This is a genomic window from Pseudomonas sp. B14(2022) (genome assembly GCF_012030485.1).
GTDB lineage: Bacteria > Pseudomonadota > Gammaproteobacteria > Pseudomonadales > Pseudomonadaceae > Aquipseudomonas.
The window spans coordinates 115,344-343,097 of the sequence record NZ_JAAUVM010000002.1 but is presented as its reverse complement, the minus strand read 5'-3'; the positions used below and the strand labels follow the sequence as shown (position 1 = coordinate 343,097).

199 protein-coding genes and 22 pseudogenes (2 of these 221 running past the window's edge) are annotated in these 227,754 nt (G+C 59.4%); 107 read left to right on the top strand and 114 right to left on the bottom strand.

Annotated elements, in window-relative coordinates:
• The 3 genes and pseudogenes from HCF10_RS05040 to HCF10_RS05030 all read right to left on the bottom strand — a co-directional run.
• On the bottom strand, nt 1-107 hold the start of the coding sequence (locus HCF10_RS05040) for a c-type cytochrome (protein WP_167654983.1). It extends 460 nt beyond the left edge of the window; the window shows 107 of its 567 coding nt (coding positions 1-107); its start codon is at nt 105-107; its stop codon lies beyond the left edge, outside the window.
• Nucleotides 94-1,395, bottom strand: a complete 1,302-nt coding sequence (gene soxC / locus HCF10_RS05035) for a sulfite dehydrogenase (RefSeq protein ID WP_167654982.1) — start codon at nt 1,393-1,395, stop codon at nt 94-96. The genes HCF10_RS05040 and soxC (HCF10_RS05035) overlap by 14 nt, the downstream gene beginning before the upstream one ends.
• A 593-nt stretch (nt 1,396-1,988) precedes the next feature.
• Nucleotides 1,989-2,554: pseudogene (locus tag HCF10_RS05030) on the bottom strand (TSUP family transporter); the annotation flags it as partial.
• A gap of 33 nt (nt 2,555-2,587) precedes the next feature.
• On the opposite strand from HCF10_RS05030, the pseudogene HCF10_RS31200 reads away from it, so the two are divergent.
• A pseudogene (locus HCF10_RS31200) lies at nt 2,588-2,819 on the top strand (NAD(FAD)-dependent dehydrogenase); the annotation flags it as partial.
• A 206-nt stretch (nt 2,820-3,025) separates the two neighbouring features.
• On the opposite strand, the gene metC reads toward HCF10_RS31200, so the two are convergent.
• Entirely contained in the window at nt 3,026-4,204 is a 1,179-nt protein-coding gene (metC, locus tag HCF10_RS05025; protein WP_167654981.1) for a cystathionine beta-lyase, read from the bottom strand.
• 387 nt (nt 4,205-4,591) lie between these two features.
• Here metC and HCF10_RS05020 point away from each other — a divergent pair, with 387 nt between their 5' ends.
• From HCF10_RS05020 to HCF10_RS04990, 8 genes are all read left to right on the top strand, one after another.
• Nucleotides 4,592-6,076: an amino acid permease gene (locus HCF10_RS05020; protein WP_159994952.1), complete on the top strand. Its 1,485-nt coding sequence runs from the start codon at nt 4,592-4,594 to the stop codon at nt 6,074-6,076.
• A 107-nt stretch (nt 6,077-6,183) separates the two neighbouring features.
• Nucleotides 6,184-6,747 carry a TetR/AcrR family transcriptional regulator gene (locus HCF10_RS05015; protein ID WP_167654980.1) on the top strand — a complete coding sequence of 188 codons (564 nt, stop codon included), beginning with the start codon at nt 6,184-6,186 and terminating at the stop codon, nt 6,745-6,747.
• Between the two features lie 371 nt (nt 6,748-7,118).
• Nucleotides 7,119-7,673 (top strand): OsmC family protein, encoded by a 555-nt coding sequence (locus HCF10_RS05010; RefSeq protein WP_159994956.1) that lies wholly within the window; start codon nt 7,119-7,121, stop codon nt 7,671-7,673.
• Nucleotides 7,674-7,760: 87 nt separating this feature from the next.
• A complete protein-coding gene (locus tag HCF10_RS31915) occupies nt 7,761-7,982 on the top strand; it encodes an SDR family oxidoreductase (protein WP_257792322.1) in 222 nt (73 codons plus the stop codon).
• 33 nt (nt 7,983-8,015) lie between these two features.
• Nucleotides 8,016-8,192: a hypothetical protein gene (locus HCF10_RS31910; protein WP_237234982.1), complete on the top strand. Its 177-nt coding sequence runs from the start codon at nt 8,016-8,018 to the stop codon at nt 8,190-8,192.
• A 223-nt stretch (nt 8,193-8,415) separates the two neighbouring features.
• Nucleotides 8,416-8,772, top strand: coding sequence for a TetR/AcrR family transcriptional regulator (locus HCF10_RS31185; RefSeq protein ID WP_237235006.1), 357 nt, complete (start codon nt 8,416-8,418; stop codon nt 8,770-8,772).
• Nucleotides 8,773-9,049: 277 nt separating this feature from the next.
• The gene (locus HCF10_RS04995) at nt 9,050-9,745 is read left to right on the top strand and encodes a DsbA family oxidoreductase (protein WP_167654979.1); all 696 of its coding nucleotides are present in this window, start codon (nt 9,050-9,052) and stop codon (nt 9,743-9,745) included.
• A 71-nt stretch (nt 9,746-9,816) separates the two neighbouring features.
• Complete coding sequence (locus HCF10_RS04990) at nt 9,817-10,146, top strand: thioredoxin family protein (protein WP_167654978.1); 330 nt, start codon at nt 9,817-9,819, stop codon at nt 10,144-10,146.
• Nucleotides 10,147-10,193: 47 nt separating this feature from the next.
• Here HCF10_RS04990 and HCF10_RS31180 read toward each other — a convergent pair.
• The 5 genes and pseudogenes from HCF10_RS31180 to HCF10_RS04970 all read right to left on the bottom strand — a co-directional run.
• Nucleotides 10,194-10,576, bottom strand: a pseudogene (locus HCF10_RS31180) (glutathione-regulated potassium-efflux system protein KefC); the annotation flags it as partial.
• 242 nt (nt 10,577-10,818) lie between these two features.
• Nucleotides 10,819-10,985 (bottom strand): annotated as a pseudogene (locus HCF10_RS04985) (glutathione-disulfide reductase); the annotation flags it as partial.
• Between the two features lie 151 nt (nt 10,986-11,136).
• A complete protein-coding gene (locus HCF10_RS04980; RefSeq protein WP_137204872.1) occupies nt 11,137-11,469 on the bottom strand; it encodes a carboxymuconolactone decarboxylase family protein in 333 nt (110 codons plus the stop codon).
• A gap of 774 nt (nt 11,470-12,243) precedes the next feature.
• Nucleotides 12,244-12,693 carry a cyanase gene (cynS, locus tag HCF10_RS04975; RefSeq protein ID WP_159994962.1) on the bottom strand — a complete coding sequence of 150 codons (450 nt, stop codon included), beginning with the start codon at nt 12,691-12,693 and terminating at the stop codon, nt 12,244-12,246.
• A 25-nt stretch (nt 12,694-12,718) separates the two neighbouring features.
• Entirely contained in the window at nt 12,719-13,261 is a 543-nt protein-coding gene (locus HCF10_RS04970; protein WP_167654977.1) for an OsmC family protein, read from the bottom strand.
• A gap of 461 nt (nt 13,262-13,722) precedes the next feature.
• On the opposite strand from HCF10_RS04970, the gene HCF10_RS04965 reads away from it, so the two are divergent.
• Nucleotides 13,723-15,000, top strand: coding sequence for an O-acetylhomoserine aminocarboxypropyltransferase/cysteine synthase family protein (locus HCF10_RS04965; RefSeq protein ID WP_167654976.1), 1,278 nt, complete (start codon nt 13,723-13,725; stop codon nt 14,998-15,000).
• A gap of 165 nt (nt 15,001-15,165) precedes the next feature.
• Here HCF10_RS04965 and HCF10_RS04960 read toward each other — a convergent pair whose 3' ends face one another.
• From HCF10_RS04960 to HCF10_RS04925, 8 genes are all read right to left on the bottom strand, one after another.
• Entirely contained in the window at nt 15,166-16,029 is an 864-nt protein-coding gene (locus HCF10_RS04960) for an MBL fold metallo-hydrolase (RefSeq protein WP_159994968.1), read from the bottom strand.
• 11 nt (nt 16,030-16,040) lie between these two features.
• Nucleotides 16,041-16,856 (bottom strand): sulfite exporter TauE/SafE family protein, encoded by an 816-nt coding sequence (locus tag HCF10_RS04955; RefSeq protein WP_167654975.1) that lies wholly within the window; start codon nt 16,854-16,856, stop codon nt 16,041-16,043.
• Between the two features lie 105 nt (nt 16,857-16,961).
• Entirely contained in the window at nt 16,962-17,876 is a 915-nt protein-coding gene (locus tag HCF10_RS04950; protein WP_167654974.1) for an ABC transporter ATP-binding protein, read from the bottom strand.
• Nucleotides 17,866-18,720 carry a nitrate ABC transporter permease gene (ntrB, locus tag HCF10_RS04945; RefSeq protein ID WP_159994974.1) on the bottom strand — a complete coding sequence of 285 codons (855 nt, stop codon included), beginning with the start codon at nt 18,718-18,720 and terminating at the stop codon, nt 17,866-17,868. The genes HCF10_RS04950 and ntrB overlap by 11 nt, the downstream gene beginning before the upstream one ends.
• A gap of 9 nt (nt 18,721-18,729) precedes the next feature.
• Complete coding sequence (locus tag HCF10_RS04940) at nt 18,730-20,091, bottom strand: ABC transporter substrate-binding protein (protein WP_159994976.1); 1,362 nt, start codon at nt 20,089-20,091, stop codon at nt 18,730-18,732.
• A gap of 27 nt (nt 20,092-20,118) precedes the next feature.
• On the bottom strand, nt 20,119-21,453 hold the full coding sequence (locus HCF10_RS04935; RefSeq protein WP_159994979.1) for an FAD-dependent oxidoreductase: 1,335 nt from the start codon (nt 21,451-21,453) through the stop codon (nt 20,119-20,121).
• Nucleotides 21,450-22,583, bottom strand: a complete 1,134-nt coding sequence (locus HCF10_RS04930; RefSeq protein ID WP_159994981.1) for an acyl-CoA dehydrogenase family protein — start codon at nt 22,581-22,583, stop codon at nt 21,450-21,452. The genes HCF10_RS04935 and HCF10_RS04930 overlap by 4 nt, the downstream gene beginning before the upstream one ends.
• Before the next feature lie 300 nt (nt 22,584-22,883).
• Nucleotides 22,884-24,494, bottom strand: a complete 1,611-nt coding sequence (locus HCF10_RS04925; protein ID WP_159994983.1) for a sigma-54 interaction domain-containing protein — start codon at nt 24,492-24,494, stop codon at nt 22,884-22,886.
• 615 nt (nt 24,495-25,109) lie between these two features.
• Here HCF10_RS04925 and HCF10_RS04920 point away from each other — a divergent pair.
• Both HCF10_RS04920 and HCF10_RS04915 read left to right on the top strand, forming a co-directional pair.
• Nucleotides 25,110-25,403 (top strand): annotated as a pseudogene (locus HCF10_RS04920) (PLP-dependent transferase); the annotation flags it as partial.
• A 4-nt stretch (nt 25,404-25,407) separates the two neighbouring features.
• A pseudogene (locus tag HCF10_RS04915) lies at nt 25,408-26,001 on the top strand (methyl-accepting chemotaxis protein); the annotation flags it as partial.
• Nucleotides 26,002-26,266: 265 nt separating this feature from the next.
• On the opposite strand, the gene HCF10_RS04910 reads toward HCF10_RS04915, so the two are convergent.
• Genes HCF10_RS04910 through HCF10_RS04895 form a run of 4 tightly spaced genes read right to left on the bottom strand, consistent with a single transcriptional unit; the run spans nt 26,267 to nt 30,889 of the window.
• The gene (locus HCF10_RS04910; protein WP_159994987.1) at nt 26,267-26,731 is read right to left on the bottom strand and encodes a response regulator; all 465 of its coding nucleotides are present in this window, start codon (nt 26,729-26,731) and stop codon (nt 26,267-26,269) included.
• Nucleotides 26,728-29,055, bottom strand: a complete 2,328-nt coding sequence (locus HCF10_RS04905; RefSeq protein WP_167654972.1) for an ATP-binding protein — start codon at nt 29,053-29,055, stop codon at nt 26,728-26,730. Before HCF10_RS04905 ends, HCF10_RS04910 begins: the two co-directional genes overlap by 4 nt.
• Nucleotides 29,052-29,705: a response regulator gene (locus HCF10_RS04900; RefSeq protein WP_159994991.1), complete on the bottom strand. Its 654-nt coding sequence runs from the start codon at nt 29,703-29,705 to the stop codon at nt 29,052-29,054. The genes HCF10_RS04905 and HCF10_RS04900 overlap by 4 nt, the downstream gene beginning before the upstream one ends.
• Nucleotides 29,702-30,889 (bottom strand): sensor histidine kinase, encoded by a 1,188-nt coding sequence (locus tag HCF10_RS04895; RefSeq protein WP_167654971.1) that lies wholly within the window; start codon nt 30,887-30,889, stop codon nt 29,702-29,704. The genes HCF10_RS04900 and HCF10_RS04895 overlap by 4 nt, the downstream gene beginning before the upstream one ends.
• Nucleotides 30,890-31,064: 175 nt before the next feature.
• Here HCF10_RS04895 and HCF10_RS04890 point away from each other — a divergent pair, with 175 nt between their 5' ends.
• Entirely contained in the window at nt 31,065-31,583 is a 519-nt protein-coding gene (locus HCF10_RS04890) for an SgcJ/EcaC family oxidoreductase (protein WP_167654970.1), read from the top strand.
• Between the two features lie 278 nt (nt 31,584-31,861).
• Here HCF10_RS04890 and HCF10_RS31905 read toward each other — a convergent pair whose 3' ends face one another.
• Nucleotides 31,862-32,095 carry a hypothetical protein gene (locus tag HCF10_RS31905; RefSeq protein WP_205885516.1) on the bottom strand — a complete coding sequence of 78 codons (234 nt, stop codon included), beginning with the start codon at nt 32,093-32,095 and terminating at the stop codon, nt 31,862-31,864.
• Between the two features lie 650 nt (nt 32,096-32,745).
• Here HCF10_RS31905 and HCF10_RS04880 point away from each other — a divergent pair.
• The 7 genes and pseudogenes from HCF10_RS04880 (at nt 32,746) to hutH (ending at nt 40,196) form a co-directional block, all read left to right on the top strand.
• Nucleotides 32,746-33,528: a transporter substrate-binding domain-containing protein gene (locus HCF10_RS04880; protein WP_159994997.1), complete on the top strand. Its 783-nt coding sequence runs from the start codon at nt 32,746-32,748 to the stop codon at nt 33,526-33,528.
• Nucleotides 33,529-33,583: 55 nt separating this feature from the next.
• A complete protein-coding gene (locus HCF10_RS04875; protein WP_159994999.1) occupies nt 33,584-34,312 on the top strand; it encodes an ABC transporter permease in 729 nt (242 codons plus the stop codon).
• A complete protein-coding gene (locus HCF10_RS04870) occupies nt 34,309-35,019 on the top strand; it encodes an ABC transporter permease (RefSeq protein WP_167654969.1) in 711 nt (236 codons plus the stop codon). The genes HCF10_RS04875 and HCF10_RS04870 overlap by 4 nt, the downstream gene beginning before the upstream one ends.
• A 16-nt stretch (nt 35,020-35,035) precedes the next feature.
• Nucleotides 35,036-35,800, top strand: a complete 765-nt coding sequence (locus tag HCF10_RS04865) for an ABC transporter ATP-binding protein (protein WP_159389962.1) — start codon at nt 35,036-35,038, stop codon at nt 35,798-35,800.
• A 203-nt stretch (nt 35,801-36,003) separates the two neighbouring features.
• Nucleotides 36,004-36,672 (top strand): annotated as a pseudogene (gene hutC / locus HCF10_RS04860) (histidine utilization repressor).
• Nucleotides 36,673-36,975: 303 nt separating this feature from the next.
• Entirely contained in the window at nt 36,976-38,667 is a 1,692-nt protein-coding gene (gene hutU / locus HCF10_RS04855) for a urocanate hydratase (protein ID WP_167654968.1), read from the top strand.
• The gene (gene hutH / locus HCF10_RS04850; RefSeq protein ID WP_167654967.1) at nt 38,664-40,196 is read left to right on the top strand and encodes a histidine ammonia-lyase; all 1,533 of its coding nucleotides are present in this window, start codon (nt 38,664-38,666) and stop codon (nt 40,194-40,196) included. Before hutU ends, hutH begins: the two co-directional genes overlap by 4 nt.
• Nucleotides 40,197-40,442: 246 nt before the next feature.
• Here the strand turns inward: hutH and HCF10_RS04845 are convergent.
• The 3 genes and pseudogenes from HCF10_RS04845 to hisC form a co-directional block, all read right to left on the bottom strand.
• Nucleotides 40,443-41,783, bottom strand: a pseudogene (locus HCF10_RS04845) (NTP/NDP exchange transporter).
• 41 nt (nt 41,784-41,824) lie between these two features.
• Nucleotides 41,825-42,562 (bottom strand): histidine utilization repressor, encoded by a 738-nt coding sequence (gene hutC / locus HCF10_RS04840; protein WP_159389959.1) that lies wholly within the window; start codon nt 42,560-42,562, stop codon nt 41,825-41,827.
• The gene (hisC, locus tag HCF10_RS04835; protein ID WP_159389958.1) at nt 42,562-43,698 is read right to left on the bottom strand and encodes a histidinol-phosphate transaminase; all 1,137 of its coding nucleotides are present in this window, start codon (nt 43,696-43,698) and stop codon (nt 42,562-42,564) included. The genes hutC (HCF10_RS04840) and hisC overlap by 1 nt, the downstream gene beginning before the upstream one ends.
• A 737-nt stretch (nt 43,699-44,435) precedes the next feature.
• Between hisC and HCF10_RS04830 the strand changes: the two genes are divergently transcribed.
• From HCF10_RS04830 to HCF10_RS31895, 4 genes and pseudogenes are all read left to right on the top strand, one after another.
• A complete protein-coding gene (locus HCF10_RS04830; RefSeq protein WP_149630891.1) occupies nt 44,436-44,783 on the top strand; it encodes a RidA family protein in 348 nt (115 codons plus the stop codon).
• Nucleotides 44,784-44,810: 27 nt separating this feature from the next.
• Entirely contained in the window at nt 44,811-46,031 is a 1,221-nt protein-coding gene (locus HCF10_RS04825; RefSeq protein ID WP_167655036.1) for an NAD(P)/FAD-dependent oxidoreductase, read from the top strand.
• A gap of 215 nt (nt 46,032-46,246) precedes the next feature.
• A pseudogene (locus tag HCF10_RS31900) lies at nt 46,247-47,332 on the top strand (cache domain-containing protein); the annotation flags it as partial.
• 6 nt (nt 47,333-47,338) lie between these two features.
• The gene (locus tag HCF10_RS31895; RefSeq protein ID WP_371923406.1) at nt 47,339-48,193 is read left to right on the top strand and encodes a methyl-accepting chemotaxis protein; all 855 of its coding nucleotides are present in this window, start codon (nt 47,339-47,341) and stop codon (nt 48,191-48,193) included.
• A gap of 204 nt (nt 48,194-48,397) precedes the next feature.
• Here HCF10_RS31895 and HCF10_RS04815 read toward each other — a convergent pair whose 3' ends face one another.
• The 5 genes and pseudogenes from HCF10_RS04815 to HCF10_RS04795 all read right to left on the bottom strand — a co-directional run bounded on the left by HCF10_RS04815 (nt 48,398) and on the right by HCF10_RS04795 (nt 50,796).
• On the bottom strand, nt 48,398-49,069 hold the full coding sequence (locus tag HCF10_RS04815; RefSeq protein ID WP_104912558.1) for an RraA family protein: 672 nt from the start codon (nt 49,067-49,069) through the stop codon (nt 48,398-48,400).
• Between the two features lie 38 nt (nt 49,070-49,107).
• Nucleotides 49,108-49,888, bottom strand: a pseudogene (locus tag HCF10_RS04810) (amino acid ABC transporter ATP-binding protein).
• Between the two features lie 16 nt (nt 49,889-49,904).
• Nucleotides 49,905-50,288 carry an ABC transporter permease subunit gene (locus tag HCF10_RS04805; RefSeq protein ID WP_057400998.1) on the bottom strand — a complete coding sequence of 128 codons (384 nt, stop codon included), beginning with the start codon at nt 50,286-50,288 and terminating at the stop codon, nt 49,905-49,907.
• Nucleotides 50,254-50,505, bottom strand: a pseudogene (locus HCF10_RS04800) (LysR family transcriptional regulator); the annotation flags it as partial. The pseudogene HCF10_RS04800 and the gene HCF10_RS04805, both read right to left, overlap by 35 nt.
• Nucleotides 50,506-50,655: 150 nt before the next feature.
• On the bottom strand, nt 50,656-50,796 hold the full coding sequence (locus HCF10_RS04795) for an IclR family transcriptional regulator domain-containing protein (RefSeq protein ID WP_177411553.1): 141 nt from the start codon (nt 50,794-50,796) through the stop codon (nt 50,656-50,658).
• 140 nt (nt 50,797-50,936) lie between these two features.
• Between HCF10_RS04795 and HCF10_RS04790 the strand changes: the two genes are divergently transcribed.
• Nucleotides 50,937-51,077 carry a hypothetical protein gene (locus HCF10_RS04790; RefSeq protein WP_158682919.1) on the top strand — a complete coding sequence of 47 codons (141 nt, stop codon included), beginning with the start codon at nt 50,937-50,939 and terminating at the stop codon, nt 51,075-51,077.
• 199 nt (nt 51,078-51,276) lie between these two features.
• Here the strand turns inward: HCF10_RS04790 and HCF10_RS04785 are convergent, their stop codons facing one another.
• The 4 genes from HCF10_RS04785 to HCF10_RS04770 are packed head-to-tail and all read right to left on the bottom strand — an operon-like array spanning nt 51,277 to nt 55,887.
• Complete coding sequence (locus HCF10_RS04785; RefSeq protein ID WP_029291019.1) at nt 51,277-51,732, bottom strand: response regulator; 456 nt, start codon at nt 51,730-51,732, stop codon at nt 51,277-51,279.
• On the bottom strand, nt 51,729-54,056 hold the full coding sequence (locus HCF10_RS04780; RefSeq protein ID WP_029291021.1) for an ATP-binding protein: 2,328 nt from the start codon (nt 54,054-54,056) through the stop codon (nt 51,729-51,731). Before HCF10_RS04780 ends, HCF10_RS04785 begins: the two co-directional genes overlap by 4 nt.
• Complete coding sequence (locus tag HCF10_RS04775) at nt 54,053-54,706, bottom strand: response regulator (protein WP_029291023.1); 654 nt, start codon at nt 54,704-54,706, stop codon at nt 54,053-54,055. The genes HCF10_RS04780 and HCF10_RS04775 overlap by 4 nt, the downstream gene beginning before the upstream one ends.
• A complete protein-coding gene (locus HCF10_RS04770) occupies nt 54,703-55,887 on the bottom strand; it encodes a sensor histidine kinase (protein ID WP_029291025.1) in 1,185 nt (394 codons plus the stop codon). Before HCF10_RS04770 ends, HCF10_RS04775 begins: the two co-directional genes overlap by 4 nt.
• Nucleotides 55,888-56,056: 169 nt before the next feature.
• Here HCF10_RS04770 and HCF10_RS04765 point away from each other — a divergent pair, with 169 nt between their 5' ends.
• Nucleotides 56,057-56,575: an SgcJ/EcaC family oxidoreductase gene (locus tag HCF10_RS04765; protein WP_029291027.1), complete on the top strand. Its 519-nt coding sequence runs from the start codon at nt 56,057-56,059 to the stop codon at nt 56,573-56,575.
• A gap of 232 nt (nt 56,576-56,807) precedes the next feature.
• On the opposite strand, the pseudogene HCF10_RS04760 reads toward HCF10_RS04765, so the two are convergent.
• Nucleotides 56,808-57,534 (bottom strand): annotated as a pseudogene (locus tag HCF10_RS04760) (LysR substrate-binding domain-containing protein); the annotation flags it as partial.
• On the opposite strand from HCF10_RS04760, the pseudogene HCF10_RS31170 reads away from it, so the two are divergent.
• Nucleotides 57,521-57,737: pseudogene (locus tag HCF10_RS31170) on the top strand (aldehyde dehydrogenase (NADP(+))); the annotation flags it as partial. The pseudogenes HCF10_RS04760 and HCF10_RS31170 overlap by 14 nt on opposite strands.
• A gap of 330 nt (nt 57,738-58,067) precedes the next feature.
• Here the strand turns inward: HCF10_RS31170 and HCF10_RS31780 are convergent.
• The 5 genes from HCF10_RS31780 to HCF10_RS31160 all read right to left on the bottom strand — a co-directional run bounded on the left by HCF10_RS31780 (nt 58,068) and on the right by HCF10_RS31160 (nt 61,403).
• Nucleotides 58,068-58,217, bottom strand: coding sequence for a DUF6555 family protein (locus HCF10_RS31780; protein ID WP_317617121.1), 150 nt, complete (start codon nt 58,215-58,217; stop codon nt 58,068-58,070).
• Between the two features lie 390 nt (nt 58,218-58,607).
• Nucleotides 58,608-58,715: a c-type cytochrome gene (locus HCF10_RS31890; RefSeq protein WP_237683056.1), complete on the bottom strand. Its 108-nt coding sequence runs from the start codon at nt 58,713-58,715 to the stop codon at nt 58,608-58,610.
• Nucleotides 58,716-58,902: 187 nt separating this feature from the next.
• Nucleotides 58,903-60,210, bottom strand: coding sequence for a sulfite dehydrogenase (gene soxC, locus HCF10_RS04745; RefSeq protein WP_223271406.1), 1,308 nt, complete (start codon nt 60,208-60,210; stop codon nt 58,903-58,905).
• A 186-nt stretch (nt 60,211-60,396) separates the two neighbouring features.
• Nucleotides 60,397-61,014, bottom strand: coding sequence for a TetR/AcrR family transcriptional regulator (locus HCF10_RS04740; RefSeq protein WP_050492684.1), 618 nt, complete (start codon nt 61,012-61,014; stop codon nt 60,397-60,399).
• Nucleotides 61,015-61,187: 173 nt separating this feature from the next.
• Nucleotides 61,188-61,403, bottom strand: a complete 216-nt coding sequence (locus HCF10_RS31160) for a hypothetical protein (protein WP_223271429.1) — start codon at nt 61,401-61,403, stop codon at nt 61,188-61,190.
• Between HCF10_RS31160 and HCF10_RS04735 the strand changes: the two genes are divergently transcribed.
• A complete protein-coding gene (locus tag HCF10_RS04735; RefSeq protein ID WP_223271424.1) occupies nt 61,309-62,088 on the top strand; it encodes a DMT family transporter in 780 nt (259 codons plus the stop codon). The genes HCF10_RS31160 and HCF10_RS04735 overlap by 95 nt on opposite strands.
• A gap of 361 nt (nt 62,089-62,449) precedes the next feature.
• Here HCF10_RS04735 and HCF10_RS04730 read toward each other — a convergent pair whose 3' ends face one another.
• Nucleotides 62,450-63,313 carry an SDR family oxidoreductase gene (locus tag HCF10_RS04730; RefSeq protein ID WP_081041713.1) on the bottom strand — a complete coding sequence of 288 codons (864 nt, stop codon included), beginning with the start codon at nt 63,311-63,313 and terminating at the stop codon, nt 62,450-62,452.
• Here HCF10_RS04730 and HCF10_RS31885 point away from each other — a divergent pair.
• Nucleotides 63,293-63,796, top strand: a complete 504-nt coding sequence (locus tag HCF10_RS31885) for a winged helix-turn-helix transcriptional regulator (RefSeq protein ID WP_371923361.1) — start codon at nt 63,293-63,295, stop codon at nt 63,794-63,796. The genes HCF10_RS04730 and HCF10_RS31885 overlap by 21 nt on opposite strands.
• A 317-nt stretch (nt 63,797-64,113) precedes the next feature.
• Here the strand turns inward: HCF10_RS31885 and HCF10_RS04720 are convergent, their stop codons facing one another.
• Nucleotides 64,114-64,392, bottom strand: coding sequence for a transposase (locus tag HCF10_RS04720; RefSeq protein WP_081041715.1), 279 nt, complete (start codon nt 64,390-64,392; stop codon nt 64,114-64,116).
• Between HCF10_RS04720 and uxuA the strand changes: the two are divergent.
• Nucleotides 64,330-64,867, top strand: a pseudogene (gene uxuA / locus HCF10_RS04715) (mannonate dehydratase); the annotation flags it as partial. The gene HCF10_RS04720 and the pseudogene uxuA overlap by 63 nt on opposite strands.
• A gap of 47 nt (nt 64,868-64,914) precedes the next feature.
• Here the strand turns inward: uxuA and HCF10_RS31650 are convergent.
• Nucleotides 64,915-65,040, bottom strand: coding sequence for a hypothetical protein (locus tag HCF10_RS31650; RefSeq protein ID WP_256588045.1), 126 nt, complete (start codon nt 65,038-65,040; stop codon nt 64,915-64,917).
• A gap of 59 nt (nt 65,041-65,099) precedes the next feature.
• On the opposite strand from HCF10_RS31650, the pseudogene HCF10_RS04710 reads away from it, so the two are divergent.
• Nucleotides 65,100-65,249 (top strand): annotated as a pseudogene (locus HCF10_RS04710) (IS5/IS1182 family transposase); the annotation flags it as partial.
• Nucleotides 65,250-65,641: pseudogene (locus tag HCF10_RS04705) on the top strand (OprD family outer membrane porin); the annotation flags it as partial. It abuts the pseudogene before it with no gap.
• A 21-nt stretch (nt 65,642-65,662) separates the two neighbouring features.
• On the opposite strand, the gene HCF10_RS04700 reads toward HCF10_RS04705, so the two are convergent.
• The 8 genes from HCF10_RS04700 to ilvD form a co-directional block, all read right to left on the bottom strand.
• Nucleotides 65,663-66,151, bottom strand: coding sequence for a MarR family winged helix-turn-helix transcriptional regulator (locus tag HCF10_RS04700; protein WP_029291044.1), 489 nt, complete (start codon nt 66,149-66,151; stop codon nt 65,663-65,665).
• Between the two features lie 99 nt (nt 66,152-66,250).
• Nucleotides 66,251-67,615 (bottom strand): MFS transporter, encoded by a 1,365-nt coding sequence (locus HCF10_RS04695; protein ID WP_029291047.1) that lies wholly within the window; start codon nt 67,613-67,615, stop codon nt 66,251-66,253.
• 52 nt (nt 67,616-67,667) lie between these two features.
• Nucleotides 67,668-68,897 carry an OprD family porin gene (locus HCF10_RS04690; protein WP_050492686.1) on the bottom strand — a complete coding sequence of 410 codons (1,230 nt, stop codon included), beginning with the start codon at nt 68,895-68,897 and terminating at the stop codon, nt 67,668-67,670.
• A 127-nt stretch (nt 68,898-69,024) separates the two neighbouring features.
• Nucleotides 69,025-70,389, bottom strand: a complete 1,365-nt coding sequence (locus HCF10_RS04685; protein ID WP_050492687.1) for an MFS transporter — start codon at nt 70,387-70,389, stop codon at nt 69,025-69,027.
• A gap of 79 nt (nt 70,390-70,468) precedes the next feature.
• Nucleotides 70,469-71,746 carry an FAD-dependent oxidoreductase gene (locus tag HCF10_RS04680; protein ID WP_029291054.1) on the bottom strand — a complete coding sequence of 426 codons (1,278 nt, stop codon included), beginning with the start codon at nt 71,744-71,746 and terminating at the stop codon, nt 70,469-70,471.
• A gap of 91 nt (nt 71,747-71,837) precedes the next feature.
• Complete coding sequence (locus HCF10_RS04675) at nt 71,838-72,332, bottom strand: aconitase X swivel domain-containing protein (RefSeq protein WP_081041716.1); 495 nt, start codon at nt 72,330-72,332, stop codon at nt 71,838-71,840.
• The gene (locus HCF10_RS04670) at nt 72,329-73,612 is read right to left on the bottom strand and encodes an aconitase X (RefSeq protein ID WP_029291059.1); all 1,284 of its coding nucleotides are present in this window, start codon (nt 73,610-73,612) and stop codon (nt 72,329-72,331) included. The genes HCF10_RS04675 and HCF10_RS04670 overlap by 4 nt, the downstream gene beginning before the upstream one ends.
• Entirely contained in the window at nt 73,612-75,321 is a 1,710-nt protein-coding gene (ilvD, locus tag HCF10_RS04665; protein ID WP_029291060.1) for a dihydroxy-acid dehydratase, read from the bottom strand. Before ilvD ends, HCF10_RS04670 begins: the two co-directional genes overlap by 1 nt.
• A gap of 122 nt (nt 75,322-75,443) precedes the next feature.
• Here ilvD and HCF10_RS04660 point away from each other — a divergent pair, with 122 nt between their 5' ends.
• The 7 genes from HCF10_RS04660 to HCF10_RS04630 all read left to right on the top strand — a co-directional run bounded on the left by HCF10_RS04660 (nt 75,444) and on the right by HCF10_RS04630 (nt 84,534).
• On the top strand, nt 75,444-76,370 hold the full coding sequence (locus HCF10_RS04660) for a LysR family transcriptional regulator (protein ID WP_050492688.1): 927 nt from the start codon (nt 75,444-75,446) through the stop codon (nt 76,368-76,370).
• Nucleotides 76,371-76,462: 92 nt separating this feature from the next.
• A complete protein-coding gene (locus HCF10_RS04655) occupies nt 76,463-77,293 on the top strand; it encodes a p-hydroxycinnamoyl CoA hydratase/lyase (protein ID WP_029291063.1) in 831 nt (276 codons plus the stop codon).
• A 76-nt stretch (nt 77,294-77,369) separates the two neighbouring features.
• Entirely contained in the window at nt 77,370-78,818 is a 1,449-nt protein-coding gene (locus HCF10_RS04650; RefSeq protein WP_029291065.1) for an aldehyde dehydrogenase, read from the top strand.
• A 62-nt stretch (nt 78,819-78,880) separates the two neighbouring features.
• Nucleotides 78,881-80,755, top strand: a complete 1,875-nt coding sequence (locus HCF10_RS04645; protein WP_029291068.1) for a feruloyl-CoA synthase — start codon at nt 78,881-78,883, stop codon at nt 80,753-80,755.
• The gene (locus tag HCF10_RS04640; protein WP_029291071.1) at nt 80,752-81,993 is read left to right on the top strand and encodes a thiolase family protein; all 1,242 of its coding nucleotides are present in this window, start codon (nt 80,752-80,754) and stop codon (nt 81,991-81,993) included. Before HCF10_RS04645 ends, HCF10_RS04640 begins: the two co-directional genes overlap by 4 nt.
• Before the next feature lie 28 nt (nt 81,994-82,021).
• Nucleotides 82,022-83,764, top strand: coding sequence for an acyl-CoA dehydrogenase (locus HCF10_RS04635; RefSeq protein ID WP_029291072.1), 1,743 nt, complete (start codon nt 82,022-82,024; stop codon nt 83,762-83,764).
• Between the two features lie 56 nt (nt 83,765-83,820).
• On the top strand, nt 83,821-84,534 hold the full coding sequence (locus tag HCF10_RS04630; RefSeq protein ID WP_029291073.1) for a GntR family transcriptional regulator: 714 nt from the start codon (nt 83,821-83,823) through the stop codon (nt 84,532-84,534).
• Between the two features lie 6 nt (nt 84,535-84,540).
• Here HCF10_RS04630 and HCF10_RS04625 read toward each other — a convergent pair whose 3' ends face one another.
• The 3 genes from HCF10_RS04625 to HCF10_RS04615 all read right to left on the bottom strand — a co-directional run bounded on the left by HCF10_RS04625 (nt 84,541) and on the right by HCF10_RS04615 (nt 88,548).
• Entirely contained in the window at nt 84,541-85,491 is a 951-nt protein-coding gene (locus HCF10_RS04625) for a PDR/VanB family oxidoreductase (protein WP_104912556.1), read from the bottom strand.
• Nucleotides 85,488-86,528 (bottom strand): aromatic ring-hydroxylating oxygenase subunit alpha, encoded by a 1,041-nt coding sequence (locus HCF10_RS04620; RefSeq protein ID WP_029291075.1) that lies wholly within the window; start codon nt 86,526-86,528, stop codon nt 85,488-85,490. The genes HCF10_RS04625 and HCF10_RS04620 overlap by 4 nt, the downstream gene beginning before the upstream one ends.
• Nucleotides 86,529-86,763: 235 nt before the next feature.
• Entirely contained in the window at nt 86,764-88,548 is a 1,785-nt protein-coding gene (locus HCF10_RS04615; RefSeq protein WP_029291076.1) for a sigma-54-dependent Fis family transcriptional regulator, read from the bottom strand.
• A 281-nt stretch (nt 88,549-88,829) separates the two neighbouring features.
• On the opposite strand from HCF10_RS04615, the gene HCF10_RS04610 reads away from it, so the two are divergent.
• From HCF10_RS04610 to HCF10_RS04580, 7 genes are all read left to right on the top strand, one after another.
• On the top strand, nt 88,830-90,305 hold the full coding sequence (locus HCF10_RS04610) for a benzaldehyde dehydrogenase (protein WP_029291077.1): 1,476 nt from the start codon (nt 88,830-88,832) through the stop codon (nt 90,303-90,305).
• A gap of 64 nt (nt 90,306-90,369) precedes the next feature.
• Nucleotides 90,370-91,137, top strand: a complete 768-nt coding sequence (locus tag HCF10_RS04605; RefSeq protein ID WP_167654965.1) for a coniferyl-alcohol dehydrogenase — start codon at nt 90,370-90,372, stop codon at nt 91,135-91,137.
• A 101-nt stretch (nt 91,138-91,238) separates the two neighbouring features.
• The gene (locus tag HCF10_RS04600; RefSeq protein WP_029291081.1) at nt 91,239-92,888 is read left to right on the top strand and encodes a DUF1302 domain-containing protein; all 1,650 of its coding nucleotides are present in this window, start codon (nt 91,239-91,241) and stop codon (nt 92,886-92,888) included.
• Between the two features lie 15 nt (nt 92,889-92,903).
• Complete coding sequence (locus HCF10_RS04595; RefSeq protein WP_029291083.1) at nt 92,904-94,265, top strand: DUF1329 domain-containing protein; 1,362 nt, start codon at nt 92,904-92,906, stop codon at nt 94,263-94,265.
• Between the two features lie 68 nt (nt 94,266-94,333).
• Nucleotides 94,334-95,437, top strand: a complete 1,104-nt coding sequence (locus HCF10_RS04590) for a WD40/YVTN/BNR-like repeat-containing protein (RefSeq protein WP_029291084.1) — start codon at nt 94,334-94,336, stop codon at nt 95,435-95,437.
• Between the two features lie 52 nt (nt 95,438-95,489).
• Nucleotides 95,490-97,913 carry an efflux RND transporter permease subunit gene (locus tag HCF10_RS04585; protein WP_029291085.1) on the top strand — a complete coding sequence of 808 codons (2,424 nt, stop codon included), beginning with the start codon at nt 95,490-95,492 and terminating at the stop codon, nt 97,911-97,913.
• 1,555 nt (nt 97,914-99,468) lie between these two features.
• Nucleotides 99,469-100,005, top strand: a complete 537-nt coding sequence (locus tag HCF10_RS04580) for a sulfurtransferase (protein WP_135196255.1) — start codon at nt 99,469-99,471, stop codon at nt 100,003-100,005.
• 228 nt (nt 100,006-100,233) lie between these two features.
• Here HCF10_RS04580 and HCF10_RS31150 read toward each other — a convergent pair.
• The 4 genes and pseudogenes from HCF10_RS31150 to HCF10_RS04565 form a co-directional block, all read right to left on the bottom strand.
• Nucleotides 100,234-100,335: pseudogene (locus HCF10_RS31150) on the bottom strand (c-type cytochrome); the annotation flags it as partial.
• A 16-nt stretch (nt 100,336-100,351) separates the two neighbouring features.
• Entirely contained in the window at nt 100,352-100,828 is a 477-nt protein-coding gene (locus tag HCF10_RS04575) for a MarR family winged helix-turn-helix transcriptional regulator (RefSeq protein WP_029291088.1), read from the bottom strand.
• Nucleotides 100,829-100,994: 166 nt separating this feature from the next.
• Entirely contained in the window at nt 100,995-102,554 is a 1,560-nt protein-coding gene (locus HCF10_RS04570) for a methyl-accepting chemotaxis protein (RefSeq protein ID WP_029291090.1), read from the bottom strand.
• 93 nt (nt 102,555-102,647) lie between these two features.
• A complete protein-coding gene (locus HCF10_RS04565; RefSeq protein ID WP_135196254.1) occupies nt 102,648-102,893 on the bottom strand; it encodes a hypothetical protein in 246 nt (81 codons plus the stop codon).
• A gap of 518 nt (nt 102,894-103,411) precedes the next feature.
• Between HCF10_RS04565 and HCF10_RS04560 the strand changes: the two genes are divergently transcribed.
• From HCF10_RS04560 to HCF10_RS04520, 9 genes are all read left to right on the top strand, one after another.
• Nucleotides 103,412-104,533, top strand: a complete 1,122-nt coding sequence (locus tag HCF10_RS04560; protein ID WP_029300029.1) for an amidase — start codon at nt 103,412-103,414, stop codon at nt 104,531-104,533.
• A gap of 14 nt (nt 104,534-104,547) precedes the next feature.
• Nucleotides 104,548-105,720, top strand: a complete 1,173-nt coding sequence (gene iacA, locus HCF10_RS04555) for an indole-3-acetate monooxygenase (RefSeq protein ID WP_029300027.1) — start codon at nt 104,548-104,550, stop codon at nt 105,718-105,720.
• Between the two features lie 19 nt (nt 105,721-105,739).
• Complete coding sequence (locus HCF10_RS04550) at nt 105,740-106,102, top strand: hypothetical protein (protein ID WP_029300025.1); 363 nt, start codon at nt 105,740-105,742, stop codon at nt 106,100-106,102.
• Between the two features lie 5 nt (nt 106,103-106,107).
• Nucleotides 106,108-106,650: a nuclear transport factor 2 family protein gene (locus tag HCF10_RS04545; RefSeq protein WP_104912553.1), complete on the top strand. Its 543-nt coding sequence runs from the start codon at nt 106,108-106,110 to the stop codon at nt 106,648-106,650.
• 58 nt (nt 106,651-106,708) lie between these two features.
• Nucleotides 106,709-107,989, top strand: coding sequence for an aromatic ring-hydroxylating oxygenase subunit alpha (locus HCF10_RS04540; protein ID WP_199772223.1), 1,281 nt, complete (start codon nt 106,709-106,711; stop codon nt 107,987-107,989).
• Nucleotides 107,990-108,016: 27 nt separating this feature from the next.
• Nucleotides 108,017-108,493 carry an aromatic-ring-hydroxylating dioxygenase subunit beta gene (locus tag HCF10_RS04535; protein ID WP_029300021.1) on the top strand — a complete coding sequence of 159 codons (477 nt, stop codon included), beginning with the start codon at nt 108,017-108,019 and terminating at the stop codon, nt 108,491-108,493.
• A 10-nt stretch (nt 108,494-108,503) separates the two neighbouring features.
• Complete coding sequence (locus HCF10_RS04530) at nt 108,504-109,244, top strand: SDR family NAD(P)-dependent oxidoreductase (RefSeq protein ID WP_029300019.1); 741 nt, start codon at nt 108,504-108,506, stop codon at nt 109,242-109,244.
• A 79-nt stretch (nt 109,245-109,323) separates the two neighbouring features.
• Nucleotides 109,324-110,283 carry a PDR/VanB family oxidoreductase gene (locus HCF10_RS04525; protein WP_029300016.1) on the top strand — a complete coding sequence of 320 codons (960 nt, stop codon included), beginning with the start codon at nt 109,324-109,326 and terminating at the stop codon, nt 110,281-110,283.
• 12 nt (nt 110,284-110,295) lie between these two features.
• A complete protein-coding gene (locus HCF10_RS04520) occupies nt 110,296-110,805 on the top strand; it encodes a flavin reductase (protein WP_029300014.1) in 510 nt (169 codons plus the stop codon).
• Between the two features lie 963 nt (nt 110,806-111,768).
• Here HCF10_RS04520 and HCF10_RS04515 read toward each other — a convergent pair.
• The 3 genes from HCF10_RS04515 to HCF10_RS04505 are packed head-to-tail and all read right to left on the bottom strand — an operon-like array spanning nt 111,769 to nt 114,794.
• Nucleotides 111,769-112,677, bottom strand: a complete 909-nt coding sequence (locus HCF10_RS04515; protein ID WP_167654964.1) for a transporter — start codon at nt 112,675-112,677, stop codon at nt 111,769-111,771.
• A 15-nt stretch (nt 112,678-112,692) separates the two neighbouring features.
• Nucleotides 112,693-113,745: a phenylacetaldoxime dehydratase family protein gene (locus tag HCF10_RS04510; protein WP_029300010.1), complete on the bottom strand. Its 1,053-nt coding sequence runs from the start codon at nt 113,743-113,745 to the stop codon at nt 112,693-112,695.
• 23 nt (nt 113,746-113,768) lie between these two features.
• The gene (locus tag HCF10_RS04505; RefSeq protein WP_029300008.1) at nt 113,769-114,794 is read right to left on the bottom strand and encodes a carbon-nitrogen hydrolase family protein; all 1,026 of its coding nucleotides are present in this window, start codon (nt 114,792-114,794) and stop codon (nt 113,769-113,771) included.
• 220 nt (nt 114,795-115,014) lie between these two features.
• On the opposite strand from HCF10_RS04505, the gene HCF10_RS04500 reads away from it, so the two are divergent.
• Nucleotides 115,015-115,974, top strand: coding sequence for a helix-turn-helix domain-containing protein (locus HCF10_RS04500; protein ID WP_317146896.1), 960 nt, complete (start codon nt 115,015-115,017; stop codon nt 115,972-115,974).
• Nucleotides 115,975-116,519: 545 nt separating this feature from the next.
• A pseudogene (locus tag HCF10_RS04495) lies at nt 116,520-117,757 on the top strand (tyrosine-type recombinase/integrase); the annotation flags it as partial.
• A 161-nt stretch (nt 117,758-117,918) separates the two neighbouring features.
• On the opposite strand, the pseudogene HCF10_RS04490 reads toward HCF10_RS04495, so the two are convergent.
• Both HCF10_RS04490 and HCF10_RS04485 read right to left on the bottom strand, forming a co-directional pair.
• Nucleotides 117,919-118,533 (bottom strand): annotated as a pseudogene (locus tag HCF10_RS04490) (alpha/beta hydrolase family protein); the annotation flags it as partial.
• Nucleotides 118,534-118,548: 15 nt separating this feature from the next.
• On the bottom strand, nt 118,549-119,058 hold the full coding sequence (locus HCF10_RS04485; protein WP_131698884.1) for an Lrp/AsnC family transcriptional regulator: 510 nt from the start codon (nt 119,056-119,058) through the stop codon (nt 118,549-118,551).
• Nucleotides 119,059-119,256: 198 nt separating this feature from the next.
• Between HCF10_RS04485 and HCF10_RS04480 the strand changes: the two genes are divergently transcribed.
• The 3 genes from HCF10_RS04480 (at nt 119,257) to HCF10_RS04470 (ending at nt 121,335) form a co-directional block, all read left to right on the top strand.
• On the top strand, nt 119,257-120,273 hold the full coding sequence (locus tag HCF10_RS04480; protein ID WP_167654963.1) for a 1-aminocyclopropane-1-carboxylate deaminase: 1,017 nt from the start codon (nt 119,257-119,259) through the stop codon (nt 120,271-120,273).
• Between the two features lie 127 nt (nt 120,274-120,400).
• Nucleotides 120,401-120,865: a transketolase gene (locus tag HCF10_RS04475; protein WP_167654962.1), complete on the top strand. Its 465-nt coding sequence runs from the start codon at nt 120,401-120,403 to the stop codon at nt 120,863-120,865.
• A 47-nt stretch (nt 120,866-120,912) separates the two neighbouring features.
• Nucleotides 120,913-121,335, top strand: a complete 423-nt coding sequence (locus tag HCF10_RS04470; RefSeq protein WP_167654961.1) for a hypothetical protein — start codon at nt 120,913-120,915, stop codon at nt 121,333-121,335.
• A gap of 46 nt (nt 121,336-121,381) precedes the next feature.
• On the opposite strand, the gene HCF10_RS04465 is transcribed toward HCF10_RS04470, so the two are convergent.
• The 7 genes from HCF10_RS04465 to HCF10_RS04435 all read right to left on the bottom strand — a co-directional run bounded on the left by HCF10_RS04465 (nt 121,382) and on the right by HCF10_RS04435 (nt 129,420).
• The gene (locus HCF10_RS04465; RefSeq protein ID WP_131698880.1) at nt 121,382-122,536 is read right to left on the bottom strand and encodes a M20 family metallopeptidase; all 1,155 of its coding nucleotides are present in this window, start codon (nt 122,534-122,536) and stop codon (nt 121,382-121,384) included.
• A complete protein-coding gene (locus HCF10_RS04460) occupies nt 122,533-123,957 on the bottom strand; it encodes a M20 family metallopeptidase (protein ID WP_131698879.1) in 1,425 nt (474 codons plus the stop codon). Before HCF10_RS04460 ends, HCF10_RS04465 begins: the two co-directional genes overlap by 4 nt.
• Complete coding sequence (locus HCF10_RS04455) at nt 123,954-124,943, bottom strand: ABC transporter ATP-binding protein (RefSeq protein ID WP_131698878.1); 990 nt, start codon at nt 124,941-124,943, stop codon at nt 123,954-123,956. Before HCF10_RS04455 ends, HCF10_RS04460 begins: the two co-directional genes overlap by 4 nt.
• Nucleotides 124,940-125,956 carry an ABC transporter ATP-binding protein gene (locus tag HCF10_RS04450; protein WP_131698877.1) on the bottom strand — a complete coding sequence of 339 codons (1,017 nt, stop codon included), beginning with the start codon at nt 125,954-125,956 and terminating at the stop codon, nt 124,940-124,942. Before HCF10_RS04450 ends, HCF10_RS04455 begins: the two co-directional genes overlap by 4 nt.
• Before the next feature lie 32 nt (nt 125,957-125,988).
• Nucleotides 125,989-126,891, bottom strand: a complete 903-nt coding sequence (locus tag HCF10_RS04445; protein WP_131698876.1) for an ABC transporter permease — start codon at nt 126,889-126,891, stop codon at nt 125,989-125,991.
• A 9-nt stretch (nt 126,892-126,900) separates the two neighbouring features.
• Nucleotides 126,901-127,818, bottom strand: a complete 918-nt coding sequence (locus HCF10_RS04440; RefSeq protein ID WP_131698875.1) for an ABC transporter permease — start codon at nt 127,816-127,818, stop codon at nt 126,901-126,903.
• Between the two features lie 81 nt (nt 127,819-127,899).
• Nucleotides 127,900-129,420, bottom strand: a complete 1,521-nt coding sequence (locus HCF10_RS04435; protein ID WP_167654960.1) for an ABC transporter substrate-binding protein — start codon at nt 129,418-129,420, stop codon at nt 127,900-127,902.
• Nucleotides 129,421-129,606: 186 nt separating this feature from the next.
• Here HCF10_RS04435 and HCF10_RS04430 point away from each other — a divergent pair, with 186 nt between their 5' ends.
• A complete protein-coding gene (locus HCF10_RS04430; RefSeq protein ID WP_145337127.1) occupies nt 129,607-130,524 on the top strand; it encodes a LysR substrate-binding domain-containing protein in 918 nt (305 codons plus the stop codon).
• Between the two features lie 99 nt (nt 130,525-130,623).
• Nucleotides 130,624-130,845, top strand: a pseudogene (locus HCF10_RS04425) (TetR/AcrR family transcriptional regulator); the annotation flags it as partial.
• Here the strand turns inward: HCF10_RS04425 and HCF10_RS31145 are convergent.
• Together HCF10_RS31145 and HCF10_RS04415 are read right to left on the bottom strand one after the other, a co-directional pair.
• A pseudogene (locus tag HCF10_RS31145) lies at nt 130,765-130,941 on the bottom strand (type II secretion system protein GspJ); the annotation flags it as partial. The pseudogenes HCF10_RS04425 and HCF10_RS31145 sit on opposite strands and share 81 nt — an antisense overlap.
• Nucleotides 130,942-131,229: 288 nt before the next feature.
• Complete coding sequence (locus tag HCF10_RS04415; RefSeq protein ID WP_167654959.1) at nt 131,230-132,987, bottom strand: sigma-54-dependent Fis family transcriptional regulator; 1,758 nt, start codon at nt 132,985-132,987, stop codon at nt 131,230-131,232.
• A 270-nt stretch (nt 132,988-133,257) separates the two neighbouring features.
• Here HCF10_RS04415 and HCF10_RS04410 point away from each other — a divergent pair, with 270 nt between their 5' ends.
• From HCF10_RS04410 to HCF10_RS04400, 3 genes are all read left to right on the top strand, one after another.
• The gene (locus HCF10_RS04410) at nt 133,258-134,733 is read left to right on the top strand and encodes a benzaldehyde dehydrogenase (RefSeq protein WP_167654958.1); all 1,476 of its coding nucleotides are present in this window, start codon (nt 133,258-133,260) and stop codon (nt 134,731-134,733) included.
• A gap of 57 nt (nt 134,734-134,790) precedes the next feature.
• Nucleotides 134,791-135,558 carry a coniferyl-alcohol dehydrogenase gene (locus tag HCF10_RS04405; protein WP_167654957.1) on the top strand — a complete coding sequence of 256 codons (768 nt, stop codon included), beginning with the start codon at nt 134,791-134,793 and terminating at the stop codon, nt 135,556-135,558.
• 81 nt (nt 135,559-135,639) lie between these two features.
• Nucleotides 135,640-136,587, top strand: a complete 948-nt coding sequence (locus tag HCF10_RS04400) for a SphA family protein (RefSeq protein WP_167654956.1) — start codon at nt 135,640-135,642, stop codon at nt 136,585-136,587.
• Here HCF10_RS04400 and mhpT read toward each other — a convergent pair.
• Nucleotides 136,565-137,773, bottom strand: coding sequence for a 3-(3-hydroxy-phenyl)propionate transporter MhpT (mhpT, locus tag HCF10_RS04395; RefSeq protein ID WP_131698868.1), 1,209 nt, complete (start codon nt 137,771-137,773; stop codon nt 136,565-136,567). The two genes, HCF10_RS04400 and mhpT, sit on opposite strands and share 23 nt — an antisense overlap.
• A 308-nt stretch (nt 137,774-138,081) precedes the next feature.
• Between mhpT and HCF10_RS04390 the strand changes: the two genes are divergently transcribed.
• Complete coding sequence (locus HCF10_RS04390) at nt 138,082-139,407, top strand: OprD family porin (protein WP_205885511.1); 1,326 nt, start codon at nt 138,082-138,084, stop codon at nt 139,405-139,407.
• A 5-nt stretch (nt 139,408-139,412) separates the two neighbouring features.
• Here the strand turns inward: HCF10_RS04390 and HCF10_RS04385 are convergent, their stop codons facing one another.
• Complete coding sequence (locus HCF10_RS04385) at nt 139,413-139,901, bottom strand: MarR family winged helix-turn-helix transcriptional regulator (protein WP_122560566.1); 489 nt, start codon at nt 139,899-139,901, stop codon at nt 139,413-139,415.
• Between the two features lie 214 nt (nt 139,902-140,115).
• Here HCF10_RS04385 and HCF10_RS04380 point away from each other — a divergent pair, with 214 nt between their 5' ends.
• The 6 genes from HCF10_RS04380 (at nt 140,116) to HCF10_RS04355 (ending at nt 148,186) form a co-directional block, all read left to right on the top strand.
• Nucleotides 140,116-140,946: a p-hydroxycinnamoyl CoA hydratase/lyase gene (locus HCF10_RS04380; RefSeq protein ID WP_010567568.1), complete on the top strand. Its 831-nt coding sequence runs from the start codon at nt 140,116-140,118 to the stop codon at nt 140,944-140,946.
• Between the two features lie 76 nt (nt 140,947-141,022).
• Nucleotides 141,023-142,471: an aldehyde dehydrogenase gene (locus HCF10_RS04375; protein ID WP_131698867.1), complete on the top strand. Its 1,449-nt coding sequence runs from the start codon at nt 141,023-141,025 to the stop codon at nt 142,469-142,471.
• Nucleotides 142,472-142,533: 62 nt separating this feature from the next.
• Nucleotides 142,534-144,408, top strand: coding sequence for a feruloyl-CoA synthase (locus HCF10_RS04370; RefSeq protein WP_145337153.1), 1,875 nt, complete (start codon nt 142,534-142,536; stop codon nt 144,406-144,408).
• A complete protein-coding gene (locus tag HCF10_RS04365; protein ID WP_167654955.1) occupies nt 144,405-145,646 on the top strand; it encodes a thiolase family protein in 1,242 nt (413 codons plus the stop codon). The genes HCF10_RS04370 and HCF10_RS04365 overlap by 4 nt, the downstream gene beginning before the upstream one ends.
• 28 nt (nt 145,647-145,674) lie before the next feature.
• Nucleotides 145,675-147,417 (top strand): acyl-CoA dehydrogenase, encoded by a 1,743-nt coding sequence (locus HCF10_RS04360; protein WP_167654954.1) that lies wholly within the window; start codon nt 145,675-145,677, stop codon nt 147,415-147,417.
• Between the two features lie 55 nt (nt 147,418-147,472).
• Nucleotides 147,473-148,186, top strand: coding sequence for a GntR family transcriptional regulator (locus HCF10_RS04355; RefSeq protein WP_065939635.1), 714 nt, complete (start codon nt 147,473-147,475; stop codon nt 148,184-148,186).
• A 6-nt stretch (nt 148,187-148,192) separates the two neighbouring features.
• Here the strand turns inward: HCF10_RS04355 and HCF10_RS04350 are convergent, their stop codons facing one another.
• From HCF10_RS04350 to HCF10_RS04340, 3 genes are all read right to left on the bottom strand, one after another.
• Nucleotides 148,193-149,143, bottom strand: a complete 951-nt coding sequence (locus HCF10_RS04350) for a PDR/VanB family oxidoreductase (RefSeq protein ID WP_131698863.1) — start codon at nt 149,141-149,143, stop codon at nt 148,193-148,195.
• A 29-nt stretch (nt 149,144-149,172) separates the two neighbouring features.
• Nucleotides 149,173-150,234, bottom strand: a complete 1,062-nt coding sequence (locus HCF10_RS04345; protein ID WP_131698862.1) for an aromatic ring-hydroxylating oxygenase subunit alpha — start codon at nt 150,232-150,234, stop codon at nt 149,173-149,175.
• Nucleotides 150,235-150,371: 137 nt separating this feature from the next.
• A complete protein-coding gene (locus HCF10_RS04340; RefSeq protein ID WP_167654953.1) occupies nt 150,372-151,859 on the bottom strand; it encodes an aldehyde dehydrogenase family protein in 1,488 nt (495 codons plus the stop codon).
• Nucleotides 151,860-152,122: 263 nt separating this feature from the next.
• Between HCF10_RS04340 and HCF10_RS04335 the strand changes: the two genes are divergently transcribed.
• Genes HCF10_RS04335 through HCF10_RS04325 form a run of 3 tightly spaced genes read left to right on the top strand, consistent with a single transcriptional unit; the run spans nt 152,123 to nt 154,428 of the window.
• Nucleotides 152,123-153,292 (top strand): p-hydroxyphenylacetate 3-hydroxylase oxygenase component, encoded by a 1,170-nt coding sequence (locus HCF10_RS04335; RefSeq protein ID WP_131698860.1) that lies wholly within the window; start codon nt 152,123-152,125, stop codon nt 153,290-153,292.
• A 56-nt stretch (nt 153,293-153,348) separates the two neighbouring features.
• Nucleotides 153,349-154,281, top strand: coding sequence for a p-hydroxyphenylacetate 3-hydroxylase reductase component (locus HCF10_RS04330; RefSeq protein ID WP_167654952.1), 933 nt, complete (start codon nt 153,349-153,351; stop codon nt 154,279-154,281).
• Between the two features lie 24 nt (nt 154,282-154,305).
• Complete coding sequence (locus tag HCF10_RS04325; RefSeq protein ID WP_131698858.1) at nt 154,306-154,428, top strand: methyl-accepting chemotaxis protein; 123 nt, start codon at nt 154,306-154,308, stop codon at nt 154,426-154,428.
• Nucleotides 154,429-154,434: 6 nt separating this feature from the next.
• Here the strand turns inward: HCF10_RS04325 and HCF10_RS04320 are convergent, their stop codons facing one another.
• The gene (locus HCF10_RS04320) at nt 154,435-155,763 is read right to left on the bottom strand and encodes a hypothetical protein (protein ID WP_131698857.1); all 1,329 of its coding nucleotides are present in this window, start codon (nt 155,761-155,763) and stop codon (nt 154,435-154,437) included.
• A 291-nt stretch (nt 155,764-156,054) separates the two neighbouring features.
• Here HCF10_RS04320 and HCF10_RS04315 point away from each other — a divergent pair, with 291 nt between their 5' ends.
• The 4 genes from HCF10_RS04315 to HCF10_RS04300 all read left to right on the top strand — a co-directional run bounded on the left by HCF10_RS04315 (nt 156,055) and on the right by HCF10_RS04300 (nt 159,861).
• On the top strand, nt 156,055-157,554 hold the full coding sequence (locus tag HCF10_RS04315) for an APC family permease (protein WP_167654951.1): 1,500 nt from the start codon (nt 156,055-156,057) through the stop codon (nt 157,552-157,554).
• A complete protein-coding gene (locus HCF10_RS04310; protein ID WP_131698855.1) occupies nt 157,499-158,119 on the top strand; it encodes a DUF3156 family protein in 621 nt (206 codons plus the stop codon). The genes HCF10_RS04315 and HCF10_RS04310 overlap by 56 nt, the downstream gene beginning before the upstream one ends.
• A 116-nt stretch (nt 158,120-158,235) precedes the next feature.
• Nucleotides 158,236-159,198, top strand: a complete 963-nt coding sequence (gene feaR, locus HCF10_RS04305) for a transcriptional regulator FeaR (RefSeq protein WP_131698854.1) — start codon at nt 158,236-158,238, stop codon at nt 159,196-159,198.
• 15 nt (nt 159,199-159,213) lie between these two features.
• Nucleotides 159,214-159,861: a TetR/AcrR family transcriptional regulator gene (locus tag HCF10_RS04300; RefSeq protein WP_131698853.1), complete on the top strand. Its 648-nt coding sequence runs from the start codon at nt 159,214-159,216 to the stop codon at nt 159,859-159,861.
• A gap of 6 nt (nt 159,862-159,867) precedes the next feature.
• Here HCF10_RS04300 and HCF10_RS04295 read toward each other — a convergent pair whose 3' ends face one another.
• From HCF10_RS04295 to HCF10_RS04270, 6 genes are all read right to left on the bottom strand, one after another.
• A complete protein-coding gene (locus HCF10_RS04295; RefSeq protein WP_145337162.1) occupies nt 159,868-160,638 on the bottom strand; it encodes an SDR family oxidoreductase in 771 nt (256 codons plus the stop codon).
• On the bottom strand, nt 160,631-161,431 hold the full coding sequence (locus HCF10_RS04290; RefSeq protein ID WP_131698851.1) for an SDR family NAD(P)-dependent oxidoreductase: 801 nt from the start codon (nt 161,429-161,431) through the stop codon (nt 160,631-160,633). Before HCF10_RS04290 ends, HCF10_RS04295 begins: the two co-directional genes overlap by 8 nt.
• A complete protein-coding gene (locus tag HCF10_RS04285; RefSeq protein WP_167654950.1) occupies nt 161,424-162,245 on the bottom strand; it encodes a molybdenum cofactor biosynthesis F family protein in 822 nt (273 codons plus the stop codon). Before HCF10_RS04285 ends, HCF10_RS04290 begins: the two co-directional genes overlap by 8 nt.
• Nucleotides 162,246-162,331: 86 nt before the next feature.
• Nucleotides 162,332-162,991: a response regulator transcription factor gene (locus HCF10_RS04280; protein WP_053139668.1), complete on the bottom strand. Its 660-nt coding sequence runs from the start codon at nt 162,989-162,991 to the stop codon at nt 162,332-162,334.
• Nucleotides 162,992-163,048: 57 nt separating this feature from the next.
• Nucleotides 163,049-163,414 (bottom strand): cupin domain-containing protein, encoded by a 366-nt coding sequence (locus HCF10_RS04275; protein WP_131698849.1) that lies wholly within the window; start codon nt 163,412-163,414, stop codon nt 163,049-163,051.
• 31 nt (nt 163,415-163,445) lie between these two features.
• Complete coding sequence (locus tag HCF10_RS04270) at nt 163,446-164,744, bottom strand: NAD(P)/FAD-dependent oxidoreductase (protein ID WP_145337165.1); 1,299 nt, start codon at nt 164,742-164,744, stop codon at nt 163,446-163,448.
• 239 nt (nt 164,745-164,983) lie between these two features.
• Between HCF10_RS04270 and hpaR (HCF10_RS04265) the strand changes: the two genes are divergently transcribed.
• Entirely contained in the window at nt 164,984-165,406 is a 423-nt protein-coding gene (gene hpaR / locus HCF10_RS04265; RefSeq protein WP_053139663.1) for a homoprotocatechuate degradation operon regulator HpaR, read from the top strand.
• A gap of 79 nt (nt 165,407-165,485) precedes the next feature.
• Here the strand turns inward: hpaR (HCF10_RS04265) and hpaI are convergent, their stop codons facing one another.
• The 8 genes from hpaI to HCF10_RS04225 are packed head-to-tail and all read right to left on the bottom strand — an operon-like array spanning nt 165,486 to nt 172,722.
• Complete coding sequence (gene hpaI, locus HCF10_RS04260) at nt 165,486-166,289, bottom strand: 4-hydroxy-2-oxoheptanedioate aldolase (RefSeq protein WP_167654949.1); 804 nt, start codon at nt 166,287-166,289, stop codon at nt 165,486-165,488.
• A 13-nt stretch (nt 166,290-166,302) separates the two neighbouring features.
• The gene (hpaH, locus tag HCF10_RS04255) at nt 166,303-167,106 is read right to left on the bottom strand and encodes a 2-oxo-hept-4-ene-1,7-dioate hydratase (protein WP_053139661.1); all 804 of its coding nucleotides are present in this window, start codon (nt 167,104-167,106) and stop codon (nt 166,303-166,305) included.
• Between the two features lie 12 nt (nt 167,107-167,118).
• A complete protein-coding gene (locus tag HCF10_RS04250; protein WP_167654948.1) occupies nt 167,119-168,423 on the bottom strand; it encodes an MFS transporter in 1,305 nt (434 codons plus the stop codon).
• Nucleotides 168,424-168,474: 51 nt separating this feature from the next.
• Nucleotides 168,475-168,867: a 5-carboxymethyl-2-hydroxymuconate Delta-isomerase gene (locus tag HCF10_RS04245; protein WP_131698845.1), complete on the bottom strand. Its 393-nt coding sequence runs from the start codon at nt 168,865-168,867 to the stop codon at nt 168,475-168,477.
• A 45-nt stretch (nt 168,868-168,912) separates the two neighbouring features.
• Complete coding sequence (hpaD, locus tag HCF10_RS04240; RefSeq protein ID WP_167654947.1) at nt 168,913-169,770, bottom strand: 3,4-dihydroxyphenylacetate 2,3-dioxygenase; 858 nt, start codon at nt 169,768-169,770, stop codon at nt 168,913-168,915.
• Nucleotides 169,771-169,820: 50 nt separating this feature from the next.
• Nucleotides 169,821-171,281, bottom strand: coding sequence for a 5-carboxymethyl-2-hydroxymuconate semialdehyde dehydrogenase (hpaE, locus tag HCF10_RS04235; RefSeq protein ID WP_167654946.1), 1,461 nt, complete (start codon nt 171,279-171,281; stop codon nt 169,821-169,823).
• Nucleotides 171,282-171,286: 5 nt separating this feature from the next.
• The gene (locus HCF10_RS04230) at nt 171,287-172,057 is read right to left on the bottom strand and encodes a fumarylacetoacetate hydrolase family protein (RefSeq protein WP_092488325.1); all 771 of its coding nucleotides are present in this window, start codon (nt 172,055-172,057) and stop codon (nt 171,287-171,289) included.
• Nucleotides 172,054-172,722: a fumarylacetoacetate hydrolase family protein gene (locus HCF10_RS04225; RefSeq protein ID WP_053139649.1), complete on the bottom strand. Its 669-nt coding sequence runs from the start codon at nt 172,720-172,722 to the stop codon at nt 172,054-172,056. The genes HCF10_RS04230 and HCF10_RS04225 overlap by 4 nt, the downstream gene beginning before the upstream one ends.
• Nucleotides 172,723-172,901: 179 nt before the next feature.
• Between HCF10_RS04225 and hpaA the strand changes: the two genes are divergently transcribed.
• From hpaA to HCF10_RS04195, 6 genes are all read left to right on the top strand, one after another.
• A complete protein-coding gene (hpaA, locus tag HCF10_RS04220; RefSeq protein ID WP_131698843.1) occupies nt 172,902-173,807 on the top strand; it encodes a 4-hydroxyphenylacetate catabolism regulatory protein HpaA in 906 nt (301 codons plus the stop codon).
• Nucleotides 173,808-173,990: 183 nt separating this feature from the next.
• Complete coding sequence (gene hpaR / locus HCF10_RS04215) at nt 173,991-174,413, top strand: homoprotocatechuate degradation operon regulator HpaR (protein WP_074845908.1); 423 nt, start codon at nt 173,991-173,993, stop codon at nt 174,411-174,413.
• Nucleotides 174,414-174,581: 168 nt separating this feature from the next.
• A complete protein-coding gene (locus HCF10_RS04210) occupies nt 174,582-175,574 on the top strand; it encodes a helix-turn-helix domain-containing protein (protein WP_167654945.1) in 993 nt (330 codons plus the stop codon).
• Nucleotides 175,575-175,642: 68 nt separating this feature from the next.
• Nucleotides 175,643-176,575, top strand: a complete 933-nt coding sequence (locus HCF10_RS04205; RefSeq protein ID WP_131698841.1) for a SphA family protein — start codon at nt 175,643-175,645, stop codon at nt 176,573-176,575.
• 10 nt (nt 176,576-176,585) lie between these two features.
• The gene (locus HCF10_RS04200; protein WP_167654944.1) at nt 176,586-177,818 is read left to right on the top strand and encodes an MFS transporter; all 1,233 of its coding nucleotides are present in this window, start codon (nt 176,586-176,588) and stop codon (nt 177,816-177,818) included.
• A 16-nt stretch (nt 177,819-177,834) separates the two neighbouring features.
• Entirely contained in the window at nt 177,835-179,283 is a 1,449-nt protein-coding gene (locus tag HCF10_RS04195) for an amidase (protein WP_167654943.1), read from the top strand.
• A gap of 61 nt (nt 179,284-179,344) precedes the next feature.
• Here HCF10_RS04195 and HCF10_RS04190 read toward each other — a convergent pair whose 3' ends face one another.
• The gene (locus HCF10_RS04190) at nt 179,345-180,208 is read right to left on the bottom strand and encodes a sensor domain-containing diguanylate cyclase (protein WP_145337172.1); all 864 of its coding nucleotides are present in this window, start codon (nt 180,206-180,208) and stop codon (nt 179,345-179,347) included.
• A 220-nt stretch (nt 180,209-180,428) separates the two neighbouring features.
• Between HCF10_RS04190 and HCF10_RS04185 the strand changes: the two genes are divergently transcribed.
• Complete coding sequence (locus tag HCF10_RS04185) at nt 180,429-181,208, top strand: FadR/GntR family transcriptional regulator (protein ID WP_167654942.1); 780 nt, start codon at nt 180,429-180,431, stop codon at nt 181,206-181,208.
• Here HCF10_RS04185 and HCF10_RS04180 read toward each other — a convergent pair.
• Nucleotides 181,148-181,981 carry an NAD-dependent epimerase/dehydratase family protein gene (locus HCF10_RS04180; protein WP_145337173.1) on the bottom strand — a complete coding sequence of 278 codons (834 nt, stop codon included), beginning with the start codon at nt 181,979-181,981 and terminating at the stop codon, nt 181,148-181,150. The two genes, HCF10_RS04185 and HCF10_RS04180, sit on opposite strands and share 61 nt — an antisense overlap.
• An 81-nt stretch (nt 181,982-182,062) precedes the next feature.
• Nucleotides 182,063-182,788 carry an oligogalacturonate-specific porin KdgM family protein gene (locus HCF10_RS04175; protein WP_131698835.1) on the bottom strand — a complete coding sequence of 242 codons (726 nt, stop codon included), beginning with the start codon at nt 182,786-182,788 and terminating at the stop codon, nt 182,063-182,065.
• Nucleotides 182,789-183,147: 359 nt separating this feature from the next.
• Here HCF10_RS04175 and HCF10_RS04170 point away from each other — a divergent pair, with 359 nt between their 5' ends.
• The 9 genes from HCF10_RS04170 to HCF10_RS04130 all read left to right on the top strand — a co-directional run bounded on the left by HCF10_RS04170 (nt 183,148) and on the right by HCF10_RS04130 (nt 194,331).
• A complete protein-coding gene (locus tag HCF10_RS04170; protein ID WP_131698834.1) occupies nt 183,148-184,302 on the top strand; it encodes a mandelate racemase family protein in 1,155 nt (384 codons plus the stop codon).
• Between the two features lie 72 nt (nt 184,303-184,374).
• On the top strand, nt 184,375-185,985 hold the full coding sequence (locus tag HCF10_RS04165; RefSeq protein WP_145337174.1) for an ABC transporter substrate-binding protein: 1,611 nt from the start codon (nt 184,375-184,377) through the stop codon (nt 185,983-185,985).
• A 20-nt stretch (nt 185,986-186,005) separates the two neighbouring features.
• Nucleotides 186,006-187,043: an ABC transporter permease gene (locus tag HCF10_RS04160; protein WP_065923970.1), complete on the top strand. Its 1,038-nt coding sequence runs from the start codon at nt 186,006-186,008 to the stop codon at nt 187,041-187,043.
• Nucleotides 187,044-187,088: 45 nt separating this feature from the next.
• Nucleotides 187,089-188,699 (top strand): ABC transporter substrate-binding protein, encoded by a 1,611-nt coding sequence (locus tag HCF10_RS04155; protein WP_167654941.1) that lies wholly within the window; start codon nt 187,089-187,091, stop codon nt 188,697-188,699.
• 42 nt (nt 188,700-188,741) lie between these two features.
• Nucleotides 188,742-189,659, top strand: a complete 918-nt coding sequence (locus tag HCF10_RS04150; protein WP_027603510.1) for an ABC transporter permease — start codon at nt 188,742-188,744, stop codon at nt 189,657-189,659.
• Nucleotides 189,660-189,673: 14 nt separating this feature from the next.
• Nucleotides 189,674-190,513 (top strand): ABC transporter ATP-binding protein, encoded by an 840-nt coding sequence (locus tag HCF10_RS04145; RefSeq protein ID WP_027603511.1) that lies wholly within the window; start codon nt 189,674-189,676, stop codon nt 190,511-190,513.
• 11 nt (nt 190,514-190,524) lie between these two features.
• On the top strand, nt 190,525-191,301 hold the full coding sequence (locus HCF10_RS04140) for an ABC transporter ATP-binding protein (protein ID WP_053139627.1): 777 nt from the start codon (nt 190,525-190,527) through the stop codon (nt 191,299-191,301).
• Nucleotides 191,302-191,500: 199 nt separating this feature from the next.
• Entirely contained in the window at nt 191,501-192,412 is a 912-nt protein-coding gene (gene kdgD, locus HCF10_RS04135) for a 5-dehydro-4-deoxyglucarate dehydratase (protein WP_046035395.1), read from the top strand.
• Nucleotides 192,413-192,531: 119 nt separating this feature from the next.
• Nucleotides 192,532-194,331, top strand: coding sequence for a glycosyl hydrolase family 28 protein (locus tag HCF10_RS04130; RefSeq protein WP_167654940.1), 1,800 nt, complete (start codon nt 192,532-192,534; stop codon nt 194,329-194,331).
• A 121-nt stretch (nt 194,332-194,452) separates the two neighbouring features.
• Here the strand turns inward: HCF10_RS04130 and ppk2 are convergent, their stop codons facing one another.
• Entirely contained in the window at nt 194,453-195,370 is a 918-nt protein-coding gene (gene ppk2, locus HCF10_RS04125; RefSeq protein WP_131698828.1) for a polyphosphate kinase 2, read from the bottom strand.
• A 190-nt stretch (nt 195,371-195,560) separates the two neighbouring features.
• Between ppk2 and pstS the strand changes: the two genes are divergently transcribed.
• The 6 genes from pstS (at nt 195,561) to HCF10_RS04095 (ending at nt 200,755) form a co-directional block, all read left to right on the top strand.
• Nucleotides 195,561-196,589 (top strand): phosphate ABC transporter substrate-binding protein PstS, encoded by a 1,029-nt coding sequence (pstS, locus tag HCF10_RS04120; RefSeq protein WP_131698827.1) that lies wholly within the window; start codon nt 195,561-195,563, stop codon nt 196,587-196,589.
• A 74-nt stretch (nt 196,590-196,663) separates the two neighbouring features.
• A complete protein-coding gene (gene pstC, locus HCF10_RS04115; protein ID WP_053139617.1) occupies nt 196,664-197,629 on the top strand; it encodes a phosphate ABC transporter permease subunit PstC in 966 nt (321 codons plus the stop codon).
• Nucleotides 197,629-198,540, top strand: coding sequence for a phosphate ABC transporter permease PstA (gene pstA, locus HCF10_RS04110; protein ID WP_131698826.1), 912 nt, complete (start codon nt 197,629-197,631; stop codon nt 198,538-198,540). The genes pstC and pstA overlap by 1 nt, the downstream gene beginning before the upstream one ends.
• Before the next feature lie 76 nt (nt 198,541-198,616).
• Nucleotides 198,617-199,378 carry a phosphate ABC transporter ATP-binding protein PstB gene (pstB, locus tag HCF10_RS04105; protein WP_010210300.1) on the top strand — a complete coding sequence of 254 codons (762 nt, stop codon included), beginning with the start codon at nt 198,617-198,619 and terminating at the stop codon, nt 199,376-199,378.
• A gap of 55 nt (nt 199,379-199,433) precedes the next feature.
• Nucleotides 199,434-200,132, top strand: a complete 699-nt coding sequence (locus tag HCF10_RS04100) for a hypothetical protein (RefSeq protein WP_131698825.1) — start codon at nt 199,434-199,436, stop codon at nt 200,130-200,132.
• Nucleotides 200,132-200,755 carry a hypothetical protein gene (locus tag HCF10_RS04095; RefSeq protein WP_131698824.1) on the top strand — a complete coding sequence of 208 codons (624 nt, stop codon included), beginning with the start codon at nt 200,132-200,134 and terminating at the stop codon, nt 200,753-200,755. The genes HCF10_RS04100 and HCF10_RS04095 overlap by 1 nt, the downstream gene beginning before the upstream one ends.
• A gap of 71 nt (nt 200,756-200,826) precedes the next feature.
• Here the strand turns inward: HCF10_RS04095 and HCF10_RS04090 are convergent, their stop codons facing one another.
• Nucleotides 200,827-201,078: a hypothetical protein gene (locus HCF10_RS04090; protein WP_167654939.1), complete on the bottom strand. Its 252-nt coding sequence runs from the start codon at nt 201,076-201,078 to the stop codon at nt 200,827-200,829.
• 170 nt (nt 201,079-201,248) lie between these two features.
• On the opposite strand from HCF10_RS04090, the pseudogene HCF10_RS04085 reads away from it, so the two are divergent.
• Nucleotides 201,249-201,407 (top strand): annotated as a pseudogene (locus HCF10_RS04085) (C4-dicarboxylate transporter DctA); the annotation flags it as partial.
• A gap of 41 nt (nt 201,408-201,448) precedes the next feature.
• Here HCF10_RS04085 and HCF10_RS04080 read toward each other — a convergent pair.
• From HCF10_RS04080 to HCF10_RS04060, 5 genes are all read right to left on the bottom strand, one after another.
• Nucleotides 201,449-201,796, bottom strand: coding sequence for a BrnA antitoxin family protein (locus HCF10_RS04080; RefSeq protein WP_027603523.1), 348 nt, complete (start codon nt 201,794-201,796; stop codon nt 201,449-201,451).
• Nucleotides 201,797-201,799: 3 nt separating this feature from the next.
• Nucleotides 201,800-202,081 carry a BrnT family toxin gene (locus HCF10_RS04075; RefSeq protein WP_131698822.1) on the bottom strand — a complete coding sequence of 94 codons (282 nt, stop codon included), beginning with the start codon at nt 202,079-202,081 and terminating at the stop codon, nt 201,800-201,802.
• Between the two features lie 338 nt (nt 202,082-202,419).
• On the bottom strand, nt 202,420-203,760 hold the full coding sequence (locus HCF10_RS04070; RefSeq protein ID WP_167654938.1) for a c-type cytochrome: 1,341 nt from the start codon (nt 203,758-203,760) through the stop codon (nt 202,420-202,422).
• 16 nt (nt 203,761-203,776) lie between these two features.
• Nucleotides 203,777-206,008: a xanthine dehydrogenase family protein molybdopterin-binding subunit gene (locus tag HCF10_RS04065; RefSeq protein ID WP_167654937.1), complete on the bottom strand. Its 2,232-nt coding sequence runs from the start codon at nt 206,006-206,008 to the stop codon at nt 203,777-203,779.
• The gene (locus HCF10_RS04060; protein WP_090402472.1) at nt 206,008-206,466 is read right to left on the bottom strand and encodes a (2Fe-2S)-binding protein; all 459 of its coding nucleotides are present in this window, start codon (nt 206,464-206,466) and stop codon (nt 206,008-206,010) included. Before HCF10_RS04060 ends, HCF10_RS04065 begins: the two co-directional genes overlap by 1 nt.
• Before the next feature lie 411 nt (nt 206,467-206,877).
• Between HCF10_RS04060 and HCF10_RS04055 the strand changes: the two genes are divergently transcribed.
• On the top strand, nt 206,878-208,785 hold the full coding sequence (locus HCF10_RS04055; protein ID WP_443200900.1) for a methyl-accepting chemotaxis protein: 1,908 nt from the start codon (nt 206,878-206,880) through the stop codon (nt 208,783-208,785).
• A gap of 148 nt (nt 208,786-208,933) precedes the next feature.
• Here the strand turns inward: HCF10_RS04055 and HCF10_RS04050 are convergent, their stop codons facing one another.
• Complete coding sequence (locus tag HCF10_RS04050; protein WP_092488300.1) at nt 208,934-209,836, bottom strand: LysR family transcriptional regulator; 903 nt, start codon at nt 209,834-209,836, stop codon at nt 208,934-208,936.
• Nucleotides 209,837-209,942: 106 nt separating this feature from the next.
• Here HCF10_RS04050 and HCF10_RS04045 point away from each other — a divergent pair, with 106 nt between their 5' ends.
• Together HCF10_RS04045 and HCF10_RS04040 are read left to right on the top strand one after the other, a co-directional pair.
• Entirely contained in the window at nt 209,943-211,310 is a 1,368-nt protein-coding gene (locus tag HCF10_RS04045) for an MFS transporter (RefSeq protein ID WP_131698818.1), read from the top strand.
• Nucleotides 211,307-212,581: a glucarate dehydratase family protein gene (locus HCF10_RS04040; RefSeq protein ID WP_167654935.1), complete on the top strand. Its 1,275-nt coding sequence runs from the start codon at nt 211,307-211,309 to the stop codon at nt 212,579-212,581. Before HCF10_RS04045 ends, HCF10_RS04040 begins: the two co-directional genes overlap by 4 nt.
• A gap of 47 nt (nt 212,582-212,628) precedes the next feature.
• On the opposite strand, the gene HCF10_RS04035 is transcribed toward HCF10_RS04040, so the two are convergent.
• From HCF10_RS04035 to HCF10_RS03985, 11 genes are all read right to left on the bottom strand, one after another.
• Complete coding sequence (locus tag HCF10_RS04035; protein WP_167654934.1) at nt 212,629-214,311, bottom strand: AMP-binding protein; 1,683 nt, start codon at nt 214,309-214,311, stop codon at nt 212,629-212,631.
• A 339-nt stretch (nt 214,312-214,650) separates the two neighbouring features.
• Nucleotides 214,651-215,631, bottom strand: a complete 981-nt coding sequence (locus HCF10_RS04030; protein WP_145337188.1) for a helix-turn-helix domain-containing protein — start codon at nt 215,629-215,631, stop codon at nt 214,651-214,653.
• Between the two features lie 58 nt (nt 215,632-215,689).
• Nucleotides 215,690-217,168 carry an aldehyde dehydrogenase family protein gene (locus tag HCF10_RS04025; protein ID WP_167654933.1) on the bottom strand — a complete coding sequence of 493 codons (1,479 nt, stop codon included), beginning with the start codon at nt 217,166-217,168 and terminating at the stop codon, nt 215,690-215,692.
• Nucleotides 217,169-217,217: 49 nt separating this feature from the next.
• Nucleotides 217,218-218,066 carry a VOC family protein gene (locus HCF10_RS04020; protein ID WP_167654932.1) on the bottom strand — a complete coding sequence of 283 codons (849 nt, stop codon included), beginning with the start codon at nt 218,064-218,066 and terminating at the stop codon, nt 217,218-217,220.
• The gene (locus tag HCF10_RS04015) at nt 218,063-219,724 is read right to left on the bottom strand and encodes a bifunctional 3-(3-hydroxy-phenyl)propionate/3-hydroxycinnamic acid hydroxylase (RefSeq protein ID WP_167654931.1); all 1,662 of its coding nucleotides are present in this window, start codon (nt 219,722-219,724) and stop codon (nt 218,063-218,065) included. The genes HCF10_RS04020 and HCF10_RS04015 overlap by 4 nt, the downstream gene beginning before the upstream one ends.
• Nucleotides 219,725-219,745: 21 nt before the next feature.
• Complete coding sequence (locus HCF10_RS04010; protein WP_167654930.1) at nt 219,746-220,573, bottom strand: IclR family transcriptional regulator; 828 nt, start codon at nt 220,571-220,573, stop codon at nt 219,746-219,748.
• Between the two features lie 3 nt (nt 220,574-220,576).
• Nucleotides 220,577-221,428 carry a fumarylacetoacetate hydrolase family protein gene (locus HCF10_RS04005; protein WP_145337192.1) on the bottom strand — a complete coding sequence of 284 codons (852 nt, stop codon included), beginning with the start codon at nt 221,426-221,428 and terminating at the stop codon, nt 220,577-220,579.
• Between the two features lie 191 nt (nt 221,429-221,619).
• Entirely contained in the window at nt 221,620-223,065 is a 1,446-nt protein-coding gene (locus HCF10_RS04000; protein WP_167654929.1) for a carotenoid oxygenase family protein, read from the bottom strand.
• Between the two features lie 25 nt (nt 223,066-223,090).
• Nucleotides 223,091-224,287 (bottom strand): MFS transporter, encoded by a 1,197-nt coding sequence (locus tag HCF10_RS03995; RefSeq protein ID WP_167654928.1) that lies wholly within the window; start codon nt 224,285-224,287, stop codon nt 223,091-223,093.
• Between the two features lie 39 nt (nt 224,288-224,326).
• Complete coding sequence (locus HCF10_RS03990; RefSeq protein ID WP_167654927.1) at nt 224,327-225,319, bottom strand: SphA family protein; 993 nt, start codon at nt 225,317-225,319, stop codon at nt 224,327-224,329.
• 141 nt (nt 225,320-225,460) lie between these two features.
• On the bottom strand, nt 225,461-226,399 hold the full coding sequence (locus tag HCF10_RS03985) for a LysR family transcriptional regulator (protein WP_167654926.1): 939 nt from the start codon (nt 226,397-226,399) through the stop codon (nt 225,461-225,463).
• Nucleotides 226,400-226,508: 109 nt separating this feature from the next.
• Here HCF10_RS03985 and HCF10_RS03980 point away from each other — a divergent pair, with 109 nt between their 5' ends.
• Nucleotides 226,509-227,754, top strand: the 5' portion of a protein-coding gene (locus HCF10_RS03980; RefSeq protein ID WP_090402496.1) for a CoA-acylating methylmalonate-semialdehyde dehydrogenase. Its footprint extends 254 nt past the window's final position; the window shows 1,246 of its 1,500 coding nt (coding positions 1-1,246); the start codon lies at nt 226,509-226,511; its stop codon lies beyond the right edge, outside the window.

Genomic DNA, 227,754 nt, shown 5'->3' with positions numbered 1-227,754 from the left:
TCTGTCACGGGATGTCCCAAGCCATGTTTTTGGTCAGCAGCCGCACTGGCCGCGACGCAAATACTTAATACCCCCAATTTCATGGCTATGAATTTATGACCGGCCATTTGTCACCTCCCCATTGGAGTTGATTCGCCAAGGCTGGGTAGCATTGTTGTGATAGAAAGAGACCTCTCCTCGCACTTTCTTCAGTTGCTCAAGGCTTGGTTGAACGTATCCCGTCTCATCAATAGCGCGGCTCATGATGACCATTTCCGCTCCTGACCACTCAAAAGGGGCGCGGAACGCCGTCAAAGATTTGTTGAGTACAGGTTCTTGGAGTTTCGCTTCGTACCAGTTACGCCCGCCGTCGATGGATACATCAACTCGCGTGATTTTTCCGTTTCCGCTCCAAGCGATGCCCCGCATCTCATGGAGACCTTTGCGCGTGAGCTTATGAGTGCCTGAAGGGGACGTGATGAGCGACTTGCACTCCATCACAAATGAGAATTTCCTTGAGCGCCCATCTGCCATGAGGTCGGTGTATTTAGCCGTTTCTTCACGGCTATAAGCAGGAGCATCGGTTACATGTAAGCGCCGTAACCACTTAATGTGCGTGTTGCCTTCATAACCTGGTACTAATAATCTCAAGGGGTACCCTTGCTCAGGTCGTAGCCTTTCACCGTTCTGGCTGTACACCACCATTACGTCATCTAGGCATTTCTCGATCGGAATGCTGCGTGTCATGGCTGCCCCATCCGCCCCCTCAGCAATTACCCATTTCGCCTCAGGCTTGAGTCCTGCTTCTTCCAGCAGTGTTTTCAAGGGCACGCCAGTCCATTCCGCGCAGCTCACCAAGCCAGCAACCTCAGCCGCAGTTTTACCCCATGGTGGCAAAAATGAGGGGTTTCCCGAGCATTCGATGAAGTGTATGCGTGAAACAGATGGGAACTGTCTTATCTCATCCACAGTGAAGAGAAGTGCTTCGTTCGTCAGTCCATGGATGACCAACTGGTGATTCGCAGGATCGATCTCTGGCACCCCTGCGTGATTGCGCTCATAGAAAAGGCCATTGGGCGTGATGATTCCGTCTAAATCCTGTAGAGGAGAGGTGCTATACGCCGACATGGGCTCCTTTAGCCCTGGATATATGTTGCGTACCGCACCAGTCTCGAACTTGGAAGGTTTACCGTAGGCCACAGCGGTTGGGCCTCCCAAAGATTTTGTCCAGGTAGGTACCTCTAACGGCTTGCCGCCAACCGTAGTAGTCAGTGGGGGGTCTTCAGCCCGCACAAGGGGTGAAAAAGCTGCGCCGAGGGCCGCTGTTCCTACAATCGTGCTTGTTCTGCTTAGAAAGTCCCTACGGGCCAATGAAGTGGGTATCTCATTTTTATCGTCTGTTGAGTCATTGTTCATTCTTGTTCTCCTGATCAACAAATTTGCCGAGCGACCAGCGTCTGAATTGTACCGATCGGTCGGTATTGAGTGTTCCAGTGATGACCTAAAAAATCAATGGTCAGACTGCCAAACGGCACCGCACGTGTCGGATAGTCCGTTTTCCGAGCCGTTCGGTGAATCAGAACCGCAGGCTCGATGACTGAGGCGGCGCCTCAAGGGGTGAGTGCAGTTCAAGGTTGAGCCAACGATGTTCATTTTAATTAACGCTCCTGCTTCTGCTGGGCGTGCGTTATGTGCGGCGAAGCAATCTCACTCTGTTCTACTTCGGAGCTGGTTCTTTCAGGTCTATTAATAGACTACCGTGTAGTCGGTAGGCTAACAACCGTTGTCACATTCGCCCCCTGAAGGCCACGTGCGAGGGACATGTCTAAAGCAAAAATAGGTAGCGAGACGAAAATGAGGACTCATTTGGTAACAACGGGAAGCTCACCAAGAAATCCACCAGGAAGATAGTCTTTCAGAACTGTGTTCCAAAGACATGCTGGTCAGGCGTTTCGGTGACATCGGCGACAAGGGTATGAACCATTTATGCTATCGAACTTAGTTAAGAATTATACGTGGAACCCCAGTACGCTGACTGCCAGCATGATAGCGGCGCCCATTCCAACGATTGAGAACGGCTGTTGTAAACGAGGAACGGCCAGCTTATGAGCTAGCTGCCTTCCCGCGATTAATCCTTTAACCGCACCGCCGGCGAACGGCACCCCGCTTGCCAATACATTACGCCGCTAATCGCCGCCGCAGCCACTCCGCCGATTGAAACCAAGTCAATCACCGCAAGAGACGTAGCGACAATGCTTTTCATTACCAGGTTGGTGTAGCGCGTCAGGGCCGGGATGATGACAAATCCTCCACCGACACCCAGCAAGCCCAACATGAAACCGGTTAACGCCAATACTCGAGCACACGGCAACGTCCAACGTAACCGGCCCTTTGCCGGATTAAGTACGCAGGGTAAAACCTCCCGTCGCGGAGCTGAACCGCCATTACGGATTTCCCGACTTGCATAGCGCAACATGCGCACGCTTGTGTACATCAGCACCAACGAAAAGACGAGTGCGAGAGGCTTGTTAGGAATGCGCTGCGCCATGTGTAAGCCTAACGGCGAAGCCACGATTCAAATCGACGATATGATAGTTGTTGCTTTATATCCTTGGCTCATCGCAAATTTCCCAATGTCTGGGCGCTAGGTGACGTGATCGATACCACAAAAACCATGACGGCCATACGCGAACAAGCTCCTGTCGTAGCACAACGTCTTGGTTTACCTGGGAATGAAGCTGTATCAAGCTGTGTTTAACGGCTATGGTTCCTGCCCTCTGACGGTTGAGCGTGGAAAAGTTTTCTTGGCGGAGTTTCTCTATGGCGGAAAACTAGCGCCCTAAGTGCTTAATGTGTTCGAGGGGGGGCACGAGCAGATTTAGCCAATGAGTTGGGGTTAGTGAGAAGGCTTTATCGTCGGATTCAGGTTATAGACGGAGATAAATGAGTCTTATCGATGAGGAATGTCGAAGGTGTTGAACTTGAGATGCCGCGATCGGGCGGCAAAGTAAGCACAGCCCAATTAAGAGCTGTGCATTTAGTCAGTTTACTTTAATTGGCCGCGTAATATGTTGAAATTCGCAAAGCCTTGTTCTAAGTCTTCGATCAGATCAGATGGGTCTTCAAGACCAATATGCAGCCGCACAAGGTGCCCATCAACCTCCCAGGACGTTGCACTTCTAACAGGGTTGGGATCTGCAATCATCGCCAAGCTCTCAAAGCCTCCCCAAGAGTAGCCAATTGAAAACAATGAAAGGCTATCCAAGAGTGCATCTGCGGCTGCTTGTGTGGAGGGTTTGGTAACGAAGGAGAGTAAGCCTGACGCACCTTTAAAATCCCTTTTCCATAATTGGTGCTGAGGGTGAGACTCTAATGCAGGATAATAAACTGCTTCCACTTCCTCGCGTGTCTCCAGCCACTTGGCGACCATCATAGCGTTTTTGTAATGACGCTCCAGTCGAACATCTAGCGTCCTCATACCTCGGAGCGCCAGGGTTACGTCATCCGGACTCGCAAACAATCCCATGTTGAAGTGGTATCGTTTGAGGCTATCCCACGCACGCTTGGAGGCTGATACAGTGCCAAGAACCGCATCGGAGTGGCCGACGATATATTTCGTGGCTGCCATGACGGACAGATCGACACCAAGTTCCAGTGACGGAAAGTAAAGCGGGGTGCCCCAAGTGTTGTCTGCAATAACCAGGATGTTGTGATCATGAGCAACCTTGGCTATTGCAGGAATGTCCTGTATTTCCAGAGTCAAGGAGCCAGGTGATTCTGTATAGATTGCTTTAGTGTTTGGCTTGAGGAAGTCTACGATTCCGGCACCTATTGTCGGGTCGTAAAATGAGACCTCGATTCCAAGGCGTCGACCCACCTGCTCACAAAAAGCCCTTATCGGCGAATATACGTTGTCGGCAATTAGTAGGTGATCTCCTGCCCCCACCACTGACAGTATGGCAGTCGTACAAGCCGAGAGCCCTGAAGGACAAAGAACTGTGCCTTCCGCCCCCTCCAACTGCTCGAGGGCCAGAGTCAATGCCTCCGTCGAAGGGTTGTTCCACCGGCCGTACGCATATTTTTGGCGTCCCTCACGCATGGATTCGGACGTAGGAAAAGCCACCGTGGAGCCCCGGTAAACCGGTGTATTCACGAAGCCATGATGCTGATTGGGCTCGATAGAAGCGTGGGCGAGTAGGGTCTGCACGGTTTTATATTTTTTCATACTGGCTTCCGTTTCTTGCGTAGTGGAGGGCTCGTCGCGTGTTTTCCCGCGCGTCGCCGAGATTAAAATCCTATTTTTCTTAAAAGTCTACTACTAGGTTGGTATGCGAAAAAAAGCCGTTTAAAAACAGTTCGTTGCGCGAATCATATAAAAATATGTTGCAAGGCTACCAAGTGGATGGTAGGTTTTCAGTGCTTAGAGGTTTCGCTCTTGGACGACCGAATAGCGGTGCTTATGGGCGCTAGGACATTCCTGGAGTGATGCCTCATGTCCGTAATAGCGTTGGGCACGGCGCTCTCTTTGTGACTTCTCTTTGGGACTGGGAAGAAAGATTTAAGTTTGCAAGGGATAAAAAAAACAACTGCAAATTAATCGTTTGGGTGAAGTATGAAAAAGCAAAAGGTACAGCCCGTTTTAGCAGTTCAGTGTGATAGCGAATTGAAAGAAAAGTCGAACTGGCTTGATTCTCATGAGAGTGGCTACTCAAAACATCTTAAAAAACGTCATGTGCAGATGATGGCACTAGGCGGAGCTATCGGCACTGGTTTGTTCTTGGGAGCAGGGGCAAGGCTTCAAATTGCCGGGCCTGCACTTGCAGTGGTGTATTTGGTATGTGGGGTTTTTGCTTTTTTCATATTGAGAGCGTTGGGCGAGTTAGTGATGCACCGTCCTAGCAGCGGGAGTTTTGTATCTTATACTAGAGAGTTTATGGGGGAGCGCGCCTCTTTTGTAGCGGGATGGATGTATTTCTTGGTTTGGGCATTAACAGGCGTAGTGGACATCACAGCTATTGCAATATACATGAAATACTGGAGCGTTTTTTCGGATGTCCCACAGTGGATATTCGCGCTTAGCGCTTTGGGTGTGGTGACATTGATGAATATGGTCGGTGTCAAGTGGTTTGGGGAAATGGAGTTTTGGTTTGCTGTTATTAAGGTGGCAGCTATCAGTATTTTCTTGGTGGTCGGCTCGTTCTTCTTTGCTACTGGCCACGAGGTGGCAGGGCACATCCCGGGTCTGCATTTGATCTCTGATAATGGGGGCATTTTCCCTCATGGCCTTCTGCCGGCAATCATTATCGTGCAAGGTGTAATTTTTGCTTATGCGAGTATTGAGTTGGTAGGAACCGCTGCTGGTGAGACGGCAGATGCTAAAAGTGTCATCCCCAAAGCAATTAATGGCGTGGTTTGGAGGATAGGGCTTTTTTATGTGGGCTCAGTATTCTTGCTAGTCACTGTATTGCCGTGGACGGCCTACAGCGCTAATGTCAGCCCTTTTGTAACTTTCTTTGAAGCGTTGGGAATTCCTGGCATTGGCTCCGTTATGAATATTGTGGTAATGACTGCGGCGCTCTCTAGTCTAAACTCTGGTTTGTACGCAACTGGGCGAGTATTGAGATCGCTAGCTATGGGGGGCTCTGCTCCAAAGATGTTTAAACGTATGAGCACCCAAGGTGTTCCCTATATGGGGATCTTGGTTACTATGGGGATCAACGTATTTGGCGTACTATTGAATTTTCTAATTCCGTCCCAGCTATTTGAGCTTCTGCTTAATCTAGTATCTCTGGGGATTCTTTCCACATGGGCATTCATTGTACTTTCTCAAATAATGTACCGCCGTGCGGTAAAGAGAGGTGAAGCCGATATGGTCTCATTTAGAATGCCAGGCGCTCCGTTTACCTCTTGGTTGACCTTGGGTTTCTTGCTCGTAGTGCTGGTACTATTGGGTTTCGATTATCCTAATGGGACATATACTGTTCTATCTATACCGTTAGTCGCTGGAGCATTAATGCTGGGTTGGGCGAAGGCCGTCCGTTCCAAAGCCGTGCGCTCGGAAGAGATTGAGGATGGCTCGAATCGTGTAGGAGTCTAGCTAAATGGCGATGAGAGCACGGTTTATGACGTGCTCTCATCGCTTTGAGTTGAACCGTTTCTGTGATGCAGTTAATATGCATGTATCAAAAATTCAAGGTAAGATTTATGAGTACTCGTTCTGACCTTTTAACCACTGCCGAGCTATTGCTACGCACCAAAGGGTACGCTGCATTTAGCTATGCCGATTTGGCTGACGAAATTGGTATAAAAAAGGCGAGTATTCATCATCACTTCCCTACAAAAGAAGGGCTTGGAATTGCCGTTATTGAGAGTTATCTTTTTAGATTTGAGAAGAACCTAGAATTGATAAATGAAGAAAATTCCGATACGGTAGTTCGGTTGAACGAGTTTTGTAAGTTGTTCGTTGATAGCTCAAAAAATGGAATGTTACCCCTATGTGGTGCGCTCGCTGCTGAGCTTTCTGCTCTGCCGGACAGTCTTAAGGAGCTGACTAGGAAATTTTTTGAAATCCATCTTGCATGGTTGGAGAGTAATCTCGTATTGGGTCAGTCCGAAAACGTTATAAAGGCGGATGTCAATCCCAAGGCGGTTTCACGGGCGATATTGAGCTTGCTTGAGGGCAGCAGTTTTGTGTCTTGGGCGCTGAGTGAGACAGTTGTTGACCAGTCTGGGTTCGATTTGATATTGAACGGTATTATCGTTTCGTAATCACGGTTTAGACCAGCTTACCGACATTTCAGTAGTGAACATTTTCTGAACACGTTGTATTTGCCCATCCTATTAGGTGGGCTTCTCATTTCTACCTTTCGCAGTCTGCTTCAGCAACTGGTCCAATCCTGCAGAATAAAATTTCTGTGCATATACGCCTTTCCTGGTGTATCTCCGTCTGTCCGTTCGGACAAGCGGTACTTCGCTATGAGCTACGTTTAGCAGGGGTTGAGAAGTGATTCATCAGTTAATACGTGGGCTGGATAACGAGATCAAAGAAAATCCTCTTGCAAACAAGCCATCCAGTTGGTAGGGTGATTGTGTAGAATATTCATCCAACCGCAAAAATGCGTTCCATAGAGGACTTTTTAATGACAAATAATCTGAATGGTATTGACGTGGCCGCTCTGCAGCAGTTTGCTCAAGGTGTTGCTGAGGATGCGAGCAAGCGTCACGCGAGCTTCAACGTCAAGACCCAGTGGAAAGGCCAGACTCGCTCTGTGGCGAAAGTCAGCCGCTACAGCTTGGCCGGTGAAACCTACCCCCGTGATTTCGAAATCGTCGCCGATGAGCCTAATGAACTGTTAGGTCAGAATTCCGCCCCAAACCCTCAAGAGCTGCTGATGGCGGCGCTGAACGCCTGTATGTCGGTAGGTTATGCGGCCAACGCCGCCATGATGGGTATCAAGATCCACAGTCTGGAAATTGAGACGGACGGTACCCTTGACCTGCGTGGTTTCTTGGGCCTCGATGATAGCGTCAACCCAGGGTACGACGAAGTGAGCGTCATGATTCGCCTGCACACCGACGCACCTCGTGAGCGCGTGGAAGAACTGCATAAAAATGTGATTAAGACGTCGGTCAACTACGCAAACTTCTCGAAAGCCATCCGTATGGTGCCGACCCTCGAGGTTCGTGAGGACTGATAATCATCGGGCCTCGCATCTTTAAAGCCTTAAGAGCGCCAGTGGGCAAAGCACTACTGGCGTTGCAACTTTTGGCCTAATAATTCGATGGAGTACGAAATGAGCAGTTTTTTCAACAAAAAAACTGCTTGTCGGCGGTGGCACCAGTGGTATGGGTGCTCAATTGGGAGTGTCGGCTCTATCAGTGCACATGCTGCATTCGCTGGTTCCTCTGCCTACTCCATGGTGAAGGTACGTTTGGATGCGCTGACACGCAATCTGGCTATTGAATTGGCTCACTCGGGTATCCGCGTCAACGCCGTCTCATAAGGGATCGTTCACACCTCGATCTATGAAGGGTTCATGGACAAAGAGGCGATTCCAGGAGCGGTGAAGTCGCTGAACGATTTCCGCCCAGGGCGAGTCGGTGTTCCGGCAGATTCTACCAACACCATTGTGTTCTTGCTGTCGGGTAAAGCGTCTTGGGTGACCGGCGCTATCTGGGACGTGGATGCTGGAATCATGGCCGTTCGTGCCTAACTTCAGCTAATGCTGTTTGATGGCAATCGCCTAAGTCGACTTCCGTTCCATCACCAAAAGTGCTGGGGAGTGCAATGGTTAGAACGATTACCAAAGGCCATTTACTCGGCCCAACTGGCAGCATCTAGCCAGCTTCTGGTGTAGCGCGGCTGAAACCTGGCCGCTGGAGATTTCAGTGTCGATTACTACTAGAGTAGCGCTGCTAAAAGTCGCAGAAAACCAGATGAGGTCTAGAGGATACTCAGCATTTAGTTATGCTGATTTGGCCGCGAAGATTGGCATTAGAAAAGCCAGTATTCATCATCACTTCCCTACCAAAGAGCGTCTCGGTCAGGCGTTAATCAAGCACTCTATCAGCCGCTTCCAGTCTACCTTAAGGTTAATCGAAGATGCTGATCAGGATCCGCTAGTGCGACTTCGAGCGTTTTACTGCCTGTTCAGCATTAGTGTGAGTGAAGAGCTTCTACCGTTGTGTGGCGCGCTGGCAGAAGAAATGGTTGGGCTACGATTATGCTTACTAGAGGCTTTCTCGAGGCACAACTTGAATGGCTGGAGAAAGCCATCAGCGAGGCAGCTCTGAAAAAACGCGTGGTTAGCCTATGCCACCTGAAGACTACGTGTTCATGCTGTTGAGCGCGTTAGAAGGTGTAAGTCTCATTGAATGGACAATAGGCAGATCAGTTGAGCGCTTGGTAGGGTTTAACTATTTGATTAAGTGGCTAGAGCGATCAGTTTTGAAGTGGTGTCATATACTAAAATATTCTGGTCGCTACCATATAGGTTGATTTTAGATCAGTCTCTTGGCTTCTGCTCAATAGGTAGCAATGTCTTCAATTTCTTTCAATGTCGAGTGATTTATGAGCTGCGTTTCTAAAAAATTTGTAGTTGATATTTGGTCTGATTACGTCTGTCCTTGGTGCTGGGTGGCGAAGCGTCGTTTCGAAAATGCGCTTGCAAGCTTCCCGTACAAAGACAGTGTTCAAGTCAATGTAAGAGCGTATCGTCTTGCCCCGAGCCATGTTGCTGAGCCTATGGTTGGAGCCCTAAAACGTAAATTGGGTAGTCCGGTCTCTGCTGTAACTATGATGAGTGCGGTGAAGCAATATGGCCAATCTTCGGGACTTGATTATCGTTTCGAAACCATGCTGTTTGGTGATACTGCGGATGCGCACGTATTAGTCAAAGCAGTCGAAGATGAAACCCTGAAAAAGTACTTGGTGGAAGCGCTCTATGAGCAAAGTACCACTCAGGGTAAATCGCTCTTTGACAGGAAAAGTTTAGAGGCGATAGCAAAGTCTGTAGGGGTATCTGATGAGTCAGTTGTACTCGCGTGGTCATCCCAAGATCTGCGCTTTCAGATGCAACAGGACGAGCGCGCGGCGGCCCAATTCGGCTCAGGCGTTCCTTTTTTTGTTTTCAACAATTCGTTTTCAGTTTCGGGAGCTCAGCCCCAAGAGGCTTTTCTCCAAGCATTGAATCAAATGTATTTGGAATCAACGGGTGAGGATGAGTCGTTCAGTGGTCAAGTCTGTGGTCTTGATGGATGTAATTGATGATAGAGACTTCGCAGCACCTGTGGTGCTGCCATCTCTAAACTTGAAGTAGCGTTGTGGATGAGGTGCAAATGAGCCGTATCGTAGACTTGAGAGCCGAACAGTTCGCCAGATTTGTTGCAAAAGGCAGCAGCGTCGTACTGTTTTCGGCGTCTTGGTGCAAGCCATGCCAGGTAATGAAGCCGGTCTTTCACGACCTCGCAGGCAAGCTGTATTCTCGCGCTGCCTTCGGAAAAATTGATGTGGCGGTTTCGCCGACGATTTCCCAGATGTACGGCATACGATCAGTGCCATCCTTGGCGATTTTTCACGAAGGGCGGTTACGTTTGGTTCTGGCCGACTCTCGATCGCTTGCCGCTTTGAAGATAGCAATCTTGGCTGGTTTAAAGGACGTTTTGTAGGTCGATTTGAATGGCTTTAATTCTTTCGATTTTCGCTGGCTATTTTTCTTCTCCGCCTTGGCTCGACTTTGCTCCGGCCAGCTATTGATCAGATAAGCTGTATCTTCATTGAAGATTTCCGTTAGTAGGGCGTTGGCCCGTTTGTAGGCGTCGTGCTAGAACTCGGTCTCATCCGAGGGCTGCGTGACCATTTCCTCAGCATCTCCAGATTCAGGCGACGGAATCGATCCGCGCGCTCACGGGCTTCATGGTGCCCGACGCCCAGTTTTTCCAGTGCTTTACTTCCAAGGGACAAAGCGCTCTCAAAAGTCTCCCGCTCGACTGCCTCCATGCCTATTTGGCGTAGGGCAATGATGTTACCCATATCGCGAGCGCACCTTACCTTCAGGGAAGGAAAATGCTCTTGGGCCAGCCGAGTCAGAGTTAGGTTCAGATCTGTGCGGGGGCGGCAGGTAACTGCCGTCCCTACCGCGACCACTTTAACGAAGTAGCTCTGGACAACATGCGAAAACGCGCAGGGCTCTGTATGGCCCAGTCTTTCTGCCAGTATCACAAGTGGTAGCTCGGCGTCAGCTAGGCCTTCCAATGCTTCGCTCATACGCGTTCTTTCCAGCAGTTGTCGGAAGGATGAACCGCGTTCGACCAATCGAAGCTGAAGGGGGCGCATGCTCAGAAGTGTGCGCCGTAGATCAGCAACTTCTTCGGGACGCAGCCGAGGTTCACATAGGTGCCGCCCATGCAGCGGCAGCCACTTTCGCGTCAAAACCGGCCGCAAAGCGAGTAGCCCGTACACCACCGGAACCGGCGTTAATGATATAAAGGTCAAAATCGCAGGTGATTTTCATTCTCCTCAACAGGCCATCAGCACAACGAGCGGTTGGCTAATGGCGTGCGGGACAGCCTGTAGGGCTTGAGAAACTTCTTGCAGTTGATTGGCGGGGCGGGAAGGCTAGGCTTCCAATTTTACTGATATTTCCGCACTGCCGTGTATTAAGACTTGTCGAATGCATCCAAAACGTGAGTGCTGTAAACCAATGCAGCACCAGCGTTCATGTTGATCGCTACGCCCAAAGCTTCTGAGACCTCTTCAGTTGTTACACCTAGCTTTTTGGCCTCAGCAGCGTGGAAAGCAATGCAGCCGTCACAGCGGGTGGTCACCGCTACAGCGAGCGAAATCAGTTCACGAGTTTTGGCGTCAAGATGGTTTGTTTTTGCTCCGGCATTGCCCAACGAAGTCACACCTTTCATGGTCTCCGGTGACAGGCCATTGAGTTGCACCAAGCGGGTGGTGATGTCTTTACGAGTTTGCTTCCAATCTTGCATGGGATACTCACTTGGGCGCGATGCCCTATTAGGTTGCGGAAAGAGTTGTGAATTCGATGCAAAGCCTACCATCCAGTTGGTAGGATTTGCAAGGACTCACTAAAGCGACTTGCGCAGATGAAAGGGGAGTTCCCACGAGTAGGAATGGGAGTCCAAAAAATAGGCGTTATGACGATTCCATGGCGACCTTCGGGACTGCCATAAACTATGATCCAGAACGAATACGCCAATTCCATCGAAAGAGGCAATGTCCAGCAGTGGGTGCCGTGTAGAGCCATTTTCCTATAGCCGATGTTTCGGGCCAGTGGGGCCCGGCTAGTAGTTAGGTTTTTCTAAGGGGTACAGATGCTGTTACCTACCAGGCTTATCACCTTCCGGAAATATTGGTCAAGCTTAGTATTGCTTTCACGCCGCACAACTCTTCATGACCTCATACGTCGAGGCCTTCCTTTCGCGTAGAGCTTCTGCTGGTTTACCGAGTAATCGAAGCCGGCAGACCACTGGCTATTCATGCTGAACAAGGTGTCGTTGTGACGCAATTCGAAGCGGTTACCGTCGACCCGTTGTTCATGCCGTTGCAGATAGGCAGTCAATTGCAACGATCGCGCCTTTGAAAGTAGAGAGCACAGGCTGGAGGAGTATCGACGCAGATCATTCATCACTTCATTGTTTTGGTCGGTTGTCATAAAGTCGCCCCGATAGAATGCTCGACCATGAGCGGCACCAAAAAAACGCCTTCGCAATTTCTTGAGAAGGCGTTTGGCTAGCGAATAATCAGTAGCTTTTGTAAGGCAGAAATTTACCCGAAAGAACTACATTCACCCGATCACCCTTGGGATCGTTCTGGCGTTGAATATCCATGCTGAAGTCGATGGCGCTCATGATGCCGTCGCCAAATTCCTCATGGATGAGTTCTTTGATGGTGGTGCCGTAGACATTGACCAATTCGTACCAGCGGTAGATCAACGGATCTGCAGGTACGGAAGTGGGCAGAGATCCTTTGTAGGGCACGATCTGCAACCACGCTACCGCTTCATCAGGGAGGCCCAGTATTTTGCCGACGGTTTCAGCCTGAGCTTTATCGAAAGTCATCTGACCCAGGCAAGCTGCTGTAGTCCATTCTTTGGACATGCCCACGGCCTCGGCAATCTGACTCCACTTGAGGCCTTTACCAACTTTCGCCGAAACAATCAGTTTCGTGACTTCTTCGCGAGATGTGATCATCAGGATTTTCTCTGGATAAGTGGGTTTAGTCAGCCAGCGCGATGCTGAATGAGATCGGGTTGCGCATAGTGTTTGCTACTGGAGAATAGAAGTTTGCGTGCTTGACGATTTCGTTTAGCTCTTCGCGAGTAGCATCGCCCTCAATCAATACCTTTACGCGGATGTCCTGGAAGCCCATTTGCGCGGGTTCCTTTTCTGAACCGCCAGCACCCCAGGCAGCAGGGTTACCGATATCCCCCTCAATGAAAATTTCCAGCTTGGTCAGCTTGATTTGCTTCCAGGTAGCGACTGCGGTGATGCCCACAGCCAAGCAGCCGCCCAGACCCGACAACACGATTTCACCCGGAGCAGGTGCAGTGTCCTCGCCGAACAGGTGCAGAGGTTCGTCGACGACGACTGCCTCATGCTGGCCGACGTAGCTTAGGCTGCGGTACATGCCCTGCATGACAGTATGGACTTTGTTGGTACCTTGGTTGGATGGGTTGTTGCGACCTTTTTCAGCGAAAGCCATCAGACCATCACGATCAATTGGACGCAGGTAGGCTTTGACGGTAGTTGATTCGGACATATTGACTCCTCGGGGTAGGCGCGCAGCAGCTGGGCTGCCTTATGGATAGCAGATGATCAGCAAGTTAGATGCCAACTTTGTAAATAAAAAATAAGCTAATAGAATCAAAAAATTAGCTTAATAACGACTCATGGTTGTAGAGAGACAAGGTCGACATTTTGTTGACATTGTTTACAAAATGGGTGTTTTTTTCGCGATAACTCTGTCAGGGCGTCGGTCAGAATGCGGGGAAAACAGCCATTTTTTTTGCCGAACCAGCGACCTGGGCTTGAGGTTACGATGATGAAGCTGTTTTATCGGGTGCTTAACAACATCAGCAAAAAGCGGACAATTCCGATCCGGGACTGAAAAAGCTTTTTTAAATCGCTAAAGTTCCCGTTTGAAGATCAGCTATTGTCGGTTTAATAGAAATTCTGCTTCCACAAAATCCGGGACAACCTTCAAGGAGCTCAGTAACAATCATGAAAGACGCCACCATCGCGCTGCACCACGGTTTCAAGTCGGATCCGACCACCAAGGCCGTCGCCGTGCCGATCTATCAGAACGTCGCCTTCGAATTCGATAACGCCCAGCACGGCGCCGACCTGTTCAACCTGGACGTGCCCGGCAATATCTACACGCGGATCATGAACCCTACCAACGATGTGCTGGAGCAACGGATGGCCGCCCTCGAAGGTGGTATCGCTGCCCTGGCCGTCTCGGCTGGCAGCGCTGCGATCCACTATGCGATCCAGACCCTGACCCGAGCCGGTGACAATATTGTCACCACTCCGCAACTCTACGGCGGCACCTACACCCTGTTTGCCCATCTGCTGCCAAGCTTTGGCGTCGATGTGCGCTTCGCCTGCAACGACTCCGCCGAGGCCATCGCCGAACTGATCGATGACAACACCAAGCTGGTATACTGCGAAAGCATTGGCAATCCGGCGGGTAACATCATCGACCTCGAAGCCCTGGCCCAGGTCGCTCACGCCCGTGGCGTGCCATTGATGGTCGACAACACCGTGGCCACGCCAATCCTGTGCAAGCCGATCCAGTTCGGCGCCGACATTGTCGTGCACTCGGTGACCAAATATATCGGCGGCCACGGCAACTCCCTGGGCGGAGCGATCGTCGACAGCGGCACTTTCCCCTGGGCCCAATACCCGGAAAAATTTCCCGGCTTCAACCAACCCGAGCCGGCGTATCACGGTGTGGTCTACACCGAGAAGTTCGGCCCCGCCGCCTTCATCGCGCGAGCGCGCACAGTGCCATTGCGCAACACAGGCGCGGCACTGGCACCCATGAACGCGTTCCTGCTGCTTCAAGGCTTAGAAACGCTCGCGCTGCGCATGGAGCGTCACACTGACAATGCCCTGAAAGTTGCGCAATTTCTGCAGAGCCATGCTGAAGTGGAATGGGTCAGCTACGCCGGCCTCTCCGACCATCCTCATCACGCATTGGCGCAAAAATACATGCAGGGTAAACCGTCGGCGATTCTGTCGTTTGGTTTGAAGGGCGGTTATGACGCAGGCGTGCGCTTCTATGATGCTCTGCAAATCTTCAAGCGACTGGTCAATATCGGTGACGCTAAGTCTCTTGCCTGCCATCCGGCTTCCACTACCCATCGGCAAATGAACAAGCAGGAACAAGCGAAGGCTGGGGTGAAGCCAGAAATGATTCGTCTGTCGGTAGGCATCGAGGCGATTGAAGACCTGATCGACGATTTGCAGCAGGCGCTGGGTTCGACTCCGGCCTGATGTCAGGCAGTTGCCCAGCGCTACACGCGGAACAACTGAATGCGGTTCGGGGCAAAACTTGAGGATGGAAAGCGGAGAGAAAAGCGGGGCTTGAGAGAGCCCCTGACGCTCTCTTGGTCAAGCTTCAGACGGATGCCACTGCCGTGAGAACGCTATGCATGAACGTTAGTCCTCGTCCAGAGGGATTCGCAGGTAGCGTTTGCCATTCTCGGCTGGCTCCGGGAGCATACCTGCCCTGATGTTTACCTGGAGTGACGGCAACAACAGGTTGGGCATAGCCAGAGTTGCGTCTCGTGCCTCCCGCACTTGCACGAATGTGGCGATATCTGTGCCTTCGCGAACATGGATGTTCTGGAGGCGTTGGTCGTGAACGGTAACCACACTTTTCCGCTCTCGTCCTTCTGGCGGATAGTCATGGCACAGATAGAGTTGAGTGTCCGCTGGCAGTGAGAGAATTCGTTGGGCTGACGTGAAGAGTTGTTCTGCGTCGCCGCCCGGGAAGTCGCATCTGGCGGTTCCCAAGTCTGGTGCGAACAGTGTGTCTCCAACGAAGACGGCCTGGTTGTTCACAACATAGGCGACATCGGCAGGCGTGTGGCCTGGCACATACATTGCGATCGCTGTCATGCCGGCTATTTCGAAGTGTTCATCGTCCTTGAAGAAATAATCGAACAGCCCGTCGGCCTCGTAATATTCAGGCTCAAAGTTGTAGATCTTTCCGAAGACAGCTTGCACGGTTTTTACTTTCTCGCTCGCCGCTATCTTTCCTCCTGTCTTGCTGCGGATATACGCCGAAGATGACAAGTGATCGGCATGCATATGGGTTTCCAGCAGCCATTGGACTTCCAGGCCTTGGCTGACTATGAAAGCGAGGATTCCATCGGCACCTTTTGTGTCGGTTTTACCTGACCTGAAGTCATACCCCAGCACTGGGTCGATGACCGCGCACTCCTTCTGACCTTCTCTGTAGACGACATAGCTGAAGGTGCCTGTCACCGTATCGGTAAAAGTCTTGACCAGCATTTGCATGCAGTGACCTCTCAGCGAAGATATGGCATCAATGTCTTTACCAGCAACATCACGCCCACTGCGCACACCAGCAAAGAAAACCCTATTTGCAGCAGGCTGCCCGATACTTTTGGCGCCAGTGTGCGGCCGATCAGCATTCCAGCCACGGCGGCCCCAATAAAGCGCCATGCCGTGGGCTCTATGACCCCGCCTGTTATCAGGAATACGCTTACAGTGCCGGCTGAAATGAAGGCGATAACGGCCAAGGCCGTAGCGACAGTCCCGTGCATGCCGAGATTGCTGAATTGCCGAACGCCGGGCACGATTATGAAACCGCCACCCAGGCCCAGCATTCCGCTAAATAACCCGGAGATGCCACCGATTGATGACAGGCTTGCGAAGCACCGGTTAGTCCACCTGAACCGACCCGTAGAGGGGTTCACCAGGCATTTTGCCGAGAGCAGGTTTGAGCCTTGCCTGGTTTCAGGTTTACAGGGGGAAACTGCCTGTTTGAACATTCTGGCTGAAATGAATAAAAGCACCGTGCAAAAGATAATCATCAACGTCGTTATGGAGAGGTTTTTCGCCAGCCATAAGCCAATCGGGGCGCATAAAGTGCCAGCTACGGCCATCACCCCTGCGGCCTTGTACCTCACCAACCCTCTGCGTAAACCATCCAGACAGCCAATGAAGGCCGCGCTACCGACGGCAATGAGTGCGACAGGTTTAGCCTGGGGAAGGGTGTAACCCAGCCCAATCATCAACGCTGGTACAGCCAGAACTCCGCCTCCGCCTGTCATGCCGAGAGCAAGACCGACGCCTGCGCCATACAAAAAATCGAGAATCATATCCATCTTCTTTTATCGGGGGGGCGAGGAGCAGAAAGGCGAGTTGAACTCCCCTTGCCGCGTTTTGGCGCAGCATGGGGAATGAAGTTGGCCATCGTTAAGTGGTCAGTTGACCATTCTTATTTTGGGTTTCTGATCTTTAGAGGGATCGGGCGGGGGCGTGCTTTCTTCCAGGCCTGGGCGAACAATCAATGGCTCACTGTTCTGTGCAGAACCGCACTGCTGGATCTCTTTGGAGCGACGAACCAGGAAGTCGACCAGGTGATTTCGAATCCGGTAGAACTGAGGGTCATGATGGATAGTCTCTCGGCTACGCTCGCGCGGTAGCGTATTGATGACTATCTCTGCGACCTTGGCGTGAGGGCCGTTGCTCATCAGCATGATCTTGTCGGCCAGCAGGATGGACTCGTCTACATCGTGGGTGATCATGAAGACGGTCTGTTTTGTTGCCCCGCAGATCTTCAACAGTTCATCCTGAATCACCCCTCGGGTCAGCGCGTCCAACGCGCCGAAAGGTTCATCCATCAACAACATTTTAGGTTCGACGGAAAATGCTCTGGCGATGCCTACACGCTGCTTCATGCCGCCAGAGAGTTCACTGGGTTTCTTTTTCGCAGCGGATTTAAGCCCGACAAGATCAAGGAATTTCGCTGCATGCTCCAGGACTTGTTTGCGGTTCCATTCGGGATGGCGAGAGCGAACGGCGAAGGCGATGTTGTCCTCCACGGTCAACCAAGGGAGGAGCGCATGGCTCTGGAACACTACGCCTCGATCAAGGCTGGGGCCTGAAATCTCTTTCCCTCCCATGATTACACCGCCGCTGGTGGCTTCTTCCAGGCCGGCAATGACATTGAGAATGGTGCTCTTGCCGCAGCCGGAATGCCCGATGATGCAGACAAATTCGCCCTTCTGAATGCCGAAATTGATGTTCTCGAATACCGGAGGCAGATCGGCACGATATTGCTTGGTCAGGCCTTCGACCTTAATGAAAGGCGCGTTACTGGATTCATTATTCAGCATAAGTGACCTTCCTTTGCAGGCGAGCAAACATGAGATCAAGGAGCATGCCGATCACACCAATCATTAAAACGGCGAAGATGACGTTGCCCAGTGAAAGGTTGTTCCATTGATTCCAGACGAAATAGCCAATCCCTGTCCCACCGATCAGCATTTCCGCAGCGACGATAACCAGCCAGGCGATACCCATGGAAATGCGCATGCCGGTGATGATCGTCGGCGCTGCGGCAGGGAGGATCACCAGAAAGGCTTTGCGCAGCGGGCTCACCTCAAGCACACGGGCGACGTTGAGCCAGTCCCTTCTTACACCTGCCACGCCGAATGCGGTATTGATCAGCATCGGCCAGACCGAACAGATGAAAATGACAAAAATCGCTGACGTGGTCGAATCCTTGATGGTGTAAAGCGCAATCGGCATCCAGGCCAGTGGTGAAATGGGCTTGAGCACCTGGATGAATGGATCCAGGGCGCGATACAGCAATGGCGACATTCCAATGAGGAATCCCAGAGGTATCGCTACCAGAGCGGCGAGGAAATAACCTGCACCAACACGTGCGAGCGAGTACGCCAACTGGATGCCGATCCCCTTGTCATTGGGCCCGCGATCATAGAAAGGGTCGCTCAGGTTTTTGTAAGCCAGCGCGGCAAACTGAGCGGGTGTCGGAACGCCATTTGCGCTGCTCGAAGCGCCATCTGCAGACTTGCCCATCAGCATCGCGTATTCAGCGTCGTGCGCGATCTTCAGGTCTTGCTTGTTGGGCTGAGTTGCAAACTGCCACACCATCATCATGAACAGCAATATGCACACTGACAGCATTGCTGCCTTCAACTTGATTGTCGATTTCATAATCGCTCCTCAACTGCGCTTGATAGCAAAGCTGTTCAAATATTCAGTGGCCTTCGTGGGGTCGAACTCCTTGCCCATGATCGAGAACTTCTTGTACCCGTTGATCGGAGCCGCATCGGCTTCAGCCAGCGACAGGTTGGCCATTTGCTTTCTGGCATCCGTCATCAAGAACACTTTTTCAGCCAGGTCGTTAAAGTTCATCTCGCCTTTGATGTAGCCCCAGCGCTTCATCTGCACCAGCATCCAGGTGGCCATCGAGTACCAAGGCATTGGATCGAAGCCGGCGCGTCCTGGTTGATTCTGCACCGTCCCGAGACCATCGGCGTAACGTCCGGTAAGCGCTTGACGGATCACGATTTCAGGCTGGTTCAGGTAGTTCGGTGTCGAGATTGCCTGAGAGATGGTCTGCAGGTTTGCAGGGTCTCTCGCGGCGGTCGAAGACTTCAGAATCGCTCTGTACAGCGCGGCAAAGGTATTGGGGTTTTCTTCGATAAAGGCCTGCGACGACCCGAACGAACAGCAAGGGTGGCCATCCCAGATATCCTTGGAGAGAATGTGGATGAAGCCGATTTCGTCATACACCGCGCGCTGATTGAAGGGGTCTGGGCCAAGAAAACCATCGATGTTGCCGGCCCTCAGGTTGGCGATCATTTCTGCGGGCGGCGTGACGCGAAGCTGAACGTCTTGATCAGGGTCCAGTCCATGCTCGGCCAGGTAATAGCGAAGCAAATAGTTATGCATCGAGAATTCGAACGGAATGGCGAACTTGAAGCCTTTCCAGTTTCTCGGATCGCGATTGTCCTTATGCTTGAGCGCGAGGGTAATCGCCTGGCCGTTAACGTTCTGGATTGTGGCAACCCGCATGGGCTGCGGGCTAGAGCCGAGCCCCATGGAGATGGCCAGTGGCATCGGGGCGAGGAAATGTGAGGCATCCAGCTCGCGGTTGAGCATGTGGTCTCGAACCAGCGCCCACCCTGCGGTCTTTTGAAGGCTGACTTGAAGGCCCTGTTCGCTATAGAAGCCCATGGGGTCAGCCATGATCAACGGGGTCGCGCAGTTGATCGGGATAAAACCGATTTTGAGGTTTTTCTTCTCAAGAGGGCCGCGTTCATCAGCCATGGCCTGAAGCGACGGTAGCGGCAGAACCGATGCGATCGCCGCCATTGCGGTACTGATACCCACCGCCTTGAGAAATTGTCGACGAGTGTGCTCGTTCGGGAACAGTGCCTTGACCGCAGCCGCTTCGATAAAGTCATGGGACAACGCTTCTTCGTCCCGGACGTGATCGGCCTGGCTTGCATGGGCTCCGCAACTGCATCCACCCAGGTTTGACTCACTTGAGTAGGGGGTAAAAATATTAGTTTTGCTCATCCCGACGCCCTCACGAAATTCCATTGATTACGCAGCTTTATTGCTGCCTACGCGCAGCAAGGAGCCAGGCTGGCCATTTACAATTTGATGCATCACCAGGTAATTGACGTCTTCTTCCAGAACGATCCACTCACCTTCCGGGCGAGGCGATCCGTGGATTTCAATGGGAAGTGAGCGGGTCTTGAGTCGGATAACGGGCTGTGCGTGGACGTAAGCGGCGCCGGGTATGCCAAGCGCCTCATGAGCAATTGCCCGGGCCTGCTTGGCGATAGGTTCGATGAAGCGGCACGCCATGCCATCCAGACTCACACAGTCTCCCAGGGCAAAAACATCGGGAGAGCTGGTCCGCAGCGTTGCGGGATTAACCTTGATGCCTCGTTCAAACTCCAGTCCGGCAATCCGCGCCAGCCGGTTTTCGGTTGCCAGGCCGATAGCCGCGACGATGTGATCCACTTCAATGACGACGCCACAGGTCGTGGTGATGCTTTTCACGCCAGCGCCCAGGTCTGTGATTTTTGCAACCTGAACACCGCCGATGTAATCGATTCCGCACTTCAGTTGGCTGGCTTTCAGTCGTTCTGCGGCTTGAGTTGGCAGCAGTCCGCCAAGGGGGAGGGTTTGGCGGTCGATCAGCGTCACTTCGTGGCCGGCTTTGGCAAAGTCCTCTGCCATTTCGCACCCGATCATCCCTGCGCCGACGATGGCTACACGTTGTGGGGCTCGTGCCAGTTGAATCTGGAGCCCGCTCCAACCCGCGAGGTCGTTGACGCGCCAGCACAGGTGCGCAGGGAATTCTGGTGGAAGGATCGGTTTTGCGCCTTGGGCCAAAATGAGTTTGGTGTACTGAAGGGCGCCACGCGTCGTGCGAAGCTGATGCGAGCCCGTCGCCAACCCCACCACAAATGTTTCGGTATAAAGCTTCACGCCTAAACGCTTGGCTGCATCGTTGGCGGATTCTCGAACGATTGCATCAGCCGTGATCCCTCGGCTCAGCGCTACAGACAGTTCTGGCTTGTGGTAAAGATTGCCGACGCAGGCACTAATGAGGGTGATGGGGATTTCAGCATCCAGCGTACGGATGGCTTCGACGGCGGCCCAGCCAGCCAGGCCCGCACCAACGACCACAATTCCAGGCGCTTGCGTCGGGCCAACGGGCGCGCAGGATGGAGCGGCTTCGCGTTGGACAAAAGGCTCAAAGTCGACCTTGGTGACACCGCAAAGCGGGCATTCCCAGTCATCCGGAATGTCCTCGAACCGCGTGCCGGGAACGAGGCCGCTATCCGGGTCCCCTTGTTCTTCGTCGTAAATCAGACCGCAGGCGCGGCAGATGAACTGCTTCCAGGTATCGACTAAAGCGCTCATTTCGGCATTTCCTCTTTCATCAGTCGTGCCATTTCCCATCGCAAATGTTTGATGGCCGGGGTGACGATGGCCACGAAATGGGCTTCGCGAATACGGCGTTGCGGCGCCGCACTTTTCAGGTACCCACGAGCCCCCTGATGCAGCAGCGCCGACTGCGTGGCACGCAGGGCAAGCTCGGCGCCTTGAGCGCGTGCATCAAGTACTTCGATGAAGAAGTCCTTGCTGTCGTCGTAGGGCGTCAGGGCAAGCCGGGCCACCCGCGAGTTCAACTCATCGAGTTCGGCTTGCAACTGATCCTGACGGTCATGCAAAAAGTGGTTTACGTGGCCCAGAACGGGCTCCACTTCACGAATCGAATCGATGCTGCCATCAACCAGTCCGGTGGCCATGCCCGCCTGTAGAAGTACGAAGGCGGAGCGGATTTTGGCAATGAAGGGTTTGGCGGGATCGGCAATCAGGTTGTCCTCGCCGACAAAGTAATCCTGCAGTTGAACGCGCCAGGTACTCGTACCTTCCATGCCTGAGAAATCGGGGCATGTTCCCAAGTCGACAGTGTCGTCTATATCGAGCAAAAACATGATTTCGTGGGAGGTGCTGCCATCGGCATTTTCGACCTTTGCGATGGCGCCGCAATACTGGCCCTTGGCGATGTGACTGACCCATGGAAGCGTTCCGGAAACCTTGTAGCCTCCCGGCACCTTTCGAGCCCGGAACACCATGCTCTCGATACCGGCAAAGGTTTTCATCGGATTTGAAAGCGCGGTGCCGCCGAACGTCTTGCCCTTGGCGTGAGCGTCCAGCCGGGCAAGCAGCGCAGGGTTGCCGGATTGCTCCATGTACAGGCCGCAGACGTCGTGACACCACATCAGAAAGCCGGTAGACCCACATGAGCGAGTGACTTCGTTCATCGCCGTCAGTGCAAGGTCAAAACGGTTGCCGTAGCGGTTCAAGTGGATGCCCAAGGCACCGCTGGCACCCAGATCGCCCATCACGTCGAGCGGATAGTAGCCATCATGATCAATGGTGTTCGCGAGCTTGGCCAATGGGCCGCGAGAAATCTGCTGAACCTGCTCCATGAGGGTGGGTTCGGCGCCAGGCGTCAGTTGTGAAAAACGAGGTGCGACGTTCACAGAGCGGCCTCCTGCAGATTAACGCTCATGCAGACACCGCGGCGTTTGATGGATTCGCTGTTCTCGCAAGAGAGGTTCTGGTTCATGAGGGGCTTCTCCATTTCCTGTCCCTTCCTTTGAAGGGCATTGATAGAGAGTCAATTGCAGGGGGCGTGCCAAAAACGCTTAAACATCAAAAAGTCATATATTTCATATGGTTATGAATGTATTCATAGGGTATGGATCGCGAAGGGCGGCCAGAGTGATCGATGCCGTGAACAAAATGTAAGCATTGTTAACATTCTGTTGTTTTTTAATGGGCTACTCCAGGCCCATTTTCTTGATGCGGTAATTGAATTGACGAGAGGTCAATCCAAGGAGCTGGGCCGCCCTGGATTTATTACCGCCTGCCTGGGCCAAGGCCCTGGTAAGCGTTTCGGCGGAATGTGACTCAGCCGATACGTAGGGTCGAATGGCATAACTGAAAGGAATCGCTGGCTCGCGAGCGTACTCGGGTGTTGATCGTCCACCTGAAAGCGCCAGATTCTCTTCTGTGCTGGCGCTGAAAAATGGTTTCAAGTCTTCAGCACTCATCGACGATTTTTGCGCCAGAAGAACGATTCTCTCAATCATGTTCGAGAGCTCACGGATGTTGCCGGGCCAGTGGTGATCTTCCAGCAACTGGATGGCATCAGCCTTCAGGTTGATGTTGCGCTGATTGACCTGGTTGACCTTGTTCAAGAAGTGCATGGCCAGAACAGGGATATCGCTGCGCCGACTTGCAAGGGATGGAAGATGGATAGGGATCACGTTCAGGCGGTAGTAGAGGTCCTGCCTGAACTGGCCGCGGCCGACTTCGGTCGCAAGATCACGGTTGGTCGCGGCGACCAGTCGAACGTTGATTTTGATCTCGGATTTCCCGCCAAGCCGGGTGATGATGCCCTCCTGCAATGTTCGCAGTAGTTTGGTCTGCATCTGCAGTGGCATCTCGCCGATTTCGTCCAGAAATATGGTGCCGTCATTGGCTTGCTCGAACCAACCCGCACGCATCGCTGCGGCTCCAGTAAAGGCACCTTTTTCGTGGCCGAACAATTCAGACTCGAAGAGACTTTCAGGGATGGCGGCGCAGTTGACCTTGATGAAGGGCTTGTCACGTCGTGGGCTGGCCAAATGCAGGGCCCTGGCAAAAAGCTCCTTGCCTGTACCTGATTCACCAAGCAGCAGGACACTGGCCGTTGCGTCAGAGACACGCTCCAGCTCAGAAATCGCACGTAGCAATTCGGGAGCGTTTCCGACAATGCCGTAGCGAGTGGCGTCCGCATGAAGCGCTTTGGTCAGCAGATCGTTCTGCATGGAAAGTGCGCGGGTTTTTTCTTCAATGTAGCTTTGCAAATGCAGTGATTGCCCCACCAGTGTCGTGAGGATACGAAGAATAGTGATGTCGTCAGCGAGCGGTCTGGATCTCAGGCGGATTCGATGGCAGGCGAGGGCACCGACAGTTTTATGGCCTATCAAGACCGGTAGAGCGAGGAAGGCAACCTGTCCCTCAGGCAGATTTTCCCTGGCCACCACACGACCCAGAAATACAGGATCGTTGTCGATATCCTGGACAATGATCATTTGTCCGGTCGCCAGCACTCGACCTGTAATGCCTTCATTAAAGGCGTACTTCCCACGACTCATTTCATCCCGGGTGAGGCCGTACGCATGTTTGATGCTGCCCGATCTTTCCCCTTCATTGATGAGCACGATGCGGCCACGGTTCAACCCCAAAAGCTGGGAAAGCAAATGCAGGACCTCCTTGAAAACCAGTTCGGGGCTGAAGTTTTTGCCAGCAATGGCCATCACCTGCTGAAGCAACAACATCTCTTGGGCGCGCCAATAAGCCGGAGTCTCGCCACTGCCCGCTTCACTTTTCACATCGTCTGCCATCAGAGTCTCCCGTTCGAGCAATAGAGAGGAGTATGCACAGATCATGCCCGCAAATGAAGGCGAGTAGGTGGCGTGCAGTTTGCCAAGTTGTCCTTGGCTCTAACTGTTCACTTCGTTTTCACTGCATGAGAATTTACATGACTCAGACTCTTCAGAGACTGTCCTCGACCTTATCATTCAGTGGTCAGATTTTATTTGCTGATCTGCCAGATATTCATCTTTTGGGATTCAGAAGCATCCTCTGTACTCGACCGGGCCGGGAGGGCGGCGCGGAACAGCCAACACACTTTAAAGGGCATATTAAGTAGCCTTAAAAAACGTGGTAGGGCTGCCGTGGCCGGGCAGACCCTGATGCAGATGTCAGAGTGTCCACTGGCGTACTTGGAGCATGCGGTGTTGACGATGACGCAGGCGTCGAGAGAGATCGTTACATCAGCCGCCGTGCTCCGTCTTATGACGAAAGGTTGCAATTGACCTGGCTCCAGGCAATCACAGCCATTAAAAAAGCGGCCCTTTGGCACAACATCGTTTCTCGGCGGTGCTATTTTTCACTATATTGGCCGCCAGATCTGGTGAGTGACGCAACATCCACCGCCTTCAGTGCGAGTAGTCCTAATGAGTAAAAAACCAGACGACGCAGGGCTTGTTAAAGCAGGTTCGGGAACCCGTGCAGTGTGGGGCGGGGAGCAAGTCAGGCATCCCTACAATGCCACTCAAACGCCCATCGTGGTCAGCGCCGCCTATGGTTATGACGACATCGACGTCTGGTACGACGTAGTGTTGGGTAAGGCGCCAGGTTTTATTTACAGCCGCATGAGCAACCCGATGGTCGAGATTCTCGAGGCAAAAATTTGCGAGCTAGAGCTGGCCGAATCCGGCGTGGCGTTCAGCAGCGGGATGGCGGCGATCCGCCGCGGTGCAAGCCCTGTCAGGGGACATAACCCACGCGGTGGCAACGGTCCAACAATTGGCAACGGAGAGCGAAAATATCAGCGCAATCCTGGGGGTGGTCCGTGGAATTGCCGAGCAGACCAATTTGCTTGCCCTGAATGCGGCTATTGAAGCCGCCAGGGCAGGGGAGCAGGGTCGAGGTTTTGCTGTGGTCGCGGACGAGGTCAGGAGCCTGGCACGCAAAACGCAAAATGCCACCGGAGAAAATCAGAGGCTTATCCAGCAATTGCAACGAGGCACGCAGGAGGCGGTCGATGCCATGCAGGTCAGTCAGGCGAAGGCTTGCGACAGCTTGCAGCAATCGGCACAGATCAGTCAGGCGTTGGACCGGATTGTCGAGGCGGTTTCGGTGATTACCGAGATGAACATGCAGATCGCCAGCGCGGTCGAGCAGCAATCAGCGGTGGCCGATGAGATCCAGCAGAGCATCGCGAATATCGATGCAGTGGCCACGGCGGTGACACAAGGGATGGATCAAGCATCAGAAGCCAACACGCGATTGAACAGACTCGCCGACCACCAGCGGGATTTGGTGTGCCGATTCCATACGCAGTGAAGGACGCTGTCTATTGAGCGTCCCTGGATCACTCGCACCGTTCAAGCGCAATATCTGTCCAGAGCACCCGAATCATCGTGCCACCCGCTCGAGTCTGAAGCGGCTGAAACGGGCGATAGCCCAGGCTGTGTGAAAACGCATACACCGTTTTGAAGTCTGCACTGCTACGTAAAGTCTGCCAGCGTTTGGTTGGAAACGTAGCTCAAGGATCGTCTGGTGCCGCTATCCCCTCTGCGATCCACAGCGCCCATCGCCGACGCGGCGTTCAGTTGGATGACTTTGAACTCCGCCTTTGCAGCAGATCGATCTGATCCGCTGGCACCAAGGTGCGCAAAGTCTTGTAGAGCACACGGGTTTCCAGCAAATTCCACACCCGCAGCATGGTTTCCAGAGCATCCAGTGGTTTGCTGATGAAGTCCTTGGCTCCCAGGGCCAGGGCGCGCAAGCGGGTGTCGCGGGTGGCGTCGGCGGTGAGCACCAGGATCGGCAAGTATTCACCGCTCGGGATGCGCCGGTTGAGTTGTTCCAGGACGGCAAAACCGTCGAACTCGGGCATGTGCAAGTCGAGAATCACCAGGTCCGGCTCGAAGCTGTTGAACAGCTCCAGAGTCCGCAGCGGCTGGGTGCTGCTCAGCACGTTGGTCAGTCCCTCGCGTACCAGCAGTTGCTCTACCAGATCGAGGTTGGGGCGTTGGTCGTCGATGATCAGAATGCGCAGGTCGGTGTTCACACGGGCTCCGGAAAGTACTGGTCGAGGTGTGCGAGAAACGAAGGAATGTGAATCGGTTTGGTTAGCACGGCTGTCGCGCCCGCGTCGCTCAAGGCCAGACGCGTGAGGTCGCTGGCGTCGGCGGTGATCATCAGCACCGGGGTGGTTCGGGTGATTGCGGACTGGCGCAAGCGCTGCAGAACGTTCAGCCCGTCGATGTCCGGCAGGGAGACATCCAGCAGGATAAGCTGTGGCGCATGTTGGGCGGCCAGATCCAGCCCCAGTTGCCCTTGCATGCTTGAGAGCAGTTTTATCCCCGGTCGCCGTTGCAGCACGGTTTCGATGAGCGCGAGGCTGGAGAGGTTGTCTTCGATGCACAACATCTTGCCCTGAACTTCGGGGCCTGCGAGTGCAGGGATTAGCGATCGGTTATCAATTGGCGCAGCGGCTGTCCCGGCGGTTTCCTGCAAGCGTACAGACGGTAGCTCCAGGGTAAATCGGGAACCGGCGCCGGGTTGGCTTTGCACGGTCAGGCTGCCATTCATCATTTCCAGCAGGCTTTTGCTCAACGCCAGGCCAAGGCCGCTGCCTTCCACATTCGGGTCGGTTTCAAGACGCTCAAACGGCTTGAACAGTTGACCCAGGCGATCAGCCGCAATGCCCTTGCCGGTATCGCTGACCGACACATGGATTCGTTGCTGATCAATCTTGACCTCGATGCTCACCTGACCCTCAGGCCGGTTGTACTTGATGGCGTTTGATAGCAGGTTCAGCAGCACCTGAGTCAGGCGTTGTCGATCGGCGACGATCCCGCTGTCAGCGGCCAGCATTGGCAGTGGCGTCAGATGAATGCCGGCGTCGGCGGCCATCGGCGAGACCAGTGTCAGGGCTTCTTGCAGGGCGATCGCGAGGGGCACGGATTCGATGTTCAGCGGCAGGCGTCCGGCTTCGATTTTGGCAATGTCCAGCACTTCGTTGATCAAAGTCAGCAGGTGCTGTCCGGCACGCAGGATGTGACTGATCTGCGCCTTTTGCCCGGGGAGCGAGTCCATGTCCAGAAGTTGCGCAAAGCCCAGGATCGAGTTGAGCGGGGTCCGCAGTTCGTGGCTCATGCGCGACAGGAATTCGCTTTTGGCCCGGCTGGCGCGCTCGGCTTCTTCGCGGGCGGTCCGCAACGCAATCTCGGCCGCGCGGCGATCGGTAATGTCTCGGGTGATCTTCGAGAACCCGCGCAACGCGCCGCTGCTGTCGTATTGCGCGGTGATCACCACGCTGGCCCAGAAGCGGCTGCCATTTTTGCGAATGCGCCATGCCTCTTCCATGTAGTGCCCGTTGCGAGTGGCCTCACGCAGGGCCATCTCGGGATGCTGCGGGCACTCTTGCGCCAGGTAAAACACCGAGAAGTGTTGGCCGATGATTTCCTGTTCCGTATAGCCTTTGATCCGCTCGGCGCCGGCGTTCCAACTGGTGACATAACCCTGGGTGTCGAGGGCAAAGATCCCGTAATCCTTCACGCCGTCGATGATCAGCCGCAAGCGTTCTTCATTGTCGCGCAACGCTCGCTCGCGTTCAGCCAGCAGTAAGCCGGCCTCCACCAGACGAGTGCCCAACTGACCAATCTCATCGTTCTCTGGCCGTTGCGGCCGCAACGGCTGCCCGAGAGCCAGGCGTTGGGCATTGCCCTGGACTTGCTGCACCCTGGCCACGATCCCTTTGGACAAAAACAGCACCGCCACGATGGCACCGAATAGTCCGCAGAGGGCGGCCAGCAAGGTTGAGAACAACAGCCGCTGGCGGGTCGCGTATGCCGCCGCAGTACGTTCCGCCAGCAACGTGTCCTCAAGGGTGAGCATGGTGCTGATGTGCTCGCGCAATCCATCGAGGATGTATTTGTTATTGATCAGGATGGTGGTGATCGACTCGGATTTTGCCTCGCTATCGCTGAGCATTTGCTCCAGGCCATCGATTTTGCTGTTGATTAGTGGCGTGATGGCGGTGAGTTGTGCACGTACCCGTTCATCACGAACGTTGCTATCGAGCCGGCGCAGGGCAGATTGGATCAGGGGCTTGGCTTTCAGATAACCCGGCAGGAAATCTTCCCGATGTGTCAGCAGATAACCGCGCACGCTGGCGGCCGCTTCGGCGAGCAATGTGTGCACGGTCTGGATATCACCTTGCACCAGCAATACCCGGCGCACGTCTTCTTCGGCACGGGCGGTCTGGCGCTCGGTGATGTAGATCAACACCAGTGACAGCAGCAGGACCACCAATGGCAGGGAAATCACCACCAGTGCCTTGCCCCGTAGCGGCAGGTCGGCCCAGCGTCTGGCGTAAAACACCCTCATTGTTGAGTCACCAGGCCCAGAGCAATGCCACGGACCGCCGCCTGGGTTCGATCAGCCGCCCCGAGTTTTCCGATGACCCGTTCGACGTGGGCTTTTGCCGTGCCGGTAGTAATTCCCAGTTTCTCGCCGATCAGACGGTTGCTCATGCCGTTGGCCACCAACCCAAGCACCTGGCGTTCTCGGGCAGTGAGGTTTTCGGTGGGGGTGCCGCCACTCGCATTACGCTCGGTCATGCGTCGTAGCAGACGGGCGCTGACGGAGCTATTGAGGGCTTCTTCACCGACGGCGACGCGCTGCAGGGCGTCGATCACTTCGGCGCGGCTGGCGTCTTTGAGCAGGTAACCGACGGCGCCGGCACTCATGGCCGCTTCCAAGTGGTCGGGGCTGTCGTCCATGGTGAATATCACCACTTTCAGGGCAGGCAGGCGTTGCTGAAGCAGGCGTGCGGCGCCCAGGCCGTTGAGCAACGGCATGCGGATGTCGAGGATCACGATGTCCGGCAGCAACCGTTCGCACAACTCGACTGCTTCCTGACCATCGCGGGCCTGACCGACCACTTCGAATTGCGGGTGACCCGCCAGCAAGGCGATGAAACCGGTGCGCGTGACTTCATGATCATCAGCGAGCACGAGACGTAAGACGTGGGTCATTGGGGTGTTCCATCCAGGTTCGCGGGCACGCCGACGTGCAGTTGGGTGCCGCCGTCGATTGCGCTGACGCAGGTGAGGCGTCCACCCAACAGGCTGGCACGTTCCTGCATGGTGGAGAGGCCCAGATGTCGAGCGTTGTCGGTATCGACTTGTAGTTCGGTGGAAGCAAAGCCTTTGCCGTTATCGTCCACCCGCAGCAAGGCCTGACCTTCGTGCAGTTCCAGCCCCAGCTGTACCTGTTTGGCGTGCGCATGTTTGAGGATGTTGTTGATCGCTTCCTGGGCGATCCTGAACAAACCGATCTCCACCTGACTGGGAAAACGCGCCTCGCAACGTGCGATCCAGTGCACGCTGATTCCGGCTTCGCGCAGCCGATCGGCTTCTTTGTCGACAGCCTTGAGCAATCCGAAATCGTCGAGCACCGTCGGGCGCAGGCCGCCGATCAGTTGCCGGCCTTCAACCACGCAATGCTGGGCCAGCGCCAGAATCGCCTGCAAGTCCGCCCCGAGGGTGTCCGGCAATGTCGGGCAACGGCCGGCAAAACCTTGCAGACGCTGGTGCAATCCGGCGAGGGTTTGGGCCAGGCCGTCGTGCAGGTCATAAGCAACGCGTTTACGTTCGTCTTCTTGTGCGCGAAACAACCGGTTGACCAGCTCCGACAGGGTGCGATCACGGTTCTTCAGCGTTGTCAGCAATCGGTAGTTTTCAAGGTGCGCGGCCAGCAGGGTGGCGAGCAGTTGCAAGGATTCGCTGTCTTCATTGTCCGGCGCCCGCAGACGCAAGCTGTTGGCCAGCACCAGGGCGCCAAAGGCATTCCCATCGCCACCGCGTAACGGCACCCGCAGCACATTGGGCAAGGATTCCCCTGGACGGTCCTGCCAGTACGGCGTGCGCATTGCGCGGTCGGCGACGACCTCCAGGCTGTTCAGTCGATCACTACTGCCATGCCGGGCGGTGGTGCTGACAAGCCCGTCGGTATCCCACTCCAGCAGCAACCCGTGGTCCATCGCGAGGAAGGCGCAGGCCCGAGCCAACACTCGCTCGCGCATGGCGTCCGGGACCAGTCGGGTCAACTCCTGTCCGGTGTCCACCAACAGCCGCAGGCGCGCCGCGCGACTCTCGGATTGTCGATATTGGGTACGGATGGCCAAGGCGCTACCGGAGTCGTGTGGCGGGCTTTGCATGCTTCGACTCCGGCGTTGAGACAAGCGCCGCGGGCGCAGGGGGAGGTCATTAAACCTTGTTAACCGTACCGGGCGCCATCTGCCAAATGGCATAGATAAATGACTCCGGTTGGCCGATGTCGGGTGGCTGGCGAATTGGCAAAGTGTGCTCAACGACCACCACTGGAGTATCGCAATGAAATTCAAAACCCCGGCCATCGCCCTGCTTTTTGCCTTGAGCGCACCGTTTGTTCAAGCAACGGAGACGGCCCCGCATGTTTACCGCACTGTGGCAGAAGCGCCTGCCAACGTGAAGGACCGTGAGATTGCTGGTTTGTTTGACCGTTGGAACAGCGCGTTGCAGACCGGTAACGTTCAATCGGTGGTCGACCTCTATGCGCCGGACGCCGTGTTGCAGCCAACGGTGTCCAATCAGGTGCGCACCACGCCGGACCAGATCAAGGACTACTTCGATCACTTTATGGCGCTCAAGCCGGTGGGCCAAATCAACTACCGCGAAATCCGCCAGCTGGGTAGTAACGTGGCCATGGACAGCGGCGTCTATACCTTCAGCCTGACGGAGGCGAGCGGCAAGATCCGTCAGGTGCAGGCACGCTATACCTTCGTCTACGAACAGGTCGACGGTCAGTGGAAGATTCTCAATCACCATTCTTCGGCGATGCCTGAAGCGCAGGTGCAACACGCTAAGCAGTAAGCGGATCGGTAGAGGGTTTATTCGCAAATGTCCACGCCCTGTGGGTGTGGATATTCGCCCTTCGACCCGTCACGCGAGCTTGAAAGGCAAAATCCCATGTAGGTCAGAATGAGCCAACTCCTGACCTCCAAGTGTTGCGTCTTTCTCCCGCCCGATGATTACGCCACCGACGTTTGCAGTATCTCAATCCATAGCGCGCCTTTGCCCGACACCGTTTCACCGACAATTTTCAAAACGCTGTTGTTGCTGACCGCGTAAGTGCCGACTATTTCGCTTTTCTAGCCGTCACTAGCAACCAGCGCCCGTTGGGTGAAAAAGGCGATATTGCGTGGCTGCTTCTCTTCCACCGGATAGTTCTCAAGAAAGCTCAAGCCGCCTGTTGAAGGGTTCACCGCGGATGCTGATGCCGAACTGCTGGTGCGCTCGGTAAGCCCCATGATGGCGGCTTCGAGAGCCAATTGATTTTGATTGATCTTGTACAGTAGGGAAGGGAGTAAGTTTGCGTTCGACATTGTGGTTCCTCCGTGGAAGAGGACAGCGTAGAAAAGGGTCTAGAAGGTCGTGCATGGCTCCGCAATCGCTAAGTCATGGACCAAGTGTTTTTTGTTTGAGTACATAAAAGGCCCGATAAGGGCCTTTTATGTTGCTGGTTAGTGTGCCCAGCCAAATTCCTATTGAAGGCATTAAGCTCGATAAAATGGAATATGCTGTCGCAGCCTTTCATCCCAGCAGCGATGAGAGCAAAGCCACGTAGATAGATGGCAGTAGGCCTTGCCTGGTGCTCACAGGCCAAACCTGGAGTCAAAGCGAACTCACCTACCTTCTTCAAGCTATCGCCTGGGAAGCCGCCCACTGACGATCGGGGCACTGAGGGGTAGTTGACCGTCAGGGTGTTGCTCGTGTCGAAGACGCTTCAATCAGCCGTATTCCCGGCACTATGCGGCCTTCATCACGCGTCTTGAGGCAGTCGACCAGATAAATGGCTGCTTGATTGACTATGCCTGTCTGTACAAGTATGTATTTGCGCGTTAGAGTCGACCACGCGTCTCGACACGTTTATCCGCAAATGGGGGGCTGTGTGTGTTCTGTGCAACGACACACGTGCTCCATAACTGTACTCGTGCGCCACAAGCGCTTCTGTTGGTTCTTAGGAATAAAAACAATGAAAAAATCTATTTTGACCCTTTCAGTATTGGCTCTATGCGTGGCTGCTGGCTCTGCCGTGGCCAAGGAGTACAAGGAGTTGCGCTTTGGTGTCGACCCCTCTTATGCGCCCTTCGAATCCAAGGCCGCCGACGGTAGCCTGGTGGGCTTTGATATTGATCTGGGTAACGCGATTTGCGCTGAACTGAAGGTCAAGTGCAAGTGGGTAGAAAGCGATTTCGACGGCATGATCCCCGGCCTGAAGGCCAATAAATTCGACGGCGTGATTTCTGCCATGACCGTGACCTCATCGCGGGAAAAAGTCATCGACTTCTCCAGCGAATTGTTTTCGGTGCCCACTTCGTTCGTGTTCAAGAAGGGCTCTGGCCTAAGCGAAGACATCACGACGCTGGCTGGCAAGACCGTGGGCTATGAACAAGGCACCACCGAGGAGGCCTACGCCAAGGCCGTGCTGAACAAGGCCGGGATCAAGACCCAGGCCTATTCCAACCAAGACCAAGTTTATTCTGACTTGGTGACTGGTCGCCTCGACGCCTCAATTCAGAACATGCTGCAAGCTGAAATGGGTTTCCTGAAGTCCCCGCAAGGCGCCGACTTTGAAGTCAGTAAGCCAGTCGATCACGAGCTGCTGCCAGCGAAAACGGCGATGGGTCTCCTCAAAGGCAGCACCGAGCTCAAAACCCTGGTGGACAAAGGTATAAAGGCGCTGCACGACGACGGCACCTACGCGGCCATCCAAAAGAAACACTTCGGTGATCAGAATATTTACAGCGGCAAATAATGACGCTGCGCCCATTTGCGGATGGGCGTTTTCCTGATTTACGAAGGGCTCCCCAATGTTAGAAAACATATTGCAGATGCTGGGGCTGTCAGGCTTCAGTCTCAAGGGCTTCGGCCCGCTGTTGCTGCAAGGCTCCTGGATGACTGTCAAGTTATCCTTCCTTTGCTTGCTGCTAAGCGTGGTCTTGGGCCTGATCGGTGCCAGTGCCAAGCTTTCAAGGTCGGCACTGTTTCGCGTCCCCGCGCAGGCTTACACCACGCTGATCCGTGGAGTGCCGGATCTGGTTCTGATGCTGTTGATCTTCTACAGCCTGCAAACCTGGCTGACCAATCTGACCGCCGCCATGGGTTGGGATTACATTGAGATCAATCCGTTCAGTGCCGGTGTGATAACTCTAGGCTTTATCTACGGGGCGTACTTCACCGAGACTTTCCGTGGGGCGATCCTCGCTGTGCCCCGTGGCCAGATGGAGGCGGCCACTGCTTACGGCCTGACCCGTGCCCAGCGTTTCCGCTTCGTGCTGTTCCCGCAGATGATGCGTTTTGCTTTGCCGGGTATTGGCAACAACTGGATGGTCATTCTCAAGGCTACCGCGCTGGTCTCGATCATTGGTCTGGCCGACTTGGTCAAGGTGGCTCAGGACGCGGGCAAGAGCTCCTATCAACTGTTCTTTTTCCTGGTGCTGGCTGCCTTGATTTATCTGGTCATCACCACCGCATCGAACTACGTCTTGCGCCGGCTAGAAATCTTCTACGCCGCAGGCACTCGGGAGGCCGTGCGATGATCGAGCTACTGCAGGAATACTGGAAGCCCTTCCTCTATAACGATGGCTACCACATCACCGGGTTGGCGATGACGCTGTGGCTGCTCAGTGCCTCGCTCTTCTTCGGTTTCGTGATGTCGGTTCCGTTGTCGATTGCCAGGGTTTCGACCTGCGTTTGGGTGCGCTGGCCGGTGCAGTTCTATACCTATTTGTTCCGTGGCACGCCACTGTATATACAGCTGCTGATCTGCTACACCGGCATTTACAGCATCGCAGCGGTGCGTTCCCAGCCCATGCTCGACGCATTCTTCCGCGATGCATTGAACTGCACCATCCTGGCGTTCGCCTTGAACACTTGCGCCTACACCACGGAGATTTTCGCCGGGGCGATCCGCAGCATGGCCCACGGTGAAGTCGAAGCAGCCAAGTCCTTTGGACTGCGCGGCTGGAAGCTATATGCCTGCATCATCATGCCGTCTGCACTGCGCCGTTCGCTGCCGAACTACAGCAACGAAGTGATACTGATGCTGCACTCGACCACCGTAGCGTTCACCGCCACTGTGCCGGACATTCTCAAGGTCGCAAGGGACGCCAACTCGGCAACGTTCCTGACTTTCCAGTCGTTCGGTATCGCCGCCGCGATTTACCTCGCAGTCACTTTCTCTCTGGTTGGCCTGTTCCGTCTGGCTGAACGCCGTTGGCTGTCTTTCCTCGGCCCGGCTCATTAATTCAGGATGTTTGAACATGTACAAATTGACCGTTGAAAACCTGCATAAAAGCTATGGCAACCACGAAGTGCTCAAGGGCGTTTCGCTCAATGCCAAGACAGGCGATGTGATCAGCCTGATCGGCGCCAGTGGATCGGGCAAGAGCACCTTCTTGCGTTGTATCAACTTTCTGGAAACGCCCAACGACGGTGCCATGGGCCTGGATAACCAGCCAATTCGCATGATCCATGACCGCCACGGCATGCATGTGGCCGACGCAGATGAACTGCAGCGTCTGCGCACGCGCCTTGCGATGGTGTTTCAGCATTTTAACCTGTGGAGCCACATGACAGTGCTCGACAACATCACGATGGCCCCGCGCCGGGTACTGGGTGTCAGTAAGAAGGATGCAGAGGAACGGGCTCGGCGTTACCTGGACAAGGTAGGTTTGCCGTCCCGCGTCGCCGATCAATACCCGGCCTTTCTCTCCGGCGGGCAGCAACAGCGGGTTGCTATTGCCCGGGCGCTGGCCATGGAGCCGGAGATCATGTTGTTCGACGAGCCCACTTCGGCACTGGATCCGGAGTTGGTGGGCGAGGTGCTTAAGGTTATCCAGGGGTTGGCCGAAGAAGGCCGAACCATGATTATGGTGACCCATGAGATGAGCTTCGCGCGCAAGGTGTCGAACCAGGTTTTGTTCCTCCATCAAGGGCTCGTGGAAGAGCAGGGTTGCCCTGAAGATGTCCTGGGCAATCCCAAAAGCGAGCGCCTTCAGCAGTTCCTCAGTGGCAACCTGAAGTAACCGGAATGCCTTCGAGCGACTGTTGGGTCGCTCAGATGCTCCTTCGCACGCGCTCTGCCTACTCGGTCGTGCGTTTGCGGTGGGAGGAGGCCGCTGTCCAGTTTGAGGAGGAGAGCCACGTGCCGAAGAAATCCAGGATTTTTCCTTCGCGGGTCGATCAGCTCAGTGATTCCCCCGCGCCGCTCTATGCAGAAGTCAAGCAGATGATCACCCAATTGATCTTGAGTGGCACCTGGTCGGCTCACGAGCGTATACCTTCGGAAAGTGAACTGGCTCAGGAACTTGGATTGAGTCGCATGACCATAAGTCGCGCTCTTAGTGAGCTCACCGCCGATGGTGTGTTAGTGCGCATGCAAGGAGTGGGGGCGTTCGTAGCCGAACGCAAAGGTCAATCGGCTTTATTTGCCGTCAACAACATTGCTGATGAAATCAGCGAGCGTGACCATTACCACCACTGCAAGGTGATTCTCCTATGCGAGGAGGGGGCTAGCGCTGACCACGCCTTGTCGCTGGAGATGCGCGAAGGGCAGCGGGTGTTTCATTCTCTGATCGTGCACTACGAGAATAATGTGGCGGTGCAATTGGAGGATCGCTATGTGAACGCGGCAGTGGCTCCGGATTATCTGCGGCAGAATTTCGTGATGCAGACGCCCTATCCTATCTTTCGAAGGTCGCTCCTCTGACTGAGGGTGAGCATGTGGTCGAGGCGATCCTAGCCGACGAGGAGGAGTGCAGGCTGTTGCAGATCACACGTCATGAGGCGTGCTTTGTTGATTCGTCGGCGGACTTGGTCTGGCTATCAGTCTGTCACGTCTGCGCGCCTGATTTTGCCGGGTTCAAGGCACCGTCTGGTGGGGCGATTCGGTGCATGACTTGGGGCTGACCCTGTCGCGCTTAGCGGCCGCGCGCGTCAATTCCCTGCCATAACCTGCGACAGCGCAGGACTGTCGAATTGCTGAATCCCATTACTTCGCTGTCTAGCCACCTCTTCAAATAGCCTTGCCCTTCATCTGCAATAGGCACAACCCCGGTGGATGAACGGGTCACAAAAAGACCAATTACAGGTGAGTAAAATTTTGCTTGATTATGGTTGTATATACATGATTATATTTATGTGCAATCTGTTGCACTAAACCAATAAATAGGCTGAGAAAGTCATTTCGAGAGGATTACCGGTGAGCAAGCCATCCCATTTCCGTAATGTCGAAATCCGCGCCGCGCGTGGTAATAAGCTGAGCGCCAAAAGCTGGCTGACTGAAGCTCCACTGCGCATGTTGATGAACAACCTCGACCCGGAAGTGGCCGAGAACCCAAAAGAACTGGTGGTTTACGGTGGCATCGGTCGTGCGGCGCGTAACTGGGAGTGCTACGACAAGATCGTCGAGAGCCTGACCAACCTGAACGACGACGAGACCCTGCTGGTGCAATCCGGCAAGCCGGTCGGCGTGTTCAAGACCCACAGCAATGCCCCGCGCGTACTGATCGCCAACTCCAACCTGGTGCCGCACTGGGCGAGCTGGGAGCACTTCAACGAACTCGACGCCAAGGGCCTGGCCATGTACGGCCAGATGACCGCCGGCAGCTGGATCTACATCGGCAGTCAGGGCATCGTCCAAGGCACCTACGAAACCTTCGTCGAAGCCGGTCGCCAGCACTATAACGATGACCTCAAGGGTCGTTGGGTGCTGACCGCAGGCCTCGGCGGTATGGGCGGTGCCCAGCCGCTAGCTGCGACCCTGGCCGGCGCTTGCTCGCTGAACATCGAATGCCAGCAAGTCAGCATCGATTTCCGCCTGAAAAGTCGTTATGTCGACGAGCAAGCCAAGGATCTCGACGACGCGCTGGCCCGCATCGCCAAGTACACCAAAGAAGGCAAGGCGATCTCCATCGCCCTGCTCGGCAACGCCGCTGAAATCCTCCCGGAACTGGTCAAGCGCGGCGTGCGCCCGGACATGGTCACCGACCAGACCAGCGCCCACGACCCGCTCAACGGCTACCTGCCGGCCGGCTGGACCTGGGACGAATACCGCGCGCGCGCCAAGACCGAGCCGGCTGCCGTGATCAAGGCCGCCAAGCAATCGATGGCCGTACACGTCAAGGCGATGCTCGACTTCCAGAAAATGGGCGTACCGACCTTCGACTACGGCAACAACATCCGCCAGATGGCCCAGGAAGAAGGCGTGGAAAACGCCTTCGACTTCCCGGGTTTCGTACCGGCCTACATCCGTCCGCTGTTCTGCCGCGGTATCGGCCCGTTCCGTTGGGCGGCGCTGTCGGGCAACGCCGAAGACATCTACAAGACCGACGCCAAGGTCAAGGAACTGATCCCGGACGACGCCCACCTGCACAACTGGCTGGACATGGCCCGCGAGCGCATCAGCTTCCAGGGGCTGCCGGCCCGTATCTGCTGGGTGGGCCTGGGCCTGCGCGCCAAGCTGGGCCTGGCGTTCAACGAAATGGTGCGCAGCGGTGAGCTGTCGGCGCCGATCGTGATCGGTCGCGACCACCTGGACTCCGGTTCCGTAGCAAGCCCGAACCGCGAAACCGAATCGATGCAGGACGGTTCCGACGCCGTGTCCGACTGGCCACTGCTCAACGCTTTGCTGAACACCGCAAGCGGCGCGACCTGGGTTTCCCTGCACCACGGTGGCGGCGTCGGCATGGGCTTCTCCCAGCATTCGGGCATGGTGATTGTCTGCGACGGTACCGACGAAGCGGCCGAGCGCATCGCTCGCGTGCTGCACAACGACCCGGCGACCGGCGTCATGCGTCACGCCGATGCCGGTTACCAGATCGCAATAGATTGCGCCAAAGAGCAAGGCTTAAACCTGCCAATGATCACCCCTGTTAAAGGAGCCAAAGCATGAACACACTCAACATTATCCCAGGCCAACTGAGCCTTACCCAACTGCGTGATGTCTACCAGCACCCGGTGAAAATTACCCTCGACAACAGCGCTTCGGCCCAGATTGAAGCCAGCGTTGCCTGCGTGGAACAGATCCTCGCCGAGAACCGCACCGCCTACGGTATCAATACCGGTTTCGGTCTGCTGGCCTCGACCCGCATCGCCACCGACGACCTGGAAAACCTCCAGCGCTCGTTGGTTCTGTCCCACGCTGCCGGTGTTGGCGAGCCGATCAGCGATGCGCTAGTCCGACTGGTTATGGTGCTCAAGGTCAACAGCCTGAGCCGTGGCTTCTCCGGCATTCGCCGCGTTGTTATCGAAGCGCTGATCGCATTGATCAACGCCGAGGTTTATCCGCACATTCCGTTGAAAGGTTCGGTCGGCGCATCCGGCGACCTGGCGCCTTTGGCGCACATGTCGCTGGTGCTGCTGGGCGAAGGCAAGGCCCGCTACAAAGGCGAATGGCTGGAGGCGACCGAGGCGCTAAAAATCGCCGGTCTGACTCCACTCACACTGGCTGCCAAAGAAGGTCTGGCGTTGCTCAACGGCACGCAGGTGTCTACCGCATACGCATTGCGTGGTTTGTTCGAGGGCGAAGATCTGTTCGCTGGCGCACTGGCCATTGGTGGTTTGACAGTTGAAGCAGTCTTGGGCTCGCGCTCGCCGTTCGACGCTCGCATCCACGCCGCTCGTGGACAAAAAAGCCAGATCGACACCGCTAGCGCTTACCGTGACTTGCTGGGCGAGCGCAGTGAAGTCTCTGACTCGCACCAGAACTGCGGCAAGGTTCAGGATCCGTACTCCCTGCGTTGCCAGCCACAAGTCATGGGCGCGTGTCTGACACAGTTCCGTCAAGCCGCCGAAGTGTTGGTCGTCGAAGCTAACGCCGTCTCCGACAACCCGTTGGTGTTCGCTACCGAAGGCGATGTGATTTCCGGTGGTAACTTCCACGCCGAGCCTGTGGCCATGGCTGCTGACAACATGGCATTGGCCATCGCTGAAATCGGTTCCCTGAGCGAGCGCCGCATTTCGCTGATGATGGACAAGCATATGTCGCAACTGCCGCCGTTCCTGGTGGCTAATGGCGGCGTGAACTCCGGTTTCATGATCTCCCAAGTCACCGCAGCGGCGCTGGCCAGTGAGAACAAGGCACTGGCGCATCCGCATTCGGTAGATAGCCTGCCGACTTCCGCGAATCAGGAAGACCACGTGTCCATGGCTCCAGCAGCCGGCAAGCGATTGTGGGAAATGGCTGAAAACACTCGTGGCGTGCTCGCTGTAGAGTGGCTAGCTGCGTGCCAGGGCCTAGACTTGCGCGAAGGTCTGAAGACCTCGGCGAAGCTGGAGCTTGCCCGCACCAGTCTGCGCAGCAAAGTGGCCTACTACGAGAAAGATCGCTTCTTCGCGCCGGATATCAACGCGGCGAGCGAGCTGTTGGCTTCCCGTTGCTTGAACGAGCTGGTGTTGCCGAAGTTGCTCCCAAGCTTGTAGTCGTGGGGAGGGGCCTTTGGCCCCTGTCTCGGGTGAGCTGAATTGGTCGAGTCATTCCACGCATTAGCTACAATGTTTATGCAGTTTTTTGCTCTACAGCTATTGGCGACAGGCAGTCGTTGTAGCTGTGGAGCTTTTTTGCGTTTGTAGTACATGAAAATTCACGACAGCCATGGCCTGAGATTTTGAGTTTCAGGGAGATGCCTATGACGGTCGCATTTTCGCTGAAGCGCTGTTACAGAATCTCTAAGCGCCCGCCCGTTCCACCGGCAAACCTTGCGTCGGATTGCCGGCAGCAAGATCGGAGCTCTTGGCATTAGTTTCATCTGCCTGCTTGCCAAGCCTCCATCCCAGGCAGCCTCAGAGCAATGCGCGCACTCTACTGACAACTGCAAGCAGGCCGCCAACTTGGCCCAGCATATCAAGCGCACTATTGACCCAACCGCTAATGGCATCGACTGCGCGATAAACGACGAGATCGATGACGCTGTTGGCCTTGTATTTACTCTCGGCGTCGAGTGGCGCGAAGAGCATCTCCCGGCCCGGTCGGGCGAAGGCATATTCGTCGATGCGACGCACGGTCATTAGGACAGTGAGGATGATACAGCTTGGCGCCAGCGCGAGCTCAATCAAGCCGATGCATATCAGCAGCGGCACGATCGCCAGAAGCATGCGCCCCCCCCCCCCCAACCTCTCCGCCAAGCAGCCAGTCAGGAATAGCTGCGAGAATAGGGTGCCAGCCTGGACAATGAAGTCGATGATTCCGAATGCGCGAATCTGAGTCAGACGGTCAGGAAAAAGCTCGACCATCAAACGTGCTTGTTCGCAGTAAAAATGTCGTGATAGTTGCGAGCAGCATCATAAAGCTGGATATATCCAGTAGGTAAGTCGACTTCAGGGCTCGCGTCAAGCCGCTGAAAGGAGGATGCTCGGACTGTCCATCGATGTGGCTCCGGGGCGTCCTGCACCGCCGACCTCATGCCAGCGCATCAACGGGTATTTGAGTGCCAGTGCTGCGCCAAGTAATAGACCCGCCAGCAGCATCAGACCTGTCTCTCTCGGTTGACCGACAAACAACGCGCTGAGTGCTGGCCCCACCAGCCCGCCGACACTGGCGCCGGCCGCAATAAAGGCAAACAAGCGTCCGGGTTGCACGCCGTCGAATACGTTCGCCAACAGGCTTCAGGCGACCGAGACGACAAATAAGTTGTAGGCAGAGATCCAGACGTAGAAAACACGTGCCATTCACGGGCTTTCGCTTTGCACTTGGAAGAGTGTGGCGAGGATCATCAAGTTAACGCTGATGAACCCCTAAACCCAATCGACAAAGTGCAGGTGTGTCCCCCGGGAACTGAGCCAGGCAAACATGGGAGCTACGGCGAGCATAACGAAGAAAGTTGCGGTGAACAGCCATTGCAAATTCTCCACCCCCACCGTTATGCCCATGGATTCGCGGATCGGACGCAGCATGAAGCAGCCGGTGAACAAGCAAAAAAATAGCAGGAAGCCTGAAGTCGCAGGGAGCAACTCCTGAGATTCGGCGTTGATACCTTGGCTCAAACGAAGCTGCAGGAATGAGGTGCTCATCCCAAATCATGATGGTTCAATTCATCAAGTGCCTTCAGGCCTCAACTGTCTCTGTGCGCCCCATTTACTGGCAGGCGGCTGCCTAGGCGATAGCGTGAGGACGGGTGTACTAAACGCACATAGGTGACGATTTTGCTCTGACTCCAGGTTCGGCGTATGAGCACGAGGCAAGGTTCATTAGCATCGATTTGCATGTGTTTGCTTTCCTCGTTGCTGGGGTGACAGGCTTCGACGATGTGTTCCATCTCGTCGGGCTTGATGACCCGCAACAGGTACTTGGCCGGTTGCAGGTGCTCGCCAAAGTCTTGCTTCAGAAATTCTGGCACCAGCTCGGGATTGACGTAACGATCCTCGAGTTGTACGGGCACGCCTTCTTCGCTGTGAACACAGATCAGGTGGAAAACTGAAGAACCGGTGGTCAGGCCCAACGCGGACGCCACCGGCATTGAGGCCGATTCGCGCCCCAGGTGCAGGACACGGCAGGTGTAACTGTGACCTCGAGCAAGGATTTCATCGGCAATGTTGGTGATACGCAGCAAGTTTGATTGCGGTTTGCTTTCGGCTACGAACGTGCCAACGCCTGAAATCCTGACCAGATGACCCTCTTCGGTCAGTTCGCGTAAGGCCCGGTTGACGGTCATGCGCGAAATGCCCAGTTCTTGCACCAGCTGGTTTTCTGAAGAAATCAGGTCACCAGGTTTCCAAACGCCCGCGCGAAGTTGGTCTTGCACATAATCCTTTGCACGCCGGTAGAGCGCTTGTGGTGCATTTTTGATCATTAGTCAGCCCGTGTCTCTAGTGCGGCAAGGACGCTTGCCAGTGCTTGGAGGAAAAGGTCGTTATCCTCACAGCTTCCGACAGAGACGCGCAAGTACTCAGTGTATCCAACTTCGCGCCACGGTTTGATGATAACCCCTTCACGCAGCAGTGCTTGGTTGATTACTTCGGCCGGATAAGGCGTGCTAAAAAACAGAAAGTTGGCCAAGGACGGTGCGGTCGTAATGCCTTGCTCGTGCAGTGCCACTTCCAGCCGCCGGCGTTCGCTGGCGACATGGGATAGGCAGGCGTTTAGATGACCATCATCTGCCAGCGCCGCAATCGCCGCAGCTTGTGCCACGCTGTTGACGTTGAACGGGGTGCGCAGGCGGTTAATAAGATCTGCCAGCAGTGGATCGCTGACGATACCGTAGCCGATGCGCAAACCTGCCAAGGAATAAGCCTTGGAGAAAGTCCGCAGCAGGATAAACGGTTTGCCGCTGGCCTGAATCAAACCGAGGCAATCCGGGTACTCGGCCTCCCACTGCGCGTATTCGTAATAGGCCTCATCAAACACCAGTAGACACTTCGAGGGCAATGCGTCGAGCAGCTGCTGCAACTCGTCGGCGCTTAAGGTGCAGCCGACCGGATTTGACGGGCATGAAAACATCAGCACATGGGTGTGGGGGGTGAGTGCAGCGATCATTGCCGCTACGTCGAAGGTGCCTCTGTCGGTCATGGGAACACCTACCACCCGGGCACCGGCTGCCATTGGGTATATGAAGTGCAACCCGAAAGATGGCACCACGGTAACTACTTCGTCATCGTGGTCTAAAAACACCCGGCTGATGACGCTCAACAAATCTTCCGAGCCGTTGCCGAACACCAATTGATTCTCGGGTACGTCGAGCTTTTCCGAGAGTGCAGAGCGTAATGCCTGGCAGCCAGCATCGGGGTATAGCGCAATTTCGCTGCAAGCTCGAGCCGTTGCGGCGCTAACGGCGGGTGCTGTGCCCATCGGGTTTTCGTTGCTGCCTAGTTTGGCGACGCGAGTCAGGCCGAAACGCTTGCGCACAGTATCCGAGGCAAGGCCGGCGTTGTAACTGGCCAGTTCGCGCACTTCTGCGCGGGCAAGCAGGTTCAAGTCATTGGCATTCATACAGGGCTAACCTCATTAGTGTCTTGCTGGAAGGCATTACGATCCGGGTGGTTCTGCAGGAGTTGCTGCAGACGCGGCTATTCGGCGTTATGGCTGATCTCGTACGGCTGTTAGTTGAATGGGTCTGAGCGGTATCAGTACATTCATGAGTAACATCCTTGGGAATCAGGATGAGTACGCAGCAGACATCTGTATGTGCCTGTATATACCAGTAAAGCAAAATGCAGGCCAAAATATCTGAGCTGCTCTTGATTCCGCAGTACAGGCCTGTTCCTAGCGGAGTAGACCAGGCTGATGATCGCTGCCTTTTAGCCTTGTGTAACCAATGGTTGCGCTAGAGTGTTACCCATGATGCCTGGTGGGGGAAAACGAAACCTTGAGTATCGGGGCACCTATGGTGTCCTAATCGCGAGAGGAGGGTAAGTCGCTCTACCTCAGGCCCGTGGCGTATTTTTGATCGAGCGGCATGGTAAATGCTTCATCGTGTATATACAGGATTGGTATTTCAGGCTAAAACATACATTCACCCCTCCTGAACGTATGAAGCAACGAGTCGACATGATCTCAAGCAGCTGTTCGCTCCTGATCTATGTGTCCGGTGTCCGCGAGGGGGATTACATGCTCAAGCGTATGCATGACTCAATGGCCTACCGTAAAAACCGCAGAAGTCGAATCGATGATTCACAACCGGTGCTCGTTGATGGGCGCCTTCTTGAAATACCCAAGAGAGAACTGCCATGACCGTTAGCAATCTGCCCTTTTCCAAAGTCCGCCACAGCCAAGGCCTGGTTTTTTTGTCTGGCGAATTGCCGTTTGGTGAGGACGGCAGCTTTCCTGAAGGTATCGAGGCGCAAACGCGTTTGACCTTGACGCGTATTGCCCAGACGCTGGAAGCCGAATCGCTGTCGCTGGACGATGTTGTCAGCGTTACCGTGTACCTGACCGACCGGAGTAATTTCGCCGAATTCAATCGGGCTTATGCATCATTCTTCACGACCAACCTGCCAGTGCGCGCGACCGTCTGCGCCGGCCTTGTGGTCGATGCATTGGTCGAGATCAGTGTCATCGCGCAACAGCGTGCTTGATTCGGAGGCAGCGTGAACGAAAAACAAATGGTGGTACTGGGGGCCGGTATTGTCGGCGTATGCACGGCGTTGCATTTGCAACGCCGTGGCTGCGCGGTGACGCTGGTGGACAAAGGGTTGCCAGGGCGCGAAACGTCGTTCGGTAACGCAGGCATTATTCAGCGCGAGGCCATTGAGCCTTACGCGTTTCCAAGAGATCTAGCCAGTCTGATAAATGTGGCAACCAAGCGTGACATCGGGGTTAATTATCATTTGAGCGCGATGTCTGAATACGTGCCTGCCTTGGTCAGGTATTGGGCCAACTCGGCACCGAAGCATTACCAGGCAATTGCCGATGCCTTCCGCACGCTGATTGAGCATTCGATTAGTGAGCACTCGGAGCTGATTGAGCAAAGCGGTTCGCAGAACCTGATCGTGCGCAAAGGGTGGATTCAGGCTTTCCGTAGCCCACAGCAATTCGAAGAGGCGGTGGAGCGCGCGGTACGCGTGAGTGCACACGGCGTATTGTCCGAGCATTTGGACGGTGTTGCGCTAAGACTCGCGGAACCCGCCCTGAGCGAGGCATTGGTGGGGGGCATTCATTGGTTGCAACCCTGGACGTGCATTGAGCCTGGAGAGTTAGTGCAGCGTTATGCCGATCTGTTCGTGAGTGAAGGTGGGCAAATTTTGCGCGGCGATGCGCGATCGTTACGTCAATCGGGAGCCGGCTGGAGCGTCGACACCGATTCCGGATCGGTTGGCGCATCGGAGGTGGTAATAGCGCTGGGGCCTTGGGCTCATGAGCTGCTGTGTGAGTTGGGCTACCGCATACCGTTGTTTGTCAAACGGGGTTACCACGCTCACTTTGCCGATGGAGCAACGTTGACCCGACCAGTGCTGGATACCGAACAAGGCTACATGCTGGCACCCATGAAACGCGGTATCCGCCTATCGACAGGGGCAGAGTTCGCCAGTCTAAGTGCGCCTCCAACACCGGTGCAGCTAGGCAAGGCCGAGTGTGCAGCACGGCAAGTCTTGGCGTTAGGGCCCCAAGTTGAGCGCACACCATGGAAGGGCGCCCGGCCCTGTACGGTAGACATGAAGCCGGTAATCGGCGCAGCGCCCTTGCATAAAGGGCTCTGGTTCAATTTTGGCCATGCCCATCAGGGGTTTACGCTGGGCCCGGTCAGCGGTCGACTGCTCGCAGAATTGATGATGGGCGAGACGCCTGTAGTCGATCCAGCACCCTTTGCTCCGGGCCGTTTTTGAGCTGAGCTGAGCTGCAGTACATGAACCTTCCGCCCGTCTCCGTTGGAGTAGCGGGCGAGAACCTGGCCTGTCAGGAAAATTAACACTGATATTTATCTACGGACGCTGTCCCTGCAGATTTCGCGTCAGTCGTCGTGGGCGCTGTTTTGATTCCAATGGGTGTATCCGTTCCATCGGCCCGCCCTAAATAATTATAAGTACCCGTTGGAGAGGTCATGAATATCAAACAGAAGCTGACATGGGTATTTGCTGCCATCGCCTGTCTTCCAGTGGTTATGGTCGCGGTGCTCGTCGTATTGAACTTGCGGAGCGCGGCGCAAGCCAATTTCCTGGATAGCAGCGGTCGTGAAATTCGCCAGATTGATAACGGCATGAAGCAGTTCTTTGAAAGTATCCGCCAAAACGTCGAATACCTTGCCAAGGATCCTCGGATCGCCAGCGTCAAGGGATTGAAAAACTATACCGCTGCCAATGCTGAGCAAACGCCTGTCAGCGAAGCCGATCAGCGGCTCCAGATTATTTTCGATCGATTTGCCGAGACCCACCCGACCACCGCGTCCATTTCACTGGGGCTCAACGACGGCGGATTTGCCGGCTGGCCCGACGATCCCAAAATGGCCAGCTACGACCCCCGGGTGCGTCCCTGGTACAAAACCGCCATCGCCGCCGCATCAGGCTTAACCGTGCGCACGGGCGCCTACTACTGGGCGCCGGATGACATGGTGCTGGTCAGCACGGTTCGCGCTTTCGCCGACGCAAGCGGCAACCCGGTGGGTGTTGTCGGCGTGGATGTCTCGCTCAAACAACTGACTGAACTGGTTAAAACCATCAAACTGGGCGACAGCGGATACCTAATGATGGTTGAAGCCAATGGTAACGTTCTGGTCGATCCCGCCAATGCGAAAAATAGTTTCAAGCCCCTAGCCGACCTGGGCCATGGCTATACCGAGCTGGCAAATAGTGGCGATGGCATGACCCAGGTGGAGATCGATGGGGTGCCGTACATGGTTAATGTGGTCAGTTCCGAAAGCCTGGGCTGGCGCTTTATTGGTCTGATCAAGCGCGATGAAGTCATGGCTCAGGCCACCAGCCTGACAGGGTTGATCGCGCTGATTGCCGCCGTGTTGGCATTCATCTTCGCCATCGTAGGCGCGAGCTTCGCCGGCGTAATCGTTAGACCAATTCGCAGCGTTGCCAATGGCTTGCAGGAAATTGCCGAAGGGGAAGGTGACCTGACACGCGAACTCGAAGTGCGGGGCAAGGACGAAACCGCCACTTTGGCTGGTTGGTTCAACCAGTTCCTTGGCATGATCGCGCAACTGATGAGGCGCATCCGCAGCGCTTCCTCCGATTTGCAAGAGGTCGCTGCGGATACAAGTCAAGTGGCCAGCAACATGAACAACGCCGCAGTGCGGCAGCGCGAAGCAGTTGAATTAGTAAGCACGGCTTTCAACGAGATGGTCGCTACCTCCAACGAAGTGGCTCGCTCATGTAGTCGCGCGGCTTCCAGCGCGGACGTTGGTTATCGAGAGGTGCACGACGGGCAACGGCACATTGGTGAGGCCACGGGCAGCGTTCTTAAATTGAGTGAAGACCTGCAGCAGTCGGCATGTACCATGCAGATGCTCGAGCAGGACAGTAAGAACATCAACACGATCCTCGATACTATTCGTTCGATCGCTGAGCAGACCAATCTGTTGGCACTCAATGCCGCCATCGAAGCGGCGCGCGCCGGCGACCAGGGGCGTGGATTCGCGGTCGTGGCCGACGAAGTTCGCGCCTTGGCGCGACGTACTGCCGATTCAACTGGCGAGATCGACAGCCTGCTCGGCAACTTCAGGCGGCGAACCAAGGAGGTCACCCAGCAGATGCAACGCAGCTTGGAGGCGTCGCAAACCAGCGTTGAATGTATCCAGCAGGCGAGCGACAGTTTCGACAAGATCCGCGATTCAGTGGATTCGATTCGCGACCAGAATGCTCAAATCTCCACGGCTGCAGAGGAACAGCATCAGGTGGCTGAAGATATTAACCAACACATCGCACAAATCCACGCCGATGCCCAGGTGGTGGAGAGTGTTGCGCACTCGGCGTACACCGGATCAGTTCGCCTGACGGACATTTCTGTTCAACTGAAAGGGCTGGTGGGGCGTTTCAAGTTCTAGCTCGTGTTGATTTATGACGCAACCACGATAAGCAATGCAAGCGGAAATACTCAGGCGACGATTTTCCGCTGCATGATTGGTCAGGGCTTGGAATGGTTAGAGTTCGAACAGCGCTTCGCAACGAAGATTTAGGGTGTATAGAAATCCGGTGCGACTCAATCTAAACCTCGATCTAAGCACCCCTGAATGTAAACGAGTTAGCTACTAAATCGAACAACCGTTGCGAGTCAGTAATTCGTCTACCCACCTCCAGTCTGACGTGCCGGCTTTGATCTGCGCCATCAACTTCACTTCATCATTGTGTTTTTTCAGCGCCAGCGCATGGACTTCCTCGACCTCGTGACGCGCCACGCTGACCACACCGTCGGCATCACCACAAACCAAATCACCAGGGAGAATAACCATTCCGTGTTGGGCGATGGGTACATTGACTTCTCCAGGCCCATCCCCGAACGGCCCTCTATGGGTCACGCCCAAGGCGAAGACTGGAAAACTACCAGCCAGCAATTTTTCTTCGCTGTCACGAATAGCACCTGAGATAACTAGCCCACCGAGTTTGCGGTGTCTTGCATGGGCGATCATCAACTCACCGACCAAAGCGTTGGTCAGGTCTCCACCGGCGTCCACTATCAAGATGTCGCCTGGATCCGCGATGTCCAGTGCCTTGTTTACCACCAGATTGTCCCCCGGCCGTGTCTTGACGGTTAGAGCCGAGCCGACCATGCGTGGCCCTTTATAAAATGCCCGTAGGTTGGCGCCACCTGCAGTCATGCGCGCCATGCAATCGCTGATGTTTGGGACGGGCAGGTTGCGGAACGCCTCCACCCATTGTGGCGCGACTTTTTCGCCGCTTGCTTTGATTCTGAAACTGATCATGACTCGCTCCGCCAAAATGGCTGACACAGGGGGACTCTTCAAAAATCGTTGCGAGCGTGGTAACTCCGCAGAAATTGCTGTAAACGCGGCTCTTCGCTTTCCTTGAGTACCTGCTGCGGCGTACCGAACTGAACGATGCACCCTCCGTCCAAGAACGCGACTTTGTCGGCGGCTTTGGCGGCGAAGCCCATCTCGTGTGTAACCACCACCATAGTCATGCCTTCGCTGGCGAGGTCGCGCATCACTTGGAATACTTCACCCACCAGCTCCGGATCGAGTGCCGAGGTAGGTTCGTCAAATAGCATCAGGTTCGGATCCATGGACAACGCTCGCGCGATGGCGACACGCTGTTGCTGACCGCCAGACAAAGCCGTTGGATAGTTCTCGGCTTTTTGTGCCAAGCCTACTCTCTCAAGCATTCGCAGTGCCTTGGCCTTCGCGTCGGTTGCATTCATTTTCTGAACGCGCAGCAACGGTTCTGCGACATTTTCCAACGCAGTCATGTACGGCCAGAGGTTGGAACTGCTGGAACACCATGCCAATGCTGCGGCGCATTTCCCTCAGTTCGCGGGCAGCCATGAGTTTGCGTTTACCGCCAGCCTCTTGATAGCCGATCAGTTTTCCGACAATCGTGATGGAGCCTTTGTCATAAGTTTCAAGAACATTGATACAGCGCAAGAGCGTGCTGTTTCCCGAACCACTCGGGCCGATCAGGCAAATGAACTCGGAGCGCTGGACGTCCAAGTTGACGTTCTTCAGCACTTCAAAATCACCGTAGCTTTTGTGAACATTGACGATGCTTACCAAAAACTCACTCATGCGCTTCTCTTCATATTCAGGTGCTGATTGATATGGCGTTTGCACGTTGACCCAAGCGGGAAAAAATTTCGATCAGTACCCAGTACCCTAGCGCCAGGGTCAGGATCGACTCGAACGAGGCAAAAGTCTCTATCGCCATTTTCTGGACCTCGAATGTCAGGTCGGCCACAGTGATGATCGACAACAGCGCGGTTTTCTTGCAAACATTAATGATCATGTTTATCAAGGCAGGCGAAGCTGCGTTGAGGGCGCCGGGTAGGGTTACCCGACGTAAAATGGCGAATGACGTCATAGCCAGGCTGTGGGCGGCCTCGATCTGACCTTTGGGAACCGCGCTGAAACCACCGCGGAAAATTTCAGCGAAATAGGCGATCGCTATCCATCTGCACCCTAAGGGCATAAGCGGCAAGTAACTCTCCTGCAGCGCTAGGCTGCATGCCGCGCGCCGTACGCTCAAACAGCAGAGTGTCCAGGCTGGCTTCCAGTTTTGCGATCTGCCGACTAATGGCTGACGACGCTACATTTAGCCGTGAGGCCGCTTCGCTGATGGAACCGGATCTGACGACTTCTAGAAAATAACGGGCGGCGGGTTCTTGAAGGATTTTTTTAGAGCTCATCATAATCACTCAAAATGTTCTATCTCAATTTAGCATTGCCGATTCGGCACAGGCATATGAGATTGTTCAACTCGCTTGATGATTGAGCCAATTCGACCCCGAGTTTTCGTTGTCTTCGGAGTAACGCAAGACCTTGCCGATACCGATGCATTACAGCGGCGGACGTCGGTCGATGCGCGGGTACATGCGCAGGTTGTATTGGGAGTCGATCTTGTGAAAATAGACGATGCGGCCTTCGTCGAGAATGCCCAAATGCACAATCTCGCCAGTCAATTCGTTGATGCGCCGCATGCCGGTTTTCGCCTCGCGGAGGACGTCCACGTCGGGCAGGGCTGGTCTGCCCAGCCGAGCCAACGACCCTGGCATCCTGCACCATATAGCCGCGGGCACGATCTCAGGCTTCAGCCGGACCTTTGGCGGCGACCCACTCAATGCCGAGGTCTGTCCCGATTGAATCCATCCATCAGATTGTCGTGGACTATGTCATCGCCATCGGCGCTGATAGCTTCAGCGACGCCATGCATTGGTTGCGGTGCGACGAGGGCGTCGGCAGCCAATATGTGCGTGATTGACGCATCTGCAGGAGGCGCTCTCACGCCGCAGCTTTGACATCAGCCTCGATAGCTGATTTGCGGGTGCGTCAGCTCCAGCCGTGGCAGTGGGAGCAGCTGCTTTTTGGGCAGAGCAAAACGTGGGTCGCTGGCCTCTAAAATCAAGAGCGCCTTTCACATTCGGAGGAAAGGCAGTTGTGCTGAGATCTGATTAGCAAGGTTATCCACCATGCTGCCTTCGCAGAAGATCGATCTGATCTGAAGATACTAGCGTACGTAAGGTCTTGTAAAGCGCTCGTGTTTCCAGCAGGTTCCACACTCGCAACATGGTTTCCAGTGCATCCAGAGGTTTGCTGATGAAATCCTTGGCTCCCAGCGCCAGGGCGCGCAAGCGCGTGTCGCGCGTGGCGTCGGCGGTGAGCACGAGGATCGGCAGGTATTCACCGCCGGGGATGCGCCGGTTGAGTTGCTCCAATACTGCAAACCCGTCGAACTCCGGCATGTGCAAATCGAGAATGACCAGATCAGGCTCGAAGCTGTTGAATAGATCCAGAGTGCGCAAGGGCTGTGTACTGCTCAAGACGTTGGTCAAGCCTTCGCGCGCAAGCAACTGCTCCACCAGGTCCAGATTCGGACGTTGATCGTCGATGATCAAAATGCGCAGGTCAATGTTCACATGGGCTCCGGAAAGCATTTGTCGAGGTGGGCGAGAAACGCGGGTACGTTGATTGGTTTGGTCAATACGGCCGTCGCTCCGGCTTCTTGCAAGGCCTGACGGGTGAGGTCGCTGGCGTCGGCGGTAATCATCAATACCGGTGTATTTTGAGTGATCGCAGACCGGCGCAGGCGCTGCAGCACCTTCAGCCCGTCGAGGTCCGGCAGTGAAACATCCAGCAGAATCAGCTGTGGTGCATGCTGTGCGGCCAGGTCCAGCCCCAATTGGCCTTGCATGCTCGAAAGCAATTTTATCCCCGGCCTGCGCTGCAGCAACGTCTCGATCAGCGCCAGGCTGGATAGATTGTCTTCAATGCACAACACGTTGCCCTGAATGTCGGGGGCGACGATGTCAGGAGCTAGCGATAGGGTGTGGGCGACTGCTGCGGCGGCGCTGGGAGGTTCCAGCAAGCGCACGAATGGCAGCTCTATCGTGAATCGGGAGCCTGAGCCGTATTGGCTCTGCGCCGTCAAACTGCCCTTCATCATTTCCAGCAGGCTTTTACTTAGCGCCAGGCCAAGCCCACTACCTTCCACGCTCGGATCGGCGTTCAGTCGCTCAAATGGCTTGAACAGTTGACCCAAGTGATCCGCCGCAATGCCGTTGCCGGTATCGCAGACTGCCACAGTGATTCGCTGCTGCGTCACGTTGATCTCAATACTCACGTGTCCTTGAGGGCGGTTGTACTTGATGGCATTTGACAGCAGGTTCAGCAGCACTTGGGTCAGGCGCTGTCGATCAGCGACGATCCCGATGTCGGCGGCCAGCGTTGGCAGCGGCGTCAATTGAATGCCGGCATCGGTGGCCATGGGGGACACCAGCGACAGTGCTTCTTGCAGTGCGATGGCCAAGGCGATTGGCTCGATGTTCAACGGCAATCGTCCCGCTTCGATCTTGGCAATGTCCAGAACCTCGTTGATCAGCGTCAGCAGGTGTTGGCCTGCACGTAGAATGTGACCGACCTGCGCCGTTTGCCCAGCAGGCGAGTCCATGTCCAGCAGTTGTGCAAAGCCCAGAATAGAATTGAGTGGGGTACGCAGTTCGTGGCTCATGCGCGACAGGAACTCACTTTTGGCACGGCTGGCGCGTTCGGCTTCCTCGCGGGCTGTGCTCAAGGCAATTTCGGCCGCACGGCGGTCGGTAATGTCGCGTGTGATTTTCGAAAAGCCTCGCAAGGCGCCGGCGCCATCGTACTGCGCGGTAATCACAACACTGGCCCAGAAGCGCGTGCCGTCCTGGCGGCAGCGCCAGCCTTCTTCCATATAATGGCCATTGCGGGTGGCCTCGCTCAGTGCCATATCAGGGTGTTGTGGGCACTCTTGCGGCAGGTAGAACACCGAGAAGTGCTGGCCGATGATTTCCTGTTCGGTGTAGCCCTTGATCCGTTCGGCGCCGGCGTTCCAACTGGTGACGTGACCCGCTGTATCTAGGGCGAAAATCCCGTAGTCCTTCACCCCATCGATAATCAGCCGCAGGCGCTCCTCGTTTTCGCGCAACGCGCGTTCGCGCTCGGCCAGCAGGGCCCCGGCTTCTACCAGGCGCGTGCCCAGTTGACCAATCTCGTCTTTTTCCGGCGGCTGCGGCCGCAGGGGTTGGCCGAGGGCCAGACGCTGCGCATTGCCTTGGACGTTCTGCACCCGCGCAACAATGCCCTTGGACAGAAACAGCACCGCGACGATTGCACCAAATAGTCCGCAGATGGCGGCCAGCCAGGTGGACAGTAACAACCGTTGGCGAGTCTCTGATGCCGCGGCCGTACGCTCGGCCAGCAACGAGTCCTCGAGCGTGAGCATGGCGCTGATGTGTCGACGCAACTCATCAAGGATGTGTTTGTTGCTGACCAAGATGTTGGTAATCGACTCAGGGCTCGTCGCCGGGTCACCAAGCATGTCCTCCAGTCCATCGATTTTGTTGTTGATCAGCGGCCTGATTGCCGTCAGTTGCTCACGCACTCGCTGATCGCGCACGTTGCGGTCGAGCCGGCGCAGGGCTGATTCAATCTGGGGCTTGGCGTTCAAGTATCCAGGTAGGAAATCCTCACTGCGTGTCAACAGGTAACCGCGCACACTGGCGGCGGCTTCGGCGAGCAGGGTGTGCACGGCCTGTATGTCACCTTGTACCCGCAGTACCCTGCGTACGTCTTCTTCCGCGCGAGCGGTCTGTCGTTCGGTGTTGTAGATCAGCACCAGGGACAAAAGCAGCACCACCAGGGGCAGGGAAATCACCACCAGCGCCTTGCCGCGCAAGGGTAGGTCAGTCCAACGCCTGGCGTAGAACACGTTCATGATTGTGTCACCAGGCCTAATGCGATGCCACGGACCGCGGCTTGGGTTCGATCGGCCGCACCGAGCTTGCCGATGACCCGTTCAACGTGGGCCTTGGCCGTACCGGTGGTAATCCCCAGGTTTTCTCCGATTTTGCGGTTGCTCATGCCGTTCGCCACCAGTGCGAGCACTTGGCGCTCCCGTGGGGTGAGGTTTTCAGTCGGAACAGCGCCGCTGGCGTTGCGCTCGGTCATGCGTCGTAACAGTCGGGCACTGACTGCACTATTGAGGACCTCTTCACCGGCAGCTACCCGTTGCAACGCATCGATCACCTCGTCACGGCTGGCGTCTTTGAGCAGGTAACCCACCGCGCCGGCATTCATGGCCGCTTCCAGATGATCGGGGCTGTCGTCCATGGTGAAAACCACTACTTTGAGGGCTGGCAGACGCTGTTGCAGCAGACGTGCCGCTCCCAGGCCATTGAGAATCGGCATTCGAATATCGAGAATGACGATATCCGGCAGTAACTGCTCGCACAATTCAACCGCTTGCTGGCCATCGCGGGCCTGGCCGACCACATCGAATTGCGGATGGCCGGCCAGCAGGGCGACGAAACCGGTGCGCGTGACTTCATGATCGTCCGCCAGCACCAGACGCAAGATATGGCTCATTGAGAGGCTCCATCAAGGTCCGCAGGCACGCGGGCGTGCAGTTGCGTACCGCCGTCGATCGCGCTGACGCAGGTGAGGCGGCCGCCGAGCAGGCTGGCGCGTTCATGCATGGTGGCAAGGCCCAAATGCTGAGCATCATGGCCGTCGGGCATTTGGCCTGCACAGAAGCCTTTACCATTGTCTTCTACTTGCAGTGAGGCCAGGCCATTGTGCAGTTCCAGTGTCAGTCGGACGTGGCTGGCCTGTGCATGCTTGAGAATGTTGTTGATCGCCTCCTGGCCAATCCTGAACAAGGCGATTTCTACCTGGCTGGGCATCCGCGCCTCGCTGCGCCTGCTCCACTGTACGCTGACTCCGGCTTCGCGCAGGCGATCGGCTTCTTTGTCGAGCGCCTTGGATAAACCGAAATCATCCAGCACCGTTGGGCGTAGGCCTGCGATCAGCTGTCGACCTTCACCCACAGAGTGCTGGGCCAAGGTCAGAATCGCCTGCAAGTCCGCTGCCAGTGTGTCAGGCAGCGTCGGGCAGCGGCCAGCAAAACCTTGCAGGCGCTGATGCAATCCGGCCAGGGTTTGAGCCAGGCCATCATGAAGGTCGTAGGCTACGCGTTTGCGTTCGTCTTCCTGTGCGCGAAACAACCGATTGACCAAGTCCGACAGCGTGCGATCTCTCGCCATGAGCGTCTTCAATAGCCGATCATTCTCAAGGTGCGCGGCCAGCAGCGTGGCGAGCAACTGCAGTGATTCGCTGTCATCATCAGCCGGCGCGCGCAGGGACACGCTGTTGGCCAGGAGCAGAGCGCCAAAGGCAGCGCCGTCGCTGCCGCGCAACGGTACCTGCAACATACTGGGCAGGCCATCCGCTGCAAGCTCTTGCCAGCACGGCGCTTTCAAGCTGCGGTTGACGACAGCGGCCAGGTTGAGCAGCCGGGCAGGATGGCCATGCCGGGCGGTGGTACTGATGCCTCCCTCGTTGTCCCATTCCAGCAGCACCCCATAGTCCATCGCAAGGAAGGCGCATGCCCGCACCAGCACGCGTTCGCGCATGGCATCCGGAGTTAGTTGGGTCAACTCTTGGCCGGTATCGACCAAAAGCCGCAGACGCGCTGAACGGCTCTCCGATTGGCGATAGTGAGCGCGGATGGCCAAGGCACTACCGGGATCGTGGGGTGGGTTTTGCATGCTTCAGCTCCGGTGTTACAGGCCTGCGGGCGTAGGGGGCTTATTAAACCTTGCTGGACATGTCGAGCGCCATCTGCCAAATGGCATAGGCAAATGACGCCGGTTGGCCGATGTCGGGTGGCAGGCAAGTTGGCAAAGTGGGCTCAACGAACACCACTGGAGTATCGCAATGAAATTTAAAACTGCATCGATCGCCCTGATTTTCGCCTTGAGCGCACCGTTTGTTCAGGCTGCCGAGACGGCACCCTATGTCTACCGTGATACTGCGCAAGCGCCTGCGAATGTGAAAGACCGAGAGATTGCCGGTTTGTTTGACCGTTGGAACAGCACATTGCAGACCGGTAACGTACAAAAAGTGGTCGACTTGTATGCGCCGGGCGCCGTGTTGCAGCCAACCGTGTCCAACCAGGTACGCACTACGCCAGCGCAGATCAAAGACTACTTTGAACATTTCATGGCGCTCAAGCCTGTTGGGCAGATCAACTACCGCGAGATCCGCCAGTTGGGCAGCAACGTGGCCATGGACAGTGGTGTGTACACGTTCACCCTGACCGAGGCGGACGGTAAGATCCGTCACGTGCAGGCACGCTACACTTTCGTCTACGAGCAGGTCGGGGGGCAGTGGAAGATTCTCAACCATCACTCTTCGGCCATGCCGGAAGTACGGGTGAAACACGCCAAGCATTAAAGCTTTATAAAAGTGTCCACTACCCTCGCGGGGGTGGACATTGATTCACAAGAGTTCGAACACTTGCGGCAACCGTTCCGCCGCGACCGCAATGCGCAACGCTATTGCGCCGAAGAATAGGGTATGGAGTTCGGCATTTTCGACAACACCGTCGCGCGGTTTGACGGCCGGGGCAAACACGTTCTGTTGGTAGATCACGTCTAGCAGAACAGCGAACGGCTTTGGTTCTAGTTCAACGTGCGTGGTCTGCCCGTACCGAGCTCATGAACGCCTGCGTGGCCGACGACTGGATTCGATGCCGACGAGTGATCAAACCGTACGGTGGCAAGCGAGCTTCGAACTTGATCGGCAAAACAGCTAACAAGTCCCGACCGGGATAATCCTCAACCACCGAAACCGGCGTCACACCGAGCATGTCGGTTTTTTGGATCAATGAAAGCAAGGTCATGATTGATGTGGTTTCGACGATGCTGCTGGGGATGTCGACCCGGGCGTAGTGGAACACCTGATTGTGATTGCGTGCATCGGGCTCGGATGTTGTTGCAACACCCAGGAAATGCTCTGCAATTCGGCCCAACTCAGGTGCGTCGCTTTCGCCAAAGGATGCTGTGCCCCCGAAATCACGCACAAAGCCTCTTCGCCGAGGTTGTCGAAGAGCAATTCTTCGGCGCGGGCACCGGCTGGAATTGTCCCAGCACGATGTCCAACTGATCCTGCAGCAGCGCCTGCACGAGCACGTCGCTGGTGTCGACCTGAATGCTCATGGACAACCGTGGGTGGCTTTGTTTCAACGTGGCGATGGTGCGGGTCAGCAGGCCCGAAGCCAGCGCCGGGATAGCGCCGACTGCCACCCGGCCGATGTTGCCGGATTCGAGCGCCACCAGTTCTTCGCGCATACCGCTGAGTTCAGTGAAGACCACGCACGCGGAGTAAATGACGGTTTCTCCGAACCGGGTGGAGGTGTGCGAGGCGATGGCACACGGCGGACCGTATCCAGCGACGTCCGATTCGCGGGGGACGTCGGTGGGTTCGCTGGCCGTTGATCGCTTTCTGGCGTCGGTGTGTTTTCAGAATTATTCCGGATGCGTTGTTGCCTCAGGCATTGCAGAACACTAATCCGCTTGGGATTCGACGGTTAGCGGATGGAGAGATGAGTGACTAAGCCTGCTCATAAAGACGGGTTTGGGTTACGGAGGCTTAAAAGTCGTTTATGTCTTGAATGACAAGGTGCCGTTTGCTGTTTGCTGGAGAGCTTCCAACTACTCGTTTTCTGGAGGGAAGCGCCCACGCTTCGCCAGTATTCGCGAACTGGAACTCCGTTCCCGCGTTGTTGCTGCTTGACGAGTCTATCTCGGCACTGGACGGTGCTTGGGCCGAAATTCAATATTCCCAGTCGCTACGCCGTGACCCCGGACCCACGCCTGTCAAGGAGACTTCACTGCTCGGCAAAAAGACTGATATTTCAGATAGAATTCAGGATTTAAGCCTGAAGCTACTGAGTTCCGTTCACTCGCCATGCGACATCAGTGACGCCGTTCTTTTCAGCATGAGGCTTTGAAACCATCTTCATTGGTGAACGGTCTGGCTGCGGATTGGGGGCAATGCCTACATTGCAGTCGGTCCTGTGCCGCGCTTGTCGCACATTGCCGCCAGTTGACACGTTACCTCAAACCTATCGCTTGCTTAATGCGCCTGGACGATAGTGTCCAGGCGCTGGCGATAGATCACGTTGCGGTCATCGATTGCGTGTGAGGCCGGCACACCTGCTAATGGACTTTCAAACAGTTGGACATACAGTCGATCGCTTTGCTGTCAGGCCTGTCATCGATGAAAAAGCCATCTCGATTTGGCATTTTTATGGCGGCCAAGGTTGCTGCATCGACAGTCGCATTAGCGTCAAGCAGTTTGTTGACGTGCAAGACGTAACCGGTTACCGCGTACACTTGGTCATTGGTTAGCGACTGGGGAGACTGGAAAGGCATTGCCCTACGGATGTAGTCAAAGAGGGTCGTCGCATAAGGCCAATAACTGCCTACCGTCTTAAGTGGTTTGTCAGTGGTGAGGGACCCATACCTCCTGCCAATGCCGGGCCAATGCCGCCTTCGAGTTTTAGACCATGACAGGCGAGGCAGTTATTCATATAAACCTTTTCACCGTCCGCTACCGTGGCGCTTCCCGGTGGCAACGCTTTCCCGTCGGGTGCCACGTCGATGTTCCAACTGGCGATCTGTGCGTCCGTAGCGCTTGTGCCTAACCCGTACTTGGGTTGGGCGGCGACACAGGTTAATGTGCAGGCGCAAAACAATCCCAGCAGGAACGAACCCTTTTTAAGCCCGTCCATTGGTCACCTCCCCACTGCTGGACACGCGCCACGGTTGCACCGAGTTGTTGTGATAGAAAGAGACCTTGCCGCGTTCATCGATCAACTGTTCCAGCATCGGTTGCACATACCCGGTCTCGTCGATGGCGCGGCTCATGATCATCAACTCTTGGCCTTTCCATTCGAAAGGGGCCCTGAAGGCGGTCAGTGCCTTGGTCAGAATAGGCTCCTGTAACCTGGCTTGCGTCCAGTTGTCGCCGCCATCGATGGAAACGTCAACGCGGGTAATTTTGCCGTGTCCGCTCCAGGCGATGCCACGCATCTCATGCAGACCCTTGCGCGTCAGTTTCTGGGTGCCTGAGGGGTAGGTGACCAGCGATTTGCATTCCATAACAAAGGAAAACTTCCGGGCTTTGCCATCGGCCATCAAGTCGGTGTATTTGGCGGTTTCTTCCCGGCTGTAGGCGGGCGCGTCGGTGACGTGAAGTCGGCGCAGCCATTTGATGTGAGTATTGCCCTCGTAGCCGGGTACAAACAGGCGCAGCGGGTAGCCCTGTTCCGGCCTTAGGCGCTCGCCGTTCTGGCTGTAGACGACCATCACATCGTCTAGGCATTTCTCGATGGGAATGCTGCGAGTCATTGCCGCGCCGTCCGCCCCTTCGGCGATGATCCACTTGGCTTGCGGCTTCAGCCCGGTTTCATCCAGCAAAGTTTTCAGGGTAACACCCGTCCACTCAGCGCAACTCACCAGGCCGCTCACTTCGGCTGCGGTTTTACCCCAGGGTGGTAGAAACGATGGATTGCCCGAACACTCCATGAAGTGCACCCGTGACACGGCGGGGAATTGGCGTATCTCATCCACGGTAAAGATCAAGGCTGTTTCGGTGAGGCCATGGATCACCAACCGGTGTTCCGCCGGATCGATTTGCGGGACGCCCGCGTGGTGGCGCTCATAGAACAGGCCGTTCGGCGTAATGATGCCGTCCAGTTCTTGAAGTGGGGAGGTGCTGTAGGCGGACATCGTGTCCTTCAGGCCGGGATATAGATTCCTGACGGCTTTGGTTTCGAACGTTGAAGGTTTGCCGTAAGGGCTCGCCGTGGGAGCGCCAAGACTGCGGGTCCATTGCGGGACTTCAAGGGGCAGGTTCGAATCAAGAGGGACGCTATTGGTCGTCTCGGCGTTGATGAGGGCGCTATCACCCAGAGCAAAGGCGGCAGTGCCGATAACGGCCCCGCTTTTTATCAGGAAATCCCTGCGAGCCAACGATGTCCGAGGCGCGTCTTGCTTGGTGGGGACCATGGATTTTTTTGTCATTGTTTTTCCCTCTGGTTCTTTGTCGGGATGGACCCAACGGCAAGTCAGTAGACTGATCGGTCGGTCTGTAGCTAGCCTAGAACGAAAAACGCGCGTGGTCCAGTCACAAGGACAACCATCGGTGATGGGCCGTGAATGAGGAGGAGGTCGAAGGATGCGGCGCATTTGAAGCGCCGCTGATCATAGTCAAGCCAGGCGTGGCTCAACCTTCAGTCCGGGCAGGAGGGTGTCGCAAAAGAACGTCGCGATGGATTCCGGAGAGCGCGGGCCACCGGGCTTGATCCACAGATAGCTGTAGTGGTGGATGCCAAGAATAGCCTTCACCGACAACGAGTCAGATGTACGGAAGGTCCCCTCGCTCACGCCAGCCTTGAGGATTTGCGACCAGAGCTTTTCATATTGGCGGTGCAGGTCGAGTAACTCGGTCTGGCGCTCGCCAATGACGGAATACACTTCTCGAAAACACACCGTCATTTCGGCCAGGTGGGTGACAATCGTGCGCATCACGATGGCCGAGAATTGGCGAAATTTATCTTCTGCAGGCTGGTCGCTCTCGCACAGGGGCGTACCTTCTGCGATGAGCACCCGCAAATACCGGCTGGTGATTTCGAACAGTAACTCTTCCTTGCTGCCAATGTGGTAATACAGCGCGCCTCGAGCCAGGCCAGTGGCTTTTTCCAACTCAGCCATGCCGGTCGCGTGAAACCCGCGCGTCGAGAACAGCTGCGCAGCGATCTTCAGTATCCGCTCTTTAGTGCTTGTTTCAGCAGGTTCGGCAGCGACGACGGCGTTCTTTTTTCCCATGGGTCAATTCCAAGCGGTTGAGCGTCAATCATACCCATGCGTACGCGTTGAAGGATACAGACGGGAGAAGCTCATCCCATAGTCGCAGGAAGATAGCTGTATTGACCGATCGGTACAGAGGCGTTTAACGTGTTTTTAAGGGCGCGGTGGCGTCAAGAGTTCTGAGAGCCTGCCTAGGCATTGGGATCGACCATGACAATAAGCAACCCCGTAACGAAGGCTTCCAGCTCTTCAGCCTCGGCAACATTGATCGCGATGATCTGTTTCGCCATGCTCGCCTTTGCCGCGAACTCCTTGCTGTGCCGCCTGGCGCTTAAGCACACCGACATTGATGCTGCGAGTTTCAGCGTTGTCCGACTGGCCAGCGGGGCCTTGGTGTTATGGCTCATGTGTGCCTTGAGGCGGACCTCAACCATAGGCAAAGGCAGTTGGCAGGGGGCCGCTGCCTTGTTCGTTTACGTCTTCGCTTTTTCCTTCGCGTACCGTCATTTGGAGACCGGGACGGGGGCATTGCTGCTGTTTGGCGCGGTTCAGCTGAGCATGGTTCTGTACGGCATGTTCAAAGGCGAGCGGATGCACACGCGGGCAATCGTTGGGTTTGTATTGGCAATTGCTGGCTTGGTCTGTCTGCTGCTTCCAGGCGCAGCCGCCCCTGACCCCGTTAGCGCACTCACGATGCTGTTATCGGGGGTGGCATGGGGGATCTATTCACTGCTTGGCAAAACTGTCGCCGATCCGCTGGCAACCACAGCCGGCAATTTCCTGCGCTCGATTCCCCTGGTCTTGATTGCAAGTTTGCCGTTTCTCTCAGCGCTGCGTTGGGATCTGCTGGGGATATTTTATGCGGTTCTTTCCGGCGCGCTGGCGTCGGGCGTGGGCTACGCGGTCTGGTACGTCGCGGTGCGTAATCTTGCAGCGCTTCAAGCCGCGACGGTGCAATTGAGCGTGCCCATCCTGGCTTCGCTGGCTGGTATCATTTTTCTGGGGGAAAGCCTAAGCGTAAGGATGGTGTTGGCATCCGTCGCTGTGCTGGGGGGGATTGCGTTGGTGCTGAGCGGCAAACAGCACGGCTAGTTGTCACCGGATGACGATGCTGAGGAAAATCACTGCTGCTTTTAACCTGATGAGTAGTTGTTCGATTGGCTATGGGCCGAGCTCATGAGGTTGGATCATTCTCTTGGCCCTTGATGCCCTTCAAAGACAAGTCCAGAATTAAGCCTTTTCCTGCTTTGGCAAGAAAAGAAATTCTTTAGATTTAAATGGGGCGGTAACAAGCGATATGATTAATGGGGGCGGGATCGGAAAGCGCTAAGGCTTCTCAGCAGCCAGAAAACCCCAACGCCGCTCAGTATTTTGGTACCAAGGCAGTACTGCGGGACTAGCCAATCGCTTAACCAGGGCGTATTACCGCCCTGGCGCTTCAAAAGAGTGGCAGTCAAGCAGAGATTTCGGCTAGCCACTGATCCACCGTGCGAGGTGTTAAGGCCAATTGAAGTTGAGCGCTGGTATTACCTGTAATGGCATTCGCAGAAGCATTTGCTTGAGCTACATAGGCGGCAACAACTCCAGCTGCAGCATCTGCTCCGAACAGGGGCGCAATCATGTCGCCGAAGGCCTGCGGCTCCACGCTGCTGAACGCTACCGGACGTTTCAGGTACCGTTCGAAGCCTTCAGCGAGCTGTTCTCCAGTGATCGCTGGCGATTGACCTACACCGACCAAGCCTGTAACCGTGGTGTCGGTGAACAGTTTTTCCGCGACCTCAGCAACATCCAGATGTGAACACCAGGACACAGGGTAGTCCGCTCGGATGGGGTATCGAAGAACGCCTTCTGATTTAACAGCATCCAAGACGAGAGGATTGAGTAGATTCTCAAAAAATAATCGTGGCGCCACTACTGCAAATGACACACCTGATTCTTGTACACCTCGAATCAGTTCCGCGATAGCACTGCTCGGTGGATTTTGTAGCGGGGAGGCAGGGTTATCCACTACCCAGCCACTGGTTGAGATGATTACTCTGTCAGGCTTAGTTTGTTTGATCGCTTCTGCAATATTTTGTGCATGAATGAAGCGTTCTGCCTCAGCCGCTACAGGCAGATGAATGAAAACACCCTTGGCCTCTTTGTAAGCCACAATTAGCGAGGCTACCGATGTATTGTCAACCTTAACGCAAGGCATACCTTTGACAGAGTCCGTGTTGCGAGCAGCAGCTATCGCATTATGGCCGGAATGAATCAGGCGTTTTAGAAGCGGGGCACCTTGTGCTCCGTTGGCGCCATGGACAATATAGCGACTCATTTACTTACCTCGTTGCGATTTGATAGCGAGAAACCAAGATCTATTACCACGGTTGGTTACGTCAAATGCACTATTGGAAGATTCTTTAGCATGAAGCAAAAAAATAGTCCTTGCTGTGGTGTCGCTCGTTTTCTTGCCCTGCTTGAGGGGCCATGGGCCACCTTGATCGTGAGAGAGTTACTGGGCGGACCATTGCGTTTTACCCAACTAAAACAAGCTTTGCCGGGTATTAGCGCTCATACATTGACGCACCGTTTAAAAGGCTTCGAACGCCACAAATTAGTTACACGTACTGCATACGCAGAAACGCCTCCTCGGGTCATGTATGAGCTCACTCCTCTGGGGCAAGAGTTACGTGACGTGTTAGAGGCAATGCGCAGGTGGGGGGACTTGGTTCCGGATGAAATTTCTCTCGAAAATGATCCTGAGCACGCGCCTGCTGATACTGAGACGGCGATACCAAGGCGGTCGCTGAAGAGGTGATAGGCAAATATAGTGGCCGTCGTGACTTCTTTGGATCTCAGCGTTTGCTCTGCCCCTTAAACTGTTCGCGAACAGGGCTCGGCCTAAACGCTATCGTTGTTCATGTATAATCCGGTTGGCCGGATTCACTCATTATTCAAAATATGGGGCGGTGTAAGTGCCACTATGGCTAGGTCCTAGCGCACCAGGGCATTTGTCAATATCTACACCCAGAATCCCTTTTTGGACGAGCTCAGGTGGGGTTCTCCTGCAGATCCGTATATCTGTCTTGTGGAGGCGGAGGCCGGACAGCCTTAGCAATACGTCAAGGCAAAAGTCTAGGGCTTGTCTGAAGAGCCGGCCCACAAACATCTTTCGATGCAGGCCAGTGTGACCATGACCTTAACGCTGCTGGCCAGTTCGGCGTAGCGCGTACAGATCCGACGTTCTTCCTTGAGCAAACTGAACAATTGCTCAATAGCGTTACGTTTTTTGTACTGAGGCCCCTCACACAGCCGAGGTATGCCTGGACCGGGTTTATTATGCATCTTGCGCTGAGGAATCACCGACTGCATGCCGTAGCGGGCATTGCCAAATATCGAGGTGGGCGTACGCATGGCGATCCACCCCGTGCGCTGCTTGGCTTGCCGCGCATCCTGTCTACCGCCGAAGATGCCCAGTGGTTGCTGGACGCTGCCCCCAGCGCCGCCAATGGCCTGACGTTCTGCACCGGCTCTTATGGCGTGCGTGAAGACAATGACCTGGTGGCGATGGCCAAGCACTTCGCGCCGTTCATCTACTTCACACACCTGCGCTCAACCCGCCGTGAGGCCGACCCGCGCAGCTTCCACGAAGCTCATCATCTGGGGGGCGATGTCGACATGGTCGGGGTCATTGGTGCCCTGGTGGCGGAAGAGCGCAGGCGGGAACGTGAAGGGGCCCCACGCTTGCCGTTGCGTCCTGACCATGGGCAATCAACTGCTCGACGACCAGCACCGTAAAAGCAACCCGGGCTATTCGCTGATCGGTGGCCTCAAGGGGCTGGCAGAGATTCGCGGCGTCGAGTTGGCCATGCGGCAACAGTTGAACTGATCGCTCAGGCCTGAACGGGCGGTAAGCGCGAGCGTTTACTGCCCGTCCTACCGGGCGGCGATGATTTTTTCCGGCTCCAATGCCGGTACGTTGATTGGCTTGGTCAATACGGCCGTCGCTCCGGCTTCTTGCAAGGCCAGGCGAGTGAGGTCGCTGGCGTCGACGGTAATCATAAACACGGGCCTATTTTGAGTGATCGCAGATCGGCAGAGGCGCCTCAAGAACGCCGGCATATCGGAGCTCTCGCCACGAACGTAAAAAGGTCGAAATGTTGTTTGTCCACTTCAAGCGCATCCTGAAATTGGATCGTATGCCGCTACGAGGCATGAGTGGCGCGACGGGTGAATTCACGCTGGCAGGTGCGGCGCAGAACCTGCGACGGCAGGTCGACAACCGTAATCTCTCGGCACTGTTCGGCTACCGCCTGGGTGGGCATCGTTTCAGCTTGGGTCACATGCATTCCACGGGGGACACGGCGACGCCGTACATATCCGGGACCGAATTGATGGGCATGAGCGAACTGACCATGAGTTCGGACTTTCTCAATGCCAAGGAACGCACCTGGCAAGCGATCTACGACTACGACTTCGCGGCGGCCGGCGTGCCAGGCTTCAAGAGCCGGTTGCGTTATGTACGCGGCGACAATATCGAGCTGGTGGCCTTCAATGCCAAAGATCGCAAGGAACGCGAGTTCCAGATGGAGCTGGCGGCGCAGCCTTTCGCGATGAAAACCAGACCCGCTTCCTGGTGCTCTACACCTTGCCGATCTGGTAAGCGCCGCTCTATGAGCGGCTGTCAGTCCTGATACACCTTCTTCAGCAAGCGCAGCAGTTCTTCACGTTCCCGACCGTCCAAGGCGGCAGTGGAGTCGAGGTCGCTCTGTGCGGCGATTTCCTTGAGCTTCTTGAGTAGGGTCTCGCCGGTCTTGCTGAGGAAGATCCCATAAGAGCGCTTGTCCGGCTTGCAGCGCACCCGTACCGCCAGGGCGCGGCTTTCCAGCTTGTTCAGCAACGGCACCACCTGGGGTGGCTCGATGGCCAGGGCCCGGGCCAGATCGGCCTGCATCAGGCCGGGGTTCTGGTCGATGATCGCCAGGGCCGAGAATTGCGCAGGGCGCAGGTCGTGGGCCGAGAGCCGACCGATCAGGTTCTGGAACAGCTTGAGCTGGGCGCGACGCATGGCATAACCGATCAGCTCGTCCAGGGCCGAATCCAGCGGCGCCTGCACCTCGCTGCCCTCGGAAAGCACCTCACTCACGTCGGCGATGTTGGACGGCTTGGCCATTGAAAGTGGAGTCCTTGCGCAAATGAAGTTAAGAAAGCTATCTAGTTTGCCGAGGTTATCGGCCGATGGCTACCATCACCTCCCGGCCGTGTCTAATCTCTAGGGTGGCGAGGGGCTCAAATGCTCGGCTTCCACGGTCGAGCGTCTATCGATACGCGCCATGGTATAGGCACACACCCCAAGTACTGCAGGGCATAGGGCTAAAATCGCGAAGCTCTTCACCACGGGCATGCCGCTGTTGAGCACATAGGCGCCGAGTAATGGTCCGCACACCGAACCGATCTTGCCCATCGAGGCCGCCCACCCCGCGCCGTTGCCGCGAATGGCGCTGGGATAGAAAATCCCGGCGATGCTGGTGATGCCATAGTGGCTGCCCTTGACAAAAATCGCCCCGATCAGGCTCAGCACAATGAAGGCGTTGCCCTGTAGGTCGCCGATACCCAGGGCCAGCAGGAAGGGGAGCGACAATAGCGGATAGATCATCACCGCATAAGGCCCCCGGGTGTCGACAACGCGCATCAGTATCAGCCCGGCCATGGCTCCACTGAACGAGGCGAAGGAGCTCACCCAGGAGGCGGTCGCCCGGTCGAAGCCCGCATACTGGTAAACCAGCGGGCTCCACGACGCGAGAAAGTACATGGCCATGGAACTGGCGCCGAAGCCGATCCAGATCATGGGGGTGATCCATTTGAGTTTGCCGATGAACAGCTGTCCGACGCGAAATGGCTGGTCGCCGATATCGATTTCATCGGCAAGAAAGTACCGGTCCCCGGGGCGTATCTCTATGCCCGGATCCAGACGCTTGAGGATCCGCTCCACGGCTTCTGGATGCTTGTGCTTGCTGACCAGAAACCGTACCGATTCCGGCAGGGTGAAAAACAACAGCACGCTGGAGAGCAAGGTCGCGATGCCGCCCAGGGCGAACACGCTGGCCCAGCCATAGTGAGGCGCGATCCATACGGTCAAGGGGCCGGCGACGGCGCCGCCGAGGCTGAAACCGACCATGATGATAGTGATCACGCTTGCGCGGTAGCGCTTGGGCACAAACTCGATATTCAAGGCCCAGCACAGCGGCAGCATGGCACCCAGGGCGAAGCCGTTGAGAAATCGCAACACCAGCAACGAGGTGTAGCTGTCGGCGAGGGTAAACAGCAAGGTCATCAGGCCGAAGGCGGCGGTGGACAGGATGATGGTCGGACGGCGGCCGATCCGGTCACCGAGGTAACCGAAAAAGAATCCACCCAACATCATGCCGAACAAGCCAATTGAAAAAATATTGCCCAGCTGCAACTTGCTCAGTCCGATCTCGTCGGCCATATAGGCGGCGGTATGGGACAGCATCAGCAGGTCAAACCCGTCGAGAAAGGTGATCAGCACGGACACGCAGATGATCACGTAGTTGAAGCTCGACAGTTTGCGCCCCTCTATCAAGGCGGCGACATCGATGGCGCGTGACGCAATCATGGGTATTCTCCACACAATAAGAGGTAAGCGGACAGGTCCCGGCGTGCCGGGCTCACCACAATTTCCAGCTGTAAGCGACGATCAGGCGGTTCTCATCGAGCTGCTGGGTCAGGCCATCGCCGGATCGATAAGTGACGTTGCGCCAGCGCAGGTTCAGCCCCTCCAGCGTTCCGCTCTGGATCACGTAGGTCAGGTCGGTATCGCGTTCCCACTCACTGCCGTCGCTGACCGTACTGGTGCGGATATCGCTGCCTTTCACATAGCGCGTCATGAATGTCAGGCCGGGTACGCCGAGCGCGGCGAAGTCATATTCGTAACGCAGTTGCCAGGACTTCTCGTTGGCTTTGGTAAAGGTGTTGTAGGTGACAAGGTTCGCCACGAAAGGAGTGCCGGTGTCGATCACCGGAAAGACGCTGTCACCCGACAGGCGCTGGAACGCGGCGGAGAATCGCTGGGCCCCGACGGTCAGGGTGAGTATGCCGTTGAAGTTGCGGTTGTCGATCTTCCCGGCCTTACCGGTGCCGATGTCAGTGCTGTCGAAATAGCGCAGGTCCGAACGCAGGCTCAGGCCTTGTCCCAAGGGCAATACATGAACCAGCCCGGCGAACTGCTGGCGGTAAATGTCCTGCAGCTCACCTTGGTGGTAGCGCAGGGTCAGGTTCTTGCCAATCGCGTAGTCGCCGCCGAGCAAGTCCAGATGATCGCTGCCCTGGCCGGCGTAGCTGATGTCGTCATTGCTGGATGAATCACGGCCATTGGCTTCGGTCAGTCTCGCTGCGGTGACGGTCAGGTTGTCGATTTCGCTCGACGTCAGGTAAGCACCGGTGAACGTCGAGGGCAGCAAGCGGGTATCGCTGTAATACGCCAGCGGATGGATCGGCATCAAGGTGCCCACATTGAGCTGGGACTGCGACAGGCGCATTTTTGCGGTCAGTCCCAGTTCGCTGTAATCATCCACCGGCTGGTTGCTGTCGGGCCCATAGGGCAACAGCCCGGTGCCGCGTCGACCCGCGCCGGAATCGAGCTTGATGCCCAGTTCAGCCAGGGCGTCGAGGCCGAATCCAACGGTGCCTTCGGTGTAGCCAGATTGAAGTTCGGCGAAGAAACCCTGAGTCCATTCCTCGGCCTTGGCCTGTGGCGCGCCACTCTGGCGGAAGTCTCGATTCAAATAAAAGTTGCGCGTGGTCAACGTCGCGCTGCTGTCCTTGAGGAAGTCTGCCTGGGCGCTGGCGAAGTGGCAGCAGAGCAGCAGTGCGGTGACGAAGGGTAGCTTCCTGTTCATTTTTTATTGGTCTCAGGATAAGGATGAAGATTATTCAGGACGAGTTTTTCCTGACCGCGTCGGTGACGACGCGGTGTGGCCTGTGTTGGCCTGTGTGGGTCAGGTGCTGCGGATCAGAGGATGCCGGTCACGTTTGTACAGGTGAGGGCAGAGGTTTCTCTGCAAGGTCGTGACGGGTCAGATGCCCGATGGCGAATGCGCAGGCGGCCAGTATGGCCGGGCAGGCAGCCAGGACCAGGAAGCTCTTGACCACGGGCATGCCGCTGTTGAGTACGTATGCACCCAGCAATGGGCCGAGGATCGAGCCGATCTTGGCGATGGATGTGGCCCAGCCAGCGCCATTGGCGCGGATGGCGCTGGGGTAGAAGACCCCGGCAATGCTGAGGATGCCGTAGTGGGAGCCTTTGACGAACACGGCGCCGATCAGGCTCAGCATGAGAAACGCGGTGCCCTGCATGCCGGTGATGCCCAATACCAGCAAGAAAGGCAACGCCAAAAGCGGGTAGATCATCACCATGTAGGGCCCGCGAGTATCGACGAATCGCATCATCGCCAAGCCCGCCATCGCGCCGCTGAACGAGGCAATGGAGCTGACCCACGAAGCGGTCGCACGATCAAATCCTGCGTACTGATAAACCAATGGGCTCCAGGAGGCGAGGAAGTACATGGCCATGGAACTGGCGGAGTAACCCAGCCAGATCATCGGCGTGAGCCATTTCAAGCGGCCGATGAACAGCTGGCTGACGCGAAATTCCTTGCCGCCGATATCCGGCTCGTCCAGCAGGACGAATCGGTCGCCAGGCCGCAGATCCAGGCTTGGGTCCATGCGCTTGAGAATCGCCGCGATTTTACTCGGGTCTTTGCGCTTGCTAGCCAGAAAACGCACCGATTCGGGCAGGGTGAAAAACAGCAACACGCTCGCTACCATGGTCAGCGCGCCGCCGAACACGAACACCCCCTGCCAGCCGATATGCGGCGCCAGCCAGACGGTCAGGGGGCCGGCCATCGCGCTGCCGAGACTGAATCCGACCATGATGATGGTCACCACCGTAGAGCGATAACGCTTGGGTACGAACTCGATGTTCAAGGCCCAGCACAACGGCAGCATGGCGCCCAGCGCAAAGCCGTTGAAAAAGCGCAGGACCATCAGCGATTCATAGCTGTTGGCCACGGCAAACAGCAAGGTCAATAGACCAAATGAGCAGGTCGAAAAAATAATGGTGGGGCGTCGGCCGATGCGGTCACCCAGGTAGCCGAAGAAGAATCCGCCGAGCATCATCCCCAGCAGGCCGATGGAGAAAATCTCGCCCAGCTGGATCTTGTCCAGGCCGACTTCGTCGGCAATATAGGAAGCGGTGTGCGACAGCACCAGCAGATCGAAGCCATCGAGGAAGGTGATCAGGACCGAGACCAGAATCACCACATAGTTGAAGCGCGACAGTTTGCGGCCCTCTATGAGCGCCGCCACATCCAGGGTGCGGGACTGTGACATGTACGTTCTCCACTGCATTCTTATTGTTGTTGGAGTGGCGCCCCCGTCTGCACGGTGGGCGCGTCAAACCGCTTGAAACCTATTCCAGGTTGAACGCCAGCCGCTCGCGCAACGCTTGGGACGGTATGTCACTCACCCTGCCGCCGGGGCCGGCGAGGTCCAGCGCATGGGCCGCAGCGGCGCCCATGGCGATACAGGGGCCCATAACGCGGACACTCGACAGCGCGGCCGCATCGGCGTCGATGCAGCGACCGGCAACCACCAGGTTATCGCTGCCCTCGGGCAGCATGCTACGCAGCGGAACACTGTGGATGTGATCGTCATCAAAGGGTTCCCATTGATAGCCGCTGGTGTTGCCATGCAATTCCACCGGCCAGGAGGTGCGCGCTACCGCGTCCGGGAACATCGTCGCAGCGCGCACTTCGTCGGTGGTCAGGTGATGATGACCGACAATCCAGCGGGTCTGGCGAATACCTGGCAGTGCGTATGCCCGCACCTTGGCCTTGCCGTAGGCCGCGGGGTATTCCGACTGGAGGAAGTTGATCACTTGATCCACTTGCTGGCGCCCGGCGATCGCGACGTGGGAGGCGGCGATCGGATCCAGGGGCGTTTCTATATGAGTCATGTTGAACGCTGCCGTGCCGCGTCCGGGGAACTGAAAGAACAGGCCGTCGTCGCGTTCTATACCGTAGCTTTTGGCCTGTTGCTTGATCCGTTCGGTGAACTGCGCACGCGTGGGCAGGTGGGCTTCATCGATATGCTCAAGGACGAACATCTGGGTGCCGTAGATGGGCGTGTCCGGCTCTCGGCAGGCAAATCCGGCGTTCCAGGCCAGCGCCGCATCGCCGCTGGCGTCGATAAAGCCGTTGGCCGCCACGCGCACATCGCCGTAGCGGGTGGCCAGTTCGACTTCCTGGACCCGCGGACCTTCGCGCACTACATCGCGCAGCACCGCACCGAGGATCACCGTGATGCCGGCGTCGAGAACCTTTTGGCCAATCCAGCGACCCAGGGCGACTTCGTCGTAATAAACCACGGTGGTCAAGGGACCGACGGTGTGGTGCAAATCTCCCGAGGCGCCCAGGTCGCGCAGAATGCCGTCGGCAATGCCGTGGGTCAGCAGCTGGCGGTTCGGGCCGTTGGAAAACAACCCGCAAAAGGTCCCGATGATCGAGCCGACCGCCTGACCGCCGAGCATCGGCAACGCATCGAACAGCACCACGCGCTTGCCGAGCGCAGCGGCTTCCAGAGCGGCGGAAATACCCGAGATGCCAGCGCCGGCGATACATACGTCAGCCTGCAGGCGTTGGGCGGTGGGAGCGCTGGTACGGCGTACCGTGCGAATTACATGAGCCATAAAACTACCTTCGAGGTGTAAAAAAGGGCAGCCGACCCCGAGCCCGTCAGCCTGGGCCACGGAAACGGTTGTTTCGGCAAGCGGATCCGGGTTACGGCTGGTCCTGCGTTCGGTCCAGGTCCGGGTCGAGGTCGACCGGGTGTAGTGTTTCGTGCTGATCGGTACGGCGTTCACGCGGGGTCACTTCGACGGTCCCGGCGTCGGCATCGACGCGCACCCAGTCCCCGGTACGGATCCGGTACAGCGGGTTTTCATCGAAGTCAGTGATGGCCGGTGCATGTACGACCACCGCGCCAAGGCCCATCTTCGCGGTCATTTCGTTGAACAACATGGCACCGGGCGCCACACCGGCAAGGCGCGCGATATGGAACTGCGAGGACCAGCCGGACGAACCCTTGGCGCCGGGAAATACCAGGACTTTGCCGGCGAAACTGATGCCCTTGAGTTCGTGGCGGGTCTCGATGACGGTGCCGCTGCGTGGGTCGATGCCGCCCCAGCCCGAGATGCGGTCAAGGGTCACCAGGGCTTCGCCTTCGAAACGGCCGCCGACGACTTTGCGGCCTTTGAGCATGAAGGTCTCGTTCATTTCAATACTCCTCTCCAGCGCCCTTCAATGGCTGCCTGGACGCAATCGGCCGTGGTGCCGAACCAGGCCTGGATACCCATGATCGCCGGCAGGTAATGTGCCTGTTTGGCCGAGTCGACTGCCGCCACCCGGGTGCCCTTGGGAACCACCTTGCCAATGGCCGAGCAGGTGTCTGTCATCACATGTCCACCGGCTTGCTCGATGATGCGGGTGTAGCCGGCGACGTCGGCCAATTGCTTGATCGAGGCGGCGGTAAATACCCAGAGTTCGGTATTCGGACTCAGGCGCTGGCCTTCGAGCAACTGGCAGACTTCCCAGATCTGTTCGAGGCTGTAGTGTGGGCAACCGAGCATCACAAAATCGACTTCGGCATCTCGCCCGGTGATGTTGACGTGCTCGTAGGCCCAGCGCCGTTCGGCCTCACCGAAACGCAGCGTGGCTAAAGGCCGGGCCGCCCCAAGCGCCTGTTCGCGGGTGTTCGCCTCGGGAGTCACCCCGACCAGGTGATACATCTCCACGCCGCCACTGGAAGCCGCCGCCGCGCCGAAGTGCTTGAGGCGCGCCAGGTTGGGCTGGTGGCTCACGCCCTCGATCACCGGGATGCGATCCTGCACCTGCTCACCGATCCAATAGCCGAGCAAGCCCCAGTCGGCCGTGGTGCTGATCTCGATAGCCAGCTCGATCAGGTGGGTGCCGCGGCGGTTCTCGTCGATGTGCAGGCCCCAATACGGAATCTTGCCGGTCAGCATGGCCGCGCCGGTGCTTTCCCGGCCTTCGGCATTGGTGCGGGCGCCGAGCACCGAGTTGATGTAGATCACCGCCGAAGATTCCATCCACGCGCAGTGTTCGCCTTTAACCGGCACGTTTCCGACCTGGTAGGGCGTGCAGGTGTTCAAGGGTTGCACCCCCAGGCTGCTGCTGTAGGCCTGGCCTGTTTCATAAATGCGCACCACGTCTTGCGAGATGCCCTGGCGTTCGGCGTGGCGAGGATCGATGCCCTGTTGCAAGTGGCTGCTGAACACCTTGACCTTGGGAATCTCGACCACCTCGGCGCTGTCGAGGTTGAACTCGCTGAACACTGCGTCCATACCGCCCTGGCGGTCGGCGTACTGGCGCAAAAAGGGCGTGGTGGCACCGATGGTGCCGGCCACATTGCGCGTATCCACCAGGCATTGCGCATCCAGGGCCTGCCCATAACGCACCAGCAGGTCCATGGCTTTTTGCACCGCCGGGCCTTGATCGCCGGCGAGCATGGCTTTCTCGTCGTCGCGCAATCTCATTACGGTTGCTCCCCGCAGACAGTGATGTCGAGCGGCTTGATCAGCACCGCGCCGTGTTCCATGGAGGACACGTTGTTGCGGTAGATATCCAGCCAGCCGCCACCGAACTGCGGCGCCAAAGGTTTCCAGCGGGCCCGGCGCGCATCCATTTCATTGGGGCTGATGGCGGCGTCGAGGGTGTTCAGATCCAGGTCGATGTCGATGATGTCGCCGTCTTTCACCAGCGCCAGCGGACCCCCGACGGCGGCCTCCGGGGACACCTCGGCCACCACCAGGCCTTTGCAGACCAGCCCCGAGAGATGGCCGTCGGTCAGCATCGCCACATGGTCGCCCAGCCCGGCCCCGTCAATGGCGAACACGACTTTCGAAGCGCCGCCGCCCATGGCCGGGCCACCGCGTACACCGGCACCGCGCATGACCACCACGTGTCCGGGTTTTATGCGCCCGTCCTGCAACGCTTCGATGGCGTCGGCGGAGCGTTCGAAACAGATCGCGGGGCCCTTGAACCGGCGCATCTTGCTCGGGTCGATGCCGTATTTGATGATGCCGGCCTGGGGCGCGATATTGCCGCGCAGCATCACGATCGCCGGCAGGGTGGCGAAAGGCTTGTCCAGCGGGCGGATCACCTCGTCGTCGCTGATGGTGACCCCCTCCAGGTTTTGCCTCAGGGTCTTGCCGGTGACGGTCAGCACATCGCCATGGAGCAGCGGCTCCAGGCGCTTGAGCAGGCCACGACCACCGCCCGCGGCTTCCATTTGCTCGATGCTGTGTTCGCCCACGGGCCGCACGCCGACCAGCACCGGCACTTGTTTGCCCAGCTCCCTGAAGAGCTGGTAGACGTCCACGTCGATCCCGCCTTCGGCGGCCACTGCTTGCATGTGTTTGATGGTATTGACCGAGCCTCCGGCGGCAAGAATGGTCGCCACTGCATTGGCGAAGGCGCCGGGGGTCAGGATATCGCGGGGTTTGAGATCTTCCTCGACCATTTCCACAATGCGTCTGCCGGCCTGGTGCACGAAATCGAACATCTGCGGGCTGTTGGCGGCGATGGGGGAACTGCCGGGCAAGGCCATGCCCAACGCTTCACACACCAGGTGCATGGAATTGGCGGTGCCCATGCCCGAGCAGACGCCCGGCCCCTTGATGGCATTGCGGGCCATGCCGACCAGTTCCTCGACCGGGAGTTTGCCGGTGACCACGTGCATGGAGCTGATGAACACATCTTCGATGTCGACGTGCTGGCCATTGTATTCGCCGCTGGGCTGATACCCGCACACCACGATCAACGTCGGAATATTCAGCCGGGCGGCGGCCATCAATTGGCCGGGGACTGTTTTGTCGCAGGAAGCCAGGCAGATCATGCCATCGAGTTGGGCACCCTCGACCGCCACTTCGATATCGTTGGTGATGAGGTCGCGGGCAGCCAGCATATAGGCGCCCCCCGCGCCGGCGCCGGTGATGAAGTCACTGGGCGCGGCGGTGCGGATTTCGAAGGGCAGGGCGCCGGCATCGCGTATCGATTGCTTGATTTTGGCGGCGATGCCATCCAGGTGACTGAAGCAGATCGCCAGGTTCGACGACGAGTTGACGATCGCGATCTTCGGCTTTTCCAGCTCGCTCTCGTCAATCCCCAGGGCACGCCATTGGGCGGCACGCACAGCCCACAGATAGGAACCGTAGGGGAAATTACTGCGCAACGTCTTGGGCATGATTCGCTCCGTTATTTTTATAAGTAGGCAATCCAGTTGATCACTTGAGCGATCTTGTGCCGAGTCTAGGCTTCGACCTAGAATCCGAAAACCTTATTTTACTTATAGATAAAATCCAAAATATGGATATCAAAGACGTCGACCTCAATCTGCTGAAAGTCTTCGATGCGTTGCGCAAAAAGCAAAGCGTGACCCTGGCGGGCGATCTCATGGGGCTCAGCCAGCCGGCCATGAGCTTCGCCTTGTCCAAGTTGCGCACGTTGTTCGACGACCCGTTGTTCATCCGAACCTCCCGTGGCATGCAACCCACCGCCAGGGCCCTGCAGATCGCCGAGCCGGTGCAGCGGATCCTGGAAATGGTCAGCAGCGAAGTGTTGCCGTCCACCGGGTTTGTCGCCGAGCACTCCGAGCGACAGTTGGTGCTGTGCATGTCGGACATCGGCGAAATGGTGTTCCTGCCCCGGCTGATGCGCATGCTCGACCGAGAAGCGCCGCAGTTGCGGATTCGCACCCTGGCCTTGTCCTCCGAACAGTTGGAAGAGGGCCTGGATGCTGGCGAGGTAGACGCGGCGATCGGTTATTTCCCGCGCCTGCTCAACACCTCCATCCGCCATCGGGCGCTCTACAGCCACTCGTTTGTCTGCATCGTGCGCCGTGATCACCCAACCATCGGCGACAGCATGAGTGCCGAGCAATACCAGAGCGCGGTGCACGTCGCGGTCCAGGCCGACGGGCGCGGCATGGGTGTGCTGGACCGGCAGCTGGCAACGCATGGCATCACGCGACAGGTGCGTTTCAGCCTGCCGCGATTCATGGGTGTGCCGTTCCTGGTGGCCGAGTCCGACATGATCGCCACGGTACCCCTGGCCGTCGGGCGGCGCTTTGCCGAAATCACCGATGTCCGCCTGGTCCCGCTGCCCTGGGATATCTGCGGCTACGACATCCACCTCTACTGGCACACGCGCTTTCATCACGACCCGGCCAGTCGCTGGTTGCGGCAGTCATTCATCGAACTGCTCAGTGATTTCTCTCCCGCTGAACACATCTAATTTGCTTAATTTAATTAACAGTTAATTGACATAACTATTTTTGCCGGTTAGTTTTTGTTCATCTTCAAACGAACAATAAGAGAGCAACCGTCATGAGCAACTACGAAGGCCGCTGGACCACCGTCAAGGTCGAGATCGAGCAAGGCATCGCCTGGGTCATTCTCAACCGCCCGGAAAAACGCAATGCCATGAGCCCGACCCTGAACCGCGAAATGATCGACGTACTGGAGACCCTGGAACAGGATCCGGACGCCGGGGTGCTGGTGCTGACCGGTGCGGGCGAGGCTTGGACCGCCGGCATGGACCTCAAGGAATACTTTCGCGAAGTGGATGCCGGCCCGGAAATCCTCCAGGAAAAAATCCGCCGCGAAGCCTCGCAATGGCAGTGGAAATTGCTGCGCATGTACGCCAAGCCGACGATCGCCATGGTCAATGGCTGGTGCTTCGGTGGTGGCTTCAGCCCGCTGGTGGCGTGCGACTTGGCTATCTGCGCCGATGAGGCGACCTTCGGCCTCTCGGAAATCAACTGGGGCATCCCACCGGGTAACCTGGTGAGCAAGGCCATGGCCGACACCGTGGGCCATCGCCAATCGCTGTACTACATCATGACTGGCAAGACCTTTGGCGGGCAGAAAGCCGCTGAAATGGGCCTGGTCAACGAAAGCGTGCCGCTGGCCCAATTGCGCGAAGTGACCATCGAACTGGCGCGCAATCTGCTGGAGAAAAACCCGGTGGTGCTGCGTGCCGCCAAGCATGGCTTCAAGCGTTGCCGCGAACTGACCTGGGAGCAGAACGAGGATTACCTCTACGCCAAGCTCGATCAGTCACGCCTGCTCGACACCGAAGGCGGCCGCGAGCAGGGCATGAAGCAGTTCCTTGACGACAAGAGCATCAAGCCTGGCTTGCAGGCGTATAAACGCTGAAGAGCGCGGCCGCCTGGCCGCGCCGCTGGACCCTGCTTGAACGTATTCCCGATAAAGACAATAAAGAGGAATCACCATGCTGGACGTGCCCCTGTTGATCGGCGGCCAGTCGTGCCCCGCACGCGACGGCCGAACCTTCGAGCGTCGCAACCCGGTGACCGGTGAAGTGGTCTCGCGGGTCGCCGCCGCTACCCTGGAAGATGCCGACGCCGCCGTGGCCGCTGCCCAGGCCGCGTTCCCCGCCTGGGCAGCGCTGGCGCCCAACGAACGCCGCACTCGGCTGCTCAAGGCAGCCGAGCAGTTACAGGCGCGCAGCGATGAATTTATCGCGGCCGCCGGCGAGACCGGCGCCATGGCCAACTGGTATGGCTTTAACGTGCGCCTGGCGGCCAACATTCTGCGCGAAGCGGCGTCGATGACCACCCAGATCACCGGCGATGTCATCCCTTCCGATGTGCCCGGCAGTTTCGCCATGGCCCTGCGTCAGCCCTGCGGCGTGGTGCTGGGCATTGCGCCGTGGAATGCCCCGGTGATCCTCGCCACCCGCGCCATTGCCATGCCGCTCGCGTGCGGCAATACCGTGGTGCTCAAGGCCTCGGAGCTGAGCCCGGCAGTGCACCGCCTGATCGGCCAGGTCTTGCAGGACGCCGGTCTGGGCGATGGCGTGGTCAACGTCATCAGCAACGCTCCGGCGGATGCAGCGGCGATTGTCGAACGGCTGATCGCCAACCCGGCCGTGCGCCGGGTCAACTTCACCGGCTCGACCCATGTCGGGCGGATTGTCGGCGAACTCTCGGCACGTCACCTTAAGCCAGCCCTGCTCGAGTTAGGCGGCAAGGCGCCGTTGCTGGTACTCGACGACGCCGACCTCGACGCTGCAGTCGCGGCGGCGGCCTTTGGTGCGTATTTCAACCAGGGCCAGATTTGCATGTCGACCGAACGCCTGATTGTCGATGCCAAGGTCGCCGATGCATTCACCGCCAAGCTGGCGGCCAAAGTAGCGACCCTGCGTGCGGGCGACCCTGGCGCGGCGGATTCGATACTCGGTTCGCTGGTGGACGCCAGCGCCGGTACGCGCATCAAAGCCTTGATCGACGATGCCCTGGCCAAGGGTGCACGGTTGGTAGTGGGCGGCCAACTGGACGGCAGCATCCTGCAGCCGACCCTGATCGATGGCGTCACCGAACACATGCGCTTGTACCGCGAAGAGTCCTTCGGCCCGGTGGCGGTGCTGCTGCGCGGCGACGGGGATGAAGCATTGCTGCGCCTGGCCAACGACTCGGAGTTCGGCCTGTCGGCGGCGATCTTCAGCCGTGACACCGGGCGCGCACTGGCCCTGGCGCAGCGGGTGGAGTCGGGCATTTGCCATATCAACGGCCCGACCGTGCATGACGAGGCGCAGATGCCGTTTGGCGGGGTCAAGTCCAGCGGCTACGGCAGCTTTGGCGGCAAAGCCTCGATCGAGCACTTCACGCAATTGCGCTGGGTGACCTTGCAGAACGGGCCACGGCATTACCCGATCTGAGCCGCCGCCGCGACATAACAATAACAAGGCGGCAGTGATCCGCCTTGCTGGAGGACATCCTTGTGAGTTCCGAATTTCGACCGCAACCCCAGCCCGCTCCGCGATACCGCGAGGTCTCCATCGGCCACGCCCCGGTGTCGGTCACTGAAGAACAGGGCGTGCTGCATATGCGCTCCCTGGAACCCCTGGCCGAGTTGCCGGGGCGCTTGCTCGATCGTCTGGTGCATTGGGCCCAGGTGCGGCCCGAGCAGACGTTTATCGCGGCCCGCCAGGCCGGCGGTGATTGGCGTCGCGTCAGCTACCGCGAGATGCTCGACAGTGTGCGCGCGATTGCCCAGGGTTTGCTGAGTTACGGACTGTCGGCGCACAAGCCGCTGGCCTTGCTGTCGGGCAACGACATCGAGCATTTGCAGGTGGCCCTTGGGGCCATGTACGCCGGTATTCCTTACTGCCCGGTGTCGCCGGCCTATTCGTTGTTGTCCCAGGATTTTGCCAAGCTGCGGCATGTGTGCGACCTGCTGCAACCGGGGTTGGTGTTTGTCAGCGACGCAACGGCTTTCCAGCGCGCAATCGAGGCGGTGTTGCCGGCCGAGACGCCGCTGATCAGCGTGCGCGGCCAGTTGCTTGGGCGCACGCAGGTCGGCTTTGCGAGCCTGTTGCAAACGCCCGCTGGCGCGCAGGCCGAAGCGGCTTTCAACGCCACCGGTCCCGACAGTATCGCCAAGTTTCTCTTCACCTCAGGGTCGACTAAATTACCCAAGGCGGTGGTCACCACCCAGCGCATGCTCTGCGCCAACCAGCAAATGCTGTTGCAGACGTTTCCGGTGTTTGGCGAGGAGCCGCCGGTGCTGGTGGACTGGTTGCCGTGGAACCACACGTTTGGCGGCAGCCACAACGTCGGCATCGTGCTCTACAACGGTGGCACCTTTTACCTCGACGATGGCAAACCCACTGTGCAGGGGATTGCCGAGACGTTGCGCAATCTCAAGGAAATTTCGCCCACCGCCTACCTGACGGTGCCCAAGGGCTGGGAAGAGTTGGTCAACGCCCTGGAACAGGACGCCGAGTTGCGCGAACGGTTTTTTGCGCGAATGAAATTGTTCTTCTTCGCCGCCGCTGGCTTGTCGCAGAGTATCTGGGATCGCCTCGACCGTGTGGCCGAACTGCATTGCGGCGAACGCATCCGCATGATGGCCGGGCTGGGCATGACCGAAGCCGCACCGTCCTGCACGTTCACCACCGGGCCGTTGTCGATGGCCGGTTATATCGGCTTGCCAGCGCCGGGCTGCGAGGTGCGCCTGGTGCCGGTGGACGGCAAATTCGAAGGGCGTTTTCGCGGCCCGCATATCATGCCAGGGTACTGGCGGGCGCCCGAGCAAACCGCCGAGGTGTTCGACGAGCAGGGCTTCTACTGCTCGGGTGACGCGATCAAGCTCGCTGACCCCCAGCAGCCGCAATTGGGCCTGATGTTCGACGGGCGAATTGCCGAGGATTTCAAGCTGTCCTCCGGGGTGTTTGTCAGTGTCGGGCCGTTGCGCAATCGCGCCGTGCTCGACGGCTCGCCCTATGTGCAGGATCTGGTGGTTGCCGCGCCCGACCGCGAATGCCTGGGCGCGTTGGTGTTCCCCAGGCTCTACGAATGTCGTCGGCTGGCGGGTTTGAACGCCGATGCCAGCGACGCTGAAGTGCTCGGCAGCGTGCCGGTACGCCAGTGGTTCGGCGACTGGTTGCAGCGCCTCAATCGCGAGGCCACGGGCAATGCCAGTCGCCTGGAATGGATTGCCTTGCTCGACGAGCCGGCGTCCATCGACCGTGGCGAAATCACCGACAAAGGCTCGATCAACCAGCGCGCAGTGCTGCAATGGCGTGCGGCCAAGGTCGAGGCGCTGTATCGCGGTGAGGAGCCCACGATTCTGCGTGCCGGGCCCAAGCCTTGAGCCGCGCCGGGCAGTATTCGGCGTTTGCCGATGCGGCGATTTTCGCGGCGGTGCGCACCCCTTGGGTCGACCTCGGGGGCGCGTTGTCCCAGGTGTCGCCTATCGATTTGGGGATCAAGGTTGGCCGTGAAGTACTGGCCCGGGCCGGCATCGACCCACAGTCGGTGGACAGCGTACTGGCCGGTTCCATGGCCCAGGCCAGCTTTGATGCCTACTTGCTGCCACGGCATATCGGCCTGTACAGCGGTGTGGCGCAAGCGGTCCCGGCACTGGGGGTGCAGCGCATCTGCGCCACCGGTTTCGAGCTGTTGCGCCAAGCCGCTGAACAGGTGCGCGACGAGGTGGAGCTGGCCCTGTGCGTGGCCAGTGAATCCATGTCGCGCAACCCGATTGCTGCCTACACCCATCGTGATGGGTTTCGACTCGGTGGCGAGGTGCAATTCAAGGATTTTCTTTGGGAGGCCCTGTACGACCCGGCCCCGGGCCTGGACATGATCGCCACCGCCGACAACCTGGCGCGCCGTTATGGCCTGAGCCGCAAGGCCGTGGATCGCCACGCCTGCGACAGCCACCAGCGCGCCTTGCAGGCGCAGCGTGATGGCGCGTGGGCTGAAGAAATCGTGACGGTCGATAACCAGGTGTTCGAGCTTGAGGGGTATCAGCCCAGAGGCATCAGCCTGGCACGTCGGGCCAGCGCCGTCAGTGAGGACAGCCACCCACGGCCCACCGATCTTGCGGCCCTGGCACGCTTGCGCGCCGTGCATCCAGGCGGCGTGCAAACCGCCGGCAACAGTTGCGCAGTGGTCGATGGCGCAGCGGCGGCGCTGGTGGGGCGTGCCTCGGCCTGCACGCGTGCGCCCCTGGCCCGGCTGCTGGCCAGCGCGGTGGTCGGTGTGGCCCCCGAATTCATGGGCATCGGCCCGGCGTCGGCGATCCGTCTGCTGCTGCAACGCAGCGGGTTGAACCTGGGCGACATTGGCCGCTTCGAGATCAACGAGGCCCAGGCCGCCCAGGTGCTCGCAGTGGCCCATGAACTGGAGCTGGACAGCACCCGCCTCAACGTCCAGGGCGGCTCGCTGGCGCTGGGGCATCCACTGGCCGCCACCGGCCTGCGCCTGGTGATGACCCTGGCTCGACAACTGCGTCAGCACAACCTGCGCTACGGGATTGCCGCGGCGTGTGTGGGCGGCGGGCAGGGCATGGCGTTGCTGATCGAGAATCCTGTCTACCGCGCTTGATGGTTTTTTTAGTCGATGAGGTGTCCCGATGTGGAGCTATGAGGCGCCGCTGCGCGATATGCAATTTGTCCTTGAACACTGGTTGCAGGCGCCAGGCACCTGGCAGTGCAACCCGGCGTTCGAAGCCCTCGACCTGCCGCTGGCGGCACAGGTGCTGGAGGAGGCGGCACGCTTCAGCCAGAGCGTGCTGGCGCCGTTGAACAGCCAGGGTGATCGCCAGGGCTGTCGCTGGCAGGCTGGCCAGGTCAGCACCCCCGACGGCTTTGTCGAGGCCTATCGGGCCTATGTCAAGGGTGGCTGGCCGGCACTGGCCTGCACCGAGGCACTGGGCGGGCAGGGCTTGCCGCAACTGCTCGACGCGGCATTGCAAGAAATGCTCTACGCCAGCAACCATGCCTGGGCCATGTACACCGGCATTGCTCACGGCGCCTACCTGTGCCTCAAGACTCACGCCGCCCCCTGGTTGCAGGCGCGCTACCTGCCCGACATTGTCAGTGGCCAGGCCTTGCCCACCATGTGCCTGACCGAGTCCCAGGCCGGCAGCGATGTCGGTTTGCTGCGCTGTCGCGCTGAACCCCAGGCAGATGGCAGTTATCGCTTGAGCGGCAGCAAGCTGTTTATTTCAGGCGGCGAGCACGACCTCACGGTCAACATCCTGCACCTGGTGCTGGCGCGCCTGCCCGATGCGCCGCCGGGCAGTCGTGGCATTTCACTGTTCCTGGTGCCCAAGCAACTCGACGATGGCCAGGCCAATGGCGTGCGGTGCGATGGCATCGAACACAAGATGGGGATCAAGGGCAGCGCCACCTGCTCCCTGGTGTTCGACGCCGCCCAAGGTTGGCTGGTCGGCGACGCCAATCGCGGTCTGGCGGCGATGTTTGTGATGATGAATTCGGCGCGCCTGCATGTCGGTCTGCAAGGCCTCGGGCATGTCGAGGCGGCTTGGCAGAACGCCCGGCAGTACGCCGCCGAGCGCGTGCAAATGCGTGCGCCGTCAAGGCCGCAAGAAGTGGTGGCCCAGGCCGCTGATCCAATCCGCTACCACCCGGCCATGCGCCGCGTGTTGCTGGAGCTGCGCACCACCAGCGAGGGCATGCGCGCTATTGGCTATTGGGCGGCGCACCTGCTTGATCAGGCCGAGCATGATCAGGAACCGTCGGCCGCCCAGTTGGCGCCGTTGCTGACACCGATCATCAAGGCGTTTTTCACCGAACAGGGCTTTCGCCAGGCCAGCAATGCGCTGCAGGTGTTTGGCGGTTACGGCTACGTCGCTGAGTTCGCCATCGAACAAACCCTGCGGGACAGTCGCATCGCGATGATCTACGAGGGCAGTAATGAGATCCAGGCCAATGACTTGTTGCTGCGCAAAGTGCTGGGGGATGAGGGCCGCGCCTTTGGCCTGCTGCTGGCCGAGCTGCGCGCCGAGGCTGCGCAGGGCGGCCAGTACGGCGAATGCGCAGGGTTCGCCCGCGCGTTGGGCAGCCTGTGCGATTCACTGGCCAATGTGGTGAGCGCCATACGTGAACATGCGCACGAAGACAGTGAATACCCCTATCGGGCGGCACCGGATTTTCTCCAGCTGTGTGGCGTGGCGTTGCTGGCCTTTGCCTGGGCGCGCGCGGCGCGGGTGTCGAGGGCATTGCCTGAAGAGGATCCATTGCGTGCCGCCAAGCTGCAAAGCGCCGGGTTCTTTTTCGATTACCTGCCGTCCCGGCTGGCGCAGCACCTGGGCGCCATAGACGGCGCACGCGCAGCGCTGGCGTTCATCTGACGGCGCCCAGGTGCTTGCGGTACTATGGCAACCCACGTTTTCTGGAAGTTGCCTGGATGAGTAAGCCTGGTCAATTGGTGCTGGTTGCACTGCGCAAGATGATTGCCAGCGGAGAGTTGGTGGCGGGGGAGCGCCTTATGGAGATTCCTACGGCGCAACTGTTCGGGGTGTCGCGCATGCCCGTGCGCATGGCGTTCCGAACCCTTGAACAAGAAGGGCTGCTGGTGCCGTTTGGCGGGCGCGGCTATCAAGTGCGTTCGGTCAGCCCCAGCGATATCGCCGGTGCCGTCGAAGTGCGCGGCGTGCTCGAAGGCCTGGCGGCGCGTCAGGCCGCCGAACAGGGGTTGTCCGCCGAGGCGCGTGCGACGCTGGAGCGCTGCCTGGTGGAAGGTGATCAATTGTTCGAAAAGGGCTACGTCACCGAGGACGACCTTGAGGTCTATCACGACCTGAACATGCGCTTTCACCAGGTCATCGTCGAAGGCAGCCACAACCCGGCAATCGCCGATGCGCTGGCACGCAATGATCACCTGCCATTCGCGTCGGTGACCGCGCTGGCGATAGATCGCGAGGACATGGCCCGCGAGTACCGGCGCTTCAACTATGCCCACATGCAACACCATTCGGTCTTCGACGCGTTGGTCAGTCGCCAGGGCGCGCGGGCTGAAGCGATCATGCGTGAGCATGCCAACGCGACCCTGCGCTACGCCGAAATCTTCAGCGCAGCCACCGCCGACGCGCGCATGAAGGTGATCTTGCCCGCGTCGTGACGCGGTTCAGATATCAAGCACCAGCAAGGGCGTTTTCGAGCGCGAGCAGCAGGGTGTGAATTGGTCATTCAGGGCTTGTTCCTGCTCGGTGAGGAACAGGTCGCGGTGTTCCGGTATGCCTTCCAGTACACGGGTCAGGCAGGTGCCGCAAATCCCTTGTTCGCAGGACACGGCAATCTCGATGCCGTGGCTTTCCAGGACCTGCACCACGCTTTTGTCGGCGGGAATCTCGAAGACCTGGCCGCTACTGCTGACTTTCACCGAAAACCCGCCGTCGAGGCTGCTGTCCACCGGCGCCGCCGCGAAGTATTCGCGGTGCAGGCAGTTCTCCTGCCAGCCCAGCGCCCGCGCACTGTCGAGTACATGCTGCATGAACCCACCCGGGCCGCAGACGTAAAGGTGCATGTCGCCGGCCGGCGTCGCCAGCACCTGGGCGGCATTCAGCGCCGTTTCGGGTTGCTCGTCGAAATGCAGGAAGACCCGTTCGGCAAACGCGGAATCCTTGAGGCGCTGCACAAACGCCGCACGCTCACTGGCGCGGGCGCAGTAATGCAGTTCGAAGTCGGCGCCCGTCTGGGCCAGGCGTTCGGCCATGCACAGGATCGGGGTGATGCCGATGCCGCCGGCAAACAGCAAGCTGCGCCGTGCTTCGTGGGCCAGGTGGAACAGGTTGCGCGGTTCGCTGATGGTCAGGCGAGTGCCCGCGTGCACCTGTGCGTGCAGACTGTTGGAACCGCCCCGTGAGGCGGGGTCTTTGAGCACGCCGATCAGGTAGCGATGCCGTTCCTCCGGGTGATTGCACAGGGAATACTGGCGGATCAGCCCGTCCGGCAGGTGCACGTCAATATGCGCACCGGCACTGAAGGGCGGCAGCGGGTTGCCATCGACGCTGGCCAGTTCATAGCTGCAAATGTCCTGGGCTTCAGTGGTGCGGGACGTCACTACGACCTCAATCATGTCGGTTCTCCAGCGCGTTCCCGGGCGATCAGGCGCTCGAGAATCTTGCGCGACTGCACGCCGCCGGCATCGATATTCAACTTGAGCAGGTTGCGCGTCGGGTGGGCCAGCAAGTTCTGTTGTTGGCGTTCGAGCATCTCCAGGTCTTCGCTGAAAATCTTGCCCTGGCCTTCACGAATACTGGCGGTCAACGCCTCATCCTGCGGGTTGAAGTTGCGCGCCATGCCCCAGAAGTACCAGATCGAGGTATCGGTTTGCGGCGTGATGAAGTCGACCACGATGCTCGCGGCCTTGTGTTCGGGCGCGGCGTTATAGCCGCCCTTGCCAGCATGGGCCACGCCGACTTCGATCAGTACATGGCTGGGTGGGGTGAAGCGGCAGATCTGCCAGCGGTCCACTGGTACGTCATCGGCCAGGTTGTTGCCGCGCAAAGCCATGCGCCAGAACGGCGGGGCCATGATGTTTTCCATATGCCGGGCGGTGACTACTTCGTCACCTTGCACCGTAGTGACCGGCGGCGCTTCGTCGATTTCCTTCTGGCCGATGCTGGAGGCGTGCACGTAGGTTTCGTGGGTCAGGTCCATCAGGTTATCGATCATCAAGCGGTAATCGCACTGGATATCAAACAACCCGCCGCCGTACGCCCACTCATCACTCACGGCCCATTCCAGATGGTGGATCAGCGCGGGGTCGGCCAAGGCCTGATCACCCGGCCACACCCAGATAAAGCCATAGCGCTCAACGGTGGCAAAGGTTTTGTTGCAGGGAAAGCCGCGCACCCGCTGGCCGGGCATGTCGACGGTCTTGCCATCGCCCCCCATCACCAGGCCGTGATAACCGCACACTAAGTTGCCGTTTTCGACATAACCCAGCGACAGCGGCGCGCCGCGATGCGGGCAGAAGTCCTCCACCGCCACCACGACGTCTTCCTGGCCACGATAAAACACCATTTTTTCGCCGCAGATCTGTCGGCCCAGGGGTTTTTGCGAAATTTCATCGGGGGTGCAGGCGACATACCAGGTATTTTTTGGGTACATAAGAGACCTCTAGGTAGTGCTTGTTTTTGTTTTTTAATGGATCCATTAAGCGATGACGCTTACTGCAAGTCAATCTTAGAGAATCGATTTAATCGCGATTATCACGCGATAATGTCTGTTTTTTCAACTAAGATATTTTTGAGGCTTCATAATGGATCCATTGATGTAGCTCATGTAAAAACTACCAGGGAGTCTCGGTTTTTTTTGTGCGGATGAACATCGAGGGTTTTACGCTTCAGGATGGCTGCTCTGGCGAGGCTTGGTGGTACTTCTTCAGTCGATACGCGAACTGCGCACGACTCAACCCCAGCACTCGTGCAGCCGCAGCCAGATTGCCTTCGCTCTGTTGCAACGCTTCGTCGATCAAGCGCGACTCTAGGCCTTCAATGGAGAAGCTTTGCTCCAGCCGGGTCAAGGTTTCCAGCAGGGCCGGGCGAGGCTGTGCGCTGGGGGGACTCTGGTCGATGGCGGCGAGACTACCCTTGTCGTCCAGCGAGTACAGCTCCTGTGGTATCGGTTCATTGCGAAACAGGTGGACGAGGTCGATGGCTTGACCATCCTCGCTGGCGATCAGACCGCGTTCTACCAGGTTTTGCAGTTCCCGCACGTTGCCGGGGAAGTCGTAGCGTAGCAATGCCTTTAGCGCCCGCATGGTCAGCCCGGCGGGTTTGCGCGCGTAGTCCTGGCAGAAGCGCCGCAGGAACGCGTTGACCAGTAACGGGATGTCGTCGCGTCGTTCACGCAGTGGCGGCAGGGTGATGGGGAAGACGTTCAAGCGGTAGAACAGGTCCTCGCGAAAGTCACCAGTCGCTACCGCTTTGCGCAGGTCGATATTGGTTGCCGCCACCACCCGCACATCGACCCTGATGGGGTGACCACCACCAACTCGTTCTATCTCGCGCTCCTGCAATGCCCGCAGCAGCTTTCCCTGGCCCGGCAAGCTGAGGCTGGCGACTTCATCGAGAAACAGGGTGCCGCCATGAGCCCGTTCGAAGCGCCCGGGGCGCGAATGGGTGGCACCGGTATAGGCGCCGCGTTCGACACCGAATAGCTCCGCCTCGATTAGGTTGTCCGGGATCGCGGCACAGTTGAGGGCTACGAAGGGCGCTTGATGACGCGGGCTGTACTGATGCAATTGGCGGGCAAATAGCTCCTTGCCGACCCCGGATTCACCGCTGAACAGTACCGTAGCGGGGGTAGGCGCCACACGCTGCAAGGCGAGGGTGGCGGCATTGAAGGCTGCGCTGGCTCCAATAGGTTTTGGCCCGACAGGCATTTCGCTGTCGTCATCGGGGGCAGGTGCTGGTGCTGAACGCTGCCTGGGAACGACGCTTGATGGCGAAGCGGTGAGATAACTCAAATCCTGTTCAACATCGCCCCACTGTTCGGCGGTCTTGCCGACCACTCGGCAGGTCTCGTGGCCCATGCCCCGGCATTCGGTTTCACGGAAGATCACCAGACGGCCGAACAGCCCGCTGACATAACCGATGGCATACCCCAGTTCGGTCCAGCACACCGGGTCCTGGCCGATTCCGTAGGCGGCGATGTGTTCGTCAGCCTCGCAGGAGTGATGCCAGAGGAACTCACCCTCGTAGAAGCCTGAGTCGGCGTCGAACTTGAAGTGCACGGGTTCAACCTTGGTCATGCCCTCGAGCGTATGCAGGCGGGTGCCGGCCGAGAAAATCGCTGCCGCATCGGCGTTCGGCCAACGCTCACGAATCAATCGCGCATCGCGTGCGCCAGACAGGTAGCCGGTGCGCGTAAACAGGCCACGGGTTTGTTCCAGTCCCTGGCGCTCGATGATTTCTCTGCGTAGCGCGCCGAAGGATGAACTGTGCAACAGCAGCATGCGTTGATCGTTAAGCCAGATGCGCCCGTCGACCGGGGAGAAGAACAAGCATTCGGTCAGTTCGGCCAGGGTCGGTGAGTTGCCCTCGACCAGTTGGGTGCTGTCGCCACGAGGCAAAAAATCCTTCTCTCGCCCAGCAAGATCGGCAAACAGTAATTGGGGATTATTCATTGTTCTGCCCCTGAGCACATTGAGTGATCGAAATGATTAACTGCCAGAACAGTTATTAATCATAACTTTATCATTTGAACAAGTGCCGGGCTGGCGAGGGGCATCGAAACCGTCACCCTGTCTCGGGTTGCTGCGCGTCATGTCGCGGAATAGAGCCTCCGTCAGAAAAAAATCAAGCGCTCAAGAAAGTCGGCATACGCCTTGCTCTATTGCTTGCATGACTTCACCGCTTTCAGAAGGCGGTGATGGACGATAACAAGTACAAGAGCCGGGAGGCCTAAATGTCGGTCAGTGAACCCTCTAGTTTTCTTCAAGACGCGTTGTGGTGTGATCGTGTTTTCAACGGCGACTGGATTCGTCCGTTAGGTGGTAGCAATACCGTGCATGAGCCGGCCACCGGCGAAGTGCTGACCGTCACCGGGTTGGCCGATGCGGCAGATATTGCGTTTGCCAGCCTGAATGCTGCCCGTGTTCAACCCGCTTGGGCAGCATTGGGACCACGCGAGCGCGCAGTGATTTTTCGCAAGGCCGGCGCATTGGCCGAGCAACACTTCGCCGAACTGGCGCTGTACGTCGCCAGGGAGAGTGGCGGCAGCCTGTTCAAGGGCGAGCACGAGGTTCGCGAAGCGATCGTACTGCTGCATCAGGCCGCCGCGATGTTGTCGCAGGCTCATGGTCTGGTCCTTCCGAGCGAAGCTGGTAGGTTGTCTTACGCGCGCCGGTTGCCCCATGGCGTGGTCGGTGTGATCTCGCCGTTCAACTTTCCCCTGGTACTGTCCATACGCTCGGTGGCGCCGGCGCTCGCAGCCGGCAATGCGGTGGTACTCAAGCCCGACCCGCAAACCCCGGTCAGTGGTGGTTTCATCATTGCTCGATTGTTCGAAGCAGCAGGCTTGCCCCAGGGCCTGTTGCAGGTGTTGCCGGGTGCTGCTGCGGCCGGCGAGGCCATGTGCCGTGACCCTCATGTGCGGATGATTGCGTTCACCGGCTCCACCGCTGCGGGTCGCAAGGTCGCGGAGGTGGCGGGGCGTCACTTGAAGAAAGTGGCCCTTGAGTTGGGCGGCAAGAATTCGTTGATCGTGCTCGAAGACGCCGACCTTGAGCTGGCGGCGAGCAATGCCGCCTGGGGCGCCTGGTTGCATCAGGGGCAAGTCTGCATGGCCACCGGACGCATTCTGGTCCATGAGTCGATCGCAGAAGCAATGGTCCACAGGCTGACAGAGAAGGCGCGGGCCATGACAGTCGGCAATGCCGCTCGTGGCGAAGCGGTTTTAGGGCCGTTGATTAACAAGCGACAGTTGCAGCGTGTGCATGAAATCGTCACGCAGAGTGTGAGCTCCGGAGCAACGTTGGAAGCCGGCGGCGAGTTTGAACAGCTCTTCTACCAACCTACGGTGCTTTCTGGCGTGCGCCCCGGCATGCGCGCATTCGACGATGAGATCTTCGGCCCGGTGGCCACGGTGGTGAGTTTTACCAGTGACGCAGAGGCCATCGAGTTGGCCAATCGCACCGAGTATGGCTTGGCCGCGGCGATCATCTCGCCTTCGGTTGGGCGTGCCATGGCGATAGGTGAGCGGCTCAATTGCGGCCTGCTGCACATCAACGATCAAACAGTGGCCGACGAATGCGTCAATCCATTCGGTGGGCGTGGCAGTTCAGGGAATGGCGGCAGCATTGGCGGCCCAGCCGACTGGGATGAATACACCCAATGGCAATGGGTCACGATCAAGGATACCGCCCCGCGCTACCCGTTTTGATGAGGTGAGGGCCGAGGCGTGCGATCGGCCAGGCGATGACACAAGAATAATAAGAGGACACAACATGAAACTCGACAACAAGATTGTGCTGGTAACCGGGGTTTCCTCAGGTATTGGCGCGGCCACTGCAAGCCTGTTGCGCGCTCACGGTGCTCAGGTGATTGGTGTGGACCTTAAGGCTCCGTTCATGACCCTGGACGGGTTTGTCCAGGGTGATCTGAGCAGTGCCGAGAGCATCGACCGACTGTTGGCACAGTTACCGGAAAGGATCGACAGCCTGTGCAATATCGCCGGGGTCCCGGGCACGGCAGACCCGCAATTGCTGGCGCAGGTCAACTACCTGGGCTTGCGTCACCTGAGCAGTGCACTGCTGCCGCGCATAACGGCTGGCGGCAGCATTGTCAATATCGCCTCGATCCTCGGTGCAGACTGGCCGCAACGCCTGGCGCTGCACAAGGCGTTGGCGAACATTGAAGACTTTGCGCAAGCGCAAGCCTGGCTGGCCGAACACGCAGTGCCAGACGAGACCTGCTACCAGTATTTCAAGGAAGCGCTGATCGTCTGGAACTATGTGCAGGCCCAGTCCTGGTTTCTGCAGCACTCGGTGCGTATGAACAGTGTGGCACCAGGCCCGGTGTTTACCCCGATCCTCGGCGACTTCGTGACCATGCTCGGCGAGGCCCGGACCCAGGCGGATGCTCATCGTATGAAACGCCCCGGTTATGCCGATGAGATAGCGGCGGTCATTGCGTTTCTGTGTGCCGACGAGTCGCGCTGGATCAACGGCGTCAACCTAGCCGTCGATGGTGGCCTGGCCTCGACCTACATCTAAAACCCGACCCAGAAGACAGCAGCACAAGCTGCTGCTCGAGCGTATTGGCTGATGCCATGCGTGCAAAGCCATGCCGAAAATAAAAACAAACAGGAGCGTCCATGGACAACTTCAAGAGCTTTTCTGGTTTCAAATACTGCGCATTGTTTGTGGTGTTATGCAGCACCACTGCGATGGTCGAACGGGTCGAGGCCATGCAAATGGACCTCGGCGATTCCGACTGGAAGCTGCGCTGGGACAACACCATCAAATACAGCCAGGCCTGGCGTGTGAATGGCCAGGACGATCGCTTGGTCAATGCGCCGACCGCTAATGGCCTGTTTCCCTCGATCCAAAGCCAGGGAGATAAAAATTTCAGTCGCGGCCTGGTCTCCAACCGTTTGGATCTGTTTTCCGAAATGGACCTCAGCCGGCAAAACTACGGGCTACGGGTGAGTGGCGCGGCCTGGTACGACGATATCTATAACCAAGACACCGACAGCAGTGAGCAAACGCATTTCCTCAGCGAGACGCGCAAGCTCCACGGGCGCGACGCAGAAATTCTCGACGCTTTTGTGTTCCTGCGTGGAGACCTCGGTGAAGACTCTCAGGGCGTGGCGCGTTTGGGGCGGCATAGCCTGATCTATGGAGAAAGCCTGTTCTATGGAGGAAACGGGATCGCCAATGCCCAAGGCCCAACGGATGTGGTCAAGCTGCTCAGCGTGCCGGGAACCCAGTTCAAAGAGATCCTGCGTCCGGTCAATCAGATCTCCGGGCAGTTGCAAATTAACCCGCAGTTGTCGGTGGGCGCTTACTACCAGTTTGAATGGGAACGCTCCAATCTGCCGGGCGCCGGCAGCTACCTGAGCGATACCGATGCCATCGGTTACGGCAGCGGTTCGCTGCGCGAAGTGTTTGGCAACGACACAGTGAATGGTGGCGATTTGAAACCGAATAATTCGGGGCAAGGGGGGATGCAAATCCGCTTTAAACCGACCGGGACCGAGCTGGAACTGGGCTTCTACGCTGCGCAGTATCACGACAAGACGCCGATTGGCCTGTACGCCTACCTCGATGGTGCGGCTGCGGCGGCCACCGGGCTGCCAATCCTCGGTTCTTATCGTCAGGTGTATGCCGAAGATATCAAGACGGCGGGTGTCAGTTTCTCCACGGCCTATGGCCCGTTCAACTTTGCCGGTGAGACCTCTGTGCGCTGGAATGCGCCGCTGGTGAGCAATCTGCAAGTGGTGACCCCGGGTTTGGCAGCGGACGGTGGCGACAACTCGCTATTTGCTCGGGGTAAAACCGCGCACGCCAACTTGTCGGCCATTTACCTGTTGTCACCGAACGCCTTCTGGGACGGCGGCTCGGCATTGGCCGAGCTGGCCTGGAACCGCACCTTGAGCATCACCGAGAACGCTGCGGCACTGGATTCCAACACAACCCGCGATGCAACGGCCCTGAGGGTTTTGCTGGAGCCGTCGTACTTCCAGGTTATCGACGGGGTCGACCTGACGGTGCCAATAGGTATGGGGATCGTGCTCGATGGTCGCTCTTCGGCCGTCAACAAAGCGGGCTTCGGCAATACCCACTCCGGTGACTGGAGCGTTGGGCTCAAGGCGACTTATTTGCAGCGCTGGGATGTCGGCCTGAACTACGTGAACTTCTTCGGCGCCCCGAAAGCCGGGCTTCGACAGGACGGAAACTTCAGCTACGGGCAGTCACTGGCCGACCGTGACTTCGTCTCTCTCTACTTGAAAACCTCATTCTAATAAGGTGGATTCGCCATGCAGAACAAAACAATTCTCAACACTTGCGTCCTCGCCCTGGCCCTTGCCGGCATTAGCCTGGCGCAGGCGGCAGTATCGCCTGAGCAGGCGGCACGTTTGAAAACCGAGCTGACGCCCGTTGGCGCGGAGCGCGCCGGTAATGCCGATGGCAGCATCCCGGCCTGGACCGGCGGCTACACCAAGGTCGCGCCCGGATACAAACCAGGTGACAAACGTCCCGATCCCTTTGCAGCGGAAAAGCCGCTGTATTCGATCAGCGCCTCGAATATGCAGCAGTACGCTGATCAGTTGGCCGAAGGCACCAAGCTTCTGCTGAAGAAATACCCGGACTATCGCCTGGACGTCTACCCAACCCATCGCTCGGCAGCGGCCCCGCAATGGGTGTATGACAACACCGCGAAGAATGCCGTGCGCGCGACGCTGGACGTTGAGACCGAGAAAGTCGCCAGCGCCTACGGCGGCATTCCGTTCCCGATTCCGGGCAACGGCGCGCAAGTACTGTGGAACTACCGGCTGTCCTGGCAGGGCGGCGACACCATCTATGCACCTTTCGATACCTGGCTGATGACCGCCGGCGGCAAAAAAGTCCAGGCGACTCGCGCCCAGTACACCTACCAGTTTCCCTACTACGTCGAAGGCGGCAGCCTGGAAAACTATTCCGGCAAGTACCTGCTCGGCAAGCTGCTGACCGAACTGCCCTCGTCCAAGGCTGGCGAAGGTCTGATGACCCATTGGGACCTGGATCCGGCCAACCGCGCGGCGTGGCAGTATCTGGTTGGACAGCGCCGCGTGCGTCGGGCACCGAATATTGCTTATGACACACCAGACTTTGTGACCTCCGGAGTCGGTTTCTTCGATGAGGCGTTCATGCTGTTCGGGCCGACCGATCGCTACGACCTCAAACTGATGGGCAAGAAAGAACTGATCGTCGCCTACAACAACAACCGCGCCGGTCTGGCCAAGAGCGACGATTTGGTCAAACAGAACTTCCTCAATCCCGATCTGGTGCGCTGGGAGAAACATCGGGTCTGGGTGGTCGAGGCCACGCTTAAATCCGGCAAACGCCATGTGGTGCCGCGTCGAACCTACTACGTCGACGAGGACTCCTGGCAGATCCTGATGGCCGACGGGTATGACGCTCAGGGCAAACTGGGACGCCAGATGTATTCGCTGACGCTGTTGGCACCGGACCTGCCGGCGCTCACTGCACAGGTCATGTGGGGCAGTTACAACCTCGACACCGGCGCCTACTTCCTCAACTCATCGAGCAATGACCTGGCGGTTCAGTACAAGAAAGTCGCGAAGCCTTCGGCCTCCTACTTCACGCCGGATGCCATGGCCAACGAAAACATGCGTTGAACCTGGGCGGCTGTGGCGGGCGAAAATCTCGTCCCGGTCGCTGGAAATTTTCCGAGCGGAATAAAGACATGAACATCGAAAAATTCTTAGCACGCTGCGGCCTGCGACGGGGCGCGTGTGCCCTGGCGTTGTGCCTGATGGCGAGCACGTCCGTGGGCACGCAGGCCGCAACGTTAGCGGTATTGCAGCAGCCGGCATTGCCGACCGCCAAGGCCCAACGCGCGGTAATGCTCGGGTTGGCCCGGGCCGGGGAGCGTTTGGTGGCGGTCGGAGAGCGGGGAATCGTGTTGCTCTCGGACGACTCGGGGAAAAGTTGGCGCCAGGCCAGTGTGCCGGTCAGTGTCAGCTTGACGGCGGTGCAATTCGTCGATGCCGAGCAGGGTTGGGCGGTCGGTCACCTGGGTGTCGTACTGCACAGCGGGGACAGCGGTGAAACTTGGCACAAGCAACTCGACGGTGAGGCTGCTGCCGCGCTGGCCGTGCAGGCCGCGCAGCGTGACGCCGATCAACCGGGCGGTGCCAGCCAGCTGAAACAGGCACGGCAACTGCTGGACGATGGACCGGACAAGCCGTTTCTTGACCTGTACTTCAGTGACCGGCTGCATGGCTACATTGTGGGTGCCTATAACCAGATTTACCGCACTGACGACGGAGGACGCAGTTGGCAACCGTGGATGCGCAATGTGGACAACCCCCAGGGCCTCAACCTGTATGGCATCCGGGCTTTGGGCACTGACCTGCTGCTGGTGGGGGAGCGCGGTTTGCTGTTGCGTTCGAGCGATGCCGGGGCATCCTTCAAGGCCTTGAAGTCACCGTATGAAGGCAGCTTTTTCGGCCTGCTCGGCACGAGCAGTGGCGCTTTGATTGCCTACGGGCTGCGCGGCAACGCCTGGTGGTCCGATGACCGTGGCAACAACTGGCGGCGTCTCGACACTGGCATCCACTCAACGCTGGCGAGCGCCATCGAACTGCGCGACGGCAGTCTGCTGATGGTCAGCCAGAGCGGTGAACTCTTGTTCAGCCACGACCAGGGTCGCAGCTTCAACAAACGTCAGAGCCGCAGCGGCGCGACGGTCGCTGCCGTGCAGCAGGCGGCCGACGGCAGTCTGGCCAGCGTCGGTTTGAGCGGCGTGGCCGCTGACCAGGATCCGCGGGCATCCGGCCAACCTTGAAACTTCACGGTGTAGTGCTATCGGGCTAAGGTCCGTGCAACAGGAGTCAAACTTGAAAGACGACAAATCCCAAACCGTGATCGGCCGCCTGGAAGACTTTGACCAGGCGTCGGGCAACTTCGCCGAGCGTGCGATCTTCAACCATCGACCGCTGGTGATCCTGCTGTGCCTGCTGGTGACCCTGCTGCTTGGCTGGCAAGCCACGCGCATTGGCATCAACGCCAGTTATGAAAAGACCATTCCTACCGGTCACCCCTATGTCGCCAACTTCCTGGAGAATCGCAGCGAGCTCAGCGGCCTGGGCAACTCGCTGCGCATCGCCGTGGAAGTCAAGCAGGGCAGCATCTTCACCAAGGAGTACCTCGACACGCTGGTCAGGCTCAATGACGAGCTCTATCTGCTGCCAGGCGTCGATCGGCCTTATATGAAGTCGTTATGGACCCCGACCACACGCTGGACCGCCGTGACGGAAGAAGGCCTGGATGGGGGCACGGTGATTCCCGACGACTACGATGGCTCTGTCGCTAGTATCGAACAGGTGCGTACCAACGTCGCCCGCTCGGGCGAGGTCGGTCAGTTGGTGGCCGGCAACTTCAAGTCCAGTGTGATCTTCGTGCCCCTGCTGGAAATCAGCCCGCAGACCGGCAAGCCCCTGGACTACGGTGAGTTTTCTCGACAACTGGAAACCCTGCGAGACAAGTACCAGACCGATGATGTGCAGATTCACATCACCGGATTTACCAAGATTGTCGGCGATCTAATTGAGGGGGTGACCCAGGTACTGCTGTTTTTCGTGGTGGCGGTACTGGTGACCGTGGTTGTGCTCTATGGCTACACCCGGTGCGCGCGCAGTACCCTGGTGGTGGTGACGTGCTCGCTGGTGGCAGTGGTCTGGCAGCTCGGTCTGCTCGCCACCCTTGGTTATGAGCTGGACCCTTATTCGGCGCTGGTGCCGTTTCTGGTATTTGCCATCGGCATGAGCCATGGTGCGCAAAAGATGAACGGCATCATGCAGGACGTCGGTCGCGGCACCCATCGGGTGGTCGCCGCGCGTTATACCTTCCGCCGACTGTTCGCCGCCGGCATGACCGCGTTGCTCTGCGATGCAGTGGGCTTTGCGGTGTTGCTGGTGATCAATATCCGGGTGATCCAGGACCTGGCGGTTACCGCCAGCCTCGGCGTGGCGGTGCTGATCTTCACCAACCTGATTCTGCTGCCGATCCTGCTCAGCTATTTCGGTGTCAGCCCGGCAGCGGCACAACGCAGCCTGAGTTCGGAAAACGCCGAGTTGCAGGCGCAGATCAAACATCCGTTGTGGCGTTTTCTCGATCTGTTCACCCAGCGTCGTTGGGCGATTGGCGCCATGCTGGGCGGCCTATTGCTGGCCGTGTTCGGTTTTGCCGTGAGCCTGCACCTGAAAATTGGCGATCTTGATCCCGGCGCCCCGGAGCTGCGCGCCGACTCGCGCTACAACCGCGATGCGCTGTTCATGACCCGTAATTATGCGGCCAGCTCGGATATTTTCGTGGTCATGATCAAAACCCCGGAAGATCAGTGCACGCGCTACGCCAGCCTGTCCGCAGTGGATGCGCTGGCCTCGCGGCTTGAGCAATTACCGGGAGTGGAGTCGACCACCTCCATGGCTGCGCTGAGCAAGATCGCCACGGTGGGTTACAACGAAGGCAACTTCAAATGGTATGAGCTGATTCCCAATGACGGCGCGTTGGGTGCGGTTCAGACCCGAGCGCCACGGGAGCTGTTCAATCAAGGTTGCTCGATGCTGTCGCTGTACGTTTACCTGGCCGATCACAAGGCAGATACCCTAAATCGAGTAGTGGAGGCCAGCGAGAAATTTATCGCTGAGCATCAGGTGCCAGAGGTCAAATTCATGTTGGCCGCGGGCAGTGCCGGGATCGAAGCCGCGACCAATATCGTGGTGAAAAAATCCATGAGTGAGATGCTGTTCTGGGTCTACGGTGCGGTCAGCCTGTTATGCCTGCTGACCTTCCGCAGTTGGCGCGCCACCCTCTGTGCAATGCTGCCGCTGATGCTCACCTCGATACTTTGCGAAGCGCTAATGGTGAGTCTGGGTATGGGCGTTAAAGTCGCGACACTACCGGTGATCGCACTCGGCGTGGGCATAGGCGTTGACTACGCGCTCTATGTGTTGAGCGTGATCCTGGCTCGAATGCGTGCCGGCGATACCCTGGCCCAAGCGTATTACCAGGCGCTGCTGTTCACCGGCAAAGTGGTCTTGCTCACTGGCATGACACTGGCGGTCGCGGTGTCGACCTGGGCTTTCTCACCGATCAAGTTCCAGGCAGACATGGGCATCCTGCTGGCCTTTATGTTCCTGGTGAATATGCTCGGTGCCTTGATCTTGTTGCCGGCATTGGCCTGGCTGCTGCTGCCACAGAAGGTCTTCGCAAAAAAGCCTGAAGCGAAGCTGACCACGGAGTTAGTCAAGCAGCGCTGAAGCTGCTCGGTAAGAGGGCACCTACCACGCCAACGCCCCGGGGGAAGTCTGCAACGTTGTCGCGGTCGGTTCCGCTGCGAGGACTTGATTGATCGGCCGTAACTCCGTCAAGTCTTGCTCTGTACAACCATCCGTCACGTTACTGGCCGGCAGCATCCTGATCCAGGCGGTGTAGCAGCAGTGCTCGCAGGTACAGTTGCAGGCGAGCCTGGAAAACTATCGGCTGCTGCAGGTGTGGTAGGCGGGAGGAACTGGCTACGCCGCCAGGAATTGGGTCTTCAGTGGATGCAGAACCATTCATGTACGGTCGGGTTATTCAATGTGTTCGCTTGCGGGTTAGGGCATGGCAAGATGAGCGGGCTTGAACTCAATGGCATTGGAGGTCAATTCTGTTCTGCATTGAGCAACAAGAGCCAGATCAAAGCACCGATCTAGCTAGATAACCAGCAGGCAGATGGGATTCTAGCTTCCCTGCCCTATAAGTTCTGCGGTGACGTTAAGCATAGCGTTCTATTTTTGTCTGACATGGCTGCTGCGTGTCGGACGAAACCCGCGTCCTAACCTGATCTGCGTTGCAAAGTTCCCCCACGATATTCCTGCCCCTCCCAACCTTAGCGCTTCTTTTAATTTGACGCTTGCTAATAGCAGGCTTAGTTCGTTTTCGCATCCCTTTTCCGCCGATACCATGGGATTTCGATTGGTGTCATTGGCAAGCAAGGAGGATGTTGGATTTCTTCACTGGCTGCCCACACGCGGATACGGTGCTCAACCGCAGGTATCGAAAGCTACGCGTTATCAATATAGCTCCTGCTAGTGCGTAAGCGGCTAATCATCGGGCGTAGCTGAGTTTTTTCGCCATGCTGATGATTTTGCCGGCCCGCTGATTAGTCAGGGGGACAGCCTTGCCCAGGGTAAAAACCAATTAGTGAGCATGGCTGGGATGGAGTGCCACGGCATGCCTCTCATGGGCCAGATGCCTCACCAAGGCTGTGCTGACAAGCACCATGACCGAATCGCGTGGGAAGGCCGCGGGTATTGCTCACTGCTGTTTCAGCACACGGTGCTCACCGATACAAATCTGCCCAGTTGCCGTTTTGATGCTCACCTGCCTCAGCACCTTTTTACTCACTTTAAACTTCAGAAAATGTTGCCAACGGTATTCCCTGGACCCCGAAGCTGAGCAACAACCATTCGATCATTGAACGATTGCACGGGTCTGTGCGGATGCTGATGCCAACCCTCTCGTATGGCGACCTATGCGTTCGGAGCTTTGCATCTATGCCAACATCGGCGCTCCCGTGGGTTTTATGACCAATGCTCAAGAAGTAAAAAGCCAGAGATCGCTCTGCTTTTGTCTTTTCCCAACGCCGTGTTTAAAGCTTCATGTTGAGCGATACATAAGCCGAACGACCTGGTGCTGGAGAAAACATAGCTTGATCGTTGCCACCCCAAAAGAAGTTGTCATACCAAAGGTATTCATACTCGCGATCGGTCAGGTCTTGACCTGAAGGTTTATTGTCGAAGCGGGGTGTCGTGGTCTGCGCGATTCTGGTGGATGTTGAAGTGGTTGGGCTTTGACAATATGTCGATCCTGGATGGAGGACATGAGAAGTGGGAGGCAGAAAAGCGAGCCCTGTCAGACTCTCCCTGCAAATATTCTGCTGGCACCCTGCGAATTCAGCCTCGACCCGAACTGTTCGTAGGAAAAGCGGAGGTACTGAGCGCAATCAATGATCCTTCAATGTGCACAATCAGCGCTTTGGGCGCTGACGTGCATAATGGAAAGGGGACCGCATTTGGACGTCCAGGAAGGATTCCCCGAAGTGTGAATGTCCCCCAGAAAGTACTGCTGGATCCTGAAACAGGATTATTTAAAACCCCAGAGGAAATCTCCCGGTACTTCATAGAAGCGCAGACAAGCAAATCCAAAGGATTCATCACTTATTGCGGAAGTGGCATATTCGCTGCGGTCGACGCGTTCTGGCTCTATCAGCTGGGATATGACAACATTGCCGTCTACGATAACTCAATGAGTGAATGGGGCGCCGATGCGACCCTTCCGATGGAATGCTACTTCGAGACATCGACCTGAGAGGGTTTTCGAACAGTGCCGCGTTGGAGAGTCTGGTTGTCATAGTTCGGTTGTTGGACGATCTGCGCATCGCTGTAGCCCTTGCTCAACGGGTGCATGGTGGTCGCCTTGTCGACCCCAATTACGCTTTGTTGTCGATAGCGCGTGCGCTTTCTTCCAGGCCCGGGCGAACAATCAGTGGTTCAGGGTTTGCGCAGAACCGCTCTGGGGATGAGGGATATCAGCTAATTACTTTGACATCCAGGCAATCACAGCCATGTAGTCTTCAGTACTGCAATCCATGCGGAAGCCGCGTGGTGGCATAGCGCCGAAGCCCTCTGTCACATGTCTCAAGTTTATTTGGAAATCAATGCTCAGGCAGGTTGGCAAAAATACTCGCCAAGACTTGGTTGAGTTTGCGCAGTTGAGCTTCGGTCAGGCCCTTAAAGCTTTTGTGGAATAATTCAGCAGTGAGTTCGTGCATATCAAAGAACGCCCGACGCCCTGCCACGGTTAAGCTGACTTGAGTGATGCGGCCATCCTGGGTGCTCTGGTTGGTTTCCACTAGACCATCCTCCTTCATGCGATAGACAATCTTGGTAATGGTCGAAAGCTTGGCCACGGCGTGGTCAGAAATCTCCGAGATGCTGGCGGCGTCGTTCTCGAAGAGAATGTTCAGCACCCGCCAGCGCGGAATATCCAGGTCGATCCGTTTGAGCAGCTTTTCCATGGACATGGTGTAGCGCCCGTACACGCGTACCAGCCAGTAAAAAGGAAACTCTTCCTTGTGAAAATCTTCGCTGGCAGGGTTGTAGCGACTGCGGTTTTTCTTGGGGATGGACATGGAAGGGACTGCTTTGTGAACATCGACTGACAATCATAGACATTTCTAATAAATCCGGCACCCCCATTCAAGATGTCACATGATGGCAAGCCTATGACTCCAGTGCCGATGATTGCAATGTTCATGTCACTCTCAGTGGTTGTCGGTATTCGGCTTTAGGGATCGTTCAGCCCTTGAAGAAGCGCTGGGCCAGACCCAGTTGCGATTCGGCGAGTTGATGCAGCGCCTGGCTGACCTCGGCATTGCGCCCTGCCTGCTGGCTGGAGCGCTCGGTGAAGCCGGCGATCTCATTGATCTTTTGGTTGATCTGCTCGGCGGCCTGACCCTGCTGCTCGATTGCAGCGGCCATCTGTTGGCTCATGTCGCTGATCTGGCCGACTTCCTCACAGATGCGTGACAGTGACTGACGTGTCTGCTGCACATCTGCGCTGGCGCGCAGCGCCGCCTGTTCTCCCCGTTGTGCTGTCGCCAGCGCGTGACTGCTACCCCTGCGTAGGCTGTCGATGGAGCGCTGAATTTCATGAGTCGACTCACGCGTGCGTGAGGCGAGGCTACGGACTTCGTCTGCGACCACTGCGAAGCCACGGCCGGACTCGCCGGCGCGTGCTGCTTCGATAGCAGCGTTGAGAGCCAACAGGTTGGTCTGTTCGGCGATGCTCTGAATCACCGTGGTGATACTGCCGATGGATTCGATGGCCTCGGCAAGATGGGCGACGGCACTACCGATCTCCTGTACGGAGGTACGCATGGTTTGAGTGGAGTTCTGGCTGTCGTCCGAGAGGCGTTCACCATCACGGGCCAACTGGTCAGCGTTTTGCGCGGCCATGGTGGTGCTCTGCAGGTTGCGTGAAAGCTCCTGGATGGTGGCGCTCATCTGGTTGATCGCCGCGGCGGTATGTTCGGTCTCGCGTACCTGTTTATCTAGCTGTTCTGCTGCGTTTTCCACTACTTCAGACGAGGTATGTGCCTGCTGGCGTAGAATTTCACTGTTGATGCAGATGCGTGACATGACTATGGTCATCCGCGCGCGCTGGCTGTTTAAGGCCATGACAAGCAGTGTACTGCTGTCAGCGTGATTGCTGTGCAGTGGCGCCAGTAGCGGCTCGCTGTAAATTTCCCTGTACTGGTCAAGAATGTCGCGGGTCAGGCGGCGCTGGCGGAGTGCTGGCTGCAACCCGGCAAGTAGCAGGGCGAGCAGAGTCAGCAGCCCGGCAGTCGTTGGCAGGCGTACCGTGATGATCGCGCCGAGAACCAGCAGCCCCAACCCCAGTTGCAGACCATGAGCAGCCAGCAACGAGGAGATGCGCTGGCCTGGTGTCCAGGGCGAGCGGGCGCGATCAAGGCGTTCGTAGAGGGCTTCGGCCGTTAGTATCTCCTGCTCGTTGATGGGTTGGTAAGCGGTGCCCAGGGCGGATAGTTTCCCTCCATCGAATAGGGGGACCACGTAAAGCTTGCGCCAGTAGCGCTCACCCTGCCGGTGCCGGCCCATCACCGGCGCGGTCCAGGGCACACCGGCGTGTAGTGCGCGCCACATGCTGTCGAAGACGACGGCAGGCATGCGCGGATCGTTAATCTGCTCATGCGGTTTGCCGACCAGTTCGTCCTCGCGCAGGCCGCACATGCGTAGGTAGGCCGCATTGCAACTGAGCAGCGTGCCTTGCGGGTCCAGTCGTGAAATCGGTGGCTCATCGAAACGCTGGATTTCGGGATGGGCGGTAAAGTTCATGAAACGATTCCTTATGATTACCAGGACAGAAGCTCTCGGCGCGGGCCTTGATGCCGCTTTGGTTGATCAGTGCTCGTACCCATTTCCGGGCGTTCACTCATCTGCTCGTTCAGTTCCGCGCACCCCTAGCCCCTGATCCAGATTCAGCGCCACTCTGAGCACGTCGCCTGGATTGATCGCCTGCAACTCGCGTTCGATGATGCGTTCCTCGACGCTGCTGAATGGTCGTGCCTGCGAGTACTGGCTTTGTCTCTTGCAATGCGCAATGCGGCATTCACCGGCAAGAGCACCACCGCCTGAGAGCGATCGATGCGCTCCGGGCGAAATAGCAGGTTGCATGCCAGGACCTGAGCTGCACCAGCAGTGCGAACACTTGCCCCGATCCCATCAACTGAAAAGCCACTGCTCGAGAATTTGTCTTGGGGCAATGGTATCGCCAGTAAAAACAGTGATTTAAGTGATTTTTTCAAGAATTTATAATGTTGGAAAGCATAAAAAAATTCTGTTTTTTATGATTTCTACGAAGGTTTTTTTCTGTAATTTTAGTGCTGTTCATTCTTTTTTTGAGCTAAAAAATAAAACCTAGTAACACTCGATTTTTAAACATTTCGTTAGGGTTTTTCTAATATCTATATGTTTTTATTGAATTAAAATTTTTTTTTTTTGATTTTCGATCGGTTTTTTGGGTGTTACTAATCTGCACGGTGGTGGGTTTTTTACTGGAAAATTGCGCTAATTAAAGAATTTATATTTATAGATAATTCAATTGACAATTCACGTAATTATGGCGATTTTAGATTTAGCGAATCGGCGGCTTCATGCTCGCCACGCCAACAATGGTCGATAAGGTGGATGGCATGACGATGGTGATCGAAAAGATGAAGCTAGGGGGGGCTGGCCGGAAGGTGATGGTGAAAGACACCATCGATATTTCCGGCTATCCGACCCGCGCTTCCAGTAGGGCGCTGAAGGATGTCGAGGCCGCCCGGCGGAATGCCGCGGTGGTTGATGCGCTGTTTAACGGTGGTTGTCAGATTATCGGCAAGACCGTTCTGCACGAGCTTGCCTATGGCACCACCGGCATCAACAATTACGCCGGAACCGCCGAGAACTCTCGTTATCCCGGGCGTATTCCTGGAGGCTCCTCCAGTGGCTCGGCTGCAGTCGTCGCTGCCGGTCTCTGTGATTTTTCCCTGGGCACCGATACCGGCGGCTCCGTGCGCATTCCGGCCTGCTGCTGTGGCGTGTTCGGCTTCAAGCCTACGTTCGGTCGCATTGATCGTCGGGGTGTGATGCCCGAGCAGACTAGCCTGGATTGCATCGGCCCCTTTGCTGCCAGCTTGTCCCTGCTGATCGAGGCGATGCGCATCATCGATCCTTCGCTCAAGCCATTGCCCGAAGCCACAGACATCTGCATCGGTAGGGTCTCGGTCGAGCCGTCGGCCGAGGTGCAGCACGCCATCGATGCGGTGCTTGATGCCAGTGGCTTCGTGCTCGGCAAGGTGCAGCTTAATAGCATGCAAGCCGCCTATGACGCCGCCATGGTGGTGATCAACCGAGAGACCTGGAACGCGTGCGGGCATCTGCTCGAGACCGGTTTGGTCGCCCCGGATGTCGCCGCTCGCTTGCAGGCTGCCGGGCAGACCAGCGATCAAGCGTTAGCGGCCGCCGAGCAGGTGCGCGCCACCTTTACCTCCGAAGTGGATGCTGCCCTCGACCGCTTTCCCGTTTTGGCTCTGCCGACCATGCCTGATTACCCACTGCGTCTCGAAGATGCGACAGACACCCGTGCGGTGCTGGGTATGACCGCTTTCGTCCGGCCTTTCAATCTTTCTGGTCATCCGGCACTGAGCATTCCCTTCGAAGGGAAATCCGGCCTGCCGGTCGGCCTGCAACTGATCGCTGCCAAGGGCGCCGACGAACTGCTTCTGGCAGTCGCGGGTGAACTGTTGCGGCGACTCGATTCCAACCTTCTCTGACCGTGGGGCCTGTCATGACTTCGCTCAATCTGGCCGTTAATATGCCGTACACCGCCATCACCGATAATCAGGCCTTCGCGGCACTGATGGCCGATATAAAAAAACGCGCCCGCAGTGGCGAGTTTGATCGTCTCGGTTATATCACCGGGGATGTGATTGACACCTTCAAGACCCTGGGTATTTACCGTGCTCTAGTGCCCCGGCGTTTCGGTGGTGACGAGCGTTCGCCAGGCGAGTTCTGCGCCATGATCGAAGCCCTTTCCATTGCCGACGGTTCCGCAGGTTGGGTCGCCAGCTTCGGGATGAGCCCGGTGTACCTGGCGTCGCTGCCCCTGGATACCATTCGGCAGGTCTATGCCAACGGCCCCGATGTGATTTTCGCGGGTGGCATCTTCCCGCCGCAACCAGCCGATCCCGTGCCGGGTGGCTTCAAGGTCAACGGCCGCTGGAAATATTCCAGCGGCTGCATGGGCGCCTCGCTGGTCGGCGTCGGTATCGCGCCGAAAAACGGTGACAAACTGGATCTGCCGCGCCTGGCGCTGATGCCGCAAAGCAAGGCGCGTATCGAGCAGACCTGGGACACCGTCGGTCTACTCGGTACCGGTAGCCATGACCTGGTGGTCGAGGATGTGGTGGTGCCCGAGGAGTGGACGTTCGTGCGCGGTGGGGCGGCCAATCTCGACGAGCCGCTCTTCCGTTACCCCTCGCTGTCCTTCGCCACGCAGGTACTCTCCGTAGTCGGTCTCGGTGTCGCCCGTGCTGCAATGGATGAGTTGCGCGACATGGCTACTGGGCGCATCTCCGTAACGGGTGCTCCAGCCGTGGCCGACCGCCCACTCGCCCAGGTCGAGATCGCCAAGGCCGAGGCCGCCCTGCGTTCAGCTAGGGCTTTCTTCTTCGATTCAATGGAGGACGCCTGGCAAACGGTGTTGACCGGTGACCCGCTGCCGGCCGAGAAGATCAATTTGTTGCGCCTGTCCTCGACGCACGCAACTCGCGTCGCCGCCGAGGTGGCACGCACCGCGCAGATGCTTTCAGGCATGACCGGTGTCTACAACAGCAGCCCGTTGGCGCGATGCGTAAACGACGCTCAGGTGATCACTCAGCATGCTTTCATGGGCGACATCACCTACCAGAATGCTGGCGCTGTCTTCTTCGGCAAACAGCCCTCGCCGGGCTATCTCTGACCCTTATATGGAGCCAATCATGAGCGAGAAAAAAAAGCTGCGCGTGCTGTTTTGCATCGGCATCAACCAGAACTTCTTTGACGCACCGCGCGAAGAGCAACTGGAAGTATGGGGCGCCTTCAGCGCGATGTGGAACGGTATCCACGATCTGCCTGGCGTGACGGTATTCGGCAACATGGACGACGACCAAAGTATGGTCGGGCCGTCCAGCGGATACCCCTGGACTACTTACCTGCTGGCCGATGTGCCGGATATTGAGACCGTACACGCCGCCTGCAACCTGTTCCGCATCACGCCAGTGGGCGAAGGGACCTACAAGCTGTGGCGTTACGCCAAGGTCGAGGCCCGTACTGGTCGCGAACTGATTATCCAGCGAGGGTGACTGCCATGTCGAATGAATCCCTGATCGCCAATCTCGAAGCACGCCTCAAGCGCTTCGAGGCCGAGCACTCCATATGCGCCTGCATGAATCGCTACATGGTGCTGTGCGATGCCTTGGATGCAAGCACACCTCTGGCCGAGCTGACTGGCCTATTCACGACCGACGCGGTCTGGGAAGGCAAGGGCGACAAATACGCCAACAGCTTTGGTGGTTATCGCGGTCGAGAGGCGATCGGTGCGATGTTCGCTACCTACATGAAGGCCCCTGCGCACTTCGCCCTTAACGTGCATTTCCTCACCAGTGAGCTGATTGAGATCAACGCCGACGGTGCGCTGGGCAGCTGGGTGATGTTGCAGGCCTCTACGTTCGCCAGCGGCACCTCGCACCTCAATGCGGCGCGGCTGACCGTGCATTTCGCGGAAGAGGAGGGGCAATGGCGCATGGAGCATTTCCAGACCGAGAATTTGTTCAGTCGCCCGGTGGAAGCCTTGAACAGCGAAGCGATTTTGCCCATTCCGGGCGGACCTGCAATTGAAAAGCCCGCTTAATGACCCAAGAATTTTGAGGTCGGCCAGATAAGCCGACCAGGAGCCAACCGTGAATAACTTGATCGATGTCCGTTGCGTAGATAACGACAGCCTCGACTGTGATCCCGACGCGCTGGTGCAAGCGGATCGTGTACACACCTCGCTATACACCGACGCGAAACTGTTCGACGCAGAGATGGAAAAGATTTTCTACAGCACCTGGGTTTGGGTCGCCCACGAAAGCGAAATCCCCGACGCCGGTAGCTACAAGAGCACCTACATCGGCAAGCAGCCGGTGATCGCTGTGCGTGATCGCAAGAAGCAGGTCAATGTGCTGCTCAATCGCTGCCGTCACCGTGGCGCCACCGTCTGCGAACACAAGAAGGGCAAGACCAACAGCTTCGTCTGTCCCTATCACGGTTGGGGTTACGCTCTGGATGGCTCGCTGCGCGGTATTCCCCACCCGGATAGCTACGGTGATTGCTTGGACAAGAGTGAACTGCCGCTGGTCAGTCTGCGCACGGAAAGTTATGCCGGGATGATCTTTGCCTCCTTCAAGGACGACATTGAGCCGTTGGAGGATTTCCTCGGCCCAGCCAAAAAGTGGATGGACCTGTTTATGAAGCAGGGCGCTGGTTACGGTATCAAGGTCCCGGGCGAGCACCGCTTCCGTTTCCCCGGCAACTGGAAGATCCAGTTGGAAAACACCACTGACGCCTATCACTTCCCGCTGGTACATAAGTCGTTCCTGCACTCGGTGGATCAGCAAACCATGGACATGCTCGATTTCGTCGACGGTTCTGGCTACGTCGAAGACCTGGGCAACGGGCATAGCGTAATGGTCATGATTCCTGACCTGATCGACCTGGAAGCCAACCTAGATCTGCCGATTCCAACCCGCTTCGAAACGCTAGCCCAGGAACTGCGCGACGAAGGCATCGAAGACATGCAGGTACGACGCATTGTCCGCGCGGTTGGCGGCTCGGGCTTCAACCTCAATGTATTCCCCAACGTTGCCTGCTCCATGGCGTTCTTTCGTGTATTGCAGCCGATCTCTGTGAATGAGACGGAAATTCATCATGCGGTGATCACCATGGATGGCGGGCCGGCAGTTGCCAACCGCTACCGCTTGCGCTTGCACGAGCACTTCCAGGGGCCGATGGGCTTCGGCACGCCGGACGATTCTGAGGCTTGGGAGCGTGTGCAAAAGGGGGCCGGTGCCGGTGCGGATCTGTGGATCATGCTTAACCGCGGCCTGCCTGGCGAGAAGCCGAGCGAGGACGGACTGGTCAGCGATGTGTCTGCCGAGACCGGTATGCGCGCCGCCTACCAGCAGTGGAAAAAGATGATGTCGGCCTGACCGACCAGACCGATGGGGAGTGTGAAAATGAATCTGCAACTGCTTCAGCAAGTCACCGCCTTTATATGGCAGGAAGGCGACATGCTTGATCACAGCGAATACGACGCTTGGTTGGCGATGTGGGCCGAAAAGGGCACATATATCATCCCTATCGATCCCACGGAGGAAGATTTCGAGAATACCCTCAATTACGCCTACGACGATGCCCATATGCGCCAGTTGCGCGTGCAGCGGTTGATCGGTGGCGAGTCAATTTCCACCAGCCCGCAGCCACGTACGGTGCGTTCGGCGTCAAACTTTCGCATACTTGGTGAAGAAGGTGACTGGGTGCAGGTACGCTGCTCGCAACACTTGCGCGATTTCCGCAAGGACGTACTCAAGCACTACAGCGCCGACCTCACCTATGACCTGGTGCGTAGCGGCGACAGCTTTACGATCCAGCGAAAGCTGATCCGCCTGATCAACTCCGACGATACCCTCACGGGCATCGGCTACATCCTCTGAGGGCTCGACCATGAAGCAGATTGCATTGGTCACCGGCGCCGCCCAGGGGCTGGGTTACGCCATCGTCAGCCGGCTGCTTGCCGCAGGCTACGCAGTGGTCATCACCGACCTCTCCCGGGAGCGTGCCCAGGCTGCGGCCGACGCACTTGATGCCAGGGGTGAGCGTGTACTGGCGCTCAAGTTGGACGTCACCAGCAAGGCCGATTTCGAGGCCGCCCTATACGCCACCCTGGCGCGCTTTGGCGGCCTGCAGGTATTGGTCAACAATGCGGCGATGACCATGACCACACCGCTGATGCAGATTACTCCGCAAGAGTTTGATCGTGTCATGGGCCTTAACACGCGCAGCATCTTCGTCGGTTGCCAGGTATTCGGCGCGCACATGGCGGCGGCCGGCTACGGGCGAATAGTCAACATGGCTTCGCTTGCCGGCCAGAACGGTGGCACCGCAACTGGTGCGCACTACGCTGCGTCGAAAGGCGCGATCGTCACCCTGACCAAAATCTTCGCCAAAGAGTTGGCCGCAAATGGGGTGACGGTCAACGCCATTGCGCCGGGGCCGATCGACTCGCCCATGGTGCATGCGGCAGTACCGCCGGAACGCATGGCAGGAATGCTCGCCAGCATTCCGGTCAAACGTCTGGGTGATGCAGATTTTCTCGGCGATCTGGTCGTGCAGTTGTCACGGCCTGAAGCCTACTTCACCACCGGGGCGACCTGGGACGTGAACGGCGGTTTGTTCATGCGCTGAGTTTCACCGAACAAATAATGCGACGACCGAACCAACGGTCGCGTTTTTTACTTTGACGTGCAATGCGGGTGAGCCCGAGATGATTGAAAAACTCTTGAAGGTGCAGGTACATAAGCGCCAGTTGCAGGGTGACAGTGTCGTCGTCCTCGACCTGATTCCGGTTGGTAACAATACGCTGCCGGCCTTTGAAGCTGGCGCCCACGTAGATATCCATATCGCCCCCGGTCTGGTACGTCAGTACTCGCTGTGCGGCGACCCGGCGAAAGAAGCTCTGTACCGGCTTGGCGTGCTCCGTGATCCTGCCTCGCGCGGTGGCTCCAGAGGCGTTTACGACAGGCTGGTGGAGGGGGCTGAGGTTCAGATTAGTGCGCCGCGTAATCTGTTTCCCTTGGCCCGCGAGGCGAGCCGCTCGATCCTGATCGGTGGCGGTATTGGTATCACCCCGATGATCGCCATGGCCTACGCGTTGTACGCCAAAAACGAGGATTTTGAACTGCATTACTGCGGCCGTTCCCGCAGCCACAGTGCTTTTCTCGACGAATTGCGCAATGCCGATTTTGCCGAGCGTGTACATACCCATTTCGACGACGAGGCGCCCGGACAGGCGCTCGACCTAGACCGTGTGCTTGATCAGGCCGAGGCCGGCGTGCACATCTACACCTGTGGTCCGTCCGGGTTCATGGCCTGGGTGATCGGCGAATCGCTAAGACATGGTTATTCCGATGACCATATCCATCGCGAGTATTTTCAGGTGGAAGTGGACGGCAGCGGCAAGTGCTTCGAAGTGGTCGCTGCGCGCAGTGGCAAGACCGTACAGGTCGCCGAAGGGCAGAGCATCCTTGAGGCTCTGGCAGGCGTCGGCATCAAGGTCGAGATCTCTTGCGAGCAGGGCATCTGCGGTACCTGCCTGTGTAACGTGCTCGAGGGCGAGCCGGATCATCGTGACGTGTACCTCACCGACGACGAGAAAAATGCCAACGATCAGATGCTGATCTGCTGCTCTCGCGCCAAATCGAAAAAGCTGGTTTTGGACATCTGAGGAGATAGAGCAATGGTTGACGTAAGCGGCTTCCGCAACGCGATGTCCCGACTGGGTGGCGCCGTGTCGGTGATCACCACCGATGGCCCGGCTGGTCGTTTCGGCTTCACTGCCTCGGCGGTGTGCAGTGTGACCGATTCGCCGCCGACCCTGTTGGTGTGTATGAACCGTTCATCATTCTCCAATATGCACTTCAAGACCAATAGCGTGCTGTGCGTGAATGTGTTGGCTGCTACTCATCAGGATGTATCGGGTACGTTCGCCAATAGAGATTTAAATATGGAACAGCGGTTTTCCACTGCGGCCTGGAGCACACTGGAGAGTGGTTCTCCGGTCATGGATGAGGCCCTGGTTAACTTTGATTGTCGTATTGCGCAAGTTCACGAAGTAGGCTCTCACAGTATCTTCTATTGTGAGGTGTTGACGATAAAACAAGGTCCCAGCGATGAAGGTCTTGTTTACTTCAATCGCGCCTATCACCGATTGTGCGAGGCATCCAAAGCCGCATTACTAACGCCTTAAGCAGATGGCGTTCTTGTAAGCGCGTGTCAACGTTAAGGAGTTACTTACCAGCGGGCCGATACCGTGTGCGATGGCACGTCACGCTTTGAGAGCTCGCCATACCACCGACAGCACGCATGACTTGCCAGTAGCCGGCCAGCGTGCTGGATAGACAACTCAAACCCGGAAAGTGAAACAGCCTTCGCCTCGACATTGGGCCGAAATGCATCAGCCTCAAGCTCGCGCAGAGGGTGGAACAGCATCGCATCCAGTGAGCGCAAATCCAGCCTCTGCCCTCCATATTCTGGCAAGTACAAAATTTAGGGATTACCGGGCGCGCTAAAATGGAGCGCCCTTTCCTGAATTTTAAGAGGCGGCGAGTCCGGCAGCGCAAAGACGCCCATCCGGGTGAGGTAATAAGTGACAGTATCGGGCGCGCTGCAGGTTTCTACACGATCCTTTCGATTTCATTCAACGCTGTGTTACCGAGCATCGGCAGATGTCGAGAAATCGACGACCTCAAATAATCGCGTTGCGCCCATTAAAATCTGCGGGAATCGGGCGGTCTCCATCAAGCATTTTGATAGTGCCTGCGTGAGTAGAACTGTCTGTTTTTTTGTCGGATTTAACACGTAATATTTTAACTGTTTGCAGTTAATAACCAGCGGGGTCGCGACAGTTCAGTCGGCGACGTGATTTACCAGAGTGGGCCGTTGAACGTTGGATGACGGTAGGCGCTTTGAACTTTATGAACCCATGTCTTTAATGAGATAAATGCTGAGCGCAGATAGGCCAAGTGTAACGTTAGGCCTATTGTTGTTTCTTGGAATTAACCTGCTGCCGTCGATGTGTGGTCTATTGACGCCAGCAGGCTATAACGCGCGTCGTTCAGGAACGCCGGGTTGGTGTAGCTGTAAGTAGTGAAAAAGTGAATCGCTTTGTGCAACGTTGTTCATCAATAAGCCATTGCGGCTTGTTGAGGGGTTAAAATATCTTGGCGATTCGTAGGTTGATCCGCATGTTCTCCTTGAAACCATTCTCAACGTTCAAGTCTTTCCCGAGCATGAGTTGGAGTTGAGAAGTCTTGTCAACGAAGTGGGTCACTGACATACGGCTATAGGTCGTCTTGAGTTTATCGTCCCTGCTCACGTTATTCAGTTCTGTTTCTCCTCCCTCGTAGTGACCAAGTCCCGCCGAAAAAGTGGTACTCGGTGATAGGATGTAACGCAGGTGTGTTTGCACTTCGTAGCGTGGGTCCTGTTTAAGTTTTCCGCCAGTCACAGCAGCCTCATCGTTAGGACCATATAGCGTCACGTCACCAACCGTGTCGAGCGCCCAGCGGGTACCGAAGTGCTTTACGTAGGCCAGTTGCAAAATACCGGACCAGCGATTATCGCCCAGATTTAGCGAATCGTCCCGATCGTATTTTCCTGTTGGGATTACAATGAAGGGTGCGATGCTGAACACGTCCCTTGTTACCGGGTCGAGTAGAAACTTGACGACTGGCCCTAGAGTAAGATCACCCATTCCGCTGGCGTTTCCTAGAGTAGACAGGGAACCTTTAGAGTCTATGTGCCCAAAAGGCTGTATCACGTTGAGGTCTAATGTTACTGAGGGTGACAGTTGAACGGGGCGAATGTAACGAAATATACCTATATCGGTGGTGAGTTTGTAGTTTCCCGGAACTTTATTGCCTTGAGTGTAGAGGCTGTCTCTTTCGGCGTGCTGATAATAAATCATCGCAACGTTAATACCGCCTGGGATAACCTCAAAGTCACCGGGGCCGGTTTCAAGTGCTTGGGTCGCCGGCGCTATGAGACTAACTGTCACAAATGACAGTGTGCTAACTGTGAAGCGTAATCGTTTGGCGGGAAGGCTAATCAGGTTTTTCATATAGGTACCTTGATATCAGAGGGCGGCGCGCAGCATTCCGGTTTTAGGATGACAGTTGAAATACTCAAAATGTTGTTGCGCGGCGGTGACGACGGTTACCTCGTGGTACAACTTGAGTTTGGCCGATGGCCCGAGTCGCTGGAGATAAGTCAGCGCGGCACCAAAGATGGCAACGTGAGTAGGATGTGACTCGGCCCAGAGTTCCAGGTCTGCGAGGCTTCTCCACCAACTCATGCCAAAGGTTTTTTCAATCGTTTCGCCATTGTTGTCTACCAAAGTCATGTAACGGTTAGCGTGGCATCCGATGGATTGGCCCTCATCGCGAAGGAAAACCATACCCGCCTTAAGTATCGGTTCGACGTCTTCGTTATAGAGGCGCCGCTCGTCTGCATCCGCCATTGTCCAGTCTTGGCCTGAGCGAATAAGGCAAAGGTTTTCTTGTGGCATAACCTGTGCGTGCAGGCCATTGCGAATTATTTTTGATTGCGCACCTGGCGCCAGAGGATTGGTCTGAGAAGCGGCAATACGGTCTCTCACTGCTCCCCAATAAAAGTGCTCCAGCGTGGGGCCACTCAAACCCTCAGCCAGGTAGCCAACACCTTCCAACTGGTCGGAAGAGAACAGCGATTCGAAGCGATCCATGGTGGGTGTTAGCACTTCAATGAACGTACCTATGCTACCGGCATTGCCTGTGCTGCTCTCCCCTAGAACGTCTTTAGTCCATGCGTCACCTTTGAGTTTGAACCAACTTTCAAATTCGGCCGGCTTGTCCCAATAGGCGATCCAAATATGATTAATGAATCCAGCTTCGTCCTCGTAACGCGAACGCTCTTGATGATTGGGCCCATTCAGGCTGTGAACTGCGGAGATAAGCCACTGCTCTGCCTGGAGTACAAGTGTTTCGCGGGTACCCGGCGCGTACTGGAAACCTATATAGGCCATCACCACTTGTTGGGCTTCTATGGGGAAGCGTGCGACCGTGGCCGGGATGGGAGGGGAGAAGTTATCAGGCGTGCGGGTCGGGAGCGTGCGTGGGCACTTCAGATGGCTAGGGATTGCAGATTCCATGGTGAACTCCTTGGTGTGGCCGATCATGCTGGATCGGTCGCGGTAGATTCGGTAGGCTCCGAAGTAGGCGCAGTGATCGCATCGGTTTCCGATTGCGAAGTCACAGGTAATCTGCGTGTCTTGTTCAAGATTAATCGTGTTGCGTCTGGGCGAGCATAGTGTCCCACGGGATCGGTAACAGACTTGGCAAGTGAGATGAGATCCAAGTCGATTTCGGCAATGACTAAACCCTCTTCTGATTCCGGAATAGTATTGCCTAATTGACGACCGTCAGGGCCGTAGATACGCGCTGAACCTCCACCAAGTTGTAGCATTTGACGCTGCATATCATCAGTACATACTCTGTCTTGCATTTCTTGACTGACGATCCCGCAGGGAGCAAGGACAAAACATCCACCCTCTACAGCGTATACCTGACTGACACTGTTGTTTACTTCGGCACCCAGTGCATGTGCTGCATTGCGGTACAGAGAAAAACTGGGCCATGCGCCGATATGGATTTGCTCATGTTGAGAATACATGGCGTATTTAGATAGCGGTTGAACATGCTCCCAACAGTTAAGCATTCCGATGTTTCCAATAGGTGTTTCACACACTGCTAGGTCGCTGCCGTCTCCATCACCGAACACTGTACGTTCGACATGTGTTGGTTTGAGCTTACGTCGAGTCAGTACAACTTGGCCCTCGTCGTCAATTAATGCCTGAGAAATGTAGAGACTGCCACCGTCTCGCTCGCTAAAGCCGAAAGATAGCCAGATGTTTAGGTCATGCGCTGCCTTTGCTAGACGCTTGAATTCAGGAGAGTTCACTTCCATTGAATTATTGAAATAGCGCTGAACATGCTGCATTCCCACTGCTGGGCTGGTGATCCATATCCACCAGGGATAGCCTGGAAGCCAGGTTTCCGGGAACGCGACCAACTTGGCACCTTGATCGGCTGCCTGCTTCATCAGCCCGATGGTTTTATCGATCGTACCGTCCAAGTCCATGAGTACCGGAGCGGCCTGGACAGCCGCTGCAATAATTTTTGGGTGGGTTTTGCTAGGCATGGATTTCCCTTGTTGTTGTAATACGAGTTTATGTGGCACCGATAGCGCACTCACATTGTTAAATGTATGCAGTCAAACGTCTTGTTCATGCATCTCTCGTGTTTTGTCCGTAGGTCGCGCATGCCGTGCAGAATTATGTTTCTATCAAGTAGATTTTGTTTTAAGTCTGTTGGCATGAATATTGCATTTCGTTTGTGGTAATTCCTCACGCAGTGAGATCATGATGAGACAGACTTTGACGACAGACGTTGTAGAACCCAGAGACCAGCTCGCCTATTGGACTGACGTCATCTGCTCAACCTACGTCAAGCTTGAATGTGAGTCCGGCTGTACGGAGAGCTTTATGGGTAGCATTGACTACCTTCCGTTGCCTGGGTTGGACATTTCGGTGGTTCGGTCAGGGTCTCAGCGGGTCAAGCGTACTGCGGGTCTTATTTCCCGGGCTATCGATGACTACACAATCCTTAACTTGCAGATCAGAGGGCAGGCGGTAATTTCGCAAGACGGTCGCCAAGCTATATTGGCGCCAGGCGATTTTGCGATCTACGATACCAATCGGCCCTATACACTTGAATTTAATGATGATTTTGAAGAGATAGTGCTCAAGCTTAAAAGCGACCAACTTCGATCACTTTTATGTAGAACAGAGGGTTTAACGGCTACAACTATTTCTGGCCAGAGTGGTGCGGGTAGGCTCATGGGTGAGTTGGTGCGAGGCTTGAGGCAAGAGGCTGACACCCTAACTGGGGCAACTGCTGCGGCGGTGGTCAGCGGAGTTATCAATGTCCTGGTTGGCGGGCTTCAGTCATTGCCGCTGCGTCAACACGTGGACCCTTCTGCACTGGCGGCCTATCATATCGCCCGCATCAAGCAGTGTATTGAGCACCGCAAACAAGACCCTGCCCTGCGAATAGAGGCCGTAGCAGCTGAGTTAGGTATGTCTGTAAGCCATTTGCATCGCCTGTTTAGCAGTGAGCCGCTTTCGCCTGCGCAGTACCTGTGGTCGTGCCGGCTAGGCGCCTGTAGTAAGGATCTTCTTGATCCGCGCTGGAGTAAGTTAGCAGTTTCCGAAATTGCGTTTCGTTGGGGTTTTAATGATGCCGCTCACTTCAGTCGCGTATTTAAAGATAGATATGGGTGTTCACCGAAGAACTGGCGTACTTTAGGTGGGCGCGGCTAGTGAGGCTGCCCGAGGGCTGGGATTGGGCGCAAAGGTGATGACCATCACGGAAGCTCGGGCATGAAATAAAGGCTGCCGAGGCATTTGGCTGGACACCTCCCTCGTTGATCCTGACACCGTCGGCTTGATGATCGTTCGTCCATTGGCTTTGGGTAGAATCCAATGGCGTTGCTAAGAATCACGTTTTCTTGGCCGTTGATACATCTGAAAAACAAGTCCAAAATTGAGTCTTTTCCTGCTTCAGCAAGAAAATAAACCCCTTAGATTTCAATGAGTCGGACGCCAGATGCGAGTCTCGTTTCCCGCTCCAAATATTGCGCTGCAGAGTTCCATTGAATTCTGTAAGTGATTGAAATAAGGACCTTCGGGTCCTTTTTTCGTTTCTGCGGGAACCACTGAAATCCAGCTCCATCCAGTGCTTTTAAGTCCCGATTTAAGTCCCGAATGAGGATCTTGGGTTTGGATGTGCACTGAATCGGTTTTTTGCTGGAGCGGCTTGGATAGCGAGACGAGCATCCGGTCCTGACTCTGTTCAGCAGCCTGCTATGGCACTCTCGGATACGACCGTTCGGCAAGCCCGAATCACCGGCAATGACTACACGATAGGCGACACGGACGGGCTTGCGCTCAACGTGACGGCCCGCGGTGGGAAAATCTGGCGTTTCCGATATTACTGGGCGGGCGTGCAGAAGCGCATGTCTCTCGGTAGTTATCCGCAAATCAGCCTTAAAGAAGCCCGTGCCCGACGTGATGAGGCTCGCGCCTTGGTCGCCCAAGGCATCAATCCCTATGAGCACCGTAAACAGCAGCGTCGTGCTGTTCGTTTTGCGGCAGAGCACACCTTTGAGGCCGTGTTCAATCAGTGGGTAGAGTTCCGCAGGCTGAGCCTGAAGGAAGGGCGCCAGAGCACGCTCTCGCAGATCTTGCGAATCTTCAACAAAGACGTCTTGCCCGTACTGGGTGGACGGTCCATCTACGATATCAGTCGCCACGATCTGCTGGATTTACTGAGCAGGATCGAACAGCGCAAGGCCTTAACGACAGCCGAAAAATGCCGGACCTGGTTCAACCAGTTGTTCTGCTATGCGCTGGTGAATATTGAGGGGCTGGAACACAACCCCGCTTCAGGCTTCGACGTTGTCGCACTCCCCAAACCGCCTGTTACGCACAACCCATTTCTTCGTATGGACGAGCTTCCGGGATTGATGGTTGCTCTTCGAATTACGGCGGTGCCAACCAAACACGGCTTGGCCTTCGGTTGTTGTTGCTGACCAGTGTCCGCACGGGTGAGTTACGGTTGGCGACACCCGACCAGTTCGATCTGGAGAAGCGCTTGTGGGTCATACCGGCGGAAGTGGTAAAGCAGCTCCAGTTAGCGATGCGGAAGCCAGGTAAGCAGATTCAAAATGTACCGCCCTACATTGTCCCGCTGTCGGTTCAGGCGCTGGAGATTGTGCGTCACTTGCTGGACCAGGTTGTTCCCGCGCAGCGCTACTTGTTTGCGCATCGAAGCGACCTGAGCAAGCGTATCAGTGAGAACACGCTGAATGGTGCGTTACGCCGGATGGGGTACGCCGATCAACTCACGGGCCATGGGACGCGGGCGACGATCTCGACGGCGCTGAACGAGATCGGATATCCAAAGGTATGGGTGGATGCTCAGCTTTCTCATGCTGATCCGGATAAGGTAAGTGCGGCTTACAACCATGCGGAATATGTCGAGCAGCGCCGGACGATGATGCAGGACTGGGCGAATGGTCTGGATCTTTGGGGGCAGGGTCAGCCAGGGAAATATTATCTGGAAAAGGTTCACTTGCCATGTTGCCGGTCGAGTTGAGGTTTAAGCCCAGCGATCGGAGCTCACAAGATCCCACTAATGGAGAAGCAACCTCGCGAGTCGCGCCGGGCCAACACCAGCCGAGAGTCTAACAAGTTAAGCATCTGTCATTCCGTTCGACCGCCGAGCACTTCAGCCACCCAATCGGCGATATATTGTCCGGCATTGATACTGTTGTCGAAGCTCGAATGCTGCACGCCCCCCTCACGTTCGGTGAAAATTTTCAGCTCGCGTTTTGGGCTGTTGACCAACTGTTCGTAGGTGCGGTGGGCCCACTTCAATGGAATCTGCGAATCCTTTTCACCGTGGGTGACCAGGAAGGGGACATTGATGCGGTCCAGGATGCCGTCCAGATGAACGTTCTCGGCGATGGTCATGAACTCGTCCGTGTCCTTGGCCCCCCAGACCCAAGACACATGCGACCAGTAATGCGGCACCGGGAAGCTGCCTTCCTTTTCCAGGCGACGTTTCTGTACATCACGCCAGTCATGGTTGGCGCCCCACACCACGCCGCAAGCGAAGCGCGGCTCGAAGGCTACCGCGCGCGGGCAGTAGTATCCGCCGAGCGACACACCTTCCAGGCCAATGCGTTTGGCGTCGACATCGTCGCGGGTTTCCAGCCAATCCACCACGCGGCTGGCCCAATGTTCGCTGTCGAAGCGCGCGGTCAGGTTGTGTAGGCGCAATGCTTCGCCGGTGCCGGGTTGGTCGATGATTAATGCTCGACTAGCGACGCTTCAAAGGGGAATGTGGGTGGTCGACAAGACCTGACGCAACCCCATGAACGATCGAATCTGGCGAACCCCAGGCAGGTAAAGCAACTGCTCCGCGTGGAGCCGGTTGAAACTGTTGCTGTCCTTGGTTCGTATCAACATGAAGTAGTCGAACTCCCCCGTCACCACATGGCACTCCATGCAGCCGGACACTTTTTGTGCGGCTGCCTCGAATGCGGCGAAGGATTCCGGTGTGGAGCGGTCCAGCACCACGCCGATCAACACCACCATCCCCGCATCCAGCGCCACAGTGTCCAGCAGTGCAACGATGCCTTTGATCAGGCCAACTTGCTTGAGCCGCTCGACGCGCCTGAGACACGCCGGTGCACTCAATTTCACCTTCTCTGCCAGCGCCACATTGGAGATGGAGGCATCTCGCTGCAGGGCCTTGAGAATGGCGCGGTCGGTTCGATCCAGCGGCTGCGGCATCGGGGTTGATACGCTTGGCTTCCTGCGAGTATTTATTGCGTTCATAACTGTTTATTCGCAATTAAAGTATGTTCGATATTTATAGCGAGAAATTATAGTTCTTTAAGTGCTAGAAGTTTGCAACACATCTTTTTGGAAATCTTCTTAATATTGAACTCATCGAAGCCCGTCTGAAAGAACCTGGAAGGCAACCTTTGCCTTTCGGTCTGGCGCTTTGATGTCCAGTAATCAAGGAGCAGCGTCATGAACTTGAATCGTTTTAAACGTTATCCGTTGACCTTCGGTCCTTCTCCCATCACGCTCTTGAAGCGCCTCAGTGAACACCTGGGTGGCAAGGTCGAGTTGTATGCCAAACGTGAGGACTGCAACAGTGGCCTGGCCTTCGGCGGGAACAAAACGCGCAAGCTGGAATATTTGATTCCCGAAGCCATCGAGCAGGGCTGCGATACCTTGGTTTCCATCGGCGGTATCCAGTCGAACCAGACCCGCCAGGTGGCCGCCGTTGCCGCTCACCTGGGCATGAAGTGCGTGCTGGTGCAGGAAAACTGGGTGAACTACTCCGATGCGGTGTATGACCGCGTTGGCAATATCGAAATGTCTCGCATCATGGGCGCCGAGGTACGACTGGACGCCGCCGGGTTCGATATCGGCATTCGGCCCAGCTGGGAGAAGGCCATGGACGATGTGGTGGAGCGGGGCGGCAAGCCGTTTCCGATACCGGCGGGTTGTTCCGAACACCCCTACGGCGGCCTTGGGTTCGTCGGCTTTGCCGAGGAAGTGCGAGAGCAGGAAAAACAACTGGGGTTCACGTTCGACTACATCGTGGTCTGCTCTGTGACCGGCAGTACCCAGGCCGGCATGGTCGTCGGTTTCGCCGCGGACGGCCGTTCGAAGAACGTTATCGGCATTGATGCCTCGGCCAAGCCGGAGCAAACCAAGGCACAGATCCTGCGTATCGCCCGGCACACCGCAGAGTTGGTGGAACTGGGCCGTGAGATCACCGAAGACGACGTCGTGCTCGATACACGTTTTGCCTACCCGGAATACGGCTTGCCCAACGAAGGCACGCTGGAAGCCATTCGTTTGTGCGGGAGCCTGGAAGGTGTGCTGACCGATCCGGTGTACGAGGGAAAATCCATGCACGGGATGATTGAAATGGTCCGCCGTGGTGAGTTCCCCGAAGGCTCGAAAGTGCTGTATGCGCACTTGGGTGGGGCGCCTGCGCTGAATGCCTACAGCTTCCTGTTTCGCAACGGCTGATTAACGCCAATAACCAGGGAGCTCACGAAGCGATGGGTGAGTCGGCATCAATATTGAATGTCACGACCCCATCGTCGAATCGCCACCCGGAGCACGTTGCTCCTATCCAACCGCCGGGAGTACCGCCATGCATGCGATAACGCAATCCGCAGTCTGGATCAAGGAGCCTTCGGCGGATGCCGGAGTGGTGATCGTTACCAGCGCCGCGTTGCCCCCGTACATGATCGACAAGCTGCACGTAGCGATAGATGAGTGGGACCAGGTGGCTTATTTAGCCGTCAAACAATCCGAGGCGTTGAGGCTCGACTGGTTGCTGGCAGGGTCCAGCCCGGAGCCGTCTGCCGGGGGCTACGCGTGCCATGCCAGCCAACTGCTGCGCGGCGTCTCCCACGGCAGCTTTTTACTGGATGTCGAAACTGGCACGGATGCCGGCATGACCTGGCTGGGATCCGTCTTTGGTCATCCGTTGCGCGTGGTCGAACTTGGAACAATAGCGTCCTCCACTGCGCACATGGATCAGCAGGTGGAGGCGGTGTTAGCGGCGACCCGAAGCCTGGCGAAAAGCGTGTTGCAGGCACGCGGCGTCATTTAACTGATGTCCTGGTCAATTTGCCTGTTGAAACAATAAAGGCATCGCTTATGAGCCAAACTGCCGATTGTCGTCCCAACGCAATGAAGTGGATGCGCGAGCCGTCAAGTTGCACGCGCATCGTGGTCATCGTGTGCGGACTTGATAGCGTTCATATTGACTTGATTCATCAAGGGTTCAGCTGTTTTGACAATGTTGCGCTGCTCCATGTCGATACGGTGGACACCGTGCATGGCAAGCGCGTTGATGTGCAAGTGGTCAAGAGTGACTGTTCTTTTGTAGTGCTCGGTGAACTTGATGAACATTTATTGCATGGCCTTTCCATGGGCAAACGATGCATCTACTCCATAGCGCCAGACGGGACGGCCGAATGTTCGGTCATTGCAGCAGTAGAACAGGTCAAAAACTTTGCCAGAGTAAGCCATTCGCGCCACCTTGAAGCGATACCCGACAGCGGCAGGAGCTGCCTGTGAGCCTGTCGGGTCCCCTGACCTCGGCGACGCGTAGAAACCCATGACCTCAAACGCTGTCGCCGACCGCCAGAATGGTCGCCACCAGGGCCAGGGCGCGAGGCACCAGGGTGTCCAGTTCCAGGTATTCACGCTCAGTGTGGACCTTGCCGCCCACTGGACCGAGCCCGCACAGGGTTGGAACGCCCAAGCTGGCGGTGAAGCCGGAGTCGGCGCAACCACCGGTGAATTCGCCTTCGACGCTGAAGCCCAGCGCCAGTGCTTTTTGTTGGTAGAGGTGCAGCAGTCGTTCGCTGTGGCGTGCTTCCATCGGTAGAAAGGTCGTCGCTTCCTTGAGGACGGCGCGGGTGCCGATCACTTCTTCTTCGGCGACGATGGCCTGGATTGCGCTGAAGATCCGATCCCAGTGCTTGAGTTCGATGAAGCGCACGTCCAGCCGCGCGCAGGCGCTGGGCGCGACGGTATTGCTCGACGTACCGCCGGATATCAGCCCAACGTTAGTGGTGATGCCTGCCGGGTAATCGGTCAAGGCATGCAGCTTGACGATCTTGCGGGCCAGGGCCTCGATGGCGCTGGCCCCGTCGGCATGGTTGACCCCGGCATGCGCCGCGCGGCCGCTGACTTCGATGATCAGCGTAGCGCCGCCTTTGCGTGCGCTGACCACGTTGCCGCTGGCCCGGCCGGGTTCGGTATTGAGCACGGCGCGGGCGGCACGGGCGGCGTTTTCGATATGGGGCCTGGCGCTGCCGGAGCCGATTTCTTCGTCGCCGGTGTACAGGACCTGCACCGGATAGGGCAACCGGCCGGCGCGCTTGAGGGCCATGAGGGCGAAGCAATTGAGCACCAGGCCGCCTTTCATGTCGGCGACACCAGGGCCATAGGCGAGGTTGGCGTCGCGGCTGTAGCCGCGAGTCGTGGTGGTGCCTTTGGGGAACACCGTGTCGCGATGGCCCAGCAACAGCACCGGTTTTCCAGAATCGCCTGGCACTTCGGCGAGCAGCACGTCACCAAAACCCTCGACCGGCATGTGCTTGAGCAGGATGCCGTCGGCTTGCAGTTCAGCCGCGAGCAGCGCGCCCACAGCGTCGACGCCCGCCTTGTCATAGCTGTTGGAGTCGGTGTCGACGATACGCTGCAGCAGCGCCTCCATGGCTTCGCGCTGGTCAGCAAGCCAGTCCAGGGCCTGTTGTGGCGTGGCGCTCATTGCGCCTGCTCCCGTAACTGATGTTCCCGCGTCAGGCGTGCCGCGTCGTTGCCCAGGTCCCAGAACAGCCCGGCCATGATTTGCAGGCTTTCCTTGACCACCGGTGCCAGCAAGTGCTCGTTCGGCGCATGTTGCGAGCACGCCGGGTACGAGTGCGGCACCCACAATGTTGGCAAACCGAGCACGTCCGCGAACACGTCGTTGGGCAGCGAGCCACCGAGGTTTGGCAGCAGCGCAGGTTTTTTGCCGGTGGTCTGTGCCAGGGAACTGAGCGCCCAATCGACCCAAGGGCTCTGCGGATCCAGCCGAGTGGCATGCATCACATCAATGCGGCTTTGCTTGACCTCAACATTGCTGAAGCCATGCGCATCCAGGTGGGTACGTACCGCCGGGATAAAGGTCGTGTAGTCGCTGTCGACCACGAAGCGGATATGGCAGTGGGCGTTAGCCTTGCCGGGAATCGCATGCACCGGGGCGTCTGGGTTGCCGGTCTTGAAGGCGATGACGTCGAGGGTGTTCCAGCCGAACACCTTTTCGCTCAGCGAAAGCGTCGGGTTACCCCAGTTGGCGTCGATGTCCGGATCGCCCGGTCCGCCACCAACGGCAATATCGGCCAGTGCCTGTCGAACCGGCTCCGGCAGTGTCTCGGGCATCAGGCCTGCAACTTTCACCCGACCGTGTTCATCGACCATGCTCGCGATGGCATTGGCCAGGATGATGCCTGGATTGGCCAGCAACCCGCCCCAGTTACCGGAGTGATGAGCGCCTTCACGCAAATTGACCACCAGCTCGAAGTTGAACACCCCGCGTGAGCCGAGAAAAATCGTCGGGCGTGATGCCGCCAGGCGCGGGCCGTCCGAGGCGATGAAAATATCCGCTGCAAGCTCTTTGCTGTGCGCGGCACAGAATGCATTCAAGCCCGGCGAGCCTTCTTCTTCGCCCATTTCCAGCAGCAGCTTGACGTTGAAACCCAGCTTGCCATCGCGCGCCTTGAGCGTTTGTTCCAGGGCGGTCAGGTTGATCAGGTGCTGGCCTTTGTTATCCGCCGTGCCGCGGCCGTACCAGCGATCGCCTTCGGCAATGACTTGCCACGGCGACAGTCCTTCGCGCCATTGCGCCTCATAGCCGCGCACCACATCACCGTGGCCGTAGCTGAGCACGGTCGGCAGGTCCGGGTGTTCAATGCGCGTGGCGATCATGAAGGGGCCGCGTTCTGCCACCGGGTTGTCATGGATCTTGACGCTGAAACCCATCGCCTCGACATGCGGGGTGATGAACTCATTGAGGTAGCGATACAGCTCGGGCTGGCTGTCCGCTGCCTGGCTTTCGGTGTGCAAGGCGACGCTGCGTTGGAGCAGATTGAAGAATTCGCCGTTGTCGAATTGCGCTGTGGTGTTGCTGATAGCCAGTGAACGACTCATGAGTGGACAAGCTCCAGTGTTTGGGCAGAAGTGTCGTGAAGGTGGCAACGCACGTTGCCGCCGATAAGCGGACCGTTGGCCGGGTAGGCCGTTTTGCAGGGAGCGAAGCAGCTCGGGCAGCGCGGATGGAAGGCGCAACCGGACGGCGGTGACATAGGGTTGGGGAAGGTGCCATGCAGACCGATGTCGGGAATGCCCAGGCGCGGATCGGGCGTGAGCACCGAATCCAGCAAGGCGCGGGTATAAGGGTGGCCGGGTTGAGCGAACAACGATTCGCGCGTGCGTTCTTCGACGATGCGCCCCAGGTACATCACGGCGACCCGGTCGGCGAGGTGTTCGATGACCGCCAGGTTATGGCTGATCAGCAGATAGGTCAGGCCGAATTCGCGCTTGAGGTCCTGCAGCAGATTGAGGATCTGCGCCTGCACCGACACATCCAGCGCTGAGGTGGGCTCGTCACAGATCAACACGTCAGGGCGCATGATCAGCGCTCGAGCAATCGCGACCCGCTGGCGTTGCCCGCCGGACAGCTGGCTCGGGTAGCTGTCGATCACCCGCTTGGGCAGGCCGACCACATCAAGCATCGCCTCGGTCTTCCTGCGGCGCTCGGCGGTGCTGCCGATGCCATGCACGATCAGCGGCAGGGTAACGATTTCGCGCAGGGTCTTGCGTGGATTCAGCGAGGAATACGGGTCCTGGAAAATCGGCTGAATACGCCGGGACATTTCCTTGCGATCAGTCGCCGCGAGGTGTTTGCCATTGACCAGCACATCGCCGCTGGTGGGCGGCAACAGACCGAGCAGCATCTTGGCCAGGGTACTTTTGCCGCAACCGGACTCGCCCACCAGACCGAGGGTCTCGCCACGCATCAGGCGCAGGGAAACACCATCCACGGCCTTCAGGGTGGCGGCGGGTTTGAAAAAGCCCGTGTTGATCCGAAACTCGCGGCGGATGTCACACAGCTCCAAAGCGATGTCTTTTTTCATGACCTTGCACGCTCCTGAAGGCGAATCGGTGCCGGGGCCGGGGCGGCGAGCAGGCAGCGCGCCATGTGCCCGTCCTGTTCGACTTCGGGGATGTTTTGCGCGCAGGCCGGGATCGCCTGGCCGCAACGATTGCGGAATGCACACCCTTGCTGTTCGCCGACCAGACTCGGCACCAGGCCTGGAATCGAACCCAGCGCCTCACCCGGTTTGGTCCGGCCAGGGATTGGAATACTCGCCAGCAGACCCCGGGTGTACGGATGCTGCGGGTTCTCGAACAGTTGCAGGGCAGGGGCGGTTTCGACGATTTCCCCGGCATACATCACGGCGACCCGGTCGGCGATCCGTGCCACCAGTCCAAGGTCGTGGGTGATGAAAATCACCGCCAGGCCGAGTTCTTTCTGAATGTCGCGGATCAAGCGCAGGATCTGCGCTTGAATGGTCACGTCCAGCGCCGTGGTGGGCTCATCAGCGATGATCAGGTCCGGTTCGCACATCAACGCCATGGCGATGATCACCCGCTGGCGCAGCCCGCCGGAAAGCTGATGCGGATACTGACGCAAGCGCTCGGTGGCATTGCTGATCCCGACCTTCTCCAGCATCTGCGCGGCTCGCGCCAGGGCCTCCTTGCGTGAGACCTTGCGATGCTGAGTCAGTACTTCGCTGAGTTGATCGCCAATGCTGTAGGCCGGGTTCAGCGAGGTCATCGGCTCCTGGAAGATCATCGCCAGGCGGTTGCCGCGCAGGTCGCACATGCGCCGCTCGCTCTGGCCGAGCATGTCGATGCCGTCCAGCGTCAGCCGGGACGCGGTGCGTTTGGCCTTGCGTGGCAACAGGTCCATCAACGCCAGCGAAGTCAGGGATTTGCCGCAGCCGGACTCCCCGACGATGCACAGCATTTCACCGCGCTCGACTTCAAAATTCAGACCGCGTACGGCATGCAGCGTGTCATCCGGCGTCGGGCTGTTGCCCATGGGGATGTCCACACGCAGGTTTTCCACATGGAGTAGTGCCATGTTCGGTGCCCTCTATCAGTTACGGCGGTCTATCAGTTACGGCCGTCGGGCAGAATCAGGTCGCGCAGGCCATCGCCGACGAGGTTGATGCCCAACACCAGAATCATCAGGGCGACGCCGGGAATGGCGATGACCCACGGGGAAAAGAACATGTAGGGCTTGCCTTCCGCGATCATCAAACCCCAGGACGGCGTTGGCGGTTGTACGCCCACCCCGAGGAATGAGAGGGCCGACTCCAGCAGGATCGCGTGGGCCATCTCCAGCGTCGCGACGACGATCAGTGCGCCGACCAGATTGGGCAGGATTTCACTCACCAGGATGCGCAGTGTCGAGCAGCCGAGCGCCTGGGCCGACGCGACATATTCAGCATCGCGAATCTGTTGCACCGAGGCCCTGACCACCACCGCGAAGCGATCCCATAACAGGCAGCCGAGCAGCACGATCACCACCTTCAATGAGCCGCCCATCAGCGAGGCCGAGGCCAGCGCGACCATCACCACCGGCATCGCCAGCCGGGTAGTTATCAGGTAGCTGATAAACCCATCGACCTTGCCGCCGTAGTAACCTGCCAACAGCCCCATGACCGTGCCGATAAAGCCGGAAATCAGCGCCGCTGCAATGCCGATGAACAGCGAAATACGTGCGCCGTAGAGCAGCCTCGACAGGTAGTCACGGCCCAGCTTGTCGGTGCCGAGCACGTATTCCCAGGTGCCGTTGGCCATCCATACCGGTGGTTTCATGCGCAGCATCACGTCTTGCGCATAAGGGTCGTAAGGTGCCAGCCACGGCGCGAACAGTGCACCCGCGAAGATGATCAGCAACAACACCGCGCCGATGGCGAAACCACGATGACGCAAGCTCTTGCCAAGAACTCGGCTCAGGCTGCTCGGTGGTGGCAGGTAGTCATTGATCGCGAGGGTAGTGGGGATGCTCATGTAGTCCTCCTAGCGCACACGAATGCGCGGGTCGAGCAGTGCGTTGAGCACATCGGCCAGCAACGTGAGGATGATGTAGATCACTGCAATCAGCAGGACCACAGCCTGTACCACCGGAAAGTCGTCACGGGCGATAGCGTCCCAGGCAAGTTGCCCGATGCCCTGCAGGGAGAACACGGTTTCGATCACCACCGAGCCGCCGAGCATGAAGCCGAACTCCACCGCCGCCAGTGCGACGACCGGAATCAGGGCGTTGCGCAGTGCATGCTTGAACAGCACGCGGGCAGGGCGCAGGCCCTTGGCGCGGGCGGTGCGGATGTAATCGGAACTGAGCACATCAAGCATGCCGGCGCGGGTCAGGCGCATGATTGCCGGCGTCGCGTAGTAGCCCAGGGCAATGGCCGGCATGACGAAGTGCAGCAGGGTCGAGTTGCCGGACACCGGCAGCCACTTGAGCGTCACCGCGAACACCACGATCAGCATCAGCGCAAACCAGAAACTTGGCATTGCCTGACCCAGCACCGCGATGCTCAAGGCCAGCCGGTCAATCCAGGTGTCGCGTTTGACCGCAGCCAACACGCCCAGTGGAATGGCCACCAGCAAGGCGATCCCCAGCGCCATGGCACCCAGCCCCAGGGTAATCGGCAAGCGGCTGGCGACGAGGTTGTAGACCGATTCCTGAAAGAAAAACGAGTTGCCCAGGTCCAGCCGTAGCAAATCGCCCAGCCAGTTGAAGTACTGAGTCGGCAGCGGTTTGTTCAACCCGTACTGCACGCGAATCTGCTCGATCTGTTCGCTGGTGGCTTCCGGTCCGCCAATGGCAGTGGCGAGATCGCCGGACAGATGCAAAAGAGAAAAGCTGATCACCGACACGGTAATGGCAACGCAAACAGCGATGCCCAGGCGGCGCAGAAGGAATCCAAGCATGGCAAGTTTCCTCATATCCAATGGATGACAAGTGTGAGGATGTATCCGTGGCGCACGAGAGTCCGTGCGCCCGGTTACGTATTACTTCCACGTGGACTCGACGAAACGCGGCAGCTCATCCGGGTACGGCGTGAACGCAAGTTCGGAGGTGTAGGCGTAGTTCATCGAGTAGTTGAACAGCGGCGCCCAGTAGGCCTGTTCGCTGATGCGCTGCAAGGCCTTGCGGTAGTTGTCCTTGCGCACTTGCGGGTCGAGGGCATTGTCGGCGGTCTGCAACCAGCCCTGGACTTGTGGGTCCTTGATGTTGTCGTCCGGATTGCCCTTGAACCAGGTACCGGCCGACGCCGAGGTGTCGAGGATCGAGAACGAGCCCCATGCCTGAAACGACATGGGCACCTTGCCGCCACGTTGCTGATCGCGCAGGGCGGCGTACTTCAAGTAGCGCAGCTTGGCGTTGATGCCCACTGCGCGCAGGTTGCCGATGATGGCTTCGACGTAATCACGGTCGCGATAAGCGAAGATTTCTGTCTCGAAGCCATTTGGGTAACCGGCTTCGGCGAGCAGCGCCTTGGCCTTGGCGGGGTCATAGTTGTAGACCGTAGCCGCAGTGGTATCGCAACCGAACTGGCCTGGATAACAGGCAACCTGCAAAGGCTTGGCTTCGCCACCCACCAATTGCGTGGCCAGCGCATTGCGGTTGATCGCATGGTTGATGGCCTGGCGCACCTTGAGGTTCTTCATCGGTGAGTTTTCAGTGGAGGTGCCGCGTGCATCAAGAATCAGGAAACCGATGCGCATGGTTTCGCCACTGGTCACGGTCAGGTTCGGCATACCCTTGAGGTCGACCGCCTGATCCGAGGTCACACGCCAGGTCCAGTCGACACCCTCGGTCATCAACTCGGCCAGGCGGGTTTCTGCATCCGGGATCACGCGGAACTTGAGGTGGCTGATATGGGGCTTACCTTGTGGGCTGTCCGGGAAGTAGTCCTTGTTGATCTCCATGCTCACGCCTTCGCCCGCCACCACGGACACGGCTTTATACGGCCCGGTGCCCATTGGCTTGCGGCTGAATTCGGCCAGGCCGACCTTCTCGAAGTACTGCTTGGGGAACATCGGAACGGCGTTGGACAGGTATTCCAGTGCCGGCGGGAAAGGCTTCTTCAAATACAGGCGGACGCTGTAGTCACCGGTTTTTTCGGCGCTCTTGATCCAGTCTACGTTTTGCACGGTAACGACTTTCGCTTCGGGCGACACCACGTAGTTGAGGGTGAACACCACGTCGTCGGCGGTGAAGGCGTCGCCGTTGTGAAATTTGACGCCTTTGCGCAGCTCAAAGTCGATGGTGGTGTCGTCGACCTGCTTCCAGCTGGTGGCCAGCATGGGTTTGTATTCGCCGCTTTTGGGGTCGCGGTAGATCAGGCTGTCCCAGATCAGCCGGCCGAGAATCACGCCTTCGCGTAAATCGTTGTGATAGGGGCTGATGTTTTCAGGCTCGCTGTCGGAAGCGTAAACCAGGGTGTCGTTGGCTTTGCCGGCATGCGCCGGAAAGCTGCTGATAAGGCCCATCAGCGCAATACTGCAGGCGAAACCTTTGATGCCCATGCCGTCGTCTCCGTTGGCGAGAGTGGTTGAATCAAAGGGCAGCGAATCGCAAATGCGTAAAGGAGGAGGAAAAGGTCGGGCACTGTTTTTTTTGGTCTGGACACGAATGTAGGGAAGGGCTATCAATGCCACAAGCACAATATTTCGATACTTCCTTTGCCGAAAAGGCAATCCATGGGGGCTCCGATGCAGCTGTATGGCGTGCAGTCCACGGCACTGCGCTATTTTCTTGAAGTCGCGCGATGCGGATCGATCAGTGAGGCCTCAATGCGGCTGAATGTGGCGGCATCAGCGGTGAGTCGACAAATTTCCAAGCTTGAGCTGGCCCTGGATGCCAGCCTGTTTGAGCGTCGTGCCCGCGGCATGGTGCTCAGCGAGGCAGGGGCACGACTGGCGGCTTATGCGCGTAAGTCGCAACTTGAGGCCGAGCAGGTGGTGCTGGAAATTACCGAGTTGCATGGCTTGCAACGCGGCCATGTGCATGTTGCCTGCTCGGAAGGATTTGCCCTGGAATACATGCCCAGGAGCATCAGCGCGTTCAGGCGTGAGTACCAGGGTATTCATTTCACGCTGGAGGTCTGTGCGCCCGCTGAAGCGACCGAGAAGGTTCGCTCCGGTGAAGCCGATCTGGCGATGACGTTCAGCCTGACGCCGCAAAAGGAAATCAAGGTCGAACATATCCTGAGCGGGGCGATTTTTGCCGTGGTCTCCAATGCCCATCCCTTGGCCGGGCGTGAATCTGTCAATCTCGCTGAGTTGCAACCCTGGCCCATTGCGTTACCCAAGGCTGACACTACGATACGGCAACTGTTCGACATCTGTTGCGGCGTACAGGGGTTGTTGTTCGATCCGGTATTGACCACCAATTACGTTGCCGCGCTCTACAGTTTCGTCCGTGAAGAGGGAGGCATCAGCCTGGCCAGCGAAATGACCTTGCACCAACAGGTGGCGGACAAGCAGTTGCAATGCTTGCCGATCCTTGATGAAGGCATGCAGGCAAGGCGCATCGAGCTGCAAAGCATGGCTGGGCGCAATCTACCGGCGGCGGTTTCTGCGTTCAGGGATTTTCTGATCGCTGAGCTGACGAAGGCGAAGCGTCGTTGAAAAGAGGTGGCTGCTCGCTGTTTCTCATTGCGAGTTAGTGACGAAGGTATAAAACGGTCATCCGTTGTCAAGCGCTTTTCGGATGCGTAAGCTAGCCGTATTAACAAGACATCAATAGCTTCCCCCAGCATCCGTGGCCCCGCCGATCATGAGATCCGAAACCAGATCGTCGCGGCGGCCAATCAGCACTTCAGTCAATACGGCTATAGCAAAACTACGGTTTCCGACCTGGCCAAAGCAATCGGGTTTTCCAAGGCGTACCTGCAGTTCACTGATGCCGGACAAGACGGCCACCGCTTTTTTGGGGGCCGGCAACGGGTATCGATCACTGGCCGCTGATGTGGCGCGGTACAGCGTGTCACCCTCCAGCCACCAGCGCACCCGTTGCAGGCCGTTTTCGGGAAGGGCTGCGGGGCGACTCTTTACGTCGAGGCCAACGAGTCGTCCTGTGCAACCCGCGTGGCACCTGCGCTGATGCAGGGCTTCCCGGCCGAGCCGAAACACCGGGTAACGTGGCAGAACTGGATGCGCGCACCCTTCAGCCAGTGGGAGTTTCTTCAATAGCTTGCCGGCGTTCGGCTTTCTGACGTTCACGCAGTCCGCTCACAGGAGATCCTTGTCACGGTTAAATAAGCGGGCATTGGTCACCCGGATGCCCATGCAAAATACTTAATTGAACAAAGCTTTTAAGGCACTAATTGCCCATCAAGGGCTTTGCCGCTGGTGCTTCTTCAGCCGATAGGCAAATTGTGCACGGCTGAGCCCCACAAGCCTGGCGGCGGCGGCCAGGTTGCCGGCGTTGCGTTGCAGGGCTTCGTTGAGCAGGCGCGATTCAAGGCCTTCGATGGAAAACCCCGGTTCCAGTTGGCCAAGGGTGTCGAACAGGGCCAGGCACGGCGGTGGTGCGCTGTTGGACAGGCTGCCATGGTCGTCCAGGCCATAGGGATCGGCGGGCATAGGCTCGTTGCGAAACAGGTGCACGAGGTCAATGGGTTGGCCTTCGTCACTGGCGATCAGGCCGCGTTCGATCAGGTTTTGCAGTTCGCGCACATTGCCCGCGAAGTCATAGCGCAGCAGCGCTTTCAGGGCGCGCATGGTCAGGCCCATCGGGGTTCGGGCGTATTCCTGGCAGAAGCGTGTGAGGAACGCATTGATCAACAGTGGGATGTCGTCCCGGCGTTCGCGCAGCGGTGGCAGGGCGATGGGGTAGACATTCAGGCGGTAGAACAGGTCTTCACGAAAGGTGCCGTCGGCCACGGCTTTACGCAGATCGATATTGGTGGCGGCCACCACGCGCACATCCACCTTGATCCCGCGCACCCCGCCGACCCGTTCGATTTCCCGTTCCTGCAAGGCCCTCAGCAACTTGCTTTGCCCGGCCAGGCTGAGGCTGGTGATTTCGTCCAGAAACAGCGTGCCGCCCTGGGCCCGTTCGAAACGTCCAGGCCGCGAGTGCGTCGCGCCGGTATAGGCGCCGCGTTCGACACCGAACAGTTCGGCCTCGATCAGGTTGTCCGGAATGGCAGCGCAATTGAGTGCCACGAACGGGCTGTCCTGGCGGCGGCTGAGCTGGTGCAACTGGCGCGCAAACATCTCCTTGCCCACCCCCGACTCACCGCTGATCAACACCGTTGCCGGGGTCAGTGCAACGCGTTGCAGGGCTTGTGTCGCGGCGTTGAAGGCCGCACTCGCCCCCACCAGTGTTTGTGGCGGGTTGGCCCTGGCACTGTGGCTCACCGGGTGATCGGGTGTGGGCGCGACCGTGGCGTTGGTGACGGCCTGGGACACATTCAGGTAGCGCAGGTCCTGCTCGACGTCACCCCATTGCTCGGCCGTCTTGCCGATTACCCGGCAGCTGCGGTGGCCCATGCCACGGCATTCCACTTCGCGGAAAATCACCATTTGCCCGAACAGGCCACTGACGAAACCAATGGCATAGCCGGTTTCAGTCCAGCACACCGGGTCCTGGCCGATGCCGTAGGCGCCCACATGTTCATCGGCCTCGCACGAGTGGTGCCAGAGGAACTCGCCTTCATAGAACCCCGAATCGGCATCGAACTTGAAGTGCAGCGGTTCGACCTTGGTCATGCCTTCCAGGGTGTGCAAATGGGTCCCGGCGCGAAACACCGCGGCGGCATCGGCCTGTGGCCAGCGCTCGCGGATCAACCGCGCATCCCGCGCGCCGGAGGCATAACCGGTGCGGGTAAACAGGCCACGCGCCTGCTCCAGCCCCAGGCGCTCGATGACCTCCCTGCGCAGGGCGCCGAACGACGAACTGTGCAGCAACACCATGCGTTGATCGTTGAGCCAGATACGTCCGTCTTCGGGCGAGAAGAACAGGCAGTCGGTCAGTTCCGCCGGGGTGGGCGAACTGCTCTCACTGAGTTGGCGGCTGTCGCCGCGCGGATGGTAGGGCGCGATGGCCACCCGGTCGTCGGGCAGCGCGCTGGGGGGATTAGTCATTGTTATGCCCCTGCAAAGCGAGTGATCGATATGAGTAAATGCTCAGATAGTTATTAAACATAACCTTATCAATTGAACAAGTGGCAGAGCGCCGGTTTTTGCAGTCGATCGGCGGGTGAGGTATGGGCGGTGTGTGTGAGGCCCCGTCCCAGAGCCCTCGACGCTTTATGTCAGCGACGTTGCGTGCAAGCGGCACAGCCTTTGCTCAAGGCTTGATGCGGCGTTTGCACCCTGTGCAGGCGATGACAATTACAAGAACCGGGAGTTGCCATGTCAGTGTCTGAAACCACCCACTTTCTACAGCGGGCCATTGGGTCCGAATGCCTGTTCAACGGCGATTGGATACCCGCTTCGGGATCCGTGATCCCGGTGATCGAACCCGCCACCGGCGAACCCCTGATGCGCTGCGCCATGGCCAACCCGGCCGACATCGCCGTCGCCTGCCGCAGCGCGGCCCTGGCCCAGCCGGCCTGGGCTGCACTCGGCCCACGGGAGCGTGCCGAGGTGTTTCGCAAGGCGGCGGACCTGGCCCAGCAGTCCTTTGCCGAACTGGCGCTGTACGTCGCGCGGGAAACCGGCGGCGCGTTGTTCAAAGGCGAACACGAAGTGCGCGAGGCGATTGTGCTGCTGCATCAAGCGGCGGGGCTGTTGTCCCAACCTCACGGGCTGGTACTGCCCAGTGCGGCCGGTCGCCTGTCCTATGCCCGGCGTCAGCCCCACGGCGTGGTCGGGGTGATTTCACCGTTCAATTTTCCGCTGGTGCTGTCGCTGCGCTCGGTGGCACCGGCCCTGGCGGCGGGCAATGCGGTGGTGCTCAAGCCCGACCCGCAGACGCCGGTCAGCGGTGGTTTTCTGATCGCCCGGCTGTTCGAAGAGGCGGGCTTGCCCAAGGGCCTGCTGCAGGTATTGCCCGGTGCCGCGCCGGCGGGGGAGGCGCTGTGCCGCGATCCGAATGTGCAGATGATTGCGTTCACCGGGTCGACGGCGGCGGGGCGCAAAGTCGCCGAAGTGGCCGGACGACACCTGAAAAAAGTCGCGCTGGAACTGGGCGGCAAAAACCCGCTGATCATTCTCGAAGACGCCGACCTCGACCTGGCCGCGAGCAATGCCGCCTGGGGCGCCTGGCTGCACCAGGGGCAAATCTGTATGGCGACCGGCTTGATCCTCGCCCATGAGTCCATCGCCGAACGCCTCACGCGCAAGCTGGTGGACAAGGCCCGGGCGCTCACCGTGGGCAATGCCGCCCGCGGTGAAGCCGCGCTCGGCCCATTGATCAACCAACGGCAATTGCAGCGCGTGCACGAGATCGTCAGCGACAGCCTGCAAGCGGGCGCGCGGTTGGAGGCGGGCGGCGACTATGACCGCTTGTTCTACCAGCCCACTGTGCTCAGTGGCGTGCGTCCGGGCATGCGCGCGTTTGAGGATGAAATCTTCGGCCCGGTGGCCACGGTGGTCAGTTTTGCCACGGACGAGGAGGCCATCGAGCTGGCCAACCGCACCGAGTACGGCCTCTCGGCCGCGATCATCTCACCGTCGGTCGGGCGTGCCATGGCCATCGGCGAGCGGCTTGACTGCGGCCTGCTGCACATCAATGACCAGACCGTCGCCGACGAATGCATCAACCCCTTTGGTGGGCGCGGCGCTTCCGGCAATGGCGGCAGCGTAGGCGGGCCGGCCGACTGGGACGAGTACAGCCAGTGGCAGTGGGTCACGGTGAAAAACACTCCGCCTGCCTATCCGTTCTGAGTCCTGGCTCATCGTTTTGATCCACCCATGCCTATACAAAAATAAGAGGGCTTGAACATGAACCTGCACAACAAAACCCTGATCGTCACCGGTGTCGCTTCCGGCATTGGTGCCGAGTTGGCGCGCCTCGCGCGTTTCCAGGGCGCCACGGTGATCGGCGTTGATCGCCATGAACCGCAACTGACCCTGGATGGCTTCTTCCAGGCTGACCTGGGCGATCCGGCCAGCATCGATGCCCTGGTGGCACGCCTGCCGGCGCGGTTCGACGGGCTGTGCAACATTGCCGGCGTGCCCGGTACGGCGCCCGTGCAAGCGGTGGCCACGGTCAATTACCTGGGGTTGCGGCACCTGACCCAATCGCTGCTGCCACGCATGCCGGCGGGCGGCAGCATCGTCAATGTCGCCTCGGTGCTCGGCGCGCAATGGCCGCAACGCCTGGAGCTGCACAAGGCCCTGGCCGCGACGCAAAGCTTCGACGCCGGGCAGCAGTGGCTGGCGGCCAATCCGGTGGAGCAAGCCAGCTGTTATCAGTACTTCAAGGAAGCGCTGATCGTGTGGAGCTTCCAGCAATCCCAAGGCTGGTTTCGCGATCATTCGGTGCGCATCAACTGCGTCGCGCCGGGGCCGGTGTTTACCCCGATTCTCGGCGATTTCGTCAGCATGCTCGGGCCGGAGCGGGTGGCTGCGGACAGCCAGCGCATGACCCGTCCAGCCCTGGCCGATGAGGTGGCGGCGGTGATTGCCTTCCTCTGCTCGGACGACGCGCGCTGGGTCAACGGCGTCAATCTGCCGGTGGACGGTGGGTTGGCGGCGACCTACGTGTAAGGGTTGTAACAGCGGTAAACCCCGGCGCGGATCCACCGTGCCGGGCGTCTTGAACAACAACAAAAATACAGGACATACAAGATGCTCAAGCCTATCTTGCGGACGGTTGCGGCCACGACGTTTGTCGCACTGACATCGACTGCTTACGCTTATGATTTGCCCGGACTCAACCTGGGCAGCACCAGTTTCTACGACGGCTCACCGGCCCCGGCCGGCCCGGGCTGGTACCTGGAGGAATACCTGACGTACTCCCGGGCCAGCCGCTTCAATGATGCCAACGGCAACAAGCTGGCGTTGCCCAAGCAGGACCTGGAAGTGGTGGCGCCTACCACGCAGATCATCTACGTCGGCCAACCCCTGGCCAATGGCGCGATGCCGGGAATCACCCTGATCAACACCTCCCTGGCCCATGTGGATGTCGACGATGGGTTGAACAATGCGGCGCTGAGTTCTCGCGCTGGCTTTGGTGATGTGATTGTGGGGCCTTTCCTGCAACTGCCGACCCTGAGCCGCGCCGATGGCAGCCCACTGCTGACCCAACGTGTCGAAGCCGATATCTCGGTGCCGGTGGGTGCCTATGACCGCAAGCGCTCGATCAACCCAGGCAGCAACTTCTGGTCATTCAACCCGTATTACGCGGCGACGTACTGGTTCAGCCCGAAGTGGTCGGCGAGCGGGCGTTTCATGTACCTGTGGAATGGCAAGAATGATGATCCGCAGGCAGGTTTTGGCGATGTTTCCGATACCCAGGCCGGGCAGGCGTTGCATGCCAACCTGACCCTGCAATATGCCTTGAGCCAGCAACTGAGCGTGGGGGTTAACGGCTATTGGTTGAAGCAGATCACCGACACCAAGGTCGATGGGCACGCCGTGAGCGGGCGTCGGGAGAAGGTCTGGGCCATGGGCCCAGGCCTGGTCTATGCGTTCAGCAAGGAAGATGTGCTATCGGTAAACGCCTACTTTGAACAGCAGGCGGAGAACCGCACCGAGGGCAACAAACTGGTGCTCAATTGGCTGCATAAGTTCTAGTGGGCGCCGTACGCACCATCACGCTGATGATGGTCAGTGCGGCAATCACCACCCCGGGGGACGTCGCCAGCAGTACCCCCGCGGTGCCGGCGCCAGCGGCGAGGAGTTGCCCGGCCGCCAGCGGCCCGGCGACCGAACCCAAGCGGCCGACGGCCACTGCTGCACCGACACCGGTGGCGCGCACCGAGGTTGGGTAGGAGGGCGGTGCCGACGCATACAGCACCAACTGCGCGGCCATGACGAACAGGCCGGCGGCAAAACCGGCAATGGCCATGGGCACGATGCCCACCGACAACCCGACCCCTGCCAATGCCGCCAGCAACCCGGCATACACGGACAGCACCACTTTGACGGCATTGCACCGGTCCAGCAGCACGCCACCGAGCAGCGAACCGAGGGCGCCGCCGATATTGAAGAGCATCTGCACCATGCCCGCCTGGGGTTTGCTGAAGCCTTGTTCCAGCAACAGCGACGGCAGCCAATTAAGCAACATGTACATCACGGTCAGGGTGAAGAAGTAACTGAGCCACAAGGCCAGTGTGGTGCGGGCGCGACCTTCGCCGAACAGCGCCTGGCCGCTGGAAAGACGGGCGCCAGGCGTGTTGTCGCGCTGTTGGCGAAAGGCAGTGGATTCCGGCAGCAGCAGGATCATCAACGGTACGGCCAGCAAGGGTGCCAGGCCGCCGATGATAAACGTGGTCTGCCAGTGCTCACTGGAAAACATCGCCACCACTGCGGCCAATGCACCACCCAGCGGCACCCCGCAGTACATCACGCTGATGGCCGTGCCACGGTTGCGTTCGCTTACCGCTTCGGCGCACAGCGCGATCAGGTTTGGTAGCGCGGCGCCCAGGCCCAGGCCGGTGAGGAAGCGCACCAGCAACAGGCTTGAGTAGCTTTCGACAAACGCGGTGCTCAGGGAAAACAGCCCGAACAGCAGCACGGCGCTCACCAGGATTTTCTTGCGCCCGATGCGGTCGGCGACCCAACCGCCGAAGAATGCCCCCGGCAGCAGGCCAATGATGCCGACGCTGAACACCCAGCCGAGCATCTTCGGATCCAGGGCGAACGTTTGACGTAACCCGGCGGCGGCAGTGCCGGCGGCTTGCAGATCGAATCCCTCGATCAGCGCAACGATAAAGCACAACGCAATAGTCAGCGTCGAACGACGCGATGGACTGTCCATGGGCAAACCTCATTGTTGTTTTTGTTGTGGTGGCGAGCGCGAGTGGCTGCTGGTGATTAAGATAACAAAGATAACTAAAAAATGAATCGTGGATTAATCTGCTCATAAATCATGAATAAATCCATAAAATTCAAAAGCTTGGCATATAGATCCATATAAACCTAAAAAATAGATAGTTTTATTAATGTTCGATTATCGCTCAGTTGCGGTTGACGGGCACCGTCGGCTGTTTCCATTCTTGGCTCGCGAAGCCGACCGGGCCGAGCGTGTGCCACCCCAAAAACAACAACAAAAAATGGACATCGAACATGCCAGAACTACCTATGGAGCACGCCGCTGCAGCGGTGCCCATCGCCTGTGTGTCGAACACCACTCCACGCCTGCTCATGGCATGCCTGGCCTTGAGCGTGCTGCCCGCTCCGCTGTGGGCAGCAGGCTTTATCGACGACAGTCACGGCACCTTGACCTTGCGCAACTACTACCTGGACCGCGACTACAAGGACGACGGTGCGAAGACCGCCACGCGGGAATGGGCCCAGGCGTTCATCCTCAACCTGGAGTCGGGATACACCCCGGGCCCCGTGGGTTTTGGGCTGGATGTACGCGGGCTGATGGGGGTCAAGCTCGACTCCTCGCCAGACCGCAGCGGCACCGAGTTGTTGCCCGTGTCGGCGAGCGACAAGCGCGCCGCCGATGAGTACTCGCGCCTGGCCCCGACCGCCAAGCTGCGGTTTGCGCAAACCACGGTGAAGGCCGGCGATGTGTCGATCTTCCTGCCGTTCGCCTTTGCCAGCCCGTCGCGCCTGCTGCCGCAAACCTTTCGCGGCACCACCTTGAGCTCCAAGGACATCGATGGGCTGACCCTCAACACCGGCTACATCGACCGCATCAACAAACGCGACTCCACCGACTACCAGGCCATGACCATCGCCTCGCCCAACCGGCGTTTCAACGCCACCGCCACCACGTCGCATCTGGCGTATGTGGGCGGTGATTACCAGGTCAACAAAGACCTCAGCCTGCGTGTCTATCACTCGCAGGTGGCGGACCTCTACCAGCAGGACACCCTGGCGCTGCTGCACAACCTGCCGTTGGGAGATGGCGTGCTCACCAGCGACCTGCGCAGCTTTTTCAGTCGCGAGGACGGCAGTGCCAAGGCGGGCAACGTGGATAACCGCAACCTCTCGGCGCTGTTCGGCTACCGCCTCGGCGGACATCGCGTCAGCCTTGGCTACATGCACTCAAGCGGGGAGACGGCCACGCCCTATATCTCTGGAACGGAGTTGATGGGCATGAGCGAACTGACCATGAGCTCGGACTTTCTCAACGCCAAGGAGCGCACCTGGCAGGCCATCTACGACTACGACTTCGCCGCAGCGGGTGTGCCGGGGTTGAAGACTCGGCTGCGCTATGTGCGTGGCGACAACATCGAACTGGCCGCTTTCAACGCCGAGGATCGCAAGGAGCGCGAGTTCCAGATGGAGTTGGGCTATGTGATCCAGGACGGCCCGCTGAAGAACGTCGGGTTCATGGCGCGCAAGTCGATCTACCGCAATGACTTCCCCAGCGGCGCGGCGTTTCGCGATGAAAACCAGACCCGTTTCCTGGTGCTCTACACCGTGGCGCTCTGGTAAGCCGATCAGTCCTGGTAGACCTTCTTCAGCAGGCGCAGCAGCTCTTCACGCTCCTGGCCGTCGAGGGCGGCCGTGGCGTCCAGGTCACTCTGGGCGGCGATCGCCTTGAGCTCCTTGAGCAGGGTTTCGCCGCTCTTGCTGAGGAAGATCCCGTAGGAGCGCTTGTCTGGCTTGCAGCGCACCCGCACGGCGAGGGCGCGGCTTTCCAGCTTGTTCAGCAACGGCACCACCTGGGGCGGCTCGATCGCCAGTGCGCGAGCCAGGTCGGCCTGCATCAGCCCGGGGTTCTGCTCGATGATCGCCAGGGCCGAGAACTGCGCAGGGCGCAGGTCGTGGTCCGACAGTCGGCCGATCAGGTTCTGGAACAGCTTGAGCTGGGCGCGACGCATGGCGTAGCCGATCAGATCGTCCAGGGCTGAATCCAGCGGCGGCCGTACCTCGTCGTTATCGGGTAGGGCCTGGCTGGCGGCGGCGATGTTGGAAGGCTTGGCCATTGGCAGTGCAATCCTCAGAAGGTGGAGGTTAAGAAGGCTATCTAGTTTGCCGAGGTTGGCGAGCCATGGCTATGCCGGCTTTTCACAACGCCTGGAAAACGCAGGTTTCACCGTGTAAAAATATTGGTTATCCGTGTTAATAGTTAATTGACATAACTATATTTGCGGTTTAATTTCGAATCATCTTCAAACCCCAGAACAAGAGCGTACCGCCATGAGCAATTACGAAGGCCGTTGGACCACCGTCAAGGTTGAGATCGAAGAAGGCATCGCCTGGGTCATTCTCAATCGTCCGGAAAAACGCAACGCCATGAGCCCGACCCTGAACCGGGAAATGATCGATGTCCTGGAAACCCTTGAGCAGGACCCTGCCGCCGGCGTGCTGGTGCTGACCGGCGCAGGCGAAGCCTGGACCGCCGGCATGGACCTCAAGGAATACTTTCGCGAGGTGGATGCCGGCCCGGAAATCCTCCAGGAAAAAATCCGCCGCGAAGCCTCGCAATGGCAATGGAAACTGCTGCGCATGTACGCCAAGCCGACCATCGCCATGGTCAATGGCTGGTGCTTCGGCGGTGGCTTCAGCCCGCTGGTGGCCTGTGACCTGGCGATCTGCGCCGACGAAGCGACCTTCGGCCTCTCGGAAATCAACTGGGGCATCCCGCCGGGCAACCTGGTGAGCAAGGCCATGGCCGACACCGTGGGCCATCGCCAATCGCTGTACTACATCATGACCGGCAAGACCTTTGGCGGGCAGAAAGCCGCCGAAATGGGCCTGGTCAACGAAAGCGTGCCGCTGGCTCAACTGCGCGAAGTGACCATCGAACTGGCGCGCAACCTGCTGGAGAAAAACCCGGTGGTGCTGCGTGCCGCCAAGCATGGCTTCAAACGCTGCCGCGAATTGACCTGGGAGCAGAACGAGGATTACCTCTACGCCAAGCTCGATCAGTCGCGCCTGCTCGACACCGAAGGCGGTCGCGAGCAGGGCATGAAACAGTTCCTCGACGACAAGAGCATCAAGCCTGGCCTGCAGGCGTATAAACGCTGAAGGGTGCGGCCGCCTGGCCGCGCCGTTGTACCCTGCTTGAACGTATTCCCGATAAAGATAATAAAGAGGAATCACCATGCTGGACGTGCCCCTGTTGATCGGCGGCCAGTCGTGCCCCGCCCGTGACGGTCGAACCTTCGAACGTCGCAACCCGGTGACCGGTGAAGTGGTCTCGCGGGTGGCCGCCGCGACCCTGGAAGATGCCGACGCCGCCGTAGCGGCCGCCCACGCCGCGTTCCCCGCGTGGGCTGCGCTGGCGCCCAACGAACGCCGCACCCGCTTGCTCAAGGCTGCCGAGCAATTGCAGGCGCGCAGCGCCGAATTCATTGCCGCCGCCGGCGAGACCGGCGCCATGGCCAACTGGTATGGCTTCAACGTGCGCCTGGCGGCCAATATGCTGCGCGAAGCGGCGTCGATGACCACCCAGATCACTGGTGAAGTGATCCCCTCCGATGTTCCCGGCAGTTTCGCCATGGCCTTGCGGCAGCCGTGCGGCGTGGTACTGGGCATCGCGCCGTGGAATGCCCCGGTGATCCTCGCCACACGTGCCATCGCCATGCCGTTGGCCTGCGGTAATACCGTGGTGCTCAAGGCCTCGGAGCTGAGCCCGGCGGTGCACCGCCTGATTGGCCAGGTGTTGCAGGACGCCGGCCTGGGCGATGGCGTGGTCAACGTCATCAGCAATGCCCCGGCGGATGCCGCTGCGATTGTCGAGCGGCTGATCGCCAACCCGGCCGTGCGCCGGGTCAACTTCACCGGCTCGACCCATGTGGGGCGGATTGTCGGCGAGCTCTCGGCGCGTCACCTCAAGCCGGCCTTGCTGGAACTGGGCGGCAAGGCGCCGTTGCTGGTGCTCGATGACGCCGACCTCGACGCTGCGGTCGCGGCGGCGGCCTTTGGCGCCTATTTCAACCAGGGCCAGATTTGCATGTCCACCGAGCGCCTGATTGTCGATGCCAAGGTCGCCGATGCCTTCACCGCCAAGCTGGCGGCCAAGGTCGCGACCCTGCGCGCGGGCGATCCCATTGCAGCGGATTCGGTCCTGGGTTCCCTGGTGGACGCCGGCGCCGGCACACGCATCAAGGCCCTGATCGACGATGCCCTCGCCAAGGGCGCGCGGCTGGTGGTAGGTGGCCAACTGGACGGCAGCATCCTGCAGCCGACCCTGATCGATGGCGTCACCGAACACATGCGCTTGTACCGCGAAGAGTCCTTCGGTCCGGTGGCGGTACTGCTGCGCGGTGACGGCGATGAGGCGTTACTGCGCCTGGCCAACGACTCCGAGTTCGGCCTTTCGGCGGCGATCTTCAGCCGTGACACCGGACGTGCCCTGGCCCTGGCCCAGCGTGTCGAGTCGGGCATTTGCCATATCAACGGCCCGACCGTGCATGACGAGGCGCAGATGCCGTTTGGCGGGGTCAAGTCCAGCGGCTACGGCAGCTTTGGCGGCAAGGCCTCGATCGAGCACTTCACGCAATTGCGCTGGGTGACCTTGCAGAACGGGCCACGGCATTACCCGATCTGAGCAGGCGTCGCGACATAACAATAACAAGGCGGCGTTGACCCGCCTTGCTGGAGGACACCCTTGTGAGTTCCGAATTCAGACCGCAACCCCAGCCCGCACCGCGATACCGCGAGGTCTCCATCGGCCACGCACCGGTGGCGGTCACTGAAGAACACGGCGTGCTGCATATGCGCTCCCTGGAGCCCCTGGCCGAGTTGCCGACGCGCTTGCTTGATCGCCTGGTGCATTGGGCCCAGGTGCGGCCCGAGCAGACGTTTATCGCGGCACGCCAGGCCGGTGGTGATTGGCGCCGGGTCAGCTACCGCGAGATGCTCGACAGCGTGCGTGCGATTGCCCAGGGCCTGTTGAGTTATGGGCTCTCGGCGCACAAGCCGCTGGCCTTGCTGTCGGGCAACGACATCGAGCATTTGCAGGTCGCCCTCGGCGCGATGTACGCCGGTATTCCTTATTGCCCGGTATCGCCGGCGTATTCGTTGTTGTCCCAGGATTTCGCCAAGCTGCGGCATGTGTGCGACCTGCTGCAACCGGGGCTGGTGTTCGTCAGCGATGCGGCCGCTTACCAGCGCGCCATCGATGCTGTCTTGCCGGCCGAGACTCCGCTGATCAGCGTGCGCGGCCACGTGCCTGGGCGCACTCAGGTCAGCTTCGCCAGCCTGCTGCAAACGCCGGGCGGCGCCGAGGCCGACGCGGCATTCCAGGCCACCGGCCCCGACAGCATCGCCAAGTTTCTATTCACCTCGGGCTCGACCAAGTTGCCCAAGGCGGTGATCACTACGCAGCGCATGCTCTGTGCCAACCAGCAAATGCTGTTGCAGACATTCCCGGTGTTCGGTGAGGAACCGCCGGTACTGGTGGACTGGCTGCCGTGGAACCACACCTTCGGCGGTAGCCATAACGTCGGCATCGTGCTCTACAACGGCGGCACCTTTTACCTCGACGACGGCAAGCCCACAGTCCAAGGCTTTGCCGAGACCCTGCGCAACCTCAAGGAGGTTTCGCCCACGGCCTATTTGACGGTGCCCAAGGGCTGGGAAGAATTGGTCAACGCCCTGGAACAGGACGCCGAGTTGCGCGAACGGTTTTTTGCGCGCATGAAACTGTTCTTCTTCGCCGCCGCCGGCCTGTCGCAAAGTGTCTGGGATCGCCTCGACCGCGTGGCCGAACAGCACTGCGGTGAACGTATCCGCATGATGGCCGGGCTGGGCATGACCGAAGCCGCGCCGTCCTGCACCTTCACCACCGGGCCGTTGTCCATGGCCGGCTATATCGGATTGCCTGCGCCGGGCTGCGAGGTGCGCCTGGTGCCGTTGGACGGCAAGTTCGAAGGGCGCTTTCGCGGGCCGCACATCATGCCGGGGTACTGGCGGGCGCCCGAGCAAACCGCCGAGGTGTTCGACGAACAGGGTTTCTACTGTTCCGGTGACGCGATCAAGCTCGCCGACCCGCACCAGCCGCAATTGGGGCTGATGTTCGACGGGCGGATTGCCGAGGATTTCAAGTTGTCTTCCGGGGTGTTTGTCAGTGTCGGCCCGTTACGCAATCGCGCCGTGCTCGACGGCGCGCCCTATGTGCAGGACCTGGTGATTGCCGCGCCGGACCGCGAATGCCTGGGAGCACTGGTGTTCCCCCGGCTCTACGAGTGCCGGCGGCTGGCCGGCTTGAGCGCCGACGCCAGCGACGCCGAGGTGTTGGCCAGCGCGCCGGTACGCCAGTGGTTCGGCGACTGGTTGCAGCGCCTCAACCGCGAGGCCACCGGCAATGCCAGTCGCCTGGAATGGATTGCCCTGCTCGACGAGCCGGCGTCCATCGACCGTGGGGAAATCACCGACAAAGGCTCGATCAACCAGCGTGCCGTGCTGCAATGGCGCGCGGCCAAGGTCGAGGCGTTGTATCGCGGTGAAGAGGCCACGATCCTGCGCGCCGGGCCCAAGCCTTGAGCAGCGCCGGGCAGTACTCGGCGTTTGCCGATGCGGCGATTTTCGAGGCGGTGCGCACGCCTTGGGTCGACCTCGGGGGCGCACTGTCCCAGGTGTCGCCCATCGACCTGGGCATCAAGGTCGGCCGGGAAGTATTGGCCCGTGCCGGCATCGACCCCCAGGCGGTGGACAGCGTCTTGGCCGGTTCCATGGCCCAGGCCAGCTTCGATGCCTACTTGCTGCCACGGCATATCGGCTTGTACAGCGGGGTGGCGCAAGCGGTCCCGGCACTGGGGGTGCAGCGCATCTGCGCCACCGGTTTCGAGCTGCTGCGCCAGGCCGCTGAACAGTTACGCGACGAGGTGCAACTGGCCCTGTGCGTGGCCAGCGAGTCCATGTCGCGCAACCCGATTGCGGCCTACACCCATCGGGATGGGTTTCGCCTCGGCGGCGAGGTGCAATTCAAGGATTTTCTCTGGGAGGCCCTGTACGACCCGGCCCCTGGTCTGGACATGATTGCTACCGCCGACAACCTGGCGCGCCGTTATGGCCTGAGCCGCAAGGCCGTGGACCGCTACGCCTGCGACAGCCATCAGCGTGCCTTGCAGGCGCAACGTGACGGCGCGTGGGCGGAAGAAATCGTCACGGTCGATAACCAGGTGTTCGAGCTTGAGGGGTATCAGCCCAGGGGCATCAGCCTGGCGCGTCGGGCGAGTGCCGTCAGCGCCGACAGCCACCCACGTCCCACCGACCTTGAAGCCTTGACGCGCTTGCGCGCCGTGCATCCAGGTGGCGTGCAAACCGCCGGCAACAGTTGCGCGGTGGTCGATGGTGCGGCGGCGGCTTTGGTGGGGCGTGCCTCGGCCTGCACGCGGCCGGCCCTGGCGCGGCTGCTGGCCAGCGCGGTGGTCGGTGTGGCCCCCGAGTTCATGGGTATCGGCCCGGCACCGGCGATCCGCCTGCTGCTGCAACGCAGCGGGTTGAATCTGGATGACATCGGCCGCTTCGAGATCAACGAAGCCCAGGCCGCCCAGGTACTGGCGGTGGCCCATGAACTGGAGCTGGACAGCACCCGCCTCAACGTCCAGGGCGGCTCGCTTGCCCTGGGGCATCCCCTGGCCGCCACCGGCCTGCGGCTGGTGATGACCCTGGCCCGACAACTGCGCCAGCACAACCTGCGCTACGGGATTGCCGCAGCGTGTGTGGGCGGCGGGCAGGGCATGGCGTTGCTGATCGAGAACCCTGTCTACCGCGCTTGAAGGTTTTTTTAGTCGATGAGGTGTCCCGATGTGGAGCTATGAGGCGCCCCTGGGCGATATGCAATTTGTCCTGGAACACTGGTTGCAGGCGCCCGACACCTGGCAGCGCCACCCGGCGTTCGCGGCCCTGGACCTGCCGCTGGCGCTACAGGTGCTGGAGGAGGCGGCACGCTTCAGTCAGGGCGTATTGGCGCCGTTGAATAGCAGCGGTGATCGCCAGGGCTGCCGCTGGCAGGCGGGCCGGGTCAGCACCCCGGACGGCTTTGCCGAGGCCTATCGCGCCTATGTCGACGGCGGTTGGCCGGCGCTGGCGTGTGCCGAGGAGCAGGGCGGGCAGGGCTTGCCGCAACTGCTCGATGCGGCGCTGCAAGAGATGCTCTACGCCAGCAACCACGCCTGGGCCATGTACACCGGGATCGCCCACGGCGCCTACCTGTGCCTTAAGACCCACGCCGCTCCGTGGTTGCAGGCGCGCTACCTGCCCGACATTGTCAGTGGCCAGGTCTTGCCCACCATGTGCCTCACCGAGTCCCAGGCCGGCAGCGATGTCGGCTTGCTGCGCTGTCGCGCGCAGCCCCAGGCGGATGGCAGTTATCGCCTCAGCGGCAGCAAGCTGTTTATCTCCGGCGGCGAGCACGACCTCACGGCCAATATTCTGCACCTGGTGCTGGCGCGCCTGCCCGATGCGCCGCCGGGCAGCCGTGGCATTTCACTGTTCCTGGTGCCCAAGCAACTGGACGATGGCCAGGCCAATGGCGTGCACTGCGACGGCATCGAACACAAGATGGGTATCAAGGGCAGCGCCACCTGTTCCCTGGTCTTCGACGCCGCCCAGGGCTGGCTGATCGGCGAGGCCAATCGCGGCCTGGCGGCGATGTTCGTGATGATGAATTCCGCGCGCCTGCATGTGGGCCTGCAAGGCCTGGGGCATGTCGAGGCGGCTTGGCAGAACGCCCGCCAGTACGCCGCCGAGCGCTTGCAGATGCGCGCACCGTCAAGGCCGGAAGAGGTGGTGGCCCAGGCGGCTGACCCGATCCGTTATCACCCGGCCATGCGCCGCGTGTTGCTGGAGCTGCGCACCACCAGCGAGGGCATGCGTGCCATCGGCTATTGGGCGGCGCACCTGCTTGATCAGGCCGAACATGACCAGGACTCGTCGGCCGCCCAGTTGGCGCCGTTGCTGACGCCCATCATCAAGGCGTTCTTCACCGAACAGGGCTTTCGCCAGGCCAGCCATGCGCTGCAGGTGTTCGGCGGTTACGGCTACGTCACCGAGTTCGCCATCGAGCAAACCCTGCGCGACAGCCGCATCGCGATGATCTACGAGGGCAGTAACGAGATCCAGGCCAATGACCTGTTGCTGCGCAAGGTGCTGGGGGATGAGGGCCGAGCCTTTGGCCTGCTGCTGGCCGAGTTACGCGCCGAGGCCGCGCAGGGCAGACAGTATGTCGAATGCGCAGGCTTCTCCGGTGCGTTGGGCAGCCTGTGCGACACGTTGGCCCGTGTGGTGAACGCCATACGTGAACGCGCACACGAGGACAGTGAATACCCCTATCGGGCTGCGCCGGACTTCCTCCAGCTCTGTGGCGTGGCGTTGCTGGCCTTTGCCTGGGCGCGGGCCGCGCGCGTCTCCAGGGCACTGCCCGACGATCACCCCTTGCGTGCCGCCAAGCTGCAAAGCGCCGGGTTCTTTTTCGATTACCTGCCGTCGCGGCTGGCGCAGCACCTGGGCGCCATAGATGGGGCACGGGCAGCGCTGGCGTTCATCTGACGCGGCCAGGTGCTTGCGATACTATGGCGGCTCACGTTTTCTGGAAGTCGCCTGGATGAGTAAACCCGGTCAATTGGTGCTGGTTGCACTGCGCAAGATGATTGCCAGCGGGGAGTTGGCGGCGGGCGAGCGGTTGATGGAGATCCCCACGGCGCAGCTGTTCGGCGTGTCGCGCATGCCCGTGCGCATGGCCTTTCGCACCCTCGAACAGGAAGGACTGCTGGTGCCGTTTGGCGGGCGCGGTTATCAGGTGCGTTCGGTCAGCCCCAGCGACATTGCCGGCGCCGTCGAAGTGCGCGGCGTGCTTGAGGGTCTGGCAGCGCGTCAGACCGCCGAGCTTGGTTTATCCGATGCGGCACGTGCGGCGCTGGAGCGCTGCCTGGTGGAAGGCGATCAACTGTTCGAAAAGGGCTACGTGACCGAGGATGACCTTGAGGTCTATCACGACCTGAACATGCGCTTTCACCAGGTCATCGTCGAAGGCAGCCACAACCCGGCAATCGCCGACGCCCTGGCCCGCAATGATCATTTGCCGTTCGCCTCGGTGACCGCGCTGGCGGTGGATCGCGAGGACATGGCCCGCGAGTACCGACGCTTCAACTATGCCCACATGCAGCATCACTCGGTCTTCGACGCCCTGGTCAATCGCCAGGGCGCGCGGGCCGAAGCCATCATGCGTGAGCACGCCAATGCGACCTTGCGCTATGCCGAGATCTTCAGCTCGGCCACCGCCGCCGCGCGCATGAAGGTGATTTTGCCCGCGTCGTGACACGCTTCAGATATCGAGCACCAGCAACGGGGTCTTCGAGCGTGAGCAGCAGGGCGTGAACTGATCATTCAGCGCCTGTTCCTGCTCGGTGAGGAACAGGTCGCGGTGCTCCGGTATGCCCTCCAGCACACGGGTCAGGCAGGTGCCGCAAATCCCCTGTTCGCAGGACACGGCAATCTCGATGCCATGGCTTTCCAGGACCTGGACCACGGTCTTGTCGGCGGGGATTTCGAAGACCTGGCCGCTGCTGCCGAGCTTCACCGAAAAGCCGCCGTCGAGGCTGCTGTCCACCGGTGCCGCGCTAAAGTATTCGCGGTGCAGGCAGTCTTCCTGCCAGCCCTGTGCGCGTGCGCTGTCGAGCACATGCTGCATGAACCCTCCAGGGCCGCAGACATACAGGTGCACGTCGTCTGCGGGCGCCGCCAGTACCTCGGCAGCATTCAAGGCTGTGTGCGGCTGCTCATCGAAATGCAGGAACACCCGCTCGGCAAACGGCGACGCCTTAAGCCGTTGCACAAATGCCGCACGCTCGCTGGCACGGGCGCAGTAATGCAGTTCGAAGTCGGCCCCTGCGTGGGCCAGGCGTTCGGCCATGCACAGGATCGGGGTGATGCCGATGCCACCGGCAAACAGCAGGCTGCGGCGCGCGTCGTGGGCCAGGGGAAACAGGTTGCGCGGCTCACTGATCGTCAGGCGCGTGCCCTCGTGAACCTGCTCGTGCAAGCTGCGCGAACCACCCCGTGAGGCCGGGTCCTTGAGCACGCCGATCAGGTAGCGATGACGTTCTTCGGGGTGATTGCACAGGGAATATTGCCGGATCACCCCATCGGGCAGGTGCACGTCAATGTGCGCACCGGCACTGAAGGCCGGCAGCGGCTGGCCATCGACACTGGCCAGTTCATAGCTGCAAATATCCTGGGCTTCGTTGTTACGGGATACCACCACCACATCGATCATGTTCAGTCCTCGCAAAGTTGTCGCGCTGTTCAGGCGGTGGTGGTGGCGATCAGTTGCGATTCGGCGGCGCGTTCCCTGGCAATCAGTCGCTCCAGGATCTTGCGCGACTGCACGCCGCCCGCGTCGATATTCAACTTGAGCAGGTTGCGCTGCGGGTGGGCCAGCAGGTTCTGTTGCTGGCGTTCGAGCATCTCCAGGTCTTCGCTGAAAATCTTGCCTTGGCCCTCGCGAATGCTCGCGGTGAGCGCCTCATCGTGGGGGTTGAAGTTGCGCGCCATGCCCCAGAAGTACCAGATCGAGGTCTCGGTTTGCGGGGTGATGAAGTCGACCACGATGCTTGAGGCCTTGTGTTCGGGGGCGGCGTTATAGCCACCTTTGCCGGCGTGGGCCACGCCGACTTCGATCAATACATGGCTGGGCGGGGTGAAGCGGCAGATCTGCCAGCGGTCCACCGGCACGTCATCGGCGAGGTTATTACCGCGCAGGGCCATGCGCCAGAACGGCGGGGCCATGATGTTTTCCATGTGCCGGGCAGTGACGACTTCATCGCCGTCCACCGTGGTCACGGGCGGCGCTTCGTCGATTTCCTTCTGGCCGATACTGGAGGCGTGCACGTAGGTTTCGTGGGTCAGGTCCATCAGGTTGTCGATCATCAGGCGGTAGTCGCACTGGATATCAAACAGCCCGCCGCCATAGGCCCACTGGTCACTCTCAGCCCATTCCAGATGGTGGATCAGCGCCGGGTCGGCCTGGGCCTGATCGCCGGGCCACACCCAGATGAAGCCGTAGCGTTCAACCGCGGCAAAGGTCTTGTTGCACGGAAAGCCACGCACCCGCTGGCCGGGCATTTCCACGGTCTTGCCATCGCCGCCCATGACCAGGCCGTGGTAGCCGCAGACCAGGTTGCCGTTCTCGACATAACCCAGCGAGAGTGGCGCACCGCGATGGGGGCAGAAGTCCTCGACCGCCACCACGGCGCCTTCCTGGCCACGATAAAACACCATCTTCTCGCCGCAGATCTGTCGACCCAGGGGCTTGTGCGCGATTTCATCGGGGGTGCAGGCGACATACCACGTGTTCTTTGGGTACATGATGACTCTCCAGGCGGCGGATTGTTTTTATTTAATGGATCCATTAAATGGCTGGCCTGATGGAGAGTCAATCTGTTGTGGTTGCTTTATTGGGCGATTATCGGACACTTACATATCAATGGATCCACTGGTTGGATTTAGTAGCGAATCATCACTGACTTCAACTCGGTGTAATCCTCGATGAAGGCGCTGCCGAACTCCCGGCCTATCCCCGAGGATTTGTTGCCGCCAAACGGCACCGCCGGGTCCAGCATCGTGTGCATGTTCACCCACACCGTGCCGGCCTCGATGGCGGGCACCATGCGCAAGGCTTTGCTGAGGTCGTTGGTCCACAGGCTGGCGCTCAAGCCGTAGGGGGTGTTGTTCATCAAGGCCAGCAGTTCCTCTTCGCTGTCGTACGGTAAGAATGTGGCAATGGGGCCGAAGGTCTCCTCGTTGAGCAGGGTGTCGTTGACGCTGTTGGCGAGGATGATCGTCGGCTCGACGTAACAGCCCGGACGGTCGATCAGGTTGCCACCGTGAATGATGCGGTTGTTTTCGGCGCGGGCTTTGGCGAAGAACTCGCCGAGTTTGAGTTGGTGCTGGCGGTTGGTTACGGGGCCGAATTCGGTGCGCTCGTCCAGGGGCGAGCCGATGTTCAGCGTGCTCAGGCGCTGGGCCAGTTTGTCCATGACCGTTTCGATCTGCGAACGATGCACAAAGAAGCGTTCGGCAGCGGCGCAGATTTGCCCGGAGTGCAAAAAGCCCGCTTCGATGATGCCGTTGACGGCCTTGTCCAGGTCCACATCGGGCAGGAACCCGGCCGAGTTCTTGCCGCCCAGCTCAAGGGTGGCGCGGGTCAGCCCGGCGCCCATGGCACTCTGGCCCACCGCAATGCCGGTCGGCACGGAGCCGGTGAACGACACCTTGTCGGTGCCGGCGTGTTCAATCAGGCCTTTGCCGACGCTGCCGCCGCCGGTCAAGACGTTCAGCGCACCGGCGGGAAGGCCGGCGTCAATCGCCAGTTCGGCGATGCGCAGGATGGTCAGTGGCGTGAACTCGCTGGGCTTGATGATGATGCTGCAACCGGTCACCAGCGCCGAAGCGAGTTTCCAGATGGCGATCATGGTCGAGAAATTCCACGGCACGATGCCGACCACCACTCCGACCGGCTCGCGCAGGGTGAACGCGGTGTAGCGCTCGCCGGCGAAGGAGGGCAGCGACGGAGTGATGGTCTGGCCGCTGATCTTGGTGGCCCAGCCCGCGTAGTAACGCAGGAAATGTGCGGCCTGGTCGACTTCGAAAGCACGGGAAATCTGGATGATCTTGCCCGACTGGCAGGTTTCGAGCTGTGCCAGTTCTTCGCGGTGTTGCTCCAGCAGATCGGCCAGCTTGAGCAGTACATTGCCGCGCACCGCCGGTGCGACCTGCGACCACTGCTTGAAGCCTCGGCTCGCCGACGCCACAGCCGCGTCAATGTCGGCCGGGTCGGCGGCGGCGACGTCGGCAATGACCTGGCCGGTCGCCGGATTGATCACCTCCAACCGCTGACTGGAATGGCTCTCGACGTAGCCACCGTCGATGAACAACGTATGGTTTCGACGGAGGAAGGCTTCAACCTGGGGCAGCAGTGGAATATCGCTCATGGGGTTTTTCCTGGTGGCAGACATTGAAAAGCCCGAGGTTAATCGCAGTGGCCGGAACGGGCTTGACTGTGGCTGCCCAGTGGCATGTCTGTGGCTGCCAGCGCCTGTGCACGACGGATCAGCCTGAGCCTTTGAAAAGTACAATCTTGACTCTGGAAGGTGCATGTCCTGCCAGGAAGGCACGCTCCATACTGGCCCTGCATCCGGCGCCACGCCTTGATTTCTGGCGCTGCCCGGACATCCAATAATAAGCAGGGCCATCCATGAAAAAGCCAAACCCGCTCCTTGAAGACCTCAAGTCCATCCTGCCGACCATCGCCGCCAATGCCTTCGTGGCCGAGCAGGACCGCCAGGTGCCCGCCGAGAATATTGCGCTGCTCAAGAGCATCGGCATGCACCGTGTGTTTCAGCCGAAAGTGTTCGGCGGCATGGAGTTGTCGCTGCCGCAGTTTGCCGACTGCATCGCCTTGCTCGCCGGGGCCTGCGCCAGCACGGCCTGGGCCATGAGCCTGTTGTGTACCCACAGCCATCAATTGGCACTGTTCTCGGCCCAACTGCAGCAGGAGGTCTGGGGCGCTGACCCTGATGCCACTGCGAGCAGCAGCATCGCGCCGTTCGGGCGCACCGAGGAAGTCGAGGGCGGCGTGCTGTTCAGCGGAGAAATGGGCTGGAGCAGCGGCTGTGATCACGCCGATTGGGCGATCGTGGGTTTCCGCCGCAACAACCCCCAGGGCACCCAGGATTACTGCTTCGCGGTGCTGCCGCGCAGTGACTACCAGATCCGCGATGACTGGTTTGCCGCCGGCATGAAGGGCAGCGGCACCAAGACCTTGATCATCGACAAGGCCTGGGTGCCGGAACACCGCATCCAGAAAGCCAAGGACATGATGGAAGGCAAGTCCGCCGGCTTTGGGCTGTACCCCGACAGCAAGATTTTCTATTCACCGTACCGGCCTTACTTTGCCAGTGGCTTTTCCACCGTCAGCCTGGGCGTCGCCGAGCGGATGCTCGAGGTGTTCCGCGAAAAGACCAAGACCCGCGTGCGCGCCTATACCGGGGCGGCGGTCGGTGCCGCGACCCCGGCGTTGATGCGCCTGGCCGAGTCGACTCACCAGGTGGCCGCCGCGCGCGCCTTCCTCGAAAAAACCTGGAACGAACACGCCGAACACAGTGAGCAGCAGCGCTACCCAAGCCGCGAGACCCTGGCGTTCTGGCGCACCAACCAGGCCTACGCGACCAAGATGTGCATCCAGGCGGTGGACCGTCTGTTCGAGGCCGCCGGCGGCAACGCCTGGTTCGAGCACAACGAGATGCAGCGCTTGTTCCGCGACTCGCACATGACCGGCGCCCATGCCTACACCGACTACGACGTCTGTGCACAGATCCTCGGCCGCGAGTTGATGGGCCTGGAACCCGATCCGAGCATGATCTGAACGCGCTTTTGAAAACAACAATCAGGGCTGCGCCTGACGCAGCCCGGGAGTCTTGCATGTCTGAATCGACCTTCGACGCACGCGCCTTTCGCCGGGCCCTGGGCAACTTTGCCACAGGCGTGACCGTGGTCACCGCCGCCGACGCCTCCGGCCGCAAGGTGGGCGTTACCGCCAACAGCTTCAACTCGGTGTCCCTGGACCCACCGCTGGTGCTGTGGAGCATCGACAAACGCTCCAGCAGCCACGGGGTATTCGAGGAGGCCAGCCACTTCGCGGTCAACGTGCTGGCGGCGGACCAGATCGACCTCTCGAACAATTTTGCCCGGCCCAGGGACGACCGCTTCGCCGAGATCGCCTATGAACCGGGGGAGGGCGGGGCGCCGGTGTTCGCCGATTGTTCGGCACGTTTTCACTGTGAAAAATACCAGCAGGTGGACGGCGGTGATCACTGGATCATGATCGGCAAGGTGGTGGCCTTCGACGATTTCGGTCGCTCGCCGCTGCTGTACCATCAGGGCGCCTACTCCATGGTCCTGCCCCATACGCGGATGACCAAGCGTGACGAAAGCCAACCGCCGAGCAGCCACTTCCAGGGGCGCCTGAGCCATAACCTGTATTACCTGATGACCCAGGCGGTACGCGCCTACCAGTCCAGCTACCAGCCCCGGCAACTGTCTACCGGCCTGCGCACCAACGAGGCACGGATGCTGATGGTGCTGGAGAACGACGCCCGCCTGAGCGCCAGCGACCTGCTGCGGGAGGTGGCGATGCCGGTGCGGGAAATCGACGACGCGGTGGCCAACCTCAAGCGCAAGGGGCTGGTCGACGACGATGAACACGGCGTACGCCTGACCGCTGCGGGTATCGAACAGACCGAAGACCTCTGGGCCATTGCACGGGAACAGCAGGACAAGGTGTTCGCCGAGTTCAGCCAGGACCAGATCGAAACCTTCAAGACGGTGTTGAAGCGACTGATCAGCCACTGCTGATTGCCTGAATCAAGGATGAACACCATGCCGGTGGTGGCCGATGAGGTGCGCAAGCTGGCGGAAAACATCCGTCAGGCAACCCATCAGATCCAGACGATGCTGCATCAGCACGAACGCTGGGAGGGAGCTGCGTTACGCAGCTCCTGAGGCCGGTCAGAAGGGCACGGCCACGGTCAGCTGGCTGTAGAGGTTGGTGCCGTTGCCACCCACCTGGTTGCCGCCGGTGTCGGCAGCCTTCTTGGGTTGGTAGATGCCCACCAGCGGGCTGATGATCAGGTGGCTGTTGACCGCCCATTCGGCGTACAGGTCAAGCTCCCGGGCGTCGAGGTTCAGCGCGTCGTGTTTGCGCAGGGTATTGAAGTCGAAGTACAGCGCGCCGACCGTCAGGTTCTCCAGGGGTGTCGCCTTGAGACCGACGTGATGGATGCCGGTATTGCTGTTGAACGGGCCGGCATAGTTGGAGGCAACTTCACCTTGGAACCAGGTGCCGTAGCCGGTGCTGAGCCCGGTGAACAGCGGATCCCATTTTTGCGAGTAGCGCGTGTAGCGGTAGGTCACTTTCGGCGACCAACCGATATCGGCAAAGGTGTAGCCGGCCTCGGCGTACCAGGCTTTTTCCGGCCCCGCGTCTTTGTCTTGCCAGGCGTATTCGAAGGCGAAGCTGGCATTGTCGATACCGGCGCTGCCTTCGCCGCGCACGCTGTAAGTGTCCAGGCCCTCACGCTGTTTCTGGAAGTCGCTGGCCCACTGGTCGGTGACGTTCATGCCGTGGACCCAGGTCAAGCCCAGCGTGCCGGCGGCGGCCGTGTAGTCGAGGGTGCCCGCCGCCAGTTCGGTTTCAGCCTGGGCGCGGTTGTCCGACTTGAGCCACAGCACCGAACCGTGCAGGCCCTCTTGCCCGCCCAGGCGCAGCACCGCAGTGCGGTCGAACGCGTGGCGTGCCGCCAGGTAATAGGCGCCGCCACGGTTCAGCGCACCGTCAGCCGGGCCTTTGCCCAGGTTGGGGCCGTCGTCGTTGATCAGGAAACCCCGGCCGATCTTGACCACCTGGCGCCCGACGGAAAAATCCACACCGTCCTTGCCCAGCGCCGGGAACAGGTCGGCCGAGCGCCATCCCAGGTAGGCGTCTTCGATTTTGGTGGTGCGTTCGCTGCCATCGGTGTTGCCCGCCGCGTCGCCATCGCCCCAGGTGCCGGAGCTGACCCAATTGAGCGCGCCATACGCGGTGCCGTGCCCGGCCAGGCCCTGGTCGCCGCTCACCCCGTACTTCATGAAACCCTCGCGCCAGGTCGAGCCGCCCGCTGTGCCGTCGTAGTTGTGACGGCTGTTGAACAGGCCGTAGACCGCCAGGAAGTCCGCATTCAAATGGGTGTCCTCGTCGGCGTACAGCTCATAGGCCTGGGCCGATGAATGGCCGATCAACAGCGCGATACCCAGGCCGACGGCCAAGGACAGCGTGCGTGGTTTCAGTGTGTGCTCCATTTTTATATTCCCCAGCATGGTTAGGTCGAGGGCGCATTAAGATGACCGCAGGCGTGGGAAGTCTTTCACCTGCGTGCCATGGAATTGATCCTGCCCGCCAAGTCGTATGCCTTGGCAGGCAGCAACAAAAGCCACGGCAGACATGGGCAAGACGATCAGCGCTCGGGAGGCGCACAGTGATTTTGCGCACGATGCCGTTTCGATCAGGGACTGGCTGGGGAGGGCTTTATCGCCAGCTCCTTGTACGGCTCGATGCATCCACTCAGAAATCCGCTTTCGAGGATCCGTACCATGTCGATCAATGACCGGCTCACACAGCATTTGAAACGCGGCAGCGTCGGGTTTCCGACCGCGCTGGCCAGCACCATTGGCCTGATCATGGCCAGCCCGGTGATTCTCACCGCAACCATGGGCTTCGGTATCGGCGGCAGCGCCTTCGCGGTGGCCATGCTGATTGCGGTGGTGATGATGCTGGCCCAGGCGACCACCTTCGCCGAGGCCGCCTCGATCCTGCCGACCACCGGCTCGGTCTACGACTACATCAATTGCGGCATGGGTCGTTTCTTTGCGATCACCGGCACGTTGTCGGCGTACCTGATCGTGCATGTGTTCGCCGGCACCGCCGAGACGATTCTGTCCGGGGTCATGGCCCTGGTGAACTTCGAACACCTCAATACCCTGGCGGAGTCTGCCGGCGGTTCCTGGTTGCTGGGGGTGGGGTTTGTCGTGGTGTTCGGCATTCTCAATGCCTTTGGCGTCAGCGCCTTCGGCAGGGCCGAGATCATCCTGACCTTCGGCATGTGGACCACGCTGATGGTGTTCGGCGTGCTCGGCCTGATCGCGGCACCGGCGGTGCAACTGGAGGGCTGGTTCGGCGTGTCGCTGGTGGGTACCGACCTGATCACCATTCTGTCGCTGGTGGGCATGGCCATGTTCATGTTCGTCGGTTGCGAGTTCGTCACCCCGTTGGCCCCGGACCTTCGCAATTCGGCCAAGGTCATGCCCAAGGCCATGATTTTCGGTTTATTGAGCGTGGCGACCTGCATGTTCATCTACGGCGCTGCGATGAAGCGCCAGGTGGAAAACGTGGTGCTGGATGCCGCCACCGGCGTGCACCTGCTCGACACGCCCATGGCGATCCCAAGGTTTGCCGAGCAGGTCATGGGGCATGTCGGCCCGCTGTGGCTGGGGATCGGTTTCCTGTTCGCCGGTGCCGCCACCATCAATACGCTGATGGCGGGCGTGCCGAGGATTCTCTACGGCATGGCGGTGGACGGCGCGTTGCCCAAGGTCTTCACTTATTTGCACCCGCGCTTCAAGACGCCGCTGCTGTGCATCCTGGTGGCGATGCTGATTCCGTGCCTGTATGCCCTGTGGTTGGGTGGCAACACCGACAACATCATGCACCTGGTGCTGGCGGCGGTGTGTGCATGGAGTTTCTCTTACCTGCTGGTGACGCTGTCGGTGGTGATCCTGCGCATTCGTCGTCCGGATCTGCCACGGGCCTATCGCTCGCCGTTCTTCCCGTTGCCACAGATTCTTTCCAGCGTCGGCATCTTGCTGGGCATGTGGTTCATTACCCCGCCGGGTATGAACCCTGCGGACATTTATGTGCCGTTCGGGGTGATGCTCGGGATCACGGCTTCATACGCGCTGTTCTGGACACTGGTGGTACAGAAGGTCAATCCATTCAAGCCGGCTTCGGTAGAAGAAGTGCTGGCCAAGGAGTTTTCCCATGAGCCTGGCAACCCTCACAACCGTTATATCGAGCAGGCTGCAAAAGCTGTCTGAGCTGTTCAGCGCCCAACGGGCCCCGTCCGGTTACCGGCCTGGGGTCACGCTTGAGTACGTGCGGCGCAACCTCGGGCTGGCGAGTTTCACCTCGACGGGGCCAGCCCAGGCAAGGTTTTGCCTGGACGACATCGGCCTTCAGGTCGACGTTGCCGAGCGCACCGAAGCGCAATTGCTGATGCACCTGGTCATGACCGAATTCATGTTCACGGTGCCCGCCTCAGAGCAGGGCAATGCGTGCTTTGAACTGCACCACAGCGGGTCGATCCGGCGCACGGGACTGGCCTGTCGGCAACGGGCTGGAGCGCCGGTTTTGCTGGCCAGGCTCCAGGCAGCCTTGAACGACGATCCCAGCCTGCATCAAGCGTTGATGGGGCTTGACTTCAAGCGCCTGCACCTCGATTTGAATGGGCAGCAATGGCACGTACGGCTTGAACACATGGGCGGCAGCGAGGTGGTCAACCGTATGCCGGCGTTCCGGCGCTACATCCCCTTGAGCGGCGCGCAGCGGGCCGGGCTGCTCACGGTACTGGCGGGTTTGCAGCGGGTATTGGGCGCGATCTGAGTTGAGGAATTGGCATCATTAGTGCTTCTACAGTCGGTATCACGGACTTGTTGCGCCTATATAGATAACATGTTAACTATTAGCCAACAAAAACAAGAAACCATTGTGGAGATGCCATGAGCACCTATCAGTCTGCGCACTATGGGTTGGAAACCTGGACTCGGGATCTGCGAGCGGCCTGCGGCCATTTCGACACGGAACTGGCCTTCAACCGTTCACTGTTCATCGGTGAGGTTTCCAAGCACTCCCGGGGCGGCCTGTCACTGGCCAACCTGCGCACCAATGCCGGCCTGATCAAACGCGAGCGGCCCAATGCCGATCACGATATGGACCAGCATTGCTTCCTCGTCAGCCAGCGCAGCGGCTATTGCCAGATCACCCAGAACGGCCAAGTCATTCAATTGGCCCCCGGCGATATGTTGCTGATGGACTCCACGGGTTCGATCGAGATCAGCCCGTTTGGCCTTATCGAACATGCCTCGCTGTCACTCTCGCGCAATGAAGTGTGCAAGCAACTGGGCAGCGCCTCGAAAACCTTCGGCAAGATCTCTTCGAGCAAGGCCTGCGGGCGCATGCTCCACGTGTTGATGGACCAGCTGTGCCGCGAGGGCCTGGAGGGTCAGGATTCGATTGAAGAGGCCGAGGCCCTGCAAGCGGCGTTTGTCTCCCTGCTCGGTTCAGCCTTTGAACTGCATGACGCCCCAGGCGACAGCACCGTGTCCTTGCAGGGCAGCAACCTGCGCAGTTATGTGCAGAAAGTCATCGACGAGTCCCTGACCCAACCCGGCCTGAGCCCGGTGGGCCTGGCCAGCCGCTTGAACATCTCGGTGCGGCATTTGTACCGCTTGTTTGAAGAGCAGGACGACAGCGTCTGCCGCTACATCCAGCGTGCGCGGCTCAAGCGCAGCGCGGACGATCTGACCAACCCCTTCCTCAAGAGCGAGTCGATTACGTCGATTGCCTACAAGTGGGGCTTCACCGATTCCGCACACTTCAGCCGCTCGTTCAAGAAGCAATTCGAGCTGTCGCCCAAGGATTTTCGTTCCACTCATCTGCAGCTAGCGGTCGGTGCGGCGTAAGGTATCCATCGATCAATGAAACCGCTCACGCTGTCGGCCCATAACATTTGCGCAGTCGCGGTCGAACACTTTGCCGCCCACGGTTACGACGCTTCATCGCTGAACGAAATCGCGGTCGGGGCGGGCATGCGCAAGGCGTCTCTGTATGCGCATTTTGTCAGCAAGAACGCGCTGTTTCAGACGGTATTCGAGATTGCCCTGGCCCATGAACACCAGTACATCGCACAGTGCTTCAAGGAAGAAGCCGCCCACACCGGCGTGCCGGGGCAATTGCACCTTGAGCGGTTGAGCGGGCGCTATGAAGGGTCGGCGCACCTGCGCTTCCTGTTGCGCACGGCGTACTTTCCGCCGGCGGAAATTCGCAGCGTCATTACGGCAGGATTTGAGGGGTACCTGGCCAGCATTCGCGAGGATTTTCAGCGTGCCGCGCAAGGGCGGTACAGGATGGTACGACCCGAGGCGCTTGAGGTGTTTTGTGACGCTTACCTGGGTATCGTCGACAGCTTGCATGTGGAGCTGATCTATTCGACGCCCCAGGGTTACGTCAAACGGCTTGCGGCGTTGTCGCGGGTGTTCAGTGATTCACTGTCGCTGCTTGAAGGGGCCGAGCGCTATTCAACGGATACACCGACCCTCCCACATTTGATCCGGTTTACAACCTGATGGAGGTCATTTCACCTCAGGTAGCGTCGACCCGCCGTCCACCACGATGGTCTGCCCGGTGATGTAGGTTGCCAGGTCGGAGGCCAGGAACAGCATCGCCCCGGCAATATCCTGAGCGGCACCCAGCCGTCCCAGCGGCACGCGGCTGGCGATGTCGGCATTGACCTGGCTGTCGCCCAGGTTGTCCATGGCCGGCGTGGCAATCATCCCTGGCTCGACGCCGTTGACGCGCACCTGGTAAGTCGCCAGCTCCAGCGCAGCATTGCGGATAAAACCGTTGACCCCGGCCTTGGACGCCGCGTAGTGACTGAGCCCGGCATAGGCGACCCGTGGCCCGGTGACCGATGAGGTGACCAGCACGCAGCCACCGCCCTGGCGTTGAAACATCGGCAAGGCGGCCTGGGTCAGCCAGAACAGGGCCGAGAGGTTCACCGCCAGCGTGCGTTCAAGAACGGCCGGGGTGATCTGCGCGAACGCTGTCAACGGAAAGTAGCCGGCGTTGTGCACCAGGATATCCAGGCGGCCCCAGTCCTGTTCTATGGCCTTGATGCCTTCGAACACCGCAGTCGCGTCGGCCAGGTCGAGCGCGATGGCCTCGACCTGGCAGCCTCGCGCACGCAGGCCTTCGGCCAATGCCTGGGCTTTTGCCTGGCGCAGGTCTGCGATCATTACGCGGGCGCCACGCCAGGCGAATGCCTCGACGATGGCCTGGCCGATGCCCTGGGCGCCGCCGGTGACCAGCACGGTCTTGCCGCTGAAATCCAAGTCTTCAGGCATGTGCACGCTCCATATGGACGTAAGCCAGTGTGGGCACATCGACGATGCTCGAACCGCCATCGGCGACCACGTTGGCGCCGGTGATGATCGCGGCATCCGGGCTGGCCAGGAAGCGGCACACCTTGGCGATTTCCTCGGCGCTGGCGGGACGCCGCAACGGCACGTCGGCGCACACGCGGGCATAGGCCTGCTGCAGGGTGTCACCATGGAAGCTCATCAGCGGCTGCATTTCCTCGTCGGCCATCGGCGTGGTAACCCACCCCGGGCACACCGCGTTCACCCGCACGCCGCGTGGGCCGTAATCCCGCGCCAGCGAACGGTTGAGCCCGAGCAACGCATGCTTGGCGGTGGTGTAGCCGCACACGTCGGGGCCTGCGGCCAGCGAGGCGATGGAGCCGAGCAGCACGATATTGCCAGCGCTTTCGATCAGTAGCGGCAGGCAGGCGCGGGCGCTGTAGAACGCGCTGTCCAGGTTGCTGCGCAAGGCCGCCTCCCAGGTGTGTGGGCTGGTCTGGGTGGCGCTGCCCACGCCATGCCCGCCGGCGCAGGCCAGCAGCACATCGAGGCGACCGTAGCGCTCACCAATCTGCGCGACTAAACCCTCCCAGGTGGTCGGGCAGGCTGCATCGCCGACCAGCACCAGGCCGCCGGTGTCCTGCGCAACCTGCTCCAGCGGCTCGCGGCGACGGCCGATGAGCACCAGGTTGGCCCCTTCGGCGGCGTACAAGCGCGCGCAGGCGGCACCGATGCCCGTGCCGGCACCGGTGATGACAACGGTGCGTGGATCAGGCATCGGGATACTCCGTGCGGTTGAGCACTTGGCAGTAGGAGCTGACCGGAAAGTTCGACAGCTCATCGAACGACGCACCGGCATAGCCGAAGATCTTGCCATCGCTGCGGTGCTGTTGCAGGTCGATCAGCACCAAGCCGAGGGTCGGTATGATCTTTTCGCGCCAGACGAACAGGTACAACTGATCGGCGATCTTGTAGTAGTGGCAGCGATCGGTATCGCACAGGCCTTGCTCCACGCCCTTGAGGCATTGCCAGGCATAGAACTGATCGTTCAGGTAGATGTGCTCGTAGACTTCGCTGGGGCTGTAGCGATACAGGTTGCGCAGGCCGGTCAGTTCCTGGGTGGGCGCGTGCGGGCATTGGCCGGGCTGCCAGGCTTGATCCAGGCTGCCGTGCAGGAAGTCCACGTCAACCGAAGTCAGGGCCTTGCCGGCCAGGGCGCGGTTGTAGAGGCCTTGCTCGGTTTGTTCGCGGTCCGGCATGCGCCCGATCACCGCGGTGAACGACGACGTGGTGGTGTCCAGCACCAGGCTGATCGACCAGGCCTGGCCGGCTTCATGCTTGATGAAGTCGACCAGGTACAGGCCCGGGCGTACCGAGGTGGCGCGGTAGGCTGCCGAACCGCTGGAGTGACCGTCGGCGGCGTGCCAGTGCAACTGCTCGGTGTCGAATCGATGCTCGATCTGCCAGCCGTTGGCGAAGTGCAGGGTGAAGGCCTTGCCGTTGAGGTCGGCAAGGTTGGGCAGGATAAATGCGTCGGGGGCAAAACCGTCGGCGAGGGCGCCTACGGTGATCCAGTCGGATGTAGTGGTCATTGCATGGCTCCGGGTTGAGGGAATGGATACCCCGGATCATGCGGTTGGCAACCTGGCTCGCCTATCAACCAAAGGGTTGAGGCGGCTTAAAGAAACAGCGCGGCGACCAGTTCGGTACGGCTGCTCACACCGGTTTTGCGAAACAGGTGGATCAAGTGCGTCTTGATGGTCGGCAGGCCGACGTCCAGCTCCAGGGCCAGTTGCTTGTTGCTCGCGCCCTGACGTAATAACCAGGCAATCTGCCGCTCTTTGGGCGTGAGACCGGCCAGCGCATCGTCGCAGGGCTGCATATTGGCTACGGCCATTTGCAGCAACGCCTGCAAGGCATTGAGCTGAGCCAACTGGTCGATGGTGAACACCCCTTGCTCCGCCGTGCGCAGCAAGGAGATGGCCGCCTGGGGCTGGTCGGCGCGATGGGCGACGATCTCCACCACATCGACCACACCGTAGCGCTGCAGGAAGTCTTGATAGCGGCGACTGTCACGCAGCGGCTGGCGGGCCATGGCAAAACCCAGCGGCACCACCGCCAGCCCGCTGGACAGGCAATTGCGCGGTTGCAACGGGTCGAATTGGCGGTAGTTGTCCAGGTAGTCGCGGTGCATCTCACCGCTCATGCCTTGCAGCCTGAAATCGCGGGCTTGCAGCTGGCGGTCGACACAATAGAACGCTGCCTGGCTGGCGGGCACCAGTTGAGTGAAAGCCTGCAGGCAATGGCCGGCGACTTCCTGAGCGGGGATGGCATGCATGGTCAGTCACCTGCGCCGGAACAAACGCTGCCGGCCGAAGCCGGCAGAGGGGAGCGATCAGACTACCGCGAAATAGTGTTTCACAAAACTCTCGCTCACCACCTCCCACAGCACCGGCGTGCCCTTGGTTACGAACCAGCTGTCGCCGGCCTTGTAGCGGGCGCTCTGGCCAGTACTCTCGTCGGTCAGCACCACTTCACCGGTGACCACCGTAGCTTGTTCGGCGAACGGGTAGACCATCCGGAACTTGCCTTGGGTAGTGCCGAAATAGGCGCTGCTGACGGCGTCGGTCGGTGCGCCGAAGGTCATTTTGCCAAAGGCTTTGACTTCACCTTCGAGGATCTCGGAACCGAGATCGGCAACGGTGCCCCAGGCATCGAGGTCCGATAATTGGATGTCTTTCTTCAGGGTGGTAACGGGCATGGCAGTTCTCCTGTGAATGAAACAGCGGGGCTCAACGGCGACCGTTGAAGTAGCCCGAAAGTTGATGAAGGCTTTTGCCGGCCGTGAGCAGCAGCGGGCGGATATGGTCCTTGCCCAGGATCTGCGCATGCTTGACCGCGCTGATCAGGTCGTAGCGCGACGAGCCTTCGCTCATGCCCTCGGCCAGGACCTTGCAGATGATGTGGCTGGGCGTGACCCCGAAGCCGGCGTAGCCCTGCACATAAAAGGCATTCGGGCGCCCGCTGAGCGTGCCGATCTGCGGGAACAGGTTGGCCCCGGTCGCCATCGGCCCGCCCCACGCCAGGTCGATCTTCACGTCCTTGAGGTAGGGGAAAATCTTCAGCATCAGGTTGCGGTTCCAGGCTTTGAGGTCCAGCGGGATGTGCTCGACGAAAGGCGTGGCGGCACCGAACAGCAAGCGGTTTTCGTTGGTGACCCGGTAGTAGTCGATCACCGGGCGAATATCGCTGTAGGCGCCGCGTATCGGGCTGATGCGGTTGATCATCTCGTCCGACAACGGCTCGGTCATCAACTGGAAGGCATAGGTATTGACGGTGGTCTTGTGCAGTTCCGGTTCCAGCTTGTTGAGAAAACTGTCGCAGGCCCACAGCAACTTGGAGGCTTTGACCGAGCCTCGGCCGGTGCGCACGGTGATGCGTTCGCCATAACTGACTTCCAGCGCCGGGCTGTGCTCAAAGATGCGCACACCGTGGCCGGCCAGGGCCTTGGCTTCGCCCAGCAGCAGGTTCAGCGAGTGCACGTGCCCGCCGCCCATGTGCAGCAGCGCGCTGGTATAGGCGTCTGAACCAATGATCTGCTTGACCTCGGACCCCGCCATAAAGCGGATTTCGTCCTGGGTGTTGATCGACTTGAAGTCCTTCTCCCAGGCGCGCAGGGTTTTTTCCTGGCGGGCGTTGAAGCCCATGTAGCCGTAGCCGTGGCAGAAGTCGGCGTCGATCGCGTACTTGGCGATGCGATCCTTGATGATGCCGGCGCCCAGCTCGCTGATTTCAAAGATCTGGCGCAGGCCTTCGTCGCCGACTTGTTGCTTGATCTTCTCCAGGTCATGGCCGATCCCTGCCATGATCTGCCCGCCATTGCGGCCCGTACCGCCGAAGCCCAGGTAGCGCGCTTCGAGCACCACAATATTGGTGATGCCTTTTTCGGCGAGTTCCAGTGCGGTGTTGATGCCGGAGAAACCGCCGCCAATCACCACCACATCGGCTTCCACGTCCTGTTCGAGGGAGGGGAAGCTGAGGTTGTATTTCTTGGTTGCCGAGTAGTAGGTCGGCGTTTCGATATTGATCATGGCGCAGCCTGGAAAAGTGAAGGGAAACTCACTGCAGAGCCGACAAGAAGCTCTGTGCCTGTTGGGGTGTATTAAGTGCCTTCCGAGCGGTAGGTGTCTTGATTCTGTGTGCCGCCGCTCTTGACCGTGGCTGCCAATAATCAACCCTGAATCCGGCCGCGCGGTAAAGCCGCACACGGGGAACAATTGCCAATGCTAGAATGTTGTTAATCTGTTAACTAATTGCGACGCCACCCCCCATGTCCAAACCGCGCCAATCCCTGACCCTCACTTTGCTCCATGCGCGTGAAGCCGCCATGGGGTTTTTTCGTCCTTCGCTCAATCAACACGGGTTGACCGAGCAGCAATGGCGGGTCATTCGGATCTTGAACCAGCACGATGAGCTTGAGATCAACCGGTTGGCCGAGCTGGCGTGCATCCTCAAGCCGAGCATGACCGGGGTGCTGGTGCGTATGGAAGCGGCGGGCATGGTGGAGCGGCGCAAGGCGCAACAGGATCAACGCCGCGTGCTGGTGCGGCTGGCCGAGAAGGGCCAAGCCTGTTTCGACTCGATGAGCCAGAGCATGGAAGCCAATTACCAGCGCTTGCAGGCGGGGTTTGGCGAGGAGAAGTTGCAGACGTTGCTGACCTTGCTCAACGAGCTGAAAACCCTCAAGCGCTGAGCCGAGGCCGGCATGTCGGTCAGATAAGCCTGTGGCGAGCGGGCCTCCCTCGCCACAGGTCACTTTTCGTTCGCACTCCCTAATAGATAGCGCCGGCCGCGCTGGCAGGCGCCGGTGAATCCTTGAAGGCCGCCGCCAGGCTTTGCAGCCCGCGCATCAGCACGGTGGTGTCCACGCCCACCGCCACGAACGCCGCGCCCAGGTCGATGTAGCGTCGGGCCAGTGCCTGGTCGGCGCTGAGAATGCCGGCGGCTTTGCCGGCGCTGCGGATGCGCGCGATGGCGTCTTCGATTGCCGCCTGCACCTCAGGGTGGCCGGGGTTGCCGCGATGGCCCATCGAGGCGCTCAGGTCTGCCGGCCCGATAAACACACCGTCGACGCCTTCCACCGCCGCAATCGCATCCAGGTTGGCCAGGCCTTCGCGGTTTTCGATCTGCACCAGCAGGCACATCTGCTCATCGGCTTTGTCGAGGTAGCCGGCAATGCTGTTCCAGCGTGAAGCCCTGGCCAGAGCACTGCCGACACCACGTACGCCGTGGGGTGGATAGTGGATGGCTCTCACCAGTTCCCGCGCCTGTTCTGCGCTTTCCACCATGGGCACCAGCAACGTCTGCACGCCAATGTCGAGTACTTGCTTGATCAACGCGGTGTCGCCGATCACCGGGCGAATCACCGGATGGCTAGGGTAGGGCGCCACGGCCTGGAGCTGGCCGAGCATGCCGCGCAGGTCGTTGGGCGCATGTTCGCCGTCGATCAGCAGCCAATCGAAACCGGCATTGGCGGCCAGTTCCGCGCAATAGGCATCGGCCAGACCCAGCCATAGGCCGATCTGGGCTTCACCGCTGCGCAGGCGACGTTTGAAGGTGTTGATAGGCATGTCCATGGGCACTCTCCCGTTAAACGAATCGGCAGGCAATCGACCCGAGCATGTCGTAGTCGACATGGAAGGTATCGCCAGGGTTGGCCGCCACCGGGCGGGTGAAGGAGCCACCCAGGATGATTTGCCCGGGTTGCAGGGTGACGTCATAGGCGGCCAGTTTATTCGCGAGCCAGGCCACGCCCTTGGCCGGGTGATTGAGCACGGCGGCGGAGACGCCGGACTCTTCGATCACGCCATTGCGGTAGAGCACCGCCGGCACCTTGCGCAAGTCGATCTCGGTGGGGCGCACGGCCCGCCCGCCCATGACCACGCCGGCGTTGGCGGCGTTGTCGGAGATGGTGTCGAACACCTTGCGGGTCGCCTTGGTGTGCGGGTCGACCTGCTGGATGCGCGCATCGATGATCTCCAGCGCCGGGATTACCCATTCGGTGGCGTCGAGCACATCGAACACCGTCACGTTCGGCCCCTTGAGCGGTTTGCCCAGGATAAATGCCAGCTCCACCTCGACGCGCGGCACGATAAAGCGCTCGAAGGGGATGTCGGTGCCTTCATCGAAGAACATGTCATCGAGCAACGCGCCGTAATCCGGCTCGGTGATGTTGGACGAGACCTGCATGGCCCGGGAGGTCAGGCCGATCTTGTGGCCGACCAGCTTGCGCCCGTCCTTGATTTTTTGCGCGACCCAGGCGCGCTGGATGGCATAGGCGTCGTCGAGGGTGATCGCCGGGTGATCGAGGGAAAACTGGCGCACCTGCTCGCGTGAACGTTCGGCCTGGTCGAGGCGCGCGGCGGCTTGCAAAATGAGTGATTGATCAAGCATGGCAAGAGTCTCTTATTGAGGGTTGACGATGGCCGCTCGGGTGCGCAGCACCAGCAAGCCACCGAGAGCAATGAGCAGCGCCAGGACGTACAGGGCCAGGCTGGCGCTCTGGGTGGTGTCGCGCATCCAGCCGATCAGGTAGGGCGCGAAGAACGACGCGATGCTGCCGAACGAACTGATCAGGGCGATCCCGGCGGCTTGGGTGCTGTTGGACAGGAACGCCGGGGGCAATTGCCAGAACATCGGCAACGCCGCGCTGGCGCCCATGCCGGCGAGAATCAAGCCGCCCAGCACCACGGTCGGGTTGGCGGGGGCGAGCCCGGCGATGGCAATACCGGCGGCCGACATCAGCAAGGGCACGCACAGGTGCCAGCGGCGTTCACGCTGGCGGTCGGACGAGCGCCCACAGCCAATCATGAAGAAACACCCGGCCAGGTACGGCACCGCACTGAGCAGGCCGACCTTGCCGTCGCTGCCGATGCCGGCGCCATGGATCAGCGTCGGCATCCAGAACGCCAGGGTGTTGACCGCCAGCATCACCGCGAAGTACACCGCCACCAGCAGCCACACCTGCGGGTTGCTGAGAATCGCCGAAAACGAGGTGATCGATTTGCGGTGTTCTTCCCGGTGCAGTTGCTCGCGCAGTTGTTGCTTCTGTTCCGGCGCCAGCCACTTGACCGTCTCGAAGCTGTCCGGCAAGCACTTGAGCACCACCAGCCCGAGAAGAATCACGGGGGCGCCTTCGATGACGAACATCCATTGCCAGCCGCGCAGGCCGCCCAGGTCGTGAAAGTGTTCAAGGATGCCGCCGGAAAGCGGACCACCGATTACCCCGGCCATCGGCACTGCGATGGCAAACAGGGCGGTAACCTGAGCGCGACGGCCGGCCGGGTACCAGCGGTTTAGAAACACCAGGATGCCCGGGAAGAAACCGGCCTCGGCCACCCCCAGCAAAAAGCGCAGCACATAGAAACCCATGGCGCTGTCGATCAGGAACATGCAGGTCGACAGCACGCCCCACACCACCATCAGCGTGGCAATCCAACGCCTGGGGCCCACTCGGTCCAGGGCCATGTTGCTGGGCACGCCGAACAGCGCGTAGGCCACGAAGAACAGGCCGGCGCCGAAGCCATAGACGGTGTCGCTGAAGTTCAAGTCCGCGCTCATCTGCATCTTGGCGAAGCCGATGTTGATGCGATCGAGATGGGCGAAGAGGTAGCAGATCAGCAACAACGGCATCAGCCGCCAGGTGATGGTGCTGTGAGTACGGTCGCGTGCGACCTGGCCGAGGTTGTCGGCGGTATGGGCTGTGCTCATGGTTTTATACTTTTTATCTGAGAGGCCGAGGGTGTGAACGGGCAGGGTGTCTTAACCGACCTGCGCCTTGAGGAACGCATGCACGTTGTTCTGCTTGAAGTTGAGTTGCTCGTGCAGTTCGATCATTTCAAACGACAAGGCCAGCAGGCGCTGGGCCTGAAGATCGGCGAAGTGCTGGGTGATGACCTCGAACAGGCGCTCGGCGACGTGCTGCCGTGTCGCCAGGTCGCGGCCATGGCCGACCTTCAACGTCATGTGCACGAAGGCGTAGTCATGCTTGCCGTCGGCCATGCGCCAGGTGTCCAGGCGCACGCCACGGCTGCGGATGCCGCCCAGGGGAAACACGCCGCTGTCGCCCAGGCTGGCGTGGACTTTTTCGAACAGGCCCGGCAGGTCTGCCTGCTGTTCGATGTTGTCGGTGTATTCAGCGATGAAGTGGGGCATGAACGGCTCCTTCAGGCCGCGCGGGGATGCCGCGCGGCCATGCGGTCAAACAGGGAAAATGGCGTTGATCTGCCCGGTGCCCGAGCTACCGAAAGGCGCGGTGATGATCTCGGCCGGCTTGTCGTAGTCCGGCCCGCCGAGCAAACCCAGGAGCATGGCGGTGTCGTGCATCTTGCCTTCGCCAAAGCAATGCTCGGCGTAGTCCGGGAGCATGGCGCAGAACTCTTTCCAGCGGCCCTGGCGCCACAGTTCCACCACATGCAGGTCGACCTGTTTGTCGAACTCGCGCGTCCAGTTATGGATATTGGCTTCGGCATTGCGGTCGTCGGAGAAACGGTGCGACAGCGACCCCGAGGCCAGCACCACGACTTTGCGGTCGCTCTTCTCGATGGCCCGGCGCACGGCGGCGCCGAAGGTGAAGCTGTCTTGCAGGCGATGCCAGGCACACCAGGCGGCAATCGAAACGACTTTGAATGTCTGCTCGTCCGGTACGCCCATGTGCATGTAGCGCATCGGTACCAGGGTGCCGTATTCCAGTTCCAGGCTCGGGATGTTGTGGGCCAGGGTGCGCACGTCGGCGGCGTTGGCCTCGGCGGCGATCAGCTCGCCCAGCTCCGGGCAGCCGGGGTATTCGTACGCCATGTTCTTGATGAAGTGCGGCAGTTCGTTACTGGTGTAGATGCCTTTGAAGTGCTCTCCGCTGTTGACGTGATAGGCGCTGTTGACCAGCCAGTGCACGTCGAACACTACGGCGGTATCGGCGCCCAGCTCGCGGGCGCGCCGACCGATTTCCTTGTGCCCGGCAATCGCCGCTTCGCGGCAGCCGTGGTGCTTGCCAGGCAGCTCCGACAAATACATCGAGGGTACGTGGCAGATTTTCGCCGCCAGGACGACTTCGCCCATGATGATTCTCCTGAAATTGTTGTTGTTTTCTTAGGGGCTTCGGGTGTTGCTCAGACGCCCCAGCGTGGAATGTGATGGCTGCCCATCGAGATGCACACGTTCTTGATCTCGGCGAACACCTCGAAGCTGTACTGGCCGCCTTCACGGCCGGTGCCGGAGCCCTTCACGCCGCCGAATGGCTGGCGCAAGTCCCGCACGTTCTGGCTGTTGATGAACACCATGCCGGCTTCGATGCCGTAAGCCAGACGATGCGCCTTGCCGATATCCTGGGTCCAGATGTACGACGCCAGGCCGTACTCGGTATCGTTGGCCAGTTGCAGCGCTTCGGCTTCGTCCTTGAAGGGGATCAAGCACACCACCGGGCCAAAGATCTCTTCCTGGGCGATGCGCATATTGTTGTTCACGTCAGCGAACACCGTGGGCTGGATGAACTGGCCTTTGCTCAAGTGCGCCGCGAGGTTGGCCGGGCGCTCCAGGCCACCGGCGAGGAGGGTGGCGCCTTCTTCGAGACCGATCTTGATGTAGCCGGTGACCTTGTCGTAGTGGGCCTGGGTGATCATCGAGCCGACCTGGGTTTTCGGGTCTTGCGGGTCGCCGACGATCAGGCGTTTGGCGCGCGCGGCGAACTCGGCGACGAACTGCGGGTACACGCTTTCCTGGATAAAGATCCGGCTGCCGGCGGTGCAGCGTTCGCCGTTGAGCGAGAAGATGGTGAACAGCGCGGCGTCGAGGGCACGTTCCAGGTCGGCGTCTTCGAAGATCAGCACCGGCGACTTGCCGCCCAGTTCCATGGAGTACTTCTTCAGCCCGGCGGTCTGCATGATTTTCTTGCCGGTGGCGGTGCCGCCGGTGAATGAAATCGCGCGGACATCGGGGTGGCGCACCAGGGCGTCACCGGCAGTCGCGCCGTAACCCTGGATGACGTTGAGCACGCCTTTTGGAATCCCGGCCTCCACCGCCAGGCGCCCCAGTTCGTTAGCGGTCAGCGGCGACAGCTCGGACATTTTCAGCACGGCGGTATTGCCCAGGGCCAGGCACGGCGCGGTCTTCCAGGTGGCCGTCATGAACGGCACGTTCCACGGCGAGACCAGCGCGCAGACACCCACCGGCTGGTACAGGGTGTAGTTGAGCATCTGGTTATCGACCGGGTAGCTGTGGCCGTCCATGCGCGTGCAGACTTCGGCGAAAAAGTCGAAGTTGTGCGAGGCGCGGGGAATCAATACGTTTTTGGTCTGGTGGATCGGCAGGCCGGTGTCGAGGGTTTCCAGTTCGGCCAGGTGCGGCACGTTCTGTTCGATCAGTTCACCTAGCTTGCGCATCAAGCGCGCACGTTCCTTGGCCGGGGTGCCGGCCCATTTCGGGAAGGCTTCCTTGGCAGCGGCCACGGCTTGCGCGACTTCCTCGGCACCGCCGCTGGCCACTTCGCCGATGGCTTCGCCGGTGGCCGGGTTGTAGTTGACGAACACGTCTTTGCTTTCGACCTCACGGCCGTTGATCCAATGTTTGATCATGCTGCTCAAGCCTCTTTACGGGCGCTGAAGAACGCCGCTTCGCTGACAATTCGGTTCACCAGGCGGCCTACGCCTTCGACTTCCACAATCACTTCATCGCCAGGCACGACGTCCGCCAGGCCTTCGGGCGTGCCGGTGGCGATCATGTCGCCGGGTTGCAAGGTCATGAAGCTGGACAGGTATTCGATCAGGTAGGGAATGTCGAAAATCATGTCCTGGGTGCTGCCTTCCTGGCGCAGCTCGCCGTTGATCCAGGTGCGCAGTTTCAGGTTGCCTGGGTCCGGCACATCGGCTACATCGACGATCCACGGGCCGACAGGCGTGGTGGCGTCGCGGTTTTTCACGCGCAGGTTGGGCCGGTAGTAATTTTCCAGGTAGTCGCGAATGGCGTAGTCGTTGCACACGGTGTAGCCCGCCAGGTAATCCAGGGCGTCTTCGCGCTTGACGTTGCGCGCCGGCTTGCCGATGACGGCCACCAGTTCGCACTCGTAGTGCATGTAGGCGACGTTATCCGGGCGCCAGGTCACCTGGTTGTGGCCGGTGTACGTGCCCACGGACTTTATGAAGGCCAGCGGTTCGGTCGGCGGCTTGAAAGCCAGTTCAGCGGCGTGGTCGGCATAGTTCAGGCCCAGGGCGAACATGCTGCCGGTCGCCGGTGGCAGCCATTGCACCTGGTCTTCGGCCAGCAGGCGGCCGTCAGCCAGGCGTACGGCGTTTTCAGCTTCGACCTGTACCGAATGGACTTCACCTTCAAAGCGAATACGGGCGTGTTTCATGAGAGCTCCTCCGCCTTGATGTGATTGACCAGGCGGCCCAGGCCACTGATCTCGACCTCCACGGTGTCGCCAGGCTGCACATCCACCCGGCCTTCGGGAGTGCCGGTTATCAGCACATCGCCCGCGTGCAGGGTCATGAATTCGCTGATCTCGGCGATCAGCAATGGAATGTTGCGCACGAAGTTGGCCGTGGTGTTTTGCTGGCGAATCTCGCCGTTGACGTACAGGGTGATCGCGAGATTGTGCGGGTTCGAGACCTGCGCCGTGGGTATCAGCTCGGGCCCGATGGCGCAGAAACCATCGCGGCATTTGGCTTTGACGGCGGGGCGGTAGTAGCTGTCTTCCGGCAGGCTGAACTCATTGACGAGGGTGTAGCCAGCCACGTAATCGAGGGCTTCGGCCGGGCTGACGCGGCTGGCGCTCTTGCCCATCACCACCCCCAATGCCGGCCCAGGCTGCAAGCGTTCGCCCTGGCCTGGATGCACCACCTCGGCGCCGTGCTGGTTGCGGGTGTTGGGCGTCTTGATGAACAGCACCGGTTTGACCGGCGGTTTCTGATACGGCGGCTGTTCGAACTCGGCGAGGCGCTGCTTGAGCAGCCCCTGGTAGTTCAGCGCGACACCGAAAAGGGTGCCAGTCGCGACGTCATGCAAGGCGCGGCTCATGCTTTCTCCTGGCAGAGCCGTGGGGGCCCTGTATTTAGTTAATGTGTTAACAGTTATAATTAAGATGTTAACTATCGTCAAGGGTGGCAGACTGTTTGTGCGGTGGTTGTGCCGCCCAAATCGGTGCAGGATGAGTGCTGCTGCACTGCAGCAATCACAATAAAAACGAGTAGCGTGCGATGAGCGACCGTCAACCCATCCCGAACATCAACATTGGCCAGGTGTACGACCAGCGCTACAGCGACGCTGAAGTCCACTACGACAAACTGGCGAACCTGGCGGATTTCTTCGGGCGCAACATGCCCGTTCACCGGCATGACCGGTTTTTCCAGGTTCACTACGTAAAAAGCGGCACCGTGCGCGTGTACCTGGACGACCAGCAATACGTCGAATCCGGGCCGATGTTCTTCCTCACGCCACCCACGGTCCCGCACTCGTTTGTGACCGAGGCCGACAGTGACGGGCACGTGCTGACGGTGCGTCAGCAGCTGGTGTGGCAACTGATCGAAGCCGACGCCAGCCTGGCACCGGCCGGTGCGCAATTGCCGGCCGCGTGTGTCGCCCTGGCGCAGTTGGAGCCGCAATACGCGGGGGATATCCGCCGCTTGGATTATCTGTTCGAGGAACTGAGCGAAGAAGTGAAAGCCCAGCGTTCCGGGCGCAGCGCGGCCCTGGACAGCCTGACGCGGTTGATCATGATCAGCCTGTTGCGGCTGTGCTCCCACTCGTTGAAAGCCACGCCCGCCAGGCACGAAGACTTGAAAATCTTCCACCGCTTCAATGAGCTGATCGAAGTGCACTATCAGCAACACTGGCCGTTGTCGCGGTATGCCCAGGGCATTGGGGTGACAGAAGCACGGCTCAACGATGTATGCCGACGTATTGCCGACTTGCCGTCCAAGCGCCTGATCCTGGAGCGCCTGATGCAGGAAGCCAAGCGCCTGCTGCTGTTTACCGGCAGCTCGGCCAACGAGATCTGCTATCAGCTGGGGTTTAAGGACCCGGCCTATTTCAGTCGTTTTTTCCAGCGTTACGCACAGCTCACGCCGGGGGAGTACCGCCAGCGCCAATCGGGGTTGCGTTGAGCCAGGCATAGGGGCTTCGCGCCTTGGTCTTGTTGATCTTGTAGGGATCATCATGCGCATCGGCGCGCCGCGACAGAATGGCTTTTACGCGGAACCGATTGTACTTTTCACAGCGCCAACGCCGCTTGCAGCCGCTGGCCGGCGACACTAAGCTGCCGACTCGCCCATTCAAGTGGTGCCGTCATGGCCAACCCCAGACCTTCGCTGACACTGACCCTGCTGCAAGCCCGTGAAGCCGCAATGGCTTTCTTCCGCCCGGCCCTGAACAAGCATGAACTGACTGAGCAACAGTGGCGGGTCATTCGCATCCTGCGCCAGCAGGGCGAACTCGAAAGCCATCAGCTCGCCCAGCAGGCCTGCATCCTCAAGCCGAGCATGACCGGTGTGCTGACCCGCCTGGAGCGCGACGGCCTGGTGCGTCGGCAGAAGTCCAGCCAGGACCAACGCCGGGTATTTGTGGGCCTCACCGAGCGCGGCCAGCAATGCTTCGTCTCCATGAGCGAGGGCATGGAAAGCAACTACCAGAAAATCGAAGAGCAGTTTGGCGCCGAGAAAATGGAGCAGTTGCTGGGCTTGCTCAATGAGCTGAAAAACATCAAGCCTTGAACGCGCCAATATTTCATTAATAGGTGAACGTATTTTCCCGTTGAAGGTATCGCGGCCGCCAATCCTCACTATCCGTTTTCGGCACACCTGCACGAGCTGCCCTGGGTTCGGAATGGAACTTGCGTGCGATATGACCTGTAAGCCTTGCAACTGAAAAAGGTTGGGTCAATGAACAATAATAATGTGCTGACGCCTGTGGCCTCGGTGGTGCTTGCACCGACGCTACCCCTCCAGCGTTTTCTGACCAGTGACATCGACGAACACGCGCGCAATATGGACGGCTGGCAGGTTCGCTACGATCAGTTATCCCCCGGCCCCTTTACCGGTGAGTTGGTGGCGTTCCGTTCGGACTGGATGCAACTGGTGCGCGACCGCTCTAATCAGGCCATGGTCAAACGTGGCGTGGCCTGGAAAGGTGCAATTACCTTCAGTATTCCCTTGAGTGCCAACGGCCCGGTGTATTGCTCGGGGCACCCGATCCACGAGCCCAGCCTGTTGGTGGCCCACGGTGAAAATCTTCCCGACCTGCACACCCCACAGCACCTGGATCTGCTCGGCGTGGCCATCGAAGAGCACGCACTCGAACATGTGCTGGAGCGTCAACGCAGTCAGTTTCGAATTACCGATCTTCCCAAGTGTTACCGCTTGGGCCATTCATCCGTGCAACGTGACCTCGCGGCGTTGTTCGATGAATTGGCAGGCTGCGATCAGGGCCGTGATGCCGTGCTGGGGCACGATTCGATCCGGCGCGACATACGCGATGCGGTGATGCTGCATGTGCTGGAGTTGATCGCGCCGGACCAGGCGCCACCCCTCAACCCCACGGCGCGCAAAAGGATGGTCGACCGCGCCCGCGAGTACGCGTTGAGTCACCTCGACGAACCGCTGTCGATCCTCGATCTGTGCAATCACATCGGCGCCAGCCGGCGCAAACTCCAATACTGTTTTCAGGAAACCCTGGGCATCAACCCGGTGGCTTATCTGCGTGCACTGCGCCTCAATGCAGTGCGCCGCGAACTGCGAACGAGCACCCAGGCCCATGGCGTACAGGAAGTGGCTGCGCGTTGGGGTTTCTGGCATTTGAGCCGGTTCTCCAGCGATTACCGCACCCTGTTTGGCGAAAGCCCTTCACAGACCCTGCGCCGCACGCAACTCTGCTGAAAACGGATAACCGGCTCACGTCGCGCGTTACTAGGATGGCCCACACCACTTGATGGGAGGGGCATTCGATGATTCATAACAATAACGCAAGCGCCGCACGCATGACGCTGTTCACCCTGGGTCTGCTGGGTTGCTGCGCCAGTGTCCAGGCCACCGAGAACGGTGCGCCGACGACGGCCGTCGGTGTCTATGACTTTGGCGCAGGGATGATGCCGCCGGCCACGCCTTTCGGAACTGTAGGGCTGCGCACGGCATTCTATTCGGCCAACGTGCAGAAGGATCGCCAAGGGCGCGCTGTCGACAACCACTTCTCACTGGATGTGTTGTCCATCGGCGTTGCCTATATGCGCATGACCGATTACACCGTATTGGGCGCCACCTATGGTTTCGGCGCCGTGGTGCCGTTTTTCAAGATGGACGCTTCCGTCAAGGTGCAGACGCCGGTGGGGCCGCTGAGCCTGGAGGCCGATCCGTTTCGAATGGCCGACGTGCAACTGTTGCCGGTGATCCTGCAGTGGAACCTGTCGCCGAATCTGTTTATCAACACGCAGTTGCAGATCCAGACGCCCACCGGTGACTACGACAAGAATCGTTTGATTTCTCCAGGGCTCAATCACTGGACGTTCTCGCCGATCGTCAACGCCACCTACATCACCGACAGTGGCTTCGAGGTTTCTTCCAGCTTTGAAGTCGACGTCAATACCCGTAACCCCGCGACCGATTACAAGAACGGTGTCGAGTACCGTCACGAGTTTGCCGTGGGCCAGCACGTGGGGCCTTGGACTCTGGGCCTGGGTGGCTATTACTACCGCCAGTTCAGCGATGACGACGCGCCCGGGCTGCAATCGGGCAACCGCGCGCGGGTGCTGGCTGTCGGTCCTGCAGTGAGTTACTTCAAGCCCGGCCTGCCGCCCGTGTGGCTGCATGCCTATAAGGAAACCGATGCCCGCAACCGTGCCGAGGGTTACACCGTGGCGCTGCGCATTTCTCAAAGTTTCTAAGGGGCTGGCCATGAACTCATCACATTCCGATTCCCCATCACCACGGCAAGCCACCGGGCGCCGTGAAGGGCTGGTGCTGATGCTGGGCAGCAGCCTGACCATCATGGGCGCGGCCATGGTGGCGCCGATCCTGCCCAAGCTGGGCGCCGAGTTCGGTGCGCTGGAACCGCGTGCCGACTTGTTGGTGCCGTTGGCGGTCACCGGGCCGGCACTGGCGATTGCGCTGTGCGCGCCGCTGGCCGGCTGGTTGGCCGACCGGGTCGGGCGCAAGGCGTTGCTGGTGATCGCCACCCTGTTGTATGCCGTGCTCGGGGCTATCCCGGCGCTGCTGGATAACTTGCCCGCCATCGTCGGCGTGCGCCTATTGTTCGGTGCGGCGGAGGCTGCGGTGATGACCTGTTGCGCCACGCTGATTGCCGACTATTGGCACGGCGAGGAGCGGTTGCGCTACATCAACCGGCAGGTGGTCACCATCGGTTTGGTCGGCTCGCTGTTCTATGTTGTGGGCGGCGCGTTGGGCGAACACTCCTGGCGCCTGCCATTCCTGCTGTACCTGCTGCCACTGTTGTTGGTGCCGATGATGATCAAGGTGCTGTGGGAGCCCGCCGCCGCTCGCCAGCCCGCCGAGGTGGCTGAACAGGGCAGGGTGGCCGTGCTGCCCCTGGTGCTCGGTTATCTGCTGATCCTCAGTGGGATGGTGCTGAGTTTTATCGTGCCGATCCAGGCGCCGGTTTTACTCGTCAGCCTCGGCATTACTTCAAGCACGATGATCGGGCTGTCGGCGGGGGGCAGTCTGCTGGCGACCCTAGGTGGTTCGTTAGCCTGGCCGCTGCTGCGCCGACGCATCGGTATCCCCGGCTGCAATGCGCTGTTGCTGAGCCTGTTGGGCCTGGGATTGTGGCTGCTGATGCGCGCACCGAGCTACAGCATGGTGTTTGTGGCAGTGCTGATCCATGGCCTGGGCGCCGGGCTGCTGGTGCCCAACGCGATGGCGCCGGTGATGAATGCCCTGAGCGCGAAAACCCGTGGGCGCGGCTTGGGTGGGTTCACGGCGTTTCTGTATTTCGGTCAATTTGTCAGCCCGCTGGTGGTGGCCTTGCTCAGCGTTTACTCGGGTGACGTACGTCGTTCAATCCTGTGGCTGGCCTGTGCCAGTTTTGCCTCGGCCCTGGCCTGGGCACTGGCAGGCCTGCAAGCACGGCGCAAAGCGCTGACCCAGGCATTCGGATCAAGTCATTCATAATCAATAGGAGACGAACATGGACATCCACAACCTGCTGGACAGCGAGGACGCCACCGGTTTGGCCGAATGGGTCAGGCGCGGTGAGGTGCAGCCCGGCGAGCTGCTGGAAGCGGTGATTGAGCGTATCGAACGGGTCGAACCGCAGCTGAACGCGGTGGCCGAGCGGCTTTACGATTCGGCGCGGCAGTCGGCACGCGCATCGCGCCCCGGCCACGGTGTGTTTGCCGGGGTACCGACCTTGATCAAGGACCTGTTTTCACCGGTTAACGGCGCGGCGATGACCAATGGCTCGCAGGCGTTGGGAGGCGCTCGCGCTGACTTTGAAGCTGAACATGTAAGCCGTATCCGTCGTGCCGGGTGTGTGATTCTCGGCACCAGCACCTCACCCGAGTTCGGCACGTCGTACTCCACCGAGTCCAACCGCTTTGGCGCCACACGCAACCCCTGGAATATCGGCCACAGTGCCGGCGGTTCCAGCGGCGGCGCGGCAGCCTTGGTGGCGGCGCGCGTCGTACCGTTTGCCCATGGCAACGATGGCGGCGGTTCCTTGCGCGTGCCGGCGTCCTGCTGTGGGGTGTTCGGCTTCAAACCCAGCCGTGGGCTGTTGCCGTCCGGGCCGATGATCGGCGAGGGCTGGGCCGGCATGGGCACCCCCCATGCGATTACCTTGTCGGTGCGTGACAGCGCCGCGCTGTTGGATGCCACGGCCGGGATCGACCTGGGCGCACCTTATGCTGCGCCGCTGCAGGCACAGCCCTATGTCACCGCGCTGCAGCGTGATCCCCGGCCGCTGCGCATCGCCCTGGTTGAGCACCTCGGGCCTTGGCCGACTTCCAGCGAAAGTGTGGAAGCCGTGCGCCAGGCCGCCAGGTTGTGTGAATCCCTGGGCCACCGCGTTGAACCGGTCAGCTTGCCGGTGGTGTTGCCGACGTTTCTTGATCAGGTCTTCACCATCATTGGTGCAAGTACTCGCCACTATGTTGATGTGTTGGGCCAGATGCGCGGTTTCGCTGTGCAGCCTGAAGAGCTGGAAGCTCGCACCCGCATCATTTTGCGCAGCAAGGGCGATGTCAGTGGTGCGCAGTACGCGGGGGCCGTGGAGTGGATTCATGCCTTGGGTCGGCAGTTGGCGGTGTTCATGCAGGATTACGACCTGATCCTCACGCCGACCCTGGCACGCGAGCCGGTGCCAATCGGTGAGCTGGACCTGCAAGACGACCGTCTGAGCCTGGAAGATCTGATTGAACAGTTCCACAGCTACTCGCCGTTCACGGCACTGTTCAATGCCAGCGGGCAACCGGCGATGTCAGTGCCGTTGTACTGGAGCGCTGCCGGCTTGCCGATGGGCGCTCATTTCGCCGCGCGCTTTGGCGAAGAAAGTACCTTGTTTGCCCTCGCGGGGCAGTTGGAGCGGGCCCAGCCCTGGCGCGGTCGGGTACCGCCGGTCAATGCCTGTCGACTATAAGCGTCCGAGGGGTTCTGCATTGGGCGGGTGACCGACCTGCCCGATGCGAAACCCCGCCTTGTCACTCAGCCGCAAATCGGCGCCTTTTTACCCGGTACATATCTCCGTCCGCATGGCTGAGCAGGCTATCGGCGTCCTCTCCGTCCTGGGGATAAACCGCCACGCCGATACTGCAGGACGGCATCACTACCCCGCCAAACTCTGGGCCCAGCGGCTCGGCCATGACCGCGAGTATCTGCACCACCTTGGCAGAAATAGCCTCCCGCGACGGGATGTCCGTCAGCAGCACCGTGAACTCATCACCGCCCATCCTCGCCACCAGGTCGCTCTCGCGCACGCAGCGTTCCAACCGTCGGGCAATCACACACAGCACGCGATCGCCCATGGCATGGCCATGCACATCGTTGATGCCCTTGAAATCATTGACGTCCAGAAACAGTAACGCCAAGTTGCGGTTGTGGGACTGTGCTAGGTGCAGGGCGCGGTCCAGCCGATCATTGAACAGTGACCGGTTGGTCAGGGCGGTCAGCGGATCATGATGGGCAAGGAAGCGCAGTTCTTCCTCGGCCTGGGTGAGCGCGGTCACGTCCCGTGCGACCCCGATGCGCGCGCGCACTTCTTGGGACCAGAAGGCCGCCCACAGGATGTGCACGACACTGCCATCCTTGCGTATGTAGCGGTTGCGGAAGTCGACATGGGATTGGCCATTCATGACCCGCACAATCGAGGCCCGGGTGCGCGCCAGGTCTTCAGGGTGCATGTAGTGGGTGATCAGGGTGCCGATCAGTTCGTCGGCACGGTAGCCGAGCAGGGCCTCACAGCCATCGCTGACGAAGACAATCTGGCTGTCACCGTCGACGACAAAGACCGTATCCAGCATCAGGTGGATCAGTTTCGGGTAGAGAGCTTGCAGATCAACAGACATGGGGCGTTGGGCATCCGGTTCATATCGGCCGATCATAGCCCGATCATGCACCGAGGCGTTGAGCAATCCTGCACATTTTTAGTCCGCTCAGTAACCGTCGAGAGCGGCCTGGCAGAGTCTTTCGTGTAGGCGAAGGCGCTGCGAACGGACAGGAAAGGTTGTCGTACAACCGAATGCGCTATGATGCGCGTTCCTCCGCTAACCGAGATACCCGTTCTTGATGGACAACCCGAACGTCCAGCCCACCGTTCGACGCCGGCACCGCAGCCTGGCTGAAGAACTGGTCACCGAGCTTTCCCGGCGCATCTGTTCCGGTGAGCTGCCGCGTGCCACCAAGCTGCCCACCGAATCTGAAGTGATGGCCGAACATGGCGTGAGCCGCACGGTGGTGCGCGAGGCCATTTCGCGCCTGCAAGCCGCGGGCCTGGTGGAAACCCGGCACGGCATCGGCACCTTTGTGAAGGATATCCCCAGCCCCAGCGGGTTTCGCATCGACCCGGACAGCATCGTGACCTTGCAGGATGTGCTGGCCGTGCTGGAGTTGCGCATCAGCCTGGAGGTGGAGGCCGCCGGCCTGGCGTGCGTGGGGCGCACCGACGAGCAGTTGCGGGTGATGCGCGACTCGCTGGATGCGCTGAACTCGCGGGCGGTGAGTGCCGACTATGCGGTGTCGGCAGACTTTCAGTTTCATCAGCAGATCGCGTTAGCCACGGGCAATCGCTACTTCACCGACATCATGTTGCACCTGGGGGTCAACATCCTGCCGCGCACACGCCTGCACTCAAAACGCTTGGCCAACGACAACAAGGAGCCCTTCCTGGAGCGCTTGAGCCGTGAGCATGAGGACATCTACAAAGCCATCCTGCGCCGTGACGCCGATGCGGCTCGGGCGGCGATGCGCCTGCACCTGTCCAACAGTCGCGAGCGTATGCGCCGGGCCTATGAAGCCGCCGCCGCCGAGTTATCGAACGGCCCCGCCGCGGTGAATGCGCCGCCCTGAAGCCGGCTGCCTGGTTCATCAGCCGGCGCTGGCGGTTGTTGCTCGACCTTGGCGCGAAACGCTTCCGAACTGTCCTTGGGTGCAAAGCCCAGGTGTTCCGTGTGCCGAGTGCTCCACCAGCGGTCCCGATTGTCCGACACGCCATACACCACACTGTGCCCGACTTCCTTGGCCAGCAGGGCGCGCGCCACCAGATGGTCCAGGTCGGTGTAGCTCAGCCACGTCGAAAGCATCCGCCGGTTGCGCGGCTCGGGGAACGACGAGCCGATGCGCAAACTCACGGTTTCAATCCCGTAGCGGTGAAAGTAGAACGCCGCCAGGTCTTCGCCGTAGGCCTTGGAGAGGGCGTAGTAGCCATCCGGACGGCGCGGTGAGTGCACGTCCAGTTCAACGTCCTGGGGATAGAAACCGGTGACGTGGTTGGAACTGGCAAACACAATCCGCTTGACCCCCTGTTGTCGCGCCGCCTCATAAATGTGGAATGTGCCGCGAATATTGGCGTCGAGAATCTCCTCGAACGGCCGCTCCACGGAAATCCCGCCCAGGTGAACGATGGCGTCGACGCCGTTGACCAACGCCGCAACGGCGGCCTTGTCGGCCAGGTTGCAGGTGATCACTTCGTCGTGCTCACCACGGCTGGGCGCCATGGGGCTGATGTCCGAGGCGCGGACGATGCCGGCGTGGGCCTGCAAGGTGTTCCGCAGGATTTGCCCCAGGCCGCCGGCGGCGCCGGTGAGCAAGATGCGCGTGAAGGGTTTGGGTTGTGTGGTCATGGTCAGGTCTTCCATTGAACGCTGAATGCAGGTGGCTTGCCTGTCGAGCGATGCGCACTCGCCAGGCAAGTCGTGGAGGCTTTACATGAAGTTGTACTGGATGCCCAGGCGCCACCGCGCCTGGCGGTCTTCGGACGTGGCGTTGACCTTCACATCACCAATCTCCATGAACGGGGCCCATTCCTTGTTGAGCTTGTATTTAACGCTCAGGTTCTGTTCGTAATCGCTCTTCTTGTTGTCGTAGCGGATGTAGTCAGTCTTGAAGTAGATGAACTGATATTCGTACGCCCACTTACTGGCCGGCGTGTAGCCGAGCCAGCCCTCGAAACGATGGGTGGTCTGGTCATCCTTGATGTGGTCGGGCAAGTCCTCGTCGACCTGATCGCGGTCCAGCTTCTTGGCATCCAGGCGATAGCGCGTGGCGGCGTAGAAGGCGTCGTTGATCTTGTAGTTGTACTTGAGGCCGAACTTGTAGGTGGTCGAGTCTTTCGAGCTGTCCATCTGGAACGCCGGGGTCAACGTCGATTGCGCGCTGAGTTTGTAGTTGTAGCTCACGGTGAACTCGTGCCCGTTGTTGACCATGTTGTCGTAGGCAACGTCTTCACGGTCTCCGGCGGTGCGGTATTTCATTTCCGCTTCAAATCCCAGGCCACTGTCCAGGCGATAGTTGAGCTTGATTCGGTCAGCGTGGGCGCTGTCCTCCTCGGTGAACTGGTGGCGGTAGTTGATGCTGGCAGAGTCAGCGCTGACATACAGCGGCAGGCCGAGGGTCAGGGCAGTAACGAGCGTGCGTAGGGTGGTGTTCATACGGTCTTCTTTTTTGTTTTTGTTAGGGTCGTTTGACGGTTGCTACGGCAGTGCGTTGTTGCGTATGGATCTCATCTAAGGTGCCGATATACGTTATCGTACGACAAGACGACTCGTCTATGGGTTATCGGTGGTTTTGAAACACTTTGAAATATATGTGCCCAATGAATAGGGCTTTACAGCAATCCTGGTTATTCCTTGGTTGTCTTTAAAAATAAGGGTTTTGTCGGGATTTACTGAAAATGTACGCAGGCGAGAGGCGGGTTATTGGGTCTTTTCAAGCGTTGTACGATGACCTATGATCGGTCGCAACAGACGACACTCCCGTCACAAATCCAATAAGAAGGCTTACGACGTCCATGAGAATCACAGCAGTCAACGTCCAGGTATTTTCCTACCCGACCCGCCGCGCAGTGGACAGCGCCGGCCATGCGCACCCGGGTGATGTCACCCAGGCGCAGATGGCTTTGCTGCGCATCCAGACCGAAGACGGTCACGAGGGTTATGCCTTCGGCGCCCCTGAACTGATCCGCCCGTATGTGCTTGATGGTTTCGTGCGCAAAGTGCTGGTGGGGCAGAACGCCTTCGATCGCGAAAAAATCTGGCATGACCTCGCGCATTGGCAGCGTGGCAGTGCCAGCCAGTTAACCGACCGCGCCTTGGCGCTGGTGGAGCAGGCCCTCTGGGATTGGGCTGGGCGCAAACTGGGTGTGCCGGTGCACAAGTTGATTGGTGGTTTCCGCGACAAAGTGCCGGCCTACGGTTCCACCATGTGTGGCGACGAACTGCCCGGTGGCCTGGCGACCCCGGAAGACTACGGGCGTTTTGCCGAGACCCTGGTGCAGCGCGGCTACAAGGCCATCAAGCTGCACACTTGGATGCCGCCGGTGTCCTTCGCCCCGAGCCCGCGCATCGACGTCCAGGCTTGTGCTGCGGTACGCGAAGCAGTCGGCCCGGACATCGCCCTGATGCTCGATGGTTATCACTGGTACAGCCGCACCGAAGCGCTGTACATCGGGCGTGAGCTGGAGAAGCTCGACTTCGCCTGGTTCGAAGAACCGATGATGGAAGAGTCCGCCGAGTCCTATGCCTGGCTGGCGGGGCAGTTGGACATTCCGGTGCTGGGCCCGGAAACCCTGTCCGGCAAACACCTGAGCCGCGCCAGTTGGGTCAAGCACGATGTGTGCGATATCTTGCGCGCCGGTGTGGCGGGTGTCGGCGGTATTGCGCCGTGCCTGAAGGTTGCGCACCTGGCTGAATCCTTCGGCATGGATTGCGAGATTCATGGCAACGGCGCCGCCAATCTGGCTGTCGTCGGCGCGATCAAGAACTGCACCTGGTATGAGCGTGGCCTGTTGCACCCGTACCTGGATTACGACGAAGTACCGGCCTACCTCAAGCGTCTGGTAGACCCGATGGACAGCGACGGTTTTGTGCACCTGTCCGACTTGCCGGGCCTGGGTGAAGACATCGATTTCAACTTCATCGAGACCAATACGCTTAAAAGCTTCTGACGTGTACACGGTCAGTCCGGCATAAGTCGGGCTGATCAAGAGCCCTATAAATATAAAAAAGGCACTCTTGTTATGAACATTTTCCCCTCGCTGTGGGCGCGGGTATTCGTCGCCGCCCTGGCCGTTACCGCCGTACCTGCAAGCTTTGCCAAGACACCGGCCGATCAGCTGATCGTCGGCATGAGCATGATCAACCTGCTGTCCCTCGACCCGGCGGCGGCCACCGGCCTGGACGTGTCGGAGATCAACGCCAACCTCTATGACATGTTGCTGGTGCAGGACGTCGCCCAGCCGGATCGCCTGGTACCGGCGCTGGCCGAGCGCTGGCAGGTCAGTGATGACCGCAAGACCCTGACGTTCAACCTGCGCACCGGCGTGAAGTTCCAGTCCGGCAATGACCTGAGTGCCGAAGACGTTGCCTGGTCGTTGCAGCGCGTGCTCAAGCTCAACCTGGCGCTGGCTTCCACCTGGAAGGCCTACGGCTTTACCGCCGAGAACGTCGAGCGCTACATGCGTGCCACGGATGCCGCGACCTTCGTGATCGAACTGCCTCGGCCGACCGACCCGCTGTTGGTGCTCAATACGTTGGCGACGTCGCCGAGTGCGTTCATCCTCGATCGCAAAAAAGTCCTCGAACACCAGAAAAACAACGACATGGGCGCCGCCTGGCTGGTGACTCACGCCGCCGGCAGCGGTGCGTTTGTGCTCAATGACTGGCGCGCCAACGACGTGATCCTGATGACCCGTTTCGACGGGTACTGGGGCGGCCCGGCCAAGCTCAAGCGCATCGTCATGCGCAACATGACCGAGTCGCAGTCGTTGCGCCTGATGATCGAGCGCGGCGACCTGGACATCGCCAAAGGCATGTCCGCGCCGGACATCGAAGCCCTGCAGAAAAGCGACAAGGTCCGCACCCAGACCTTGCAGCGCGGCACGCTGTACTACGTAGCCCTGAGTGTGAAGCAACCGATGTTTGCCGATGCGCGCGTGCGCAAGGCCGTGCGTGCGCTGATCGATTACCAGGGCATCAACCAGACCGTCATGCCCCATTACGGCGTGATCAACCAACGGCCGCTGCCGCTGGGCCTGGCCGCGCGCCTGCCGGATCCGGGTTACACGCTCAACGTCAAGCAGGCCAAGGCCTGGCTGGCCGAGGCCGGTTACCCGAACGGTTTCAAGACCACCATTCGCGTGCTCGCCGAACCGCCGTTTATCAACATTGCCTCCAACCTGCAGTCGACCCTGGCCCAAGCCGGTATCGATGCCAGCATCATCACCGGCACGGGCAACCAGATCTACGGCGCGATGCGTGAGCGCAGCTTCGACATCATCGTCGGCCGCGGCGGTGGCGGCGCGGAACGGCATCCGCACTCCAGCCTGCGTACGCTGGTGTACAACCCGGATAACCGCGATGAAGCCAAGCTCACCAACTTCCAGGGCTGGCGCACGTCCTTCTACAGCCCTGAGCTGAACCAACTGATTGAGCGCGCGGAAGTCGAGCCTGACACAGGCAAGCAACTGGCCCAATACCGCGACATCCAGGAGCAGGTCGATCAGCAGGTCGGGGCCATTTTGCCGGTCTCGCAAATGACCGACACCGTGGTGGTGTACGACGACGTGGCCGACTTCCAGGGCCATACCGCCGCGACCACGCGCTACAAAGACGTCTACAAGAAGCGCTGACCGATTATCAGGAGCTCACTATGTTTGTTATGACTGCCTCTGTCATGGGCGCTCGCGCGTCCAACACAGCCCGGCGTGCCGGTACGGTGCTGGTGACCTTGCTCGGCCTGTTGGCCCTGACGTTCATCATCGGCCGGGTCATGCCGCTCGACCCCGTGCTGGCGGTAGTCGGGCCGGATGCCGACAGTTCCACCTACGATCAGGTGTACCGGTCGATGGGCCTGGACAAGCCGATCTGGACCCAATTCGGTCTTTACCTCAACGACCTGCTCCACGGTGACTTCGGCAATGCGCTGTTGACCGGCCACCCGGTGCTCGACGACATCCTGCGCGTATTCCCCGCGACGATCGAACTGGCCACCCTGGCGATCCTGTTCGGCGTGCTGATCGGTTTGCCGCTGGGCGTCTGTGCGGCCAGCAACCAGGGTCGCCTCGGCGATCACGTGGCGCGGGTGATCACTTTGTTCGGCTACTCCACGCCGATTTTCTGGCTGGGCATGATGGGGCTGCTGGTGTTCTACGCCTGGCTCGGCTGGGCCGGTGGAGCGGGGCGCATCGACCTGGCCTATGACGGCATGGTGCCCGAGGTCACCGGCCTGCTGCTGATCGACTCGACCCTGGCACGTGACTGGGAGGCCTTCGCCAGCGCCCTGCGCCACATCGTGTTGCCGGCGCTGATTCTGGGCCTGAATTCGGTGGCGTATATCAGCCGCATGACCCGCAGCTTCATGCTCGAGCAGCTGTCCCAGGAGTACATCATCACCGCGCGGGTCAAGGGCCTTTCCCGTCGCCAGGTGGTGTGGGGGCATGCGTTTCGCAACATCCTCGTGCAATTGCTGACGGTGGTTGCACTGGCCTACGGCTCGTTGCTGGAGGGCGCGGTGCTGATCGAAACCGTGTTTGCCTGGCCGGGGTTCGGCCAGTACCTGACCAGCAGCCTGATGCTCGGCGACATGAACGCGGTGATGGGCTGCGTGCTGGTGATCGGCTTGATTTTCGTCGCGCTCAACCTGATCAGCGACGCCTTGTACAAGGTGTTCGACCCCCGTACCCGTTAACGCACTGCGCAGTACCGATAAAACTATAAAAAGAAGGATTTTTGCATGAAGACGGTATTTTCAACACTGCACCTTGGCCTGTTGACGGCGATACTCGCCCTTGGGCCGATGACAACGGCCAGCGCCAAGACCCCCGCCGATCAATTGATCGTCGGCATGAGCATGGTCAACCTGTTTTCCATCGACCCGGCCAATGCGCCCGGCCTGGATGCCTCCGGCGTCAACGCCAACCTCTACGACACGCTGATCAAGCGCGACCAGGGCAACCCGGAAAAACACCTGCCGCAATTGGCCGAACGCTGGGACATCAGCGAAGACGGCAAGCAGGTGACCTTTCATCTGCGTCAGGATGTGAAATTCCATTCGGGCAACCCGCTGACCGCCGAGGACGTGGCGTGGTCGCTGTACCGGGTGATGAAGCTCAATTTCGGCCTGGCCACCACCTGGAAGGCCTACGGCTACAGCGTCGAGAATATCCAATCGCTGATCCGCGCCACGGACACCCACACCCTGGTCATCGACCTGCCGCAGACCATGGACCCGCTGCTGCTGGTGGACTCCCTGGCGATCTCGCCGAGCGCCGTGGTAGTGGACCGCAAGACGGCCCTGGCGCATGAAAAAAACGGCGACCTCGGCGCCGGCTGGCTGGTGACGAACGAGGCGGGCAGTGGCCCCTTCGTGCTGACCAAATGGAGCGCCAACGATTCGCTGCTGCTGACCCGTTTCGACGGTTACTGGGGCGGCGCGGCCAAGCTCAAGCGCGTGGTGGTGCGGCACATGACCGAATCCCAATCCTTGCGCCTGATGCTTGAACGCGGCGACCTCGACCTGGCCTACGGCATGGCGGCGCCCGACATTCGCGCCATCGACGGCTCGGACAAGATCCAGGTGCAATCATTGCCGCGCGGCACCATGTACTACGTGGCGATGAGCATGAAGCAACCCGAGTTTGCCAAGACTCAGGTGCGTGAAGCCGTGCGCAACCTGATCGACTACAAGGGCCTGGATGAACAGGTGATGCCGTATTACGGCAAGCTCAATCAGCAGCCGATGCAGTTGGGGCTGGAAGCGCGCTTGCCGGATCCGGGCTATCACATGGATGTGGCCAAGGCGAAAAAGCTGCTCGCCGAGGCGGGTTACCCCGACGGTTTCAACACTACTATTCGCACGCTGTCGGAGCCACCGTTCATCGACATCGCCGCGCGCCTGCAAGCGACCCTGGCCGAAGGTGGGATCAAGGCCAGTATCGTCACCGGCACTGGCAACCAGGTCTACGGCGCCATGCGCGCGCGCAATTTCGAGATCATCGTGGCCCGTGGCGCCGAGCGCTATCCGCATCCGTATTTCAGCCTGCGCACCTTCGCCTACAACCCCAACAACAGCGATGACGCTGGCTTGCCGAACTTCCAGGGCTGGCGCGCTTCATTCTTCAATCCGCAGCTCAACAGCCTGATCGACCAGGCGGGCGTAACGCGCGATTCGGCACAGCGGGTCAGCCTGTATCACCAGGCGCAGACGCTCTATGACCAGCAGGTGGGGCCGATCCTGATGATCTCGCAGATGACCGATACCGTGGTCAGCGCTGCCGACGTCAAGGGTTTCAGCGGTGACGATGCCGAGGCCACCCGTTACCTGGGTGTCTACAAGCAGCGTTGAGTGGGGCTGCGGCCCTTCAGAATTCACACAGAGAAGATGCTTATGAATGCCAATCTGTCTTCCATCGACACGGCGGCGAAGCGGCCGGTGGATCGCTCGCCGGGCTCCAGCTTCGATGCCTTCTGCAAGAGCGGCCTGCGGGTGCTGCGTCACCTGTTGCGTAACCCCATGACCCTGGCGGGCCTGCTGGTTGCGCTGCTATTGGTGGTGGTCGCGGCCTTTGCGCCGTGGATCGCCACCCATGACCCGGTCGCGCAAAATCTCGCCACTGCCTTGCAGGCGCCGGGCTCGGCGCACTGGTTCGGCACCGACGAATACGGCCGGGATATTTTCAGTCGGCTGGTCTATGGCTCGCGGATCACGCTGTACATCATTGCTCTGGTAACCGTGATCGTCGGTCCCATCGGGCTGTTTATCGGCACCGTCTCGGGCTACTTCGGCGGGGCGGTCGACACCGTGTTCATGCGCCTGACCGACATCTTTATTTCCTTCCCCAGCCTGGTCCTGGCGCTGGCCTTTATCGCCGCCCTGGGTCCTGGCCTGGAGCATGCGGTGGTGGCGATTGCCTTGACTTCATGGCCACCGATTGCGCGGCTCGCGCGGGCCGAAACCCTGTCCCTGCGCAACGCTGACTTTGTCGTCGCCGTGGAACTGCAAGGTGCGTCGCCGGCGCGGATTATCCTGCGCCATATCGTGCCGATGTGCCTGTCCTCGGTGATCATCCGCCTGACCATGAACATGGCCGGGATCATCCTCACCGCCGCCGCCTTGGGCTTCCTCGGCCTGGGTGCCCAGGCGCCGCTGCCGGAGTGGGGCGCGATGATCTCCACCGGGCGCCGCTACATGCTCGAGTGCTGGTGGCTGGTGGCGGTGCCTGGGGCGGCGATCATGTTGGTCAGCCTGGCCTTCAACCTGTTGGGCGATGGCCTGCGGGACATCCTTGATCCGCGCAGCGAATAATCGGAGAACACCTTATGTCCGCCATCAAACTGAATGTCGAAGGGCTTAATGTGCGCTTCGTCAGTGGCCAGAAAGAAACCCACGCCGTGCGCGATGTGTCCTTTACCTTGGGGCGGGAGAAACTGGCGATTGTCGGTGAGTCCGGCTCAGGCAAGTCCACGGTCGGGCGCAGCCTGCTCAAGCTGCATCCGCCCAGCGCCAGAATCACCGCCAAGGCCATGGCGTTTGGCGAGGTCGATCTGCTCTCGGCCAGTGAAAAGGCGATGCAGAAGATTCGCGGCCAGCGCATCTCGATGATCATGCAAGACCCCAAGTACTCGCTGAACCCGGTGGTCAAGGTGGGCGACCAGATTGCCGAAGCCTACCTGGCCCACCACAAGGCCAGTCGCAGTGATGCGCGCGAGCGGGTCATGCAGATGCTCGAGCAGGTGCATATCCGCGATCCGAAGCGGGTCTACAACCTGTACCCCCACGAGGTGTCCGGCGGTATGGGCCAGCGCATCATGATCGCGATGATGGTGATCACGCGTCCGGAAGTGATCATCGCCGATGAGCCCACGTCGGCGCTGGATGTCTCGGTGCGCCAGCAAGTGCTCAGCGTGCTGGAAGAGTTGGTGGACCAGCAGCAGATGGGGCTGATTTTTGTCAGTCACGACCTCAACCTGGTGCGTAACTACTGTGACCGCGTGTTGGTGATGTACGCCGGGCGCGTCGTCGAATCCCTGGCTGCCTGCGACCTGCAATACGCCGAGCATCCCTACACCCGCGGCCTGCTGGCCGCGCTGCCGAGCATGGATAACCGTCGCGTGCACCTGCCGGTGCTCAAGCGCGATCCACTTTGGCTGACTCAATAAGGAACCTGACCATGCCCATGATCCAAGCGCACGCCTTGAACCTGAGTTTCGGCACAGGCGCTGCCATCAACCAGGTGCTGCACGATGTGAGCCTGAGTGTTGCCGACGGCGAATCGTTCGGCCTGGTGGGGGAGTCCGGTTCGGGCAAGACCACCGTACTGCGCTGCCTGGCCGGGCAATACCGGCATTGGAACGGGGAGCTGAGCATCGCCGGCGCGCCGTTGCAGCACAAGATTCCCAAGGAGCATTTTCGCAAAGTGCAGATGGTCTTCCAGGACCCCTACGGCTCCCTGCACCCCAGGCACACCATCGACACCGCCCTGCGTGAGCCGCTGATTATCCACGGGGTAGGGGACAAGGACGACCGGATCAACGAGATCCTGCTCAAGGTCGGCCTGAACGACAGCTTCCGCTTCCGCTATCCGCATCAGTTGTCCGGTGGGCAGCGCCAGCGCGTGGCCATTGCGCGCGCATTGATCCTTGAGCCCCGCGTGCTGTTGCTGGATGAGCCGACCTCGGCCCTGGATGTGTCGGTCCAGGCCGAGATCCTCAACTTGCTGGCGGACCTGCGCCAGCGCGAGAAACTCACCTATCTGCTGGTCACCCATGATCTGGGGGTGGTCACTCACTTGTGCGACCGGGTGGCGGTGATGCAGCACGGCAGGATCGTCGAATTGCTCGACTGCCAGGCCTTGAGTCAGGACCAGGCCGTGCACGACTACACGCGCATGCTGGTGCAGGCCAGCCGTGACTTCAGTCAGGAGTCTGTAGGGCGTAAGGTCGGCTGATCTCTATAGTCATCGTATGACTATGGCTTATTGATGATGCGTGACTTCATGTTTTGTTCACGCAAGCTTATGGTTTTATTGATTAAATAATAATGGCGCAAACAAAAGCGCTTAGAGACTAGCTAACGACCTTCTACAGTTGTACGATGACGTACCTCTTTAGGTATCCCCTTTATTTTTCGATTTGAGGTTTGCGAACATGACGCCACAAGAACTAAAAACAGTCCTGTCTTCCGGCTTGCTCTCTTTCCCGGTTACCGACTTTGACGCGGCCGGTGACTTCCGTGCCGACACCTATGCCCGCCGCCTGGAGTGGCTGGCACCCTACGGCGCCAGCGCGTTGTTCGCGGCGGGGGGCACCGGGGAATTCTTCTCCCTGGAAGCCAAGGAGTACACGCAGATCATCAAGACTGCCGTGGACACCTGCAAAGGCCAGGTGCCCATCCTCGCCGGGGCAGGGGGCCCTACACGCCAGGCCATCGCCTACGCCCAGGAGGCCGAGCGCCTCGGTGCCGCCGGTATTCTGCTGATGCCTCACTACCTCACCGAAGCCAGCCAGAAAGGCCTGGTGGCCCATGTTGAGCAGGTGTGCAACTCGGTGGATTTCGGCGTGGTGGTGTACAACCGCAACCTGTGCCGTCTCAACGCCGACAGCCTGGAACAGTTGGCCGAGCGCTGCCCGAACCTGATCGGTTTCAAGGACGGCATCGGTGAAGTCGAATCCATGGTGTCGATCCGTCGCCGCCTCGGCGACCGCCTGACCTACCTCGGCGGGCTGCCGACCGCCGAAGTCTATGCCGCGGCCTACAAGGCCCTGGGCGTGCCGGTGTATTCCTCGGCGGTGTTCAACTTCATCCCGAAAACCGCGATGGATTTCTACCGCGCGGTGGCCGCCGACGACCACGCCACCGTGGGCCGCTTGATCGATGATTTCTTCCTGCCGTACCTGGCGATCCGCAACCGCTGCGAAGGTTATGGCGTGAGTATCGTCAAGGCCGGTGCACGCCTGGTAGGCCACGACGCCGGCCCCGTGCGTGCGCCGTTGACCGACTTGTTGCCGGAAGAAGTGGAGCAATTGGACGTGCTGATCAAGGCGCTGGGCGCCCAGTAAGCCCCTTGTAGGAGCGAGCTTGCCCGCTCCTACAACCGCCTTATCAACTACCTCGAAGAATCCGGGCGGCAGATGTAGCGCCCCTCGGTGTGAATACCGGCAAAAACAAGGAGAACAACATGCCGTATCAACCCTCGAAAAAAAGACCGGTGCGTTGCGCGCTGGTCCTGGTGGTCCTCGGTTGCAGCCCGCTGTCATGGGCGCTGCAAGCCCCGTCAAAACTGCAAGTACCGACGCTGGCCTTTGATGACCGGCAAATCATCCTGGTGTGGGAAAAGCCTGCCGATCACGCCGACATCAAGGATTACCGGGTCTACGCCAATGGCACGCTGCTGGGCAGCGCCAATGCCAACAATGACCAGGTGTCACCGGCCAAACCCTACATCGACCGGTTTTATCGGCAAGACACCGCCAACTTCCACCATCGCATCGGCATTCACAGCTTCACCGCCCAGGGCCTGAAGCCCGACACCGCGTACCGCTTCACCGTGCGCTCCGTGGATGTCAACGGCAAAGAGTCCGCCGACAGCGCCCCGGTGCTGCAGCGCACCACCCAGGTTGCGGCGGTATTTGACGTGAAAAAATACGGCGCCAAAGGCGATGGCAGCCATCTCGATACCCAGGCTATACAGAACGCCATCGATGCCTGCAGCGTCGGTTGCAAAGTCTTGCTGCCTCAAGGCACCTACAAAAGCGGCGCGCTCTACCTCAAGAGCAACATGACCCTGGAGATCGCCGAAGGCGCGACCTTGCTCGGCTCCGAGCGCGCCGAAGATTACCCGTTGGCCGGCTACATCCAGTACCCGTATTCCACCACCGTGCGCCCGGCCTCGCTGATCAACGCGTTGCCTCGCGATCCACGCCAGCATCAGTCATTCGAAAACATCCGCATCGTCGGCAAGGGCACCCTCGACGGCAATGGCTGGAAGCGCAACGCCGATGTCGTCGACGAACGTGGCCAGGCACTGCCGTTCTACCTGCCCAGCGACAATACCCGCTATGCCCAGGACGGCATCCTCGCCAAGGCGCAGGTGGAACAGGCCGTGGCGCGCGGCATGAACGTCAAGGATGCCTACGGGCAGATGCGCTCCTCGCTGATCACCCTGCGCAATGTGCAGAACGTGTTCTACGGCGGCTTCACCGTGGTGAACCCGGCGTTCCACGGCATCATGAACCTGGAGACCGAGAACGTGGTGCTGGCCAACACCACCCACAAGACCTACGACGCCAACAACGGCGACGGCATCGAGTTCGCCAACAGCAAGGGGGCGATGGTGTTCAACAACTTCTTCGACACCGGTGATGACTGCGTGAACTTCGCTGCCGGCACCGGTGCCGATGCCGTGCATCAGCCGCCGCAGGAAGATGCGTGGATCTTCAACAACTACTTCCGCAAGGGCCATGGCATGGTGGTCGCCGGCAGCCATACCGGCGCCTGGATCCAGAACATCCTGGCCGAAGACAACGTGTCGGACGGCACCGATGCCGGGTTGCGCATGAAGAGCACCAACTTCATGGGCGGCGGCGCGCGCAACGTGACATTCCGCGACTCGGCGATCCGCAACACCGTCAAGCAGGCGTTCATTTTTACCCTCGACTACAACGACCCGAACGCCAAGCTCGACTATCAGCGCTCAACGATAGCGGGGCAGTTCAAGGACATTCGGGTGAGCGACGTGAGCGTCGAGAATGCCCAAGGGGCGGCGATCGAGGTCAAGGGTGATGCCTTGCACAACGCCTACCATCAGGGCCTGGTGTTCGAGCGTGTGCGCTTTCGCGGCGCAGCCAAGGCGCGTATTGATGGACTGAAAGACTCACGCTTCGACCACGTGGTCTTCAGCCAGACCGGCGGTGCCAATCCATGGCAGGTCAGCGATAGCCAAGGGCTGGTGTTCAAGGATGTGGAGCCGGCGCCGTAAGCGTAAACGTTATGACGAATGGACCCTTGTAGTGAGCGGGGCAAGCCCGCTCACCACAGGTACGGTGTTCGCTCTTAACTGAACGGTCCGCTCACCACTGGGGAATCTATTGCGTCCTGCGTTAATAGACCTGCGGCACGATGATTTCCACCGGCGTCGGGCTGCGCGAGTAGTCCTCCTGCCTGACCCGTTGCGGCAGCTCGATCACCGGCAGTTCCACTTCCTCATAAGGCATCTGCCCGAGCAGGTGGTGGATGCAGTTGAGTCGGGCTTTCTTTTTATCATCGGCCTGCACCACCCACCATGGCGCTTCGGCGATGTGGGTGCGCTCGAGCATGACTTCCTTGGCCTTGGTATAAGCCTCCCAGCGCCGACGCGACTCCAGGTCCATGGGGCTGAGTTTCCATTGCTTGAGCGGGTCATGAATGCGGCTGAGAAAGCGCAGGTGCTGTTCCTGGTCGGAAATGGAGAACCAGTACTTGATCAACTGGATGCCGGAGCGGGCGAGCATGCGTTCGAACTCCGGCACGGTGCGGAAGAACTCTTCGTACTGGTCTTCGTTGCAAAAGCCCATGACTTGTTCGACGCCGGCGCGGTTGTACCAGCTGCGGTCGAACAGCACGATTTCACCGGCGGCCGGCAGGTGCGAGACATAACGCTGGAAGTACCACTGCGTCTGTTCGCGGTCGTTGGGGGCGGGCAGGGCGGCGACGCGGCAGACCCGCGGGTTGAGGCGCTGGGTAATGCGCTTGATCACACCGCCTTTGCCGGCGGCATCGCGGCCCTCGAACAGAATCACCACTTTGGCGCCGGTCTTGACCACCCAGCTTTGCAGCTTCACCAGTTCGCCTTGCAGGCGAAACAGCTCGCTGAAGTAAATCCTGCGCGCGGCCTTTTCCGGGCTTTCCTCGACGTGCTCATCGAACAGCGCATTCAGGTCGTGCCCGTCTTCGGACAATTCCAGTTCCAGCTCTTCGTCACTGTGGTCCAGCAGCTCTCGGTGGATGCGCTGGATCAAGGCGTCGTCTACTGCAGACATGGGAGGCACTCGCGTCGTGGGGGGGAGATGGCAAAGTCTTAGTCGCATTTTGTTACCAACCAATTACATCGAAATGCATGGCAGTGGCGGAAAGGCGGGAAGAAATAGCGGTTTGCCACTCAATTTTCATAAAAGCGTAACAAAGCTGCTGCAAAGTGCCGGGAGCCCGTAATCACAAGGATTTCCCTGAATGAAACGTCTGATGAAGTCTGCTGCACTCGCCGTTGCGGTTTCTCTAAGTGCCACCTCGGTATTTGCTGCCGAGAACGTCCGTCTGACAGGTTCTGGCGCCAGCTTCCCGGCGCCGATCTACCTCACCTGGTTCAAGGATTTCAGCAAGAAGACCGAAGGCGTCACGGTTGACTACCAGTCCAAAGGCAGTGGCGCGGGTGTACAGGACTTCCTGAACAAAACCGTGGACTTCGCCGCCAGTGACTCGGCCATGAAAGATGAAGACATCGCCAAGGTCGCCGAAGGCGTGCAGTTGCTGCCGATGACCGCAGGCGAAATCGTGCTGGCGTTCAACCTGCCAGGCAATCCTAAAGAACTTAAGCTGCCACGCGATGTGTACTCCAACATCTTCCTGGGCAAGGTCACCAAGTGGAACGATCCGCAGATCGTCGCCGCCAACCCTGGCCTGAAACTGCCGGATATGCCGATCACCGTGGTCGTGCGTGCAGACTCCAGCGGTACCACTGCCGTGTTCACCAAGCACTTGTCGGCCATCAACCCACAGTTCCAGAAGGACTTGGGTGAAGGCAACACCGTCAACTGGCCAGCCAGCGACAAATTCATCAAATCGCCGAAGAACGATGGTGTGACCGCCACCGTACGCCAGACCCCAGGCGCGATTGGCTACATCGAATACGGCTTCGCCAAGCTGGCCAAGGTTGACTTTGCCCAGTTGCAAAACAAGGCTGGCAAGTACGTGGTACCTAACGCCGAAAGCGGTGCCGAAGCACTGGCGGCGGTGAAGATGCCGGAAAGCCTGGTGGCCTGGCTGCCGGATCCGGACGGTGCCAAGTCCTACCCGATCACCTCCTACACCTGGATGATCTTCCGCAAGGACAACGGCAACCCGGCCAAGGCCAAGGCCATGCGTGAAATGGTCGAGTACAGCCTGACCGAAGGTCAGAAAATCGCCGACTCGATGGGCTATATCCCGCTGCCGCCATCGGTGGTCGATCAGGTTCGCAAAGCGTCTGCCAACATCAAGTAACGCTCGTGAGGCCTCTCTCGGCGGGTGCTGTCAGCCTTGCCGGGAGAGTTACCCCCCTGTTCCGGAATTAGCCAATGAACACACCGTTTGTCGTACCGGGTAACCCGGATTCTGCCTGCCAGCCACCTTCTACGAAGGACTTCCTGGTTGACCGCACCTTCCGTGCGCTTGCGCGAATAGGCGTGGTTCTGGTGCTGGCGTTGGTGTTTGCCTTGGTGTTCGAAGTCGGCCGCAAGGCCCTGCCAGGCATGGAAAAGCACGGGTTTGACGTGCTGCTCGGCAGCGTCTGGGATGTCAACCAAGGCAAGTACGGCATTCTGCCGGCCATCTGGGGCACGCTCTACAGTGCTTTTATCGCGTTGCTGATCGCAGGCGTCTTCGGCGTCAGCATGGCGATTTTTCTCACCCAGGATTTTTTGCCGGCGAAGCTGGCGGCGGTGTTTCGTACCATCGTCGAACTGCTCGCGGCCATCCCCAGCGTCGTTTACGGCCTCTGGGGCATTTACGTGGTCATCCCGGCGATCCGGCCGTTGACCGCATGGTTGAACACTGAACTTGGCTGGATCCCCTTTTTCGGCACGTCCCTGAGCGGCCCGGGGTTGCTCCCGGCGGCGCTGGTACTGGCCATCATGATTCTGCCGACCATCGCCGCCGTGTCGCAGGATGCGCTCACCGCCGTGCCGATGAAAACCAAGCAAGCCGCCTACGGCATGGGTACCACCCACTGGGAAGCGATTCTCAAGGTGATGGTGCCGTCCGCCGCCACCGGCATCTTCGGTTCCCTGGTGCTGGGCCTGGGCCGCGCACTCGGTGAAACCATGGCCCTGGCCATGCTGGTGGGCAACGCCAACAACATCTCGCTGTCGCTGTTCGCACCGGCCAACACCCTGGCAGCCTTGCTGGCGCTGAACTTCCCTGAAGCCGGGCCGAACGAGATCGAAGTATTGATGTACGCCGCACTGGTGCTGATGTTGATCACGCTGATCGTGAACATCTTCGGCTCCATGATCATGATGTACGCCCAACGGGGTAATAAGTGATGACTGATCTCACTGCTGCAACCGACCTGACGTCCCCCGCAGGCGCACTGCCCAGCCTGCAGCGCCGGTTCGAAGGCCGTGCCCTGCGCAGCCTGGTGTTGACCACCCTGGTCTGGGCGGGCGCGCTGCTGGCCAGCGTACCGCTGATTTCCGTGCTCTACATGCTCATCACCCGCGGCGGTGCTCGCCTGAGCCTTGAAGTGTTCACCGAGCTGCCACCCACCGGTTTCGAGACCGGCGGCGGTTTCGGCAACGCGATGGCCGGTACCTTCGTGATGGTCGGCATTGCCGCTGCCATCGCCGTGCCGGTCGGCATCATGGCGGCGATCTTCCTCGCCGAACTGGGGCCGGACAGCAAGCTGGCGAACGCTGCACGTTTTGCCGCGAAGATGCTCACCGGCCTGCCTTCCATCCTGGCGGGTGTATTCGCCTACGCCCTGGTGGTGATGACCACCGGCACCTACTCGGCCCCGGCCGGTGGTGTGGCACTCGCGGTATTGATGCTGCCGATCGTGGTGCTGACGGCTGAAGAGTCGATGCGCATGGTGCCCAAGATCATGAAGGACGCCGCCTACGGCATGGGCTGCACCCGCTCCCAGGTGATCTGGAAAATCGTCCTGCCCACCGGCCTGCCGGCAATCCTCACCGGCGTGATGCTCGCTGTGGCCCGCGCCGCAGGCGAAACCGCGCCGCTGTTGTTTACCGCGCTGTTCAGCAACTACTGGATCTACCACGACGGCAGCCTGGCGGTGATGAACCCGACGGCCTCGCTGGCCGTGCTCATCTACAACTTCTCCGGCATGCCCTTCGACAACCAGCTTGAACTCGCATGGGCGGCGTCGCTGGTACTGGTAATGATCGTGCTGGTCGTGAATATCGTGAGCCGTATCTTCGGCAAGCCAAAGTATTGAAAACGGGAGCATCTGAATCTTGAACGTATCAACTGCGCAAATAGCCGCTCCGTTTGTCACCCAGGCGCCTGTGGTCATGGACTGCAAGCTGGACAAGATCTTCTACGGCAACTTCATGGCCGTGCGTGACAGCCATGTGCCGATCGAAAAGAACAAGATCACCGGCTTCATCGGGCCTTCCGGCTGCGGTAAAAGTACCGTGCTGCGTAGCCTCAACCGCATGAACGACCTGGTCAAGGGCTTCCGTTTCGAGGGCCATGTGCACTTCCTCGGCCAGGACGTCTATGGCAAGGGCGTGGACCCGGTGGTCGTGCGCCGCTATATCGGCATGGTGTTCCAGCAGCCGAACCCGTTCTCGATGAGCATCTTCGACAACGTCGCTTTCGGCCTGCGCCTGAACCGCTACAAAGGCGACCTGGGCGACCGCGTCAAGCACGCCCTGCAAGGCGCTGCGCTGTGGGATGAGGTCAAGGACAAGCTCAAGGTCAGCGGCCTGTCGCTGTCCGGTGGCCAGCAGCAACGCCTGTGCATCGCCCGCGCCATCGCCACCGAGCCGGAAGTGCTGTTGCTCGATGAACCCTGCTCGGCGCTTGACCCGATCGCCACGCGCCGGGTCGAGGAATTGATGGTCGAGCTGAAGAAGGACTACACCATCGCCCTGGTGACCCACAACATGCAGCAGGCGATCCGTGTGGCCGACACCACGGCGTTTTTCTCGGTGGATATTTCCCAGGGCACGCGCACCGGCTACCTGGTGGAGATGGGCCCGACGGCGCAGATCTTCGAGAACCCGCGTGAACAAATGACCGGGGACTACATCAGCGGCAAGTTCAGCTGATGCCCCTGCGGGAGCTCGGATGCTCCCGTATTTTCAACTGCTTATGGGAATGCCAATGCCTGCAACACGACGCCTTGATTTGCCCGCGATTGAACGCGCACTGCGTGAGGTGCAACAGCGCTTCGCCGAGCTCAGCCGGGACTTTACCGAGCCGCGCGATCCGTTGACCGACGAAGTGCTGCACAACGTGCTTGAAGGCTACGCGCTGATTGATGACTATGTGGCGCGGGGCGTCGACCTGTTTGACCTTCAGCAACTGAACCTGATGCTGGAGATCAACGCCACCGTACTCTGTGGCAGCGACCCAGCGCGCCGCCTGGAATACGCCCAGCACCTGGCGGCGACCGAGGAACACTTCTTCAACAACGTTGAGGGCGGCATCAAGGACTTGTACAACTGGTACTGCGCGTATCGCAGTGAATCAGTCTGGAAGCGTGCAGCCGGGGTGTATGTACGCATCCTCAGCAAGCCGCAGTTGTTCATTGAAGGCAACAACCGCAGTGGCTCCCTGATCGTCAGCTATTTGCTGATGCGTGCAGGCTTGCCGCCGTTCGTGCTGACGCTGGAGAACGCCGAGGGCTATTTCAACCCCTCGTCTGTCATCCGCAACTCAGCCAAACATGGAGTCAAGGCGTTGTACGAATTGCCCAAGATCAAGAAAAAATACGCCGCCTTCCTGGAAGAACAGGCGCCGGATCCGATGAAGTTTTTTCTTAAAGACCAGTCCTTGCCCGTCTATCAAGGGGGCCATTGATGAGCGGTTATTCCCTGTTAGCCAGGGCAGGGCAGGCGCTCCAGCGCGTGCTCCCGATGCAACTGGTCAAGCGGCCGCGCATCCGCATTTCGTTCGATATCGACGACACGTTGGCTTGCCAGCTCCACCACTGCGACGTCGAGCCGAGCCGGCTGCCGGCCTGCGTGCACCGTTGGCTGGGTGAGCCCTTGCGGATCGGCACACGGTCCCTGACCCGCGAACTACGCCGCCAGGGCTGCAGCATCTGGGTCTACACCTCGTCCGGTCGCACGCCGTCCTATATCCGCCGCTGGCTGATGCTCTACGGCATCCGCGTCGACGGCGTGGTCAACAGCGTGCTGCACAACCATGCGCTGACGGCGCACGGCCTGTCGAACGCACCCTCTAAATTCCCGCCGGCCTTCGACATCGACCTGCATGTGGATGACTCCGAAGGCGTGCGCAGTGAAGGCCATGACCATGGTTTTCGCGTGGTAGTGGTGGACCCCCAGGACGAGAACTGGGCACAGCGAGTGCTGGATGCCGTCGCCCAGGTTCAGGCGCAGCTTGTTCGACAGCAGCCGGTCCGGCACAAAACAACAACACAGGGTGCGCGGAGGTTTTTTCTGCCTGAGGCACTCTAAAGCCCCATGCAAATGCCACCCTCGGCGTACTCTACGCCGCTGCGCGACGACCGTAGCCCAAGTCGGCCACCTCAGTCGGAGCGTTCAGCTTCCATATCGCGCCGAATGCGCATCAGGTCCTGATAGGCCTCGGTGCGCTTAGCGTCCGCCACCTGTTTTGCCTCGGTAAAACGCAACCACGCGCCGGCATCAGCCAGGCTGCTGCCAATGATGGCGTAGGCCTGCGTTTCCAGGCGGTCTGCCTCGTAGAACAGCTCGGTGTTCCTGGCCAGCTCTGCTTCCCAGTTGGTTTGTTTCGACGCTTCACGCATGTTTGCTGCCATGGCCTTCACCCCAAGGTCGTCATGTGCGAGCGAAGAGTGCAGGGGCCTGATCAAGGCCGCCGGGGTCGTAGCTCGCGTAGGAGCGACACAAGCCGTTCTCGTGTCTGATAGGTCCTTCAGTGTTGATGGATAAACGTGGGGGTTCGTTCAAATTAGTTCGGGGTGCGGGCCGCACCCTCGGCTCGATCTATGTGATACCGGCAGCAGGCTTGGTGCTGGTACTGGGCGTCTACCGGTTTATCTCCGAAGGCGGCGCACTGATCAATGTGATCGGCAACGGCGTGGCCACCCTGTTCATTGCCCGCTGGGATGGGGCGCTGGACCGTTAGCCACTCAAGCGGGAGTTGGGGCAGGTCTCAGAAAGCCTTGGTCAATCGGCCGGTTTGGCTGTGCCCAGCACGCGATTCAACTCGCCAGCGACAGCGATGAGTTGTTGTTCCAGTGCTTCAACCTCAGAAAGGCTAATGCCATTGTTGATAACTTGCAGGGTTTTAGCCCGCTTCTTTGGGGCGGGCGCCAGATTGTGTGCTTGTTGCGAAATCAACGCCTGACGCAACAGATTGTTGATCACGGTTTGATAGCCCGTACCGGCGCTTTCTGCGCGTTCACGGGCGGCATCGATTACCGCATCGTCAAGCATGATGGTGATGCGGGTCTTGCCCTTGTTGCTGGCGACAGCACCGCGTTTGCTGTGGGTGAAATCGTATTCGTCTTTCATTGTTCAAGCCTCCAGATAACGGCGCCGTTCATTTTTTGATGCGAGCCTGGCGCTGATAACGCGTACGAAATTCGGATCGCGGTAAGTGTATGTCACTACCAAAATTCGTCCCCTCGCGTCAGTGCCCATGGTCACCCAGCGCTCTTCATCGTGATCGTGGTCTTGTATCGTCAGGGCGATCTCATCGTTGAACACCGGTTCTGCGTCCGCCAGGCTTATGCCCTTGTGCTTCTGCTGATTGGCGATGTTTTTTGCCTCATCGTATTGAATCCTGAACATCTTCATTATGCATACTTTATATGTATGAAAAAGCGGTTGAAGGAACCGTCAGTCAGGAAGATGGCCAGCCATAAATAGCGGTAGTGTGAATTTGCCATGTTCCGCTCGGTCAGTTGGGTCTCGATCTTGCTGAGGTTGCCAACATATTTCCGTGCGTAATGGTTAATCCGTTACGTAGAAGGATTCTGTTTTGATTGTCGGAAGAGGCGAGCTTGAATAGGCGAGTAATCGGACAGATCAACGTTCGCGGGGCCGGATCAATACTAAGTTTGTTCACATCAACCCTTATTCCCCGGCATGCTCATTTCACTGCCCACGCCGGGGAAAAGGTCGGGACGCTACCTTCAACGCATATGCAAAATAATCGGACTGCTGCTGGCCGGGTCGGTATGCCCGCGCAGCTTGCCGACGGCCTTGGCATCGACCGCATCACCGTGGTTGCCCCAGGTGCTGCGCACGTAGGTCAGTACCTGGGCGATTTCCGCGTCGGACAGTTGCTCACGAAACGCCGGCATGCGGTAGGCGTCCGGGACGCCGGCGGCCACTACTCGTTGTGAACCGTTGAGGGTGATGTTGATCGCCGAGGCGCTTTCCTTGGCCAATGCCGAGGTGGCGCCGGCCAGGGGTGGCATCCATTCGGGCTGGCCCTTGCCGTCAAGGCCATGGCAGGAGGCGCAGCGGGTCGCGTAGGTGTGGGCTCCGGGGGCGTCCTGGCGTGTATCGGCGGCCGCGTACTGCCAGGCTGTGCCGTCACGCTGTGGGTCGCCGGGCAGTGACTTGAGGTAACGGGCGATGGCGGCCAGGTCGGCGTCTTCCATGAACTGCGTGGAGTTGTTGAAGGCTTCGGTCATCGAGCCGTAGACCACCGCATGGGCGTTGCGCCCGGTCTTGAGGAACTGCACGATCTGCGCCTCGCTCCAGCGCCCCAGACCGGTGTTCGGGTCCTGGCGCAGACTCGGAGCGTACCAGCCGTCGAGCAGGGCGCCGGCGAGGAACGGCTTGCCGGACTCGTCCAGGGCTTTTTCGTTGAAGGCCAGGCCGCGCGGCGTGTGGCAGCTGCCGCAGTGGCCAGGGCCTTGGACGATGTAGGCGCCACGGTTCCACAGCGCGTCCTGGTTGGGTTTGGCCGCGTAAGTGGCGGTCGGCGCGAAGAGGCCGTTCCACAGGGCGATGGGCCAGCGCAGATTGAGCGGCCATGGAATGTCGCTGGGGATGTTGGGCTCGTTGGCCGGTTGTATGCCTTTCATGAAGAACGCATACATCGCGCGTATATCGTCGTCGCTGAGCTTGGCGTAAGACGGGTAGGGCATTGCCGGATAGAGCCGGCGGCCGCCCGGTGCGACGCCGTGGCGCACTGCACGGTCGAAGTCGGCGAGGCTGTAGGTGCCGATACCGTGGGTGCGGTCCGGGGTGATGTTGGTGGCGTGAATGGCGCCCAGCGGCGTGGCCATTTCCAGGCCTCCCGCGAACGGCGCCTTGCCAGGCAGGCTGTGGCAGGCAACGCAGTCGCTGAGGCGGGCGACATACTCGCCGCGACTGACCTGTGCGGGGTCGACGCTGGCGGCCTGTTCCTGCTCAAACGGGGTGGCGGGCTGGCGGGTGACATACCAGGCCAGCACGCCGGCGGCGACCAGGCAGGGCAGCACCAGCCAGCCTGCGGTTCTTGCGAATCGACGGTTGTTCATGGGCGGTCTCGCTCGGTTAGCTGAAGGTGTGTCGGCTTAATGGCAGGCTGCGAACACGCTGGCCGGTCAACTGCGCTACCGCATTGACCACGGCCGGCGCCACAGCGGGGAGCGGAGGCTCACCGATGCCGCCCATCTTCTCGCCACTCTCGACGATCTTTACGTGCACCTGCGCCATCCGTGAGGGCGGCAGGATTGGGTAAAGGTCGTAGTTGCGCGCCCGTGGCTTACCGTCCACGTACACCGCTTCCTCCAACAGGGTTTGCGATAAGCCCAGGGCCACCGCGCCATTGACCTGGGCTTGCACAATCGCCGGGTTGACGATGCTGCCGGGGTCGATGGCTTCCCAGATGTGGTGGACCCTGACCTGGCCGTTTTCAAGCGAGACTTCGGCGATCACCGCCGCGTGGGAGCCAAACGGCGAGGCCATGGCCACGCCACGGGCGCGCCGGGTGCCGTCTTCGGCGGTGTAGGGGCCACGCTTCCAGCCACCTGACAACTCGCCCACGGCCTTGAGCAGGGTGGTCAGCCGTGGGTTGTCACGCAGCAGGTGCAGGCGCAGCTCATAGGGATCGCGGCTGCCTTTGTCCGCCAGCTCATCGAGGAACGCTTCGTAGAAGAAGTCATTCAGCGAATTGCCCACCGAACGCCAGTAACCGAGCATGGCCGGGCCCTTGACGTAGATCTGCGCGATGCGTTTGTTGGGGATGGCGTAGCTCTTGCCCGACAGGCCTTCAAGGGCGGTGGGGTCGAGTTTTTCGCCCTGCTTGCCGGCGATGGCCTCGGTAGGGCCTTCGGTGGCGCTCACCGCTTCGATCGCCACCGGCAGGCCGTCGGCGTCCAGCGCGGCGCGGAACTTGACCACGGCGACCGGGCGCAACACGTCGCGCAGGAACTCTTCCTCACGGCTCCAGATCAGCTTGACCGGACGGCCCACCGCCTTGGCCAATGCAATGGCTTGCGGGTAAGGGCTGGCCGAGTCATACAGGAAGTGCCGGCCAAAAAAACCGCCCAGCAGCGGCGAGTGCAGGGTCACCTGCGCGGGGTCGAGCCCGGCGCGCTTGGCGATGTCGGCGCGGAACATATCGGGCGCCTGGTTGGGCAGCCAGATCTCCAGCGAACCGTCGGGGTTGAAGCGCGCCAGGGCTGACGGTGGCTCCAGCTGGGCATGGTTGAGGTATTGGTTGTGGTAGGTGGCCTCGACCTGGGTCTTGGCGTTTTTCAACGCGCCGGCCACATCGCCTTCGTTCTCGTCGTCACGGGCCGGACCTTGCTGGGCCGCGAGAAAATCGCGAAAGCCGTCGCTGGAGAAATCCGCAGGCATACCGCGCACTGTTGAGTCGGCCGTCGGTTCCTGCCAGTCGACCTGGATCGCCTCCACCGCACGCTTGGCGTGCCACCAGCGTTCGGCCACCACGGCCACCGCACCGGGCAGCACATGCACCGAGTGCACGCCTTTCATGGCTTCGACGTGCGATTGGTTACGCAGGCTGCCCACGGTCATGCCCAGGCGCGGCGCGTGCTGCACGGCGGCGTGGAGCATGCCGTCGACCTTCATGTCGATGCTGTACTGCGCCTTGCCGGTGGATTTGTCATAGGCATCCAGGCGCTTGACCGGCTTGCCGATCCAGCGGAACTGGCTCGGGTCGCGCAGGGTGATGCTGGCCGGGTCGGGCACCGGCATGTCCAGCGCACGGCCGGCCAACTCGCCGTAACCCAGGGAGCGGCCGGACGCGGCGTGGACCACACGGCCGGGTTGGGTGGTCAGTTGGGCCACCGGCACACCGAGCTGCTCGGCACCAGCCTGCAACAGCATGGCGCGGGCGAGGGCGCCCAGGCGGCGCATGACCGGGTAGCTCATGCGCACCGACATGCTGCCGCCGGTGATGCGCATGCCGTTGTCCATCACCACGTAGGCCTCACCGGGTGGCGCGGCTTCGACGATAAAGGTGGCGGGGTCGGCATCCAGTTCTTCGCCGACGATCTGCGCCATGGCGGTATGGGTGCCTTGGCCGCCTTCCATAAAGGGGCTGAGCAGGCGCACCGTACCGTCCGGGCGAATCTCCAGGAACGCGGGCACCTGGGTGCCGCGTTCTGCGGCACTGGCGGCCTGTACCCGGGCCGAGCCCAGCGGCAGGCCGAAACCGATGACCAGCGCACCCACGGCCGTACTGGCCAGGAAGCGTCGACGCGACAGGTTGATCGGCTCGCCCAGGGTGATGCCAGGGATGACGGATGGCGTGTTCATCAGGCGCTCTCCTTCCCGGCGGCCAGGTCATGCATGGCGGCGTGGATGGCGTTGTAGGTGCCGCAGCGGCACAGGTTGACCATGGCCGCGTCGATCTGCGCATTGGTGGGCGCGGGGGTGTGCTTGAGCAGCGCGGTGGCCGCCATCACCTGCCCGGACTGGCAGTAACCGCATTGCGCCACCTGATGCTCGACCCAGGCACTGACCACCCGCTTGCCGACTTCATCGGCTTCGATGGCCTCGATGGTGGTGATCTCACGCCCGACCACCCCGGCCACCGGCGTGACGCACGAACGCACGACATTGCCGTCCACCAGCACTGAGCAGGCGCCGCATTGGGCCAGGCCGCAGCCGTACTTGGTGCCGGTCAGCCCCAGGTCATCGCGGATCACCCACAGCAAAGGCGTGTCCGCGTCGGCGTCGACCTGATAGGCCTTTTGGTTGATGCGTAATTCCATGGCTGACTCACCTGCTGATCATCGGTTGGTATGGCTTGGTTCTTATAAGAAAGGCGATGGGCGCCCATTGTCGAACTCTAGATCAGGGCACAAGGGCCATCTACGAAAAAACCGAACATTCGGAGGATCAGGCAAGTATTCGAGAGGATTGAGTCAGTCAATCAAGGTGGTCGATCAACACGGGGACCAGCAGCCGATTGTTTTGGGAGGGTTTATTGATCTGGGTCAGTACAAACTCCTATTGGCTCAAGATGGCCGTCCGAGAGCGGTAGCGCCGTTTTCATGGGTGATATTATGGCGCCACTATCTTGGCGTGACAGGCGCCAGTCTGATCCATGGACATGAGGCTTTAGGGAAATGCTTAAGAACGCTCCGCTGCGTCTGAAACTGTTGTTGATACTGCTGCTGCCCATGCTCGGGTTCCTGACCCTGGCCGGCGTGTTTGTGGTGGACAACTACAAAACGCTGCGTGACATGAACACCACGGTGATGGCCAGCGCCACCGCCCAGAAGTTGAGCCAACTGATTACTACGTTGCAGCGCGAGCGCGGTGCCAGTGGCGTGTTCCTCGGCAGTGGCGGCAAGTCCATGGGCGATCGGATGGTGCAGATGCGCAGGGACTCCAGCGCAGCCGTCGAGGTGGTGCGCGGTTTGTCCACTTCCGGCAATGCGAACCTGGACGACGTCCTGCGGGCCCTGGACCAGCTGCCGGACATGCGCGGGCAGGTGGATAAACTGAGCATCAACAGCACCGAATCCGGCGCGCGTTATACCCAGATTATCCAAGTGCTGACCGGTTACACCCATTCCCTGGAAGCGAGCGTCAACAACGCGACCATCGTCTACGCGCTGGGGGCACTGAATCAATTTATCGAGATGAAAGAGCGGGCCGGGCGCGAGCGCGTGGTGCTGGGCCTGGTCTTCAGCCAAGGGCATTTCGATGAGGCGCTGTTGTCGCGCTTCAGCCGCAACCTGGGCGAGTTCGGCGCCTACTACGATGCGTTCCGGCGCAAGGCGCCCGCGGCCTCGCTGGCGCAGTTCGACACGCAAATGCAACAACCTGCCGCCGTCGAGGTCGGCAAGTTGCAGCGCCTGGCGTTTGAGGTGCCGATGGGCCAGGCCCTGGGGATCAAACCCGAAGCCTGGTTTGAAACCTCCACCCAGCGCATTGACCTGATGAGCCAAGTCGAGGAAGCCTTGGGCCAAAGTGTCAGCAGCCTGGCGATGCACGAGCGGGATGACGCCCGCCGCGCCCTGTGGCTGACTGTCGGCGCAGTGATCGTGGCCCTGTTGGCAGTGGCGGTATTGTCCTGGCTGATCATCCGCATGATCGATTCGGCGGTGCGCGACCTGAACCGCGTGCTCAACGACCTGGCAGCACGCGATCTCACCGCGCGGGCGACCTATGAGAGCAAAGACGAGTTCGGTCAGATCTCGCGCAACCTCAACCGCATGGCGCAAGAAATCAGTGGCGTGGTGCAGGAAATCGGCAACGCCACCGCACAGGTTGCAACGGCGGCTGAGGAGTCCTCGGCCGTGACGATGCAGACCAGCCAGAGCGTCGAGCAACAGCGTCAAAGCACCGAGCTGGTGGCCACGGCGATCAACCAAATGAGCGCCACCGTGCGCGAGGTGGCGCACAGCACCAACGATGCGGCGCAACTGTCGCAACGGGTCAATGCCAGCACCACCCAAGGGCGCACCGAGATCGAAGGCACCATCACCCTGATCCGCCAGCTCTCGGGGCAGGCCGAGGACACCGCGCTGATCATTGACGAGCTCAAACAGGAAAGCGATGGGATTTCCTCCGTGCTGGACGTCATTCGCGGCATTGCCGAGCAAACCAACCTGCTGGCCTTGAACGCGGCCATCGAAGCGGCGCGGGCCGGGGATCATGGGCGCGGCTTTGCCGTGGTGGCCTCCGAGGTGCGGGTACTTGCGCAGAAGACCCAGGAGTCCACGGGGAACATTCAGCAGATGATCAGCAACCTGCAAAGTGGTTCCGATCGCGCGAGCTCGTCCATGCAGGAGACCTTGGGCAAGGCCCAGGACGGCGCGCGCAAGGTCGAACGTGCGGGTGAGTTGCTGTTGGAAATCGCCGAAGGTGTGGCCAGCATCAGTGATCGCAACCTGCAGATCGCCTCGGCGGCTGAAGAGCAGAGCGCGGTTTCAGAAGACATCAACCGTAACGTCAACGAGATAAACGACCTGGTCATCCAAGTCAGTGCCGGCGCCGAGCAAACCGCAATCACCAGCCAGGAACTGGCGCGCCTGGCCGAGCACCAGCAGGACCTGGTCAATCGTTTCAAAGTGGCGTGAGGCGAGGGCGGCCTGCTCCGACGGCGGTGGGGCAGTCGACCTCTACAGTGACTGACACTCCGCTATCGGGAGCAAGCCCCCTCCCACAGTTGTTTGGTGGCGATGGATGGATTGCAGCAAGGCTTTGATTTCGACGAGGCCTGTTCCATTAGTCCGCCCACCCGTCACGCACCGCACTGCGAATACCCTCCAGCAACATCGCGAATGCCGGGTTGTCATTGTTCTCGCGCCAGATCAAGTGCAGTTCACTCTGTGCGCCTTCGCCCAGGTCGATATCGCGAAACACCACGTTCTTGAACACCACGCTGCTGGCGCAACGCGGTACCAACGCCAAGCCCATGCCGGCGTTGACCAGGGCCAGGATGGTCAGGGACGAGCCCAGCCACTGCACATATTCGGGGGCGACACGGGCCGAGCGCAGCAGGCCGGTGAGCAGTTCGTTGAATGGCGGGTAGGCCGAATGGGCGTACATCAGGAAGGGCTGGGCGTCGAGGTCGTGGACACTGACGCTGTCGGCGCTGGCCAGTCGATGGCTGCTCGGCACCGCCAGCACGAAGGGCTCGCGCACCAGGCATTCGGTGGCATAACCGGGTTCCAGCAGGGGCGCACGGACGATGCCCAGGTCGATGCGGCGCGCACGCAGGGCTTCGTATTGCTGGTAGGTGTTCATCTCCGAGAGGTCGATTCTGACCTGGGGCTGCTTGAGCCGTGCCTCGGCAATGACCCTGGGCAAAAACTCATACACCGCGCTGCCGACGAAGCTGATATTCACCGTGCCGATATCGCCCTCGGCAAAACGTCGTGCGGTTACGGCCGCCTGCTGGGCCCGTTCCAGCAGGTTCTGGGCCTCGATAAAAAACGCCCGCCCCGCGGCAGTGAGCGCAACGCTGCGGGTGGTGCGGGTAAACAGCTCCACGCCGAGGTGATGTTCCAGTAATTGGATCTGCCGGCTGAGGGGCGGCTGGGTCATGTTCAGGCGTTCAGCGGCGCGGCGAAAATTCAGCTCGGTGGCTACGGTGGTGAAGCAGCGCAGTTGCGTCAGTTCGAACATTGATCTAATCCAGGTATCAATCGAATGCCAAGTTAGATTAGACGGGAACAATCCCCGACGTCCATCATCGGAGCGTCCCTAAAAAAACAATGATTGGGAGTTGCCCTTGGATACCGTCCAGAATTCGCCCGACCCGCGCGTGCTTGCCCGAGCAGCCGCCAAGGTCAAGCGCCATGTACTGCCGTTGTTCGTGGTGATGTTCATCGTCAATTACATCGACCGGGTCAATATCGGCTTTGTGCGCAGCCATTTGGAGACCGACCTGGGCATTGGCGCCGCCGCCTATGGCTTGGGTGCCGGGCTGTTCTTCATCGGTTACGCGATCTTCGAAGTGCCGTCCAACCTGCTGCTGCAGCGCTACGGCGCACGGGCCTGGTTGACGCGCATCATGTTCACCTGGGGCGCGGCCGCGATGGCCATGGCCTTTGTCAAAGGCGAAACCAGCTTCTATATCCTGCGTTTCGTGCTCGGCGCGGCCGAAGCCGGTTTTTTCCCCGGCATCATCTACTACTTCACCCAATGGCTGCCGGCCGCCGAGCGCGGCAAGGCGATGGCGATTTTCCTCAGTGGTTCGGCCATCGCCTCGGTGATTTCCGGGCCGGTGTCGGGGGCGTTGCTCAACGTCAGCGGCTTGAGCCTGCATGGCTGGCAGTGGATGTTCCTGATCGAGGGCTTTGCCTCCGTCGTGTTGTGCGGGTTTGTGTGGTTCTGGTTGCAGTCTCACCCCCATCAGGCCAAGTGGCTCAGCGACGAAGAAAAACACGCGCTGGTGACGGCCATCGCGCTTGAGCAAACGGCCCGCGAAGCCACCCAGAGCGTGCGGCCGTCGATGTTCAAGCTGCTGGCCGACAAGCAGATCGCGCTGTTCTGCTTTATCTACTTTTCCATTGCCCTGACCATCTACGGCGCCACGTTCTGGCTGCCGAGCATGATCAAGAAAATGGGCAACCTGGGCGACTTCCAGGTGGGGTTGTTCAACTCGATTCCGTGGTTGATTTCCATCGTCGCCATGTATGGGTTCGCCGCCCTGGCAAGCAAGTGGAAACACCAGCAGGCGTGGGTGGCGCTGATGCTCGTGATCGCCGCCGTCGGCATGTTCATGTCCACCATGGGCGGGCCGGTGTTTGCGTTTGTCGCCATCTGTTTTGCCGCGATTGGCTTCAAGGCTGCCTCCGCGCTGTTCTGGCCGATCCCCCAGGGTTACCTGGATGCGCGCATCGCGGCGGCGGTCATCGCCTTGATCAACTCAGTCGGCAACCTCGGCGGGTTTGTTGCACCCACCACCTTCGGCCTGCTGGAGCAGACCACCGGCTCGATTGAAGGCGGGCTCTACGGCCTGGCCGCGACCTCGCTGGTGGCCGCGGTGGTGGTGTTTTTTGCGCGCACCGCACCACGGCCCGGTGTGCCCCCCACCTCCAAACCGACTAATCATCATCACGCCTTGCGTCCAGGCCCACAGGGAGCCGCCTCTTGAAAATCGTCCGAGTCACCGTCACCCCCATCGCGTTTCGCGACCCGCCGCTGCTCAACGCCAGCGGTATCCACGAAGCCTTTGCCCTGCGCTCGATCATCGAAATAGAGAGCGACACCGGCTACATCGGCCTTGGCGAAAGCTACGGCGATGCCCCGGCGCTGGCGATCCAGCAACAGGTCAAGGACCAACTGATCGGCCTCGATCCGTTCAACCTCAACCAACTGCGCGCCATCGTGCAGGCCACCGTGGCGGCATACAAACCTGTGAGCATTGCCGGCGCCGAACTGGCCCCCGGGTCCCATGCGAGCAAGGCGGTGAGCAATGCCTATTCGGCGTTTGAGGTGGCGTTTCTCGACCTGCAGGCGCACTCGCTGAATGTGCCGCTGGTGGACCTGCTGGGCGGCGCGATCCGCGACCAGATCCCGTTCAGCGCCTACCTGTTCTTCAAGTACGCCGAGCACATCGACTCGCCCTATAAACCCGACAGTTGGGGCGAAGCCCTCAACGAAGTACAGATCGTCGCCCAGGCGCGGCGGATGATCGAAACCTATGGCTTCAAAAGCATCAAGCTCAAGGCCGGTGCGCTGGACCCTGAACATGAAGTGGCGTGCATCAAGGCCTTGAAAAAGGCCTTCCCGGGCGTGCCGCTGCGCATCGATCCGAATGGCAACTGGTCCTTGGAAACCTCAATCCGCATGGCCGAACTGCTCGGCGACGACCTGCAGTATTACGAAGACCCGACCCCCGGCCTGGAAGGCATGGCCGAGTTGCACACACGCACCGGCTTGCCCCTGGCGACCAATATGGTGGTCACCGATTTTGACGAGTTCCGCCGCAGCGTGGCCCTGAACAGCGTGCAGATCGTACTCGCCGACCATCACTACTGGGGCGGCCTGCGCGACACCCAGGTATTGGCGAAGATGTGCCAGACCTTTGGCCTGGGCGTGTCGATGCACTCCAACTCACACTTGGGCATCAGCCTGATGGCCATGGCCCACGTGGCCGCGTCGGTGCCCAACCTCGACTATGCCTGCGACACTCACTACCCGTGGCAAGAACCGGACGAAGAAGTGATCAAGGGCGGCAAACTGCCGATCGTCGACGGCTGCGTGAAGATCACCCGCGCACCGGGGCTGGGCCTGGAACTGGACCATGATCAACTGGGCAAGCTGCATGACCAGTACCTTACCTGCGGCATTCGCCAGCGCGACGACGTGAAGCAGATGCAGCGTTATCAACCGGATTGGAAGACCGTCAAACCGCGTTACTGAAGCTGGTCGCTTCGTTTTGCCCGGTGACCTGCGTCACCGGGTTTTTTTTAGCTGAAATCTTCTTCGAAGTGCTCCTGTTCACCCCGTGTGTCGCTCTGGCGCCGCACCACCTCCATCTGCCGCAACTCAACCCGGCGGATTTTCCCGGAAATGGTCTTGGGCAACTCACTGACAAACTCGATCCGCCGCACCCGCTTGTAGGGCGCCAGATGCTCGCGGGCGAAGGCGAGAATGTGCCGCGCCAGCTCGGCGTTGCCAGGGGCGTCGTGGGCCAGGATCAGGAACGCCTTGGGCACCGCCAGGCGCAACGGATCGGGGCTGGGCACCACGGCCACCTCCATCACCGCCGGGTGTTCGATCAGTGCGCTCTCCAGTTCGAAGGGGCTGATACGGTAGTCGGAGGCCTTGAACACGTCGTCGGCGCGCCCCACGAAGGTGATGTAGCCGTCGGCGTCGATCTGCGCGGTGTCGCCGGTGCGGTAGTAACCGTCGCGCATCACCTCGGCGGTTTTCTCCGGGCTGTCTTCGTAGCCGAGCATCAGGCCCAGTGGGCGCACCTCAAGGGGCAGGGCGACTTCGCCCTCGGTGTCCGGCACGCCGTCGGCGTCCAGCAGGGCCACCTGGTAGCCCGGCAATGGGCGACCCATGGACCCTGGCTTGAGCAACTGGCCCGGCGTATTGCCCACCAACGCGGTGGTTTCTGACTGGCCGAAGCCATCGCGCAGCGGCAGGCCCCAGGCCTGTTGGATCTGCTCGATGATCTCCGGATTCAGCGGCTCACCGGCACCCACCAGTTCGCGCAGGTTCAGGCGCGGTTTGTAGCTGGCCAGGTCTTCCTGGATCAGCATGCGCCACACCGTGGGCGGGGCGCACAGACTGGTCACCCGGTACTGCTCCAGCGCGCCGAGCAACGCCTGGGCACTGAACCGCGCGACGTTATGGATAAAGATGCAGGCGCCGGCATTCCACGGCGCGAACAGGCAGCTCCAGGCATGCTTGGCCCAGCCCGGCGAGGAGATGTTCAGGTGCAGGTCGCCGGGTTGCAGGCCGATCCAGTACATCGTAGACAGATGGCCGACCGGGTAGCTCTGGTGGCTGTGCAGCACCATTTTCGGTTTTGAAGTGGTACCGGAGGTGAAATACAGCAGCATCGGGTCCGTGGCCAAGGTACGACCTTCGGCCTCGAACCGCTCGGGGTATTCGAAAGCGGCGCTGTGCGCGACCCAGCCAGTAGGCGCCGCCCCCACACAAATGCGGCTGCAACCCTCACCGAGGCCCTCGAACTTGCCGACATGCGCCTCGCCGACCACCAGGTGGCGTACCTGGCCCCGCTCGATGCGGTCGTGCAGGTCAACGGGGTTGAGCAGGGCGGTGGCGGGGATCACCACGGCGCCGAGTTTGAATGCCGCCAGCATGGTTTCCCACAGCGCCACATCGTTGCCGAGCATCAGCAGTACGCGCTCGCCACGCCGCACACCGAGGGCGCGCAGGTGGTTGGCGACCTGGTTGGAGCGCGCGGCCAGATGCTGGAAGCTGTAGCGCTGTTCGCTGCCGTCCTCTTCGACGATCCACAGCGCGTCGGCGGCATTGCCCTCGGCCATGGCATCGAAGTAATCCAGGGCCCAGTTGAAGGCGTCCAGTTGCGGCCAGCGGAAGTCGCGGGCGGCGGTGGCGTAGTCGGTGCGGTGCGCGAGCAGAAAATCCCGGGCAGCCAGGAAGGACTGGGTCATGGTCGGTGTCCTTAATTATTGTTGTGGGGACTGACCCCCTCGGGTGCACCGAGAGGCTGGACCGAGTATAGGCACGCATAAATAAGAGCAAAACGCTCAAAAACACCGGAGCGTTGTGCAAAAAAGTCATGGGTGCGGCACCGGCAATGCCGGCGCCGATGATGATGAAGTCCGCGTGGCTCATAGCTGTCAGAGGGCGTTGGCCAGTGCGATGTCTTCCAGGCCCAGGCCGATGGAACAGCAAAATGCGAGCAGCCGTAAGCCGTGCGCTGGATACCTTGCTGGCGGGCTATGCGCTCGGGCCTCACAGCGTTGCCCCCTAGGGAAACGCGATCTGGCTCAATGGGCGGCGCTGGCCGTTTCACGGTAGAGCCTGGGCGGCATGCCGAATGCTGCCTTGAAATGGCGACTGAAGTGAGCGCTGCTGCCATAGCCCCAGGCGTAAGCAATGTCGGTGAGCGAGCGATGGCTGAGGTCACGGTTGCGTAGGTCTTGCGCGCAGCGCGCCACGCGGCGTTGCCAGATGTACTCGCTGACACTGCAACCGAATTCGTCCTGGAATGCCCGATGCAGACTGCGCACGGAACAGTGTTCGGCAAACGCGATGCGCTCGATACTCAGGTCGCGGTCGGCCAGGTGAAGTTCGATATAGCGCTTGAGGCGGTTCTGCTTGTAGTGACGGAAGTCGTGTTCGAGCTTCTTCTCTTCCTGCTTGTTGCCCAGCGCATTGTTCAAAAGCCCGACGATACTGTCGCCGACCAGCGCCGCCGACTGGCTGTTCAGCAGCGGATATTGGCTGTAGGCGTCAACGATCAGGTGCATCAACATCCGCCCAAGCCCGTTGCGTGCGCTGATATGCAGGTCGTCAGCGTCCAGTGCCTGCCCGGCGCCTTCGTTGAACAACAGGATGAAGTGCTCACAGCCTTGGGGGCTGCTGACGTTGAATGGCTGGGCGCAGTCAACCACCAGCAACTCGTCGGGCGCCAGGGCGTTGCTGTGCTTGCCTTGCTGGAAATGACTGACGCCGGCGGTTTGCAGAATCAACATGCGTGACGTATCGGGCGCCTCGACTGCTTTGCTCAGGTGACGGGAGTAGCGGTGCGCGCTGGCGGTCATGCGGCAAAAACGCAGTTTTCCAAGATCGCCGTATTCCAGGCGGCCCTGGAAGTCGGCATCGTGCAAGGGTTCGATGTAGGTGGACTCGAGGCGCTTGATGTACTCCGGCGTGCGGCCGAGGTTGTCACTCATAAACTCCTTCCACTTCATCAGGCGGTCGGAGCGCATCACTTGATCGGTAGAAACGCAGGCTAGATTGCTCATGGTTCGCCTCTTTTTATTGTTATGGGGTGGGCCACACCGGGTTGGCCCACCCTGTCTCCTAGAAGGGGTAGCGGTGGCTCCCGGCTTGCCAGGTCACCCAGTGCGCACGGGTGAATTCGTCCAGGGCATAGTGACCGTTGAAGCGTCCCAGCCCCGAGTTCTTTTCGCCACCGAACGGGGCATTGGGCTGGTCGTCCACAGTGATGTCGTTAATGTGCGTCATCCCAGCCACGATGCCACGGGAAAAGTTCAGAGCGCGGGCCATATCTTTACTGAACACGGCGCTGGACAGCCCATATTCGCTGGCGTTGGCCAGGGTCAGGGCATGTGCCTCATTGTCGGCGATCAATATTGGCAGCAAGGGCCCGAAGGTTTCATCGTGCGCCAGTTCGTGGTCGAAAGGGACATCCCCGTATACATGGGGCGGCAGCACCAGCCCAGACGCCGGGCCACCGTGCAGTTTCTTCAGGCCCGCGCTGTCGGCGGCATTGACCTTGCGCAGCAAGCCGTCCAACTGGCTGCGGTTGATTACCGGGCCAATCACGGTATCGGCGAGGTTCGGGTTGCCGGTTTTCAAGTTGCGCACGCGTTCCACCACCAACGCGGTGAAGTCGGCGTAGAGCGAGCGGTCCACAATCACCCGGTTGACGCTCATGCAGATCTGGCCCTGATGCAGGAAGCGTCCGACCACTGCTGCATGCGCGGCAAGGTCGATATCCGCATCATCGAGCACCACCAGCGGCGCGTTGCCGCCAAGCTCCAGGGCGACTCGCTTGATGTGCTGGCCGCCGGTGGCGATGCGCCCGACATTGCGCCCGACATCGGTAGACCCGGTAAATGAGATCAGGCTGGGAACGGGGTGCCCCACAAAGGCATCGCCGATTTCCGAGCCGGCGCCGACTACTACATTGAGCGTGCCCTCGGGAAAACCCGCTTCTTCGAACAGGTGCGCAATCAGCAGGCCGCCGGTCACGGCCGTGTCGCTGGCCGGTTTAAGGACCACGGTATTGCCCAGTGCCAACGCCGGAACCACCGAACGCATGCTCAAGTACAGGGGGAAGTTCCAGGGGCTGATGACCCCAATCACCCCGAGCGGCTCACGGAACACGAAGCTTTGCTCGCCGGGCTTGTAGCTACTCAGGATGCGCCCCTCCACCTGCATGGGCAGCGCAATGCATTCACGCACCAGGTTGAGGGTGAATTGCCATTCCATGGTCGCTTTGATACGGGTACTGCCGGACTCGCGAATCAGCCAGTCGATGATCTCTTCGCTGCGTTGCTGGATGATGTGAACGAGCTTTTCCAGCTGGGCGCCGCGTGCGGTTGGATGCAACTGCGCCCACGGGGTTTGCGCGCGTTGTGCTGCTGCGTAGGCCGCGTCGAGGTCGGCAATGCTGGCCAGGGGCATTTCGAGCAATGTCTCGCCGTTGAAAGGATTGCGATCGTCCAGCTGTGCTGAGGAACGACCGGTGTGCCAGGTGCCGTCGATGAACTGGTCGCCGTTGAGGGCGTAAGGGGTTGGGCGTTGGGCAGTCATGGTTTTACCTTTGGGTCAGTGGGGCACGTGGTTTCAGAGCAAGACGGGCTCAGGTTCTGATCCACGCGCGCCCCCAGGAATTGAGGGTGTGTTCTTCTTGCGGCCAAGTGCCAGGAGGGTCGCTCGCTTCGGTGATTTGCAGCTCCGCCGAGAACTCCAGCCGGTTGCGATCGGCATCCACCACCATGAAGAACAGGTTGTCGCCGGGTCCATGACGGCCGGGGCCAAAGAAAATGCTGATGCGCTCCTTGGCAAAGCGATCACCCCAGTCCCGAATGTCATTCCATTCATTGGTTTCGTAACAGTGATGATCCCACTCGTTTTTCGAGCCGCGGAAGAACGCCAGCGAATGGTGCTCATCGTCCGAACGCAGAAAGCACACCATCAACAGGCCACTCTGTTGGTCGACCACGCTGTCGGACACCGTGAAGCCAACGGTGTTGACATAGAACTCAATCATCGCTTCCAGCTCGGTGGTCTGGAATACCACATGCTGCAGGCGGCCGGGCATGCCGGGTGGGGTGGCATGAGTGTGCGCCTGGGATACGCCAAAAATCGTCTGGCGACCTTGAGGATCGCGTATTGCAAAGGCGCCCTGTGCGAGCAGGGGCGAGCTGATGTCTTCGGTGGTGCAGTTGCGCTCGCGCAGGCGACGGTGCAGCGTGGCAAGTTTCTCTGGGCTCGCCAGGTCATACGCCGCCGCCAGCAGGCCGCTGTGCTCGGCCGGGGAGAGCAGCATGGCGCGATTAGGCCCCCTGAGTAGCCAGTGGCCGTCGGCTTGGGGCTGGCCCTGCATGTCCATCATGCGTTGATAGAAGTCGATCTGCCGTTGCGGGTCTTTGCTCGCCAGGTGCAAGTAGCACAGGCGAGCAGGGGTGGACGTTTGCAATGTGTTCATACGCACCTCTCGAGCGTGACGGGTGTTGTGATGGACGGTCGGGGCGCGCGATCGCCCGCGGGCACGGCACCCAGCAAGGACTGCAAGGCCTCGGCAGTGATTGTCTCGGTGGCGCTGTGGAAAATCGCGGCAATGTAGCGATCAGGCCGCAGCAGGAAGAAGCTGGCGCTGGCGCCGAGCAATGCCTCGAGCGCCCCGGCATGATCGTGCAATACCGTGCAGCCCGGCAGGACAGGTGGCTCGCTGACGGAACCTGGCAGGATCAGAATCCGCTTCACCTCCAAGTGCGCCCAGAGCGGGTGCTGCAATTGATCCAGGCGTTCGCGGTGAGGGGCGCCGTATTGGATCAGGGCGAAACCTGCGCCGATGTAATCGTCGAGCAGGCGTTCAGTGCCCTGGCTGTCGGTGAGGCTTGGCTGAGGGAACATTTGCCCGCTGGACACGCTGCCCGCGGCACCGGCGGTGAGCACCAGGCCTTGGCGCAGCCGTGGTTTTGGCTTGAAGCGCATCTGCAGGAAGTAGTCACGCAGCGGCGGCACCAGCCCGATCAGCGAGAATGCACCACTGATCAATCGCGCCCGCAGCACGGTAGCGGGCGCCATCACCACCCCGAGGTTCAGCGCGAGCTTGATCAATGCCCACGCGTGATCGCGGCGCTCGGTTTCGTAGGTGAGCAACACGGCCGGGGCCATTTTCCCGGTCAGCACGCCGATCAGTTTCCAGGCCAGGTTATGGGCATCGCGCACGCCGCTGTTCATGCCTTGTCCGGCATAGGGCGGAGTGAGGTGTGCAGCGTCACCGGCGAGCAACACACGGTTGACTTGCCAGCGTTCGGCGATGCGGGCGTGAAAGGTGTACACGGTTTTACGCACGATGGAGACCGGTGCATCGCCCTTGAACGGGCGTAGCAACGCTTGCAATCGCGCTTGGCTGAGCATCTGCGCGTCGCTTTCGCCGTCCTTGAGCATGAACTCGAAGCGCCGCGTGCGATGCGGGCCGGGGACCTCGACGGTAGGGCGGCGCGCATCGCAGTACACGCGGGTTTGCCAGAACGGGTCATCGTCCTGATCGGTGTCCACCACCAGCCAGCGCGACGCGAAGCTGGAGCCGACCATATTGATCCCAAGCTGTTTACGCACCGGGCTGCGCCCACCATCACAGGCGATCAGGTAGTCGGCCTGCACTTCCAGCAGTTCCTTGTTGGCGTCCACGACCAGCGCACGCACGCCGTGCTCGTCCTGGGTGAACTCCAGCAGTTCGTGGCTGAAGCGCGCGGTCAGGCAAGCGAAACGCTGCAGGCCGGCCCTCAACGTGCTTTCGAACAGCGGTTGGCGGAACGCATTGCGCTTGGGAAAACCATACAGCTTGCCGCTGGGTTCGACCTTGCCGAAGCACCGCCCGCCAGGGCGCGTAAAGTAATGCACGCCATAGCCGGCCACCACGTCCGCCAGCACCGCCTGGCTCAAGCCCATGGCCTGCATGGTGCGCAACGACTCATCATCGATCGAGACCGCGCGAGGCTCGGTGACGGTGCCCGGTTTGCTGTCGATAATCCAGGCATCCACGCCGGCCTGGCCCAGCAGGTTGGCCAGGGTCAGCCCGGTAGGGCCGGCGCCGACGATCAGGACGCGGGTATTGATACTGTTCAGGGTTGTCATTGTTGTTCCCCTACGACTGCATCAGTCCAATGGCTTGGAGGATGGGTTGGCGCTTTGGGTCAGCGCGAGCATGTGCCGCGAGAGCGTGTGGGCCAGCGCGACCATCTGCTCACCCTGTTCCTGCTCCAGCGCCTTGTGCCGCTCGGCTGCCGGGCGCACGCAACTGAGGCTGCCCACAACCTTGCCGTCGCCGTCGAATATCGGTGCGGCCAGGCCGTACACGCCGGGGTCGACTTCGCCTGTACTGGCTACATAGCCCTGGCGCCGCAAGCGTTGCAGCGACCGGCGGAAGTCTTCCCAGGTGGCGCCCAGGTTGCTGGCGCGCACCTCGTCAGGGTGTTCGAGAAACAGCTGGCTGTGCTGGCGAGCGTTCATGTGCGCAAGGATGGCTTTTGAGGTCGCGCCCATGAACAACGGCCGTGGCGAACCACGGGAATAGCTGACGGTGCTGGTCAATTCACCGCACTGGTGAACACACACCACTTGGTCTTTGAACAACCGGCAGATCAGCCAGACTTGTTGCTCACTCCAGCCTGGCAGGTTGGCCTCCAGCTGCTGCGCGGCGCGTACCAGCGGGTCGCTGAGCCGCAGTTGACGGTCCCAGGTAATGATCCTGGCCCCCAGTGCATAGCGCCCGGCCTCGACCTGGAACAACAGATTGGTCTCGGCCAGTTCACGCACGTAGCGGTAGGCGGTGGAGCGGGTAAACCCCAGCGCGCTGACCATGTCGTCGACCGCCCAGATCGGCTGCGTCTCGGTAAACAGATCCAGCACGCGCAGCATGCGCTCCAGGCTGGAGCCCTTGGTGTCGCGCTCTGGCGGTTGGGATGATTCATCGATCAGGGTCATGGTTTATTGCTCATCGACGATGGTGTTACGCAGGGTGCCGATGCGCGAGATCTCCACTTCCACCACATCACCGGGCTGCATCCACACCGGCGGCTCGCGGAAGGCACCAACCCCGCCGGTGGTGCCGCTGACAATCACGTCACCGGGGGCGAGTTCGGTAAAGGTGGAGCAGTACTCGATCAGTGCACCGACGTCGAAGATCATGTCGCCTGTGGACGTGTGCTGCATGACCTCGCCGTTGAGCCGGGTGGTCAATTCGAGGTTCTGCGGGTCGCTGATTTCGTCACGGGTGACCAGCCACGGGCCAAAGCCGCCGGTGCTCGGGAAGTTCTTGCCGGGGACGAATTGAAGGGTGTGCTTTTGCCAATCGCGCACGCTGCCATCGTTGTAGCAGGCGTAGCCGGCGACGTAATCGAGGGCGTCGGCTTTGCGGATGTGGCGCGCGGTCTTGCCAATGATGATGGCGAGTTCGCCTTCGAAATCCAGCTTGTGCGAGACCGTAGGCCGCACGATGGGTTGCAGGTGAGCGGTCTGGCTGTCGGCAAATCGCGTGAAAATCATTGGGTAAACCGGCATGTCACGCCCGGTTTCGCGCACGTGGGTCGCGTAGTTGATGCCAATGCACAGCACCTTGCCCGGGTTTGGAATGACCGGCAGCAGCGTCACGTCGGCCAGTGCCAGACGCGGCAGGCTCGACACCTGCTCATCGCTCATCGACCCCAGGCGGCCGAGGGCAAGCGCCTGCTTGAGATCCGCGCCGAGGGTGTTTTTCATCGATTCCAGATCAGCCACCTGGTCGCCTTCGACGATGCCATAGGTGTGACGGCCTTCAACGGTGAAGCTTGCAAGTTTCATTCGATAGTCCTTGTGGGCGAGGGAGGCGTGGACAGAATTTCACTCTATTCGCGCTTAAAAATCCTGTAAAGCGGGATTTTACTTAAATCCCAAATTGCAGGAAAAATGTATATTTTTTGCTTTCGCGCAGCCGTGTGCCTGCCTTCGGGAGCAGGCCATTCGGTGTGCTGGCGGTCGGGTCTAGCCCAGGGTTATCCCTGTGCCCAGCAGCCGTGCAGGGACATGCGCATCCGTAACGGAACCTTGACCCGCGCAATGGGCCCGTTGGCCATGTCGCGCGAATCCAGGATCACCAGCTCGCTACGCGCCTGGTCCAGCACATTCAGCAGTGCGACCACGTAACCGTCGGCCTCTTCGGCATCCGAAGAACGAGGGATGAATATGGGCTCCTGGAAACAACTGTTGTCCCCTGGGAACCAGGCGTCGGTGCTGCCCGTCTTGAGGTTCAGATGGGCCAACTGGTTGAAAAACTGAAAGGGCATGGGGCCGTTTGCGGGGTTGTAGGGCAGTGTCGGATCAAAGGCGAGCACAAAGCCGTGTTCGTACGGGCGACCCAGATAGCGCTCATCGCAGCGGGGAAACTCACACATGTAGTCGGTCAACGGTTGCGGCTCGACGTCATCCCGCGCGTCGTTCAGATCAAACGTCCAGCGCATCAGGCTCGAGGGTAGGTCCTCGGGGGCGGGCACCGCACCGTCCGCCTGGGGGAAGAAATAAAACACGTTGCCGCCAGTAACCGGCATGTCCACGTACACTTTGCCGTCTTGATCGAAGGCATTGAGGGTGTGGCCTTGAAAGCTGTCCTTGGGGCCTTTGAACCAGCGGATAGCCTGCGCGTTGCCATTGCGCGGCAGCACGGCAAACAACTGCGGCAGATCAGGTTGCCACTGAAAATGCGGCCCGCCTTTTTTCATGCGTTCTACATCGACGGTCAGCGGAATCAGTGGGAACACGACGTAGTGCTCGGTGACCGCAAAGTCATGCACCATCGCCGCGTAAGGTGCCTGGAACCAGATCTCTTTGAGCAGCTTGCCGTCGGGTGAGAGTTCGAAATACGCCATATCCGGCGTGCCGTCACCTTTGGCTTCATAACTGAAGGCCAGCAGGTTGCCGGTGACGGGGTCGATCTTGGGGTGGGCGGTAAAGGTCGCCGACTTGATTTGCCCGGCAAAATCCCATTCGCCCAGGGTTTCCAGGGTTTGCAGGTCCATAGCCCAGGGCAGGGCGTCCTCCTTGAGCGCGAGCAGCCTGCCGTTGTGAGGGATCACCGACGTATTGGCGGTGGTGTTGTTTTTGGCCGCCAGTGGGTCATTGGTGTACGTGTTTCGATAGACACCATTGAGGGAGCGGCCTTCACGGCGCTGCGCGAGCAAGCGATCGGTCTGCACGTAGCGTCGCCGCAGGGACACCTTGCCGTCAGCAAAATAGAAACCGCTGACCATCCCGTCACCGTTGAAAAACATATCGCTGCCCAGCATGGGCGGGTATTGCGGGTCGGGGGCCACCTGATAGAAGACGCCTAGGATGGACGCGGGAAGGGTGCCTTCGACCTCAAGGTCCAGCACCTCGGCTTCTACACGACTAGGGCTATACAGCGCCCCGGAAAATTCAGGGGTTTGCGGGAATCGGGTACTCATGGCTACGACCTCATGTGCGCAGTATTTATTTATCGAGCAGGCCGGCGGGCAGCGCAGGCGCGTCGGGTGTTGAAGGGCCGGACGCGCGGCGAAAACGGGCAACCATCCAGCAAGAGATGACCAGGGCGACGATATACGCCGAGGCCGCCAGCCAGCCGACCGCTCGGAAGTGTCCGTCACCGACGACCAGGGCCGCGCCAAACGGGCCGAGGCCCTGGCCCACGAAGATCGCAGCATTGCCCAGGCCTGCGAGTCGACCGCTCGCGTCCAACTCGGCCGCCATCGAGAGCAGGTAGGGAAGGCTGAAGAACCAGACCATATGGATCAGGCATGCCGTGGTGGCGAACGCCATGGGGCTGTCGCCGTAGACCATGATCAGCGTGGCCATCACCGCCGTGCCGAACCCCAGCAACTGCGGAAACAGCAGCCCCAGGCGCCGTCCGATAAGTCCCGCCAGCGCAGCACCGAGTGCCCCGGCAAGAATACTGCCACCCAGGATGGCGCCGATCTGCTGGGGCTCCAGGCCGATACTTTTGCCGATGCGTTCCTGATACACCCACAGCGCCGAATGGCCAAAAAACAACAGCGCAAACAGCCCGATCAACAAGAGTGACGTCAGGCCGAACGGCTGGGCCAGCCGAGCCGGTGCTCCGTCGGCGGGGGTGTACCGCGCAGGCACGCGCCCGCAGCCGAACAGGGCCAAGGCACTGGCGCCGGCCAGCAGGTAAAACGCGCCGTTGACGCCAAAGGCCATGAGCACCGCTGGCATCGAGGTCACCAGCAACATGCCCCAGAACAGATTACCGATATTGATCACCGCGAACGTCGCGTCCTTGGATGTGCGCAGTGCCGCGGAGGCATACACCACCGCCATGACCGCGCCGCCGCTGGCGCCAGAGACGATGCGGCACAGCAGCAGCGATGTTTCGCTGTGGAACCGGGTACTCGCCAGATTGGCGCAGACCAGCACCAGCAAGGCGAGCTGCGCCACCCATCGGCGATTGACGCGGGTCATCAACAGGGCAGACACCCCGCAGGTGAGTGCCATGGCAATCAGTTCGCCTGCGAAAATCCTACCGATGGCATTGAGCGGGATACCGAGCTGATCGATAAAAGCCCCGCCCAGAATCGGTTGAATCTGCAAGGTGCCAAGGGACGTGACCATCATCAGGCAAATAGCCGCCAGTGATGTTTTGCTGTCGATGCCAGCGGATGCATTCATGAATGCAGTACCTCGATAGGGTGAGCGAGCGCTTGTCGGTCAGAAGGTGTGGGCGTAACGAACCTGCACGGCATAGTCCTGCCGGGAGCGGTTCTCGACACCGGTTTCCTTGTAAGTGTTGAGCCAGAAGCCTTGGCCTTCACTGATTTTCCAGAACATGCCGGGGCCTATGCCCAGCACTTTTTCCCGCGAGTCGCTCAGCCGGTCGCCGTTGATCTGGTCGTCGGTGATCTGCCGGAAGTAATAGCCGTTGATCCCCACCGACACGTTGGGGATGACTTCATAGGACGCCGTGAAGTTGGCCCAGGCCGACTGCCCGGCGCGGCTGTTACTTACCGGTTTGCCCTCGAAGGAGTCCTGCGAGCTGCTGGCCGGATCGCGGTTCTTGAAGTTGTACAGGTAATGCAGGCGCCAACTGACTTCCCAACGCGGTGCCGGCATCCAGGTTGCGGCCCAGTAGGGGTTCAGGGAGTAATAGTTCGACCCTGGGTTGAGGTCTTTGTGTTTGTCGTATTTACCGGTCGGCAGGATCGTGTCAAAGGCCACCCGCTGCACAAACACCGGGCGCCCGTGCGCATCGACGATAGGATCGAATTGGATCTGCGGCCCGACGGTGACATCGCCAAGCCCTGTGGCGTTGTCTTGCAGCGCCGGTCCATTACTGCCAAAGGTGGCATCCAGTGACACGACGGGCACCAGCAAGCTCCAGCCCAGGTGCGCACCGCCGCCAATGGTGTCGGGCGAGTAGTAGCTGAGTTGGTTGATCAGCGTGATCACGTTGATTTTGGGATTGTCGAAGGCGCTGTTGGCCTTGCCGCTGTTGGTCCTGAGACTGCTGGCGGTGCTGAACTTCAAGTAGGTGAGATGGGACAGGCCGGGCGGCCCGGCAAAACCATCGTAGAAACTGGTGCCGCCGAGGTTGATGCCACTGGGCTCGGTCACCGAGGGCGCTGGCGGCCCATCGGCGGCGAAGACAGCTGACGAGGCGAAGCTGAGCACCAGGCACGCTGGCAAGTATTTGAGTGGGCTCATGGACGTGGCTCTATTATTGGAATTGTGAGCAGAGGGAACTCCCTCGCACAATCACCCTAAGCCAAACCCCGCCGGCGTACTTGAGCGGTACCGCCAGAGTTGACTGATAGCGCCACGGGGCTCGTTTTAACGCCGGCGCTGTCAGCCTCCGTAGCGAAACCCACCCGACAACTTGCCCTTCAAATACCCCACCAACGCACTCACCGACTTCGGCACATGGGGCGAATACGGCCGGATCAGGTAGATCTCGTCGGCAAACGCGCCCTTGAGTGTCCAGCCCTTGAGCACCTGCACCAGCTTGCCGCTGGCCAGCGCAGCGTGGGCACTGAAGTCCGGGAGCAGGGCGATGCCCAAGTGGTTGAGCGCCGAATCACGCAGGGCTTCGCTGTTGTTGGTGGCGAAGCTGCCGGCGATGGGCACGGTGAGGCGTTCCACGGTTTTGTTGCCGCGCTCGAACGTCCACGCGGGCTGGTCGGTGCCGCGCGGGTAGAACAGGCAGTTGTGCGCGGACAGGTCGCCGGGTTCGCGCGGTTCGCCGTGGCGTTGCAGGTAATCGCGGGTGGCGACCAGCACCGAGCCGGTGTCGCACAGTTTCCACGCCACGTGGGTTTCCGGCACCTGGAAGCCATGGCGCACCGCCAGGTCGTAGCCCTCGGCCGCCAGTGAACTCAGGGCATCCGACACGTCCAGCTGGATACGCACCTGCGGGTACTGCTGCAGGAATTCCGACAAGTGCGGCACCAGCTGTTGCCGGGCGAATGCGACGGGGGCGGTCAAGCGCACCAGGCCACGAATCTCCCCGGCGGAATCGCGCACCGACGAGAAGCTGCGCGCGATTTGCTCATAGGCACCGCGCACTTCACGGGTCAGCGACAACCCGGCATCGGTCAACCGCACACTGCGCGTGGTACGCGTCACCAGCCGTGTGCCGGTGGCTTTCTCCAGGTCGGAAATGCGCTGGCTGACTGCGGATTTACTCACCCCCAGGCGCGCGGCGGCGGCGGTGTAGGTGCCGTGTTCCTCCAGCACTGAGAGCCAGTGAATGTGGGTCCACAGCCCTTCGATCTCGGATTTTTCCATCGGCTTATTGTTCGCTTGTGAGGACAATCAGTTCTTGATTCTGCTCTGGTTTGGAACAAACCGAAAGCCTATCGTGTGTCCCAACGCAACCCACCTGGGATCTACTGCCATGACTACAACAATCGAGCACTACATCAACGACCAGCGCGTCAGCCGCGATGATCGCTATCAGGACGTCTACAACCCGGCCACCGGCGAAGTGACCGGCCGCGTCGCACTGGCCAGCAGCCAGACCGTGTCCGAAGCCGTCGCCGCTGCCCAGGCCGCTTTTGCCGGCTGGGCCGACACTCCGCCCATCCGCCGCGCCCGCGTGCTGTTCGAATACCTGCACCTGCTGCGTGAGCGCAAGGACGACCTGGCGCGCATCATCGTCGCCGAACACGGCAAGGTCTTCACCGATGCCCAGGGCGAAGTCGACCGTGGCATCGACATTCTCGAATTCGCCTGCGGCATCCCCAACCTGCTCAAGGGCGAGCATTCCGACCAGGTCTCCCGTGGCATGGACAACTGGACGATGCGCCAACCCCTGGGCGTCGTGGCCGGTGTCACGCCGTTCAACTTCCCGGTGATGGTGCCGATGTGGATGTACCCGATCGCCATCGCGGCGGGTAACACCTTCATCCTCAAGCCAAGCCCGACCGATCCAAGTGCTTCGCTGTTCATGGCTGAACTGCTGCGTGAAGCCGGCCTGCCCAAAGGCGTGTTCAACGTGGTGCAGGGTGACAAGGAGTCGGTGGACGCGCTGATCGCGCACCCGGACGTCAAGGCCGTGAGCTTCGTCGGCTCCACGCCGATTGCGCAGTACATCTACGAAACCGGTGCGCGCAACGGCAAGCGTGTGCAAGGCCTGGGCGGCGCGAAGAACCACATGGTGGTGATGCCGGACGCCGATATCGAAAAAACCGTCGACGCCTTGATGGGCGCCGCCTACGGCAGTGCCGGCGAACGCTGCATGGCCATTTCCGTAGCGGTGCTGGTTGGCGATGTCGGTGACAAAGTCATCGCCGCGCTGACCGAACGCGCCAAGCACCTGCGCATCACCGACGGCCGCGACCTCAAGGCCGAGATGGGCCCGATTGTGTCCCGCGCCGCACTGGAGCGCATCAGCGGCTACATCGAACAAGGCGTGCAGGCCGGCGCGCAACTGCTGCTCGACGGGCGTGACTATGTACCCACCGAAGCCGGCCTGGAAAACGGTTTCTGGCTCGGCGCGACCTTGTTCGACCACGTGACCAAAGAGATGAGCATCTACCGCGAAGAAATCTTCGGCCCGGTGCTGGCCTGCGTGCGCGTGAATGACTTTGCCGAGGCGGTGAAGCTGGTCAACGACCACGAATTCGGCAACGGCGTCAGCT

Excerpts from the sequence above, each read along its gene's own strand:
- soxC (WP_167654982.1), bottom strand. The coding sequence starts at position 1,395 with ATGAACAATGACTCAACAGACGATAAAAATGAGATACCCACTTCATTG.
- metC (WP_167654981.1), bottom strand. The coding sequence starts at position 4,204 with ATGAAAAAATATAAAACCGTGCAGACCCTACTCGCCCACGCTTCTATC.
- HCF10_RS05020 (WP_159994952.1), top strand. The coding sequence starts at position 4,592 with ATGAAAAAGCAAAAGGTACAGCCCGTTTTAGCAGTTCAGTGTGATAGC.
- HCF10_RS05015 (WP_167654980.1), top strand. The coding sequence starts at position 6,184 with ATGAGTACTCGTTCTGACCTTTTAACCACTGCCGAGCTATTGCTACGC.
- HCF10_RS05010 (WP_159994956.1), top strand. The coding sequence starts at position 7,119 with ATGACAAATAATCTGAATGGTATTGACGTGGCCGCTCTGCAGCAGTTT.
- HCF10_RS31915 (WP_257792322.1), top strand. The coding sequence starts at position 7,761 with ATGGAGTACGAAATGAGCAGTTTTTTCAACAAAAAAACTGCTTGTCGG.
- HCF10_RS31910 (WP_237234982.1), top strand. The coding sequence starts at position 8,016 with ATGGACAAAGAGGCGATTCCAGGAGCGGTGAAGTCGCTGAACGATTTC.
- HCF10_RS31185 (WP_237235006.1), top strand. The coding sequence starts at position 8,416 with ATGAGGTCTAGAGGATACTCAGCATTTAGTTATGCTGATTTGGCCGCG.
- HCF10_RS04995 (WP_167654979.1), top strand. The coding sequence starts at position 9,050 with ATGAGCTGCGTTTCTAAAAAATTTGTAGTTGATATTTGGTCTGATTAC.
- HCF10_RS04990 (WP_167654978.1), top strand. The coding sequence starts at position 9,817 with ATGAGCCGTATCGTAGACTTGAGAGCCGAACAGTTCGCCAGATTTGTT.
- HCF10_RS04980 (WP_137204872.1), bottom strand. The coding sequence starts at position 11,469 with ATGCAAGATTGGAAGCAAACTCGTAAAGACATCACCACCCGCTTGGTG.
- cynS (WP_159994962.1), bottom strand. The coding sequence starts at position 12,693 with ATGATCACATCTCGCGAAGAAGTCACGAAACTGATTGTTTCGGCGAAA.
- HCF10_RS04970 (WP_167654977.1), bottom strand. The coding sequence starts at position 13,261 with ATGTCCGAATCAACTACCGTCAAAGCCTACCTGCGTCCAATTGATCGT.
- HCF10_RS04965 (WP_167654976.1), top strand. The coding sequence starts at position 13,723 with ATGAAAGACGCCACCATCGCGCTGCACCACGGTTTCAAGTCGGATCCG.
- HCF10_RS04960 (WP_159994968.1), bottom strand. The coding sequence starts at position 16,029 with ATGCAAATGCTGGTCAAGACTTTTACCGATACGGTGACAGGCACCTTC.
- HCF10_RS04955 (WP_167654975.1), bottom strand. The coding sequence starts at position 16,856 with ATGATTCTCGATTTTTTGTATGGCGCAGGCGTCGGTCTTGCTCTCGGC.
- HCF10_RS04950 (WP_167654974.1), bottom strand. The coding sequence starts at position 17,876 with ATGCTGAATAATGAATCCAGTAACGCGCCTTTCATTAAGGTCGAAGGC.
- ntrB (WP_159994974.1), bottom strand. The coding sequence starts at position 18,720 with ATGAAATCGACAATCAAGTTGAAGGCAGCAATGCTGTCAGTGTGCATA.
- HCF10_RS04940 (WP_159994976.1), bottom strand. The coding sequence starts at position 20,091 with ATGAGCAAAACTAATATTTTTACCCCCTACTCAAGTGAGTCAAACCTG.
- HCF10_RS04935 (WP_159994979.1), bottom strand. The coding sequence starts at position 21,453 with ATGAGCGCTTTAGTCGATACCTGGAAGCAGTTCATCTGCCGCGCCTGC.
- HCF10_RS04925 (WP_159994983.1), bottom strand. The coding sequence starts at position 24,494 with ATGGCAGACGATGTGAAAAGTGAAGCGGGCAGTGGCGAGACTCCGGCT.
- HCF10_RS04905 (WP_167654972.1), bottom strand. The coding sequence starts at position 29,055 with ATGAGGGTGTTTTACGCCAGACGCTGGGCCGACCTGCCGCTACGGGGC.
- HCF10_RS04900 (WP_159994991.1), bottom strand. The coding sequence starts at position 29,705 with ATGACCCACGTCTTACGTCTCGTGCTCGCTGATGATCATGAAGTCACG.
- HCF10_RS04895 (WP_167654971.1), bottom strand. The coding sequence starts at position 30,889 with ATGCAAAGCCCGCCACACGACTCCGGTAGCGCCTTGGCCATCCGTACC.
- HCF10_RS04890 (WP_167654970.1), top strand. The coding sequence starts at position 31,065 with ATGAAATTCAAAACCCCGGCCATCGCCCTGCTTTTTGCCTTGAGCGCA.
- HCF10_RS31905 (WP_205885516.1), bottom strand. The coding sequence starts at position 32,095 with ATGTCGAACGCAAACTTACTCCCTTCCCTACTGTACAAGATCAATCAA.
- HCF10_RS04880 (WP_159994997.1), top strand. The coding sequence starts at position 32,746 with ATGAAAAAATCTATTTTGACCCTTTCAGTATTGGCTCTATGCGTGGCT.
- HCF10_RS04875 (WP_159994999.1), top strand. The coding sequence starts at position 33,584 with ATGTTAGAAAACATATTGCAGATGCTGGGGCTGTCAGGCTTCAGTCTC.
- HCF10_RS04870 (WP_167654969.1), top strand. The coding sequence starts at position 34,309 with ATGATCGAGCTACTGCAGGAATACTGGAAGCCCTTCCTCTATAACGAT.
- HCF10_RS04865 (WP_159389962.1), top strand. The coding sequence starts at position 35,036 with ATGTACAAATTGACCGTTGAAAACCTGCATAAAAGCTATGGCAACCAC.
- hutH (WP_167654967.1), top strand. The coding sequence starts at position 38,664 with ATGAACACACTCAACATTATCCCAGGCCAACTGAGCCTTACCCAACTG.
- hutC (WP_159389959.1), bottom strand. The coding sequence starts at position 42,562 with ATGATCAAAAATGCACCACAAGCGCTCTACCGGCGTGCAAAGGATTAT.
- hisC (WP_159389958.1), bottom strand. The coding sequence starts at position 43,698 with ATGAATGCCAATGACTTGAACCTGCTTGCCCGCGCAGAAGTGCGCGAA.
- HCF10_RS04830 (WP_149630891.1), top strand. The coding sequence starts at position 44,436 with ATGACCGTTAGCAATCTGCCCTTTTCCAAAGTCCGCCACAGCCAAGGC.
- HCF10_RS04825 (WP_167655036.1), top strand. The coding sequence starts at position 44,811 with ATGGTGGTACTGGGGGCCGGTATTGTCGGCGTATGCACGGCGTTGCAT.
- HCF10_RS31895 (WP_371923406.1), top strand. The coding sequence starts at position 47,339 with ATGATCGCGCAACTGATGAGGCGCATCCGCAGCGCTTCCTCCGATTTG.
- HCF10_RS04815 (WP_104912558.1), bottom strand. The coding sequence starts at position 49,069 with ATGATCAGTTTCAGAATCAAAGCAAGCGGCGAAAAAGTCGCGCCACAA.
- HCF10_RS04805 (WP_057400998.1), bottom strand. The coding sequence starts at position 50,288 with ATGCCCTTAGGGTGCAGATGGATAGCGATCGCCTATTTCGCTGAAATT.
- HCF10_RS04795 (WP_177411553.1), bottom strand. The coding sequence starts at position 50,796 with ATGCGGCGCATCAACGAATTGACTGGCGAGATTGTGCATTTGGGCATT.
- HCF10_RS04790 (WP_158682919.1), top strand. The coding sequence starts at position 50,937 with ATGCCGAGGTCTGTCCCGATTGAATCCATCCATCAGATTGTCGTGGAC.
- HCF10_RS04780 (WP_029291021.1), bottom strand. The coding sequence starts at position 54,056 with ATGAACGTGTTCTACGCCAGGCGTTGGACTGACCTACCCTTGCGCGGC.
- HCF10_RS04775 (WP_029291023.1), bottom strand. The coding sequence starts at position 54,706 with ATGAGCCATATCTTGCGTCTGGTGCTGGCGGACGATCATGAAGTCACG.
- HCF10_RS04770 (WP_029291025.1), bottom strand. The coding sequence starts at position 55,887 with ATGCAAAACCCACCCCACGATCCCGGTAGTGCCTTGGCCATCCGCGCT.
- HCF10_RS04765 (WP_029291027.1), top strand. The coding sequence starts at position 56,057 with ATGAAATTTAAAACTGCATCGATCGCCCTGATTTTCGCCTTGAGCGCA.
- HCF10_RS31890 (WP_237683056.1), bottom strand. The coding sequence starts at position 58,715 with ATGAATAACTGCCTCGCCTGTCATGGTCTAAAACTCGAAGGCGGCATT.
- soxC (WP_223271406.1), bottom strand. The coding sequence starts at position 60,210 with ATGACAAAAAAATCCATGGTCCCCACCAAGCAAGACGCGCCTCGGACA.
- HCF10_RS04740 (WP_050492684.1), bottom strand. The coding sequence starts at position 61,014 with ATGGGAAAAAAGAACGCCGTCGTCGCTGCCGAACCTGCTGAAACAAGC.
- HCF10_RS31160 (WP_223271429.1), bottom strand. The coding sequence starts at position 61,403 with ATGAGCCATAACACCAAGGCCCCGCTGGCCAGTCGGACAACGCTGAAA.
- HCF10_RS31885 (WP_371923361.1), top strand. The coding sequence starts at position 63,293 with ATGGACAATATAGCGACTCATTTACTTACCTCGTTGCGATTTGATAGC.
- HCF10_RS04730 (WP_081041713.1), bottom strand. The coding sequence starts at position 63,313 with ATGAGTCGCTATATTGTCCATGGCGCCAACGGAGCACAAGGTGCCCCG.
- HCF10_RS04720 (WP_081041715.1), bottom strand. The coding sequence starts at position 64,392 with ATGCGTACGCCCACCTCGATATTTGGCAATGCCCGCTACGGCATGCAG.
- HCF10_RS31650 (WP_256588045.1), bottom strand. The coding sequence starts at position 65,040 with ATGATTACCGTCGACGCCAGCGACCTCACTCGCCTGGCCTTGCAAGAA.
- HCF10_RS04700 (WP_029291044.1), bottom strand. The coding sequence starts at position 66,151 with ATGGCCAAGCCGTCCAACATCGCCGACGTGAGTGAGGTGCTTTCCGAG.
- HCF10_RS04695 (WP_029291047.1), bottom strand. The coding sequence starts at position 67,615 with ATGATTGCGTCACGCGCCATCGATGTCGCCGCCTTGATAGAGGGGCGC.
- HCF10_RS04690 (WP_050492686.1), bottom strand. The coding sequence starts at position 68,897 with ATGAACAGGAAGCTACCCTTCGTCACCGCACTGCTGCTCTGCTGCCAC.
- HCF10_RS04685 (WP_050492687.1), bottom strand. The coding sequence starts at position 70,389 with ATGTCACAGTCCCGCACCCTGGATGTGGCGGCGCTCATAGAGGGCCGC.
- HCF10_RS04680 (WP_029291054.1), bottom strand. The coding sequence starts at position 71,746 with ATGGCTCATGTAATTCGCACGGTACGCCGTACCAGCGCTCCCACCGCC.
- HCF10_RS04675 (WP_081041716.1), bottom strand. The coding sequence starts at position 72,332 with ATGAACGAGACCTTCATGCTCAAAGGCCGCAAAGTCGTCGGCGGCCGT.
- HCF10_RS04670 (WP_029291059.1), bottom strand. The coding sequence starts at position 73,612 with ATGAGATTGCGCGACGACGAGAAAGCCATGCTCGCCGGCGATCAAGGC.
- ilvD (WP_029291060.1), bottom strand. The coding sequence starts at position 75,321 with ATGCCCAAGACGTTGCGCAGTAATTTCCCCTACGGTTCCTATCTGTGG.
- HCF10_RS04660 (WP_050492688.1), top strand. The coding sequence starts at position 75,444 with ATGGATATCAAAGACGTCGACCTCAATCTGCTGAAAGTCTTCGATGCG.
- HCF10_RS04655 (WP_029291063.1), top strand. The coding sequence starts at position 76,463 with ATGAGCAACTACGAAGGCCGCTGGACCACCGTCAAGGTCGAGATCGAG.
- HCF10_RS04650 (WP_029291065.1), top strand. The coding sequence starts at position 77,370 with ATGCTGGACGTGCCCCTGTTGATCGGCGGCCAGTCGTGCCCCGCACGC.
- HCF10_RS04635 (WP_029291072.1), top strand. The coding sequence starts at position 82,022 with ATGTGGAGCTATGAGGCGCCGCTGCGCGATATGCAATTTGTCCTTGAA.
- HCF10_RS04630 (WP_029291073.1), top strand. The coding sequence starts at position 83,821 with ATGAGTAAGCCTGGTCAATTGGTGCTGGTTGCACTGCGCAAGATGATT.
- HCF10_RS04625 (WP_104912556.1), bottom strand. The coding sequence starts at position 85,491 with ATGATTGAGGTCGTAGTGACGTCCCGCACCACTGAAGCCCAGGACATT.
- HCF10_RS04620 (WP_029291075.1), bottom strand. The coding sequence starts at position 86,528 with ATGTACCCAAAAAATACCTGGTATGTCGCCTGCACCCCCGATGAAATT.
- HCF10_RS04615 (WP_029291076.1), bottom strand. The coding sequence starts at position 88,548 with ATGAATAATCCCCAATTACTGTTTGCCGATCTTGCTGGGCGAGAGAAG.
- HCF10_RS04610 (WP_029291077.1), top strand. The coding sequence starts at position 88,830 with ATGTCGGTCAGTGAACCCTCTAGTTTTCTTCAAGACGCGTTGTGGTGT.
- HCF10_RS04605 (WP_167654965.1), top strand. The coding sequence starts at position 90,370 with ATGAAACTCGACAACAAGATTGTGCTGGTAACCGGGGTTTCCTCAGGT.
- HCF10_RS04600 (WP_029291081.1), top strand. The coding sequence starts at position 91,239 with ATGGACAACTTCAAGAGCTTTTCTGGTTTCAAATACTGCGCATTGTTT.
- HCF10_RS04595 (WP_029291083.1), top strand. The coding sequence starts at position 92,904 with ATGCAGAACAAAACAATTCTCAACACTTGCGTCCTCGCCCTGGCCCTT.
- HCF10_RS04590 (WP_029291084.1), top strand. The coding sequence starts at position 94,334 with ATGAACATCGAAAAATTCTTAGCACGCTGCGGCCTGCGACGGGGCGCG.
- HCF10_RS04580 (WP_135196255.1), top strand. The coding sequence starts at position 99,469 with ATGTTGAAGTGGTTGGGCTTTGACAATATGTCGATCCTGGATGGAGGA.
- HCF10_RS04575 (WP_029291088.1), bottom strand. The coding sequence starts at position 100,828 with ATGTCCATCCCCAAGAAAAACCGCAGTCGCTACAACCCTGCCAGCGAA.
- HCF10_RS04570 (WP_029291090.1), bottom strand. The coding sequence starts at position 102,554 with ATGAACTTTACCGCCCATCCCGAAATCCAGCGTTTCGATGAGCCACCG.
- HCF10_RS04565 (WP_135196254.1), bottom strand. The coding sequence starts at position 102,893 with ATGCAACCTGCTATTTCGCCCGGAGCGCATCGATCGCTCTCAGGCGGT.
- HCF10_RS04560 (WP_029300029.1), top strand. The coding sequence starts at position 103,412 with ATGACGATGGTGATCGAAAAGATGAAGCTAGGGGGGGCTGGCCGGAAG.
- iacA (WP_029300027.1), top strand. The coding sequence starts at position 104,548 with ATGACTTCGCTCAATCTGGCCGTTAATATGCCGTACACCGCCATCACC.
- HCF10_RS04550 (WP_029300025.1), top strand. The coding sequence starts at position 105,740 with ATGAGCGAGAAAAAAAAGCTGCGCGTGCTGTTTTGCATCGGCATCAAC.
- HCF10_RS04545 (WP_104912553.1), top strand. The coding sequence starts at position 106,108 with ATGTCGAATGAATCCCTGATCGCCAATCTCGAAGCACGCCTCAAGCGC.
- HCF10_RS04535 (WP_029300021.1), top strand. The coding sequence starts at position 108,017 with ATGAATCTGCAACTGCTTCAGCAAGTCACCGCCTTTATATGGCAGGAA.
- HCF10_RS04530 (WP_029300019.1), top strand. The coding sequence starts at position 108,504 with ATGAAGCAGATTGCATTGGTCACCGGCGCCGCCCAGGGGCTGGGTTAC.
- HCF10_RS04525 (WP_029300016.1), top strand. The coding sequence starts at position 109,324 with ATGATTGAAAAACTCTTGAAGGTGCAGGTACATAAGCGCCAGTTGCAG.
- HCF10_RS04520 (WP_029300014.1), top strand. The coding sequence starts at position 110,296 with ATGGTTGACGTAAGCGGCTTCCGCAACGCGATGTCCCGACTGGGTGGC.
- HCF10_RS04515 (WP_167654964.1), bottom strand. The coding sequence starts at position 112,677 with ATGAAAAACCTGATTAGCCTTCCCGCCAAACGATTACGCTTCACAGTT.
- HCF10_RS04510 (WP_029300010.1), bottom strand. The coding sequence starts at position 113,745 with ATGGAATCTGCAATCCCTAGCCATCTGAAGTGCCCACGCACGCTCCCG.
- HCF10_RS04505 (WP_029300008.1), bottom strand. The coding sequence starts at position 114,794 with ATGCCTAGCAAAACCCACCCAAAAATTATTGCAGCGGCTGTCCAGGCC.
- HCF10_RS04500 (WP_317146896.1), top strand. The coding sequence starts at position 115,015 with ATGATGAGACAGACTTTGACGACAGACGTTGTAGAACCCAGAGACCAG.
- HCF10_RS04485 (WP_131698884.1), bottom strand. The coding sequence starts at position 119,058 with ATGAACGCAATAAATACTCGCAGGAAGCCAAGCGTATCAACCCCGATG.
- HCF10_RS04480 (WP_167654963.1), top strand. The coding sequence starts at position 119,257 with ATGAACTTGAATCGTTTTAAACGTTATCCGTTGACCTTCGGTCCTTCT.
- HCF10_RS04475 (WP_167654962.1), top strand. The coding sequence starts at position 120,401 with ATGCATGCGATAACGCAATCCGCAGTCTGGATCAAGGAGCCTTCGGCG.
- HCF10_RS04470 (WP_167654961.1), top strand. The coding sequence starts at position 120,913 with ATGAGCCAAACTGCCGATTGTCGTCCCAACGCAATGAAGTGGATGCGC.
- HCF10_RS04465 (WP_131698880.1), bottom strand. The coding sequence starts at position 122,536 with ATGAGCGCCACGCCACAACAGGCCCTGGACTGGCTTGCTGACCAGCGC.
- HCF10_RS04460 (WP_131698879.1), bottom strand. The coding sequence starts at position 123,957 with ATGAGTCGTTCACTGGCTATCAGCAACACCACAGCGCAATTCGACAAC.
- HCF10_RS04455 (WP_131698878.1), bottom strand. The coding sequence starts at position 124,943 with ATGAAAAAAGACATCGCTTTGGAGCTGTGTGACATCCGCCGCGAGTTT.
- HCF10_RS04450 (WP_131698877.1), bottom strand. The coding sequence starts at position 125,956 with ATGGCACTACTCCATGTGGAAAACCTGCGTGTGGACATCCCCATGGGC.
- HCF10_RS04445 (WP_131698876.1), bottom strand. The coding sequence starts at position 126,891 with ATGAGCATCCCCACTACCCTCGCGATCAATGACTACCTGCCACCACCG.
- HCF10_RS04440 (WP_131698875.1), bottom strand. The coding sequence starts at position 127,818 with ATGCTTGGATTCCTTCTGCGCCGCCTGGGCATCGCTGTTTGCGTTGCC.
- HCF10_RS04435 (WP_167654960.1), bottom strand. The coding sequence starts at position 129,420 with ATGGGCATCAAAGGTTTCGCCTGCAGTATTGCGCTGATGGGCCTTATC.
- HCF10_RS04430 (WP_145337127.1), top strand. The coding sequence starts at position 129,607 with ATGCAGCTGTATGGCGTGCAGTCCACGGCACTGCGCTATTTTCTTGAA.
- HCF10_RS04415 (WP_167654959.1), bottom strand. The coding sequence starts at position 132,987 with ATGACTAATCCCCCCAGCGCGCTGCCCGACGACCGGGTGGCCATCGCG.
- HCF10_RS04410 (WP_167654958.1), top strand. The coding sequence starts at position 133,258 with ATGTCAGTGTCTGAAACCACCCACTTTCTACAGCGGGCCATTGGGTCC.
- HCF10_RS04405 (WP_167654957.1), top strand. The coding sequence starts at position 134,791 with ATGAACCTGCACAACAAAACCCTGATCGTCACCGGTGTCGCTTCCGGC.
- HCF10_RS04400 (WP_167654956.1), top strand. The coding sequence starts at position 135,640 with ATGCTCAAGCCTATCTTGCGGACGGTTGCGGCCACGACGTTTGTCGCA.
- mhpT (WP_131698868.1), bottom strand. The coding sequence starts at position 137,773 with ATGGACAGTCCATCGCGTCGTTCGACGCTGACTATTGCGTTGTGCTTT.
- HCF10_RS04390 (WP_205885511.1), top strand. The coding sequence starts at position 138,082 with ATGCCAGAACTACCTATGGAGCACGCCGCTGCAGCGGTGCCCATCGCC.
- HCF10_RS04385 (WP_122560566.1), bottom strand. The coding sequence starts at position 139,901 with ATGGCCAAGCCTTCCAACATCGCCGCCGCCAGCCAGGCCCTACCCGAT.
- HCF10_RS04380 (WP_010567568.1), top strand. The coding sequence starts at position 140,116 with ATGAGCAATTACGAAGGCCGTTGGACCACCGTCAAGGTTGAGATCGAA.
- HCF10_RS04375 (WP_131698867.1), top strand. The coding sequence starts at position 141,023 with ATGCTGGACGTGCCCCTGTTGATCGGCGGCCAGTCGTGCCCCGCCCGT.
- HCF10_RS04360 (WP_167654954.1), top strand. The coding sequence starts at position 145,675 with ATGTGGAGCTATGAGGCGCCCCTGGGCGATATGCAATTTGTCCTGGAA.
- HCF10_RS04355 (WP_065939635.1), top strand. The coding sequence starts at position 147,473 with ATGAGTAAACCCGGTCAATTGGTGCTGGTTGCACTGCGCAAGATGATT.
- HCF10_RS04350 (WP_131698863.1), bottom strand. The coding sequence starts at position 149,143 with ATGATCGATGTGGTGGTGGTATCCCGTAACAACGAAGCCCAGGATATT.
- HCF10_RS04345 (WP_131698862.1), bottom strand. The coding sequence starts at position 150,234 with ATGTACCCAAAGAACACGTGGTATGTCGCCTGCACCCCCGATGAAATC.
- HCF10_RS04340 (WP_167654953.1), bottom strand. The coding sequence starts at position 151,859 with ATGAGCGATATTCCACTGCTGCCCCAGGTTGAAGCCTTCCTCCGTCGA.
- HCF10_RS04335 (WP_131698860.1), top strand. The coding sequence starts at position 152,123 with ATGAAAAAGCCAAACCCGCTCCTTGAAGACCTCAAGTCCATCCTGCCG.
- HCF10_RS04330 (WP_167654952.1), top strand. The coding sequence starts at position 153,349 with ATGTCTGAATCGACCTTCGACGCACGCGCCTTTCGCCGGGCCCTGGGC.
- HCF10_RS04325 (WP_131698858.1), top strand. The coding sequence starts at position 154,306 with ATGCCGGTGGTGGCCGATGAGGTGCGCAAGCTGGCGGAAAACATCCGT.
- HCF10_RS04320 (WP_131698857.1), bottom strand. The coding sequence starts at position 155,763 with ATGGAGCACACACTGAAACCACGCACGCTGTCCTTGGCCGTCGGCCTG.
- HCF10_RS04315 (WP_167654951.1), top strand. The coding sequence starts at position 156,055 with ATGTCGATCAATGACCGGCTCACACAGCATTTGAAACGCGGCAGCGTC.
- HCF10_RS04310 (WP_131698855.1), top strand. The coding sequence starts at position 157,499 with ATGAGCCTGGCAACCCTCACAACCGTTATATCGAGCAGGCTGCAAAAG.
- feaR (WP_131698854.1), top strand. The coding sequence starts at position 158,236 with ATGAGCACCTATCAGTCTGCGCACTATGGGTTGGAAACCTGGACTCGG.
- HCF10_RS04300 (WP_131698853.1), top strand. The coding sequence starts at position 159,214 with ATGAAACCGCTCACGCTGTCGGCCCATAACATTTGCGCAGTCGCGGTC.
- HCF10_RS04295 (WP_145337162.1), bottom strand. The coding sequence starts at position 160,638 with ATGCCTGAAGACTTGGATTTCAGCGGCAAGACCGTGCTGGTCACCGGC.
- HCF10_RS04290 (WP_131698851.1), bottom strand. The coding sequence starts at position 161,431 with ATGCCTGATCCACGCACCGTTGTCATCACCGGTGCCGGCACGGGCATC.
- HCF10_RS04285 (WP_167654950.1), bottom strand. The coding sequence starts at position 162,245 with ATGACCACTACATCCGACTGGATCACCGTAGGCGCCCTCGCCGACGGT.
- HCF10_RS04280 (WP_053139668.1), bottom strand. The coding sequence starts at position 162,991 with ATGCATGCCATCCCCGCTCAGGAAGTCGCCGGCCATTGCCTGCAGGCT.
- HCF10_RS04275 (WP_131698849.1), bottom strand. The coding sequence starts at position 163,414 with ATGCCCGTTACCACCCTGAAGAAAGACATCCAATTATCGGACCTCGAT.
- HCF10_RS04270 (WP_145337165.1), bottom strand. The coding sequence starts at position 164,744 with ATGATCAATATCGAAACGCCGACCTACTACTCGGCAACCAAGAAATAC.
- hpaR (WP_053139663.1), top strand. The coding sequence starts at position 164,984 with ATGTCCAAACCGCGCCAATCCCTGACCCTCACTTTGCTCCATGCGCGT.
- hpaI (WP_167654949.1), bottom strand. The coding sequence starts at position 166,289 with ATGGACATGCCTATCAACACCTTCAAACGTCGCCTGCGCAGCGGTGAA.
- hpaH (WP_053139661.1), bottom strand. The coding sequence starts at position 167,106 with ATGCTTGATCAATCACTCATTTTGCAAGCCGCCGCGCGCCTCGACCAG.
- HCF10_RS04250 (WP_167654948.1), bottom strand. The coding sequence starts at position 168,423 with ATGAGCACAGCCCATACCGCCGACAACCTCGGCCAGGTCGCACGCGAC.
- HCF10_RS04245 (WP_131698845.1), bottom strand. The coding sequence starts at position 168,867 with ATGCCCCACTTCATCGCTGAATACACCGACAACATCGAACAGCAGGCA.
- hpaD (WP_167654947.1), bottom strand. The coding sequence starts at position 169,770 with ATGGGCGAAGTCGTCCTGGCGGCGAAAATCTGCCACGTACCCTCGATG.
- hpaE (WP_167654946.1), bottom strand. The coding sequence starts at position 171,281 with ATGATCAAACATTGGATCAACGGCCGTGAGGTCGAAAGCAAAGACGTG.
- HCF10_RS04230 (WP_092488325.1), bottom strand. The coding sequence starts at position 172,057 with ATGAAACACGCCCGTATTCGCTTTGAAGGTGAAGTCCATTCGGTACAG.
- HCF10_RS04225 (WP_053139649.1), bottom strand. The coding sequence starts at position 172,722 with ATGAGCCGCGCCTTGCATGACGTCGCGACTGGCACCCTTTTCGGTGTC.
- hpaA (WP_131698843.1), top strand. The coding sequence starts at position 172,902 with ATGAGCGACCGTCAACCCATCCCGAACATCAACATTGGCCAGGTGTAC.
- hpaR (WP_074845908.1), top strand. The coding sequence starts at position 173,991 with ATGGCCAACCCCAGACCTTCGCTGACACTGACCCTGCTGCAAGCCCGT.
- HCF10_RS04210 (WP_167654945.1), top strand. The coding sequence starts at position 174,582 with ATGAACAATAATAATGTGCTGACGCCTGTGGCCTCGGTGGTGCTTGCA.
- HCF10_RS04205 (WP_131698841.1), top strand. The coding sequence starts at position 175,643 with ATGATTCATAACAATAACGCAAGCGCCGCACGCATGACGCTGTTCACC.
- HCF10_RS04200 (WP_167654944.1), top strand. The coding sequence starts at position 176,586 with ATGAACTCATCACATTCCGATTCCCCATCACCACGGCAAGCCACCGGG.
- HCF10_RS04195 (WP_167654943.1), top strand. The coding sequence starts at position 177,835 with ATGGACATCCACAACCTGCTGGACAGCGAGGACGCCACCGGTTTGGCC.
- HCF10_RS04190 (WP_145337172.1), bottom strand. The coding sequence starts at position 180,208 with ATGTCTGTTGATCTGCAAGCTCTCTACCCGAAACTGATCCACCTGATG.
- HCF10_RS04185 (WP_167654942.1), top strand. The coding sequence starts at position 180,429 with ATGGACAACCCGAACGTCCAGCCCACCGTTCGACGCCGGCACCGCAGC.
- HCF10_RS04180 (WP_145337173.1), bottom strand. The coding sequence starts at position 181,981 with ATGACCACACAACCCAAACCCTTCACGCGCATCTTGCTCACCGGCGCC.
- HCF10_RS04175 (WP_131698835.1), bottom strand. The coding sequence starts at position 182,788 with ATGAACACCACCCTACGCACGCTCGTTACTGCCCTGACCCTCGGCCTG.
- HCF10_RS04170 (WP_131698834.1), top strand. The coding sequence starts at position 183,148 with ATGAGAATCACAGCAGTCAACGTCCAGGTATTTTCCTACCCGACCCGC.
- HCF10_RS04165 (WP_145337174.1), top strand. The coding sequence starts at position 184,375 with ATGAACATTTTCCCCTCGCTGTGGGCGCGGGTATTCGTCGCCGCCCTG.
- HCF10_RS04160 (WP_065923970.1), top strand. The coding sequence starts at position 186,006 with ATGTTTGTTATGACTGCCTCTGTCATGGGCGCTCGCGCGTCCAACACA.
- HCF10_RS04155 (WP_167654941.1), top strand. The coding sequence starts at position 187,089 with ATGAAGACGGTATTTTCAACACTGCACCTTGGCCTGTTGACGGCGATA.
- HCF10_RS04150 (WP_027603510.1), top strand. The coding sequence starts at position 188,742 with ATGAATGCCAATCTGTCTTCCATCGACACGGCGGCGAAGCGGCCGGTG.
- HCF10_RS04145 (WP_027603511.1), top strand. The coding sequence starts at position 189,674 with ATGTCCGCCATCAAACTGAATGTCGAAGGGCTTAATGTGCGCTTCGTC.
- HCF10_RS04140 (WP_053139627.1), top strand. The coding sequence starts at position 190,525 with ATGCCCATGATCCAAGCGCACGCCTTGAACCTGAGTTTCGGCACAGGC.
- kdgD (WP_046035395.1), top strand. The coding sequence starts at position 191,501 with ATGACGCCACAAGAACTAAAAACAGTCCTGTCTTCCGGCTTGCTCTCT.
- HCF10_RS04130 (WP_167654940.1), top strand. The coding sequence starts at position 192,532 with ATGCCGTATCAACCCTCGAAAAAAAGACCGGTGCGTTGCGCGCTGGTC.
- ppk2 (WP_131698828.1), bottom strand. The coding sequence starts at position 195,370 with ATGTCTGCAGTAGACGACGCCTTGATCCAGCGCATCCACCGAGAGCTG.
- pstS (WP_131698827.1), top strand. The coding sequence starts at position 195,561 with ATGAAACGTCTGATGAAGTCTGCTGCACTCGCCGTTGCGGTTTCTCTA.
- pstC (WP_053139617.1), top strand. The coding sequence starts at position 196,664 with ATGAACACACCGTTTGTCGTACCGGGTAACCCGGATTCTGCCTGCCAG.
- pstA (WP_131698826.1), top strand. The coding sequence starts at position 197,629 with ATGACTGATCTCACTGCTGCAACCGACCTGACGTCCCCCGCAGGCGCA.
- pstB (WP_010210300.1), top strand. The coding sequence starts at position 198,617 with ATGGACTGCAAGCTGGACAAGATCTTCTACGGCAACTTCATGGCCGTG.
- HCF10_RS04100 (WP_131698825.1), top strand. The coding sequence starts at position 199,434 with ATGCCTGCAACACGACGCCTTGATTTGCCCGCGATTGAACGCGCACTG.
- HCF10_RS04095 (WP_131698824.1), top strand. The coding sequence starts at position 200,132 with ATGAGCGGTTATTCCCTGTTAGCCAGGGCAGGGCAGGCGCTCCAGCGC.
- HCF10_RS04090 (WP_167654939.1), bottom strand. The coding sequence starts at position 201,078 with ATGGCAGCAAACATGCGTGAAGCGTCGAAACAAACCAACTGGGAAGCA.
- HCF10_RS04080 (WP_027603523.1), bottom strand. The coding sequence starts at position 201,796 with ATGAAAGACGAATACGATTTCACCCACAGCAAACGCGGTGCTGTCGCC.
- HCF10_RS04075 (WP_131698822.1), bottom strand. The coding sequence starts at position 202,081 with ATGAAGATGTTCAGGATTCAATACGATGAGGCAAAAAACATCGCCAAT.
- HCF10_RS04070 (WP_167654938.1), bottom strand. The coding sequence starts at position 203,760 with ATGAACAACCGTCGATTCGCAAGAACCGCAGGCTGGCTGGTGCTGCCC.
- HCF10_RS04065 (WP_167654937.1), bottom strand. The coding sequence starts at position 206,008 with ATGAACACGCCATCCGTCATCCCTGGCATCACCCTGGGCGAGCCGATC.
- HCF10_RS04060 (WP_090402472.1), bottom strand. The coding sequence starts at position 206,466 with ATGGAATTACGCATCAACCAAAAGGCCTATCAGGTCGACGCCGACGCG.
- HCF10_RS04055 (WP_443200900.1), top strand. The coding sequence starts at position 206,878 with ATGCTCGGGTTCCTGACCCTGGCCGGCGTGTTTGTGGTGGACAACTAC.
- HCF10_RS04050 (WP_092488300.1), bottom strand. The coding sequence starts at position 209,836 with ATGTTCGAACTGACGCAACTGCGCTGCTTCACCACCGTAGCCACCGAG.
- HCF10_RS04035 (WP_167654934.1), bottom strand. The coding sequence starts at position 214,311 with ATGACCCAGTCCTTCCTGGCTGCCCGGGATTTTCTGCTCGCGCACCGC.
- HCF10_RS04030 (WP_145337188.1), bottom strand. The coding sequence starts at position 215,631 with ATGAGCAATCTAGCCTGCGTTTCTACCGATCAAGTGATGCGCTCCGAC.
- HCF10_RS04025 (WP_167654933.1), bottom strand. The coding sequence starts at position 217,168 with ATGACTGCCCAACGCCCAACCCCTTACGCCCTCAACGGCGACCAGTTC.
- HCF10_RS04020 (WP_167654932.1), bottom strand. The coding sequence starts at position 218,066 with ATGAACACATTGCAAACGTCCACCCCTGCTCGCCTGTGCTACTTGCAC.
- HCF10_RS04015 (WP_167654931.1), bottom strand. The coding sequence starts at position 219,724 with ATGACAACCCTGAACAGTATCAATACCCGCGTCCTGATCGTCGGCGCC.
- HCF10_RS04010 (WP_167654930.1), bottom strand. The coding sequence starts at position 220,573 with ATGACCCTGATCGATGAATCATCCCAACCGCCAGAGCGCGACACCAAG.
- HCF10_RS04005 (WP_145337192.1), bottom strand. The coding sequence starts at position 221,428 with ATGAAACTTGCAAGCTTCACCGTTGAAGGCCGTCACACCTATGGCATC.
- HCF10_RS04000 (WP_167654929.1), bottom strand. The coding sequence starts at position 223,065 with ATGAGTACCCGATTCCCGCAAACCCCTGAATTTTCCGGGGCGCTGTAT.
- HCF10_RS03995 (WP_167654928.1), bottom strand. The coding sequence starts at position 224,287 with ATGAATGCATCCGCTGGCATCGACAGCAAAACATCACTGGCGGCTATT.
- HCF10_RS03990 (WP_167654927.1), bottom strand. The coding sequence starts at position 225,319 with ATGAGCCCACTCAAATACTTGCCAGCGTGCCTGGTGCTCAGCTTCGCC.
- HCF10_RS03985 (WP_167654926.1), bottom strand. The coding sequence starts at position 226,399 with ATGGAAAAATCCGAGATCGAAGGGCTGTGGACCCACATTCACTGGCTC.